Source organism: Pseudomonas sp. B21-015, assembly GCF_024749285.1.
GTDB lineage: Bacteria > Pseudomonadota > Gammaproteobacteria > Pseudomonadales > Pseudomonadaceae > Aquipseudomonas.
Map to the genome: position 1 here is coordinate 1,086,680 of NZ_CP087196.1, position 229,698 is coordinate 1,316,377.

Here is a 229,698-nt window from a genome sequence, read left to right on the forward strand (position 1 = left end):
CTGCGCGCCGGTCGTTGCCTGTTACTGGTGGAGTTACCCACAGGCGAAACCTTCCAGACCCGCGATCCGGCCTATCTGTTGCTCAAGGACATGCTGCGCGCCGCCGGTCTGCCGGACAGCCCGCAGATCGTCGGCGAGCCGGTGCGCTGGCCGCTGCTGACGCGCGGGACCATGGATCAAGGGCCGGAAGCGGCTCGGGATTTCGTACAGGGCTTTTTGTCGGCCCGACTGGAAGACGCTCCGTGCGTCTGCCTGTGGCTGATCGGCCTGCCGGCGGTGCGTTTTGCCGGTGAGGCGAACGCCGAATCCTTCAACCGTGAACTCCAGGTCGAAGGCCTGGGCTCGGTCTGGGCCTTGCCGGGTCTGGAATTATTAATGGAAGAGCCACAGCGTAAGGCTGATGTCTGGCAAGCCATGCGTCGGCTGATGGCGCGTTGGAAAGAATCGAATGAGTGACGCTGTATCGTTTCGCCCGATGACCGAGGCGGACCTGGACGCTGTACTGAAAATCGAATATGCGGCCTACAGCCATCCCTGGACCCGCGGGATTTTTCTCGATGGCCTGGGCAAGTACCAGATCTGGCTGATGTTCGAAGGGCAGCAGCAGGTCGGCCACGGTGTGGTGCAGATCATTCTTGACGAGGCGCATCTGCTGAACATCACCGTCAAACCGGAAAACCAGGGCCGTGGCCTGGGTTTGACGCTGCTGGAGCATTTGATGTCGATTGCCTACAAGGCGCAGGCGCGTGAATGCTTTTTGGAAGTGCGCGACAGCAACCGGGCGGCGTTTCGGTTGTATGAGCGGTATGGGTTCAATGAGGTCGGGCGTCGACGGGATTACTACCCGGCGGTGGGTGGACGGGAAGATGCGGTGGTCATGGCCTGCACTTTGGTTGATTGATCCCCAGTAGGAGCTGCCGAAGGCTGCGATCTTTTGATCTTCCATAGGCGCGCCATCGCAAAGATCAAAAGATCGCAGCCTTCGGCAGCTCCTTGGCATCCGGTCAGACCTGTAGATCAGCGCTTGCTGTCTAACGGATCGCGCCGCGCCAACTCTGCTTCATCCAGCCCATTGCCCCCGCCGATGTCGTCCTCATCGACAATGCTCAAATCCCAATCCGCCTGGCCGCCTTCACCTTCTTCGTGGGCATCCCGTGCGCCGTCTTCACGAATGAGGGTTTCCGGGCTCATGTCATCGTCGGTGGATTCATTGTCCCCGGTCATGCCAGCTTCACGGATGCGCTTGTCGGGCATCTTCTGTGCACGCTCGGGTTCGGGGATCAGGTCGCCGATTCTGGCGCCAGGTTCTTCTTCGTCGAAATCCAGCTCACGCACCGAGCGGTCCTCGTCGTCGTCGATGGCCTTGGGTTGCACCGGATCGACCGGACGTCGTGAATCAGTCATGGTAATTCCTCATACTGTAGGCCTTACTACAGTTGACCCACTGGGCTGCTGAGAATTCCACCGGTATGGAGCGCCGGGCAAATGCATCAGGGGGTATCTACATCGCGCGCGTGACCCCGACAGACGGTTGTCTGTCAAAGAAGCGCATCATTCTCGAGGCTTCATTGCATGAACGAATTACAAGATCTGATTGATAACAACGAACGCTGGGCTGACGCGATCACCAAAGAAGATCCTGACTTTTTCGCCAAACTGGCCCGTCAGCAAACACCGGAATTCCTGTGGATCGGCTGCTCCGACGCTCGCGTGCCGGCCAACGAGATTGTTGGCATGCTGCCGGGCGACCTGTTTGTCCACCGCAACGTGGCCAACGTGGTGTTGCACACTGACCTCAACTGCCTGTCGGTCATTCAGTACGCAGTCGATGTACTCAAGGTCAAACACATCCTCGTCACCGGCCACTACGGTTGCGGTGGTGTACGTGCATCGATGCAGGATCGTCAGTTGGGCTTGATCGACGGTTGGCTGCGCTCGATTCGCGATCTCTATTATGAAAAACGCGACGAACTGGCCAAGTTGGCCACTGAAGAAGAACGGGTCGACCGCCTCTGCGAACTCAACGTGATTCAGCAGGTCGCCAACGTCGGTCACACCAGCATTGTGCAAAACGCCTGGCACCGTGGGCAGAGCCTGTCGATCCACGGTTGCATCTACGGCATCAAGGACGGTCGCTGGAAAAGCCTGAACGCCACCATCAGCGGTTTCGAACAGTTGCCGCCGCAGTACCGTTTGCGTCCGGTCGAGGCGTTGTAAAGCCGCTCGGGCTTCTGTTCAGCAGAGGCGCCGCCGATGCGTCCGGCAAATACGGCTGATACGTGGTAAGTCGCACAGGGCAGCAATCCCGCATGAGCCGTGGCTCATGCGGGAAAGGCTTTCATCGTTTTACAGGTGCGGGGCATCGGTGGAGGTTACAAGGGACGGGGCCTGCAGTTGTTTCAGCTCAGATTTGACCGGCGCTGTTGCGCACTTGGCCACCGCTTGTTCAGGCGTCAGGTTGCGGATCGAGATGTAGAACAGCTCGCAGGTTTTTTCTTTCTGGGTCACTTGCCAGGTTTGAGTACAGCGCTTCAGCTGATCGGCTGGGTTGCTGCCGGGTTTGCTGCCCATCCCGGCCTGCCAGCACGCGGCGCTCAAATCCTGCCCCATGACTTTCAGCCCCGCGGCGTCGGCCTTGGCCTGCGCATCGTCGCCGCTATAGGCTTCGGGGTCGGCGGCGTACCAGATGTAGCTCGGGTGGTTGGAACCCAGTACGGGTACCGCCACGCCCTTGCTCGGGATGATGGTTGCCAGGCCCAGCACGTCCACGGTCTGCCCGTATTGTTGCTTGATCCAGTTACGCACCGGTGAACCAAAGGCGACCATTGGCAATGCAGCGCCTTTGGCATTCTGGCTGACTTCCTTGACCATGGTGGTCTGGTAGTCCGTGAAATAGTTGTAGACGCCTTCCAGATCCTTGCCGGCGGTGGACGGCGCGGCAATCGGCGCGATGTCGATGATGGTCTGATAGGCCGGCGTCTGGTCGGCGGGAATGTTGTTGGCGGTCAGCAGCGCGGCCCAGCGATCGGTGGTCTTGGACTCCAGATAGTCCTGGGCCTGGGTCAGTGAGTAATCTGGCGGGAAGTGCAGCAGTTCGACGCTTTTGCGGTTTTCCAGCGCCATACCCAGCGGCAGGAACAGGTACCAGTTATAAGTCCATTTACCATCGGCACTCAGTTTGCTGGCGCCGTTGTAAGCCAGATCCCCTGCATTGAGCAATGCGGTCAGTGGCTTGTCGTAGCCTTTGGGCACACCGCTGATAGTGGCGTAGAGCTGCTTGTTGTCGGTTTTGACCACCACTTTTGCGGTTTTGTAGCCATCGCGTTGTACGCTTTGGGTCAAGTAATGCTCGACGGTCTGCTCCAGTGTCCAGTTACGAAAGCAGATGACGTTGCAGTTGTTGGGGTAGGCGAACAGCCGGGTGACGCGTTCGGTACTGCCCAGATTCAGATCGACATCGGCGTGGGCGGCGGCACTCAGGGTGAGTGCGGCGAGAGTGAGTCCTGCGAGTTTGAACATGCTCAGATCCTTTTCAGCGTGAGCCCTCGGAGGCGGGGCGAGTACATACTGAAACTACTTGTGTCGAGCGGTCTAGTACCCACGTGAAAAGATCGTCAGTAATGTGCGGGCTTGCTCGCGAAAGCGGAGTATCAGGCGACATCTCTATCGACTGGAAGACCGCTTTCGCGAGCAAGCCCGCTCCCACACTGGATTTGTGGTGATTTGAAGGTCTGTTTAAGGCATTACCGGCGTCATATACGCAAGCGTCGTCCCCAGCGCCCACAGCAGAAACAGCACCAGTGGCGCATGCACCAGCAATTGCACGAACGAAAACCCGATCAGGTCCCGGGCCTTCAACCCGAGCACGCCCAGTAGCGGCAGCATGTAGAACGGGTTGATCAGGTTCGGCAGGGCTTCGGCGGCGTTGTAAATCTGCACGGCCCAGCCCAGATGGTAGTTCAGGTCATTGGCCACTTGCATGACGTACGGCGCTTCAATAATCCATTTGCCGCCGCCGGACGGGATGAAGAAACCGAGGATGGCCGAGTACCCCCCCATCAGCAGGGCGTAGGTGTCGTGGGACGCGATTTGCGTTTGGGACTATGGTCTAACGGGTTGTCCACACGCGCATTTGCGTAGACCATGGGCGCCTTGGTTTTTTGCCTGCCAGAGTTCTTTTCCATGACTGCCAACACTGATGCGCGCCCGGCGCCCTTCACCCGCTCGGACTACAAGACCCTGGCGCTTGCAGCCCTGGGCGGTGCGCTGGAAATCTACGACTTCATCATTTTCGTATTTTTCGCGCTGACCCTCAGCCAACTGTTCTTCCCGCCGGAAATGCCCGAGTGGCTGCGCCTGCTGCAAAGCTTCGGGATCTTCGTCACCGGCTACCTGGCGCGCCCGTTGGGCGGGATTCTGATGGCACATTTCGCCGACCGGTTGGGGCGCAAGAAGGTGTTCAGCCTGAGCATCCTGATGATGGCGTTGCCGTGTCTGCTGATCGGGATCATGCCGACCTACGCCCAGATCGGCTATTTCGCGCCGCTGTTGCTGTTGGCCCTGAGGGTCCTGCAAGGCGCGGCGGTGGGCGGTGAGGTGCCAAGCGCCTGGGTGTTCGTCGCCGAACACGCGCCGGTCGGGCATCGCGGTTATGCCCTCGGTTTTCTGCAGGCCGGGCTGACCTTCGGCTACCTGATCGGCGCCTTGACGGCGACTTTCCTGGCACAGGCGTTCACCCCCACGGAAGTCCTCGATTACGCCTGGCGTTACCCGTTTCTGCTGGGCGGCGTGTTTGGCGTCATCGGTGTCTGGCTGCGCCGCTGGCTCAGCGAAACCCCGGTGTTCATGGCGATGCAGGCTCAGCGCGAGGCTGCTGTCGAACTGCCGCTGCGTACGGTCCTGCGTGAGCACCGCCTGGCGATGGTGCCGGCGATGATCCTCACCTGCGTGTTGACCTCGGCGGTGGTGGTGTTCGTGGTCATCACCCCGACCATGATGCAGAAAACCTTCGGCATGACCGCCAGCCACACCTTCGCCCTGAGTGCCTTGGGCATCGTCTTTCTGAACATCGGCTGCGTGCTCGCCGGGCTGTTGGTCGACCGCGTCGGCGGCTGGCGCACGGTGATGCTGTATAGCCTGCTGCTGCCTCTGGGCATCGGCGTGCTCTACACCAGCCTGATCATTGAAAGTCAGTGGGTCGGTCTGGCCTATGCGGTGGCCGGCCTCGGTTGCGGGGTCGTGGGCGCCGTGCCGTCGGTGATGGTCAGCCTGTTTCCGGCGCGGATTCGCGTTTCGGGGATTTCCTTCACCTACAATATTGCCTACGCCGCCTGGGCCAGTATCACGCCGCTGTTGCTGATCGGTCTGATGCCGTGGAGTCCGTGGATTTGCGTGATCTTCTGCGCGGCGATGGGGGCGGTGGGCATCGGCAGCGCGGCATATTTCGGCGCGCGGATGCCGCGAATTGGACGCTGTTCAGTGGCTCGCGCGGTATGAGGGTGTTCGTACTGCCACTATTTTTGTAGGACAGCCCTGAAACACTCTTCAGAAAATATCCCTAAGGCCGATGGCTAGGCTGTATACCGCTTTCTATCTCTGCCATCGGTGCTTTCCCATGTTCAACAAACGCTTGAAGCAGGAGCTGTCGGCTCTTCGCGAAGAACTCTCCAGCCTTTTGCAAGTCAAGGAGAGTCTGGAAAGTGAGATGCTGGTCCTGACCCTCGATCCCGATGGGCGAATTCAATCGGCCAACCAAAACTTCATCGGCGAGATGCTCTACAAAAGCAACGACCTGATCGGCCGGAATATTGAAGACATCGTCCCGGTCCATGTGAGGTCGGACGAGTTCCACCACCGTTTCAAGGCCGCGCTGAACCGTGGCGAGCACTTTGCCGGTGCGGTACGTTTGCTGCGCGGTAACGGTGCTGAAGCCTGGCTGCGTTCGATCATGCAGCCGGTGCGCTCGTCGGACGGCCAGATCAAACAATTTTCGATTTTTGCCAGCGACCTGACCCGTACCATCGAGGCGTCCCGTGAGCATGAGAACCTGATTGGCGCACTGGTGCGCTCGACGGCGGTGATCGAGTTCGACCTCAATGGCAACGTGCTGATGGCCAACGAGCGGTTCCTCAACGGCATGGGGTACAGCCTGGCGCAGATCCAGGGCAAACATCACCGCATCTTCTGCGCACCAGAGGAATACAACAGCGCCGAGTATCAGGACTTCTGGCGCCGCCTGAACGCCGGCGAGTTTGTGGCTGACCGCTTCAAGCGCGTCGACAGCCACGGTCGTGTGGTCTGGCTGGAGGCTTCCTACAACCCGGTGGTCGACGCCAACAACAAGCTTTACAAAGTGGTGAAATTTGCCACGGTGATTACCGATCAGGTGAATCAGGAACGCGCTGTCTCCGAAGCGGCCAACATTGCCTACGGCACTTCTCAGCAAACCGACCAGAGTGCACAGCGCGGCACGGCCGTGGTGACCCAGGCCGTGGACGTGATGCGTGATTTGGCCAAACACATGCAAACCGCCGGCGAAGGCATCGAAGCGCTGAACGAGCAATCGCTGGTGATCGGCACCATCGTCAAAACCATCAGCGGCATCGCCGAACAGACCAACCTGCTGGCGCTCAACGCGGCCATCGAAGCGGCTCGCGCTGGTGAACAGGGGCGGGGTTTTGCCGTGGTGGCTGACGAAGTCCGGCAACTGGCCTCGCGCACCAGCCAGGCGACCGATGAAATTGTCGGCGTCGTACGCCAGAACCAGGACATGGCGCGCAACGCCGTGGCACTGATGACCGACGGTAAACTCCAGGCGGAACAGGGTTTGGCGCTGGCGGCAGAAGCGGGGACGGTGATCGTCGAAATCCAGGACGGGGCGCAAAAAGTGGTGAACGCGGTCGGGCAGTTTGCCAACCAATTATCGACTTGATGTCCTCCATTCAGGCGTGGGTAGCCCTCAAAAAGGGGCTACCTGCTTCAAACCAGGCCTCATGTTTTCCGGGGATGGCCTGAATTTCCCGGTAAGCCTTTCCTCATTCCTGCGTACGATTCAATCCCCCAACGCTTCCCCCTCTCGCCGTGGATCGGCCCCGCCGGCCAACGCCGCTTTCCCCTGCGCATCCTTGACCCGAACAACCGCCTGAGTCCCGCTGGTCATGTCGATCTCGTTCACACTGTGCCCTTTGTCTTTCAGTGCCTGAATCAGCGCCGGGCTGAACTGCCCCAGTTCCAGTTCTGTCGGGCCGTTGCGGCTGCCGAAGTTGGGCAGGTTGATGGCGGCTTGTGGGTCCAGGTTCCAGTCGAGCAGGCCAATGGTGGATTTGGCCACGTACTCGATGATCTGCGAGCCGCCGGGCGAGCCGACAGTGGCCACGAACTCGCCGCTCTGGCGGTCGAGGATCAGCGTTGGCGCCATGGACGAGCGCGGGCGTTTACCCGGTTCGACGCGGTTGGCGACCTTTTGCCCGTGCTCTTCGGGGATGAACGAGAAGTCGGTCATCTGGTTGTTGAGCAGAAAACCCTGGACCATCAAGTGTGAGCCAAATGCCGCTTCCACGGTGGTGGTCATGGACACGGCGGCGCCCTCGTCATCGACCGCCACCACCTGCGAGGTGGAGATGCGCAACGGCGAGCGGTCCGGCGCGTAGGCGACCTGAATGCCCGGCGGGGTGCCGGGTTTGGCCTGGCCCATGCTGCGCTCGCCAATCAAGGTTGCGCGGGTCGCCAGATAAGTCGGGTCGACCAACCCTCTGACTGGCACGGGTACGAAGTCGGTGTCAGCGACGTACTGCGCGCGATCGGCGTAAGCCAGGCGCTCGGCTTCGGCGATCAGGTGCACGGCTTCAGGGGCTGGCTCTATGCCCGCCGGTTTGCTGGTCTTGACCGGTTTGAGTGGCGCCAGGGCAAAGCGTGGGTCGCGAGTTTCCAGGGCCTGCAAGGTGCCAAGGATCTGCGCCACGGCGATCCCCCCCGATGACGGCGGCGGCATGCCGCAAACTTGCCAGCGTTTGTAGTCGGTGCACAGCGGCGCGCGTTCCTTGGCCTTGTAGTCTTGGAGATCGTTCAGCGACAGGCTGCCGGGGTTGGTATGGCCTTGAACCTTGGCGACGATTTCTTTTGCGATCGGCCCTGTGTACAGCGCGTCGGGGCCTTCCTTGGCGATGCGTTTGAACACCGCGGCGAGTGCCGGGTTTTTCAGCTGCGTACCGACGGCTTTCGGGTGGCCATCGGCAGTCAGAAAGTAGGCGGCCATGTCCGGTGAGTGCTGGATAAACGCGTCGGTCGCGATCAACTGATGCAGTCGTGGCGAGATGGCGAAGCCTTGTTCCGCGAGTTTGATGGCCGGTTCGAACAGCTTCACCCACGGCAGGCGACCGTGCTTGCGATGGGCCAGCTCCAGTGCCCGCAACACGCCCGGCGTGCCCACTGAGCGCCCGCCGATCTGCGCCTGGGTGAACGGCATCGGTGTGCCGTCGGCTTGCAGGAACAGTTTCTCGTTGGCGCCGGCCGGAGCGGTTTCGCGACCGTCGTAAGTGCGCACAGCCTTGCCATCCCATAGCACGATCAACGCGCCGCCACCGATACCCGATGATTGCGGTTCGACCAGCGTCAACACCGCTTGCATGGCAATGGCTGCGTCAATCGCCGAGCCTCCCGCACGCAACATCTCCCGCCCGGCTTCAGCTGCCAGCGGATTGGCGGCTGCGGCCATGTGTTTGGAGGCGTACCGGGTTTGCAGGTCGGTGCGATAACCGGCGGCGATTTCCGGCGCGACCGGCAGAGTCGAGACCGAAGGTGACGCGGGCGGGGCATTACACGCGGCGAGGGTTAAAGCGGTGGCGATCAGCGAAAGGGCTGACAGGCAATGGCGGCTCAAGCGCAAGGTTGAGAACACGCGGGGCACTCCGTCCGTGGGATAAAAGGTCCGGGGACTTTATCGGCCTGAGGGGGAGGGACGCAAATCACGTCTGCCGTCCTGAAACGAATGCCACTTTTCTCGAGGCATAAAAAAACGGCCTACCTTTCGGTAAGCCGTTTTTAGTACTTGGTGGCTACACAGGGACTTGAACCCCGGACCCCAGCATTATGAATGCTATGCTCTAACCAACTGAGCTATGTAGCCAAGTGGCGCGCATTATTCACCTGTAACGAAGATGCGTCAAGCGTAAATCTAAAATATTTCTCCACACTTTCAACCGCTTATCCCGCTGGCCCGAAAAATCGGGCCAGGGGAGGGCGTCAACTGAGCTGAAATCTTCCGGTATTCGCACTCAAGGCCTTACTGCCCAGGCTCAAGGTGTCTGCCGCCAGGTTCACTGCCCGTGCGCCTTCAAGCAGGCGTAAAGCAGCCTGATCGACTTGCTGGATGTTGCCGCTGACTTCATCGGCGGTACTCGCTTGCTCTTCGACAGCGGTGGCAATTTGCGCCAGGGTGTCGGTGACGCTCTGCACCGCGCTGGCGATTTCCCCCAGGCGTTCACCGAGACCAGTGACGGCTTGCGCATCCGATTGTGCCTGGCCGCAGGCGGCTTCCATCAGGCTTACCGCTTCGTTCACGGTGCTGCGCAGGCTGTCGACGGTGCCGGCGATCTGCGCGGTGGAGGACTGGGTGCGTTGCGACAGGCTGCGTACTTCATCGGCCACCACCGCAAAGCCGCGACCTTGCTCGCCGGCCCGTGCGGCCTCGATGGCGGCGTTGAGGGCCAGCAGATTGGTCTGCTCGGCGACGCCGCGAATCGTATCGACCACCAATTGAATCTGCTGGCCTTGTTCGCTGACCCGACCCAATGCTGCTGCAGTGTCGTTCAAACGCTGATTGAGCTGCTGAATACTCGCCGTCGTGCGTTGGCTGTCGCGGCTGCTGTCGGCGGCGATGCGCTGGGTGTGCTGAGCGCTGCCAGACGCCTGTTCGCAACTCTGGGCGACCCCTTGGGAGGTCGCGGCCAATTGCGTGGCCGCTGCGGCGATCTGGCTGATCTGCAACTGCTGGGCCTCGACTTCGCCGAGGGCGCCGCTGGAGTGATCGTTGAGGGTGCGTACTGCGTTACTCAGCTGCAGGGTTTCGTGATCGACCCCCAGCAAACTGTTGCGCAGTTGCACCACGGCGACGTTTAGCGCGGTGCTGATCGCTGCCAGTTCGTCGCGGCCCTGCACTGGTACTTGCAGGCTCAGGTTGCCGTCGCGCAATGCTTCGGCCAACAGCGTGATGCCGCTGGCGCTGCGACGGATCGAGGCCTGTAAACAGATGAACAGGTACAACGCGGCCAGCAGCAGGCAGCCAAAAATTATCGCCACCACGATGAACTGGCGGATGGCCGAGCCGTGGTAATAATCCAGCCGTTGATCCAGCGAAACCAACGATTGCTGACGCATCGAGGCGAGGTTGCCGAGCAGGGCATCGAGGCTGCGTTCGAAGTCCTCCGGTTTAAGGTTGATGCTGCCGCCGAAGACGCCGTCGTCCAGCACCTTCAAACCGGCATCCAGATGTTTGAGGCTGTCGTGGTATTGCCCGGCCCAGGTTTGCAAGGCGCTGGGCAGGCGTGCTTCCAGCAGGCTGGCGGTTTTCACCAGCTGCTCCCGGGCATCGCCGATGCGGCTGCGCAAGTCCCGCAGTTGCAGACGGCTTTGCAGGGTGAACTGCCCGGACACCACCGATGCCTGGCCGACTGCGGCGAGGCGGCCGACCCGTTCGATCAGGTCCGGTGCATGCTGGGTTGAAATCTGCGTCAGCAGCCAGGTTTCCAGCCATGGTGCCAGGGTCAGGCGATTATCCATCGCGATTTGTTCGCGCAAGGCTTGCAGAGCGCTCAAGGCATTGGTGAAGCGATCGTAACCGTCCGGCCACCAACCGACGCTGCTCAGGCTTTTCGAGTCCAGGCCGGTGAGGGCGGTTTGCAGGGTTTGATAGCGGGCAAGGGTTTCGCCCTCGGCGCCTTCGGTTTTCAGGGCATTGCCCAAGTCCGTGGTGGCTTGGGCCACAGCCGGCTGAACCGTGTCGAAGGCTGCCATCGCCGCGATGGTTGCGGGTGTCGGCTGGCGATTGGTTTCGGTGGCGCGCCAGCGCGCGGCGCGGTCACGCTGGGCGGCGAGCAGGTTGTCGAGCGCATCCAGGGCGAGCAATTGACGAACCCCGGCACGTTCGCCGGAGATCAGGCTCAACTTGTCACGATAGTCTTGCCCGATCATCCACAGGCTGCCAGCGAGTGGCAGGATAAACAGTAGAAACAGCAACTGAAATTTTCGCGCGAAGCCGAAACGCCCCAGCAGCCCGATCCCCGGTGATAAAAAAGCCTGCATGCCCCATGACTCCTCTGGACACCACGCACCATTGGCGTGCATCGAGGTCATTGAGACCGCGACTTGTGTCCTTCTAAAAGGCCTCGAAAGTTCACCTTGGTCCGCTCTGTAGGCCGACTCTGTAGCGAAACTTCCCATTCTCGGTCCCCTTTATAAGGGGCCGCGTTGAAGCAGATAAGCAAGGCAAGATTCAGACCATGGCGTTGGGCTATCACCTTTTTTGAGGTCGTTAGCAGGCTAAGGGGATGGCGCTGTTGCACCGAAAAATGGCACATTGACCGACCTGCCAGTGTGCACCCATCTGCAGTACGGAAACTCTCATGGCTATCAGTAACGCTCAGTCCGCCTCGACATCGGCGCCCACTACTTCACAAAACAGTCCGCTGGTCATGCGCATCATCGGCGCGGTGGCACTGGCGCATCTGATCAACGACCTGATTCAGGCGGTGCTGCCGTCGATCTATCCGATGCTCAAGGCCAACTATGGCCTGAGCTTCACTCAGGTCGGCCTGATCACCCTGACCTTTCAACTGACGGCCTCGCTGTTGCAACCGTGGGTCGGTTACCACACTGATCGCCATCCCAAACCCTGGCTATTGCCGGCCGGTACCGTCTGCACATTGGTCGGCATTCTGATGATGTCTGTGGTCGGTAGCTTTGCGATGATTTTGCTGGCGGCGGGGTTGATCGGTATCGGCTCGTCGACCTTTCACCCGGAAGCTTCTCGCGTGGCGCGACTGGCCTCGGGTGGGCGCTTTGGCTTGGCGCAGTCGACATTTCAGGTCGGCGGTAATGCGGGCTCGGCCTTCGGGCCGTTGCTGGCGGCGGCGATCATCATTCCCTACGGGCAGGGCCATGTGGCCTGGTTCGGATTGTTCGCGCTGTTTGCGTTGTTCGTGCTGTACCGGATCAGCCGCTGGTATGCCAACCACTTGAATCTGTTCAAGCTCAAACAAGGTCATGCAGCGACTCACGGCTTGTCGAAAGGCCGGGTGATCAGCGCACTGGTGGTGCTCGGGTTGCTGGTGTTCTCCAAGTATTTCTACATGGCCAGTTTCACCAGTTACTTCACGTTCTACCTGATCGAGAAATTCGACCTGTCGGTGGCCAGCTCGCAGCTGCATCTGTTCCTGTTTCTCGGTGCGGTAGCGGCGGGGACCTTCTTCGGCGGGCCGATCGGCGACAAGATCGGGCGCAAGGCGGTGATCTGGTTCTCAATCCTCGGCGTCGCACCGTTCACCCTGATCCTGCCTCATGTCGACCTGTTCTGGACCAGTATCCTGAGCGTGGTGATTGGTTTCATCCTTGCCTCGGCGTTCTCGGCCATTGTGGTGTATGCGCAAGAACTGGTGCCGGGGAATGTCGGAATGATTGCCGGGGTGTTCTTCGGTCTGATGTTCGGTTTCGGCGGGATTGGCGCGGCGTTGCTTGGGTATTTGGCGGATATTCACGGTATTGAGTACGTGTACTTCCTGTGTTCGTTCTTGCCGCTGCTTGGGGTCTTGGCGATCTTCCTGCCACGGACCAAAAAAGTCTGACCGGGACCTGCGGCAGGCTATTTTGGCCGAGAGTTGGTGAAGAACAAGCTGCCGACCTGTCACGCTGGCGATATCATCGTCAGTCTGGACGCTCAAGTCAGCGGCGGGCATCGGACCGCAGCGCTCGGTGTCTTCCATGATCATCAAGTCTCAAGGAACATAGGCCCATGAATCTCTACAGTCAGTATGCGTTGGCCTGCGTGGGGATGATGCTGCTGTACATTTGCGTAAGGCGCTACGTACTCAGGAAATGGCTGGGTATTGCTCTGGTCGGTTTGGGCTTTGGTGTGATATTTGTGCTGCCGCCCTACATTGGCAGCATCGATGTCGGGATCTTTGCAATCGCGGTAGTGGGGGCGGGGTCTTCGATGTTCTTCAATCGGAGTAAGTACCGAGTATGACCATAACGGTAGTGGCACACCGGTTTCACTGGGGTGGATGACGAAGGGAGGCCGGTACGACCAGCGTTTGCAGCAACCGCTTTTGATATGCCGGATGTCCTTTTCGCTCGTGAGCGCTCTCGTAAATAGGAAAAGCCCGCCTGTATCAATACACGCGGGCTTTTCCATGCTTGGTTAATTCATCGCATCAAATGCACTTCAAATCGTCAATGACGACTTTGCTGATCAACTCGTCTCTATCTTTTGCGATTTGTTTGAATGACGCTTTGAATTTTGAGCGGTCTCCTGCCTGATAAGCTTTCGACATGGCCGTGCTATTTCCAAGGGACGAACCGTCCGCACTATAGAACCGCACACCCATGGTTAAAAACATTTTGCATGATTTTGAGTACGTCACATAACCATTCAGATCGAACCTGTCGTCCAGACTCGCTTCCAGTTTCACCTGATCCAGGGTGGCCACACTAGATACTGCCGGGCTTACTTCGACTTTCATTTCCTGAAACCCGTTTCTCACCGAAGTGCGAAGATTGTTGATGCCATCCCTAATTGGATTACTGCATCCTGACAAAAATAAAATACAAATCGGGAGTGCCACGGCTAATTTCTTCATGTATTTCTCCTTTAGATAAAACTGTGCGCGATGGCACGTGATGGGTGGGGCAATACAGTTCAGGTGCACATTAATCGCCTCGATTCAAGCTTGCCCCAGTTTCCTCATCGTTGACTTAGGCAACGTCGGGGCATCAAGAAGAATCGAATCAAGGCGCTTGCGGATGTCAGAAACAATTTGCCCCAGGACAGCCTCGTCCTTGCAGCTGGCAATTTCGTCCTGAGTTTCACGGGATATCGCACCGGGCTTCTTGGCGGTGTCTTTGTGCCCAGCGGCGGGGGTGTCGAAGTTGAGGGAGGTCTGTACCGAACTCAAGACCAAGGTCAGGATTGATATGAATCCGGCGACATATTGGAGCCAGACGAGCGAGGACTCATTGATTGAGCTAAAGACGCTGGCGCTGACTACCGCTGACAGCACCACGCAGGGAATGCCCAGTTGCCAACTGAACTTCCCGAAATCCCGGGCATTGATTTCGTGTTCAATCTGCAACCGCACGATCATGCGATTCCATTTGCTTAGTAGCTCGAGCCGACCCATGGTTGCAATCCTTTGCCGGGGGTTCAGGGGAATACTAATTACCATTTGGCCACCTATCAGGGCTCAGGGTCAAGAACATGTAGCGCTTGCTGAGAGGCGATTTTGGGATGGATGTGCAGTTCGCCATGGCCCCACAGTTCGACCCTTCCAACGCCTGTTTCCGGCTCGACTGGACGCCACCGATGGACACCCGCGTGTCAGCCAACAGTTCCGGCTGTCGCAGATCTGCGGTGAAACACAATACTTGTGGGAGGGGCCGGTGTACCCGATGTTGAGTTTCAACGGGGCAATTTTCAGGCACAAAAAAGCCGCGTCGAGACGCGGCTTTTTCTTGGGTGTTTCTTTACAGGCTCAGGTACTGCTTTTGCGGAAACTGCCGGGTGTGATGCCCACTACTTTTTTGAAGGCCCGGGTCATGTGGCTTTGATCGAAGAAGCCGCAAGCGAATGATGCTTCGGTGAGACTGGACCCGGTGCGCAGCAGTTTTTGGACCTGAGAGATCCTTTTCTGGATTTGATAGCTGTGGGGGGAGACGCCAACGCTTTTTTTGAACACCCGAATCAGGTAGAGCGGGTCCAGGTTGACCAGTTGCGCCAATTCTTCCAGAGACAGATGTTGGTCGAACTCGTCTTCGAGCTTCCTCTTGATCCTTTGCACGGCGTGCTGCTCAGTCGCACTGACCGGTTCGATGGGCGCGCCGCTGCGCTCGAAGAGCTGCGTCACCAGATCCAGCAGAATAGTTTCCCGTTCAAGGCTGGAGGGGGATTTTTCAATGATTTGATGTTGATGCAAAAAGGTCCGGGCGAAGTCGGGGGACTGGCTCAGAGCTGTTTGAAAAAGATGAATATGATCGTCTGAAAAACGCCCTTGAAACACCATCCGATTGACCCATTCGGGGTCGATATAGAGCATTCGATACATCCAGCCCTCATCATGACCTGGCAAGCCGTCGTGGATCTCCCCGGGGGTAATGGTGACCACACTTCCAGCGATCCCCATGTAGTAGCTGCCGCGATAAAAAAGTTTTTCAACACCGCTACTTATAACGCCGATAGCGTACCGGTCATGTGAATGTCGGCCGAAAGATTGAGTACTGTAACGCGCAGATAACAACTCACAGTCGCCTTCGGGTATACGCCGGAATTGAACAAAGTCCTTGTCTTTTTGAGGGGCTTTGTCACGGCGATTCTCGTCCATGAGTTGTCCAGTTTTGTGCAATACGTATGAAAAAAAGGTCGCTAAATTTAGCACCTATTTCATGACACAAGCTAGGGGATGCGATGTCTACAAAATTGGTTGTTGGGGATTTTAATAAGTCTTCGTGGTCATTTCGTGCGTGGCTGGTTCTTGTGACAGCGGATGTTGCGTTTGAAACCCTTCAGATCAAACTGGAACAAAGCGACACCCGCCAGCGCATTCTGGAGCACTCGCCTTCCGGCAAGGTACCGGCGCTGCTGCTTGATGATGTCGTCATCAACGACAGCCTGGCCATCAGCGAATACATTGCCGACACATATCCGGCCGCCAACCTTTGGCCCCTGGATTCACGGGTCAAGGCCCTGGCACGAGCTGCTGCGGCAGAGATGCACTCCGGCTTCACCCACTTGCGCACGCAGATGTCGTTTGGCCTGAACACCGGTGACATCCCAGAAAGCCTGACCGCCGAGACCCGAGAGGAAATCATGCGGGTATTCGCTATCTGGAACCAGCTCCGTGAGGTGAGCGGTTCAACACAGTTTCTCTGTGGTGACTTCGGCATTGTTGATGCGATGTTTGTTCCGGTGGTGTTCCGCTTCCGTCGTTATGGTATTGCCATCCCTACGCAACTGCAGGGTTATGTCGAAAACATTCTGGCTTATGCGCCGGTACAACAATGGTTGAAATTGGCCGCGCAAGAAATTTAAAGAACTGCATTGCTGCTAACTATTAAAGCCAATTAAAAATTAGTTATTTTTTGACTCGTGGCAGAAAAGACCCTTGAGGCTTTCTGCTTTGTCGAGCCAGATATTTTTTGCCGGGGGGATAAGTTACGAGTGTTCATAAAGTTAATGCCGGTCTTTATCAATGAGGCTTCTCATGTCGACTAATAACAATCGGGCAATCATTGAATTGACCATCGGTGGACTGATGCTCAGTCTGTCTGCTCTAGCCGTCGCTTTCGCCCATATCGGTGCAGGTGGCGCAGGGTTCTATCGGATGGTGTTCGCCTCGATCCTGTTCTTCCTGCTGCTCAAGGTGCGCAAAACACCGGTGCTGCTCAAAAGCGCCAAGGCGCAGCTGTACACCGCGTTGGCTGGGGTGTTTTTGGCCATTGACCTAGTGCTTTGGCACCAGAGCATCTATATCGTTGGCCCGGGTATCGGGTCGATCCTGACCAACTGTCAGGTGTTCTTCATGACCCTACTGGGGTTGTACCTGTTGAAGGAAAAACCTTCGATCTACTTCCTGGTATCCATTACCTTGGCATTTGTTGGGCTCTATCTGTTGTTGCTACCCGAGATGACCAGTGCGGTAGGGATCAGGGGCGTGGTGTATGGCGTGCTGTCGGGGCTGGCGTATGCCATCTGCGTGTACTTCCTGAAGATCAACACCCAGTTGCCTGACAGCGGGGGTGACAAGATCGCACAGATGCTCAATTTGAGTCTTTGGGCGGCACTGGTTCTGCTGGCATACGCGCTGGCAACTGGGGAAAGCTTGGCCATCGTGGATGGGCAAACCTTGCTGATGCTGATCATATACGGGGTACTGGTGCAGTTTGTCGGCTGGCTGCTGGTCAACCGTTCGATCGGAGCCATCAGCCTGGGGTTGGCCGGTCTGATCCTGTTACTGGAGCCGGTGATCACGTATTTCATTGATGTCGCCTTTCTCGGCAAGGTCAGCTCCACGCTGCAGATTTGCGGCGCGCTGGTGACTATCTTTGCGGTTTACATCGGCTCAATCAAACCGCCTGAGAAAGCGCACCCTTTACCCGAGGCGACCTGACAGAAGGTATACACGGCGGTCTCGTGGATGACGGGCTGCCGTGATCCTGGCCAATGCGATACGCGCAGGCCCGCAAGGTTTGAGCATGATCTCGATCTTTGGCTCGAATCCAAAGCTACCTGAACCTCAACCAAGGAGGGCATTAAAAATCGCTGACTACTTCAGGCCTTCCCAAGGTCACGGATTCCGGCACCAAGGGTCATTCTGGCGTCGGCGCCAACACCCCCGATTCCCAAATCATTAAAATTCCATTGCTTCGGTGGAAGTATTCCGCTCGCCCGTGTTACCCAATATAGGCCGTTTTTGAACCACGCCTGACTCCCCGTTCCCGCAGGCGACGCATGCCATCGGCCGTCGCGCAAGAAAAATGCAAGAGTGACTGGAATCGTGCATTTTCAATCATTTTCAATCATTTTCATTTTTTAACTATGTATATAGTAGTTGCTTCCATAGCGAATTCTTTGCGTTATATCGAATCGACACCAAAAAAGGACTTTACGTAATGACCTCTAACGAAAGATGGTTTTCGACGCAGCACTGCGCGTCATGTGAGAGGAAAAGATTCTATTGATGCAGTCCAGGTCAAACAATGGATCAAGAACTTAGTGGTTCCGCTGGTCGGCTTGGCCATGTTAGATACGGGAACGGAACGGTAAATGAAAGCCTGAACATTCTTTTCGTATTCTGCGCATTTTGTTTGGCCGCCTCGTCAATCTACGGTTCCTGCAATCGACGACGTTTTTTGTAGTCAAACCCAACTGGAGAAGTAATATGTCCGTCAATCTCGTCATCAGCTTTAATGTAAAAGAAGAAAAACTGCAATCGTTCAAGGACATCATGAACGATGTGAAGATCAATCTGCCGAAGGTGGACGGTTGCCAAACGGTCAAGATCCTCAACTACTTGGAAGATCCACTCGCGTTCACGCTGGTGGAAGTTTGGGATTCGCGTGAAATTCACGGCACCCATGTCGACCAAATGGTCTCGAGCGGTCAGTGGAAGGTCATCGTCGAGCATCTGAGCAGCGCGCCGGTCAGCGGCTACTTCAGCGAAGTTTGATGCCGTAACGTCAGCGGCCGGGCGCGTGCGGCGGACCGCGCCGTCTCGGCCATGCATGCGCTACTTGCCGTGACGTATTTCTGCTACTTTCCTGGATATCCTCTTCCGTCCCGAACGTCCTACACGCTTGGGCAGCAGCGTGTCGCGCTGCTGGATACCGTCCTGTCCAAATGGGGCGGCCAATTTGTTGAGAAGCCATAGCAATGACACTCGAAGTAGTACCGGCGGCGCTTTATTCGATGCGCAACGTAAAGCCTATCCTCGCTGACGGTAGCTCGTCCATCCTCCATAAAACGCTTGAAACGAACCTGGAAAACAAGGCGATTTATATCGCCACGCCGTTGATCGTCTACATCAAGCGGGGCAAGCAGATTATTCGCGACTATGACGCCATGGCCAATGTCGTCGACGAGAATCATTTGATTTTCCTCTCCAAAGGCGTTTATACGGTATCGGACTACGTCACTGGCAGCGATATCTTCGAGGCGGTGCTGCTGTTTTTCGACGACAAGCTGATCGCCAAATACCTGTCGCGCGCGGCCGGCACAGGCAATTCGCACACGGACGGCCTGCAGAAAAACGTGCACGGCACTTATACCCTGCACGCCAACGAACAGATTCAGCGCTATATCGATTCGCTGAATTATGTCTACAAGGGCGCGGAGGGCTCCGACGCGCTGCTGGAATTGAAACTGCTCGAACTACTGCACCTGATCGCCATCCAGGACAAGTCCTTCCGTTTCCTGCGCGAGCTGTCCTGCGGCGGCAGCCGCAAACGCCGCCTCATCACCGACTTCATGGAGCAGTACTATTCGCACAAGCTGAAGATTGAAGACTATGCCCTGTTGACGGGACGCAGCGTGTCGACCTTTATCCGCGACTTCAGGCGCAGCTACAACACCACCCCGAACCGCTGGATCATCGAAAAAAAAGTCGACATCGCGCATCAGCTGTTGACGACTGAAAATTATTCCGTCACCGACGCGGCAGCGGAGGTGGGATATGAAAATACCTCCCACTTCATCAAGGTCTACAAGCAACGGTACGGTGTCACGCCGAAGAAAGCCAAGACCTTCGCGGCAGAACTGTAGCGCGACAAGGCCCAAGCCCCCCGCTGGCGCGACAGGGTGTTGTTGGGCGTGGTTGTAGTCGCCGACTAGATTTTGACCTGGGCGGCCGATTCTGCCTGACCCCGGCCGAACCATCGAAAGCCGCGCTGACCCTCGTTTTGTGCGTAGTAGGCTGGGTCAACGGATTCTGGCACCAAAGGTCAATCTGGCGTCGGCGCCAACACTCACGGCTAATGGTAGAGGCTGCTCGCCCTAGCAGCGTTGCTATGGAACGGATCGAGTTGTCTGCCACCACTGCACGCGAAATCTCTTCGCGCTCAGCCAACGTCAGCGCCAATCTGGACCTGCGGCGTACAGCTGGTCTGATACCGCCTGTTTCCGCCAAGATGCGCTGTATCGATGAGTGGTTTCGTTCAAATAGTTGGGCGATCTGCTGGAGAGAGTCGCCTTTCCGCCAGTGATCCCACATCAGTTTTTTCTGGCTTTCGGTGTAATAGATCCGAGGTCTCCGTTTCATCTGCAACACTCCTTCTGCTTACACAGAATGTAGTTTCTGGCGGTATTGCCGGAACCGATCTCGATCGGGCTGCCGAAAGCGCAGAGCGCATCCGCAAGGCGATCCAGGGATTGGTGACTGACAGTGACGGCCATAAAGTCGGCGTGACGCTGTCCATCGACATTACGCAATATCGTGCTCAAGAGGCGCTCAGTAACGCCATTGCCCGGGCCGATAAGGCACTCCACAAGGGCAAGTCGGCTGGGCGCAACAGGGTGGAAGTGGCGCTGGCTTGATGGCGTCGGCTGCGCCGTCGAGTGAAGGGCAGATCGCGTTATAGGCGGTAGCCCAAGCAACTGGTCGATCTCACTGGCTCGCAAGCTAGCCCCTATAAAGGACGGCCGGCATTGATCCAGCTCTCGATCTGCTCCTGGTTGGCCGAGAGCGTCGATACTTTCTTCGGTCAGAACGTCGCAATTCTCGAACATGCATTATCTGCTGCGTCGTACCAGGCACTTCCCGGTGGTTTCTTGTTATCCTGACGGCCCTCTTTCATGGACGAATACCGAGACAAGCCATGGCTAACCTCACCCCGTCACGCCTCGGGAAGATGCTTCAGGGGCTGCTCTTTGCCCTGATTGGTATCGGCTTGTTGGGCATTGCCGTCAATCTCACGCTTGAACGACGCGAATTCCTCGCCCACGCACAGACCGCCGATGGCATCGTCAGCCACTTGAATGCTGGTAGTTCGCATCCCGAGATCGCCTTCACCACCAGCAGTGGTGAAAAGATTTCCTACCCCCAGGGCGGCTTCATTTTTGGCTATCAGCAGGATCAGCCGGTGCGGGTGTATTACCTGCCCGAGCAGCCGGCCAGTAGCGCCGTGGTCGATACCCCTGCCGCACTGTGGGCCACTCCCGGGGTGCTGGGTTGTATTGGTCTGCTGTTTACCCTTGCCGGCCTGTTAAGGGGCATCCGTCAGCGCGGTCGCGGCGCAGTTCATTCATAAAAGACTTTGAACGATGAGCTACAACATCCCGATCCCGCTCAATGACAGTCGCTGGCAGTATCAGACCGCCAGCGGCGGCGGTCTGAGCTATCTGTTCTAGTTGCGCATAGCGGCTCGATATAACGCCCACAAAAAAGCCGCGAATCAACGCGGCTTCTTCGATTCCAACAACGCTACACGTTGAAACGGAAGTGCATCACATCGCCGTCTTTAACGATGTAATCCTTGCCTTCCAAGCGCCATTTACCGGCTTCCTTGGCGCCGGCCTCGCCCTTGTACTGGATGAAATCGTCGTAAGCGATGACTTCGGCGCGGATGAAGCCTTTTTCGAAGTCGGTGTGGATCACACCGGCGGCTTGTGGCGCGGTAGCACCCACACGGACAGTCCACGCGCGGACTTCTTCGACACCGGCGGTGAAGTAGGTCTGCAGGTGCAGCATTTCGTAGCCGGCGCGGATCACGCGGTTCAGGCCAGGTTCTTCAAGGCCCAAGGCTTCGAGGAACATGTCTTTCTCTTCGCCGTCTTCCAGTTCGGCGATTTCGGCTTCGATCTTATTGCAGACCGGAACCACCATGGCGCCTTCTTCTTCGGCGATGGCTTTGACGATGTCCAGCAGCGGGTTGTTCTCGAACCCGTCTTCAGCGACGTTGGCGATGTACATGACCGGTTTGGTGGTCAGCAGGTGGAAGCCACGAATCACCGCTTTGTCGTCGGCGCCCATGTTCTTCATCAGCGTGCGCGCTGGCTTGCCGAGGGTGAAGTGAGCGATCAGTTGCTCCAGCAGACCTTTCTGGACCACGGCGTCCTTGTCACCACCCTTGGCGTTGCGAGTGACTTTCTGCAGTTGCTTCTCGCAGCTGTCGAGGTCGGCGAAGATCAGTTCGAGGTCGATGATCTCGATGTCGCGTTTCGGGTCGACGCTGTTGGAGACGTGGATCACGTTCTCGTCTTCGAAGCAGCGGACCACGTGGGCGATGGCATCGGTCTCGCGGATGTTGGCGAGGAATTTGTTGCCCAGGCCTTCACCTTTCGAGGCGCCGGCAACCAGGCCAGCGATGTCGACGAATTCCATGGTAGTCGGCAGGATGCGCTTGGGATTGACGATGACCGCCAGGGCTTCCAGGCGCGGATCCGGCATCGCTACGATACCGGTGTTCGGCTCGATAGTGCAGAAGGGAAAGTTCTCGGCCGCGATCCCGGATTTGGTCAGGGCGTTGAACAGGGTGGACTTGCCGACGTTAGGCAGGCCGACGATGCCGCAATTGAATCCCATGGTGTTTCCCCGAGGAGTTAGAGTCAGGCCTTCTGGCTGTGCAGGTTTTTCATCGCGCGGTTCCATTCACCGGCGAGGATATCCGGCAGCACGCCGAGGGCAAAGTCGATGCTGGCATCGAGTTTTTCCTGTTCGGCGCGTGGCGCACGACCCAGGACGAAATTTGAAACCATACTGGCAACGCCCGGGTGGCCGATGCCAAGCCGCAGGCGGTGAAAGGTATTCTGATTACCCAGTTGCGCAATGATGTCGCGCAACCCGTTATGACCGCCATGGCCGCCGCCCTGTTTGAGCTTGGCAACGCCCGGAGGCAGGTCGAGTTCGTCATGCGCCACCAGAATCTCTTCAGGCTTTATGCGAAAGAAGCCGGCAAGTGCCGCCACGGCCTGGCCGCTGCGGTTCATGTAGGTGGTGGGAATCAGTAGACGAACATCCTGACCTTGATGCGAATAGCGCCCGGTCAGGCCGAAATATTTGCGATCGGCCACAAGGCTGACACCTTGCGCGTGTGCGATGCGCTCAACAAAAAGGGCCCCTGCGTTATGCCGGGTCTGTTCGTATTCAGCGCCTGGATTTCCCAGGCCAACGATCAGTTTGATGGCAGTCACGATAGGGGCCCTTCCTTGAAGTGGTGGATAACATCGCCGCAATCAGTGGGTGCGGCGAAAGTGGACGACAAGTGCTCATTTACCATTATGTAAACTCCGCGTTCTCGCCCGCTTTCTCGCTACGCTCTAGTCCGCGATGTTTCCGGTCACTCCGGCGTACAGAGTGAAATTACTCTGCAGCGCCTTCTGCAGCTTCTGGAGCAACACGTGGAGCGTGAACGTTGGCAACAGCCAGGTCGTTACCGTGAGCCAGAGCAACAAACTCAACGCCTTTAGGGGCTTTGAGGTTGGACAGGTGAATGATCGCGCCGACGTCGGCATCAGCCAGGTCAACTTCGATGAATTCAGGCAGGTCTTTTGGCAGGCACGAAACTTCGATTTCAGAAACAACGTGCGAAATTTCGCCGCCTTTCTTGATCGGAGCAGCTTCGTTGATGAAGTGTACAGGCACGATAGCGGTCAGTTTCTGGCCAGCTACGACGCGTACGAAGTCAGCGTGCATCACGTGGCCTTTGGCCGGGTGACGCTGCAGAGCCTTGATGATTACGTTTTGCTTGGTGCCGCCAACGTTCAGCTCGATGATGTGGCTGTAAGCCGCTTCGTTTTCGAGCAGTTTGGCAACTTCTTTAGCCAGCATGCTGATGGATTCAGGGGCTTTTTCGCCACCGTAAACTACAGCTGGAACCAGGCTTGCGAGACGACGCAGGCGGCGGCTCGCACCTTTCCCCAGGTCGGAACGCACTTCAGCATTCAGAGTAAAATCGTTCATGTTGTATCTCCAAAATAACCACATTCGCCCCAGCGTTTGCGACCAGCGCTAAAGGCGATATGGGCAAAAAAGCCCCGCCCCGACAGGAATGCCGGGGCGGGGCGCTTTTCGTCAACGAGATGTTTTGAAAAGGGCAGGGCCCTTAACGGAACATCGCGCTGATCGATTCTTCATTGCTGATGCGGCGGACCGCCTCGGCAACTACCGGTGCGATATCCAGTTGGCGGATACGCGCACAGGCTTGTGCTGCAGCGGACAGCGGGATGGTGTTCGTCACCACCAGCTCGTCCAGCACGGAATTTTCAATGTTTTCGATCGCCCGACCCGACAGCACAGGGTGCGTGCAGTAGGCGAAAACCTTGGCAGCGCCATGCTCTTTCAAGGCCTTGGCCGCGTGGCACAGAGTGCCGGCGGTATCGACCATGTCATCGACCAGAATACAGGTACGCCCTTCGACATCACCGATGATATGCATCACTTCAGAGTGATTGGCTTTCTCACGGCGTTTGTCGATGATCCCGAGATCCACGCCCAGGGATTTGGCAACAGCCCGTGCACGCACGACGCCACCAATGTCCGGGGACACGATCATCAGGTTTTCGAAGCGCTGATCTTCAATGTCATCCACCAGAACCGGGGAGCCGTAGATGTTATCTACCGGAATATCGAAGAAACCCTGGATTTGGTCAGCATGCAGATCAACCGTGAGAACACGGTCGATGCCGACTACGGTAAGCATGTCAGCAACGACTTTCGCGCTGATAGCCACACGTGCGGAACGCGGACGGCGATCCTGACGGGCATAACCAAAGTAAGGAATAACAGCAGTGATACGAGTAGCCGAGGAGCGGCGGAAGGCATCAGCCATCACTACCAGTTCCATCAGGTTATCGTTGGTCGGAGCGCAAGTCGGCTGAATAATGAAGACATCTTTACCGCGGACGTTTTCATTGATCTCGGCTGTAATTTCACCGTCGGAAAATTTACCGACAGAGATGTCACCGAGAGGGATATGCAGCTGACGTACGACACGCCGAGCCAGATCGGGGTTAGCGTTCCCCGTAAAGACCATCATCTTGGACACGCGCAGTACCTGAAGGCTGAGGGTAACCTGGATGAGTATAGGAAAATGGCAGGGGCGGCTGGATTCGAACCAACGCATGGCAGGATCAAAACCTGCTGCCTTACCGCTTGGCGACGCCCCTGTATCTGTTGCAACGATTACCCAGTAATCGGTTCCTTTAGAGCAGACTTTGCAGCTTGCGATGCAACATCGAAACGTTGCTTCCTTTTGCTACAAACCCTGTAAGGGTCTCTGTAAGAAGGGCCGAGACTTTATCAGCTTCAGCTTTGCTTGGGAAGCCCCCAAACACACAACTTCCAGTTCCGGTGAGCTTTGCTTCGGTAAAATTACCTAACAAATTCAATGCGTTACGTACCTCTGGATAACGCCTTGCTACCACCGGCAAGCAGTCATTTCGACTGTTTCCCTTGGGAACGGGGCGCACTTTAATGGGAGGAGAGTTACGTGTCAACAGCGGATCTGAAAAAATTTCTGCTGTACTTACAGATACTTGCGGCACCAGCACCAGATACCACGGTTCCTCGGGTTCTACAGGTGTGAGTTTTTCCCCCACACCCTCGGCGAAAGCCGCGTGGCCACGCACGAAAACCGGGACGTCGGCGCCCAGCGTCAGGCCCAGAGAAGCCAGCCGATCCTCATCCCAACCCAGTTGCCAGAGATGATTGAGGCCTAGCAACGTGGTGGCCGCATTCGAACTGCCGCCACCGATTCCGCCGCCCATGGGCAGGATTTTTTCGATCCAGATGTCGATGCCCAGCGAGCAACTGGATTGTTCCTGAAGTTTTTTTGCGGCTCGAACAATTAGATTGCTGTCGTGAGGAACACCGTCGAATTCGGTGTGCAACCGAATCACGCCATCATCGCGAACGGCGAAGGTGATTTCATCGCCGTAGTCGAGAAACTGAAAAATCGTTTGCAGCTCGTGGTAACCGTCTTCACGGCGACCGAGGATGTGCAGCATCAGGTTGAGCTTGGCGGGTGAGGGCAATGTCAGGCGTGGCGCAGTCATGTTCACTGCCCCAGTTTGCGTGGTTGCCATTCCTTGATCACCAGCGTGACATCAAGGTCGGTGCCGTGCAGCTTGATCCGCTCGGGCAGCCAGTAGCCGTTTTGCTCGGCATAGCTCAGGTACTCGACCTGCCAGCCATCCTGTTCGAGATTGGCCAGGCGGCTGTCGACGTCAAGGGTCAGGCGGCTTTTGCTGTCCGGGGCCGGGAGCCCGCGAACCCACCATGCCAGATGGGAAACCGGCAATTTCCAGCCCAGTTGTTCTTCAACCAAGGCTTCCGGGGTCTGCGCGTCATAGCGGCCCTGATTGGCCACTTCCAGCGAGACTTTGCCCGGACGACCGGTCAAGCGAGCCGCGCCACGACCCAGCGGGCCGGAGAGTCGGATGTCGTAGTAATCCTGGCGTTGCAACCAGAACAGCGTGCCGCTGCCCGAATCCTTGGGCGCACGGATGCCGATCTTGCCGTTGATCTGCCAGCCGTCGAGACCGGTCAGTTGCTGTTTGTGCTCGCGCCATTGGGCCTTGTTGCCTTGACCCTGGACCGATTCGCGGGCACCGAAGCCCGCGCAACCGGCGAGCAGGGCGATGAAGCTGAAAACGATGAAGTGGCGCAAAAACATAATCTTAAAGAGTCTCTGATCCGGTCAGGCGCTTGATGGTGCTGCGCAGGGTAGGGCTGTCGGGCTGTTCCTTGAGGAACTTGCTCCAGATTTGCTTGGCTTCGCGCTGTTTGCCGTTGGCCCACAGGACTTCGCCCAGGTGAGCGGCGACTTCCTGGTCGGGGAAGCGTTCCAGCGCCTGGCGCAAATAGCGCTCGGCTTCATCGAGATTGCCCAGGCGGAAATTCACCCAGCCGAGGCTATCGAGAACGGCCGGGTCTTCCGGGTTGAGCTGGTGCGCCTGTTCGATCAGGGCCTTGGCTTCGGCGTAGCGCGTGGTGCGGTCGGACAGGGTGTAGCCGAGGGCGTTCAACGCCATCGCGTTGTCCGGGTCGCGCTTGATGATCAGTCGCAGGTCTTTTTCCATCTGCGCCAGGTCATTGCGTTTTTCCGCCTGCATGGCCCGGGTATACAGCAGATTCAGATCGTCCGGGTATTTCTGCAGGGCTTGCTGCAAGACTTTCCAGGCCTTGTCGCCCTGTTTATTGGCAGACAAGGTTTCGACTTCGATCAGGTACAACTGGATCGCATAATCGGGTTGCTCGTCCCGCTGGGCCGCCAGACGGCTTTGGGCTTCGGCGGTCCTGCCGTTGTTCATCAGAATATCGGCCTGACGCAATTGAGCCGGCAGGTAATCGTTGCCCGGCCCGACCTGGGCGTACTCGATCAGCGCGCCTTGAGGGTCGTTACGCTCTTCAGCGATACGCCCCAGATTCAGGTGTGCCGAATCAACGTGGCTTTCCCGAGCGATCAAGTCTTGCAGGTAACCTTTGGCCTCGTCCCAGGCCTTGGCTTCCAGGCAAACCAGGGCCAGGGAGTAACGCAGCTCGTCGTCTTCCGGGTATTGCTGAACCAGGCTTGAGAACTCGACTTTGGCGTCGTCCATGCGATCCTGTTCAACCAGCATGCGCGCGTAGGTCAGGCGCAGGCGTTTGTCGTCCGGGTACTTCTTGATGCTTTTTTGCAGTAGCGGCAAGGCTTCATCGCCACGGCTGAGCCCTTGCAACAGGCGCGCGCGCAGCAGGATCGGCGCGATTTCGCCCTCGTCCGGCGGGTTGTCTTCGAGCAGGGTCAGTGCGCCCTTGGCATCGCCGTCCTGTTGCAACAGCAAGGCTTTGCCGAAAATCAGCTGATTGTTATGCGGGTGACGTTGCAACAAGCGATCAAAACCTTTCATCAGGCCGTTGCGCGTTTCCTGGTCGGTATCGGCCGCGGACAGGGCGAGGAAGTCGAAATGCGTGTCGCCTTTGCCTTGCAGGACTTTCTCCATATAGACCATGGAGTCGTCGTAACGCCCGGCGCGGGCAAGTTGCACGGCAGCCGCCCGTTGCGCTTCAAGATCGTCCGGAGCGTTTTTTGCCCAGATCAGCGCCGTGTCGAGGGCGGCCTGATCGGCGCCCAGGTACTCGGCAATGCGAAATGCCCGCTCGGAGACGCCGGGATCCTGAGTATTGATGGCCTGGGTTACGTAGTTGTCCAGGGCAATGTCGTAACGATTGCGCTGGCCAGCCAGTTCGGCGCTCAACAGGCTAAAGACGGTTTCCTCACTGAACGAGCTGTAAACCTTGGGCTTTTCAGGGGCCGGAGTGCTGTCTTCGACCGGCGGCGTACCGTCCGACGAAACGGGTGCCAAGGCCTGGCAGCCGCTGAGGAAGACAAAAGCGAGGAGCAACGCGGAAGATCTATTCATATAGGAAGAGGACGACTAACCTGCGGTCGGATCATCATGACACAAGCCTTGGGCCAAACATAACCGCCCGGCCAATTTACCCGCGAGCCCAACGCTCGATCTTTCGGCCTTGTACCTGATAATCGCGGGGCGATGCCATTGTAGGCGCTGCCCAAGGCTGCGATCTTCTGATCTTGCTCTTTTAACGGCAAAAGATCGCGGCCTTCGGCAGCGCCTACAGAAGCCTGTCGCCAGTGTGAATAAGAACAGATCGCAGCCAGTGGGGATGTCTACCAAGACGATAGATATCGAGTGGTTGTTCTGGCTCTGTCGAAGTAGGACAATTGTCGGCTTCACGTCACCATCAGCGACCTTGAATGGCCTTCCTTGCACTCGGTATTAACCACAAGACTGCTTCAGTAGACGTCCGCGAGCGCGTGGCCTTTACCCCTGAGCAGCTGGTTGAGGCCTTGCAGCAGCTCTGCCGACTCACCGACAGCCGCGAAGCTGCGATCCTCTCCACCTGCAATCGCAGTGAACTGTATATAGAACAGGATCACCTTTCGGCTGACATCGTGTTGCGCTGGCTGGCCGATTATCATCATTTGAGCCTCGATGAGCTGCGCGCGAGTGCTTATGTGCATGAAGACGATGCGGCAGTTCGTCACATGATGAGGGTCGCCTCCGGCCTCGATTCGCTGGTGTTGGGCGAACCGCAGATTCTCGGTCAGATGAAGTCGGCTTACGCCGTGGCCCGCGAAGCCGGCACCATTGGTCCGCTGCTCGGGCGTTTGTTCCAGGCCACGTTCAATGCGGCCAAACAGGTGCGAACCGACACTGCCATCGGTGAAAACCCAGTGTCCGTGGCGTTTGCCGCGGTCAGCCTGGCGAAACAGATTTTCAGTGATTTGCAACGCAGCCAGGCTTTGCTGATCGGCGCTGGTGAGACCATCACCCTGGTTGCCCGCCATTTGCATGAACTGGGTGTGAAGCGAATCGTGGTCGCCAACCGCACACTGGAGCGCGCGAGCACGCTGGCCGAGCAGTTCGGTGCCCACGCGGTGCTGCTCTCGGATATCCCGGCAGAACTGGTGCGCAGCGACATCGTCATCAGTTCCACCGCCAGCCAGTTGCCGATTCTCGGTAAAGGCGCGGTGGAAAGTGCCTTGAAATTGCGCAAGCACAAGCCGATCTTCATGGTGGATATCGCCGTCCCTCGGGATATCGAGCCGGAAGTCGGCGAGTTGGACGACGTTTACCTGTATAGCGTCGACGATCTCCACGAAGTGGTCGCAGAGAACCTCAAGAGCCGTCAGGGCGCTGCCCAGGCCGCCGAAGAGATGGTGTCGGTCGGTGCCGAAGATTTCATGGTTCGCCTGCGCGAACTGGCGGCGGTGGATGTGCTCAAGGCCTATCGTCAACAAAGCGAGCGCATGCGCGACGAAGAGTTGCTCAAAGCCCAACGCATGCTCGCCAATGGCAGCAGCGCCGAGGACGTGCTGGTGCAACTGGCCCGTGGCCTGACCAACAAACTCTTGCACGCACCGAGCGTGCAATTGAAAAAGCTTTCTGCCGAAGGCCGCCTCGATGCGCTGGCCATGGCCCAGGAACTCTTTGCCCTCGGTGAGGGCTCATCGGATAGCTTTTCGGATAAAAAAACGCAATGAAAGCGTCACTGCTCAATAAGCTGGACATCCTCCAGGACCGTTTCGAGGAATTGACCGCCCTGCTTGGCGATGGCGAAGTCATTTCCGATCAGAACAAGTTCCGTACCTATTCCAAGGAATATGCGGAAGTCGAGCCGATCGTCGACACCTATAAACAGCTTCTCAAAGTGCAGGGCGACCTCGAAGGCGCCCAGGCACTGCTCAAGGACAGCGACCCGGACATGCGTGAAATGGCCGTGGAAGAAGTCCGCGAAGCCAAGGAACGCTTGATCGAACTCGAAGCCAGCCTGCAACGCATGCTGCTGCCCAAGGATCCGAACGACGGTCGTAACGTGTTCCTGGAAATCCGCGCGGGTACCGGCGGCGACGAAGCGGCAATTTTCTCCGGCGACCTGTTCCGCATGTATTCGCGTTACGCCGAGCGACGTGGCTGGCGAGTGGAAATTCTTTCGGAGAACGAAGGCGAACATGGTGGCTATAAAGAAGTCATTGCCCGGGTCGAAGGCGAGAATGTCTACGGCAAGCTGAAGTTCGAATCCGGTGCGCACCGCGTACAACGGGTTCCGGCCACTGAATCTCAAGGCCGCATCCACACCTCAGCCTGCACCGTAGCCGTGTTGCCCGAGCCGGACGAGCAGGAAGCCATCGAGATCAACCCGGCGGATCTGCGGGTCGATACCTATCGCTCCTCCGGTGCCGGTGGTCAGCACGTCAACAAGACCGACTCGGCAATCCGTATCACCCACTTGCCATCCGGTATTGTCGTCGAATGCCAGGAAGAACGTTCTCAGCACAAGAACCGCGCCCGGGCAATGTCCTGGCTGTCGGCCAAGCTCAATGACCAACAAACCAGCGCGGCGGCCAATGCCATCGCCAGCGAGCGTAAATTGCTGGTCGGTTCCGGTGACCGCTCCGAGCGGATCCGTACCTACAACTTCGCCCAAGGCCGGGTCACCGACCATCGGGTCAACCTGACGCTGTATTCGCTCGACGAAATTCTCGCGGGCGGCGTGGATGCGGTGATCGAACCGTTGCTGGCCGAGTACCAGGCCGATCAATTGGCAGCGATAGGTGAGTAAATGACGATCATTGCCAGTTTGCTGCGCGCCGCCGATTTACCTGATTCGCCCACCGCGCGTCTGGATGCCGAATTGCTGCTGGCGGCTGCCTTGGGCAAGTCCCGCAGCTTTCTGCACACCTGGCCTGAGCGTATCGTCCCGAGCGAAGCGGCACTGAAGTTTGCCGAGTATTTGCAGCGCCGCCGTAGCGGTGAGCCAGTGGCCTATATTCTGGGTCAGCAAGGCTTCTGGAAGCTCGACCTGGAAGTCGCGCCCCACACGCTGATTCCGCGTCCCGACACTGAATTGCTGGTGGAAGCTGCGTTGGAACTGTTGCCGGCCACCCCGGCCAAGGTGCTCGATCTGGGCACCGGCAGTGGTGCCATCGCCCTGGCGCTGGCCAGCGAGCGTCCGGCCTGGAAGGTCACCGCCGTGGATCGCGTGCTGGAAGCCGTGGCCCTGGCCGAGCGCAATCGTCAGCGCTTGAACCTGAACAATGCCACGGTATCGAGCAGCCATTGGTTCAGCGCTTTGGGAGGCCAGCGTTTTCAACTGATCATCAGCAATCCGCCTTACATCGCGTCGACCGATCCGCATCTGGTGGAGGGCGATGTGCGCTTTGAACCGGCCAGTGCCCTGGTGGCGGGCGTCGATGGGCTGGACGATCTGCGTCTGATCGTCGCCCAGGCACCGGATTATCTTGAAGCGGGTGGCTGGTTGATGCTCGAGCACGGTTACGATCAAGCTTGCGCGGTGCGCGATTTGCTGCTGACCCGCGGCTTTGAAGAAGTCCACAGCCGTACCGATCTGGGCGGTCACCAACGCATCAGTCTGGGGCGCTTGCCGTGCTGAATGATCAGGAGTTGCTGCGTTACAGCCGGCAGATTCTGCTGCAACACGTCGACATCGACGGCCAATTACGGCTCAAAGAAAGCCGTGTACTGATTGTCGGCCTCGGCGGCCTCGGTTCGCCGGTTGCGCTGTATCTGGCCGCAGCCGGCGTCGGCGAGTTGCATCTGGCGGACTTCGACACGGTCGACCTGACCAATCTGCAACGCCAGATCGTTCATGACACCGACAGCGTCGGCCTGAGCAAGGTCGATTCGGCGATCCGTCGCCTGACCGCGATCAATCCCGAGATTCAGCTGATCGCCCATCGCACTGCATTGGACGAGGATTCGCTGGCCGCCGCCGTTGCTGCGGTGGATCTGGTGCTGGACTGTTCCGACAATTTCTCCACCCGCGAGGCGGTCAACGCCGCATGTGTGGCCGCGCGCAAGCCGCTGGTCAGCGGTGCGGCGATTCGCCTCGAAGGGCAATTGTCAGTATTCGACCCTCGTCGTCCAGAAAGCCCGTGCTACCACTGTTTATACGGGCACGGCAGCGAAGCCGAGTTGACCTGCAGCGAGGCGGGCGTCGTCGGTCCTTTGGTCGGGTTGGTCGGCAGCCTCCAGGCACTGGAAGCGCTGAAACTGCTGGTGGGGTTCGGCGAGCCGCTGGTGGGGCGCCTGTTATTGGTCGATGCCTTGGGCTCACGCTTCCGTGAATTGCGGGTCAAGCGTGATCCGGGCTGCAGCGTCTGCGGGTCGCGCCATGCGTGAAGCGCCGATCGGCGTGTTCGACTCCGGTGTCGGTGGGCTGTCGGTGCTGGCCGAGATCCAGCGTCTGCTACCCAACGAGTCTCTGTTGTATTTCGGCGATTGCGGGAATATTCCCTACGGCGAGAAAACCCCGTCATTCATCCGCCAGCGTTGCAGTGTCATGGCGCAATTCTTTCAGCAGCAGGGCGCCAAGGCACTGGTGCTGGCTTGCAACACCGCGACAGTGGCTGGTGTTGCGGACTTGCGGCGCGATTTCCCCGAGTGGCCCATCGTTGGCATGGAGCCCGCGGTCAAACCGGCCGCTGCGGCGACGCGCAGCGGTGTGGTCGGCGTGCTCGCCACCACCGGTACTTTGCAGAGTGCCAAGTTTGCTGCCTTGCTCGATCGTTTCGCCACTGATGTACGGGTGATTACTCAGCCGTGCCCCGGGCTGGTGGAGCTAATTGAAAATGGCGATTTGCACAGCGAGACGTTGCGTCAGTTGCTGCAAGGGTATGTCGAGCCGTTGCTGGCTGCAGGTGCAGACACAATCATTCTGGGCTGCACGCATTATCCCTTTCTAAAGCCACTGCTTAAGCAAATGCTCCCGCAGGGCATCAGCCTGATCGATACCGGTGCCGCTGTGGCGCGGCAACTTCAGCGTCTGTTGGCCGAGCGTGAGTTGCTGGCCGAGGGGCCTGCCCGCGCCGCACAGTTCTGGTCGAGTGCCGATCCTGCGCATTTCAGAAATATCTTGCCGATACTGTGGAATATGTCTGGTGTTGTGCGAAGCTTCGAAGGGTAGAGATGCGTAGCAAACGAATAATTGGGGGGCTTCTGATTAAACGGCGACTGCATGTCTTTGTTTGTTGAACAGCATAAAAACCATACTAAATTGTTCGGAAAAGGATGTTTCTAATGAAGCGACTATTCTGCTTGGCCGCGATTGCGACCGCGTTGATGGGGCACAGTTTTACCGTGCAGGCGGCGGGGGTGGAGTTCGGGGTCGGCCAGACCAGCGATTCGACCATGACCTACCGACTGGGCATGCAATTCGACTGGGACAAGAGCTGGTTGCAGAGTGACATCGGGCGCTTGACCGGCTACTGGAGCGGCGCTTACACCTACTGGGATGGCGACAAAACAGCGAGCAATCACAGTTTGTCGTTCTCGCCGGTGTTGGTGTACGAGTTTGCCGGTCAGACCATCAGACCCTATGTTGAAGCGGGTATCGGCATCGCGGTGTTCGCCAACACCGAGCTCGAAGATAACAGGCTCGGCAGTGCCTTTCAGTTCGAAGACCGTTTCGGGTTTGGTTTGCGCTTTGCCGACGGACATGAAGTCGGGATTCGCGCCACCCACTACTCCAATGCCGGGCTCAGCAATCCGAACGACGGTGTAGAAAGTTACGCATTGCATTACACAATGCCCTTGTAGGCAGCACTGCACCTTCAGTGTGGGAGCGGGCTTGCTCGCGAATGCGATTTAACATTCAACACTAATGTTGACTGATAGTCCGTCTTCGCGAGCAAGCCCGCTCCCACATTGAATCTTCGGTGGTCTGAGGTTCACCGATACGCCGTCGCAATTCCCTGGCGTTCGCTGATGCATTCCGGTGCGCCCATTTCGAATTCCCGGCAGATCAGCGGACGTTTTTCGTAGATGGTGCACATCATGCTGTTGCGATCCAGCGCGGCGCACCAGCCGTCATCCAGTCGCAGCATGACTTCCCCACCCCAATCGTCTGTATCGATAAAACGCTCGGGCACTCCGGTGTCGGTGATCAGCATGACTTCAAGCTGGCAGCAGCAGGCTGCGCAAGTCGAGCAGGTGACCGCAGGCTCGGCGATTTGTGTGTGAGGAATGGTTTTCATGGCGCGCAGTGTAAGGCAGCGCGCCCACGCTGTGTGAAAGGCCTGACGGACGCTCAGGCTTCACGGCAGATCCTCGATCGGCGGCTTGCTTCGCGCCATGCGCGTGCCGATTGCCAGTGCGGGCTGGTGGGGCTTTTGCGGCAGAGGCCAAAGGACGGGCATGATCAGCTCCGGTAAGCTGATCTCCAGTGGACGATACCTGAGCCTGTCGAAGAGGTATCGCGCAACTTTGCCCGCCGACCAGTTGAGGTGTATCGGAGCCTCGTCCAGGGGGGTATCGATAAAACCTGGGCTGACCACCGTCATTTCGATGTTGTCCGCAGCCATGTCGATGCGCGTGGACTCCAATAGATGACGCAACCCGGCCCTTGAATCACCATAGGATTCGACCCGGGGCAGGGGCAGCCAGGTTACCGAGCTGGCCATGCCCACCAGATGCGGCGCCGTACCCGCCCGCAGCAGGGGCCGGGCGGCTGCGATGCAATAACTGCTGGCAAGCAGGTTGGTACGCACGATGTGCTCGATGATGGATGAGTCGAACTGATTGGCGTTGACGTATTCGCAGGTGCCTGCGTTAAGGATCATGGTGTCCAGAGAACCCCATTCCTTGGCAATTTGCTCGCCGATTTCGCGCACTCTTTGGCCGTTGGTCAAATCCCCCGCAACCATCAGCACTTGTCCGGGATAACGCTGAGACAGGGCTTTCAATGGTGCCATCGAGCGGGAGCTGACGGCCAGATGAGCACCTGATTTGAGTATTTCTTCGGCCAGCGCGGCACCAATACCATTGCTGGCTCCGGTCAACCAATATCGCCTTGGCGGTGTAAGACTCATCCAAAATTCCTTTTTATTAGGCAGTTTTTTTTGGCTCAATACCAATGAGTGTTCATAAGGCAACGCTCCGGTATCAAAATAATTACGTTGCGATCAACCTTGTCGCGACGGCAGGCTCTTATACGCGGCCAGTGCTCGTTCGCGGGAAGTGCTCAGGTTGACGATCGGCGGTGGATAATCCCTTACGCCGAGCAATCCGTCGAGACTCGCCGGGTTGTGCAGGTCTTTTTTATTCAGTTCGTTGAGCTCCGGTAACCAATGCTTGATGAACACTCCTTCAGCATCGAACTTTTCCGACTGGCTCAGCGGGTTGAAAATCCGGAAGTAGGGTGCCGAATCGGTGCCGGTGGATGAACTCCACTGCCAACCGCCGTTGTTCGCCGCCAGGTCGCCGTCAATCAGATGCTGCATGAAAAAGCGTTCGCCTTCACGCCAGTCGATCAGCAGGTTTTTGGTCAGGAACATTGCCACCACCATGCGCAAGCGGTTGTGCATCCAGCCGGTTTCCAGCAATTGGCGCATGGCGGCGTCAATGATCGGAAAGCCGGTACGGGCTTGCTGCCAGGCCTTGAGTTCTTCCGGGGCGTCACGCCAGGCCAGGGCTTCGGTTTCCGGGCGGAAGGCGCGGTGCCGGGAAACCCGTGGGTAGCCCACCAGAATGTGTTTGTAGAACTCGCGCCACAGCAGTTCGTTGATCCAGGTGACGGCACCGACCTTGCCGCTTTGAAACTCCCCCTGATTGCTTCGTAGCGCGGCGTGCAGACACTGACGAGGGGAAAGGACCCCGGCGGCGAGATAGGCCGAGAGCTGGCTGGTGCCGGGTTTTGCCGGGAAGTCGCGTTCGCTGTGGTAATGGTCGATCTGTGCGTCGGCAAAGGTGTCGAGGCGGCGTCGGGCTTCGGTTTCGCCGGCCGGCCAGAGAGCACGCAAGCGGTCGCAGGGTGTATCGAAACCCTCGACACGGGAGGGTGGTTCGTCGTGGTCTATATCGAGCGGAGCCTGGGCAGTGGGTGCAGCGACCAGTCTGGGTAATGACGCGTGCAGCCGTTCGTAGCAGACCTTGCGAAACTGGCTGAAGACCTGGAAGTAAGTGCCGGTTCTGGTCAGTACGGTGCCCGGCTTGAACAGCAGTTGATCGAGATAGCTGTAAAAGTCGATGCCCCAGGCTTTCAGCGTTTGGGCCACCGCCGCATCGCGACGGGTTTCATGAGTGCCGTACTCCTCGTTTGCGTGCACTGCGTCGATCTTCAATTGCTGGCAGAGTTCGAGCAGGACCTTCGGTGCCTCATCCCAGCGGGACGCGTTACGAATCAGCAGCGGGATGTTCAGTGCGTCCAGCGCCTGGCGTAATTCGCTCAGGTTACGCAGCCAGAAATCCACTTTGCACGGCGCGTCGTCATGCGCAAGCCATTGCTGCGGACTCAGCAAATACACCGCCACACTCGGGCCGCGGGCGGCAGCGGCCGAGAGGGCGGTGTTGTCGTGCACACGCAAGTCGCTGCGCAGCCAGATCAATTGCAGGGGGGTGTCCGCACGATTCATTACAAATTCGCCATTAAATAAGCCCACGCTGAATCAGGCCCTGATGGGCCGACAAGGGATCTTCGGCCAGGGACAAATCAGCAATGGCGGTGGTTCTTGCGGACAACTCGGCGTGGTGAATGCATACCGTTGGTCCGGCGATCATTTTTGGGCAACTGATGCCGTTCAGAAGTTTCGGCAACTGCGAAAGATTCATGGCTTTGCTGGAATACAGCAGTACGCCGCGGGCTTGCAGGTGATCAACCGCCAGTGTCAATTCGCCGGCCGGGAGTGGCCAGTCGAAAACTTCCACTGGGCAATCGGTACTGCTGATCAGCCAGGCCGTGAGCCACAGATGAGGCTCCAGCGGCAGGTCCGAATGATTGATCAGCAGCAGCGGCGCGGTGCGTAACTGCCGGTTGTTATGGTAGACCCTCGCGCCGAATTTGCTGCGCAACCAGGAATAAACGAACACCCGCTCCATCTGTGCGCCGAACTGGCCTTGCCAGCGTTGTTCCAGTTCCGCCAGCAACGGCATCAACAGTCGTTCACACAAGGTGCGTGGCGGATACAGCGCCATCGCCTGATTCACCGTGTCATCGAGGGTGCGTTCGGCTAGCTGAGTGACCGCTTGCAGCAGTATCTGGCGCAGCACCAGCCAATCGTTCCCGACGGGTTCGGTAAGCCCCTGAGGCGTGTCGAGCAGTTGTTTGACCTGGCTGACAGCCACGCCGCGATTGAGCCAGGTGAGGATCGTCAGGATCCGTTGAACGTGTTCGGCACGGAACAGCCGATGCCCCTTGGGCGTACGCTGCGGCACGATCAGCCCATAGCGCCGTTCCCAGGCGCGCAAGGTGACGGCATTGACCCCGGTTTGCCGGGCCACTTCACGAATGGGCAGCCAACCAGCATCAAGGGCCTTCTTGAAGTCGGTGCCAAGGTCTTCGCTGGCGCTGGTATCCGGTGGGCTTTTCATTAAATCGCGTTTCGCAGGCTGAGGTTTTCCGGATGCGGTTGCAGGTAAACCTGTTGTGCAATGTATGGATCCGGGTGTTGGCGAAAGTAGTGTTTGAGCAGCGTCAATGGCACCACCAGCGGCACGATGCCCTGGCGATACTGGCCGATGACGTGCTGCACTTCCTGTTTGTCTTCAGGGCTGATGGCTTGTTTGAGATAGCCGCAGAGGTGCTGCAGCACATTGGTGTGGGTGCGGCGTGTGGCGCATTTTTTCAGGGCCGCCATCAGCTCACTGAAATAGCGCGGGCCGAGCACGTCGAGATCGGTCTGGCCCATGTTGCCCAGCAAGTTGCCCAGGGTTTTGTATTGCACCGGGTTGTGGGCCATCAACAGGTATTTGTAGCGCGAGTGAAAGTCAGTGAGTCTGCGTCGGGTCAGGCCTGTGTGCAGCAACTGCTGCCAGGCGCTGTAAGCGAACACGCGGGTGAGGAAGTTTTCCCGCAGCACCGGGTCATTGAGGCGGCCGTCTTCTTCCACTGGTAAATCAGGATGCAACGCGCAGAAGGCTTGGGCGTAGATGCCACGGCTACCGCCGTCCACTGGCGCGCCGTTGGCGTGGTAGACCTTGACCCGTTCCAGCCCGCACGAAGGGGATTTCTGCATGAAGATATAGCCGCAGATGTCGCCCAGTTCCACTGCCATTTTTTGCGCAAACTCGGCCAGCGGCCGGGTGACGTTGATCTCCGGGTGGACGGTGCCGACAGCCTCCGGATGTTCGGGGTTGCCGACCAGGCGGATCGGTTCGCGAGGGATACCCAGGCCAATGGCGACTTCCGGGCACACCGGGACGAAATCGAAATAATCAGAGAGGATGCGGCTGCACAGTGGTGATGCCTTGTGCCCGCCGTTGTAGCGCACCTCGGCCCCCATCAAGCAGGCGCTGATGGCGATTTTCGGTTGGGTCGTCGACTGTGCAGGCATAGGAGCGTCTCGAATCCAGATCTGTACAACATGACTTCATCATAGATTCGAAGGTGTACAAGTCAATTTTTTTGTATAAGTTTTTTGCGGGGCTGCAGCCCATCTCGACAGCAGCAATGGACTGGACTTGATTCAATTCACTGCAGGTGCTCATGCAGACGACGGGCTGCTTCCTGACCACTGAGCCAGGCGCCTTCGACACGGCCGGACAGGCACCAGTCGCCGCACACATACAGTCCCAGATCAGCATCGGCCAGGGCTCCCCATTCATGGCTGCTGGCCGGTCGGGCGTAAAGCCAGCGATGAGCGAGGCTGAACGTCGGAGCAGGCATGGCGTCGTGCAGCAGTTCGGCAAAGGCACCGTGCAATTGCTCGATCACCGCTTCCTTGGGCAGGTCGATATGTTGCCGGCTCCAGGCGCTGGTGGCGTGCAGCACCCAGGTATCGAGGGTGGTGTCGCGTCCCGGTTTGCTGCGGTTGCGCGCCAGCCAGTCAAGAGGACTGTCCTGTACGAAGCAACCTTCGATGGCGGTTTCCAGTGGCGTGTCGAAAGCCAGGGCGACGGCCCAGGTAGGCTCCATTTTTACCCCGGCGGCGGCTCCGGCGAGCTTCGGCGCGGCCGCCAGCAGTGCGGTCGCCTGAGGGGCGGGCGTGGCGATGACGACATGGCTGAACGGGCCGTGAGTGAAACCCTCGGCGTCTTGCAGGTGCCAGTGTTCTTCACCGCGATAGACCTCGGTGATGCGGCAGGCGAAATGCACTTCCAGATCACCGAGCAGGCCGCGCGTGATCGCGCTCATGCGTGGTGTGCCGACCCAGCGTGTCTGTTCGTCCGGCGAAGGTCTGAGCTGGCCGCCGTGAAAGGTATAGAGCTGCGGCGTCCATACGGCGACCCAGCCGTTGGCTTGCCAGCGCTGGACTTCAGTGACGAAGCGACGGTCGCGGGCGGTGAAATATTGCGCGCCCATGTCCAGAGCACCCGCATCGCTGCGCTTGCTCGACATGCGTCCGCCACTGCCGCGGCTTTTATCGAAAAGTTGAACGACATGCCCGGCCTCCGTAAGGGCCTGGGCGGCTGAGAGCCCGGCGATGCCGGTGCCGATGATTGCGATAGGTACAGTCATAGGGGCCTCGTTTACCTTTCTGTACAGACTACGCCGTGGTTCAAACCTGTACAATATTGTTTTTTGGTATAACTTTTAGCGTTCTCGTTCTGACAGCTTGACCTATTGTTAGACACAGAGCCTGCCCGATACCAAAGATCCCTGCTTATAAAAATAGACTAGTGATCAGGGTAAAACGCCACGCGAGGAAGATGTCATGCACATATTGCTGACCGGCGGTACTGGTTTGATAGGACGTCAACTCTGCCAACACTGGTTGAGTCAGGGGCATCGCCTGACGGTCTGGAGCCGCACGCCTGCGAAAGTCGCCAAAGTCTGTGGCACTCAGGTACGTGGAGTCGCACGGCTCGAGGACCTGGGTCAAGAACCGGTGGATGCCATTATCAACCTCGCGGGCGCCCCGATCGCCGATCGGCTCTGGACCCATAAACGCAAAGCGTTGTTGTGGAGCAGCCGGATCACCCTGACCGAAACGCTGCTGGCCTGGCTCGAAAGCCGCGAGCAGAAACCGCAGGTGCTGATTTCCGGCTCGGCGATCGGTTGGTACGGCGATGGTGGCGAGCGGGAGTTGACTGAAAAATCTCCGCCGGTCATCGATGATTTCGCCAGCCAGTTGTGCATCGCCTGGGAAGAAACCGCGCAACGCGCCGAAGCCTTGGGCATTCGCGTGATCCTCATTCGTACCGGGTTGGTGCTGTCCGCCGAGGGCGGCTTTTTGTCGCGGCTATTGTTGCCGTTCAAACTGGGGCTGGGCGGGCCGCTCGGCAATGGTCGGCAGTGGATGCCGTGGATTCATATCAAGGATCAAATCGCCCTGATTGATTTTCTTCTGCATCGCAATGAGGCCAGCGGTCCATATAATGCCTGCGCACCCAAGCCGGTGCGCAATCGCGAATTTGCCCAAACGTTGGGTAGCGTGTTGCATCGTCCGGCGTTCATGCCGATGCCCACCTTCGTGTTGAAGGTGGGCCTGGGCGAGTTGTCATTGTTGCTGCTGGGTGGCCAGAAGGCCATGCCGGCTCGCTTGCTGGAAGCGGGCTTCACTTTCCAGTTCACTGATTTGCGCGCGGCGTTGGACGATCTGTCCAGCCGCCTTAAGAAATAGGACGTTGCATGACCGATCACGCGTTGCTTCTGGTCAACCTGGGTTCACCCGCTTCCACCTCGGTGGCGGATGTGCGCAGCTACCTCAATCAATTTCTGATGGACCCGTATGTGATCGACCTGCCGTGGCCGGTGCGGCGTTTGCTGGTGTCGTTGATTCTGATCAGGCGCCCGGAGCAATCGGCCCATGCTTACGCATCGATCTGGTGGGAGGAGGGCTCGCCACTGGTGGTGCTCAGCCGTCGCTTGCAACAGGCCATGACCGCCCAATGGACTCAGGGGCCGGTGGAACTGGCGATGCGTTACGGCGAGCCGTCGATTGAATCGACACTGGTGCGGCTGGCTGCCCAGGGGCACAAAAAAATAACCTTGGCGCCGCTCTATCCGCAGTTCGCCGACAGCACCGTGACCACGGTGATCGAAGAAGCCAGGCGCGTGGTGCGAAATAATAACCTCGATGTGCAATTCTCGATTCTTCAGCCGTTCTACGATCAGCCGGAATACCTCGAGGCCTTGGTCGCCAGTGCCAAGCCTTATCTGCTGCAGGATTACGATCACCTGCTGCTGAGTTTCCATGGCTTGCCGGAACGGCACCTGACCAAGATCGACCCCACCGGTCATCATTGCTTTAAAAGCGATAATTGCTGTCAGAACGCTTCACCGGAAGTATTAACCACCTGCTACCGCGCCCAATGCCTGCGCACCGCTTCCGAGTTTGCCCGGCGCCTGGGCTTGCCGGACGGCAAGTGGTCGGTGTCGTTCCAGTCGCGTCTGGGGCGAGCCAAGTGGATCGAACCCTACACCGAAGCGCGCCTCGATGAGTTGGCCAAGAGCGGTGTGAAGAAAGTTCTGGTGATGTGCCCGGCGTTCGTCGCCGATTGCATCGAGACACTGGAAGAGATTGGTGATCGTGGGCGGGAGCAGTTCCGCGAAGCGGGAGGGGAGGAGTTGGTATTGGTGCCGTGCCTCAACGATCATCCGCAGTGGACCAAGGCGTTGAGCACCTTGTGTGAACGGGCACCGTTGGCGCTTTAAAAGCATCGCGGGCAAGCCCGCTCCCACAGGTATTGCGCTGACCTTGTGGGAGCGGCGGTGCGGCGGTCCGACTTGCCCGCGATGGCGTTCTTGAGACCTGCTTAGATCAGCGGCTCATCCGCCCGCTTGTGCTTCCAGCTGTCATTGCCCGGCAGTAACAGGTTCAGCGCAATCGCCACCACCGCACACAGCGCGATGCCTTTGAGGCCGAAATCGTCCGGGCCGGTACCGGTGCCGACCAACATGCCGCCAATCCCGAACACCAGCGTCACCGAGACAATCACCAGATTGCGTGCTTCGCCCAAGTCGATCTTGTGGCGAATCATGGTGTTCATCCCCACCGCCGCGATCGAACCGAACAACAGGCAGAGAATCCCGCCCATTACCGGTACCGGGATGCTTTGCAGCAGTGCGCCGAACTTGCCGATGAACGCCAGGCTGATCGCAAAGATTGCCGCCCAGGTCATGATTTTCGGGTTGTAGTTTTTGGTCAGCATCACCGCGCCAGTCACTTCGGCGTAGGTGGTGTTGGGCGGGCCGCCGAACAGGCCGGCTGCGGTGGTGGCAATGCCATCGCCGAGCAGGGTGCGGTGCAGGCCGGGCTTTTTCAGGTAATCGCGACCAGTCACGCTACCGACTGCAATCACGCCGCCAATGTGTTCGATCGCTGGCGCGAGGGCCACCGGAACGATGAACAGAATGGCCTGCCAGTTGAATTCCGGCGCCGTGAAGTGTGGAATCGCGAACCACGGTGCGGCAGCAATTTTCGTGGTATCGACCACCCCGAAATAGAACGCCATGGCGAAACCCACCAGCACACCGGAGATGATCGGCACCAGGCGGAAAATACCTTTGCCGAACACCGCGACGATCAGGGTGGTCAGCAGCGCCGGCATCGAGATCAACATCGCCGTCTGGTAAGGAATCAGCTCCGTGCCGTCGCCGGCCTTGCCCATCGCCATGTTGGCGGCGATCGGCGCCATGGCCAGGCCGATGGAGATGATCACCGGGCCAATCACCACCGGTGGTAGCAAGCGGTCGATGAACCCGGTGCCTTTGATCTTCACGGCAAGGCCGAGGAAGGTGTAGACGAAACCGGCCGCCATCACACCGCCCATGGTCGCCGCCAGGCCAAACTGGCCCTTGGCGAGAATGATCGGCGTGATGAAGGCAAAGCTCGAGGCCAGGAACACCGGTACCTGACGCCCGGTGACGATCTGGAACAGAATCGTCCCAAGGCCTGCGGTGAACAGCGCCACGTTCGGGTCGAGGCCGGTAATCAATGGCATCAACACCAGCGCGCCAAAGGCCACGAACAGCATCTGCGCACCCGACAGCACTGTGCGCCAGAGCGGATCGTTGAACTCTTGCTGCATGCTCAAGCGTCCTTCTGCTTGGTGCCGAAGATCTTGTCACCGGCATCGCCCAAGCCTGGGATGATGTAACCGTGTTCGTTCAGTTTCTGATCAATGGAAGCGGTGTAGATGGTCACGTCCGGGTGAGCCTTCTCTACAGCGGCGATGCCTTCGGGGGCGGCCACCAGGACCATCGCGCGGATGTCCTTGCAGCCGGCCTTTTTCAGCAGGTCGATGGTGGCGACCATCGAGCCGCCGGTGGCGAGCATCGGGTCGATGATCATCGCCAGGCGCTCGTCGATTTCCGGCACCAGTTTTTCCAGGTAGGTGTGGGCTTCGAGGGTTTCCTCGTTGCGGGCCACGCCCACGGCGCTGACCTTGGCGCCCGGGATCAGGCTCAGCACGCCTTCGAGCATGCCGATACCGGCACGCAGGATCGGCACCACGGTAATCTTCTTGCCGGCGATTTTCTCGACCGACACCGTGCCGCACCAGCCTTCGATGTCGTAGCTTTCCAGCGGCAGGTCTTTGGTGGCCTCATAGGTCAGCAGGGCACCGACTTCCTGAGCGAGCTCACGGAAATTCTTCGTGCTGATGTCGGCGCGGCGCATAAGGCCAAGTTTATGACGGATCAGCGGATGGCGGATCTCACGGATGGGCATGGGAAAAGGCTCCGGCGGCGGGCAAAAAAACCGGCCTAGATTAATCTAACCGAGGGTGTTGTCCTATAGACATATAGAACGTTAGTCCACAAACGCTTGATCTGGCCTCGCTTGATGCGTACCTTTGCCCGCTTTTCGTGACTACGTCCCCCCCTAATTTCCCCCTTGGAGAACGCCATGTCCGCTGATCTCGAGCATATCCGTCAAATCATGCGAGAGGCTGACTGCCTGTACACCGAAGCTGAAGTCGAGGCGGCCATCGCCCGCGTCGGTGCGCAAATCAACGATCAGCTGGCTGAGAGCAATCCGGTAGTGTTCTGCGTGATGAATGGCGGGCTGATTTTCTCCGGCAAGCTGCTGACGCATCTGAACTTCCCGCTTGAAGCGTCCTACCTGCACGCCACCCGTTATCGCAACGAAACCAGCGGTGGCGAGCTGTTCTGGAAAGCCAAGCCGGAAGTTTCGTTCATCGACCGTGACGTGCTGATCATCGACGACATCCTTGACGAAGGTCACACCCTGGGCGCGATCATCGACTTCTGCAAACACGCCGGCGCGCGCAAAGTGCACACCGCCGTGCTGATCGACAAGGACCACGACCGCAAGGCCCGCCCGGACCTGAAAGCCGATTTCGTCGGCCTGCCATGCATCGACCGTTACATCTTCGGTTACGGCATGGACTACAAAGGCTACTGGCGTAACGCCAACGGGATTTTTGCCGTTAAAGGCATGTAAACAGGATGACTGTCTGGGGGCGATTGGCCGCCAGGCCTCACATCGGGATGCGTGCGCAGTTTGCTTGAACTGCGCGCTCAGTCCTGTCCGGCAACCCAGTGTTCGCTTTTGCGTCGAGCTTGTTCCAGGTTGTTCACATAGGCCAACTGGCGCTGTTCCCGATGGATGCCCGCGCGCCTGAGTTTCAGGCGTACCCGTGGAGCGGTTCCGACCAGAATCAGGCCGATGCCGTCGGTGCGGTAATCCCTGAGGATATTGTCGAAGGCCGCCAGCGCCGTCATGTCCAGCATGGGCACGGCACTCATCTCGACGATCACCACTTTGACCTCCGGGCTGAATTTGCGCAGTACGCCCAGGGCTTTTTCCGCAGCACCGAAAAACAGCGGCCCGCGTATCGCATAGCAACGAACATGCTCCGGCATATCCTGTAAGGCTTGATGGAACTCGCGAGGCAGTTCGGCGGTGTCCGTGAGGTCGCTCATGCGCTTGATGAACAACCCGGCGGCCAGCAGCAGGCCGACAGCGACGGCCAGTACCATGTCGAACAGCACTGTCAGGCTCAGGCAGGTCAGCAAGACCAGCACATCGCTGCGCGGTGCAATACGCAAGGTGTGCATGACGTGTCGGGCTTCGCTCATGTTCCACGCCACCATCACCAGCAATGCCGCCAGCGCCGCCATCGGCAAGTAGCTGAACAGGGGCGCGAGGGCGAGTATCGCCAGCAACACCACCGCACTGTGGATAATCGCCGCCAATGGTGAAAACGCTCCGCTGCGCACGTTGGTGGCGCTGCGGGCGATTGCCGCGGTGGCGGTAATGCCGCCGAACAGCGGTGCGACCAGATTGCCCAGGCCTTGACCCAGGAGTTCGGCGTTGGGGTCGTGTTTGCTGCCCGTCATGCCATCGGCCACCACCGCGCACAACAATGATTCGATGGCACCGAGCATGGCGATGGCAAAGGCTGGCGCCATTAATTGGCGGATCAGGTCGTAAGACAGGTGCAGCGGCTGGCCGTAGGGCCCCGGCAGATTCCACGGCCAGTCGAAGCTCGGCAGAAACGGCGGTATGCCGGGATGGCTGATGCCATCGACGATATAGCTGAAGCGCTCCCCCAGCGTCGCAACCGGTAACCCGCCGCTTTCCAGTGCCGCCCCCAGCAATGCGCCGACGGCCAGCGCCACCAGATGCCCCGGAATCCTCGGCACAAAACGCGGCCAGACGATCAGAACCGCCAGGCACATGACACCGATGATCCCGTCCCCCAGACGAGCGCTGGGTAACGCCTGGAGCACCCCGCCTAATTGCTCGATGTAATGTTCGGCATGCCCGGTGGTACTCAGGCCCAGCAAATCCTTTAGTTGGAGTGTGGCGATGACAATGCCGATCCCGGCGGTAAAGCCCAGGGTCACCGGATAAGGAATGTACTGAATCAGCCGTCCGGCCCGAATCAGCCCCAAGGCAATCAGGATTGCCCCGGCAAGCATGGTGCACAGCAGCAGGCCACCCAGACCATATTGTTGGGTGATCGGCAGCAGTATCACCACGAACGCGGCTGTCGGCCCGCTGACATTGAAGCGCGAGCCTCCCGTCAGGGCGATCAGGGGCGCGGCAATCAGCACCGTATACAGACCTTGCTGGGGTGCTACCCCCACCGCAATCGCCAGGGCCATGGCCAGAGGGATGGCGATAATCCCTACCGTCACCCCGGCACTGATATCGCCGCGCAAGCGTCTGAGGCTATAACCTGCGCGCCAGGTCTGACGCCAAGCGGCGAACAACGGGGGAATGGAGAAAGACATGGGGACTCCACAATAGACGGCGCACTGTCGAAATAGGGCTGAAAGCTCTTTCAGTATGCCCAGCCTTGTCTTCAAGAGTATTGACCTGGATCGGTTATTCGCCCGGTTGATCCTCATGCTAGAGTGCTCGGCCCCGCCCCCGGAGCCTGTCATGAGACTTTTGATCCGCAGCTGCGCCGCCCTGTTGCTGACCCTCAGCCTGCCCCTGGCCGCCGCGCCGGCGCCAATGCACGCGCAGTTTTTGCCCCCGGACGACCTGACCCTGCGTGACGCCGAACCCGAGCAGCAACAACTGTTGCAGGTCACCGACTATTCCGTGGTATTCGGCAGTCAGCGCCAGTCCAACCAACAGCCGATCCCGGTCACATCGCCATTGCTGATCCGCCTCAAGGGTAAATCCTTGAACAAGGGCGCGACCATCAGCCAGGTGTTGGTCAATTTCGATGGCGAAAGCAAAAGCCTGAAAAAGCCGATCTACGACGAAAGAAGCAAAACCCTGACGCTCTATTACCCGCTGGCTCAGTACCGGGTGGTGATCGACTTGTTGCGCAACGACACGGTGTATTGCCAGTTCCTCAGCTACGCCAACGGCCATATCTGGGCCGATTTGCACACAGGCAGCGTTCGTCCGCGTTGAGCCCGGCGCTAAGGCGGGGGTAAACTGCCCGCCCCGTGAAATGTCTGCGAGCTGGAGTCGGCAATGCGTAAAGATAAGAAGCAAGTGATTGGTGACGAGATCGGCGATGCGCAGATCAAACTGTTCCTCGATTTTGAACCGGTCGACGCCACTTCACCGTCGCTGCACAAACTGATCAAGGCCTACCGCGGCCTGCGTATCGATGACTTCGAGCGTTTTCTGACGTTCTTTGTCGAAGCCGGCTATGAGCTGGACGGCAAGGATGAGCACGGCAATGATTTCGTCGCCCTGATCAAGGATCAACGCAACGCCGCCGAGTACATCGAGCTGATCGACAAGGCTCGCGGCTGACCTGAGGGTGCACTGTTGTTGCCCTGACTTGGTGGGTGTTTGTGCTGGCCCTTCGCGAGCAGGCTCGCTCCCACATTGGATCTGTGTCGATCACAAAATTGTGATTCAACTCGATCAACTGTGGGAGCGAGCCTGCTCGCGAAGGCGGCGTAACCAACACCGAAGATCTTAGGGTCAACCGTTTCACCGATATAAAAAAACGCCCCGCCCTCAATGAGGACGGGGCGTTTTTTGTGCTGCTGAATCAAGCGTAGCTTTCGGTCTCGTTGCTGGCTTCAACCAGTTCCAGCGCGACGTTGTTGTGCGCATTGATCTTGCGATACAGCGCTGCGTCGGTTTCCAGAACCTTTTCCCGAGCCGGGAAGATTTCCGCCAGTTTGGCAGCCCACTCACCGGACGCTTTGTTCGGGAAGCATTTTTCGATCAGCTCAAGCATGATCGAAACCGTCACCGAAGCGCCTGGGGACGCGCCGAGCAGGGCCGCAAGGGAACCGTCCCTGGCCGCGACCAGTTCGGTACCGAACTGCAGAACGCCGCCTTTCTTCGGGTCTTTCTTGATGATTTGCACCCGTTGGCCGGCCACTTCCAGGCGCCAGTCTTCGGCTTTCGCTTCAGGGTAGAAGCGACGCAGGGATTCCAGGCGCTGCTCCATCGACTGCATCACTTCGCTGACCAGGTACTTGGTCAGGTCCATGTTGTTTTTTGCCACGGCCAACATCGGGCCGATGTTGCCGGCGCGAACCGACATCGGCAGGTCCATGAAGGAGCCGTGCTTGAGGAACTTGGTGGTGAAGCCGGCGTAAGGTCCGAACAGCAGGGACTTCTTGCCATCGACCACACGGGTGTCCAGGTGCGGCACAGACATCGGTGGCGAACCGACCGCAGCCTGGCTGTAGACTTTGGCCTGGTGGTGCTTGACCACTTCCGGGTTGTCGCAACGCAGCCACTGACCGCTGATCGGGAAGCCGCCGAAGCCTTTGCTTTCTTCGATGCCCGAAGCTTGCAGCAGCGGCAGTGCCGCGCCACCAGCGCCGAGGAAGACGAACTTGGCGTCGACTTCACGAGTGTTGCCGCTATTGACGTCCTTGATGCTGACGGTCCAGCCGCCGTTGTTACGCTTCAGGCCGGTGACGCGCTTGCAGTACTTGACCTGGGCATCGGGTGCGCTGGTCAGGTGCTGGAGCAATTGGTTGGTCAGGGCACCGAAGTTGACGTCGGTGCCGTTCATCACGCGGGTGGCGGCGAGGACTTCGTCGGCCGGGCGGCCCGGCATCATCAACGGCATCCACTCGGCCATTTTGGCCTTGTCTTCGGTGTACTCCATGTCGGCGAAGGCGTGGTGCTTGCTCAGCACCTTGAAGCGTTCCTTGAGGAAGGAAACGCCTTTGTCGCCCTGCACGAAGCTCAGGTGCGGCACCGGGCTGATGAACGATTTGCACGAACCGAAGGTGCCTTTCTTGGTCAGGTAGGACCAGAACTGCTTCGACACCTCGAACTGGGTGTTGATGTGCACGGCTTTCTTGATGTCGACGGTGCCGTCGGCGGCCTGTGGCGTGTAGTTCAGCTCACACAGCCCGGCGTGACCGGTACCGGCGTTGTTCCACGGATTGGAACTCTCCGCGGCACCGGAATCCATCAGCTCGACGACTTCCAGCTTGATCGCGGGGTCGAGCTCTTTGAGCAGTACAGCCAGGGTAGCACTCATGATGCCGGCCCCAACCAGTACTACGTCGACTGCTTCGTTATGCGCCATTTAACGCGTCTCCAAAATCTGCAGCACCAAATTGTCGGCATAGCTGCCAGGCGTTCCGGGGCGTGTCAGTGATGCCCCAGATACCCATGGCCAGGATCGCCATGTCCGAATCTTCGCAATTTTTCGCAACTTCGACGGATGCATGCGGCCTGGCCTCAAGAGTCACATGAACTCATTTCAGCGCGCGGCTCGCAATTCGACTTATGGTCGAGACATCCGTTTGTGCAACCAAATCCGTAGCGGACAGGCTTCAGGCTCCGGTGTTCGAGGAGTACTCGGTCCTGTGTCGTTGGGCTGTTGTAGACGCTAATGGTGCATGTTCAGACGCAAAACTATTCATTTGCTCGCCACACTCTTGTGAAGTTGTGAAAACCCGTTTTTTTCACGCTCTTTTGAAGACGTGAACCTCAAAAAAGGGCTGTCCCAGCCTGGCACCGCGCCCGGATGGATTGCCGCCATGGGTACATGGGCAGGCAAAAACGGGCAAACAGCTCAGTGACCGAGCGTAATGACAGCTCTGCAGATTCGCGAAAAGTGGTGATTTGCTTAAGAAACAGCAAGCGCGCCAGCTTCACTCGATCTGTGTGGGCGGCTCTCTGTGGGCGGTGCGGGGTGTCAATACCGAGGCATTGAACGATGCTGCGAGGCCCGATCAGGAGACGTCCTTATAATCGGGGGGAGATTGTAACGAAGAAACGCAGGGAATTGGTCGTGTTTAATGACTTTTATTAGGCGTCCGGTCAAGTGGTCAGCAGTTGCTGCGCCCGCGCGCGCGGCTGGTGCTGGCTGACACGGGCGCTGGCGGGCAGGGGATGGTGCAGCCAGTTGAGGCGGATCTCTTCGATTTCGACCCAGCCATCGCCCATGGGCTGGAGGCTGCACTGCTTGAATGCCTGGCAGTGGCCATTGCGGTCGAGCAGAACAAAGCTGCGATGCAACGGGCGTGGCGCGAACAGCGAGATGAGAAAACGCATGGCAAAGTACCTTGTGGGTGACTGCTGTGAAGGTTGCCAGTGAGTGATGACGTGCATGTGTAAGGTGGGTGACAGATGTGTGACAGGAACCGCGCTCTGCCGTGTTTGTCAGAGATTTCAGTAATCGTTGTTCGAAGCTAGTTCGCCGCAGTGGCGCACCGCTATACTGCGGGCATTGTTAGTTGCCTGATTCTGGAGAGAAGAGCATGTTGCAACGCCTGTTGTTCGGTTTGATCACTGTGACCAGTTTGACCCTCGTCGGCTGCGCCCACAGCCCGCAACAACTGAACCCGGAACCCAAGCTGACGGCTCAGCTGGCGCCGGTCGGCCGTGGTCAGCCGGTGGTGGTGCGTGTGGTGGACGGTCGTCCGTCGCCAACGCTGGGGACTCGTGGTGGTCTGTATCCAGAGACCAGTGCGATCACCGTGCAGGGCGCGCAGATTCTGCCGAAGCTGCAGGCTCAGGCTGAAGCGGCCGTGCGGCTGCTGGGCTTTACGCCGACGGCCAATGCGTTGAACGCGCCGCAATTGACGGTGACCCTGGCCGAGCTGAAGTATCAGTCGCCCAAAGAAGGCCTGTACGTAACCGAGGCAACGATTGGCGCGACGTTCCGTTCGGATGTGCAGAATGCCAACCGCCGTTATAGCGGTCGTTATGGTGCGTCGCTGGATCAGCGTTTTGGCATGGCACCGAATCAGGAAACCAATACCAAGCTGGTCAGTGATGTGCTGAGTGATGCGTTGACCCGCTTGTTCAAGGACCCGACGATTGGTCAGGTGCTTGCCGAGTAACGGTTTGCGGATTGTTTAAAGAACCCGGTGTCAGTGATGGCGCCGGGTTTTTTTTTGAGTTCGCCGACCTGTTGCAGATTTACACCGATCAAATGTGTGCGGGCTTGCTCGCGAAAGCGGTGTGTCAGACGACTGAAATGTAGTCACTGCGTTTGTAGGACGCTCAAGCCGCCTCCGAATAAAAATCCAGAACACTCACCCCCGTCAGCAAATCCGCTTCCGGTAAATCCGCATGTTGATGCCCGCCCAGCGCGCAATACACCAGCCAGTGGCGGTCCTGTACGTTGAAGGCGAGGCTGCCGACTAAGGTTTGTTGTTCGTCGCTTTGGGCAATGAGGTAGAGGCGGTCCTGGTTTTCGGCGTGGAGCATGACGCGGTCCGTGTCGGTTTCGAGGGGCGACAGACTGGCGGATTCAGATGACGGCGCCGTGACACAGGACAGTAATCGGCCAAATGGTTTCGTTATTTGTCGGAAAACCGGGGCAGGCCGGAGCGCTTTCGGTAGAATTCGCGCCGCGGTCGTCGGTTGGGTGTCCGCCACACTGGTTTTACCTGAGGTTTGTGATGTCGCTGCAATTGATTTCGCTCTTTACCGCTCATCCCGCCAAATTGATCAACTTGCTGGCCTTGCTGTTCGCCTGCCCGGGCGGCTGGTTGCTGCATGCCACCCGTCGTCGTGAGCAACGTGCGTTGGCCAGTATCGAAGCCCAGCGCCAGCGTCGTCCCAGCGAAGAGCCAACGCTGGATTGGGCGACCCTGCGCATGAACCGGTTTTTCTACCGCTTCGGTTTTGCCTGCCTCGGGATGGCGTTGCTGGTGTCGTGGGTCAGCACGCGCGTCTGAAAATCAAAAGATCGCAGCCTGCGGCAGCTCCTACGGGGGATTGCGCATACATGTTGGATATCGGGTGTACTCGGTCAATGTAGGAGCTGCCGAAGGCTGCGATCTTTTGATCTTGCATAAAGAAACGGCGCCCGAAGGCGCCGTTGTCATTTCCAGCCATTGCCTTACAGCGGCAACCCGGCCTTGACCCGATACTGATTGCGCACCGGTGTCGCGTATTGCAGCACCAGAAACGGACGATGCTCCTCAGGGCAGGCATCCAGCCGACGCTGCCATTCTTCCTGAGCCTTGGCCAGTTCGTCTGCCGCAAACACCTCGGCCGCTTTCGGCACCTGCAATTGCGGATCGGCGTCTTTCCACAGCGCATAAGCCAGGTAGTGCACCGGGAACAACCGGTAACCGCCGAGGATCTGCTTGTCCATTTCGATCGCCAATTGCTTGGTGTCTTCGAACAGTTCGGTGATCGGTGTGGCGAAGTTCACGTGGACCCGGCCTTTGTAACCGGTGATGCCCTTGGCGATGCTCACATCATCTTCGCCCGGCGCCTTGGTGTAGCTGCCGGTGGTGGCGCGGATGTACAGCTCGCGGGCCTTGGCCTGGTCGCACGGGTCGTATTCGTAGCTGATCGACACCGGGGTAAGGTTCAGCGAACGGATGACCTCGCCGAACGGCTCGTCCTTGCGGCTCATGTGGAACATCTTGAGGATCGCCGACTCGGTACGGTCGTCGCCGTCCTTGGCCCGACCTTCGGCCTGGGCGATCCAGATCGAGGCGCAATCGTTGCGGATCGAGTGGTTGATGTAGGCCGACAGCAGTTGATAGGCCGCCATTTTTTCCCGGCGACCGGTGATCGAACGGTGCACGATGAAGCTCTTGTTCAGGCGCATCAAATCGCTGACAAAAGGCTTTTGCAGCAAGTTGTCGCCAATGGCGATGCGCGGGGTCGGCAGGCCGGCGTGGTACACGGCATAGTTGACGAAAGCCGGGTCCATCACGATGTCGCGGTGGTTGGCGATGAACAGGTAGGCGCTGCCGGACTTGAATTGCTCCACGCCGGCATAGGTCACCCCGTCCGTGGCTCGCTCGATGGTGTGGTCGACGTAAAACTCGACTTTGTCCTGCAAGGTGGCCACCGACGTGACGCCGGCGAACTCACGGCGCAGCCGATGCGCTATAAGAGGTTTGAGCATCCAGCCTAAGGCACCGGCATAACGCGGGAAGCGGAAGTGGGTGAGGATATCTAGAAACGCCTTGTCGCCGAGCAGCCGTGCCAGCACTGCTGGGACTTCGCTGTCGTCGTAAGGTCGGATGGCATCGAATTCGCCCATCATGCTCTCTTGTTGGAAACGGCTAGGGTAAGTAAAGGTTTTGATCGAAAACCAACGGGGCACGGTCTGAAAAGGTAGCCAGACGAAAATAGCCCTGCAAATAGACCGGCGATTATACGCACAAGTCACTTGGGAGACCGCGATGCAAGAAACCGAGCGCTATACATGTCCGTATTGTGGGGAAGAGTCCGAGGCGCTTCTGGATCTGTCCGGCGGGGATCAGGTCTATATCGAAGACTGTCCGGTCTGTTGTCGGCCGATCAGGTTTCATCTCGAAACCGATGGTTTGGAATGGATGCTCGAAGTTTACAGCGAAGACGAGTGAGGGGCGCGAATGCAGCGAATCTACGAGCCGGAAAACCTGATGGAAGGCGAGTTACTGCAAGGCATGCTGGCCAGTGAGGGCATCGAGGCGCATCTGCTGGGCCGGGATTTGATCGGCGGCACCGGGGAGTTGCCGATGTTCGGCCTGCTGGGTTTATCGGTCGATAACGATCAGGCCGAATACGCCCGGGAGCTGATCGCCGCGTATAATGCCGCGCTGCCGCTGTCCGGCGACGAACCGGACAGTTTTCCCGGCACGCTGGTCTGTTAGGCTGGCGTTCGTTTGATCAAGAGTCGTATTGCCCCATGTGTGGACGTTATGCCCTGTTTCGCTGGAACCCCGCCTTCGCGGCCCTGCCCGGATTTCCCGTCGACCAGCAAGCTCAGTGGAATATTTCCCCCAACGATTCGGTGTTGATGCTGCGTGCCGGCGCAGACGGCCAGCGTGAGTTGGCCCGTGCCCGTTGGGGGCTGACGCCGCTGTGGCTGACCGACCTGTCCCGCACCCCGGCCCATGCCCGCGCCGAAACCGTTGCCGAGCAGCCGATGTTTCGCGAAGCCTTGCGCCTGCGTCGTTGCCTGCTGCCGGCCAATGGTTTCTACGAATGGCGCGGCACCACACGTAAACGTCCGTACTGGCTGACCCCGGGGGAGGGCTCGGCGCTGTTCTTCGCGGCGATCTGGGAGGCGTATCCGGTGCAGGAGCAGGTGTGGCTGAGCACGGCGGTGATCACCCAGCCTGCCTCGAGTCAGCGTCGGCCGTTGATTCTCGATGCGGCGGGGCAGGAAGCCTGGCTCAACCCCGAAACCCCGTTGCATGCCTTGCAGGCGCTGCTGGCCAGCGAACCCGCGGCGTTGCGTGAGCGGGTGTTGGCCAATATGGTGAATGATCCGAAGCTCAATGGGCCGGAGTGTTTGACGCCGGGTTGATGAGGCGCCTGAGCCGGCTTCATCGCGAGCAGGCTCGCTCCCACATTTGATCTCAGGTGTTCACAAATAATGTGTTCCCAAATATCACCTGTGGGAGCGAGCCTGCTCGCGATAAGGTCCGCAGGACCTTCCCGCAATTGTTAAACCTTGAACTGATTGATCAACCGCCGCTGCTGTTCCGCCAACTTGGTCAAATCCGCACTGGCCGCGCTTGATTCATCCGCGCCACCGGCCACTTCATTGGCCACTTGCCCGATGTTGATCACGTTGCGGTTGATGTCATCGGCCACCGCGCTCTGTTCCTCGGCCGCGCTGGCGATCTGGGTGTTCATGTCGTTAATCACTGACACCGCTTGCGTAATGGTCTCCAGCGCCTCGGCCGCTTTCGCCGCGTGCTGCACGCTTTCGTCAGTGCGGTTCTGGCTGTCTTCCATGACCCGCACCACGTCGCGGGTGCCTTGTTGCAGTTGCTGGATCATGGTCTGGATTTCTTCAGTGGCCTTCTGGGTCTTCTGCGCCAGGTTGCGCACTTCATCGGCCACCACCGCAAATCCCCGGCCCTGTTCACCGGCCCGCGCCGCTTCGATGGCGGCGTTCAAGGCCAGCAGGTTGGTCTGCTCGGCGATCCCGCGAATGGCCGTCAGGATCGCGTTGATGTTTTCGCTGTCCTTGGCCAGGGTCTGCACCACGCTGACGGCCTTGCCGATCTCCACCGCCAGCACGCCGATCGAGTTCGAGGTGTCACGGACGATTTGCATGCCCTGCGCCGCTGCCTGATCGGCATGGCTGGCAGCTTGCGCGGCCTGAGTGGCGTTGCGCGCCACGTCCTGGGCGGTGGCGGTCATTTCGTGCACGGCGGTGGCGACCTGATCGATCTCGGCCATTTGTTTGTGCACACCGATGTTGGTGCGAATGGCGATGTCGGCGGTGTGTTCCGACGAATCGCTGACGCTCTGCACCGATGTCACCACTTGAGTAATCATTGCCTGCAACTTCGCCAGGAACGTATTGAAGCCCTTGGCGATCGAGCCCAATTCGTCGCTGCGGTCGCTGGTCAGGCGGCGGGTCAGGTCACCTTCGCCCTGGGCGATGTCATCGAGCATGGTGACCATCTGCTTCAGCGGCCGGGCGATGCCATGACCCACCAGCCAGATCACCAACAAACCGATACCGGCGATCAGCAGGCCGACCATGGCCATGCCAAAGGTGTCGGATTTGCGCTGCGCATCCAGATCGCCCTGAAGTTTTTGCAGGTCGGCCATCACCGCGTTCAGCGGCAGTTGCAGCATCAAGGTCCAGCGGGCGTCGGTCTGGCCGATGCCGAATGGCAGGTACAACTCGATCCGGCCCTGGGCCTTGTCGACGGTGTAAGTCACTTCGCCGCGTTTGAGATTGGCCATGTTGGCAATCTGCTTGCTGTCGAGGATATCGCTGACCTTTTCGCCGAATTTGCTCGGATCTTTGGTGTAGGCGACGATCCGGCCGTTACCGCCGATCAAGGCCATTTCTCCGGCGCCGCTGTACAGTTTCTGATTCTCCCCCAGGAGCATTTCCTGGATGAAGTTCACTGACAGGTCGGCGCCGACGATGCCCTGGAACGCGCCGTTGAGCATGATCGGTTCAATGAAGGACGCGAGCATGACGATCTTGTCGCCGACCTTGTAGGGCGCCGGATCGATCACGCAGGATTTTTTGGTTTCCTTGGAGCACAGGTAGTACTCGCTGGCGCGCACGCCGGTGGACAGGGTTTTCTGGTCGTCGACGTCCACCAGTTTGTCCAGGCCCAGGCTGCCGTCTTCGTTGCGGAACCACCACGGCAGAAAGCGTCCGTTGCTGGCATCAATACCAACCACTGGGGTGTCAACGTAGGCTGCATCGTTATGGTCGAGTGCGTTTTTTTCCCAGCCGATGTAGGTGCCGAGAATTTTCGGATTCCGGGCGACGTTTTCCTTGATCAGGCTGATCAATTGCTCACGGCTCAGGCTCAGTTGCGGTTGACCGTCGGCGCCCGGGGTGCCGATCAGCGCATTGACCCGCACAAGGCCGCCGGCAATCAGCAGCGGTGCTTCGAGTTCGCGCTGGATCTGGCTGACCTGGGTTTGCGCCAGCGACGTCAGGCGTTGTTCGATGACTTGCTCGAACTGCGCCTGAGTCCGTTGCTGGACCATGTCTTGGGTCCGGGCACCGGAAAACAGCGCGTACAGCACCAGGGCTGCGACGACACTAAGAACGATGGCGCCGGCCAGGGCGGCAACGGAAAACTGGATCGACTTGAATTTCATGGGTGCTCCGCACGCAAGAGAACGTCTGCAGAGCGGTATCGGCAAGGGTCAGGAGGATCATGAGCGCGGTGTGACGAATTGGCAGTTTTGGAGTGCTGGATGTCGTAAATGAATCATTGCTGACCGTGATCGGCCATGGCGGGCGCTGTTGTGTGAATTTTTTCCTACGGTGATCGAGGTTTTGTCTGAAAAGTATGTGCTACACGTTCGTTGTATCTGGCGCCGATACAAATCACCACCTAGGATACGCGACATGTTTCCAGGGAGCTTCTTGATGAATAAGACATTGGTATTGTGTGCACTGAGCGCAGGTCTGCTGCTCGCCGGTTGTCAGTCGGTCAACACCACCAGCGGTGGCGCCGTGGGTGTTGAACGCAAGCAATACATGTTCAGTATGTTGTCGACCTCCGAGGTCAACCAGATGTACGCCCAGTCTTATCAACAGACCGTCGGGGAGGCGAGCACCAAGGGCGTGCTGGACAAAACCAGTAACGATGCGAAGCGCGTGCAGGCAATCTCCAATCGTCTGATTGCTCAGGCGCCGGTGTTCCGTCCAGATTCGGCCCAGTGGCAATGGGAAGTGAACCTGATCAAGAGCGACGAACTCAACGCCAACTGCGGGCCTGGCGGCAAGATCATTTTCTATACCGGGCTGATCGACACCCTACAACTCACCGACGACGAAATCGCCGCCATCATCGGCCATGAAATCGCTCACGCCTTGCGTGAGCACGGTCGTGAAGCGATGTCCAAGGCTTACGGTATCGAAATGGCCAAGCAGGGCGCGGGTGCGTTGCTCGGTCTGGGCCAGGACAGCCTGGCCCTGGCGGACACCGTGGCCAAATACGGCATGACTTTGCCCAACAGTCGCGAGAATGAAAACGAAGCGGACTTGATCGGCCTTGAGCTGGCGGCCCGCGCCGGGTACAACCCGAACGCCGCGATCACCTTGTGGAACAAGATGAGCAAAGCCTCGAATGGCGCACCGCCAGAGTTCTTGAGCACTCACCCAGCGTCGACCAGTCGGATTGCGTCGTTGCAGGCGGCGATTCCGAAAGTGATGCCGTTGTACGAGAAAGCACCGAAATCCTGAGCCATGTATTTAGGCTGCTGACGCCATCGCGAGCAGGCTCGCTCCCACATTGAAATGCGATCAACTGTGGGAGCGAGCCTGCTCGCGATGAACGATAACGCGGTCTACCGAGCTACCGCGTCAAACCCACCCACTGCTCTGCATCGCCTTGTACACCGCGACAATCGCCAGGATGAAGAACGCCGACGCTGCCAGGCGACGGATCAACGTCAGAGGCAGTTTTTCCGCCGCAAAGTTACCCGCCAGTACCACCGGCACGTTGGCAATCAACATCCCGGCAGTGGTGCCGATGATCACCAGCCATAGATCCGGGTATTGCGCGGCGAGCATCACGGTAGCGACTTGGGTCTTGTCGCCCATCTCCGCCAGGAAGAACGCAATCAGCGTGGTCAGGAACGGCCCGAACTTGCGGGCGGTGCTGGCTTCGTCCTCATCCATCTTGTCCGGCACCAGGGTCCACAGCGCGGTGGCGGCGAAGCTGGCGGCGAGGATCCAGTGCAACGTCGCATTCGAGAAGAAACTGCCAAACCAGGCGCCTACCGCACCGGCTGCCGCGTGGTTGGCCAGGGTCGCGGCGACGATGCCGGCGATGATCGGCCAGGGTTTGCGAAAGCGTGCGGCGAGAATGAGCGCGAGCAGTTGCGTCTTGTCGCCGATTTCGGCCAAGGCAACGATTGCGGTGGGAACGAGAAGTGAATCCAGCATCAGGGTTTTCCTAAGGGGCGGGTCGACACGGCTATGACACGTACAGCCTTCCCGCCCCGGGTAAGGTGTTCGTGTCATAGGTCTTGTCAAACCCTGCGATCCGTCTGGTGCGGACGCTTGGGTCGCATACGCCATGGTCTGAGGACCAAGTATGTTGACGTATGCCGGACGAGCATGGCGCTCGTGGGAGACTACTCCCCTAGGACGGAGCGGATTCTGCCTAGGCAAATCCGATTGGGCAAGTCCTCTTTTTCAAAAGCGTTTTCAGCCGCGCTTGGCCCGGTAGATTCGGAAACCCTGTCCTTCAGCCTTGATCGCACACGCGCCCAAGTGCTCTTCGATCAGCGGTTGATACTTCAGGAAACTGTTCGCTACCAACCGAAGTTCGCCGCCGTTTTTCAGATGTTTTGCCGCTTTTCGCAGCAAGTTCTCTGTAGCGAAGTAATCGGTGTGTACGCCGACATGGAACGGAGGGTTACTCAGAATTGCGCTTAACCCCATGGGCGCGGCATCGATGCCATCACCGGTCATCACCTCCGCTTCCAGGCCGTTGGCGGCCAGGGTAAGGCGACTGCTGGCGGCGGCAAACGCGTCCACATCGAGCAGAGTGACCTGGTTGTGCGGATAACGCCGCTTGACCGCCGCCCCCAACACGCCAGCGCCGCAACCGAAGTCCAGCAGGTGGCCGCTGGGCAGTTTGTCCAGATGTTCCAGCAGCAGGGCGCTGCCGTGATCCAGTCGACCGTGGCTGAACACACCCGGCAGGCTGATGACTTTCAACGGCCCTTCGGCCAACGGCAGTTCGTAGGTCTGGGCCAGGCTTTCCAGTGATTTGGCTTCTGGCGCATTGGCCACGGTGACCTGCCAGAGCTGGCAATGCCGTGCGCTGTCGAGTTTGCGTGGTTTACCGAAGGGGTTCAGCTGCTTGGCCGCGCCTTCGATACCGCTGCGTTTTTCGCCTACCAGATACAACTCGCGACCGGCCAGACGAGAGGCAAGGGCGTTGAGGATGTAGTCGGTCAGGTCCTTGGACTTGGGCAGAAACACCACGGCGCTGTCGAATTCACGCGCCGGTGCGTTCACGCCAAAATGGCTGCGCTCGGCGAAACGGGCGTCCAGTGCTGCTTGATCACCGGCGTGCCAGCACCAGCCGTGGGCATCGGGCAAGCGGCCCAGCAAATCATCGGCGGGCAAACCGGCCAGCAGCACCGAACCCTGGAATAACTCGGCCTGACGAAGCAGTACTTCACTGCGCGGATCCATACTCTGCTCCTTGAAAAAAAGTGCCGCAGTTTATCAACTGACGACCCGCAGCGCTTTACCGCTGAAATAAGCCTGAGCGTTTTCGGTCAACTGGCCAACGATTCGTTGCCGCGCCTCGCGACTGCCCCAGGCGTTGTGCGGGGTGACGATCAGCCGTGGAATGTCCTGGGCCAACAGCGGATTGCCCGCGATGGGTGGTTCGACACTCAACACGTCGGTGGCCGCGCCGCCCAGATGACCGTTGCGCAGGGCGTCGGCCAAGGCCTGCTCGTCAATCAAGCCGCCGCGCGCGGTGTTGACCACGAAAGCACCGGGTTTCATCGAGGCCAGTTCACGGGCACCGATGAAGTGCCGAGTGTATTCGTTGAGTGGGCAGTGCAGGGTCAGCGCGTCGATTTGCGGCAGCAGTTCATTCAGCGGCAAGCGATCCGGCCGGGCAGGGCGTCCTGGAATCTGCCCCGGCAATACGCGCATGCCGAACGCCTCGGCCAACCGCGCCACGGCGCTGCCCAGTTCACCGTGGCCAAGCAGACCGAGGGTTTTGCCTTGCAGTTCGACAATCGGGTAATCCAGCAGGCAGAACTGTTTCGCCTGTTGCCAGCGACCTTCGGCGACAGCTTTCTGATAATCGGCCAGGCGCGTCGCCAAATTCAGCAACAACATGATCGTGTGCTGAGCCACCGACGGCGTGCCGTAACCCTGGCAGTTGCAAACGGTAATCCCGTGAGCGCGGGCGGCGGCGAGGTCGACGTTGTTGGTGCCGGTAGCGGTGATCAGGATCAGCTTCAATTCGGGGCTGGCCGCCATGGCCGCCGCATCGATCAGGATTTTGTTGCTGATGGCGACGGTGGCGCCCTTGAGGCGTTCGATCACCTGTTCTGGCGTGGTTTGTGCGTACAGCTGCAAGTCGCTGAAGCACTCGTGTAGCGGGCTGAGATCGAGATCGCCGAGGTCCAGGGATGGATGGTCAAGGAAAACGGCGCGGCGAGGGTTCGTCATCAACTGTACCTTTTGTGCATTGAACTGAAGGCGTAATCTGCCGAGCCTACCAGATGAAACAAACAGTTACGCTGGCCCAAAAGGAGCCCCCATGTACTGGACAGAGTTCTTGACCGTTGCCCTGATTCACCTGCTGGCCGTCGCCAGCCCCGGACCGGATTTCGCCGTGGTGGTGCGTGAGAGCGTGACCCACGGTCGCCGTGCCGGGACCTGGACGGCACTGGGCGTCGGTTCGGCGATTTTCCTGCACGTCGGTTATTCGCTGCTGGGCATCGGGCTGATCGTGTCTCAATCGATCGTGCTGTTCAACGCCCTGAAATGGGCGGCCGCCGCGTACCTGCTGTACATAGGCTTCAAGGCCTTGCGCGCGCAACCGGCCAAACCGGTGGCTGACGATCTGCGCCAGGAAGCCGGCGAACGCACCGCACGGGGCGCTTTCACTTCGGGTTTCGTGACCAATGGCTTGAACCCGAAAGCCACGCTGTTTTTTCTGTCGCTGTTCACCGTGGTGATCAACCCGCACACGCCACTGGCGGTACAGGCCGGCTATGGGATTTATCTGGCGGCGGCGACAGCGGTCTGGTTCTGCCTGGTGGCGATGCTGTTCAGCCAACAGCGCGTACGCGCCGGTTTCGCCCGCATGGGCCACTGGTTCGACCGGACCATGGGCGCGGTACTGATCGCCATCGGCGTGAAACTCGCGTTCACCGAGATGCATTGATCGCGCTGAGCACCTACGGGGGATTGAGCTCGCTCAATTTGTTCAACGCGTTCAGGTATTCCCGAGGGTTTTCTCCGAGTAAACGGCGAAACATCGCGCTGAACGCCCGAGCACTGCCGTAACCCAGATCACACGCCACGCTCTGCACGCTTTCCCCGGCGAGCAGGCGCGGCAGGGCTTCCATCAGGCGCAGTTGTTGACGCCAGGCATTGAAATTCATCTTCAGTTGTTGTTGGAACAGCCGCGCCAAGGTTCGAGAACTGGCGCCGACCTGCTGTGCCCAGTCTTCCAGGGTATTGGAATGGTCTGGTGTGCGCAGTAGCGCCAGGCAGATGCCCAGCAGGCGTCGGTCCTCGGGCATCGGAATGTGTAGCGGAAGGTTTTCCAGGCTGGCGATCTCTTCGAGCATCAGCCTCTGAATCAATGAGTTTTCCGCGTGTTGCGGACCTTTCACCGCGCGCAGGATCAGCTCGCGCAGCAATGGCGTGACGGCCAGCACGCAGCACTGTTGCAGAGTTGGCGGCGACAGTTCGGCGGCAATGAACAGCGAACGCATGCGCACCTCGCCCGACATGAAAATCTCATGCGCCACCAAGGGCGGAATCCACACGGCTCGGGTCGGTGGAATGACCCAGGCCCCTTGCGCCGTGACCACTCGCATAGTGCCGCAAACGGCGTACAGCAACTGCGCTTCTCGGTGTTGATGCAATTCCTGATGAGCACCGTCCATATAATCTCGCGGATAGGCGCTGACCGGTCCGTGCAGGAAATGGCTGATTAACATGTCAGATCCAATGACTTTATTGTCAGAAATACGCTTTTTCGCCAACTTAGCATAAGCCGCTCTCTATAACGTAAAGCGTGCCGCGATGAACCAGTCCAGAAACGTCCTCCGCTACATCAACGCAGCCCATGTGATCGATCATATGTTCATGTTGATTTTTCCCGCCGCCATTCTCGGCATGACCCAGGCCTTCGCGCTGGACTACGCCGCGCTGATTGGCCTGTCCCTCGGCGGTTTCATTGCCTTTGGCGCCTGTTCATTGCCGGCCGGTTGGCTGGGGGATCACTGGAGCCGACGGAAAATGATGCTGGTGTTTTTTTTTTGGTATTGGCGCCTCGGCGATCTTTACCGGCGTGAGCAATAGCGCCCCGATGCTGGTACTCGGCCTGACGCTGATCGGGGTTTTCGCCGCGATCTATCACCCGGTGGGCACCGCGATGCTGGTGGCTTACGCGCAGCATCGCGGCCGGGAAATCGGTATCAACGGTATGTGGGGCAACCTCGGCGTGGCGTTTTCGGCGCTGATCACCGGGCTGCTGGTGGCGCAGTTCGGCTGGCGTTCGGCATTCATTTTGCCCGGCGTGGTGGCGATTGTGCTGGGCATCGGTTTCGCGTTTCAGGTGCGCGAAGAACCGATCCCGAAGCGTCCGCACATGCCGCTCAAAGGTGCGGCTGGCCAGCGGATTTCCATGTTCATGGTGTTCGGCGTACTGGCCTTGGCCACCGCGACCGGCGGTGTGGTGTTCAACGCCACGACCATGACCTATCCGAAACTGTTTCAGGAGCGCCTGCACGATTTGTTTGCTTCACCGCAAACTCTTGGCGTCGTGGTCAGCCTGGCGTATGCCTTCGGCGCCGTGGCGCAGTTGAGCATCGGCCGGGTCTTGCATCGTTTCAGTCTGAAATGGCCATTCATCGTGTTGACGTTGTGCCAGGCGCCGCTGTTGTTCGGGTTGGCCTATGTCGACGGATGGGCTGTGATAGCGCTGGGCGCAGCGTTCATGTTCGTGGTGTTTGGCCAGGTCACGGTGAATGATGCGATGGTCGCCAACTTTGTCGCGGCGCAATGGCAATCCCGAGTCTTTGCGCTGCGTTACTGTTTATCGTTCGGTGCCAGTGCTACCGCGATTCCGCTGATTTCGTTCGTCGAACCGCGCCAAGGTTTTGTAGGCCTTTACCTGATATTGGCAAGTTTTGCGGCGTTGACCTTCGTGGCTGCAGTGGTTTTCCCCCGGACACCATCCGAGGCTGCCGTAGAAAAAACGGCGTAACGGCTAACGAATTCCTGCAAATGCTGGCGCAAGGCTAGCATTTGTACGGCTGTGCAAATCATTCCTTTGGCTGATTTTGCTGGCGTTCAAGGGCTCTAGAGTGCTTAGCTTTAGCAGCCAAGACTGTGCAGTCAAAAAGGGACTCTTATGTTGCAGACTCGCGTTATTCCTCCCGCCGAGGGCGCTTACCAGTATCCGCTGTTGATTAAACGGCTGCTGATGTCCGGCGCCCGTTACGAAAAAACTCGCGAGATCATCTACCGCGATCAGTTGCGCTACAGCTATCCGACCCTGATCGAGCGGGTCGCGCGGCTGGCCAATGTGCTGACAGAGGCCGGCGTGAAGGCCGGGGATACCGTGGCGGTAATGGACTGGGACAGCCATCGCTACCTGGAGTGCATGTTTGCCATCCCGATGATCGGCGCGGTGATCCACACCATTAACGTGCGCCTGTCGCCGGAACAGATTCTCTACACCATGAACCACGCCGAGGACCGCTTCGTGCTGGTCAACAGCGAGTTCGTCGGGTTGTACAAGGCGATTGCCGGGCACCTGACCACGGTGGAGAAAACCCTGCTGCTGACCGACTTACCGGAAAAGACCGCCGATTTGCCGAACCTTGTCGGCGAGTACGAGCAACTGCTGGCCGCCGCGAGCCCGCAGTACGACTTCCAGGACTTCGACGAAAACTCGGTCGCCACCACGTTCTACACCACCGGCACTACCGGCAACCCCAAAGGCGTGTATTTCACCCATCGGCAACTGGTGCTGCACACCATGGGCGTGTCGACCATCATGGGCTCCATCGACAGCGTGCGCTTGCTGGGCACCAACGACGTGTACATGCCGATCACGCCGATGTTCCATGTGCATGCCTGGGGCTTGCCGTATGTGGCAACCATGCTCGGGCTCAAGCAGGTCTATCCCGGTCGTTATGACCCCGAATACCTGGTGGAACTGTGGCGCAAGGAGAAGGTGAGCTTTTCCCACTGCGTGCCGACCATTCTGCAAATGGTCCTCAATGCCAAGGCGGCGCAAAACATCGATTTCGGTGGCTGGAAAATCGTCATCGGCGGCAGTGCGCTCAACCGTGCGCTGTATGAAGCGGCCAAAGCCAAGGGCATTCAGTTGACCGCCGCTTACGGCATGTCGGAAACCGGGCCATTGGTATCGTGCGCGCACCTCAACGATGAGTTGATGGCCGGTACCGAAGACGAACGCACCACTTACCGGATCAAGGCCGGTGTACCGGGGCCGTTGGTCGAAGCGGCGATCATCGACACCGACGGCAACTTCTTGCCTGCCGATGGTGAGACCCAGGGCGAACTGGTGCTGCGCGCGCCGTGGCTCACCGAGGGCTATTTCAACGAGCCGCAGAAAGGCGCCGAGCTCTGGGCCGGGGGCTGGCTGCACACCGGCGACGTGGCGACGCTGGACAGCATGGGCGTGATCGACATTCGCGACCGGATCAAGGACGTGATCAAGACTGGCGGCGAGTGGATCTCCTCCCTGGACCTGGAAGACCTGATCAGCCGCCACCCTGCGGTACGCGAAGTAGCAGTGGTGGGCATCGCCGATCCGCAGTGGGGCGAGCGGCCGTTTGCGCTGTTGGTCGTCAGGGAAGGGCATGAGATCGGGGCCAAGGAACTCAAGGAGCACCTCAAGCCGTTCGTTGAACAGGGGCACCTGAGCAAGTGGGCGATCCCGAGCCAGATCGCCATTGTTACTGAAATTCCCAAGACCAGCGTCGGCAAACTCGACAAGAAGCGCATCCGCGTCGACATCACCGAATGGCAGGCTAACAACAGTACCTTCCTCTCGACGCTTTAAGCGTCCGCTGGCGCGCCGAAAACGGCGCGCCAGACCCACCAAGCAAGCGCTTGACTTGTGAAATCCGAATTTTCAGCCATCCTTGCCGGGCCGACATGTGTCGGACTGGCGAAAGGACTGTTCCAGAGTGGCCGGCAGCTGCAAATCACACTTTAGAGGGATCAAGCACTACTACCTGCTGGCTATAGTCCGCTCAAGGATTTTTAAGAACGGAGCTCACGCACAAAACGGGGCGATGCAACTTTGGAGTGACTTCGGAACCGCTTGGCTTCCGGTCACCCACAACGTTTTTAAAAGTACTCAGCCATAACAATAATGCACATGGAGTAGCGTCGATGACATCAGTAAACCAGTTCTGGCGCCGGGCGAAACTGCCCCTGGCGGTCAGTCTTGCCTCTTCGCTCGCCGGGCCTGCATTCGGCGTCAGTTTCAACGTCGGTGAGATCGAAGGTCAATTTGACTCATCCCTGTCGATCGGCGCCAGTTGGTCTACTCAGAGCCCCAACAAGAATCTTATCGGCGTCAATAACGGGGGCCACGGCCTGTCCCAGACGTCCGATGACGGTCACAACAACTTCAAGAGCGGCGAAACTTTTTCGAAGATCTTCAAGGGTATCCATGACCTTGAATTGAAATACGGTGATACCGGTGTCTTCGTCCGGGGCAAATACTGGTACGACTTTGAACTCAAGGATGAAAGCCGCGAGTTCAAGGACATCAGCGACGAAAATCGCAAGGAAGGCGCCAAGTCCGCCGGCGGTCAGATCCTCGACGCCTTCGTCTACCACAACTACGCCATTGCCGATCAGCCGGGTTCCGTGCGTCTGGGCAAGCAGGTGGTGAGCTGGGGTGAAAGTACTTTCATCGGTGGTGGCATCAACTCGATCAACCCGATCGACGTGTCTGCGTTCCGTCGTCCCGGTGCCGAAGTCAAGGAAGGCTTGATTCCGGTCAACATGTTCTACGTGTCCCAGAGCCTCACCGACAACCTGTCGGCCGAAGCCTTCTATCAGCTTGAATGGGACCAGACGGTTGTTGATAACTGCGGCACCTTCTTCTCCCAGCCGGACATCATTGCCGACGGTTGCACCGACAATCTGCGCGTACTGAACAAGCGCTCGACCATTCCGGCCGCCGCCCTGCCTACATTGACCAGGCTGGGCGTCGACGTAAACGATGAAGGTGTACTGGTGCGCCGTGGTGCGGATCGCGATGCGCGGGACAGCGGCCAGTGGGGCGCGTCCCTCAAATACATGTTCGAGCCGCTGGACACCGAGTTCGGTGCCTATTTCATGAATTATCACAGTCGTGCGCCTATCTTCAGCGCCACCGGTGCTCCAGCGGCGGCCTACGCCCGGGCAGCGGCATTGCCAGGGGCGCTTCGGGCTTTGGCACCCCTGGTGGTCGCGGGTAACTCGGAATACTTCGTCGAGTACCCGGAAGACATCCGCCTCTACGGCTTGAGCTTTTCCACCACCCTGCCTACCGGTACGGCGTGGAGTGGTGAACTCAGCTACCGTCCGAATGCGCCGGTGCAGCTCAACTCCACTGACATCCTGTTCGCTGGCGTGCGCCCATTGGGCGGTGCCCTGACCAACGCTTCGTTGCTCCCCGGTGTACCGGGTCAGGATCTGCACGGCTATCGCCGCAAGGAAATCACCCAGTTCCAGACCACCCTGACGCACTTCTTCGATCAGGTCATGGGCGCCAGCCGTCTGACCCTGGTGGGCGAAGTGGGCGTGACCCATGTTGGCGGTCTGGAAAGCAGCTCTGATGTCCGTTACGGCCGTGACCCGGTCTACGGGCCTGGTGAACTGCCGTCTACTGGCGGCCTCAATACCTGCTCGGCGATCCTTAACACCAGTACCATCAACGGTGCCGGCGCGGGTGCTGCTACCAACAACCGCAGCCGCAACTGCGAGGACGATGGCTTTACAACGTCGATGTCATGGGGTTATCGCGGTCGCGCCATCTGGGATTACAACGACGTGTTCGCCGGTGTGAACCTCAAGCCGAACGTGGCCTGGTCCCACGACGTAAGCGGTTACTCGCCTGGCCCTGGCGGCAACTTCGAGGAAGGCCGTAAAGCGGTGAGCCTGGGTGTCGATGCCGAATACCAGAACACCTACACCGCGAGCCTGGCGTACACCAACTTCTTCGACGGCAAGTACACCACCGTGGATGATCGCGACTTCGTTGCGCTCAGCTTCGGCGTGAACTTCTAAGCACTGTATTTTCAGGACGAACACATTTATGAAAATAACAAAGAGTCTGTTCCACGTTGGCGTTCTGGGGCTGTCGCTGCTGGCAACCGGTGTGATGGCGGCGGTCCCTGCGGCCGAAGCGGACAAGCTGGGCAAGAGCCTGACCCCGATGGGCGCCGAGATGGCGGGTAACGCCGACGGTTCGATCCCGGCCTGGAAACCCATGCCGAAAAACGCCGGTAGCGTGGACAGCAAGGGTTTTCTGTCTGATCCGTTCTCTAGTGAAAAACCGCAGTTCACCATCACCGCGCAGAACGTCGACCAGTACAAGGACAAGCTCGCGCCGGGCCAGTACGCGATGTTCAAGCGCTACCCGGAAACCTTCAAGATGCCGGTCTACCCGTCCCACCGCGGTGCCACCGTGCCGGATGAGGTGTTTGCCTCGATCAAGAAGAACGCCACCAACACTAATCTGGTGTCCGGCGGCAACGGTCTGGAAAACTTCGAAACCGCGATCCCGTTCCCGATTCCGAAAAGCGGTGTTGAAGTCATCTGGAACCATATCACCCGTTATCGCGGCGGCAGTGTGACCCGTCTGATAACCCAGGCCACGCCGCAGCCGAACGGCTCGTTCAGCCTGGTGTACTTCGAGGACCAGTTCGTGTTCCGCGACAAGATGAAGGATTACGACCCGAAAAACCCGGGCAACATCCTGTTCTACTTCAAGCAGAAAGTGACCGCGCCGGCGCGTCTGGCCGGTGGTGTGCTGCTGGTGCACGAAACCCTCGATCAGGTTAAAGAGCCGCGTTCGGCGTGGGTCTACAACGCCGGGCAGCGCCGCGTGCGTCGTGCGCCGCAAGTGTCCTATGACGGACCGGGTACCGCAGCCGATGGCCTGCGTACCTCCGACAACCTGGACATGTACAACGGTGCGCCGGATCGCTATGACTGGAAGCTCGAAGGCAAGAAAGAGATGTACATCGCCTCCGACAGCTACAAGCTCGATTCGCCACAACTGAAGTACGCCGACATCATCAAGGCCGGTCACATCAACCAGGACCTGGCTCGCTATGAACTGCGTCGGGTCTGGCATGTGGTCGCGACCCTGAAGGAAGGTCAGCGTCACATCTACGCCAAACGTGACTTCTACATCGACGAAGACACCTGGCAGGCGGCAGTGGTCGACCACTACGACGGTCGCGGGCAACTGTGGCGCGTCGCCGAGGCTCACGCCGAGAACTACTACGACAAGCAAGTGCCGTGGTACGCCCTCGAAACCTTGTACGACCTGCAATCGGGCCGCTACCTGGCACTGGGCATGAAGAACGAAGAGAAGTCGGCGTATAACTTCGGCTTCACCGCCAGCACCGCCGACTTCACTCCGGCCGCGTTGCGTCAGGAAGGCGTTCGCTAATACGTTGTAAACCGAGGCCGCATCCTCGAAAAAACGCCCCGACTGGTTCGGGGCGTTTTTTTTTCCTTCAAAAGATCGCAGCCTGCGGCAGCTCCTACAGGTTATGCGTACGCCGCGATGTTGCGGGTGTACTCGGTCGGTGCAGGAGCGGCTGCGAACATTTTGCCGACATTCAGGCGTTATGAGCCGGACATCTCTGGTTGTAGTCTTTTTGTAGCCATTTGTAGCAATAACCTTCAATAGCTCTTCGTTTACCGCTAGGCTGCGGACATCTGTAACGCCGCCATCAGTATTTCAAACAAGAGCCGGCCATGACTGATCTGTCCCCACTTCCGGGCCCTGAAAGCGTTGCCGTCGCGGCACTGGGCGGGCGCTTTTTCCGACCCCCGCTGCCCGACGGCCATGTGCTGCGGCGGCGTCTGTGCGAGCGCCTGAGTGCAGGTCTGGGTGGCAGGTTGTTGCTGATCAGCGCTCCGGCGGGGTTCGGCAAGAGTTCATTGGCGGTGGAGTTTTGTCAGGGTTTACCGGAGCATTGGCAAAGCCTGTGGCTGGGGTTAAGTCCACGGGACAGCGATCCGGGCCGTTTTCTTGAGCGCCTGCTCGAAGGTCTTCAGGAGTATTTCCCGCAGTTGGGCAGCCAGGCGCTGGGGCTGCTGAAAATGCGCCAACGTCATCAGCCATTCGCTTTCGAAGAATGGCTGGACGGTTTGCTCGATGAGCTGGCGGTGCACCTTTCACCCGGCAAGCCGTTGCTGCTGGTGCTCGATGACTACCATCTGGCCCAAGGCCCGGTGCTTGATCGTTGCCTGCAATTTTTTCTCAATCATTTACCCGATGGCCTGCTGGTCATGGTTACTAGCCGGCAGCGTCCGGACTGGCACCTGGCGCGTCTGCGGTTGTCGCGGCAACTGCTCGAACTGCACGAGCAAGATCTGCGCCTGACCCACGATGAGGCTCTGAGCCTGCTTGATCGACACAGCATTTCATTGCGTGGCGAGGCGCTGGAGAGTTTGATCCAGCGCAGCGAAGGCTGGGTGGCCGGGCTGCGTTTCTGGCTGCTGGCGGCCTCCGAAGCGGGCAGCGAGGGCGCATTGCCCCAGTCGTTGTACGGCGGGGAAGGGCTGATTCGTGATTACCTGCTCGAAGAGGTGATCGATTGCCTGCCCGCCGAGGTGCAGTCATTCCTGTACGACACCGCGCCACAAGAGCGCTTTTGCAGCGAACTGTGCGACGCCGTGCGCGAAGCTCATGACAGCGCCGAGATCCTGCGTTTCCTGCTGGCGCATCAGGTGTTTCTGGTGCCACTGGACGAACACGGTCACTGGTATCGCTATCACCACCTGTTTTCCGACCTGCTGCGCAGCCGGCCCAGCGCCCAGGCGATGGTGCCGACAGCCAGCCTGCATCTGCGTGCCTGCCGCTGGTTCAACACCCAGGGATTACTCGATGAAGCGGTAGAGCAAGCGTTGCGCGCCGGGCACCTGGATGTTGCAGCGAATCTGGTACAAAACCTCTCTGAAGAACAGCTGCTGGCCGAGCAGAACGTCGGCATGCTGCTGCGCTGGAAAATGGACTTGCCCGACAGCCTGCTGATCAGCACGCCACGGTTGATCGTGCTCTACAGCTGGGCGTTGGGGCTGGCCTGTCAACTGGACGCCGCCGAGGAGCTGGCCAGTCACCTGAGCCGCTTCCTGCCGGCGCCATCGGCCACGGCGCAAAAGTCCATGCTGGCGCAATGGCTGGCCCTGAGCGGCATCATTGCCCGGGGGCGAGGCAATCGGGAGCTGACGCTGCTCTATTGCACCGAAGCGCTGGAAAGCCTGCCGGCCAAACGCTATGGACAGCGCCTGATGTGCCTCTCGACATTGTCCAACCTGGCCATTGCCGACAGCGATCTCTGGCGTGCACGAGGGTTGAATCGTGAGTCCCTTGAGCTGGCACAACGGGTCGGTAACCCGTTGTTCGAGGCGCTGGCCCATTACGACCGCGCCCGCGTGTTGCAAGCGCGCGGGGAGATTCTTCGTTCACTGGATGAAGTCCGTCAGGGGCTGCAACGCCTGCAAGGCTTATCCCCGCTACGGCTTTATGCGGTGCGCGCACGTTTGACCTTGTACGAGGGTTTTTTGCTGGCGCTGCGCTTGCAACCCCAGGCCGCGCGGGCGCGTTTGCTGGCGGGGTTGGGGGAAGCCAGGGCCTGTCGCGACATCAGCGTGCTGATCGGCCACTGCGTAATTGCCCGGCTGGACGGCAACAGCGGCGAATTCGCGAAAGCCTTCGCCGAACTTGCCGAGGCCGAGCGGCTGATGCACATCTGGGACGTCCCGCCGATTTACTATCTGGCGATGATTACCCTGGTCAAATGCGAACTCTGGCTGGTCCAGGGCCGCACCGATCTGGCCGAACCCTGGCTTGCGCGACTGGGCCAGACCTACAACGGCGAGCACCCGGCGGCACCGCCGGAATTCCATCCGCAACTGCCGCTGCACATTGAACTGCAACAGGCGTTGCTGGACGTGATGAAGGGCCAGCCCATGCTCGCCGAAGGGCGCTTGAACGCGCTGCATGAACACGGTCAGCGCACCGACCGGCAGATGCTCAGCGTGATGGCGCTGAATCAGACAATCACGCTGTTGTTGGCGGGCGATCGCGAGCCCGAGGCCCGCAAGGCTCTGATCCAGGCGTTGGAAGCGGCCGCCGGTGGCGTCCTGCAACCGTTCGACCAATTGCTGGCCGAGCACCCGGACTGGCTGCGCGGGCAACTTCAACTCTGTGCGCCAACGGCCGTTTCGCTGAGCCTCTCGGAAAAGCTTCTGGCTCTGGTCTCCCGCCCGATGCTGGAGGCGTCGCCTGCTGCGGAACAACTCAGTACGCGTGAACTGGCCGTTTTGCAACTGATCGCCCAAGGGTGTTCGAACCAGGAAATCAGCGATCAGTTGTTCATTTCGCTGCATACGGTGAAGACCCATGCCAGCCATATCAACAGTAAGTTGGGGGTTGAGCGGCGCACGCAGGCGGTGGCGCGGGCGAAGGAGTTGGGGGTGTTGTCTTAGCTGAGGGACAACGGCATCTCTTAAAGAAAAACGCCCCGAACAAGTCGGGGCGTTTTTCATTGTATTGCCCTTGTCATACCACCAGATCGTTGGCACTAAAGGTGTCCACGCCTACCAGCTGGATTTCGAAATCCGCACCCAGCGTGCCATTGACGTTGCCATACAGTACATGATCTTCGAAACGCAGTTGTCCTGATCCTGTGAACGCATTCGAGTCAATGAAGGTGAAGGTGTTGAACGCAGAGGTGAGCATATTGGCATCGAGTTTCGACAGGTCGATCTTGTCGCCCTGCAGGCTGCTGAAGTCGGTGATGACGTCGCTGGTTGCCCCTTTACCCAGCTCGCTGAGCAAATTGAAAACAAACCGGTCGGCACCAGAGCCGCCCGTGAGGGTGTCTACACCCATGCCTCCCACCAGTAGGTCATTGCCCACACCACCGTCGAGCAGGTCGTCGCCCGCCCCGCCATTGAGCAGGTTATTGCCGTCGTTGCCGTTGATAACGTTGTTCAGGGTGTTGCCGACACCGTTGAGGTTGTTGCTGCCGGTGAGGGTGAGGTTTTCCAGATTGGCACCCAGGGTCCAGCTCACCGAAGAGCGCACGGTGTCGATTTCGCTCGCCAGGGTACTGGTCTCGGTGACCGCGTCCTGGAGGTTGTCGACGATATAGGTGTCGTTGCCGGTGCCGCCGATCATCAGGTCGGCACCGGTTCCGCCCTCCAGAACGTTGCTGCCGCTGTTGCCGATCAGACGGTTGCCCAGGGCGTTACCGGTGGCGTCGAGGTTGTCGCTGCCGGTGAGGGTCAGGTTCTCGAGGTTGCTGCCCAGGGTGTAGCTGATCGACGACATGACCGTGTCGATTTCGGTCAGCGAGGTGCCGCGTTCGATCACCGTGTCGCCGAGGTTGTCGACGAGGTAGGTATCGTTGCCGGCACCACCGTCCAGGGTGTCGGCCCCGGCCTTGCCGTCGAGGATGTTGGCGGCGGCGTTGCCGAGCAGGGTGTTGTTCAGGTCGTTGCCGATCACGGTGAAGGCACCGATACCGGTGACGGTGACGTTTTCGACGTTTTGCAGGTTGCTTTGGTTGAGGTCGACGGTGCTGGTGGTCGGGGTCGAGGTGTAGCTGATGTTCAGCAGGTCGCGGCCCTGATCGGCGGTTTCCTGCAGCAGCGCCAGTTCGCCGGCCTGGTCGAGGACGTAGGTGTCGTCGCCGGCGCCGCCGATCAGCGTGTCCAGGCCGGCCGCGCCGTTGAGGATGTTGTTGCCGCCGTTGCCGGTCAGCACGTTGTTCAGGGCATTGCCGAGGCCGTTGAGGTTGTCGCTGCCGGTGAGGGTGAGGTTTTCCAGGTTGGCGCCCAGGGTCCAGCTGACCGAGGAGCGCACGGTGTCGACTTCAGATATCAGGGTACTGGTCTCGGCGACCACGTCCTTGAGGTTATCGACGCTGTAGGTGTCGTTGCCGAAACCGCCGATCATCACATCGACGCCGCTTCCGCCCTCCAGCACGTTGTTGCCGTTGTTGCCGATCAGCACGTTGTTCAGGGCGTTGCCGATACCGGTGAGGTTGTCGTTGCCGGTCAGGGTCAGGTTCTCGACGTTGCTGCCCAGGGTGTAGCTGATCGATGACAGCACCGTGTCGATTTCGGTTAGCGAGGTGCTGGTTTCCACCACCACGTCATTAACATTATCCACAACGTAAACGTCGTTGCCTGCACCGCCAGTCATGAGGTCTTGACCGGCCCCGCCATTGAGGGTGTTGGCGGCGGCGTTGCCGGTGAGGCTGTTGTCGAGTTCGTTGCCGATCATATTGAGTGCCGCAGTACCCAACAGCACGCCATCTTCGACGTTGGCCGACAGGATGTAGCTCACCGTCGTGCGGATCTGGTCGCGGCCTTCGCCGGTCAGTTCGGTGATTTTGTCGGCGTCGTTGTCGATGATGTAGGTGTCATCGCCACTGCCGCCGACGAGGGTGTCGCCCCCGGCGCCGCCATCCAGCCAGTCGTCGCCGGCACCGCCCTGCAGGGTGTTGACGTAGGCGTTGCCTTGCAGGGTGTTGTTCAGGTCGTTGCCGATCACGGTGAAGGCACCGAGGCCGGTGACGGTGACGTTTTCGACGTTCTGCAGGTTGCTTTGGCTGAGGTCGACGGTGCTGGTGGTCGGGGTCGAGGTGTAGCTGATGTTCAGCAGGTCGCGGCCCTGATCGGCGGTTTCCTGCAGCAGCGCCAGTTCGCCGGCCTGGTCGAGGACGTAGGTGTCGTCGCCGGCGCCGCCGATCATGGTGTCCAGGCCGGCCGCGCCGTTGAGGATGTTGCTGCCGCTGTTGCCGGTCAGCACGTTGTTCAGGGCATTGCCGAGGCCGTTGAGGTTGTCGCTGCCGGTGAGGGTGAGGTTTTCCAGGTTGGCACCGAGGGTCCAGCTGACCGAGGAGCGCACGGTGTCGATTTCGCTCGCCAGGGTACTGGTCTCGGCGACCACGTCCTTGAGGTTGTCGACGCTGTAGGTGTCGTTGCCGAAACCGCCGATCATCACATCGACGCCGCTTCCGCCGTCCAGCACGTTGTTGCCGTTGTTGCCGATCAGGCGGTTGCTCAGCGCATTACCGGTACCGTCCAGATTATCGCCGCCGGTGAGGGTCAGGTATTCCAGATTGCTAGTGCTGCCCAGGGTGTAGCTGATCGATGACAGCACCGTGTCGATTTCGGTTAGCGAGGTGCTGGTTTCCACCACCACGTCACCCACGTTATCCACAACGTAAACGTCGTTGCCTGCACCGCCAGTCATGAGGTCTTGGCCGGCCCCGCCATTGAGGGTGTTGGCGGCGGCGTTGCCGGTGAGGCTGTTGTCGAGTTCGTTGCCGATCATATTGAGTGCCGCAGTACCCAGCAGCACGCCGTCTTCGACGTTGGCCGACAGGATGTAGCTCACCGTCGTGCGGATCTGGTCGCGGCCTTCGCCGGCCAGTTCGGTGATTTTGTCGGCGTCGTTGTCGATGATGTAGGTGTCATCGCCACTGCCGCCGACGAGGGTGTCGCCCCCGGCGCCGCCATCCATCCAGTCGTCGCCGGCACCGCCCTGCAGGGTGTTGACGTAGGCGTTGCCGAGCAGGGTGTTGTTCAGGTCGTTGCCGATCACGGTGAAGGCACCGATACCGGTGACGGTGACGTTTTCGACGTTCTGCAGGTTGCTTTGGCTGAGGTCGACGGTGCTGGTGGTCGGGGTCGAGGTGTAGCTGATGTTCAGCAGGTCGCGGCCCTGATCGGCGGTTTCCTGCAGCAGCGCCAGTTCGCCGGCCTGGTCGAGGACGTAGGTGTCGTCGCCGGCGCCGCCGATCAGCGTGTCCAGGCCGGCCGCGCCGTTGAGGATGTTGTTGCCGCTGTTGCCGGTCAGCACGTTGTTCAGGGCATTGCCGAGGCCGTTGAGGTTGTCGCTGCCGGTGAGGGTGAGGTTTTCCAGGTTGGCCCCCAGGGTCCAGCTGACCGAGGAGCGCACGGTGTCGATTTCGCTCGCCAGGGTACTGGTCTCGGCGACCACGTCCTTGAGGTTGTCGACGCTGTAGGTGTCATTGCCGCTGCCGCCGATCATCACGTCGGCACCGCTTCCGCCGTCCAGCACGTTATTGCCGCTGTTGCCGATCAGGCGGTTGCTCAGCGCATTACCGGTACCGTCCAGATTATCGCCGCCGGTGAGGGTCAGGTATTCCAGATTGCTGGTGCTGCCCAGGGTGTAGCTGATCGATGACAGCACCGTGTCGATTTCGGTTAGCGAGGTGCTGGTTTCCACCACCACGTCATTAACATTATCCACAACGTAAACGTCGTTGCCTGCACCGCCAGTCATGAGGTCTTGACCGGCCCCGCCATTGAGGGTGTTGGCGGCGGCGTTGCCGGTGAGGCTGTTGTCGAGTTCGTTGCCGATCATATTGAGTGCCGCAGTACCCAACAGCACGCCATCTTCGACGTTGGCCGACAGGATGTAGCTCACCGTCGTGCGGATCTGGTCGCGGCCTTCGCCGGTCAGTTCGGTGATTTTGTCGGCGTCGTTGTCGATGATGTAGGTGTCATCGCCACTGCCGCCGACGAGGGTGTCGCCCCCGGCGCCGCCATCCAGCCAGTCGTCGCCGGCACCGCCCTGCAGGGTGTTGACGTAGGCGTTGCCGAGCAGGGTGTTGTTCAGGTCGTTGCCGATCACGGTGAAGGCACCGAGGCCGGTGACGGTGACGTTTTCGACGTTCTGCAGGTTGCTTTGGCTGAGGTCGACGGTGCTGGTGGTCGGGGTCGAGGTGTAGCTGATGTTCAGCAGGTCGCGGCCCTGATCGGCGGTTTCCTGCAGCAGCGCCAGTTCGCCGGCCTGGTCGAGGACGTAGGTGTCGTCGCCGGCGCCGCCGATCATGGTGTCCAGGCCGGCCGCGCCGTTGAGGATGTTGCTGCCGCTGTTGCCGGTCAGCACGTTGTTCAGGGCATTGCCGAGGCCGTTGAGGTTGTCGCTGCCGGTGAGGGTGAGGTTTTCCAGGTTGGCACCGAGGGTCCAGCTGACCGAGGAGCGCACGGTGTCGATTTCGCTCGCCAGGGTACTGGTCTCGGCGACCACGTCCTTGAGGTTGTCGACGCTGTAGGTGTCGTTGCCGAAACCGCCGATCATCACATCGACGCCGCTTCCGCCGTCCAGCACGTTGTTGCCGTTGTTGCCGATCAGGCGGTTGCTCAGCGCATTACCGGTACCGTCCAGATTATCGCCGCCGGTGAGGGTCAGGTATTCCAGATTGCTAGTGCTGCCCAGGGTGTAGCTGATCGATGACAGCACCGTGTCGATTTCGGTTAGCGAGGTGCTGGTTTCCACCACCACGTCACCCACGTTATCCACAACGTAAACGTCGTTGCCTGCACCGCCAGTCATGAGGTCTTGGCCGGCCCCGCCATTGAGGGTGTTGGCGGCGGCGTTGCCGGTGAGGCTGTTGTCGAGTTCGTTGCCGATCATATTGAGTGCCGCAGTACCCAGCAGCACGCCGTCTTCGACGTTGGCCGACAGGATGTAGCTCACCGTCGTGCGGATCTGGTCGCGGCCTTCGCCGGCCAGTTCGGTGATTTTGTCGGCGTCGTTGTCGATGATGTAGGTGTCATCGCCACTGCCGCCGACGAGGGTGTCGCCCCCGGCGCCGCCATCCATCCAGTCGTCGCCGGCACCGCCCTGCAGGGTGTTGACGTAGGCGTTGCCGAGCAGGGTGTTGTTCAGGTCGTTGCCGATCACGGTGAAGGCACCGATACCGGTGACGGTGACGTTTTCGACGTTCTGCAGGTTGCTTTGGCTGAGGTCGACGGTGCTGGTGGTCGGGGTCGAGGTGTAGCTGATGTTCAGCAGGTCGCGGCCCTGATCGGCGGTTTCCTGCAGCAGCGCCAGTTCGCCGGCCTGGTCGAGGACGTAGGTGTCGTCGCCGGCGCCGCCGATCAGCGTGTCCAGGCCGGCCGCGCCGTTGAGGATGTTGTTGCCGCTGTTGCCGGTCAGCACGTTGTTCAGGGCATTGCCGAGGCCGTTGAGGTTGTCGCTGCCGGTGAGGGTGAGGTTTTCCAGGTTGGCCCCCAGGGTCCAGCTGACCGAGGAGCGCACGGTGTCGATTTCGCTCGCCAGGGTACTGGTCTCGGCGACCACGTCCTTGAGGTTGTCGACGCTGTAGGTGTCATTGCCGCTGCCGCCGATCATCACGTCGGCACCGCTTCCGCCGTCCAGCACGTTATTGCCGCTGTTGCCGATCAGGCGGTTGCTCAGCGCATTACCGGTACCGTCCAGATTATCGCCGCCGGTGAGGGTCAGGTATTCCAGATTGCTGGTGCTGCCCAGGGTGTAGCTGATCGATGACAGCACCGTGTCGATTTCGGTTAGCGAGGTGCTGGTTTCCACCACCACGTCATTAACATTATCCACAACGTAAACGTCGTTGCCTGCACCGCCAGTCATGAGGTCTTGACCGGCCCCGCCATTGAGGGTGTTGGCGGCGGCGTTGCCGGTGAGGCTGTTGTCGAGTTCGTTGCCGATCATATTGAGTGCCGCAGTACCCAACAGCACGCCATCTTCGACGTTGGCCGACAGGATGTAGCTCACCGTCGTGCGGATCTGGTCGCGGCCTTCGCCGGTCAGTTCGGTGATTTTGTCGGCGTCGTTGTCGATGATGTAGGTGTCATCGCCACTGCCGCCGACGAGGGTGTCGCCCCCGGCGCCGCCATCCAGCCAGTCGTCGCCGGCACCGCCCTGCAGGGTGTTGACGTAGGCGTTGCCGAGCAGGGTGTTGTTCAGGTCGTTGCCGATCACGGTGAAGGCACCGAGGCCGGTGACGGTGACGTTTTCGACGTTCTGCAGGTTGCTTTGGCTGAGGTCGACGGTGCTGGTGGTCGGGGTCGAGGTGTAGCTGATGTTCAGCAGGTCGCGGCCCTGATCGGCGGTTTCCTGCAGCAGCGCCAGTTCGCCGGCCTGGTCGAGGACGTAGGTGTCGTCGCCGGCGCCGCCGATCAGCGTGTCCAGGCCGGCCGCGCCGTTGAGGATGTTGTTGCCGCTGTTGCCGGTCAGCACGTTGTTCAGGGCATTGCCGAGGCCGTTGAGGTTGTCGCTGCCGGTGAGGGTGAGGTTTTCCAGGTTGGCCCCCAGGGTCCAGCTGACCGAGGAGCGCACGGTGTCGATTTCGCTCGCCAGGGTACTGGTCTCGGCGACCACGTCCTTGAGGTTGTCGACGCTGTAGGTGTCGTTGCCGAAACCGCCGATCATCACGTCGGCACCGCTTCCGCCGTCCAGCACGTTATTGCCGCTGTTGCCGATCAGGCGGTTGCTCAGCGCATTACCGGTACCGTCCAGATTATCGCCGCCGGTGAGGGTCAGGTTCTCGAGGTTGCTGCCCAGGGTGTAGCTGATCGACGACGCGACCGTGTCGATCTCGGTCAGCGAGGTACCGCGTTCGATCACCGTGTCGCCGAGGTTGTCGACGAGGTAGGTGTCGTTGCCCGCGCCACCGTCCAGGGTGTCGGCGCCGGAACCGCCATTGAGGGTGTTGGCGGCGGCGTTGCCGGTGAGGCTGTTGTCGAGTTCGTTGCCGATCATATTGAGTGCCGCAGTACCCAACAGCACGCCGTCTTCGACGTTGGCCGACAGGATGTAGCTCACCGTCGTGCGGATCTGGTCGCGGCCTTCGCCGGCCAGTTCGGTGATTTTGTCGGCGTCGTTGTCGATGATGTAGGTGTCATCGCCACTGCCGCCGACGAGGGTGTCGCCCCCGGCGCCGCCATCCATCCAGTCGTCGCCGGCACCGCCCTGCAGGGTGTTGACGTAGGCGTTGCCGAGCAGGGTGTTGTTCAGGTCGTTGCCGATCACGGTGAAGGCACCGAGGCCGGTGACGGTGACGTTTTCGACGTTCTGCAGGTTGCTTTGGCTGAGGTCGACGGTGCTGGTGGTCGGGGTCGAGGTGTAGCTGATGTTCAGCAGGTCGCGGCCCTGATCGGCGGTTTCCTGCAGCAGCGCCAGTTCGCCGGCCTGGTCGAGGACGTAGGTGTCGTCGCCGGCGCCGCCGATCAGCGTGTCCAGGCCGGCCGCGCCGTTGAGGATGTTGTTGCCGCTGTTGCCGGTCAGCACGTTGTTCAGGGCATTGCCGAGGCCGTTGAGGTTGTCGCTGCCGGTCAGGGTGAGGTTTTCCAGGTTGGCACCGAGGGTCCAGCTGACCGAGGAGCGCACGGTGTCGATATCCCACAGCGAGAATCCGGTCTCAATGACCACGTCCTTGAGGTTGTCGACGATGTAGGTGTCGCTGCCGCGGTCGTCGATCATGACGTCGGCGCCAAGGCCTCCGTCCAGGGTGTTGTCGCCGTAGTTACCGACGAGGCGGTTATTCAGGGCATTACCGGTAGCATTCAGGTCGTCGAAGTTGATAAGGGTCAGGTTCTCGACGTTACTGCCCAGGGTGTAGCTGATCGACGACGCGACCGTGTCGATTTCGCTCAACGAGGTGCCGCGTTCGATCACCGTGTCGCCGATGTTGTCGACGTAGTAGGTGTCATTGCCCGCACCGCCGTCCAGGGTGTCGGCCCCACCCCGGCCGTCGAGGATGTTGGCGGCGGCGTTGCCGGTGAGGCTGTTGTCGAGTTCATTACCTGTGAGGCTCAGCGCTGCAGATCCGAGCAGCTCGCCATCCTCGACGTTGGCTTCCAAAGAGTGGCTCACTGCTGTCTTGATCAGGTCGTGGCCTTCGCCGGCCAGTTCGGTGACTTGTACACCATTGTTGAACATGACATAGGTGTCATCGCCACTGCCGCCACTGAGTTTGTCAGCCCCGGCCCAGCCATCCAGCCAGTCGTTGCCGGCCCCACCCAGCAGGGTGTTGTCGTAGTTGTTGCCGATCAGGATGTTATTCAGGTCGTTGCCGATCACGGTGAAGTTGCCGAGGCCGGTGACGGTGACATCTTCGACGTTTTGCAGGTTGCTTTGGCTGAGATCGACGGTGCTGCCGGCCAGGGTCGAGGTGTAGTTGATGTACAGCAGGTCGCTGCCTTGATCAACGTCGTCCTGCAGTAGCGCCAGTTCGCCGGCCTGGTCGAGGACGTAAGTGTCGTCGCCGGCGCCGCCGATCAGCGTGTCCAGGCCGGCCGCGCCGTTGAGGATGTTGTTGCCGGCGTTGCCGGTCAGCACGTTGTTCAGGGCGTTGCCGATACCGGTAAGGTTATCGCTGCCGGTGAGGGTGAGGTTTTCCAGGTTGGCGCCGAGGGTCCAACTGATCGAGGAGCGCACGGTGTCGATTTCGCTCGCCAGGGTGCTGGTTTCGGTGACTGCGTCCTTGATGTTGTCGACGATGTAGGTGTCATTGCCGGAGCCACCAATCATCACGTCGGCACCGAGGCTGCCGTCCAACGTGTTATTGCCAGCGTTGCCGGCGAGGCGGTTGCTCAGCGCATTACCGGTACCGTCCAGATTATCGCTGCCGGTGAGGGTCAGGTTCTCCAGATTGCTGGTGCTGCCCAGGGTGTAGCTGATCGATGACATGACCGTGTCGATTTCGGTTAGCGAGGTGCTGGTTTCCACCACCACGTCATTAACGTTATCCACAACGTAAACGTCGTTGCCTGCACCGCCAATCATGACGTCTTGGCCGGCACCGCCATCGAGAACGTTGCCCAGCGCATTACCGATCAGCTCATCGTCAAAGGCCGAACCGGTGGCATTTTCGATTTTGGTGCCAAAGGCGATCGTCAGCCCGTCATTGATCAGTTCCAGGTTCGCAATGTCGATGAATGCCTTGCCGATGTTGCTGAACTCGCCCTCATTCAGGTTCAGTCTGACGGCCGCCTGCTGGTTGCTGGCATCGATCGTATCGTTGCCGCCGGCATCCCAGATGGTTTCGAACACTGATTGATCCGGTGCCCAGCTATAGACGTTGTTGCCGGTTTGCCAAAGCATGTTGGCGCCGTAAACCTTCTGGATAGCGAGAATATCCAGCAGCATCGGTGTCGTCGGCTGATAGGAATACGCATTGTTGTAGCTCATGATCGTGTAATGCGAATCATCGAGCAGGGGCGAGATCAGCGTGCTGTTGGATTGGCTCGACTCGAATGGATGCTTGAGGCCCAGGGAATGACCGATTTCATGCACGAACGTCATGAAGTCGTAGGTGCCTTTGACGGGCGCAGCGTTGTTCGTCTCCGGCCCGATCCAGACATCCCCGCCCGCCGGTGTCCGGTCGGGGAAGTAGGCCCAGGCAGCGGCGTCGTCGTCCATGTCCCAATAGCCGCCGAATCGCAAGTCGCCCACGGTGTTGATGTTGTCATTGACCAGAGTGAACTTGACGTTGGCCACGGCGCTCCAGGCGCCAAGCGCACCGGTCACGGCGTTTTGTTGGGCCGATGTCAGGGCAAAACTATTCAGGAACTCGTTGTGGGGGCTGTAATCAGCAGTGAAATACGACTGGCCGGGTTGGATGAAACTGTAAGTCAGTCGTGTCGCGAATATATCTCCACCGAAGTCAGGGCTCAGCCAGGAGGTGCCGTAGATCAGGCTGTCGACTTGTTGGTTGCCGGTCAGAAAAGATGGCTTTGTTAAAACATAACCGCGAGGAGACGACATTTTTTAATATCCTGAAAGAGCCGCGACCGTCCTGTATGTGGTCGCTACAAGAAAGCGATTTTGCATCAGGATCAGCGTCAATTGATATCACATGGCCATTATTTTTTATTTATGACGTCAAAAAAATGGCCGGCGAATCTGTGTCGGCGCGCTCCAGTGAGTCTTGAGGAATGCGCGCTGGTATCCTGTTCGAAATTGACTAATCAGGACCTCCCATGAACGCTCCGACCCCAGCGCTCATCCGCGAAACCTTCCCTGTCGGCCCCCTCCAGTGCAACTGCACAATCATCGGCGACCCCATTACCAAAAAGGCCATCGTCGTCGACCCTGGCGGCAATCACGAACTGATCCTCGCTCGCCTCGACGCGTTGGGCTTGAAGGTGGTCAGCATCATCCACACCCACGCGCACCTCGATCATTTCCTGGCCTCCGGTCAGTTGAAGGAGAAAACTGGCGCAACGCTGCACCTGCATAAGGAAGATCAATTCCTCTGGGACAATCTGGAGATGCAGTGCCAGATGTTCGGCGTGCCCTACACCCCGGTGCCATCGCCGGATCGCTGGTTGGCCGACGATGAAGAGCTGGCTTGCGGTTGTGGCGTGGCGTTGCACACACCGGGTCATACGCCCGGTTCCATGAGCTTCTGGTTTTCAGAGGCTAAGCTGCTGATTGCCGGTGACACGTTGTTTCGTCGCGGGGTAGGGCGTACGGATTTGTGGGGTGGCGATCAGGCGACCCTCGTGCGTTCGATCAAGCAACGGTTGTATACCCTCGACGAAGAGGCAACCGTGGTGGCCGGGCATGGCCCGGACACCTGTCTGGGCGATGAAATGCGCGGCAACCCCTTTGTGCGAGCCTGATGCTGCAGTTGTGAAAGGCACGACGGAATTTTTGGCGTTGCCCATGATCCAACGCCCGCATAGGTTCATTGCTTAAGTCCGTTGCACCACAGAATGCAAAAAAGTAGGAGCTCCTCCATGTTCACCTCGCGTCGTTTGATTGTTGTCGCTACTGCGGTGGCTCTGTTGTCTGGTTGTGCATCGCCGAACCCTTATGACAACCAGGGTCAGGCTGATGGTGGCTCCACGGGCATGAGCAAAACCGCCAAATACGGTGGCCTCGGCGCCCTGGCCGGTGCGCTGGCCGGTGCAGCCATCAGTCACGATAACCGTGGCAAGGGTGCGCTGATTGGTGCCGCCGTGGTGGGGGCTTCCGCCGCCGGTTACGGTTACTACGCCGACCAGCAGGAGAAAAAACTGCGGGCCAGCATGGCCAACACTGGGGTTGAAGTGCAGCGTCAGGGCGATCAGATCAAGCTGATCATGCCGGGCAACATCACGTTCGCCACCGATTCGGCGAACATCGCGTCGAGCTTCTACCAGCCGCTGAATAATCTGGCGGGCTCGCTCAAGGAGTTCAACCAGAACCAGATCGAGATCGTCGGCTACACCGACAGCACCGGCAGCCGTCAGCACAACATGGACTTGTCCCAGCGTCGCGCCCAGAGCGTGGCGACGTACCTGACCTCCCAGGGTGTCAGCGGCACCAACCTGTCGGCGCGTGGTGCCGGGCCGGATAATCCGATTGCCAGTAACGGCGATGTCAATGGCCGGGCACAGAACCGCCGCGTCGAGGTCAACCTGAAGGCGATTCCAGGTCAGGAATATCAGCAGCAGGGCCAGCCTGTTCAGCAGTATCAGTAACAGCCTGACTGAATCCCAGGCGTACAAAAAACCGCCCGATCCTCAACAGATCGAGCGGTTTTTTTTGTCTGCTCAGGCCCTATCGCGAGCAGGCTCGCTCCCACATTAGACCGAGTTGCTGGATCGGTACGCGGTCATATGTGGGAGCGAGCCTGCTCGCGATGAGGCCCGCGCTGGCAAAAGCCATCAGAAACAAAAAAGCCCTCGGACAATCGCTTGTCCGAGGGCTTTTTGTGTCGCGCGAAACCTGATTACTTCTTCAGGCCGTAATGCTCATCGAGCATGCCCGGCGCGTTCGGGGCTTTGGGGGCGTAGTCGCGAGGCGGCTCCTGATCGCGCGGTGGCGTCAGGCGCTCCCGTGGAGCCTGCGCCGCGTCGGCGTGCAGGGCAGCCAGCAAGCGTTGGCGAGTCTGCTCGTCCAGGGCCAGACGGTTGGCACCCTCGGTGAGATGATCCTGCACTTCCTGATAGCTTTGAGTCAGTTTCTTGACCAGTGTTGCAGTGCTGTTGAAGTGGGTGACCACTTCGTTCTGGTAACTGTCAAAACGTTCCTGAATATCATCCAGCTGACGTTGCGTGCGGTTAGGCGCGGCATTCGGCACCAGGCGAGCGATCAGGAATCCAATGGCGACACCCACAACCAGGGCAAGAGTCGGCAACAACCAAACTAAGAGCGAGTGTTCCACGAGTCCTTCCTCTATAAACGGCTTTGCTTTACGTTAACGGCTCGAACCTGCGCTGTATACCGCGATTCACTCGCAATAGATTGGCACAGACAATTGGCTAGACGAGTCGACCCGATTCGAGGTCACGGAGTTCCTTCCTTGCTTATGCGCGAAACCCCTGTAGTGATTGATGGCCCGGTCGGCCAACTCGAAGCACTTTACCTGGACAACGACCAGCCCCGCGGCCTGGCGCTGATCTGCCACCCGAACCCGGTGCAGGGCGGCACCATGCTCAACAAGGTCGTCTCGACCTTGCAGCGCACCGCGCGCGACGCCGGTTTGATTACCTTGCGTTTCAACTACCGTGGCGTCGGCGCCAGTGAAGGCAAGCACGACATGGGCACCGGCGAAGTCGACGATGCCCAGGCGGTGGCCGAGTGGCTGCGGGCCAAACATCCAGAAATACCTTTGACCCTGTTCGGTTTCTCCTTCGGCGGTTTTGTGGCAGCAAGTCTCGGCGGGCGTCTGGAAGCCGGGGGCGAGCAGCTCAAGCATCTGTTCATGGTCGCGCCTGCCGTCATGCGCCTGGGCGATCAGGATCAACTGCCGCACCAAGGTGCATTGACCCTGATCCAGCCGGAAACCGACGAAGTCATCGATCCGCAGCTCGTTTACGACTGGTCCGACGCACTCGATCGCCCCCATGAGCTGCTGAAAGTGGCAGAATGCGGACACTTTTTTCATGGCAAGCTGACCGATCTCAAGGATCTGATCCTGCCGCGTCTTTCGAATTGATTGCAGTCTGACAAGCGATTACCCATGACGACTCGTACCCGTATCCTCACCGGCATCACCACCACCGGCACGCCGCATCTGGGCAACTACGCCGGCGCCATCCGTCCGGCGATCGTTGCCAGCCGTGACAGCAATGCCGATTCGTTCTACTTCCTGGCCGACTACCACGCCCTGATCAAATGCGATGACCCGCTGCGCATCCAGCGCTCGCGTCTGGAAATCGCCGCGACCTGGCTGGCCGGTGGCCTGGACGTGGACCGCGTGACCTTCTATCGCCAGTCCGACATCCCGGAAATCCCTGAACTGACCTGGCTGCTGACCTGCGTGGCCGCCAAGGGCCTGCTCAACCGCGCCCACGCCTACAAGGCGTCGGTGGACAAGAACGTCGAGACCGGCGAAGACCCGGATGCGGGCATCACCATGGGCTTGTACAGCTACCCGGTGTTGATGGCGGCGGACATCCTGATGTTCAACGCTCACAAGGTGCCGGTCGGCCGTGACCAGATCCAGCACGTGGAAATGGCCCGGGACATCGGCCAGCGCTTCAACCACTTGTTCGGTCAGGGCAAAGAGTTCTTCACCATGCCTGAAGCGTTGATCGAGGAGAGCGTGGCCACCTTGCCGGGCCTCGACGGTCGCAAGATGTCGAAGAGCTACGACAACACCATTCCGTTGTTCAGCAGCGCCAAAGAAATGAAGGACGCGATTTCGCGGATCGTGACCGACTCCCGGGCTCCGGGCGAAGCGAAGGATCCGGATAACTCGCACCTGTTCACCCTGTTCCAGGCGTTCGCCACCCCGGCGCAGGCCGACGAATTCCGCAGCGAACTGTTGCAGGGCCTGGGTTGGGGCGAGGCGAAAAATCGTCTGTTCCAGTTGCTGGATAGCGAATTGGGCGAATCCCGTGAGCGTTATCACCAGTTGATCGAGCGCCCGGCGGATCTGGAAGACATTCTGCAGATCGGCGCCAAAAAGGCCCGCTCGGTGGCGACACCGTTCCTCCACGAACTGCGCGAGGCGGTCGGCCTGCGTTCTTTCGTCGCCCAGACCCAAGTCGCGGCCACTACCAAGAAGAAAGCTGCGAAAGCCGCGCGCTTTGTCAGCTTCCGCGAAGATGACGGCAGTTTCCGCTTCCGTCTGCTGGCCGCCGATGGCGAACAACTGCTGCTGTCGCGCAACTTCGCCGACGGCAAAACCGCAGGGCAAGTGACCAAGCAGCTGCAATCCGGTCAGCCGCTGGACGTGCGCAGCGAAGACCTGAGCTTCAGTGTCTGGCTGGAAGGCGAGTGTGTTGCCGACAGCCCGGCCTTCGCCGACAGCGCTGTTCGCGATGCTGCCATCGACGCGTTGCGGGTTGCGCTGACCCCGGTTCAGGAATAATCAACGGCCCGGTCCGACCAAGGGCCGATTGCCATTCCCACGGGCCGTCGCTACAGTGACGGCCCGTTTTTGTTGCCTTGCTAACGAATTATGACGCCCCTAGAACGATATCAAGCTGATCTGAAACGCCCGGAATTCTTCCATGACGCCGCGCAGGAAACCGCCGTGCGCCATTTGCAGCGTCTGTACGACGATCTGGTCGCGGCCTCGCAGAACAAACCGGGCCTGCTCGGCAAACTGTTTGGCAAGAAAGACCAGATGCCGGTCAAGGGCCTGTACTTCTGGGGCGGCGTTGGTCGCGGCAAGACTTACCTGGTCGACACCTTTTTCGAAGCCTTGCCGTTCAAGGAAAAGACTCGCACTCACTTCCACCGCTTCATGAAGCGCGTGCACGAAGAGATGAAGACCCTGGGCGGCGAGAAAAACCCGCTGACTATCATCGCCAAGCGCTTCTCCGACGAGTCGCGAGTGATTTGTTTCGATGAGTTCTTCGTCTCCGACATCACCGACGCCATGATCCTTGGCACGTTGATGGAAGAACTGTTCAAGAACGGCGTGACCCTGGTCGCGACCTCGAACATCGTGCCGGACGGTCTGTACAAGGACGGCTTGCAACGTGCGCGCTTCCTGCCGGCCATTGCGCTGATCAAGCAGAACACCGAGATCGTCAACGTCGACAGTGGCGTCGATTACCGTCTGCGTCACCTCGAGCAAGCGGAGCTGTTCCACTTCCCGCTGGATGCAGCCGCCCAGGAAAGCCTGCGCAAGAGCTTCCGCGCCTTGACGCCGGAATGTACGGCAGCCATCGAGAACGATGTGCTGGTGATCGAGAACCGTGAAATCCGTGCCGTGCGCACCTGCGATGACGTGGCCTGGTTCGACTTCCGCGAACTCTGTGACGGCCCGCGCAGCCAGAACGATTACATCGAGCTGGGCAAGATTTTCCACGCCGTGTTGCTCAGTGATGTCGAGCAGATGAGCGTCACCACCGACGACATCGCCCGACGCTTTATCAACATGGTCGACGAGTTCTACGACCGCAACGTGAAGCTGATCATTTCTGCCGAAGTCGAGCTCAAAGACCTCTATACCGGCGGTCGTTTGAACTTCGAGTTCCAGCGCACCCTCAGCCGCCTGCTGGAAATGCAGTCGCATGAGTTTCTGTCCAGGGCGCACAAGCCATAGGGCTATTCGGCAAATAAGAAAGAGCCTGCATATGCAGGCTCTTTTTTGTGCGCTGTAGAAACTGTCTGGCTCACCAAGCCCCCTGTGGGAGCGAGCCTGCTCGCGATTGCGGTCTGTCAGTCACTTCTTTTTTGGATGTGAGGCCGTCATCGCGAGCAGGCTCGCTCCCACAGTTGATTGTTGTTCTCTAGGGCTATGCCGCCTGCTGAAACTGCTGCCGATACTGGTTCGGCGACAACTCCGTGTGCTGGCGGAACAGTCGCGCAAAGAAGCTCGCGTCGTCGTAACCGACTTCATAACTGATGGTCTTGATGCTCTTGCGGCTGGCGGACAACAAGCCCTTGGCGGTTTCGATGCGCAGGCGTTGCAGGTAATGCAATGGTTTGTCGCCGGTGGCGGTCTGGAAGCGGCGCATGAAGTTGCGGATGCTCATGCCGTGTTCGCGGGCCACGTCTTCGAAGCGGAATTTGTCGGCGAAGTGTTCTTCGAGCCAATGCTGGATCTGCAGGATGATCACGTCCTGGTGCAGTTTCTGCCCGCCGAAACCGATCCGTCCCGGCGCGTAGCTGCGCTGCACTTCATAAAGAATGTCACGGGCCACGGCCTGGGCCACGTTGGCACCGCAAAAGCGCTCGATCAGGTAAATGTAGAGGTCGCAGGCCGAAGTGGTGCCGCCGGCGCAATACAGGTTGTCGGCGTCGGTCAGGTGCTTGTCCTGATTGAGTTGAACCTGTGGGAAGCGTTCGGCGAAGGCATTGAAGAATCGCCAGTACGTGGTCGCTTCCTTGCCATTGAGCAGCCCGGCTTCGGCGAGCCAGAACACCCCCGTGGCTTCGCCGCACAGCACTGCCCCGCGGGCGTGTTGTTCGCGCAGCCACGGCAGCACCTGTGGATAACGTTTGCAGAGCGTGTCGAAATCGTCCCAGAAGGCGGGAAGGATAATGACGTCGGCATTTTCCAGGCCGCCGTCCACCGGCATGATCACATCGCTGAAGCTGTTCACCGATTTGCCGTCGGGGCTGACCAACCGGGTTTCAAACGCCGGTGTCAGGCCATGGCCCAGTTGTTTGCCATAGCGCAGGCTGGCCAGATGGAAGAAATCCTTGGCTTGCATGAGGGTGGAGGCGAAAACCCGATCGATAGCCAGGATACTGACGCGCCGCAAGGGCTTGGAGACTTGGTTAGACATAATTCAACTTTATTCTTATAGGGGAAAGTGGTCACCAGACGGCTGGATCGTCTTATTTTTTGTCGGGTGTGTCCAGTGTCCTGTATCGGAAGCGAGGCATAGTCTCTGAAGGTCAATTCCGTCTAACAAAACGACAGGTGCCCCATGATCCCCAGAACCTTGTTCAGCTCCGAGCACGAACTTTTTCGCGACAGCGTGCGAACGTTTCTCGAAAAAGAGGCCGTGCCGTTCCATGGGCAATGGGAGAAACAAGGCTACATCGACCGCAAACTCTGGAATAAGGCGGGGGAGGCGGGGATGCTTTGCTCCCATCTGCCGGAAGAATACGGCGGGCTGGGGGTGGACTTTCTCTACAGCGCGGTGGTGATCGAGGAGGTCGGCCGTCTGGGGTTGACCGGGATCGGCTTTTCTCTTCATTCGGACATTGTTGCGCCTTACATCCTGCATTACGGCAGTGAAGCGCTGAAACACAAATACCTGCCCAAACTGGTGTCTGGCGAGATGGTGACGGCCATTGCCATGACCGAGCCCGGTGCGGGTTCCGACCTGCAAGGGGTGAAAACCACTGCGATGCTGGACGGCGACGAATATGTGATCAACGGTTCGAAGACCTTCATCACCAACGGCTTTCTGGCTGACCTGGTAATCGTCGTGGCCAAGACCGATCCGAAGGCTGGGGCGAAGGGCACCAGTTTGTTTCTGGTGGAGGCGAACACTGCGGGCTTCGCCAAAGGCAAGCGTCTGGAAAAAGTCGGCATGAAGGCTCAGGACACCTCGGAGCTGTTTTTTCAGGATGTGCGTGTGCCGAAGGAAAACCTGCTGGGCCAGGCCGGGATGGGCTTCGCTTACCTGATGCAGGAATTGCCCCAGGAGCGTCTGACAGTCGCGGTGGGTGGCTTGGCGTCAGCCGAAGCGGCGTTGCAATGGACGCTGGATTACACCCGTGAGCGCAAGGCCTTCGGCAAGGCCATCGCCGATTTCCAGAACACCCGCTTCAAACTCGCTGAAATGGCAACCGAAATTCAGATCGGCCGGGTCTTCGTCGATCGCTGTCTGGAACTGCATCTGCAAGGCAAGCTCGACGTGCCGACAGCGGCGATGGCCAAGTACTGGGGCACCGACCTGCAATGCAAGGTGCTCGACGAGTGCGTGCAATTGCATGGCGGTTACGGGTTCATGTGGGAATACCCGATCGCCCGGGCGTGGGCGGATGCGCGGGTGCAGCGGATTTATGCCGGGACCAACGAAATCATGAAGGAGATTATTGCGCGGTCGCTGTAATTTGCAGTGACTGGGCGGACGCCATCGCGGGCAAGCCACGCTCCCACAGGTTTGTGATTTCCTGTGGGAGCGTGGCTTGCCCGCGATTGGATCTAAAGATCAATCAAGGTGCGGGATTCGGCTGATCCTTGTGAATCGCCTCAATCCCCTCAAGCACTTCATCGGACAGTTTCAGATCGAAGCTGGCAATGTTGCTGTTCAGTTGCTCAAGCGTGGTGGCGCCAATGATGTTGCTGGTCACGAACGGCTGCTGCGTGACGAACGCCAGCGCCATCTGCGCCGGATCCAGGCCGTGTTCACGGGCCAGCGCCACATAACGGCTGCACGCTGCCTCCGATTGCGGGTTGAAGTAGCGACTGAAGCGGCTGTAGAGGCTCAGGCGACCTTTGGGTGGGCGCGCGCCACCTTCGTACTTGCCCGACAGGAAGCCGAACGCCAGCGGCGAGTAGGCGAGCAAGCCGCACTGTTCGCGGATGGCGATTTCCGCCAGGCCGACTTCGAAGCTGCGATTGAGCAGGTTGTAGGGGTTCTGGATCGATACGGCGCGCGGCCAGCCACGGGCTTCGGCGAGGGCGAGGAAACGCATGGTTCCCCACGGGGTTTCGTTGGACAGGCCGATGTGGCGGATCTTGCCGGCCTTGACCTGCTCGTCCAGCGCTTCAAGCGTGTCTTCGAGCGGGGTGAGGTTGACCTCGCTCTTGTGCTTGTAGCCCAGTTGCCCGAAGAAATTGGTGCTGCGTTCCGGCCAGTGCAACTGATAGAGGTCGATGTAATCGGTCTGCAAGCGCTTGAGGCTGGCGTCCACGGCTTCGACGATATGCTCGCGATTGTGCTTGAGGTTTTTGTCGCGGATGTAGTCGATGGTGTTGCCGGGGCCGGCGATCTTGCTCGCCAGGATCCAGTCGGCCCGATCGCCGCGACTTTTGAAGTAGTTGCCGATGTAGCGCTCGGTGGTGGCGTAGGTTTCGGCTTTGGGCGGCACCGGGTACATCTCGGCGGTGTCGATGAAATTGATCCCGGCGCCCTTGGCGCGTTCGATCTGGGCGAAGGCTTCAGCCTCGCTGTTTTGCTCGCCCCAGGTCATGGTGCCGAGGCAGATTGCACTCACGTTCAGATCGGTACGTCCTAGCTGGCGATAGTCCATCGGGTGCTCCTTGGGCAAAACAATCATAAAAGCAGGTTGAAATATTTTTCGCAATCTGCATAATTGCGCACCTCTTTCTGCAGTGGAAGTGATGCGCCGCCGCCGAAGAATCTTGCCGTTGAACGGACGCGCCGACCCGAGCCCCCGAAAGCGTCTGTATCCGGCTGCCTTTGACTTGTCAAAGTACGCACTATTCAGTAAGATCCGCCGTCTAATTTACAGGGCGGCCCCTGAGGCTATAAAGAATGAAAACTTTTACTGCTAAACCGGAAACAGTACAGCGCGACTGGTTTGTCGTCGACGCTGCAGGTCAGACCCTGGGTCGTCTGGCCACCGAAATCGCGAGCCGTCTGCGTGGCAAGCATAAAGCTGAGTACACTCCTCACGTTGACACCGGCGATTACATCGTCGTTATCAATGCCGAGCAGATTCGTGTAACCGGTGCTAAAACCACCGACAAAATCTACTACTCCCACTCCGGTTTCCCGGGCGGCATCAAGTCGATCAACTTCGAAAAGCTGATCGCTAAAGCCCCTGAGCGCGTGATCGAGACCGCGGTCAAAGGCATGCTGCCTAAGAACCCGCTGGGTCGCGACATGTATCGTAAGCTGAAAGTCTATGCGGGCGCTGTACACCCTCATACTGCTCAGCAGCCCCAAGAACTGAAGTTTTAACGGAATAGTTCATTATGTCGGCGACTCAAAATTACGGCACTGGCCGTCGCAAGACCGCAACCGCACGCGTTTTCCTGCGTCCGGGCACTGGTAACATCTCCATCAACAACCGTTCGCTGGATAATTTCTTCGGCCGCGAAACTGCCCGCATGGTAGTTCGTCAGCCGCTGGAATTGACTGAGACTGTCGAGAAGTTCGACATCTACGTCACCGTGATCGGCGGTGGTGTAAGTGGTCAAGCTGGCGCGATCCGCCACGGTATCACCCGCGCTCTGATGGACTACGACGAAACTCTGCGCGGTGCTCTGCGCAAAGCCGGCTTCGTAACCCGCGATGCACGTGAAGTTGAACGTAAGAAAGTCGGTCTGCGTAAAGCGCGTAAGCGTCCGCAGTACTCGAAGCGTTAATTCGCTTTCACGTTCAAAAAGAACGCCCAGTTTCCTTGCGAAGCTGGGCGTTTTTTTATGGGTGCGATTTATCAGAGAATTGCGCTGTGACAACTTGCCACATCCGCAGAGGCCCTATACTGCAAGGCTTGGCAGTGGAGCCTCTGGGTAATTACCTTGTCAGAATTGGGGCTTTTCATTACCATTCGGCAAAATTTTTATAAGTTCAGATTTTTACTTAGTAGACGCCTGATTTAACAGGCCACAAAGCTGATGGGAGAGGACTGAATGAGCAATGACGGCGTGAATGCAGGCCGGCGTCGCTTCTTGGTAGCAGCCACATCCGTGGTGGGTGCTGCAGGAGCGGTGGGGGCTGCGGTCCCGTTCGTGGGGTCATGGTTTCCCAGTGCCAAGGCGAAAGCCGCAGGTGCACCGGTGAAAGTGAATGTCAGCAAAATCGAGCCAGGTCAGCAAATGATTGCTGAGTGGCGCGGTCAGCCGGTGTTCATCGTCCGCCGTACCGAGGAAATCCTGGGGAATCTGAAAAAGATCGAGGGCCAGTTGTCTGACCCCGCCTCCAAGAACTCTACGCAACCGACCTATGTTGACCCGCAGACGCGTTCGATCAAGCCAGAAGTCCTGCTGCTGATCGGTATTTGCACACACCTGGGTTGCTCACCGACCTTCCGTCCGGAAGTGGCTCCTGCGGACCTGGGCAAGGATTGGGTCGGGGGGTATTTCTGCCCTTGCCACGGTTCTCACTACGATCTGGCTGGCCGCGTCTACAAGTCGCAACCCGCGCCTTTGAATCTGCCAGTTCCCCCGCATTCCTATGAGACCGATGACATCATTGTCATTGGCGTCGATACGGAGAAAGCGTGATGAGCAAGTTCATGGATTGGGTTGATGCGCGCTTCCCCGCGACCAAAATGTGGGAAGACCATCTCAGCAAGTACTACGCCCCGAAGAACTTCAACTTCTTCTACTTCTTTGGCTCCCTGGCACTGCTCGTTCTGGTCAACCAGATCGTTACCGGTGTCTGGCTGACCATGAGCTACACCCCGTCGGCGGAAGAAGCGTTTGCCTCCGTCGAATACATCATGCGCGACGTCGAGTACGGCTCGATCCTGCGCCTGCTGCACTCCACCGGCGCTTCGGCGTTCTTCATCGTGGTTTACCTGCACATGTTCCGTGGCCTGCTCTACGGTTCGTACCAGAAACCACGTGAGCTGGTGTGGGTGTTCGGCATGCTGATTTACCTGGCGCTGATGGCTGAAGCCTTCATGGGTTACCTGCTGCCATGGGGTCAGATGTCCTACTGGGGCGCCCAGGTGATCATCTCGCTGTTCGGTGCGATTCCAGTCATCGGTAACGACCTGACCCAGTGGATCCGTGGTGACTACCTGATTTCCGGTATTACCCTGAACCGCTTCTTCGCCCTGCATGTGGTTGCCCTGCCGATCGTGATCCTCGGTCTGGTGGTGCTGCACGTTCTGGCACTGCACGAAGTCGGTTCGAACAACCCTGACGGCGTGGACATCAAGAAACACAAAGACGAAAACGGCGTACCGCTGGACGGCATTGCCTTCCACCCGTATTACACCGTGAAAGATATCGTCGGCGTGGTGGTGTTCCTGTTCATCTTCTGCGCCATCGTGTTTTTCTTCCCGGAAATGGGCGGGTACTTCCTCGAGAAGCCGAACTTTGAAGTGGCGAACGCCTTCAAGACCCCTGAGCACATCGCTCCGGTCTGGTACTTCACGCCGTTCTACGCGATTCTGCGGGCGGTTCCGGACAAGCTCCTGGGTGTTGTTGCCATGGGTGCTTCGATTGCCTTGCTGTTCGTCCTGCCCTGGCTTGACCGTAGCCCGGTCAAGTCCATGCGCTACAAGGGTTGGCTGAGCAAGATCTGGCTCTGGGTGTTCTGCATCTCCTTCGTGATTCTTGGCTGGCTGGGCGTCATGGCGCCTACCCCGGAACGTACGTTGCTGTCGCAGGTTTGTACCTTCCTGTACTTCGCCTACTTCATTCTGATGCCGTTCTACACCAGGCTCGAGAAGACCAAACCGGTTCCGGAAAGGGTGACTGGCTGATGAAAAAGCTATTTGCTGTACTGATTCTTGCGGCGATGCCTGCACTGTCTTTTGCGGCCGAGCACGGTGGTCCAGAGCTGGAAAAGGTCGACATCGACGTTTCCGACAAGGCTGCCATGCAGGACGGCGCGCGTACGTTCGCCAACTACTGCATGGGTTGCCACAGCGCCAAGTTCCAGCGTTACGAGCGTGTCGCCGATGACCTGGGCATTCCTCATGAGCTGATGCTCGAGAAGCTGGTGTTCACCGGCGCCAAGATCGGCGACCACATGAACATCGGCATGCAGCCAGCTGACGCCAAGACCTGGTTCGGTGCAGCGCCGCCGGACCTGACGCTGGTGGCTCGCGTTCGTGGCACGGACTGGCTCTATGGCTACCTGCGTTCGTTCTATGAAGACCCGTCGCGTCCATGGGGCGTGAACAACAAAGTGTTCCCGAACGTCGGCATGCCTAACGTTCTGGTCGGCCTGCAGGGTCGTCAGGTGGTAGGCTGTAAACAAGTTCAAATCGTCGAAGACGGCAAGAAGCAATACGATCCGCTGACCGGCACCGCTTTGACTCATGAAGCTTGCGATCAACTGACGGTATTGCCGAAAACCGGCGCGCTGAACGAAGAGCAGTTCGATGAGAAGGTCAAGAATCTGGTGACTTTCCTGGCCTACTCGGCCAACCCGGTGAAGCTGCAGCATCAGCGCATCGGTACCTATGTGTTGCTGTACCTGGCGTTCTTCTTCGTATTCGCTTACTTGCTCAAGCGTGAATACTGGAAAGACGTCCATTGATAAAGCTGTAAGCCATTGCTGTTAATCGCGCGCGCCCAAGGGCGTCTCCAAGGTGTAACGAGTCTGGTGAGCCAGGCGTTACGGGAGGCGCCCTCTGGGCGCGTGTGTTTTTCCGTTTTCGATAATTTCAACAAGCGAGGAGGACCGCCATGGGCGTGACCAATCGGTTGGCCTGTTACTCCGACCCCGCCGACCACTATTCCCACCGAGTGCGCATCGTACTTGCAGAGAAGGGTGTCAGCGCCGAGATCATTTACGTGGAAGCTGGTCGCCAGCCGCCTAAACTGATCGAAGTGAACCCTTACGGAAGCCTGCCCACCCTGGTCGATCGTGACCTGGCGTTGTGGGAGTCGACCGTGGTGATGGAGTATCTGGATGAGCGTTACCCGCACCCGCCGTTACTGCCGGTTTATCCCGTGGCGCGTGCCAACAGCCGTCTGCTGATTCATCGTATTCAGCGTGACTGGTGTGGCCTGGTGGATCTGATTCTGGATTCGCGGACCAAGGAGGCAGCCCGTGTCGTGGCTCGTAAAGAGCTGCGCGAAAGCCTGACAGGCGTGTCGCCGTTGTTCGCCGACAAGCCGTTTTTCCTCAGTGAGGAACAAAGTCTGGTGGATTGCTGCCTATTGCCAATACTCTGGCGATTGCCGATTTTGGGTATAGAACTGCCGCGGCCTGCCAAGCCGCTGCTTGATTACATGGAGCGCTCGTTTGCGCGTGAGGCATTCCAGGCGAGTCTGTCTGGTGTCGAGCGCGATATGCGCTAAGGCTTAAGGAGCCGCTATGAACTCCAGTCGACCTTATCTGGTCCGCGCGCTCTACGAGTGGATTGTGGACAACGATTGCACCCCGCACATGCTGGTCAATTCCGAGTATCCGTCGGTGCAGGTGCCTCAAGGGTTTGCCAGTGAGGGGCAGATTGTCCTGAACGTATCCCCGGCGGCCGTGCGTCATTTGCACATGGACAACGAGGCGGTCAGCTTCGAAGGGCGCTTCGGTGGCGTGCCACACACCCTGTACGTGCCTATCGCGTCGATCCTGGGCATTTATGCTCGGGAGAACGGTCAGGGCATGGTGTTCGATCTGGAATCGCCTCTGGAAGACGAGGAAGAGATCGAGCCGGATGATGTTCCGCCACCCGACAGTGAGCCGCCGCGTCCCAGCGGTCGACCGAGTTTGAAGGTGGTGAAGTAATAAAAAAGGCGATCCGAATGGATCGCCTTTTTTATTACGTAGGAGCTGCCGAAGGTTGCTCCTACAGGGGGCGATGGCGATCTCGAGGATGCCATCGCCGGGCAAGTATCAGTCGATGTACTCAAACAACTTCACAATCTTCTGCACGCCGGAAACGCCTTGTACCAGATTGGTCGCCTGCGCCGCTTCCTGCTTGGTCAGCAGGCCCAGCAGGTAGACGATACCGTTTTCAGTCACGACCTTGATGCGCGAGCCGGGGATAGAGGCATCGGTGAGCATCTGGGTCTTGATCTTGGTGGTCAGCCAGGTGTCGTTCTGACGTGCCAGCAGTGAGGACGGTTGCAGCACTTGCAGTTCGTTGTGCACTTTCTTTACACGCTGAACGGAGGCGGCAACCTGTTCGGCCTTGGCCTTGAGGTCGGCGCGAGGGGTTTGCCCGGCCAGCAGCACCACACCGTTGAAGCTGGTGACGACGATGTGCGAGTCGTTGTCCAGGGCTGGATCAGCCTTGGCGATGTTCACACCGACCTTGGTGTCGATCAGGGAGTCGTCGATTTTGCTGCCGAAGGTGCGGGTGCCGCGGTCATCGTCGATTGGCGCTTCACGGCTGGCGTTAACCACCGAGGTGCAGCCACTGATGCCGAGGCACAGGGTCAAGGCCAGAAGGCCTAGGCGATTAGGGGTCATTCTTCACTCCCGAACAGTTGGCTGTCGATCAAGTCGCAAAGGCAATGGATCGCCAGCAGGTGGACTTCCTGAATACGTGCAGTGACGTTGGCCGGTACGCGAATCTCGACGTCCTCGGGCAATAGCAATGACGCCATGCCGCCGCCATCACGACCCGTCAATGCTACGACAATCATTTCACGATCATGTGCGGCCTGGATCGCTTGAATTATGTTTGCCGAGTTGCCGCTGGTGGAAATCGCCAGCAATACGTCACCCGGCTGGCCGAGGGCGCGAATCTGTTTGGAGAAGATTTCGTTGTAGCTGTAGTCGTTGGCGATCGAGGTGATCGTCGAGCTGTCGGTGGTCAGCGCGATGGCCGGCAGGCTCGGGCGCTCGCGTTCGAAGCGGTTGAGCAATTCGGACGAGAAGTGCTGTGCGTCACCGGCAGAACCGCCGTTGCCGCAGGAGAGCATTTTGCCCTCGTTGAGCAGGGCGTTGACCATGACCTGGCTGGCTTGCTCGATGTGCGGTGCAAGTACGTCCATCGCCTGTTGCTTGGTGTCGATACTGGCCTGAAAAAGCTGGCGAATTCGCGATTGCATGTCCATCTGTGTGACCTTAATTAGCGCGGCTACTCGGCACATGAATGTGCAGCCCGCAAAGCAAAGAGCAAAAGTGTTGGGTAAAGGTGTCCGGTTCGGGGCGCAAGCGATCAGCTGTCGAAGGCATTCTGCAACCAGTTCAATTGATCAAGGCTGCTGTCGATGGCAACCACGTCGAAACGGCAGGGGGAATTGGCCCAACGCGACTCGCGCTGAAGAAAATACTGCGCGGCGAAAATCAGTTTCTGCCGTTTGCGCCCATCGATGCTATCGAGTGCGCCACCCCATTGGGTGTTTTTTCTGTAGCGGACTTCGACGAATACTACTGTATCGCCATCAAGCATGACCAGATCAAGCTCGCCGCGTTTACACAACCAGTTCTGCGCCAGCAGGCGCAGACCCTGTTGCTGAAGATGCTCGAGCGCATGACGCTCGGCATCTTTACCGCTTTGCTGGCGTGACCTGTCGGGCATTAGCGCGAGGTGTCCGGCAGGCGTTGAACCTGACCGTTGACGAACTCTGCCCATGGCAACTGACGCTCGACCCGTTGATTCTGAGTCATGCCCAGGCTACCCGATTGGCCTTCGATGCGACTGTCTGGCAAGGCCTTGAGTTGCCCCAGGCGTGGTGCCAGGCGATAAGCGTCGACGCCCATCGCGTACAGACGACCCAGGCTGCCGCTGGCTTGTGGCCATTGTGCGGTGACCTGTTTACGCAGCGGGTCGTTGGCATCCAGCAGCCATGGGGTTTCGCAGAAGCGAATACCGTTCATGTCGTTGTACTGGTTCTGGTCGCCGCTGGCGCTGAACACGTGGGAGGTGGCGTAAACCGGCACATCGCCCGCGTACTGGAAGTTCAGGGTCGGTTTGATCTGTTGAGCCTGTTGCGGTGTCGCGGCCAGGAAGATGAACTCGATGTCCTGACGACGCGAAGGCTGGGCGGCTACCTGCGAGCCAACGGTGCTTTGCAGGCTCTTGGCGCGGCCTTCGCTCTGGCGCAGCTGGAACATGTCGGCAATCTGCTGTGCCAGTTGCACCGGTTGGTCGACACGCTCGGTAGCGACGATGCTGCCACCGTTGGCTTGCCAATCCTGGCTGAATGCCCTGAGTACGCGATTGCCCCATTCGCCTTTCGGCACCATGATGGCGGCGCGATGCAGGCCATCGGCGCGCGCACGGCGAGATACTTCGCGGGCTTCGTCTTCAGCGGCAAGACCGAACTGGAACAGTTGGGCCGGACCTTGTTCGCCCTCGCTGTAGTTCAGCGCCAGGGTGGTGATCGGCAATTGCGGGCGAGTGCTGAGCTGTTTGACCAGCGGCTTCTCCAGTGGGCCGATGACCAGTTGCACGCCATCGGCCTGGGCTTTGCGATAGAAATCGTCCAGCGACATCCGCGGCGGCACAGTGGTCATTATCGAACTGTCATAAAATACGATGGCTGGCGGATTCTGCCCGGCTTGTTGCGCCTGGTAGTGAGCAGCCACGATACCTTCACGCAGTGCCTTGCTGGCAGCCGCCAGCGGGCCATCTGCTTGAGGCAGCAGCACGGCAATTTTGCTCAAAGGCTGGCTAGCCAGTTCCTTGAGCTTGGTCAGTGGCAGCGGCAGCTGGATGGCAGCCGGGTGCTTTGGATTCTGTTCGCGCCAGTGGTCGATCGCGGTTTGCTGCTGTTCCAGGGTGCCGGCCGTTTTCACTGCCAGCGCCAGACGGATCCAGCCGCCGAGGTCGTCATCGGTGGTCGGCTGCAATTGATCGGTCGGCAGCGAAGCGATCAGGGTCCAGATCGCTTCGTGGTTCTTGCTGGCGGCTTCACCTTCAAGCATTGGGGCAATGAAGATGCGCTCCCGTGCGGCGGGGAGGGTCTGGCCGTCGGCTTCAAGGGCGCGGGCATGCACGGTGCCGGTGCGAACCTGTTGTTCGACCGGCAGTTCGCCCAGGCGTTGCAGGCTCGGATGGCTCAGGAAGGTCAGCGCCGCTTTGGGCTGATTGCGGACCATGGCCAGTTCAGCCGCCAGGGTACTGGCGAAGACCTGTTGGCCAGGCTTGAGTTGTTCCATCGGTACTTGTTGCAGGATTTGCGCGGATCGGCCGGCATTGCCCTGACGATAAGCCAGGTCTGCCGCACTCAAGCGCAGCAAGGCTGCCTTGTCCGGCGTTTTGCTTTGAGCAGCCTGTTCGAGCAGTTGCTCGATACTGGCATCCGGGGTCCGTGGAAGTTCGCCAAGGCTGGAGGAGGGCGAGCTGGCGCAAGCCGCCAGCAAGGCAGCGAGGCAGAGGGCAGAGAACAGCCGCAGGCAAGCGATCATGTAAGTGTTCCTGATACTCGATCAAATTAGCGTGGAATTGTACCCAAGCGCTGGCCGGGACGCGATGTTACTGGCGTGAATCGATCAATTTAGCTCGTGCAAATGTTGCTGCACTGCACAAAAGGCTGGAAAACCGAGGGTTGCTCGCAGGTATCACGAATGTCGCTACGCGCTACAATGGCGGCTTTTACCGATCATGAGGTGTGCGCTTTGACTGCTCCAGGTGCTTTGAATTCCGCTGCTGGCTCGCTTTATGTGGTGGCGACGCCCATCGGCAACCTGGATGACATCAGTGCGCGTGCGCTGAAGATCCTGCGCGAGGTCGCCTTGATTGCTGCCGAAGACACTCGCCACTCCCAGCGATTGATGCAGCATTTCGGCATACCCACGCCGCTGGCGGCCTGTCATGAACACAACGAGCGGGATGAAGGTAGCCGTTTTATCACCCGTCTGCTGGCGGGCGATGATGTGGCGTTGATCTCCGACGCCGGGACGCCGCTGATTTCCGATCCGGGTTATCACCTGGTGCGTCAGGCCCGTGCCGCGGGGATCAATGTGGTGCCGGTTCCGGGCGCCTGTGCGCTGATCGCGGCACTCTCGGCGGCGGGGCTGCCGTCCGACCGTTTCATCTTCGAAGGGTTTCTGCCGGCCAAGGCTGTCGGTCGGCGCGCTCGTCTGGAACTCATAAAAGAAGAGCCGCGCACGCTGATTTTCTATGAAGCCCCGCACCGGATCCTTGAATGCCTGCAAGACATGGAGCTGGTATTTGGCGCCGAGCGTCCGGCGTTGCTGGCGCGCGAACTGACCAAGACCTTCGAAACCCTTAAAGGTTTGCCGCTGGCCGAGTTGCGTGAGTTCGTCGAGTCGGACAGCAACCAGCAGCGCGGAGAGTGCGTAGTGCTGGTCGCCGGCTGGTCTGCACCCGAAACCGAGGACGCTGTCAGCAGTGAAGCCATGCGTATTCTCAACTTGCTGCTCGAAGAGATGCCGCTCAAGCGTGCCGCGGCATTGGCGGCGCAAATTACCGGCGAACGCAAGAATGTGCTCTATCAGGTCGCGCTGGATAAGCAAAAGGGCGAGTAAAACCGATGCGCAGCGCCGGGCAGAGGCTTTTAGCGCTTGTTCTTCGGCCGCTCTGCCGTTAACCTTCGCGGTGGAGAGTCGATCGGACAGTCGCTGCCCTCTATGAAAATTAGGGGGGGGAGGAAAGTCCGGGCTCCATAGGGCGAAGTGCCAGGTAATGCCTGGGAGGCGTGAGCCTACGGAAAGTGCCACAGAAAATAACCGCCTAAGCGCTTCGGCGCCGGTAAGGGTGAAAAGGTGCGGTAAGAGCGCACCGCACGTCTGGCAACAGTTCGTGGCTAGGTAAACCCCACTTGGAGCAAGACCAAATAGGGTCCCAAGGCGTGGCCCGCGCTGGGACCGGGTAGGTTGCTAAAGATGTCCAGTGATGGCCATCGTAGACGAATGACTGTTCAAGACAGAACCCGGCTTACAGATCGACTCTCCACCTTTTTTCTTCTCTGCTTCAATCATTGGCAACGATGTGCGTAATGGCAATTTCCCTCCCTGCTGAATCAATGGCAGAAGCGCTTTTGTAATACCGAAAAAATCTTACTCTTAACAAACCACTTTAACTTCTGAACGCAGCCTTCTGTGCTGATTCAAGTTATTGAGCGAATTCATCCGTCAGATTCTCGTTATCTCTCCTTTTGCGCACCTAAATCTCCGTTCTGTAAGGCTTTTCCTTCTATCCGCGCCTTGACGGTGTGGTGGGCGCATTCCTATAGTGTGCGCAAGTGGCGGAAAGTGGCATGAAGTGGGTTTTTTGAGCGCAAAACGCTAATATTTGGAGAAACGCTGACGTGTTTCGCGGAGCTAACGCTATCAGTCTCGATGCAAAGGGCCGTCTCGCCATGCCGAGCCGGTACCGTGACGAGCTCGTTTCGCGTAGTTCCGGTCAATTAATCGTCACCATTGATGCCGTTGATCCGTGTTTGTGTGTTTATCCCCTCGATGAGTGGGAAATTATTGAAACCAAACTGCGCGCACTGCCTTCGCTTCGCGAAGAAAACCGCCGCCTGCAACGTTTACTGATTGGTAACGCCGTCGACCTCGAGCTCGATGGCAGTGGTCGTTTTCTGGTTCCGCCGCGTCTTCGCGAATATGCCAAGTTGGATAAGCGCGCGATGTTGGTAGGCCAACTGAACAAGTTCCAATTGTGGGACGAGGATGCCTGGAACGCGGTTTCTGCCGCTGACCTGGCTGCTATTCAACAACCGGGCGCCATGCCTGATGAACTGCGTGATTTGATCCTGTGACTATTGATAGCGGCTTTAACCACATCACCGTACTGCTTGACGAAGCTGTCGAGGCTCTCGCCGTACGTCCTGATGGCTGCTATCTGGACGGTACGTTCGGTCGCGGTGGGCACAGCCGGTTGATCCTCAGCAAGCTCGGTCCCGATGGTCGGTTGCTCGGATTCGACAAAGATCCTCAAGCGATTGCCACCGGGCAAACGCTAGCGGCCGAAGACGGCCGCTTTGTCGTTGTGCAGCGCAGCTTTGCCGAGCTCGGTTCGGAAGTCGCCGAACGCGGTCTGGCCGGCAAGGTCAGCGGCATTCTGCTTGACCTCGGCGTGTCTTCGCCGCAGCTCGACGACCCGGAGCGCGGCTTCAGTTTCCTCAACGACGGTCCGTTGGACATGCGCATGGACCCGTCACGCGGGATCAGCGCCGCCGAGTTCGTCAATACCGCGCCGGTGGAAGAAATCGCCCGGGTATTCAAGGAATACGGCGAAGAGCGTTTCTCCGGCCGCATGGCGCGTGCCGTGGCCGAGCGTCGCGACATCAAGCCGTTCGAGCGCACCGCCGACCTGGCTGAAGTTTTGAAAGTCGCCAACCCTGCCTGGGAAAAGGGCAAGAACCCGGCCACCCGTGCGTTCCAGGGGCTGCGTATTCACGTCAACAACGAACTGGGCGATCTGGAAACCGGCCTCGAAGCCGCGCTGGAGTGCCTGGAGGTGGGCGGCCGTCTGGTTGTCATCAGCTTCCACTCGCTGGAAGACCGCATCGTCAAACTGTTCATGCGCAAACTGGTGAAAGGCGAAGCCGACAACCTGCCGCGCAACCTGCCGGTCCGTCACGTCGCTTTCGAACCGATCATCAAAATTCATGGCAAAGCGCAGTCCGCCTCCGAGGCCGAACTCAAAGCCAACCCACGTTCCCGTAGCGCCGTCATGCGCGTCGCGGAGAAACTGCGGTGAGCAAGCTTTTCGCCAAACCACTTCCCGGCGGAAGCTTTTTCATGCTGCTGCTATTTATCGGCGTGCTCGTGTCGGCCATCGGCGTGTCCTATAGCGCGCACTGGAACCGTCAGCTGTTGAATTCGCTGTACAACGAATTGAGCGTGCGCGACAAGGCGCAGGCCGAGTGGGGCCGGCTGATTCTTGAGCAGAGCACCTGGACCGCCCATAGCCGTATCGAAGTCCTGGCCACCGAGCAACTGAAGATGCGCATTCCCGGCGCCGCTGAAGTGCAGATGGTGGCGCCATGATGAAACTCGAAGGCGCGCTCTTCCCATGGCGGTTCCGTCTGGTGGTGGGGTTGCTCGGCATCATGGTGGCGGCGATTGCCTGGCGCATCATCGATTTACAAGTGGTCGACCGTGCCTTCCTTAAAGGTCAGGGCGATGCGCGCAGTGTTCGTCATATTCCGATTCCGGCTCACCGTGGTCTGATCACCGACCGTAACGGCGAGCCGTTGGCCGTGAGTACCCCGGTCACCACCCTGTGGGCCAACGCCAAGGAAATGCAAACGGCCAAAGAGAAGTGGCCGGCACTGGCGGCTGCCTTGGGGCAGGACCCGAAAGCCCTGGCCGAACGTCTCGAAGCCCAGGCCAACAAAGAATTCATTTATCTGGTGCGCGGGCTGACCCCCGAGCAAGGCCAGGCTGTGCTCGATCTGAAAGTGCCGGGCGTTTATGGCATCGAAGAGTTTCGGCGTTTCTACCCGGCCGGCGAAGTCACTGCCCACATGGTCGGCTTTACCGACATCGATGACCACGGACGCGAAGGCGTCGAGCTGGCCTACGACGAATGGCTGGCCGGCGTGCCCGGCAAGCGACAGGTGATCAAGGACCGGCGCGGCCGGCTGATCAAAGATGTCCAGGTCACCAAAAACGCCAAGGCCGGCAAGCCCTTGGCGTTGTCCATTGACCTGCGTCTGCAATACCTGGCCAACCGTGAACTGCGCAACGCGATCATCGAGAATGGCGCCAAGGCCGGCAGCCTGGTGATCATGGACGTGAAGACCGGCGAGATCCTGGCCATGGTCAACCAGCCGACCTACAACCCGAACAACCGTCGCAACCTGCAGCCGGCGATGATGCGTAACCGCGCGATGATCGACGTGTTCGAGCCGGGTTCGACCATGAAAGCGATTTCCATGAGCGCCGCGATTGAAACCGGGCGCTGGAAGCCGACCGATACTGTCGAGGTGTATCCAGGCACCTTGCAGATTGGTAAGTACACCATCAAGGACGTATCCAAGAGTGAAGGCCCGGTACTCGACCTGACCGGTATCCTGATCAATTCCAGTAACGTCGGCATGAGTAAGGTCGCGTTCGATATCGGCGGCGAAACGATTTTCCGCCTGGCGCAGAAAGTCGGCCTCGGTCAGGACACCGGCCTGGGCTTCCCGGGTGAGCGCGTCGGCAACCTGCCGAACTACCGCGAATGGCGCAAGGCTGAAACCGCGACGCTGTCCTATGGCTACGGTATTTCCGTGACCGCGATTCAGTTGGTCCACGCCTTCTCGGCCCTGGCCAACAACGGTCGTCTCGCGCCGCTGACCCTGATCAAAACCGACAAGGCGCCGCAAACCACTCAAGTGTTGCCGGAAGCGGTCGCGAAAACCATGCAAACCATGCTGCAACAAGTGATCGAAGCCCCGCGCGGTGTATTCCGTGCGCAGGTGCCGGCGTATCACGTGGGTGGCAAGTCGGGTACTGCGCGTAAAACGTCGGTCGGAACCAAAGGCTACGCCGAGAACTCCTACCGCTCGCTGTTCGCCGGTTTTGGCCCGATGAGCGATCCGCGTTACGCGATCGTGGTGGTGATCGATGAGCCGACCAAGGCCGGTTACTTCGGTGGTCTGGTATCGGCGCCGGTGTTCAGCAAAGTGATGTCCGGGACTCTGCGCCTGATGAACGTCACCCCGGACAACCTGCCAGCCACTCAACAAGCGAACGCCGCACCGGTTGTTCCGCTGAAAGCTAATGGAGGGCGCGGCTGATGTCGCTGAGCCTGAACAAGATTTTTGCCCATGCCGGCCATGATCTATTGATCCGCGAATTGGCGCTGGACAGCCGCAACGTGCGGGCAGGCGATTTGTTCCTTGCGGTCCCTGGCGGCAAGTTTGACGGGCGTACGCACATTGCCGACGCCTTGCAGCGTGGCGCTGCCGCCGTGGCTTATGAAGTCGAAGGCGCGACCGTGCTGCCGATTACCGACGTGCCGTTGATTCCGGTCAAAGGCCTGGCGGCGCAACTGTCGGACATCGCCGGGCGCTTTTATGGCGACCCGAGCCGTCATTTGAACCTGATCGGCGTGACCGGCACCAACGGTAAAACCAGCGTGACCCAATTGGTCGCGCAAGCGCTCGACCTGCTCGGTCAACACTGCGGCATTGTCGGTACCCTGGGCTCCGGTTTCTACGGCGCACTGGAAAGCGGCCTGCACACCACGCCGAACCCGATTGCGATGCAAGCGACCCTCGCCGACCTGAAAAAGGCCGGCGCCAAAGCCGTGGCCATGGAAGTGTCTTCTCATGGGCTGGATCAGGGCCGCGTGACGGCGTTGGCCTTCGATGTGGCGGTAATGACCAACCTGTCGCGCGATCATCTGGATTACCACGGCACCATGCAGGCCTATGGCGAAGCCAAGGCCAAGTTGTTTGCCTGGAATGATCTGAAGTGCCGGGTGGTCAACCTCGACGACGATTTCGGTCGGCAACTGGCTGCCGATAAAGGCGAGTCGCGGCTGATCACCTACAGCCTGGAAGATTCCAGCGCCTACCTGTATTGCCGCGAAGCGCAGTTCGACGATGAAGGCGTGCGCGCCACGTTGGTCACGCCGCAAGGCGAGCACCATTTGCGCAGCACCTTGCTCGGTCGTTTCAACCTGAGCAACGTGTTGGCCGCAGTCGGCGCCTTGCTCGGTCTGGATTATGCGCTGGACGAAATCCTCAAAGTGCTGCCGAAGCTCGAAGGTCCGGCCGGGCGCATGCAGCGTCTGGGTGGCGGTACTCAGCCATTGGTGGTGGTCGATTACGCCCACACGCCGGATGCGCTGGAAAAAGTCTTGACGGCCCTGCGTCCTCACGCCAAAGGCCGGTTGCTGTGCCTGTTCGGTTGCGGCGGCGATCGCGATCGCGGCAAGCGTCCGTTGATGGCGGAAGTGGTCGAGCGTCTGGCCGATGGCGTACTGGTCACCGATGACAATCCGCGCGCCGAAGACCCCTCCGTGATTTTCGACGACATCCGCGCCGGTTTCACCGCTGTGGATAAAGTCACCTTCGTCGCCGGCCGTGGCCAGGCGATTGCCCAGTTGATCGCCAGCGCTTCGGCGGATGACGTGATTGTCCTGGCCGGTAAAGGTCATGAGGATTATCAGGAAATCAACGGCGAGCGCCACGCTTTCTCCGATCTGGTCGAGGCCGATCATGCCCTGACCGCGTGGGAGGTGGCCCATGCTTAAAGCCTTGAAACTGAGCGAACTGACTGGCGCGCTGAATGCCCGCCTGATCTCCAGCGACGCCAGCTTCGACGGCGTCAGCATCGACAGCCGCGCGATCAAGCCGGGACAACTGTTTGTTGCTCTGGCCGGGCCGCGTTTCGATGGTCATGACTACTTGAATGACGTCGCCGCCAAAGGCGCCGTGGGTGCCTTGGTCGAGCGCGAAGTTGCCGACAGCGCGCTGCCGCAACTGCTGGTCAAGGACACCCGCCAGGCCCTCGGCCAATTGGGCGCGATCAACCGTGCTGCGTTCACTCAACCGGTCGCGGCCATTACCGGTTCCAGCGGCAAGACCACGGTCAAGGAAATGCTGGCGAGCATCCTGCGCACGCGCGGTCCGGTGCTGGCGACCCGTGGCAACCTGAACAATGACCTCGGCGCTCCGCTGACCTTGCTCGAACTGGCGCCGGAGCACACCGCGGCAGTGATCGAACTCGGCGCTTCGCGCATCGGTGAAATCGCTTACACCGTCGCCATGACCAAGCCCCACGTGGCCATCATCAACAACGCCGGGACCGCCCATGTTGGCGAGTTCGGCGGGCCGGAAAAAATCGTTGAAGCCAAGGGCGAGATTCTCGAAGGGCTGGATGCCGATGGCGTCGCCGTGCTGAATCTCGACGACAAGGCCTTCGATATCTGGAAGACCCGTGCCGCCGGTCGCAAAGTGCTGACCTTTGCCTTGAGCAACGTCAACGCCGACTTCCATGCCAGCGATCTGGACCGCGACGCCCGCGGTTGCCCGGCGTTCAACCTGCACAGCCCTGAAGGTGTGGAACGGGTTCAACTGAACCTGCTCGGCACCCACAACGTCGCCAATGCCATGGCCGCCGCTGCCGCCGCCCATGCCTTGGGCGTATCGCTGTTCGGCATCGCCACCGGCCTTGGCGCGGTGCAACCGGTCAAGGGGCGCACTGTCGCGCAACTGGCGACCAACGGCATGCGTGTTATCGACGATACGTACAACGCAAACCCCACCTCAATGTGTGCCGCCGTTGATATACTCGCCGGCTTTTCCGGTCGCACCGTTTTGGTGCTTGGAGATATCGGCGAGTTGGGCGCGTGGGCGGAGCAGGGTCACCACGATGTGGGCGAGTACGCCCGCGGCAAGGTTTGCGCGCTTTACGCCGTCGGGCCAATGATGGCTCACGCCGTGAACGCTTTCGGCGAGCAGGCCTTTCACTTCAGCACACAGGCTGAACTGATCAAGGCCCTGGAAGCCGAGCAGGACACAAACACCACCTTTTTGATCAAGGGCTCGCGCAGCGCGGCGATGGAAAACATCGTTGCCGCTTTGTGCGGGACCAGTCTGGAGAAACATTAATGCTGCTGCTGCTAGCGGAGTATCTGCAACAGTTCTACAAAGGCTTCGCGGTCTTTCAGTACCTGACCCTGCGCGGGATCCTCGGTGTGCTGACCGCGCTGGTCTTGTCGCTGTGCTATGGCCCGTGGATGATCCGCACTCTGCAGAACCGTCAGATCGGTCAATCCGTTCGCAACGATGGCCCGCAATCGCACCTGTCGAAGTCGGGCACCCCGACCATGGGCGGCGCGTTGATTCTTTCCTCCATTGGCGTCAGCACCTTGCTCTGGGCCGACCTGGCCAATCGTTACGTTTGGGTCGTGTTGTTGGTGACTCTGCTGTTCGGCGCCATCGGCTGGGTTGACGATTACCGCAAAGTCATCGAGAAAAACTCCCGTGGCCTGCCGAGCCGCTGGAAGTATTTCTGGCAGTCGGTGTTCGGCCTGGGCGCGGCGATCTTCCTTTACATGACTGCCGCGACGCCGGTGGAAACCACCCTGATCCTGCCGATGCTCAAGGACTACAGCATTCCGCTGGGCGCAGGCTTCATCGTCCTGACCTATTTCGTGATTGTCGGTTCGAGCAACGCGGTCAACCTGACCGACGGCCTCGACGGTCTGGCGATCATGCCCACCGTGATGGTTGGCGGTGGCCTGGGGATCTTCTGCTACCTGTCGGGTAACGTGAAGTTCGCCGAATACTTGCTGATTCCTTACGTACCGGGCGCGGGTGAGCTGATTGTGTTCTGCGGTGCGTTGATCGGTGCGGGCCTGGGGTTCCTCTGGTTCAACACCTATCCGGCACAAGTCTTCATGGGCGACGTCGGCGCGCTGGCGCTGGGCGCGGCCCTTGGCACCATCGCGGTGATCGTCCGTCAGGAAATCGTCCTGTTCATCATGGGCGGTGTGTTCGTGATGGAAACCCTGTCAGTCGTCATTCAGGTTGCCTCCTTTAAGCTGACCGGTCGCCGTGTGTTCCGCATGGCGCCGATTCACCACCACTTTGAACTCAAGGGCTGGCCCGAGCCGCGTGTGATCGTCCGTTTCTGGATCATCACCGTGATTCTCGTGTTGATCGGCCTTGCCACCCTGAAGCTGAGGTAGAACGAGTGTCTCTGATCGCTTCTGACCACTTCCGCATCGTTGTCGGCCTCGGCAAGAGCGGCATGTCCCTGGTTCGCTTCCTGGCGAACCGGGGCGTGTCGTTTGCTGTCGCCGATACGCGGGAAAATCCACCGGAACTGGCCACGCTCAAGCGTGACTATCCGCACGTGGAAGTGCGTTGTGGCGAGCTGGACGTCGAATTCCTGTGCCGTGCCGACGAGCTCTACGTGAGCCCCGGCCTGGCGTTGGCGACCCCGGCCCTGCAGGCTGCCGCCGCCCGTGGCGTGAAATTGTCCGGCGACATCGAGCTGTTCGCGCGCAACGCGAAAGCGCCGATTGTCGCCATCAGCGGCTCCAATGCGAAAAGCACTGTTACCACCCTGGTCGGCGAGATGGCCGCTGCGGCCGGCAAGCGTGTCGCTGTCGGCGGTAATCTCGGTACGCCAGCGCTGGATTTGCTCAGCGATGACGTCGAGTTGTACGTGATGGAACTGTCGAGCTTCCAGCTCGAAACCACCGATCAACTCAACGCCGAAGTGGCGACCGTGCTCAACATCAGCGAAGACCACATGGACCGCTACAGCGGTCTGCCGGCCTATCACCTGGCCAAGCACCGGATCTTCCGGGGCGCCAGGCAGTTTGTGGTCAACCGTCAAGACGCCCTGAGCCGTCCGCTGATGGGTGAAGGCCAACCGTGCTGGACCTTCGGTCTGAACAAGCCCGATTTCAAAGCCTTTGGTATCCGGGAAGAGGGCGGCGAGAAATACCTGGCCTTCGAATTCCAGAACCTGATGCCGGTGCGCGAGTTGAAAGTTCGTGGCGCGCATAACCAGTCCAACGCGCTGGCGGCATTGGCGCTCGGCCACGCCGTCGGCCTGCCGTTCGACGCCATGCTTTCGGCCCTGCGCAATTTCGCCGGGCTCGAGCATCGCTGCCAATGGGTGCGTGACCTGGACGGCGTAGGCTATTACAACGATTCCAAAGCCACCAACGTCGGCGCCGCTCTAGCCGCTATCGAAGGCCTGGGCGCGGACATTGGCGGCAAGCTCGTACTGATCGCCGGTGGCGATGGCAAGGGTGCAGAGTTCAAGGATATGCGTGACCCGGTGGCGGCCAACTGCCGCGCCGTCATTTTGATGGGGCGTGATTCCGACAAGATCGGTGAGGCCATTGGCGATGCCGTACCACTGATTCGCGTGGGTTCGCTGGTTGAAGCCGTCGAGCAATGCCGCGCCGTCGCAGAAAAGGGCGACGCGGTGCTGCTGTCGCCGGCCTGCGCCAGTTTCGACATGTTCAAGAACTACGAAGACCGTGGTCACCAGTTCGTCCGCGCCGTGGAGGATCTGGCATGAGCTTGAGAAACATCATCAAGCCGTACCCGTCGCCGATCATCACCGGGCGCGGTATCGACCTCGACTTCCCGATGCTCGCCGGCTGCCTGGCATTGATCGGCCTCGGGCTGGTCATGATTGCATCGGCCTCGACCGAAGTGGCGGCGGTGCAGTCGGGCAGTGCCCTGTATTACATGATTCGCCACCTTATCTACATTGTGCTGGGCCTGGGTGCCTGCATCGTCACGATGATGATTCCGATCGCCACCTGGCAGCGCCTGGGCTGGCTGATGCTGATTGGTGCGTTCGGTTTGCTGGTGATGGTGATCATCCCGGGGATCGGCCGTGAAGTGAACGGTTCGATGCGCTGGATCGGCTTCAGTTTCTTCAACGTTCAGCCTTCCGAGATCGCCAAGGTGTTCGTGGTGATCTACCTCGCCGGTTATTTGGTGCGTCGCCAGAAAGAAGTGCGTGAAAGCTGGATGGGCTTCTTCAAGCCGTTCATCGTTCTGCTGCCGATGGCGGGGCTGTTGCTGATGGAGCCGGACTTCGGTGCCACCGTCGTGATGATGGGGGCCGCAGCGGCGATGCTGTTCCTCGGCGGGGTCGGGCTGTTCCGTTTTTCCTTGATGGTTGTCCTGGCGGTCGCGGCGGTGGTGCTGTTGATTCAAGTGCAGCCGTATCGAATGGCGCGCCTGACCAACTTTGCGGATCCGTGGGCCGACCAGTTCGGTGCTGGCTATCAGTTGTCTCAGGCGTTGATCGCGTTTGGTCGCGGCGAATGGCTGGGCGTTGGCCTGGGCAACAGCGTGCAGAAACAGTTCTACCTGCCGGAAGCCCACACCGACTTCGTGTTCTCGGTCCTGGCCGAAGAGCTGGGTGCCGTGGGTTCTTTGTGCACGGTAGCGTTGTTCGTCTTTGTTTGTATTCGTGGCATGTACATCGGTTATTGGGCAGAGAAGGCCAAGCAATTCTTCGCCGCCTACATCGCGTACGGCCTGTCGTTCCTGTGGATCGGCCAGTTCCTGATCAACATCGGGGTGAACGTCGGCCTGTTGCCAACCAAAGGTCTGACCCTGCCGTTCCTCAGTTATGGCGGCAGTTCGTTGGTGATCTGCGGTGCGTGTCTCGGCTTGTTATTGCGCATCGAGTGGGAGAGTCGAACCCACCTGGGCAGCGAAGAGATGGAATTCCATGAGAGCGACTTCGCCGAGGAGCCGAGCCATGGGCGCTAATGTATTGATCATGGCCGGCGGTACCGGAGGGCACGTGTTCCCGGCACTGGCCTGTGCTCGCGAATTCCAGGCCCGTGGTTATACCGTGCACTGGCTCGGCACGCCCCGCGGGATCGAAAACGATCTGGTGCCGGCGGCCGGTCTTGAGCTGCATCGGATCAACGCCAGCGGTTTGCGCGGCAAGGGCAAATTGTCCCTGCTCAAGGCGCCGTTCATGTTGTTCAAGTCGATCTGGCAGGCCCGGGCGATCATTCGCCAGCTACGGCCGGTCTGTGTGGTCGGCTTTGGTGGTTATGTGACCGGCCCCGGTGGCGTTGCAGCCAGACTGGCCGGCGTGCCGGTCATCGTTCACGAGCAGAACGCCGTGGCCGGTACCGCCAATCGGTTGCTGGTGCCGTTGGCCGCCCGAGTCTGTGAAGCGTTCCCCGACACCTTTACCCTGTCGGACAGCCGTCGGACCACCGGTAACCCGGTGCGCACCGAGCTGTTCCTCGAAACACCGCGACCTGCCCTGGCCGGTCGCAAGGCGCGTTTGCTGATCCTGGGTGGAAGCCTGGGCGCAGAGCCGTTGAACAAGTTGCTGCCTGAAGCCTTGTCGCAAGTCGCCCCCGACCTGCGCCCGGACGTGTTTCATCAGGCCGGCAAAAACCACGATGAAGTGACTGCAGAGCGCTATCGCGCGGCTGGCGTCGAGGCGCAAGTGCAGCCTTTCATCAAAGACATGGCCCACGCCTATGGCTGGGCCGACCTGGTGGTGTGCCGCGCAGGCGCGCTGACCATCAGTGAACTGGCGGCCGCCGGTCTGCCCTCGATGCTGGTGCCTTTGCCCCACGCGATCGACGATCACCAGACCCGCAACGCCGATTATTTGGCCCGTGAAGGCGCTGCCTTCCTGATGCCGCAAAGAACGACTGGCGCAGCGGACCTTGCCGCTCGCCTGACAGAGGTCTTGATGCAACCGCAACGACTCAACGACATGGCCACCGCGGCACGCCGCCTGGCCAAACCCGATGCCACCCGTAACGTGGTCGATACCTGCCTGGAGGTGGCCCATGGTTGAGAACAAGAAAGCCATGCCCCAACCGGAAATGCGCCGCATCCGTCGCATCCACTTCGTCGGTATCGGCGGCGTGGGCATGTGCGGGATCGCCGAAGTGTTGTTGAACCTGGGCTATGAAGTGTCCGGTTCCGACCTGAAAGCTTCGCCGGTGACCGAGCGTCTCGAATCCTTCGGTGCCCACATCTATATCGGCCACCGTGCCGAGAACGCCGCGAACGCCGATGTGCTGGTCACCTCCAGCGCCGTGAACACCTCCAACCCGGAAGTCGCCACGGCCCTGGAGCGCCGGATTCCGGTGGTGCCGCGTGCCGAGATGCTGGCCGAGCTGATGCGCTACCGCCACGGCATTGCCGTCGCCGGTACCCACGGCAAAACCACCACCACCAGCCTGATCGCTTCGGTGTTCGCCGCCGGTGGCCTGGACCCGACGTTCGTGATCGGTGGCCGTCTGAATGCGGCGGGCACCAATGCCCAGCTCGGCACCAGCCGTTATCTGATCGCCGAAGCCGACGAAAGCGATGCCAGTTTCCTGCACTTGCAGCCGCTGGTGGCCGTGGTCACCAACATCGACGCCGACCACATGGCGACCTACGACGGTGACTTCAACAAACTGAAGAAAACCTTCGTCGAGTTCCTGCACAACCTGCCGTTCTACGGTCTGGCGGTGGTGTGCCTCGATGATCCGGTGGTGCGTGAAATTCTGCCATTGGTGAAGCGCCCGACGGTCACTTACGGTTTCGGCGAAGACGCCGACGTGCGTGCCATCAATGTGCGTCAGCAGGGCATGCAGACCTTCTTCACCGTGCTGCGCCCAGACCGCGAGCCGCTGGATGTGTCGGTGAACATGCCGGGTAACCACAACGTGCTGAACGCGTTGGCGACCATTTGCATCGCCACCGACGAAGGCGTCAGCGATGAAGCCATCGTCCAGGGCCTGTCCGGGTTCCAGGGTGTTGGCCGGCGCTTCCAGGTGTACGGCGAACTGCCGGTCGAAGGTGGCAACGTGATGCTGGTGGACGACTACGGTCACCACCCGACCGAAGTCGCGGCCGTGATCAAGGCCGTGCGCGGTGGCTGGCCGGAGCGCCGTCTGGTGATGGTCTACCAGCCGCACCGTTACAGCCGCACCCGCGACCTGTACGACGATTTCGTCAATGTGCTGGCCGACGCCAACGTGCTGCTGCTGATGGAAGTCTATCCGGCCGGTGAAGAGCCGATTCCGGGCGCCGACAGCCGCAAGCTGTGCAACAGCATTCGCCAGCGCGGTCAGCTCGACCCGATCTACATCGAGCGCGGCATCGACCTCGCGCCGATCGTCAAGCCGCTGCTGCGTGCCGGCGACATTCTGCTGTGCCAGGGCGCCGGTGATATCGGCGGCCTTGCACCCAAACTGTTGAACAGTCCGTTGTTCGCCGGGGCCGTTGCTGCGCCGGTAGAGGGGAAGTTGAAATGACTGCTGCTTACGCCAACCTCGTCTCCACTGTCGCGCCGAAAGATTTCGGTCGCGTTGCCGTGCTGTTTGGCGGCAAGAGTGCCGAGCGTGAAGTGTCCCTGAAATCGGGTAACGCGGTGCTCGAAGCACTGCAAAGCGCCGGCGTGGACGCGTTCGGTATTGACGTGGGCGATGACCTGCTGCAGCGCCTGCTGAACGAAAAAATCGACCGTGCCTTCATCATCCTCCACGGTCGTGGCGGTGAAGACGGCAGCATGCAGGGCCTGCTCGAATGCGCAGGGATTCCGTACACCGGCAGCGGTATTCTGGCCTCGGCCCTGGCCATGGACAAACTGCGCACCAAGCAAGTCTGGCACAGCCTCGGCATTCCGACGCCACGCCACGCGGTGCTGAGCTGCGAGGCCGATTGTATTTCGGCGGCCAAGGAACTGGGCTTCCCGTTGATCGTCAAACCGGCCCATGAAGGTTCCAGTATCGGGATGGCCAAAGTGACGTCCGCGCCCGAGTTGATCGAGGCGTGGAAAGCGGCCAGTACCTACGATTCGCAAGTGTTGGTCGAGCAATGGATTCACGGTCCGGAGTTCACCATCGCCACCCTGCGTGACCAGGTGCTGCCACCGATTGCCCTGGGCACGACGCACAGTTTCTACGACTACGACGCCAAGTACGTGGCCTCCGATACCCAGTACCGGATTCCGTGTGGCCTGGACAGCGACAAAGAAAAAGAACTCATGGACCTCACGGCCAAAGCCTGTGAGGCGCTGGGTATCGCCGGTTGGGGCAGGGCAGACGTGATGCAGGACGCCGACGGGCAGTTCTGGTTCCTGGAAGTCAACACCGCACCGGGCATGACCGATCACAGTCTGGTGCCGATGGCGGCCCGGGCTGCCGGCCTGGATTTCCAGCAACTGGTTCTGGCGATTCTGGCCGCAAGCATTGAGCCGCGAGGGTAAGACCATGCAAGGCGCACAGCTGAGACATCAGCCCTCCGCACCGCCCGGCCGCAAGCCGGTGCCGCGGGGTGCCAGCCGAATGGTGGCCAAAGAGCCGATGTCCGCGCGCCTGCCGAAAGCCAACTTTGGTTTTCTGAAAAGTCTGTTCTGGCCCGTGCTGCTGGTGGCGTTGGGGTTCGGTACTTACGAAGGCGCGCAGCGTTTGCTGCCGTACGCCGACCGGCCGATCACCAAGATCGCGGTGCAGGGCGACCTGAGTTACATCAGCCAGCAAGCGGTGCAGCAGCGGATCGCCCCCTACGTGGCGTCGAGTTTCTTCACCATTGACCTGGAGAGCATGCGTACCGAGCTTGAACAGATGCCATGGATTGCCCACGCCGAAGTGCGCAGGGTATGGCCGGATCAAGTAGTGATTCGCCTGGAAGAACAACTGCCGGTGGCCCGCTGGGGCGATGAGTCGCTGTTGAACAACCAGGGGCAGGCGTTCACCCCGCGCGAGCTGGCGAACTACGAACACTTGCCACAGTTGTTCGGCCCGCAGCGGGCCCAGCAGCAAGTGATGCAGCAATACCAGGTGCTGAGCCAGATGCTCAGGCCATTGGGTTTCTCGATTGCACGCCTGGAGTTGCGTGAACGAGGCAGCTGGTTCCTGACCACCGGTGCCGGAAGCGCGGGTCCGGGAATCGAACTGCTGCTGGGACGCGGCAACCTGGTGGAAAAGATGCGCCGCTTCATTGCCATCTATGACAAGACGCTCAAAGAGCAGATTACGAACATTGCGCGCATCGATCTGCGCTACGCCAACGGCCTCGCCGTTGGCTGGCGGGAACCTGTAGCGCCCACGACAGCCCAACCCGCTGTCGCGAAGAATTAAGAAGAGGCAGGACCCATGGCAAACGTGCAAAGCGGCAAAATGATCGTCGGTCTCGATATCGGTACCTCCAAGGTGGTGGCGCTGGTAGGCGAGGTCGCGGACGATGGCACGCTCGAAATCGTCGGGATCGGTACCCATCCGTCCCGCGGCCTGAAAAAAGGCGTAGTGGTGAACATCGAGTCCACCGTCCAGTCGATCCAGCGCGCTATCGAAGAAGCGCAGCTGATGGCCGGTTGCCGGATCCACTCGGCGTTCGTCGGCGTGGCCGGCAATCACATCCGCAGCCTGAACTCCCACGGTATCGTGGCGATCCGCGATCGCGAAGTCAGCTCCGCCGACCTTGAACGCGTCCTCGACGCCGCCCAGGCCGTGGCAATCCCGGCTGACCAGCGCGTGCTGCACACCCTGCCGCAGGATTATGTGATCGATAACCAGGAAGGCGTTCGCGAGCCGCTGGGCATGTCCGGCGTGCGTCTGGAAGCCAAGGTTCACGTGGTCACCTGTGCCGTCAACGCCGCGCAGAACATTGAAAAATGCGTGCGTCGCTGCGGCCTGGAAATCGACGACATCATTCTCGAACAGCTGGCGTCCGCGTATTCGGTCCTGACCGACGACGAGAAAGAGCTGGGCGTGTGCCTGGTGGACATCGGCGGCGGCACCACCGACATCGCGATCTTCACCGAAGGCGCGATCCGTCACACCGCGGTGATCCCGATTGCCGGCGATCAGGTGACCAACGACATCGCCATGGCGTTGCGCACCCCGACCCAATACGCCGAAGAAATCAAAATTCGCTACGCCTGCGCCCTGGCCAAACTGGCCGGCGCCGGTGAAACCATCAAGGTGCCGAGTGTTGGCGACCGTCCACCGCGCGAGCTGTCCCGTCAGGCCCTGGCCGAAGTGGTCGAGCCGCGTTACGACGAGCTGTTCACCCTGATCCAGGCTGAATTGCGTCGCAGCGGCTACGAAGACCTGATCCCGGCCGGCATCGTGCTGACCGGCGGTACGTCGAAGATGGAAGGCGCGGTTGAACTGGCCGAGGAGATCTTCCACATGCCGGTTCGCCTGGGCGTGCCCCATGGCGTCAAGGGCCTGGACGACGTGGTCCGCAACCCGATCTATTCCACCGGCGTTGGCCTGTTGATGTACGGCCTGCAGAAGCAGTCCGACGGGATTTCGTTCTCGGGCATCGGCAGCCGCGACAGCTACAGCAATGAAGAACCGAAAGCCGCTCTGCTCGATCGCATCAAGAGCTGGGTGCAAGGCAATTTCTAAAGCTTTACCGCAACACCGCTTCAAACAGCAGTAGGCGAAAAAACTAGAGAATGTAAGGAGAGGGAAAATGTTCGAACTCGTAGACAACATCCCCGCAAGCCCGGTAATTAAAGTTATCGGTGTTGGCGGTGGCGGCGGCAATGCTGTCAATCACATGGTCAAGAGCAACATTGAAGGCGTTGAGTTCATCTGCGCCAACACTGATGCCCAGGCGCTGAAAAGTATCGGCGCGCGGACCATCCTGCAACTGGGTACCGGCGTGACCAAAGGTCTGGGCGCTGGCGCCAACCCTGAAGTGGGTCGTCAGGCCGCTCTGGAAGACCGTGAGCGCATTGCCGAAGTCCTGCAGGGCACCAACATGGTGTTCATCACCACTGGCATGGGCGGTGGTACCGGTACCGGTGCTGCGCCAATCATTGCTGAAGTGGCCAAGGAAATGGGGATTCTCACCGTTGCGGTGGTGACCCGTCCGTTCCCGTTCGAAGGTCGCAAGCGCATGCAGATCGCCGACGAAGGTATTCGTCTGCTGTCCGAAAGCGTTGACTCGTTGATCACCATTCCCAACGAGAAGTTGCTGACCATCCTGGGTAAAGACGCAAGCCTCTTGTCGGCTTTCGCCAAGGCCGACGATGTATTGGCCGGTGCCGTTCGCGGTATCTCCGACATCATCAAGCGTCCGGGCATGATCAACGTCGACTTTGCCGACGTGCGTACCGTGATGAGCGAAATGGGCATGGCGATGATGGGCACTGGCTGCGCCAGCGGTCCGAACCGTGCACGCGAAGCCACCGAAGCGGCCATTCGCAACCCGTTGCTCGAAGACGTGAACCTGCAAGGTGCACGCGGCATCCTGGTGAACATCACCGCCGGTCCTGACCTGTCCCTGGGTGAGTACTCCGACGTGGGTAGCATCATCGAAGCCTTCGCTTCCGAGCACGCGATGGTCAAGGTCGGTACCGTTATCGATCCGGACATGCGCGACGAGCTGCATGTGACTGTTGTTGCCACGGGTCTTGGCGCTAAAATCGAGAAGCCTGTGAAGGTCATCGACAATACCGTTCACACCTCGATGGCTTCCCAGCCACAACAACAAGCCCCTGTTCGTCAGGAACAGCCTGCGGTGAACTACCGTGACCTGGACCGTCCGACCGTCATGCGCAACCAGGCTCAGGCCGGTGCTGCGACTGCCGCGAAGATGAACCCGCAAGATGACCTGGACTACCTGGACATCCCGGCTTTCCTGCGTCGTCAGGCCGATTGATGAAATGTATCAGGGGTATTCGGGTGATTGGTGTTCAGCAAAGGTCTGGTCTGCTATCATCGCCAGCCTTTGTTGATACCAGTTCGCAATTTGCGCTGAAGCGGCCCATGCCATGATTAAACAACGCACCCTGAAGAATATTATCCGTGCCACAGGTGTCGGCCTGCACTCCGGGGAGAAGGTCTACCTGACCCTCAAGCCAGCGCCTGTCGACACCGGCATTGTGTTTTGTCGTGCTGACCTCGACCCTGTGGTGCAGATTCCTGCCCGCGCGGAAAACGTTGGCGAAACCACTATGTCGACCACGCTTGTTAACGGTGACGTCAAAGTGGACACGGTGGAGCACCTGCTCTCGGCCATGGCTGGCCTGGGCATCGATAACGCCTACGTCGAGCTCTCCGCGTCCGAAGTCCCGATCATGGATGGTAGCGCTGGACCCTTCGTATTCCTGATTCAATCGGCCGGCCTGGAAGAACAGGACGCTGCCAAGAAGTTCATCCGGATCCTGCGGGAAGTGACAGTGGAAGACGGCGACAAACGCGCCACTTTCGTCCCTTTCGAAGGTTTCAAAGTGAGCTTCGAGATCGATTTCGATCACCCGGTTTTCCGTGACCGCACACAAAGTGCAAGCGTGGATTTTTCCAGCACTTCGTTCGTAAAAGAAGTCAGCCGCGCCCGTACCTTTGGTTTCATGAGTGACATCGAGTACCTGCGCAAGCACAACCTCGCACTCGGCGGCAGCGTTGAAAACGCTATTGTGGTCGACGCGGATGGTGTACTGAACGAAGACGGTCTTCGCTATGAAGACGAATTCGTGAAGCACAAGATCCTCGATGCAATTGGTGACCTCTACCTGCTGGGCAATAGCCTGATTGGTGAGTTCAAGGGCTTCAAGTCCGGACATGCATTGAACAACCAGCTGCTGCGCAAGTTGATTGAGCAGACAGATGCTTGGGAAGTCGTGACTTTCGAAGACGCCAGCACTGCACCGATCTCTTACATGCGTCCCGTTGCGGCCGTGTAAGCAAAAAACCTCTCTAGTTTTTAAAGGCTACCTTCGGGTGGCCTTTTTTTATTCCCCGGTTTTTTGTGGTGTCTGGGCTTGCTCGCGAAGAGGCCAGTCGATCCACTACAAATGGTCGCCGGCAACCACCCGATTCCGCCCGCCTTCCTTGGCCTGATACAGCGCCTTGTCCGCCGCAAACAGCAACTGCTCCAGGCTGATATCGGTCGCCGTGGTCCAGGTGCTGATACCGATACTGATAGTAATCGGCGACTCATCACCCCCCACCAATGGCAACTGCTCCACCGCCGCACGGATGTTTTCGGCAATCTGTTGCGCTCCGGTGCTGTCGGTTTCAGCCAGGATCACCGAAAACTCCTCGCCACCGTAGCGGGCCACCAGGTCCGCGGGCCGTCGAGCATGGGGGCTGATCACCTTGGCCACCGAGCGCAAGGCATCGTCGCCGCCCTGATGGCCATGGCGATCGTTGAACGCCTTGAAGTGATCGACATCGATCATCAGCACCGATAACGGCCGGCCGGAGCGTTGGGCACGAAACCATTCATGGCGCAGGGCCTGATCCAGGGCTCGGCGGTTGGCCAGACCGGTCAAGGGGTCGGTGGCGGCCAGTTGTGCCAGTTCCAGCTCGGCACTGTGGCGCCGGCGCAGTTCGCGGCAGAGCAACCCGGTCAGCCACAGCAGGCTGATGCACAGAGCAATGGTCGCAGCGCTGACCACCACTGCGGTGCGATTCCAGGCCGCAAAGACTTCATCACTGGACAGCGCAACAATGACGATCAACGGCAAGTTCCCAACCTTGGAGAAGGTATACAAGCGCTTGTCCTTGTGTCGATCGGACATGCTGGTGAAGCTGCCGTTGCCTTCCTTGACGATGCGCTGGAAATTGGGACGATTACTGAAGTCCTTGCCGATCAGCTCTTCGGCCAGGCGTGGTTGCTGGGCCAGAAGAATCCCGTCCTTGCTGATCAGGTTGACCGTACTGTCGTGACCGACGCTCAAACTGTTGAACAACTGATCGAAGTAACTCAAACGCATGGCGGCTTCGGCTACGCCCAGGAACTCACCCTGGGAGCCATTCACCCGGCGGCTGAAACTGATACGCCAATCCTGTTCTGGTGACCTGCCCCTGAACGGGCGGCTGATGAACATGCCTGGGTCCGGGTTGTTCACGTGGGACTGGAAGTATTCGCGCTCGGCATAGTTTCCCTGTCTGGGCTCCACCGCGGCCGAGTCGGCGATCACATCGCCCTTGTTGTCGAGCAACAAAATGTTGCCCTTGTACGGCGCGGCAGTGGCGCGGTCGAAATAGGCCAGATGGCGAATGACAGGGGAAACGCTCTTGAGGTCTTCACGCCGGGAGGCAGCGATCAAGCCCAGCAGGGTAATGTCATAGAGTTCGACATTGCGCAGCACATCGGCGTCGATCAATTGCACGATATTGTTGGCGGCGCGAGCGGCGGACAATTCGGCGTTTGCGCGTTCACGGATTAGCAGGAACGCGACGATGCTCAGTATTGCAATCACCAACAACACACTACTGAGAACCAGAAGCCGCTCCGACCGTGTCGAACGGATCGGATCACGGGATTTCGCACTGATCACACTCATGGTTCTGACTTCTGCAAATAAGGCGTTATGAAAGTGCTTTTACAAGAATCGGGCAGAGTCCCAGAAACCGGTCGCGTCCAGCGCGTCTGTATAAATCCCGGATAAAAAAAAGGCCAGCAAAACATGCTGGCCTTTTGCTAATTGAAGCTTAGAAGACATTCAGCGGGTAGTCGACAATTACCCGGTATTCATCCGTGTCGACATCCCGTGGCGAGGGGGCAAGCCCCTCGCCACAGGGTTCTGTGTGATTAGACCGGTAAATGAATGCCGAACGTATTCATCCCATGATCACTGCGCACAAACACATCCCCGCCATGCATCAGTGCAATCGCCTTGACGATTGCCAGCCCCAGGCCATGATTGTTGCCGCTGTTGCTGCGCGACGCATCGACCCGGTAAAAACGCTCGAACAGCCGCGGTAAATGCTCGCTGGCAATCGGCGACCCCGGGTTGGCGACGCCGATGCTGACTTGATGCTCTTCGACTTCGATCCGTACCTGAATCACTTGCCCAGGCCCTGTGTGCTGCACCGCATTGCTCAGCAAGTTGATCAACGCCCGGCGCAGATGAGCGATCTCGATTCGCACTTGCGCATCGCCACTGACCTCAACCTGAACCTGCGCATCCTCAAGGATGAAATCCAGGTACTCCAACGTTGTCGCCACTTCATCGGCCAGTGAAGTGGACGTCAGTTTGGTGGCCTTGCTGCCCTGGTCGGCGCTGGCGAGAAACAGCATGTCGTTGATGATCGAGCGCAGCCGTTCGAGCTCTTCGAGGTTCGATTGCAGCACTTCGAAATAATGCTCGGCTGAACGCCCGCGTGTCAGCGCAACCTGGGTCTGGCCGATCAAGTTGGTCAGCGGCGAGCGCAGTTCATGGGCCACGTCGGCGTTGAACGATTCCAGGCGCGAGTAAGCCTGTTCGACCCGCTCCAGGGTGGCGTTGAACGAATTGACGAACTGGTTCAATTCCGGTGGCAATGGCGACAATTGCAGGCGCCCGGACAGCCGTGGTGGCGTCAGGCGCTGGGCTTCCTGCGACAACTTGATCAGCGGCTTGAGGCCGATCCGCGCCACCCAGTAACCGAGTAGCGAGGCCAGCAACACCCCAATGATCGCCAGGCTGATCAGGGCGATCAGCAAATGGTGCTGCGTCTCGTAAAAGGTTTCGGTGTCGATGCCGATCATGAAGCGCAGCGGCGGACGCTGGTCCTTGGCCGGCAACTCGGTGACCAGCACTTTCAGCGGGTATGGATGGTCGGGCAACACCATGTCGCGCATGCCCAACGGGCCTTGGGCGAAAGCGCGGATCGGCGCGTCGGGTTGGCCGTATTCATAACCGGGATTGCCACTGACCACCCAAAAGCGAATGCGCTTGTCTTCTTCGCTCAGCAGCTTGAGCTTGGCGTTGATCTTCACCCAATGCTCGGGCGTGCCGTAACGGTTGAGGGCCGATTCGAGCACGCTATAACGGGCATCGAGCTCGGCTTCGGGCAACAGGCCCAAGCCCTTGTCGACCTGTTGATACAGCGCACCGCCGATCAACAGGAATACCAACAGCGCCACCAGCGTGAACATGCCGCTCAGGCGCAGCGCGATCGAGTTACTGGACACCACGGCTCTCCAGCACATAACCCATGCCACGAATGGTGTGCAGCAGTTTCTCGTCGAACGGCCCGTCGAGCTTGGCCCGCAGGCGTTTGATCGCGACTTCGACCACGTTGGCGTCGCTGTCGAAATTGATGTCCCAGACCATCTCGGCGATGGCGGTTTTCGAGAGGATTTCCCCTTGCCGCCGCGCCAGCACGCTGAGCAGCGAAAACTCCTTGGCGGTCAGGTCCAGGCGCGTGCCGGCGCGGGTGGCCTTGCGGCTGATCAAATCTATCCACAGGTCGGCGATGCTCACTTGCACCGGTTCATGGCCACCGCTGCGACGGGTCAGCGCTTGCAGGCGCGCCACCAGTTCGAGAAAGGAAAACGGTTTGCCGAGGTAATCGTCGGCGCCATCGCGCAGGCCTTTGATGCGGTCTTCAACCCGCTCGCGGGCGGTGAGCATGATCACCGGGGTTTGCTTGCGTGCCCGTAAGGCCCGCAACACGCCGAAACCGTCGAGGCCCGGCAGCATGACGTCGAGGACAATCACGGCGTAGTCGCTTTCCAGCGCCAGGTGCAGGCCTTCGACGCCATCGTGGGCCACGTCCACGGTGTAGCCCTGTTCCGTCAGGCCACGGTGCAGATAGTCCGCGGTTTTTTCTTCGTCTTCGATAATCAGAACGCGCATGACCCCGCCTCAGTCTGTTGTCGCCTGCACCGACATCGGTGCTGGGGCTGGTTTAGGCCGATGGAATAGCCGCTCAAGCCACAAGTAAATGACCGGCGTAGTGAACAGCGTCAGAGCCTGGCTCACCAGCAAGCCGCCGACCACCGCGATGCCCAATGGCTGGCGCAGTTCGGCGCCGGTGCCATAGCCGAGCATCAGCGGCAGGGCGCCGAGCAGGGCCGCGAGGGTGGTCATGATGATTGGCCGGAACCGCGTCATGCACGCCTCATAAATCGCCTCTTGGGGAGGCAGGCCACGGTTGCGCTGGGCGTCCAGCGCAAAGTCGATCATCAGAATGCCGTTCTTCTTGACGATGCCGATCAGCAGCACCAGCCCGATCAACGCCATGATCGAAAAGTCCTGGCCGCAGATCCACAGCATGATCACCGCCCCGAGCCCCGCCGAAGGCAGGGTCGAGATGATGGTCAGCGGATGCACGAAGCTCTCGTACAGCACGCCAAGAATGATGTACACCGCCACCAGCGCCGCCAGAATCAGCCACGGCTGGCTGGTCAGGGAACTCTGGAACGCCTGGGCCGCGCCCTGGAAGTTGCCGCTCATGGCCGTCGGCATGCCGATGTCGGTCTTGGCCTGATTGAGCATGATCACCGCATCGCCCAACGCGACGCCGGGCGCCAGGTTGAACGACAGGTTGGCCGCCGGGAACATCCCGTCATGGGCGATGGACAGCGGGCCGATGGTTGGCGCATCGAATTTCGCCAGGGCCGACAGCGGCACCATTTCCCCGCTCAGCGGCGAGCGCAGGTAGAAATAGTTGAGGCTTTCGGCCTTGCCGCGTTGCTTTGTGTCGAGTTCCAGAATCACGTTGTACTGATTGGTCTGGGTCTGGAATTCGTTGATCTGCCGCTGGCCGAAGGCGTCATACAGCGCTTCGTCGACATCGCTGGCGGTCAGGCCGAAACGCGCCGCGGCGCTGCGGTCGATGCTGATGTGGGTGATGCTGCCGCCCAGTTGCAGGTCGTTGGAAATGTCGCGGAATGCCGGGTTGCTGCGCAGTTTTTCCGTCAGGCGCTGGGTCCAGGTGCTCAGGATGGCGCCGTCGTTGCTCTTGAGCACGTATTGGTATTGGGCGCGGCTCGGGCCGGAGCTGAGGTTGATGTCTTGCCCGGCGCGCAGATACAGCACGATGCCGGGGACTTTCATCAATTGCGGGCGAATCCGGTCGATGAACTGGCTGGCGGATACGTCACGGTCGCCGCGTTTTTTCAGCGAAATCCAGAAGCGTCCGTTGGCGATGGTCTGGTTACTGCCCGAAACGCCGACCGAGTGGGAGAACGTCTCGACGGCGGGATCGGCGGCGACGATCTCGGCCATCGCCAAGTGTTTTTTCACCATGTCGCCGTAGGAAATATCAGCCGCCGCTTCGGTGGTGCCGAGGACGAAACCGGTGTCCTGCACCGGGAAGAAACCCTTCGGAATGAAAATATATCCCGCGACCGCCAGGCTGAGGGACAAGCCAAACACACCGAGCATCAATTTCTGATGGGCGAGGGCGTGGCGCAGGCCTTTCTCGTACCACGCCAGCAAACGCTCGCCGAAACCAGGTTTGCCATGGGCGTGATGCGCCGGTGCTCGCATAAATAGCGCGGCCAGGGTCGGCGCCAGCGTCAGGGACACCACCACCGAAATCATGATGGTCGAGGTGGCAGTCAGGGCGAATTCCTTGAACAGTCGCCCGACCACGCCGCCCATGAACAGCAACGGAATGAACGCCGCCACCAGCGAGAAGCTTATAGAAACCACGGTAAAGCCGATCTCGCCGGCGCCCTTGATCGCCGCCTCGCGCATGCCTTCGCCGGCCTCCAGATGACGGTGAATGTTCTCCACCACCACAATCGCATCGTCCACCACAAACCCGACGGACACCACAATCGCCACCAGCGTCAGGTTATTCAGGCTGAAGCCCATGATGTACATCAGGGCAAAACTGGCGGTCAGCGACACACCGAGCACCGCTGACACGATCAGCGTCGCTGACAACTGGCGCAGGAACAGCGCCATCACCGCCACCACCAGCAGGATCGCGATCAGCAGGGTGACTTCCACTTCATGCAACGAGGCGCGGATGGTCTGGGTGCGGTCGATCAACACTTTGACCTGCATCGAGGCCGGCAGCATGGCCTCCAGCGTTGGCAAAGCCGCTTGAATACGGTCGACGGTCTCGACGATGTTGGCGCCCGGTTGGCGGAAAATCACCAGATTCACCCCCGGCTTACCATCGGCCCAGGCCTGAACGTAGGCGTCTTCTGAACCGTTGATGACTTTGGCCACATCCTTGAGATGAACCGGTGCACCGTTCTTGTAGGAAACGATGAGTTGGCTGTATTCCTCGGGATGGAACAACTGATCGTTGGTGGACAAGGTCGAAATGCTCGACTCGCCGTACAACGCCCCCTTGGCCAGGTTGAGGCTGGATTGCTGGATCGCCAGACGAATGTCCGCCAGGGTCAGGCCGATGGCGGCGAGTTTGTCCGCCGACGCTTGCACGCGGATCGCCGGACGTTGCTGACCGCTAACGTTGATTTGGCCTACGCCGTCGATCTGGCTGATCTGACGGGCGAGCAGGGTTTCCACCAGGTCACTGACTTCGGTACCGGGCATTTGCGGCGAGTTGATGCTGAGGATCAGCACCGGGCTGTCGGCCGGGTTGACCTTCCTCCACGTCGGCAGGTTCGGCATGTCTTTGGGCAGTTTTCCGGCGGCGGTGTTGATCGCGGCCTGGACTTCCTGGGCGGCGGTGTCGATGCTTTTGTCGAGGGTGAATTGCAGGGTCAGGATGGTCGAGCCCAGGGCGCTGCTCGAGGTCATCTGGGTCACGCCGGGGATGGCGCTGAATTGCACTTCAAGCGGCGTGGCCACCGACGAAGCCATGGTCTCCGGGTTGGCGCCGGGCAGTTGTGCAGCCACCTGGATGGTCGGGAATTCCGCTTCCGGCAGCGGTGCAATCGACAGCCGTGGAAAGGCGATCACCCCCAGCAGCACCAGGGCAAAGGTCAACAGAACCGTCGCCACCGGATGATCGATGCACCATGCGGAAATCGAACCATGGCCCTTCATGGTTTCGGCTCCGACCGGACCACTTGCGGTGGCTCAGTCAGTACCTGAACCGTCGAGCCGGGTTTGAGCCTCGATTGGCCGTCGCTGACCAGCACATCGCCCGGTTTCACCCCTTTGATAATGTCCTGGCCACTGCCCTGATAAACCATCTGTACCTGAACGACTTCGACCTTGTCGCCGTTGACCCGGTACACGAAGTGTTGATCGAGGCCACGTTGCACGACGGTGGGCGGCACCACCAGTGCATTTTTATCCAGCGCTGTCTGAATCTTTACCGTCACCAGCAGGCCCGGCCAGAGTTTCTGTGCGGGGTTGGCGAATTCGGCCTTGGCGCGGATGGTGCCGGTGTTGGCGTTGATCTGGTTGTCGATCAGGGTCAGGTGGCCTTCGCCCAGCAGGTTGCCGGTTTCGCCGTCGGTGTCGGCACCGATGTAAGCCTTGACCGGCGTGTGCTGTGGATCGTTGATCAGGCCCTGCAGGATTGGCAGCATTTGCTGCGGCAGGGAAAACTCCACGGCGATCGGGTCGATCTGGGTCACCGTGAACAAGCCTTGGGTGTCGGTCATGCGCAGGAAGTTGCCTTCATCCACCGTGCGAATACCGACGCGACCGGTGACGGGCGAGCGAATCTGTGTGTAGGAAAGCTGCACCAGAGCGGCATCGATCGAGGCCTGATTGCCTTGGGCAGTGGCTTTGAGTTGATTGACCAGGGCTTGTTGCTGGTCGTAGGTCTGTTTGGACACGCCGTCGTCGACGCTCAGCAGTTTGTAACGTTTGAGGTTGACCTGCGCCACTTGCAGTTGCGCCTGACTTTCGCCCAGTTGCGCTCGGGCCTGGTCGAGGCTGGCGCGGATCGAACGGTCGTCGATGGTGGCCAGCAGGTCACCTTTGTTCACCCGTTGGCCTTCCTTGACCAGCAGTTGGGTGAGGATGCCGTCGATTTGTGGACGCACCACCACGCTGTGCAAGGACAGCACCGAACCGATGCCGCTGACGTAGCGGGGTACATCTTTTTCGACGACGCTGACCACCCGCACGGGAATGGCGGTGGAGGTGGTCAGTTTGGTCGTGGCGGGTTTGGCGGCGTACCACACGCCCAGCGCTGCCAGGACGATCAGAAGGGCGGCGAACAGGGCGATTTTTTTCTGAATTCGCATGCGAGTGGGGCGCCGGGCAGAGTGGTCGGAGTTATGTCAGGTTCATACCCTCCTTTATAAACCTGTTAGCCCGTCAGGAGAGTGACGGGTAACTGACGGCGCTGTCAGTTTGGACCTCTTTGGATTGATGCTGATTCCCCGTGATCTCGCTCCACTGTAGGCGCGAGGCTTGCCCGCGAAGGCGGCAGGTCGGTCAGCACAAAACCCGACGGACTCGCTTGCGGCGTGAAGCTTGCGGCTCCCGACACAGGTATACTGCCGTCTTTCGCGGCTCGCCTACCGGGCCCGACTCTTTGAGCATCACCCGGAGCTTTCATGACTTCCCCGACACAACCGCCGGCTGCCGACGCTTTGAGCGACGACCAGGCAGATCTGCCAGACAGCGTCGACTCCAGCGCAGACAGCGAAACCAAAGCGGCGATTCCTGCGTTCAAGTTTCCGTTCAAGCCGGGCGAACTGGCCGCAGCGAAGAATGCCAGCCAGCCCTGGTACAAGAATGGCGCCAAGAACGGTCACACCAAGACACCGGGTGCAGCGCCTCCTGGTACCCGTCGTTCGATGGGTAAGCGCTGAGTTCTTACCTCTGCGGTGCCTGATCTATCGTCATCGCGAGCAGGCTCGCTCCCACAGTTGATCTTCATGAGACACAGCTATTGTGTACGACGAAATCCACTGTGGGAGCGAGCCTGCTCGCGATGAGGCCATTAAATACAACATCCCCTCTGGCTCACGCCGCCCGCAGCGAAATAAACGCATAGTTCAGCGGCGCTTCAGTCGCCACCAGCGCCCCGGCCGCCTGCACTTGCCCGGCAATATCATCGCCCGATACGTGAAATACCCATTCACCGCCAGCTCCCGCCAGTGATTGCTGCGCCACCTGATCAATGACCATGGCAAACGCCGTCATGTCCGGCAGATAAGCGGTAAAGCCATCGCCCTTCAGCGCTGTCTTCCGAATCCCCAATAGCGCACAAATCGCATCCTTGGTCTGAATCTCATCGCGATCCGCCTGCCGGGAGCGCTGGATCAATCCCGCCAGTTCCTGATCCACCAGCTCACCACCGATGATCAAATCCGGCCCTGTTTCCCACGACTCGGGCGGGCATTCCTTAACCGTCGGGTTGAACGGGATGTGCGGATTGATTTCCATCGGGTAGATGCGGCACACCAACGGTCGACGTTCGTAGATGCGACAGAGGTTGTCTTCGTCAAGATTCCGGCAAGGGCCGACGTTATAGGCGGCAAAGGTGATCGCCACATGCGCCTCGCAGGCGCCGCTTCGAACCACCACCGAACGGCGCTCGGCGTGTTCGCGTTGTTGCGCTGGCAGGCCCAGGCCATTGGTGAGGAAGGCTTCCACCAGCACGATCACCTGACCGCCATCGGCCGCCCACATACGGGCTTCGGCCAGTGTCAGGGGCACATGGTGGTCGGTGCAGCATTTGCCACAACCTACGCAGGAAAACGGTGTATTCATTGAGCGGCCAGTGACCTGTGAGGATATGAAATGGCGACAAAAAGCCACCGCAAAGGCCTGTGTCGAAGCAAGTTATGCGCCAGTCACTGCGCTTTTGCCGTTGGGCGGATCGAGTCCCATTCGGTCACGTAGGCGGTTTTGCTCTTCTTGTTGTAGAGGCACAGCTCGGTGCCTTGCTGGCCTTTCATGTGTTTTTGCGGGTACTGGCCTTGCAGCAGGAGCGCGGTGTAACCGACCCGGTCATCGAACTGCGCGGCGTTGCCGACGGGTTTGGTGTTCTTCAGGCCGCTGGCCTGTGTGCAACTGGCGAGTACGGCTTTGTCGTAGGCGGCCCAGGCGTCGGGGCTGGAGGCGTGGGCCTGGGTGGCGAGGGTGGTGAGGCAGAGGACGGTCAGGGTGGTGGCTTTCATGATCAGGCATCCTTGGCGTGTAGTGGTCGGGGTCGGAGTATGCCTGATGGTTTGATGTTGGTTGTGCGGGCCTCTTCGCGAGCAAGCCCGCTCCCACAGTGGATTTTCGTTGTACACAAAATGTGTGTTTCATGAAGATCAACTGTGGAAGCGGGCTTGCTCGCGAAGGCGGTGTGTCAGACAGGCACGGGCTCCCGGCGGACTACATACATCCCGGCACTTTCATACAAACGCTGCGCCCGAAGGTTGTTTTCAAGCACCTTCAGATCCACAAAACCTTCGCGGCGCTGCTGAAACACCTTGAAAGCATGCAGCAGCAGTGCACGGCCAAGTCCGAGGCCTTGAGCGCGCGGATGCACCACCAGGTTTTTGATATAGGCACTGGTCCAGCACTGGGCGACGCCGACGATACCTTCGGCATCCAGGGCGATGAAGCACAGTGTCGGGTCGTATTCGGGATCGGTTTCGAAACGCTGTTGCCAGACTTCCAGCGCCGGCACTTGACCGCCGCCGTCGAGATGACCCAGCGCCATCAAACGGTGGATGGACTCGGCGAGTTCCGGGCGGTACTCGGTCAGTTCAACCCCATCTGGCCAGTTGATGGCTGGCACAACCTCTGTCAGGTTGCGCCGCATCAGCCAGCAAAACGCCTCGGCCAACACTCAGTGACCTTGTTCGGCGACGGCCCTGGCCGCCTCGATCAGGCACCTGGTCAGTTCCGGCGAGGAGAACTTGGTCAGCACCCCGTTGGCCCCGGCCAGTCGAGCCTTCTCGCTGTTCATCGCGCTGTCCAGCGACGTGTGCAGCAGTACATAGAGGTGTGAGAAGTCCGGAGTTTCCCGCAATGTGCGAGTGAAGGCGTAACCGTCCATCTCCGACATTTCGATGTCCGAGACGATCAGGTTGATCTGCTGGGCGGTGCCTTGCAGGTCCAGCAGGCAATCGATGGCTTCCTTGGCACTGCGGGCAGTGTGGCATTGCAGGCCGAGGTTGCGCAGGGTGTGCACCGATTGTTGCAGGGCGACCTGGCTGTCATCGACCACCAGAATCCGCGCATTGCCCAGGACTTCAGCCTCTTCCATGCTCAGTTCGGTCGGGGTCATTTCGATCTGCGCCGGCGCGATGCCGTGGATGACCTTTTCGATGTCCAGCACTTGCACCAGAGTGCCATCCACCGAAGTCACGCCGGTGATGTACGAGCGCACACCGCCGGAGCCGAAGGGTGGCGGGCGGATGTCGGTGGTCAGACAGTGGACGATTTTGCTCACCGCCTGAACGTGCAGGCCCTGCTTGGAGCGGCTGACGTCGGTGACGATCAGGCAGCCACCGTTGGGGTCTTCCAGGGGGCGCTCGCCGATGGCGCGGCTCAGGTCGATCACCGACAGCGACGCGCCGCGCAGGGTGGCGATGCCTTTGACGTGGGGGTGCGACTCCGGCAGCTTGGTCAGCGGCGGGCAGGGGATGATTTCGCTGACTTTCAGCAGGTTGATCGCCATCAGCTTGCCGCTGCGCAAGGTAAACAGCAGAAGCGAAAGTGAGTCTGCGCGGGCTTTATTGGAAGACATAAAAACCTTCTGTGGAGAAAGGTGATGGGCGATTACGAGCATCGCCAACAGCTATCGATGCCGGGTTATCGACTTGTCGGGGGCAGGCTTTAGTGCCAATAAATGTTGAGTAGATCAAAAGATCGCAGCCTTCGGCAGCTCCTACAGGGGATTGCGGTCAATGTAGGCGCTGCCGAAGGCTGCGATCTTGGCTTATTTCATGCCCAACCGCTTGGCCATCCGCCCCAGATTCGCCCGATCCAGACCCAGCTCCCGCGCCGTGCTGGCCCAGTTGTGCTGGTGCCGTTCCAGGCAAGCGCTGATCAGTTGGCGCTGATAATGCTCGGTGGCCGCACGCAAATCCCCTGAAACCAGCTCAGCCGCCGGCGCGGCAACCACCGGCTCCGGCGCGTGCTCAACGCTGCCATTGGGCAAGTCCAGATCCGCCGCGCTCAAACTGAGAATCTTCGGCCGTTCCTTGCAGTTACCCAAGGCTTTCAATGCACTGCGGCCAATCAAATGCTCCAGCTCCCGCACGTTCCCTGGCCAACCATACGCCAGCAGGGCCGCTTGGGCATCGCTGGTCAGGCGCAGGCTATTGAGGCCCATGCGTGAGCGGTTTTGCTCCAGGAAGTAGCCGCTGAGCAACAGCACATCCCGACCGCGATCCCGCAGGGCGGGCACCAGCAGCGGGTAAACGCTGAGGCGATGATAGAAGTCGGCACGGTAGCGACCGCTGCGAACTTCCTCGGCCAGATCGCGGTTGGTCGCTGCGATCAGTCGCACGTCGACCTGATGTTCCTTGTCCGATCCCAGTCGCTGCAATTGCCCGCTCTGCAACACCCTCAGCAATTTAGCCTGCACCGTCAGTGACAGTTCGCCCACTTCATCGAGAAACAACGTGCCGCCATTGGCCAGTTCGAACTTGCCGCGACGATCACTCGTCGCCCCGGTGAAGGCTCCGCGCACATGGCCGAACAGTTCGCTCTCCACCAGGGTGTCCGGCAGGGCGGCGCAGTTGAGGCTGATGATCGGTTTGGCGGCCCGTGGCGACGCCGCGTGGATGGCTTGGGCCACCAGCTCTTTGCCGACCCCGGTTTCCCCGGTGATCAGCACCGTCAGGTCGCTGCCGCCCACCAGGTTGATCTCTTCCACCAAGCGTTTGTGAGCCTTGCTCTGGCCGATCATTTCGCGGTTTTGCTGGCCGCTGGCCTGACGGTAAACCTCGGCGCGCTGGTGTTCGTCTTCGGCGCGATTGGCCAGCCGTTCGATGCGCTCGGCGGCGTTGACCGTGGCGGCGGCGAGGCTGGCGAAGGCTTGCAGGGCATCTAGCTCGATCGGTTCGAAGCGTTCAGGGGCGAGGGCGTCGAGGGTCAGCAGACCCCACGGGCGCTCGTCGATAAACAACGGGCAGCCCATGCAGTCGTGGACTTCCAGGTGATCGTGCAGGCCGTCGACCAGGCCGTCATAAGGATCGGGCAAATCGCTGTCGGCGGCGAAGCGAGTCGGGCCGGAACTGCTGAGCAGCGTTTCGAACCGCGGGTGTTCGCTGACCTTGAAACGTCGGCCGAGGGTGTCGGTGCTCAACCCGTCCACGGCCAGCGGCACCAGCCATTCGCCGTCGAGTCGCAGCAGGGCGGCGGCGTCGCAAGGGAGTAGGGCGCGCATGGCTTCGAGCAGGCGTCGGTAGCGCTCGCCTTCGGGCAGTTCGCGGGACAGGTCGGAAACCAGGGGCAGCAGAGTGGTGAGCAGTAATTTTGCAGTCATAATGACTCCGTGTAGTCGGTATGACTATAAAGCGTCGTGTGTCCATATGACTACTTTGTTTTTAACTAGTTGATTTATAGCGTTTTAATTGTTGGCATGGAAACTGATACGTAAGGGTTATTCATATAAAGCCCAGGAGTCGCTCTTATGCTTAGCGTTCAAGACCGTGCCATCGTCAAGTCCACCGTGCCGCTGCTGGAAAGCGGCGGCGAAGCGTTGATCACTCACTTCTACCGCATGATGCTCTCCGAATACCCGGAGGTCCGCCCGCTGTTCAACCAGGCCCACCAGGCCAGCGGCGATCAGCCTCGCGCCCTGGCCAATGGTGTCTTGATGTACGCGCGGCACATCGACCAGCTCGATCAGTTGGGCGACCTGGTGGCCAAGATCATCAACAAGCACGTGGCTTTGCAAATCCTCCCGGAACATTACCCGATTGTGGGTAGCTGCCTGTTGCGGGCGATCTCCGAAGTGCTGGGCGAAGAGATTGCCACGCCTGAAGTGATGAGCGCGTGGGGTGCGGCTTACGGTCAATTGGCCGAGATCCTGATCGGCGCCGAAGCCAGCATCTACGACCAGAAAGAGCAGGCTCCGGGCGGCTGGCGTGGCGCGCGGGAATTCATCGTGGCGGCCAAGGTCGAGGAAAGCGCGGAAATCACCTCGTTCTACTTCGAACCGGCCGACAAAGGCCCGATTCTCGCGGCAGAGCCCGGCCAGTACATCGGCATGAAACTGATCCTCGATGGCGAAGAAATTCGGCGTAACTATTCGCTGTCGGCGCTGGCCAACAAGGGCCAGTACCGCATCAGCGTCAAGCGCGAAACCGGCGGCCGCGCTTCCAACCATTTGCACGATCAACTGCACGTCGGCGCGAGCATCATGCTGTTCCCGCCAGCGGGCGACTTCACCCTGACCGCCAGCGACAAACCGCTGGTGCTGATCAGTGGCGGCGTGGGCATCACCCCGACGCTGGCGATGCTCGAAGCGGCGCTGGCGACCGAGCGGCCAGTGCATTTTATCCACTGCGCACGCAACGGTAGCGTTCATGCCTTCCGCGACTGGATCGATGGCCTGGCCGAGCGTCATCCGCAGCTCAAGCGTTTCTATTGCTATGCCGAAGACGATGGCGTCAGCCCGGCGGCGGACAAGGTTGGCCTGTTGAGCCAGGAGCAACTGGGCGAATGGCTGCCGCAGCAGCGCGATGTGGATGCTTACTTCCTGGGGCCTAAAGGCTTCATGGCGGCGATCAAGCGTCACCTCAAGGCCTTGGGGGTGCCGGAGAAGCAAAGCCGTTATGAGTTCTTCGGGCCGGCCGCGACGTTGGAATAAACCTGTAGGCGACCGGGAAACCGAGTTGCCTTCATCGCGAGCAGGCTCGCTCCCACATTTGATCAGCGTACGACGCGGTCACCTGTGGGAGCGAGCCTGCTCGCGAATGGCCACGCCACGGTCCTGATTCGTAAAAATCACTTAAAAGTTAATCCCTTCTTAACCGGCTTATCGTTCATTCCTCCAATCTCCGCCAGCCAGTTCAAGGCTCTCAAAGGTCAGGGACAGCGTGTAGACTTGCGGGCAATTGATATTTAGAAGGGAAACGCGATGAGCGAGGAAACAATGCGGTTGGGACGTGAACGGCGCTATCTGGTGTTGCTGGGCATCATCTGCCTGGCGCTGATCGGCGGTGCGCTGTACATGCAAGTGGTGCTGGGCGAAGCGCCATGCCCGCTGTGCATCTTGCAGCGCTACGCGTTGTTGCTGATCGCACTGTTCGCGTTTATCGGTGCGGCGATGCGCACCCGTCGCAGCATTACGCTGTTCGAAGTGTTGGTGGTGATCTGCGCCATCGCGGGTGCCGGAGTGGCCGGGCATCACGTTTATACCCAGTTTTACCCGACGGTCAGCTGCGGCATCGATGTGCTGCAACCGATCGTCGACGGCCTGCCGCTGGCGAAGATCTTCCCGCTGGGCTTCCAGGTCGACGGTTTCTGCTCCACGCCGTACCCGCCGATCCTCGGCTTGTCCCTGGCGCAGTGGGCGCTGCTGGCGTTCGTGCTGGTCGTGGTGCTGGTGCCGCTGCTCACGTCGCGTAACCGTAAAGCGCTACGCTGAGGCTGCCCGCCGCACCGTTACATGAAACAAAAAAACGCCCCGATTCTCGTTGAGAGGCCGGGGTTTTTTGCATGTTCGCAGGTCAGGTAAAAGGACCGTGATGTGCGGCAACGAAGGGTGCGACATGTGTGCGACATGTTGTCACAGCTTGATTGTCGCAGGGCATTTCAAGACGCTGAATCGGGGCACCTCCATGCACCCAAAACGGGGTTTTCAAGCCACTGCCGGTTTCAGCGCTCATCAGCCGAAGCAGGCAGTTTTAACAGGGGCTGGCAAATGGCCAAAGCCCTTGTCACGTAGGGGGTAGAGCAGGGTCGAAGGCGAGCGCAGAACCCTGGAAGCTGTCTGAACTTCGCGGGGTAGACCTACATTTTTTGGTGTTTTTGTTGAGAATGTATTTCGATACCATGGCGCACTTTTGCAAAAGCCGTGAATGATTGTTGCTGAAACGGATAAAAATTATTTCGGGATAAGACGTGGTTTATGAATCGTCATATATCTACAATCGCCCGCACTGAATTCCCGGCACTGCTCACCCCTTACTCAGGGGCATGAGCGGAACAGGGTGTCGAGAGGCCTGATGGCTTCATGCGACCCCAGATGTCGGTGCCTTCCGACGATCCGCACCAAATGGAATTGGTCTGTAACAAGGCCCTTGACCACGAATTCGAATAAGAACACACCGCAGGCCCAGCAATTGTCGAACAGCGTCTGACGCGCGACGGGGCAGGCCCTTATTCAATCCAAGAAAAATGCCAACCCTTGGCAGGGTGAAGTGTTGGCGATCAAAACCCAACTGCATTGCGCAAGCTGCTTTAGAGGTCGTGAGATGAGTAAAAACAGGTACCCCAGACTACTAGGCTTATTGCCGCTGCTCGGCACGTTGTTGCTGGGAGGCTGCAACATGACCTTGCTCGATCCCAAGGGCCAGGTCGGCCTGGATGAGCGAAACCTGATCATCACCGCAACGCTGCTGATGCTGTTGGTCGTCGTGCCGGTCATCGTCATGACGTTCCTGTTCGCCTGGAAATACCGCGCTTCCAACAAGGACGCCGTCTATACGCCAAAATGGTCCCACTCCACCAAGATCGAAATCGCGGTGTGGACTATTCCGGTACTGATCATCATTGCCCTGGGTTACGTCACCTACAAGTCGACCCACGCCCTGGATCCTTACAAGCCGCTGGAGTCCGACGTCAAGCCGATCACCATTGAAGTGGTCGCGCTGGACTGGAAGTGGCTGTTCATCTACCCGGAACAAGGCATCGCCACGGTCAACAAGATCGTGTTCCCGGCCCACACGCCGATCAACTTCAAGGTGACGTCCGACTCCGTGATGAACTCGTTCTTCATCCCGGCTCTGGGCGGCCAGATCTACGCGATGGCGGGCATGCAGACCAAACTGCACCTGATCGCCAACCAGAACGCTGAAATGGACGGTATCTCCGCCAACTACAGCGGCGCGGGTTTCACCGGCATGAAGTTCAAAGCAATCGCCACTTCCCAGGAAGATTTCGACGCCTGGGTAAGCGAAGTCAAAAAGGCACCTAAACAGCTTGAACAAGCTGAATACGCAGCCCTGTCCAAGCAGAGCCAGAACAACCCAGTCGAGCTCTACTCCTCGGTCACGCCGAACCTGTTCCAGATCATCGTCGACAAGTACGAAGGTATGAAACCGGGCAAGCCGATGCACCACGAGAAGAAAGAGCACGAAGTGGCCGCGATGGAAGGGATGGACATGAGTTCGCATTCAGCTGCCGGGGCAGAGGAGTAAACGATGTTTGGTAAATTAAGTTGGGAAGCGGTCCCGTTCCACGAACCGATCGTGATGGTGACCATCGCCATGATCGCGCTCGGCGGTCTGGCACTGTTCGCTGCAATCACCTACTTCAAGAAGTGGACCTATTTGTGGACCGAGTGGTTGACCTCGGTCGACCACAAGAAAATCGGCGTGATGTACATCATCGTCGCCATGGTCATGCTGCTGCGTGGTTTTGCCGACGCCATCATGATGCGTACCCAGTTGGCCATGGCCACCGAGGGTTCGCCTGGCTACCTGCCACCTGAACACTATGACCAGATCTTCACCGCTCACGGTGTGATCATGATCATCTTCATGGCGATGCCATTCTTCACCGGCCTGATGAACCTTGCAGTGCCGCTGCAGATCGGCGCCCGTGACGTTGCCTACCCGTTCCTGAACTCCCTGAGTTTCTGGCTGCTGGTTTCCGGCGTGGTGCTGATCAACCTGTCCCTGGGCGTTGGCGAATTCGCCAAGACCGGTTGGGTTGCCTATCCGCCGTTGTCGGGCCTGCAATACAGCCCGGGCGTGGGGATGGATTACTACATCTGGGCGCTGCAGCTATCCGGGCTGGGTACGACGCTGACGGGGGTCAACTTCCTGGCCACCGTGCTGAAAATGCGTACCCCTGGCATGAAACTGATGGACATGCCGATCTTCACCTGGACCTGCACCTGGGCCAACGTCCTGATCGTGGCTTCGTTCCCGATCCTGACCGCTACCCTGGCTTTGCTGACGCTTGACCGTTACATGGATTTCCACATTTTCACCAATGAACTTGGTGGCAATCCGATGATGTACGTCAACCTGTTCTGGGCCTGGGGTCACCCCGAGGTTTACATCCTGATTCTGCCGGCGTTCGGGATCTTCTCCGAAGTCATCTCGACCTTCACCGGCAAGCGTCTGTTCGGCCACCATTCGATGATCTACGCCAGCGGCGCGATCTCGATCCTGGGCTTCATGGTTTGGCTGCACCACTTCTTCACCATGGGTTCGGGTGCCAGCGTCAACGCCTTCTTCGGTCTGGCGACGATGCTGATTTCCATCCCGACGGGTGTGAAGCTGTTCAACTGGCTGTTCACCATCTATCAAGGCCGTCTGCGTTTCACCAGCCAGGTTCTGTGGACCCTGGGCTTCATGGTGACTTTCGCCATCGGCGGCATGACCGGCGTACTGCTGGCCATTCCGGGTGCTGACTTCGTGCTGCACAACAGCTTGTTCGTGATCGCGCACTTCCATAACGTGATCATCGGCGGCGCGGTATTCGGTTACATCGCAGGTTTCGCCTTCTACTTCCCGAAAGCGTTCGGCTTCAAGCTGCACGAAGGTTGGGGCAAGGCAGCATTCTGGTTCTGGATCACCGGCTTCTTCGTCGCGTTCATGCCGCTCTATGTACTGGGCTTCATGGGCATGACCCGTCGTCTGAACGCTACCACCAACCCTGAGTGGGTACCGTACCTGTACGTGGCCATGTTCGGTGCGGTGATGATCGCTGCGGGTATCGCCTGCCAGCTGATCCAGCTGTACGTCAGCGTGCGTGACCGCAACAAGCCAGAAAACATGTGCGAACACGGCGATCCGTGGAATGCCCACACCCTGGAATGGTCGACCTCCTCGCCACCACCGTTCTACAACTTTGCCGTGCTGCCAAAAGCAGACAGCATCGACCCGTTCACCGAAGCCAAGGAAAACGGCACCGCGTACAAGGCTCCAGCCAAGTACGAGCCGATCCACATGCCAAACAACACCGCGACCGGTCTGGTCATGGGTGCTCTGTTGACCGTGTTCGGTTTCGCGATGATCTGGCACATCTGGTGGTTGGCCATCGTTGGTCTGGTGGGCACCGTGGGCTACTTCGTGATCCACGCTGCACGCGATGATCAAGGCTATATGGTGCCGGTCGACGTGATCGAGCGCATCGAAGCCGAGCAGCACAAGCGTCTGGTAGCGGCCGGGAAAGTTCCAGCCACCGCCACCCGTGTTGAAACCTCGTTGGAACAGGCTTAAACCATGTCGAACTTAGTGACCAATGCTGGACACACCCATGTCGATGGACATGGGCATGATGACCATCACCACGACTCGGGCGAGATGACCGTATTCGGTTTCTGGCTCTACCTGATGACCGACTGCATTCTGTTTGCGTCGATCTTCGCGGCGTACGCGGTACTGGTTAACAACGTAGCGGGTGGCCCGTCGGGCCACGACATCTTCGAACTGCCATACGTACTGGGCGAAACCGCTCTGCTGCTGTTCAGCTCGATCACCTACGGCTTCGCCATGCTGGCGTTGTTCAAGGGCAAGAAGAACCAGGTCCTGGGCTGGCTGGCCATGACCTTCCTGTTCGGTGCCGGCTTCATCGGCATGGAGATCAACGAGTTCCACGTGTTGATCTCCGAGGGCTTCGGTCCTAGCCGCAGCGGCTTCCTGTCCGGGTTCTTCACCCTGGTCGGCACCCACGGTCTGCACGTGACCAGCGGTCTGATCTGGATGGCGATCATGATGTACCAGGTGCAGAAAAACGGCCTGACGGCGACCAACAAGACTCGTCTGAGCTGCCTGAGCCTGTTCTGGCACTTCCTGGACGTGGTGTGGATCTGCGTATTCACCGTTGTTTATCTGATGGGGACTATGTAAATGGCTAACGCTCATTCCCACGATAGCCACGACGCCGGCCACGGCAGCGTCAAGTCCTATGCTATCGGTTTCATCCTGTCGGTGATCCTGACCGTCATTCCTTTCGGCCTGGTGATGTACCCGTCGCTGCCGAAAGCCCTGACCCTGTGGATCGTACTGGCCTTCGCAGTCATCCAGGTGCTGGTGCACCTGGTGTACTTCCTCCACCTGGACCGTTCCGCCGCGCAGCGTAACAACGTGATTGCGTTTGTGTTTGCCGCGATCGTAATCGTCCTGTTGGTAGGCCTGTCGCTGTGGATCATGTTCAGCATCCACACCAACATGATGGCGCACTGAGGTAAGTCCGGATGTCCTTTAAGCACTTTATCCAAATCACCAAACCGGGGATCATTTTCGGTAACGTGCTTTCTGTGGCAGGCGGATTTTTCCTGGCCTCCAAAGGGCATGTCGATCTGGCCATCTTCCTGGCCGCCATGATCGGGACGTCCCTGGTAGTAGCCTCCGGTTGCGTGTTCAACAACTGCATCGACCGCGATATCGACCTGAAGATGGAACGCACCAAGAACCGGGTGCTGGTCCAGGGCTTGATCTCCCTGAAACTGGCCCTGGCTTATGCGACCGTCCTGGGTGTCGCCGGCGTTGCGTTGCTGTACAAGGTGGCCAACCCGTTGGCCGCGCTGTTCGCGGTGATCGGTTTTGTCATCTACGTCGGCTTCTACAGCCTGTACCTCAAGCGCAAGTCGGTTCACGGCACGCTGGTGGGCAGTCTGTCGGGGGCGATGCCGCCGGTGATCGGTTACGTCGCGGTCAGCAATAACTTCGACATGGCCGCACTGACGTTGCTGGTGATGTTCAGCCTGTGGCAGATGCCGCATTCCTACGCCATCGCGATCTTCCGCTTCAACGATTACCTGGCCGCATCGATTCCGGTGCTGCCAGTGAAGCGCGGCATTGAAGTGGCCAAGAAACACATCCTGCTCTACATCCTGGCCTTCCTCGTGGCGACCTTGATGCTGACCTTCAGCGGCTACGCCGGCATGAGCTACCTCGCCGTCGCCGCGGCCATGGGCATGTACTGGTTGTACATGGCCTGGACCGGCTACAAGGCAGTGGATGACACGGTCTGGGCACGCAAGCTGTTCGTGTTCTCGATCTTCACCATTACTGCTTTGAGCGTGATGATGTCGCTGGATTTTAAAGTGCCGAGTGAGCTGTTGCTGACTTACGCGCCTTAAGCTTCGGATGCTGTAAAGAAAAGCCCCGCCTTCGAGAGAAGCGCGGGGCTTTTCGTTCATGTGCGGTTGTTACACGGTGCGTCGAGCACCTTCACCACGTCATCGACGATCGCCTTACTCATATCCTGCAAATAATGCGAGGCCCAGGCATGTCGGTCTGTGTCGCGAACCATCGCCGCATCTGATGCGAGCAGTTTGGCGACATGGAGCAAGTCGGTGGCGTGGGAGAGTGCTTCGATCAACGGGGCTCCGGCGTTGATGCGGAACAAGGGTTCGTTGGTGTGGAGGGAGAAGTGGGTGAGGCCGATGGTTTTCAGGTCTTGGGGGTTGGTCATTGGGCACCTTCGGTAGCTGGGAGCTGGTGAGTTATGACCGGAGGGGCAGAAGCATAAATTTTGAACGGATTGCTGGCGTGCATCTGGAGAACTCCGATTGGTTCCTGCATCTGTTCGAGTTCTCAGGCCCGGTCGCTGAATTGGCAGCGACTGTTTGAGGTTGGCGGGCAAGGGTAGGGTGCACAATCGTAGCGACGTACTGGCCTGTGTAAGATTTTGTGTGCGGCTTGAGAGTCCGGGCAACACACCTTCCGATTCAGCCTCCGATGGTGCGGACGGCATGTTTCTCGTCCAATCTGACGGTTGAGGTAGGTATTATTGGGGATCTAAGTTCGTGATTGGCGCAGGCGCATGAGATCGAAGAGCTCCTACCTCATAAATGGAGCGAATCACAGTCGAACTGGACTGGTGAGCGCTACGTCCCGAATAGGGCCATTCCAAGCGATGGGTGAGAGTAGGAATACTACGATAAGGAAAGCTACCTGGGACAGGTAGAACGGCTCCAGCCACTGCTGCTTCAATGCGACGTAAAAAGTGTTATGGGTTACGTCGACCAAAATAATCGCTACCGTAAGCACGATTCCGGCTCTTGGCTTGATGAAAAGTAGCAGTGCGGCAAGCGGGTCAAAAAACGTAAGTGCCCCCCAGAAAATACGGCTAGCCAAGTAAGCGCTAGGTCCATATCCATAGTCCCAGAGCAATCCATGCGAAACGTCTGCACGGATGTGATTAGCGGTTGCGATGAAAAGGCAGCATGCGAACAAAATCCTGACGGCGAATGACAATCTTGGCATGGCGTTATCTACACTCGTGATCTACGCCCTGCATGATAGCGGGATCGACCAACGACGCTAGCCGTTGCAAACTGGGCAGGTGTGATGCTTACGTTAGAGATGGCGCGCAGCACCTGAATCGAGTGCCAATCCCGGGCGTACAGGCAATAAAAATCCCCGCTCTGATGGCGGGGATTTTTATGTGCAACGTTTAGCGTTACTGCGCGGCGATGCTGTAGCCGTCGAACGCGGTTTGTTGCTGAAGCGCGGTGATGATGTTCTTGCGGTTGACCGCTTGTTCGGCCCCGGCATTGTCCAGGAACGTTTCGCTTTCCAGTTCCGCTTCCTCGCCTTCGCCGACGAAAGTGAAGCCCAGGAACTCCAGCGCTTCACGGTCAACGTTCAGGCGCGAGCGCGGGGTGCGCAGGGGCAGGGTGACGCTGATGCCGTCCTTGCTGATGGTGAACACTTCGACTTCTTTCTTGGCGCGAGCCGCTTTGCTCTTGCCGCTGCTCGGGTTGCTGATGGCTTGGTGAGTCTGGTTCAGTACCTTCAGCGCCAAGCCATAGACGATTTCCTGGAACGCCGGGTCATCCTTGAAGCTCGACAGAATGCGGCTGATCGGGAATTTGCTGCTCAGGTCTTCCAGGGCGGCAATGTCGGCCGCTTCGGCGTCTTTCAATTGCTTGAGTTCGCCCATCAGTTCGTAGGCTTTATCGTCATCGAAGCTGTCGTGAGCCTGGCGAATCGCGGTGCGCAGCTCGCGGATCTGGTCGCTTTCCCGGGTGGATTGAAAAGCGTCCAGAACCATCTCGCTGATGGTCTTGGCCTGTGGCACGTGTTGTGAAAGATTGATGGAGTTTTCGTATTCCGCTTTGGACGACAAGGTGACTACGGATTCAGCGGTATTGGAATCGGACATTGAAATTTCACTACTTCTTTAACTTGGATTGAGGCGAGAAAGCACGAGGCCTTTTCAGGCCGCCTAATCTATTGGACCGAGGCTGCGTTGTCACGGATGAACAGGCGGCTGGTCAGCATTTTTGGCGAGGGCCTTTTAACCGGCAGCCATTTTGGGACGTTGCGCCTGAAGCTCCAGCAACAGCCGATAAAATTTCAGCGACCGTCCGCAGATCAATCCATAGACAAATCCCGACGCCGAAGCCTCGAACAGCAGCACCTCAAACGTAGCAGCCTGTTCCGGATGCACGTCGTCCTGATAGCCGAAGTAAAAGTTCACAGCAAAAAACAGCTGGCAGAGCACCAGCGTCTTCCAACTGCCAGGCACGATCAGCCCGGTTTCCGGATCATCCAGCTCCACGCCCTTGCGCGAAAAAAACACCAGCGCCGCGAGGCTGCCCAGCAGAAACGTGACCAACCAGCAACCCACCGAGAGCTGAGGGTTCAGCGTGAGGTTCAGTGAAAACAGGGACCATGCCAGCAGGGTCGGCGGAGTGACAAGTAATGCGGCTTTGCTTTCATGGGTCGGATAAAGCGCTTTGATCCCGAAGTAACACAACACCAAAAAAAACACGTAAACCCACAGCGGGATGTTTTGCAGGGTGATGAGCATTGCGCAGCGTTCCTTGCCGAAAAATGAAGGCCGGGATAATAGCCGTTGCTATGGCCAAAGTGGTCGACTATTTCCTCATTGCGTTCGGATTCGTCGACCGAACAGCCCATTGCTCGGCGGTCTGCTCATCCACCGGTAACGAGAAGCGAAAGGTCGCGCCGCGTCCGGGCACATCGATCAGTTCGATCTCGCGACCGTGCAATTGCAGGATCCGATGCACGATCCGCAGCCCCAGTCCGCCATCGCGCCTGGCGCCGCCAATGTTGAACGGACGCAGGAACAGACTTTCGCGCAACTCGGGGGTGATGCCGGGACCGGTGTCGCTCACGGTCACTTCGATAAAAGCCCCCTGAGGGCGGAGGCTCAGCTCGATCTCTCCACCTTGAGGCGTATGACGCAGCGCGTTGTCGAACAGGTTGGTCAGCACCCGCTCGATCAATCCCAGATCTGCGCAGGCCGCCGAGACGTTGGGGGCGAAGGTGGCCTTGAGCTCGACCTGGCGCGCTTCGGCGCTGAGTTCGAATTTCTGAAAGATGTCCTGCACCAGATCGGTCAGGGAGAAGCGCTCCAGCACCGGTTGCACGAAACCGTGTTCCAGCCGCACCAGTTCCAGCAGTGATTGGGCCAGGCCGCCGACCTTGCGGCTTTGATCCAGGGCGATTCCCAGATAGCGGCGGCGGTCGGCGGGGGACAACGTGGCGTCCTTGAGCGACAGGGTTTCCAGGTAACCATGCAGCGAGGCCAGCGGTGTGCGCAGGTCGTGGGAGATGTTCGCCACCAGTTCACGACGCTCCTGATCCTGACGGGTCAGCGAGCGCCATTGTTCGCCGAGGCGCGCTTGCATCTGCCGGAAGGCGGCGTCGAGTATGGCAATTTCATCGTGGCTGGCGGCTTTTTCTACCGGCTCTGGCTCTGGCTCGGGCGAGGCGGGCGGCGCCGACGGAACGCCATTGATATCGAACCGGCTGACTTTCTCGGTCAAACGGCGCAATGGCCGGGTGATCAGAGCAAATGCCGTAAGGCCTGCAATCAGGCACAGCAACGCCACCAGTCCAATGGACAACAAAGCGGTATTGAGCGCTGCGCTGGTGGCGCCGCGTTCGGCGAAACGGTCGTGTTCTTCACTGAGCAACACCACATAGAGATAACCTGCCGGTTGACCGTTGACCCGCAATGGCGCGGCGCTGAACACCTTGCTGCCATCGGCGCTGCGCGGATCGTCGCCGAGAATCGGCAGGGCCTCGCCTTTGAGCAAACGCTGGATCGGCGCCAGATCGACCTGCTCTCGGCGTATCCGGCCCTCGGGCGCGGCGCTGCCGACAATTCGGCCTGCGGTGTCCAACAGATAGACCTCGACACTGGGGTTGACCAGCATCAGCTGGCTGAACAATTCACGCACGGCATTGGGCATCGGGCCATTGCGGTCCATCAGTACGGTGTCGTGGGCGATGTGTTGCGCCAGATCCCGCGACAACCCCTGCACCACTTCCAGTTCATGCATCTGGTTGGAACGCACCTGCATCCATACCGAGGTGCCGCAGCACACCAGCAACAGTACGGCGAACACCAGGGACAGGCGTTGAGTCAGGGTCAGCCTCATGGCTGCTCTCCGCTTGCTGCGAATTTGTAGCCACGACCCCACACCGTGAGGATGCGCGCCGGTTGCGCCGGATCGCCCTCAATCTTCGCCCGCAAGCGGTTGATGTGGGTGTTGACCGTATGTTCGTAGCCTTCGTGACTGTAGCCCCATACCGCGTTGAGCAGGTCCATGCGCGAGAAGACCTTGCCGGGCTGGCGGACGAAGAAGTACAGCAGGTCGAACTCCCGTGGCGTGAGGTCAAGACGCCGGCCGTCGAGGGAGACTTCACGGGTGATCGGGTCGATGGACAGGCCATCGCTGATCAGGCTGCCGGCATCCATTTTCAGGTTGCGGGCCATGGCGTCGACCCGTCGCAGCAGTGCCTTGACCCGTGCCACCAGCTCGAGCATGGAAAAGGGTTTGGCCAGGTAATCGTCGGCGCCCAGCTCCAGCCCCAGAATCCGATGGACTTCGCTGGAGCGCGCACTGGTGATGATGATCGGGGTGTAGCGGGCCATGGCCCGGGCACGGCGGCAGATTTCCAGGCCGTCGACGCCAGGCAGCATCAGGTCGAGGATCAGTGCGTCCCAGCTTCCTTGCTGCAGCAGTCGCATGCCCTCATCGCCGTCGGCGCAGTGCACCACCTCGAACTGCTCATCGCGAAGATGAAGGCAGATAAGGTCGGCGATATGCAGGTCGTCCTCGACCACCAGGACGCGTTTGGTCTGTTCCATGGAGCTCGATCCTTTGTGACGCAATGAACACATTGTGCGGGTTTTCCTGAGGCTGAGTTATCACGAATTGTTTAACTCCTCGTGAGGATTTGGCGATCAACTCAAGCCTAGGCTGTGTTCCATGCAAGGCACCTGGCATTTTGGAGAAGGCCCATGTTTTCACGGCGACAGTTTCTCGTAGCAAGCGGCGGGCTAGGGGCTGCAGCCCTGGTGATCGGTGTATTGCCAAAATTTTCCGCAAGCGTCGCGTTGGTCGATGAAGCCCGCGCACAGGAGGTTTTCGAGGTGACTCACAGCGACAGCGAATGGCGCGCCCTGCTCAGCGCCGAGCAGTACGAAATACTGCGCGAAGAGGGCACCGAACGGGCCTATAGCAGCCCGCTGAACAACGAGCACCGCAAGGGCGTTTTTGCCTGCGCCGGTTGTGATCTGTCGTTGTTTTCTTCCGACACCAAGTTCGACAGTCGTACCGGCTGGCCGAGTTTCTGGGTTCCCCTGGACAACGCGGTGGCCACCCGACAGGACCGCTCCTTCGGTGTATTGCGCGAAGAGGTGCACTGTCGTCGTTGCGGCGGTCATCTGGGGCATGTTTTCGAGGACGGGCCAAAGCCCACCGGTCTGCGTTACTGCATGAACGGCCTGGCGCTGACCTTCAAGCCACAGGCGTGATTCATGGGCACTTCCTTTCACTCACTTCATGCAGGTCGACGTTATGTGGCTTCTGGTCCTCGCTTATCTCGGTGGTGTGCTGACGATTGTCAGCCCGTGCATTTTGCCGGTATTGCCCTTTGTCTTCGCTCGCACCGGGCAGCCGTTTATGAAGAGTGGCTTGCCGTTGCTGGCGGGGATGGCGCTGACCTTCGCGCTCGTCGCCTCGTTGGCGGCGGTGGGCGGCGGTTGGGTGGTGCAAGTCAATCAGTACGGTCGCTGGCTCGCGTTGCTGTTCGTTGCACTGTTCGGGTTGACGCTGTTGCTGCCGCGGGTGGCCGAACGCCTGACGCGTCCATTGGTGGCGGCCGGCGGTCGGCTGTCGGAAGCCGCTGGCGCCGATGCCCGGCCGCGTCCCGGCGCTTCATTCCTGATCGGCGTCGCCACGGGCCTGCTCTGGGCACCCTGCGCCGGGCCGATTCTGGGTTTACTGCTGACCGGCGCTGCGCTGCAAGGGGCAAGCATCGCGACCACCCTGTTGTTACTGGCTTACGCGGGCGGTGCCGCAACTTCTCTCGCCGCGGCACTGCTGCTGGGCGGTAAAGTCTTCGCCGCGATGAAGCGCTCGATAGGCGCAGGCGAGTGGCTACGTCGTGGCCTGGGCGCAGCGATGCTGGTCGGTGTGGTGGCGATTGCCCTGGGGCTGGACACCGGGATTCTGGCGCGGGTTTCGACGGCGTCCACCGGCGGCATCGAGCAGGTGCTGGTTGACCGATTGGCCAGTAAGACACCGGCCAACAGCGGGACGATGATGGCGCAGATTCCACGGGCCGGCGATCAACCCGCCGGCAGCATGATGGCCGCTGGCGACGCGATGAAAGTGACCGCGAAGGCGCCGAACGCACTGCCGATTGAGGGCAACCTTCCATCGCTGGACGGCGCTGTGCAATGGCTCAACTCGCCCCCACTCACCGCCCAGGCGTTGAAGGGCAAGGTTGTGCTGGTGGATTTCTGGACTTACTCCTGCATCAACTGCCTGCGCACCCTGCCGTATGTGAAGGCCTGGGCCGAGAAGTATCGTGATCAGGGTTTGGTGGTGATCGGTGTCCATGCGCCCGAGTTTGCTTTCGAACGGGATGTCGGCAATGTCACCAGCGCCATGAAGGGCCTGGGCATCACCTACCCGGTGGCAATCGATAACGACTACAGGATCTGGCGTGCTTTCAACAATCAATACTGGCCGGCTCACTACTTTGCCGATGCTCAGGGGCGCATTCGTTATCACCACTTCGGTGAAGGCGAGTACGCCGAATCGGAGCGAGTGATTCAGCAACTGCTGCGTGAGGCAGGCGCCGTGAAAGTCGCGGACGGACTGATCAATGCCAATGCCCAGGGTGTTCAACTCGCCCCGGACATGAATGAAGTGCAATCGCCCGAAACCTATGTCGGCTACCGGCGGGCGGAGCATTTCGCCCCTGAAGCCGGCTTGGTGCCGGACAAGGTGGCGGTCTATAGCCCACCTTCACAACTGACCCTCAATGACTGGAGCCTGGACGGCCAATGGACTGTCGGTCCGGAGCGGGCCGTCTCAAGCGCGCCGGCCAGTCGCATCGTTTATCGCTTTCACGCTCGCGATTTGCACTTGGTGTTGGGCCCCGGTGCTGACGGTAAACCGGTACGCTTCAAAGTGTTGATCGATGGAAAGCCCCCCGGAGATGCCCACGGTATCGACGTCGCGCCCGATGGCAGCGGCAGCGTCACCGAGCAGCGGTTGTATCAACTGGTACGCCAGACCGCAGGCGTAACGGAGCGGACATTCAGCATCGAGTTTCTCGATCCCGGTGTGTCGGCGTATGCATTCACGTTTGGTTGATAGCCCCCATTCATTCAGGAGACAGCCCATGAAAACTCCATTCAACTGGCGTCGCACCTTGCTGGGTCTGGCCGCCGCTGGCGTTATCGGTCAGTGCTCTGCGTTCTCTTTCGCAGGCGTCGAAGAGGCGGTCATCATTCCTGCGCCGACGCTCGACGAAACCACCCAGGCGCACAGCGAAACGGCGGTTTTTGCCGGCGGTTGCTTCTGGGGCGTCCAAGGCGTGTTCCAGCATGTCAAAGGGGTGAAAAATGCGGTTTCCGGTTATGCCGGTGGCGCAGCCAACACCGCTCAATACGAGCGGGTCAGTAAGGGGGACACTGGCCATGCGGAGGCCGTCGAAGTGACCTTCGATCCCGCTCAGGTCAGTTACGGAACCTTGTTGCAGATCTATTTTTCGGTGGCCCACAACCCCACCGAACTCAACCGTCAGGGCCCGGACAGCGGCACTCAGTATCGGTCGGCGCTATTCCCGAAAAGCACCGGGCAGCAACGCGTCGCCCAGGCCTACATCACCCAGCTCGACGCTGCCCACGCGTTCAATAAACCGATTGTCACCAAGCTGGAAAGCTACAACGGTTTCTACCCGGCGGAGGAGGAGCACCAGGACTTCCTGACCGAGCATCCGACGTACCCCTACATCGTGATCAATGACCTGCCGAAAGTGTCGCAGTTGAAGCAACTGTATCCGGATCGGTATCAGGAAAAACCAGTGTTGGTGAAAGCGGGAATGTAGGCAGGTGGCTGACAGGACGGAGTCGCCTCACCCCGAAATCAGATTCTTGCCCGCGATTTTCGACCGATACAACGCCTGATCAGCCCTGGCCAGCAACCCGGTCTGTTGTTCTTCTTCAAAGCGTTGCACCACGCCAAAACTCATGGTCACTTGATAGTCCCCGACCGGCAGCAGGCTCGCCAGGCCATGACGGATTCTTTCAGCGAGTGACCTGGCGTCGGCCAACGAGGTATTGGGCAGGATCAGGATGAATTCGTCACCACCCCAACGCGCCAACAGATCGCCTTCGCGCACGCAGTGTTTCACGCTCTCGATCACCTGCACCAACGCCGCATCACCCAGGGCGTGGCCGTAGTGATCGTTGATGTTTTTGAAGTCATCGATGTCCATGGCGATCAGTGACAGAGGCTGACGAAAGCGTTGGGCGCGATCGCATTCCTGGGGCAGGGCTTTTTCCAGACGATAGCGATTGGCGATGGCGGTCAGTACATCGGTTTCCGCCAGTTTGCGATTTTCTTCGAGTTGAATCTGTAACTGCTGATTGACCCGGGACAACTCTCGGGTGCGTTCTTCGACGATGGCTTCGAGGGATTGATTGCGCCGCTCCATTTCTTCGAACAGGCGTTTCTTGTCTTCGATGCTGCGATGCGCGCCGACCATTCGCGCCACCGAACCGTCGGCATTACGTGCCAGCACGTAGCCGCGATCTTCGATCCAGGTGTAAGTGCCATCGCGCATGCGGCAGCGATACTCGGCCTGATAACCGGGAGCGCGCTGATCCAGGTAGTCATCAAACAACGCCATGACCCGCGAATAATCGTCGGGGTGGATCACGTTTTCCCAGGTCAACACGTTGTTATCCAGGGAGTGAGGCGTATAGCCAAGCATCTCGTACCACCCGGGGTTGCGGTAGACGAACCCGGTGTTGGCGTTCCAGTCCCAGATACCATCGCTGACCAGTTCCAGAATGGTGTGCAGCATGTCTTCGTTAAAATTTGACAGATCGAACTTCAACGGCTCGATATTCGATGCCTCACCCATCATCGGTCTCCCTGCCGTCCTGATATCAACGTGACTCGTCAGTCGGGGAGATTAATTCATGGTGTATTGCCCCGGCTAGTGCTTGCCCCACCACTGCAGTGCAAAGTCGACGAAGCTGCGCAATTTCGGCAAACGGTAGCGGTCCTGGGCGTACACCAGGTTCATCGGCCGACTTGGTAGTTGGTAGTCCTGCATCAAGGCCACCAGTTTTCCGTCCCGAAGGTCCTGCTCCACCAACGCATCGGGCACCATCACGATGCCCATGCCGGTTCGCGCCGCTTGATGCAGCCCCGCCGAGCTGTTGATCAGCATCGGCCCACTGACCGCCACCATGACTTCACCTTCGGGGCCCTTCAGACGCCATTGTTTGGCTACCGAGTGCCAGTCATCTCCGGCCGGGTAGGCGAAAGCCAGGCAGTCATGGTGTTGCAGGTCGGCGGGTTTTTCCGGTGTGCCTCGACGCTCCAGATAATCCTTCGATGCGCACAGGGTCATCGTGTAGTCGATGAGCGGGCGAGAAATCATGTTGGACAGCTCGGTAGTGCCCAGACGAATCGCCACGTCGAAACCGTTGTCGAGCAAGTCCAGGCGCTGGTTGGTCAAAACGACGTCGAGTTTGACTTGCGGACAGCGCAGGGTGAACTCGCTTAAGGCTGGCGCCAGCCGTTCGGTGCCGAAGGTCAGCGGCGCGGTGATGCGCAGAGTGCCGCTCGGTTCGTCGAGGGTCTGTTCGGCCAGGCGTTCGGAATCGGCCACCAGCCCCAGCACTTCGAGACACCGCTGATAGTACGCCGTGCCGAATTCCGTCAAACGTTGACGCCGTGTCGTACGGTTGAGCAGGCGCACACCCAGTCGTTGCTCCAGAGCCCGCAGGTGATTGCCGACCATGGTCGTGGACATTTCGCACTGCAAAGCGGCGGCGGTCATACTGCCGGCTTCCACCACCTTTACGTAAACGGTCATTGCCTGGAATAAATCCATTATCAAGCCCAGCTTTAAAATGATTGAAGTGTTGCAATGTTTATCCAGCTCAGGTGGCTAACCATACTGCAAAAACACCGACTATTGATGGAGCTTGATGTCATGACCGCCACCTGCCTGATGAGCACTTACCAACCCTTGGCCCTGAGTTTCAGTAAAGGCCTGGGCACGCGCCTGTGGGACCAGGCCGGTCGTGAATACCTGGATGCGGTGGCGGGGGTGGCGGTGACCAACGTTGGCCATTCCCACCCGCGAATCGTGTCGGCCATCAGCGAACAGGCCGGCCTGCTGCTGCACACCTCCAATATGTACAGCATCGACTGGCAACAGCGGCTGGCGCAGAAACTGGTTCAACTGTCGGGCATGGAGCGGGCGTTCTTCAACAACTCCGGCGCCGAAGCCAATGAAACCGCGCTGAAACTTGCGCGGCTTTACGGCTGGCACAAAGGCATCGAGCAGCCGCTGGTAGTGGTCATGGAGAATGCTTTCCACGGCCGGACCCTCGGCACCTTGTCGGCCAGCGATGGCCCGGCGGTGCGCCTGGGGTTTAACGAATTGCCGGGGGATTTCATCAAAGTGCCGTTCGGCGACCTCGCCGCCCTGAAGAAGGCGCAGAAAGCCCACGGCTCGCGCATCGTAGCGATACTGATGGAACCGATTCAGGGCGAAAGCGGTGTGCAAGTGGCGCCGCCCGGTTATCTCAAAGCGGTGCGCGAACTCTGCGACCGGCGCGCCTGGTTAATGATGCTTGACGAAATCCAGACCGGCATCGGCCGTACCGGCCAGTGGTTTGCCTTCCAGCACGAAGGCATCGTTCCGGATGTCATGACTCTGGCCAAAGGCCTGGGCAATGGAGTGCCCATTGGTGCCTGTCTGGCTCGGGGCAGAGCCGCGGATTTGTTCACGCCCGGCAGTCATGGCAGCACGTTCGGCGGCAATCCGCTGGCGTGCCGGGTGGGTTGCACCGTGTTGGAGATCATCGAGGAACAAGGCCTGTTGGAAAACGCCAGACTTCAGGGTGAGCGTCTGCTTGCCAGATTGCGCATCGAATTGGCCGACGACCCGAATGTCCTGGCGATCCGTGGCCAGGGCTTGATGATCGGTATCGAACTCGTCCAACCGATCCGCGACCTGACCCTGATTGCCGCACGGGATCACGGCTTGCTGATCAACGTGACACGGGGCAAGACCATTCGCCTGTTGCCACCGCTGACAATTGATGAGCGGGAAGTGGAGATGATTGTCAGAGGGGTTTGCCGGGCGGTGAGCGCGGTCTGACTTCTCCTGGATGTACGCCGTTCCCCCGTAGGAGCTGCCGCGGGCTGCTCCTACAGAATCGGTGTCTCGTATAGGATGGTGGGGACGATCAGTCGGTTTGTTGCATCGCACTGATGAAAGCCGAGACTTCAGCCCGGTTCATCAGTTGAAGTTTCCAACCGATGAACGCTTCAAACAAACGCTGATGCGCGGCAAATCCACTGGCTCCTTCGCGAGTACGGTAGCTGCCGGCCCATTCCAGTAACGCTATCAGCAACTCGTCACTGTCGTCCCGCATCGCTTCTCGCTGGCGAATGTTGTTCACGCAGTCTTCGTCCTCCACGCACAGCCAGATCATCGCTGTTGCTTGCTCCACAAGTTCGCTGAGCATCCAGTCGTAAACACCCTCGATAACCCAGCGCTCTTCGCTCGCCGCCACCCGCGCCATTCCCAATGCTTCGGCACGGGGACGGGCGATGCTGTGTTCGTCGGATACCCAGTGAATCAGGTCGAGATCAGTCCAGGGCACTTGCAAGTGCTCGGCCAGTCGTTTGGCCAGCCAACTCTTGCCCGAGCCAGAGTTGCCGATGATCAGGGTGCGGGAGAGGTTCATGGAGTGCGGGTAATGATTGCTCATGGCAACTCAGGCAAAGTCAGTCAGCCGCTTCGCAAATGTCAGGCGCAACCATCCGCGTCTTTGGCGATCCATCCGCATTGAATTGATAAATATCCTGCGGCTGGCCCTTTTCATTGAAGAACACTTGGCCGACTCCTGCCGAATTCCACAGCCGTTCGCCTGCTTCAGCGTGTTCGGGAATGTGCGGAACAATGCGCATGCGCCGGCGCTTAGTCAGCCAGTTGAGTGGCGAACGGGGCGAGTAGAGCCAACGGTTGAGGCGGTCGAACCATTCGAGCAGGGCAGGCGGGAATTCGTTTTTTATGCCGCTGCTGGTGATCTGCCAAATGCGCGGGCCGGCCTTGCGGTGTCGGATCAATACTTCGTAGACGAAGGAATAATGCACATCACCGGACAGCACCACGTAGTTACCGGGTGTGCGGGAGTGTCGGAAAATGTTCAGGATCACCTGGGCCGCGCCGCGATGGGCCATCCAGTTTTCGGCGTCGACCAGCAGTGGATAACCGCACCAGCTGAACACCCGCTGCACGGTTTCGATCAGTTTGACGCCGAAGATCGGCGCCGGCGAAACGATGATTGCCGAGGGGTGGTCGAGCAAATCCTGTTGCAACTCACTGAGGGCCTCCCAGTCCAGCAGGCCCGACGGCTGCTTGAGATTCATCTCACTGCGCCAGCGCCGGGTGCGAGTGTCGAGCACCACCAGTGCGGGGCGAGTGGGCAGTACGTAATGCCACTTTTGAAAGCTCAGCAGCTCATCGATCAAACTGTCCTGGACGTCGCTGTCGAAGTAATGATCCTTCCCTGTGGTGCTCAATAAACGAGTTTTTTCCAGCAGGTCACCAAACGCGTCCGGGTTGTTGCCCCAACCCTGGCACAGCATATAAGCAAGCAGCGCGTTGCCGATGATGCGCTTGGAGAACGGATGGCCGTAAGCCGTTTCCTCCCATTGCGCGGAAAGATTCCAGTCATCGGTAATATCGTGGTCGTCAAAAATCATCAGGCACGGCAGATGCGCCATCGCCCGCCCGACACCCTCCAGCCCTGCCTTGAACCCAACGATGCGGGTCTGTTCCAGGGCATAACGTTTGCGTTGTTCGGGCGTCAGTGTCGGTGGTTGTGGCGCGATCAGCGTCCAGGACGTTGGCGACCACACCAGCAGGTACATGGCCATGACTTCGGCGAAGGTCACTAGATGGTTGTCGGCGCTGCTGCTGGTGAAAATCGGCTTACGCGCCCCGCCGAAAAATCGTTCACGCAGGGTTTCGTTGCTCTCAAGCGCCGGTAACAAATCCGCACGATGGTAGTAACTGGCTGGGTGTTCGTAGAGTTTGGCGCTGTCGCTGACCACCGCACCGTCGAGATATTCGTCGAACAGCCCCAGGCGCTCGATCAGGGCGTGAATCGCCCGCAACATCGGCCCCGCGACATCATCCGCATACACTTGATCACCGCTCATCATTAATAGCGCGGGGCGCTTGCAAGCATCCGGCTCGGACGCGAGCAACCGGTCGACGCACAGCAAGCCATCGGCCGCCGGATGGTGAGGTTTACGGCAGGAGCCATGCAGCAGCTGATCGATCCCCGAGCGCAACACGAAATTCGGGCAACGCGCTTCGCCATATAGTAGATGAGGTGCCCACTCGGCGATGCCGGACTGAGCGCCATCCGCCTCGGTGATCAGCAGGTCGTACTCGATCAACGTGTCACAGGGCAGGGCGGTGTTCAGTGGCACATCTATTAAATGAACAAAGGCATGAGTGCCGACGGGAATGATCGTGCATTGATCCGCACTGAGGCGGATATCGATGCCTTGCAGGCGCAGCGTCAGCGTCAGCGCACGTGATCCCACCAGCCAGAGCACCAGTCGCGTAGGTTCCAGGCGCCGCAATAGCGGGCCAACGAGGGCGGGGGGCAGCGATTGACGAGCGTTAGTTAGTGGCAAAGACATGGACATCCAGTTCAAGACTCTTGGCGCAGAGGGGCGCGATCATAGCGCAGCTGGTGAAGAGGGCGGGTTTGTCGACGGGTAATGCAAGCAAAGCCAGGACTGCTCATGAGGTAGAAGTCGGTACTCGGCCTAGGCTACCTGGGCTAGGGGAAAATAATTACAGTAGGTGGTTGACCACCAAATAAAATACTGTATTATTCGCCTCCCGCTAACGAGGAGTTTGAAACTGAGTTAGCGGCAAGTAGCTGAATTTCATGAAGAAAATTTGAAATTTACTGCTTGACAGCAACAGAGGCTGCTGTAGAATGCGCGCCTCGGTTGAGACGAAAGATCTTAACCAACCGCTCTTTAACAACTGAATCAAGCAATTCGTGTGGGTGCTTGTGGAGTCAGACTGATAGTCAACAAGATTATCAGCATCACAAGTTACTCCGCGAGAAATCAAAGATGTAACCAACGATTGCTGAGCCAAGTTTAGGGTTTCTTAAAAACCCAAAGATGTTTGAACTGAAGAGTTTGATCATGGCTCAGATTGAACGCTGGCGGCAGGCCTAACACATGCAAGTCGAGCGGCAGCACGGGTACTTGTACCTGGTGGCGAGCGGCGGACGGGTGAGTAATGCCTAGGAATCTGCCTGGTAGTGGGGGATAACGCTCGGAAACGGACGCTAATACCGCATACGTCCTACGGGAGAAAGCAGGGGACCTTCGGGCCTTGCGCTATCAGATGAGCCTAGGTCGGATTAGCTAGTTGGTGAGGTAATGGCTCACCAAGGCGACGATCCGTAACTGGTCTGAGAGGATGATCAGTCACACTGGAACTGAGACACGGTCCAGACTCCTACGGGAGGCAGCAGTGGGGAATATTGGACAATGGGCGAAAGCCTGATCCAGCCATGCCGCGTGTGTGAAGAAGGTCTTCGGATTGTAAAGCACTTTAAGTTGGGAGGAAGGGCAGTTACCTAATACGTAATTGTTTTGACGTTACCGACAGAATAAGCACCGGCTAACTCTGTGCCAGCAGCCGCGGTAATACAGAGGGTGCAAGCGTTAATCGGAATTACTGGGCGTAAAGCGCGCGTAGGTGGTTCGTTAAGTTGGATGTGAAATCCCCGGGCTCAACCTGGGAACTGCATTCAAAACTGTCGAGCTAGAGTATGGTAGAGGGTGGTGGAATTTCCTGTGTAGCGGTGAAATGCGTAGATATAGGAAGGAACACCAGTGGCGAAGGCGACCACCTGGACTGATACTGACACTGAGGTGCGAAAGCGTGGGGAGCAAACAGGATTAGATACCCTGGTAGTCCACGCCGTAAACGATGTCAACTAGCCGTTGGGAGCCTTGAGCTCTTAGTGGCGCAGCTAACGCATTAAGTTGACCGCCTGGGGAGTACGGCCGCAAGGTTAAAACTCAAATGAATTGACGGGGGCCCGCACAAGCGGTGGAGCATGTGGTTTAATTCGAAGCAACGCGAAGAACCTTACCAGGCCTTGACATCCAATGAACTTTCCAGAGATGGATTGGTGCCTTCGGGAACATTGAGACAGGTGCTGCATGGCTGTCGTCAGCTCGTGTCGTGAGATGTTGGGTTAAGTCCCGTAACGAGCGCAACCCTTGTCCTTAGTTACCAGCACGTAATGGTGGGCACTCTAAGGAGACTGCCGGTGACAAACCGGAGGAAGGTGGGGATGACGTCAAGTCATCATGGCCCTTACGGCCTGGGCTACACACGTGCTACAATGGTCGGTACAGAGGGTTGCCAAGCCGCGAGGTGGAGCTAATCCCATAAAACCGATCGTAGTCCGGATCGCAGTCTGCAACTCGACTGCGTGAAGTCGGAATCGCTAGTAATCGCGAATCAGAATGTCGCGGTGAATACGTTCCCGGGCCTTGTACACACCGCCCGTCACACCATGGGAGTGGGTTGCACCAGAAGTAGCTAGTCTAACCTTCGGGAGGACGGTTACCACGGTGTGATTCATGACTGGGGTGAAGTCGTAACAAGGTAGCCGTAGGGGAACCTGCGGCTGGATCACCTCCTTAATCGACGACATCAGCTGCTCCATAAGTTCCCACACGAATTGCTTGATTCATTGAAGAAGACGATAAGAAGCAGCCTGTATCAGGTTGTAGCTGTGTTGGTTAGAGCGCACCCCATGCTGTGTGGTAAAGAGCAGGGTGAGGTCGGCCTTAGTAGCTCGAAATTGGGTCTGTAGCTCAGTTGGTTAGAGCGCACCCCTGATAAGGGTGAGGTCGGCAGTTCGAATCTGCCCAGACCCACCAATTTTGTGTGGGAAACGCCTGTAGAAATATGGGGCCATAGCTCAGCTGGGAGAGCGCCTGCCTTGCACGCAGGAGGTCAACGGTTCGATCCCGTTTGGCTCCACCACTACTGCTTCTGTTTGTTGAAAGCTTAGAAATGAGCATTCCATCGTGATGATGGTGAATGTTGATTTCTAGTCTTTGGCTAGATCGTTCTTTAAAAATTTGGGTATGTGATAGAAAGATAGACTGAACGTTACTTTCACTGGTAACGGATCAGGCTAAGGTAAAATTTGTGAGTTTAATCGCGAATTTTCGGCGAATGTCGTCTTCACAGTATAACCAGATTGCTTGGGGTTATATGGTCAAGTGAAGAAGCGCATACGGTGGATGCCTTGGCAGTCAGAGGCGATGAAAGACGTGGTAGCCTGCGAAAAGCTTCGGGGAGTCGGCAAACAGACTTTGATCCGGAGATGTCTGAATGGGGGAACCCACCTAACATAAGTTAGGTATCTTAAGCTGAATACATAGGCTTAAGAAGCGAACCAGGGGAACTGAAACATCTAAGTACCCTGAGGAAAAGAAATCAACCGAGATTCCCTTAGTAGTGGCGAGCGAACGGGGACTAGCCCTTAAGTGGCTTTGAGATTAGCGGAACGCTCTGGAAAGTGCGGCCATAGTGGGTGATAGCCCTGTACGCGAAAATCTCTTGGTCATGAAATCGAGTAGGACGGAGCACGAGAAACTTTGTCTGAATATGGGGGGACCATCCTCCAAGGCTAAATACTACTGACTGACCGATAGTGAACTAGTACCGTGAGGGAAAGGCGAAAAGAACCCCGGAGAGGGGAGTGAAATAGATCCTGAAACCGTATGCGTACAAGCAGTGGGAGCCCACTTTGTTGGGTGACTGCGTACCTTTTGTATAATGGGTCAGCGACTTATTTTCAGTGGCGAGCTTAACCGAATAGGGGAGGCGTAGCGAAAGCGAGTCTTAATAGGGCGTCTAGTCGCTGGGAATAGACCCGAAACCGGGCGATCTATCCATGGGCAGGTTGAAGGTTAGGTAACACTGACTGGAGGACCGAACCGACTACCGTTGAAAAGTTAGCGGATGACCTGTGGATCGGAGTGAAAGGCTAATCAAGCTCGGAGATAGCTGGTTCTCCTCGAAAGCTATTTAGGTAGCGCCTCATGTATCACTGTAGGGGGTAGAGCACTGTTTCGGCTAGGGGGTCATCCCGACTTACCAAACCGATGCAAACTCCGAATACCTACAAGTGCCGAGCATGGGAGACACACGGCGGGTGCTAACGTCCGTCGTGAAAAGGGAAACAACCCAGACCGTCAGCTAAGGTCCCAAAGTTATGGTTAAGTGGGAAACGATGTGGGAAGGCTTAGACAGCTAGGAGGTTGGCTTAGAAGCAGCCACCCTTTAAAGAAAGCGTAATAGCTCACTAGTCGAGTCGGCCTGCGCGGAAGATGTAACGGGGCTCAAACCATACACCGAAGCTACGGGTATCACTTAGGTGATGCGGTAGAGGAGCGTTCTGTAAGCCTGTGAAGGTGAGTTGAGAAGCTTGCTGGAGGTATCAGAAGTGCGAATGCTGACATGAGTAACGACAATGGGTGTGAAAAACACCCACGCCGAAAGACCAAGGTTTCCTGCGCAACGTTAATCGACGCAGGGTTAGTCGGTCCCTAAGGCGAGGCTGAAAAGCGTAGTCGATGGAAAACAGGTTAATATTCCTGTACTTCTGGTTATTGCGATGGAGGGACGGAGAAGGCTAGGCCAGCTTGGCGTTGGTTGTCCAAGTTTAAGGTGGTAGGCTGGAATCTTAGGTAAATCCGGGATTCCAAGGCCGAGAGCTGATGACGAGTGTTCTTTTAGAACACGAAGTGGTTGATGCCATGCTTCCAAGAAAAGCTTCTAAGCTTCAGGTAACCAGGAACCGTACCCCAAACCGACACAGGTGGTTGGGTAGAGAATACCAAGGCGCTTGAGAGAACTCGGGTGAAGGAACTAGGCAAAATGGCACCGTAACTTCGGGAGAAGGTGCGCCGGTGAGGGTGAAGGACTTGCTCCGTAAGCCCACGCCGGTCGAAGATACCAGGCCGCTGCGACTGTTTATTAAAAACACAGCACTCTGCAAACACGAAAGTGGACGTATAGGGTGTGACGCCTGCCCGGTGCCGGAAGGTTAATTGATGGGGTTAGCTAACGCGAAGCTCTTGATCGAAGCCCCGGTAAACGGCGGCCGTAACTATAACGGTCCTAAGGTAGCGAAATTCCTTGTCGGGTAAGTTCCGACCTGCACGAATGGCGTAACGATGGCGGCGCTGTCTCCACCCGAGACTCAGTGAAATTGAAATCGCTGTGAAGATGCAGTGTATCCGCGGCTAGACGGAAAGACCCCGTGAACCTTTACTATAGCTTTGCACTGGACTTTGAATTTGCTTGTGTAGGATAGGTGGGAGGCTTTGAAGCGTGGACGCCAGTTCGCGTGGAGCCATCCTTGAAATACCACCCTGGCAACTTTGAGGTTCTAACTCAGGTCCGTTATCCGGATCGAGGACAGTGTATGGTGGGTAGTTTGACTGGGGCGGTCTCCTCCTAAAGAGTAACGGAGGAGTACGAAGGTGCGCTCAGACCGGTCGGAAATCGGTCGTAGAGTATAAAGGCAAAAGCGCGCTTGACTGCGAGACAGACACGTCGAGCAGGTACGAAAGTAGGTCTTAGTGATCCGGTGGTTCTGTATGGAAGGGCCATCGCTCAACGGATAAAAGGTACTCCGGGGATAACAGGCTGATACCGCCCAAGAGTTCATATCGACGGCGGTGTTTGGCACCTCGATGTCGGCTCATCACATCCTGGGGCTGAAGCCGGTCCCAAGGGTATGGCTGTTCGCCATTTAAAGTGGTACGCGAGCTGGGTTTAGAACGTCGTGAGACAGTTCGGTCCCTATCTGCCGTGGACGTTTGAGATTTGAGAGGGGCTGCTCCTAGTACGAGAGGACCGGAGTGGACGAACCTCTGGTGTTCCGGTTGTCACGCCAGTGGCATTGCCGGGTAGCTATGTTCGGAATAGATAACCGCTGAAAGCATCTAAGCGGGAAACTAGCCTCAAGATGAGATCTCACTGGGACCTTGAGTCCCCTGAAGGGCCGTCGAAGACTACGACGTTGATAGGTTGGGTGTGTAAGCGCTGTGAGGCGTTGAGCTAACCAATACTAATTGCCCGTGAGGCTTGACCATATAACACCCAAGCAATTTGCTGATCCGAAAGGACACCAGATTGCGGTGTGTGAAGACGCAATGAACCGAAAGTTCGAGAAACACACAAACTATCGCATACCCAATTTGCTGAAGCGTCGAAAGACGGTTCGGTACCCGAATTTCTTGACGACCATAGAGCATTGGAACCACCTGATCCCATCCCGAACTCAGCAGTGAAACGATGCATCGCCGATGGTAGTGTGGGGTTTCCCCATGTGAGAGTAGGTCATCGTCAAGATTAAATTCCGAAACCCCTATCTGCGTATGCAGGTAGGGGTTTTGTTTTGCCCGCAGGAAAGTTCACAGGACTCGTTCAGGCGTCATGGCGGTGGATTGAAGCTTGAATCATGGCTATATCTTTTTTATCGAATATCGCAATATATAAAACTATATAGCGAAAAAGCTGTGCTTTCGTACAAAAGGAATGAACGATGACAACGGCCCTGAGCGGTAAAGAAGCGGTAGGCGAGCGTTACACGCTGGAAACGATGCGCCATGCACAGCAGATGACCTGGAAGGCCATCGAACAGATTGCCCGGGTTATTTCGCCCGGCATTCGCGAGTCCGAGGCCCAGGCGCGGGGTAAACAGATTCTGTCGGAACTTGGCATGGATCGCATTTGGCACCCACTGCTGATTCGCTTTGGAGCCAATACACTCAAGACGTTCAAACAGCGCTCCGATGGCGATCCTGAACTGGGTGCCGAAGACATTTTCTTCATCGACATGGGCGCGGTCTGGCAAGGGCATGAAGGTGATGCAGGGGCGACTTTCACCACCGGTTCCGACCCGGAAATGATCGCCTGAGCCGCAGCCGCCCAGGAGCTTTTCAATCGAGTCGAAGGCTTTTGGCGTAGCGAGCGGGTTTCCGGCATGGAGCTTTACAGCTATGCGGCCGACCAGGCGCAAGCCATGGGGTGGAAGCTCAACCTGGGCATCAAAGGCCACAGAGTCAGCGATTTCCCTCATGCCATTCACCGTGGTGGTGACCTCGGGGATTTAGACAAATACCCGACGACCGGCCTGTGGATTCTGGAAATCCAGATCGCCCACCCTGAGCGTCCTTTCGGCGCGTTCTACGAAGACTTGCTCATCTGATCGAGGAAACTTTATGCCAAACCAAACAGAGCAACCGGTTCTGCTGTTTTCCTACGGTACCTTGCAGGATCAGGCGGTTCAGTTGTCCACCTTCGGGCGCAGGTTGAATGGTCGTTCCGACAACCTGCCGGGCTACAAGCAGAACCTGGTCGAGATAACCGATCCGGCAGTGTTGGCCGCGAGTGGGAAAACCCATCATCCCATCGTGCAGGAGAGTGCTGACCTGTCGGACGAGATCACCGGCACAGTTTTCCAGATCACGGCTCAGGAGCTGGTTGCGGCCGACGAATATGAGGTGGCGGACTACAAACGCGTCAGGGTGACCCTAAAATCCGGCACCAGCGCCTGGGTCTACGTGCGGGCCTGATTGCTGGAGCCCCCCCCGGTTTCGCTGTAGGCCTTGGGTGTGTTGCCGACCGGAAGACGTCCACCCTCCATATGATCACCCTGAAATCAAGGCAGCGACGGGCTATGCGCTCGTATGACCCCCGCCTCACCATTGGCCACGAGCCAACGAAACAGTTCGGTCACCGACACCGTGTGGCTACGCTCTATCCAGCGTACCAGCGCCGGGCCGTAGTGTTCGGAGTAGCGGGTGAGCACCAGTTGGCGACAGTCCGGTGACAGGCGCAGGGTGATTTCCCGACAGTGCAGATGCAGATTGGCCGGGTCGTCCCGGATCATCCGTTGCTGCAGAAGCAGGCTATTGCTTTCAGAACCCATCGGCCGCTGCTCCTGTGCACTGTGGGGTGGTGTGCTCTGGCGAGCCTTGTTTGCCATCGGCTACGTAAGCGGCACGATGCTCGGCAACCACGTTACGCAGAGCGCTGTAGTAGTCCGGCAGTTTTTGCAGGCTGTCGGTCAGCGGTAAGGCTTCTGCCCGACCGTCGACGATGCCACCGACCGTGTTAATGGTGGACAGCGTGACCACGGTATCGCTGTTGCTGCCGAACGGATCGACCACAAAACCGAGCACGCGCCCGACGGCGTCGCGGCTGTTGGAAGTGCCGAGCAAAGGCAACTCGACGATCGGGCCGTTGCCAATGCCCCACACGCCGAAGGTCTGGCCAAAGTCCGCGTCGTGACGCGGGATACCGAGCATCCCGGAGACGTCGATCAGGCCCACTACCCCGACTGTAGTGTTGAGCGCGAAACGCCCCAGGGTATTAGCCGAGCGCATCGGGTTGCCTTGCAGCAGGTCATTGATAAAGACCTTCGGCTCGCCAAAGTTCGCGACAAAGTTATGCACTCCGGTCTGGAAAAAGTCCGGCGTGTAGCGGTAGCCGCGCGCGACCGGCGCCAGGGCGTAATCATCAACCACCCGGTTAAACGCGAAGACGCCACGATTGAACGGTTCCGCCGGGTCGTACACCGAATAGGCGATGTCGGCGCAGCTCACGTTAGTGGTGGACGGCGGCTGGCTGCTGCAACCCGCCAACCCTGCGGTCAGCACAGCAATCGAAGTATTACGGGCCAGCCAGGGAGCACACTTGAAAGGCAACATGGATGCAGGTCTCGGGAGGAATTCGCCGAGATACTGAGCCCCGTGCCTTGCGCGAAGATGTCTGGTTTATTGCGGCGATGACGTTTTGTTGCAAGATTGAAATATATGACGCGCTGCCGTGAATGGTTTTAGATGGCGGCTCCATTCGCCCCCTTAAGTGACTTTCGGTGAACAGCCTTTTAATTGTGGACGACGACCTCGAAGTCCTCGATCTACTGAAAAAATTCTTCGTGCAGCACGGCTATAGCGTCGAGGTCGCCACAGATGGCGCGTCACTATGGGCGGCCATAGAGCGCCAGGCACCGGACCTGATCATTCTGGACGTGATGTTGCCCGGCGACAGCGGGCTGATCCTGTGTCAGCAACTGCGGATTCGACACGCAATACCGGTGATCATGCTGACCGCCATGGGCGAACTCAGCGACCGGGTGGTCGGCCTGGAGCTGGGCGCCGATGATTATCTGACCAAACCCTTCGACGCCCGTGAACTGCTGGCCCGAGTGCGTGCTGTGCTGCGTCGCGTGGACGAGCGTCGTTCGGTTCCGCAAGAGCGGCCACGGCCTCTGATTGATTTTGCCGACTGGCATCTGGACGTCACCTGCCGTGAACTTCGCTCGCCAGATAACGTGATGATCCCGCTGTCGGCCGGTGAATTCGACTTGCTGCTGGTCTTCGTCGAACACCCCCAGCGCATTCTCACTCGCGAGCAATTGCTGGACCTGGCTCGCGGGCATTGCCATGAGGCGTTCGATCGCAGCGTCGACGTTCAGGTCAGCCGCTTGCGGCGCAAACTCGAGTCCGACACCAAACGCCCGGCGATGATTCGCACCGTGCGCAATGGCGGGTATCTGTTTACACCCAGCGTGACGCGGCGATGAGCTGGCTGAAGCGAATTCGTGCCCGAGACTGGCCGCAAGATACGGTCGCGCGCTGGATCGCGTTGACGATCATCCTGGCCATGCTTATTTCACTGGCGCTCAACGGGCTGTTTATCCAACTGGCCGGCGTGTGGGCGCGTCCGCCGCTGACCGAAATCGGCCTGCTGGAAAAAGCCGCCGCCATCACCCGCGTCATCGAGGCTGCTCCGGCGCCCCTGCGCCCCTCATTGGCGCAAGCCGCCAACGAGAGTGGCTTCACTATCACTTGGCACCCTGATCGGCACGATCTCAATCTGCCGACAGTGGACGATCCGAAGTCCGACATCGGTTCGAGCATCCTGCAGCCGATGCTCAGAGCCCATGACCGGCGCATCGAAGCCTATGAACCGGCCGACTGGAAGGAGCACACCGCGGACGCACATTACGCGCTGCTGATCGAGCTATCGGATTCATCATGGTTGATGTTCTCCGCGCCCTCGCGCAGTTGGGGCCTCGACGAAGCGCCACGCTACCTGATCGTCATCCTGCTGGTGCTGATCTCCACCGTCCTGGTCGCGCTGATCGCCACCCGGCGCCTCGCCACACCTTTGCAGCGCTTCGCCGAAGGCGCCCGCCGCTTCGGCGTGGACTTCCGCGCACCGCCGATCGAACCGCTCGGCCCCCACGAAATCCGCCAGGCCACTCTCGCGTTCAATGCCATGCAGGCGCAACTGCAACACTTCATCCGCGACCGCACGCAAATGCTCGCCGCCATCTCCCACGACCTGCGCGCTCCCCTGACGCGAATGCGCTTGCGTGGCGAATTCATCGAAGACAGCGAGCAACAGCAACGGTTGTTTCGTGATGTGGATGAAATGCAGGCAATGATCAACTCGGCGCTGGAGTTCTTTCGTGATGATGCGCGGCTTGAGCCGGCGACCCAGTTTGATCTGGCGGAACTGCTGCAAACCCTGCTTGATGATTACCGGGATCAGGGAGTCGATATTACGTTCAGCGGGCCGCTGCGGCTGGTGTATTTCGGACGTCCGTTGGGGCTTAAACGGGTGATGACCAACTTGCTCGACAACGCTATCAAGTACGGTAGTGAGCCGGGGATCGAACTGAACCCGAGCGCCGGCCAGGTGCGGATCAAAGTACTGGATCATGGGCCGGGTATTCCTGAGTTCAGTCTTGAACAGGTGTTTACACCGTTTTTTCGTCTGGAAGGCTCGCGGAACAAGAGCACCGGTGGGGTTGGTTTAGGGTTGTCGGCGGCGCGGGCAATTGTGCTGGAGCATGGCGGAGAATTACGGCTGCGTAATCGGGCGAAGGGTGGGTTGGAAGCATTGGTGCTGTTGCCGGTGCAGGTGGAGTAGGGCACAGGTCATCCCAATCGTCTTCGGTCACTTTGTGAGTGAAGGCTCTATGCCATTACTTTTTCGTCTGCTAAGGTTCTGCCGCATAAATGGATCCACATCTCATGGAGTAGCAGATGTTCAAGTCTCTTACGGATAAAGCGCGAGCTCTGTCAGGCGGGATCACCGACAAGGCCATGGCAGCCAAAGACAGTGTGTCTGGCAATTTTTCGGCAGGTACATCGAAAGCCTCGGAGTTTTTGGAAAATAACTGGGGCAAGGTCGAAAACGTTTTGGTCAATGGCCTGCTGACTGTCACGGAAGAAAAGCTCAAGGATGATGAGGTCTTCATCCTGTTGGTCGAAAAAGCTTATGAAATGCTGCCAACGGCTGTCCGTTTGATCCTCTCTCGTACGACGTTCATCAATCACACCCTGACCCATCGAGAAAGCCTGGTCGCCAAGTTGCAGGAGAAGAAAGCCCTGCGATTGCTAAACGACAGTGCGTTGACTAATCAAGCGCTGCTCATTGATGACGGCAGTGTGATCGAGACTGTTGAGGCCCCGCGGTAGTTGTTGCCAAGGTCTGATCAGGACCAGGGATCGACGTTCAAACAGAGAACTAATATGGACTTTAAATGGCACCGCTTCATACAGATTGAAGCGATCCTTCTGCTGCTCATCACACCGCTTTTTGCTCAAGCGGATATTACCGCGGAAGAAGCGACTGCCCATTGCCTCAAGATCAGCGAGTATTCCACCAAGGGCGGTGAGTTTTACAATCTCAAGCAATACGCCAAGGCTCGGGAGCAATATGAGCAGCAAGCAGGTTGGTCTGAAAGCTGTCAGCTGGACGAAGATAAAGTCGCGATGGCCTACAACAACGTTGCGCTCACCTACATACATGAGGGCAATTACCTGAAGGCCCGAGCGTGGTTGAGTATTCTGCCCAACGACAAAAAATCGATCTTCAACCTTGGCAATATCCGTGGCGATATAAAAAACGCCCTTGAGAAACAGTCGAATAGACCGCAGGGGCAGTATTGGCAATATGCCGGGGCTTCGTTATGGAATTCCATGACGATCAAGCCAAAAGGCAATCAATACCAAGTTGATTTCGAGGGCTATTACGCTGGCTTGATGGCGATGTATTACGGTCCCAATCTCGGTGAGTTTTCAACGGTATTAACGTTTGATAACGGCAAGGCGCATTACGCCATGAGCGGAGATGATGGCGACTGTGAATACAACTTCGACATTAAAAAGGATTTGCTCACGGTGAAGCGCACGGCAGGTGAGTCATGTGGTTTTGGCCACAATGTGGGTGCTGAAGGCACTTATCACAGGGTCGAGCTGTAGTTTGAAAAGATGGAAAGCCCCGAAAAACTCGGGGCTAATCCCAAGGATCGTGTAAATCTAAGCCTCCCAGCCCGCTCCACTAACCGCCGCCTGTGCCAGTGGGTGCAAGTCTGCCCCTTGGTGCTCCGTCTGCCAGGCCAGCAACTCCATGCGCATGCCGGGCGTCCAGTACATCTGCAGATGATTGCGCACGCCGAGCACGGCCTGTTGCTGATCCGGTTCGCTGGCGAAGTATTGGGCGATCTGGTTGGCCATCTTGATCAGGTTGGCGGTACTCATCGACGTACCTCGGCTTTTGTCCCGGCGCTGCGTTCATGGCGACGTTCGTCGAGCAGGCGTTGTTGTTCGTCGCTGAATGCCTGGTAGCGTTTTTGCCATTCGGAAGGGTGGTAGACGCGGCTGACCTCCACGGCGGTGACCTTGTACTCCGGACAGTTGGTGGCCCAGTCGGAGTTATCCGTGGTGATGACGTTGGCCCCCGATTCCGGGAAGTGGAAGGTGGTGTACACCACGCCCGGGGCAACCCGTTCGGTGACCCGCGCACGCAGTACGGTCTGGCCGGCGCGGCTGCCGATGCCGACCCAGTCACCTTCGTTGATGCCACGGCTCTCGGCGTCGGTCGGGTGGATTTCCAGGCGGTCTTCGTGGTGCCAGGCGACGTTGTCTGTCCGCCGGGTCTGGGCGCCGACGTTGTACTGGCTGAGGATGCGTCCGGTGGTCAGCAGCAGGGGATAACGACTGTTGACCTTTTCCTCGGTGGGCACGTAGCCGGTGAGCATGAAGCGCCCCTTGCCGCGCACGAACTCCTCAATGTGCATGGTCGGCGTGCCGTCCGGTGCCGCGGCGTTGCACGGCCATTGCAGGCTGCCATGGCGCTCCAGTTCGGCGTAGCTGACGTTGGTGAAGGTCGGCGTCAGGCTAGCGATTTCATCCATGATTTGCGACGGGTGCTGGTAGTTCATCGGGTAGCCCAGGGCGTTGGCCAGAGCCACCGTGCCTTCCCAGTCGGCCTTGCCGCCCAGCGGCTCCATTACCTTGCGCACCCGGGAGATGCGTCGCTCGGCGTTGGTGAAGGTGCCGTCCTTTTCCAGGAACGAGGCGCCCGGCAGGAACACATGGGCGAACTTGGCGGTTTCGTTGAGGAAAATGTCCTGCACCACCACGCATTCCATGGCCGACAGCGCCGCGGTGACGTGCTGGGTATTCGGATCGCTCTGGGCGATGTCTTCGCCTTGGCAATACAGGCCCTTGAAGCTGCCGGCCAGGGCAGACTCGAACATGTTGGGAATGCGCAGGCCCGGATCGGGTTGCAGGGTAACGTTCCAGGCCTGTTCGAACTGCGCCCGTACCACCTCGTTGGAGATGTGCCGGTAGCCAGGCAGCTCGTGGGGGAAGGAGCCCATGTCGCAGGAGCCCTGAACGTTATTCTGCCCACGCAGCGGATTGACGCCCACGCCTTCGCGGCCGATGTTGCCGGTGGCCATGGCCAGGTTGGCGATGCCCATGACGGCGGTACTGCCCTGGCTGTGCTCGGTGACGCCCAGGCCGTAATAGATCGCCGCGTTGCCGCCGGTGGCATACAGTCGAGCGGCGGCGCGGATATCGGCGGCGGCTACACCGCAGATGTCGGCCAAGACTTCCGGCGAGTTTTCCGCACGGCTGACGAACTCGCTCCAGCGGGCGAAATCGCTGCCTTCGCAACGGGCGTCGATAAAGGCCTGGTTGAGCAAGCCTTCGGTGACGATGACGTGGGCCAGGGCGTTGAGCATGGCGACGTTGGTGCCCGGGCGCAGGGCCAGGTGCAGTTCGGCGCGGGCATGCACCGAGTCCACCAGATCAATGCGTCGTGGGTCGATGACGATCAGCCGCGCGCCTTCACGCAGGCGGCGTTTGAGCTGGGAGGCGAACACCGGGTGGGCGTCGCTGGGGTTGGCGCCCATCACCAGAATCACGTCGGCCTGCATCACTGAGTCGAAACTCTGGGTGCCGGCGGACTCACCCAAGGTTTGTTTCAGGCCATAGCCGGTCGGCGAGTGGCAGACCCGCGCACAGGTGTCGACGTTGTTGTTGCCGAAGGCGGCGCGTACCAGTTTTTGTACCAGGTAGGTTTCTTCGTTGGTGCAGCGGCTGGAGGTGATGCCACCAATGGAGTCGCGGCCGTATTTTTGCTGCAGCCGGCGGAATTCGCTGGCGGCGTAGGTCACCGCTTCATCCCAGCTGACTTCCTGCCAAGGGTCGTTGATGTGCTTGCGGATCATCGGCTTGGTGATGCGATCCGGGTGGGTGGCGTAGCCCCAGGCAAAGCGCCCTTTGACGCAGGAGTGGCCGTGGTTGGCCTGGCCATTCTTGTCTGGAACCATGCGCACCAGCTGCTCGCCTTTCATCTCGGCGCGGAACGAACAGCCCACGCCGCAATAGGCACAGGTGGTGATCACGCTGCGTTCGGGCTGCCCCAGTTCCACCACGCTTTTTTCCATCAGCGTCGCGGTAGGGCAGGCTTGCACACAGGCGCCGCAGGACACGCATTCGGAGTCGAGGAAGTTCTCGCCACCGGCGGCCGCGACCCGGGATTCGAAACCGCGCCCGGTAATGGTCAGGGCAAACGTGCCCTGGGTTTCTTCGCAGGCGCGCACGCAGCGGTTGCAGACGATGCACTTGCTCGGGTCGTAGTCGAAGTAGGGGTTGGAGGTGTCCTTCACGTCGGCCAGATGGTTCTCGCCTTCATAGCCGTAACGCACTTCCCGCAGGCCGACCTGGCCGGCCACGGTTTGCAGCTCGCAGTTGCCGTTGGCCGAGCAGGTCAGGCAGTCCAGCGGGTGATCGGAGATGTACAGCTCCATGACATTGCGGCGCAGGGTGGCGAGCTTCGGCGTCTGGGTGTGCACGCTCATGCCTTCGCTGACCGGTGTGGTGCAGGACGCTGGGTAGCCGCGCATGCCGTCGATCTCCACCAGGCACATGCGGCAGGAGCCGAAGGCTTCCAGGCTGTCGGTGGCACACAGTTTGGGAATGGTGGTGCCCAGCAGCGCGGCGGCGCGCATCACCGAGGTGCCTTCGGGCACGCTGATGCTGCGGCCGTCGATGTTCAGGGTGACTTGCACCTGGCTGTCGCGGGCCGGAGTACCAAGGTCAATGTCTGTTTTCGGGTCGAAGAGAGTGATCATTGGTCGGCCTCCGAGGCTTGCAGACCGAAGTCGGCGGGGAAGTGCTTGAGGGCGCTGACGACCGGATAGGAGGTCATGCCGCCCAACGCGCACAGCGAACCGTATTGCATCGTGTCGCACAGGTCCTTGAGGATGATCACCTGCTCATCGCGACCGCTCTGGTCCGGCGCGGCCAGCAGGCGATCGATCACCTCCACGCCCCGGGTCGAGCCGATGCGGCATGGGGTGCATTTGCCACAGGATTCCTCGGCGCAGAACTGCATCGCGAAGCGCGCCATGCGGGCCATGTCCAGGCTGTCGTCAGCCACCACCACACCACCGTGACCGAGCATCGCGCCCATGGCGGCGAAGGCTTCGTAATCCAGCGGCGTGTCGAATTGCGAGGGCGGCACCCAGGCGCCGAGAGGGCCGCCAACCTGCGCGGCCTTCAGCGGCCGGCCACTGGCGGTACCACCGCCGTAGTCTTCCACCAGTTCCCGCAGGGTCAGGCCAAAGGCCCGTTCCACCAGGCCGCCACGACGAATATTGCCCGCCAACTGGAAGGGCATGGTGCCCAGGGAACGGCCCATGCCGTAGTCGCGGTAGAACTGCGCGCCCTTGGCCAGAATCAGCGGCACCGAGGCCAGGGTCAGCACGTTGTGCACCAGGGTCGGCAGGCCGAACAGACCCTGCAACGCGGGGATCGGCGGCTTGGCGCGGACAATCCCGCGCTTGCCTTCAAGAGAATCCAGCAGCGCGGTTTCCTCACCACAGATATAAGCGCCGGCACCGACCCGCACTTCCATATCGAAGGCCAGGCCGCTGCCGCCGACATTGGCGCCGAGGTAACCGGCGGACCGGGCGATGTCCAGCGCCGCGCGCAGGGTGGCCACGGCTTGTGGATATTCCGAGCGCACATAGATGTAGCCGTAGCTGGCGCCGACGGTGATGCCGGCAATGGCCATGCCTTCGATCAGCAGGAAGGGGTCGCCTTCCATCAGCATACGGTCGGCAAAGGTGCCGGAGTCGCCTTCGTCGGCGTTGCACACAATGTATTTCTGCGCCGCTTGAGTGGCTCGCACCGTGCGCCATTTGATCCCGGCGGGGAAGGCTGCGCCGCCACGGCCACGCAGACCCGAATCGAACACCTCAGTCGCGGTCTGTTCGCCACCGATGGTGACGGCTCTTTTCAAACCTTCGAAACCGCCGTGCGCCCGGTAATCGTCGAGGTACAGCGGCCGGGTGATGCCAGCGCGGGCAAACAGCAGGCGTTGTTGAGTCTTGAGATAAGGCAACTCTTCCACCAGGCCCAAGGCCAGCGGATGAGCGGATGGCTCGCCTTGCAGCGCATCGAGCACGGACGGCACATCGGCAGCTGTCAGCGGGCCGAAGCCGATACGGCCTTGCGGGCTGTCCACTTCCAGCAGCGGTTCCAGCCAGTACAGGCCGCGAGAACTGGTGCGTTGCAGGTCCAGATTGCGTTCCGCAGCTTGAGCGGCGAGGGCCACAGCCACTTCATCGGCACCCACGGCACGGGCAAGAGAATCACAGGGCAGATAAAGACTCAGCATCATGCGTCCTCCTGGCAAGCATCGAGCAGGGCATCCAGACGCTCAGCACTGAGCCGCGCATGCACCTGACCATCCAGCTCCAGGGCCGGCGAGCAGGCGCAGGCGCCGAGGCAATACACCGGCCGCAAACTGATGCTGCCGTCGGCGCTGCTACCGTGATCATCCAGTTGCAGACGATCGCGCAACTGCGCCGCGAGCTGCTCGGCGCCACGGCTCTGGCAGGACTCGGCCCGGCACAGACGCAGGATATGCCGGGCCGGAGGCGCGGTGCGGAAGTCATGGTAGAAACTGATCACCCCGCGAACCTCGGCCTGACTCAGGTTGAGGGCGTGAGCAATCTCGGGAATGACGGCATCGGGGATGTAACCGATGCCCTCCTGAATCTCATGAAGGATCGGCAACAGTGCGCCGGGCGAACCCTTGTGGCGCGCCAGCAGGCTGTTGACCATAGGCAGGTGCAACATCTCATCAGGCATACAGCATTCCTCACGGTCACGGACAAACCAGGCGGTTGTCGGTCGTCCGAAAGTGTCGGCTGCGGCATTCACACCACGTCACGGTATCGTGGCATTGTCAGGCCGTTGGCCAGGGCACCCTGAGCGGGCATCTTGTTGTGCCCGGCGCGGTCTTCGCCGCACCTCTTAAAGGGCATTAAGGCAGCTTGCCACGCTGCCTTTGATTCATCTGCACCAAAGCGACGTGTTCGATTCTGTCTACGACTACCTATTAAGTCTAGAAGAGCGCAGGCCGAGGCGTTCGATCACTGAGTAGTTTTCAGGTAATCCTCGAGCTCGATGAGCGAGCTGTCAAAACACTCACTTGGCGGGAAGGATCATCACCCACAACACCACCGTGATCATTGCCGCCAACACACTGCACGCTCCGGCGATCAAATGACGGACGACGGGGTATTCAGATTGCTTGAGCCTGGCGATCACCAGAAGCCAAGTTCCGACAAAGGCACCTAAAACCGCCATCATCGTATAGAACATGAATACAACACCCCGTGCGGAGTTTCCTCCGGGGGCAAGCCATTTGTTGAACAGAATCAGCACCGCAATCCCGACAATAAAACTACCCACGGCACCCGCCAGGTTAGCGAGCCACAGATTCACCGTGCCACGGCTCCTCACCACCCAAATCCACATCCCCGCTGTCGCAGCGAAGAACACCAACATGGCGATTAGCTTCATTCAATCCCTTTCCTTGTTAACAATGCCCCTGAAACCGCCATGGGTCATCTTTGATGAGATGAGGCGATGGAGGCACGATATCAAACCGATGGCTCTGTGCTGAAGGGCGTTGTTGTCTGATGTGGGTTGGATTCCGAGTTGGAGATATGTTTTTCATCGTCGGGGAAGGTGAAGTTTGAATTCACCGGCAGGACTTCGATGATGGAGCTTTCGAAGCTGATTTCTCCGCATTTGCTGTGAGCTGAGTGATCGAAAGCCCCGACAATCTCGGGGCTACAAATACCTGTCAGTCAAGCGCAATCCCCGTGGGAGCGGGCTTGCCCGCGAAAGCGCCAGGTCAGCCAACATCAATGCTGAGTGCACTGCGGTCATCGCAAGCATTTCGCTTCCACAGCCCTTATGCCTTATCGACTGGCATCAGAACCATCCCGCCTAAGCACCTTTACCGCATCATCAACCACCGCCTTACTCATCGCCGTCAAATAATGCGCGGCCCAAGCGTGGCGGTCGGTGTCCCTGGCGTAGGCAGCATCTTCGGTCAGCTTTTTGGCGAGAAACAGAAAATCAGAAGCCATTGATAACGCATCGCCGAGGGGGACGCCGCTAGTGACGTGGAAGAGTGGTTGATTGGAGCAGTAGATGGCGGGGGTTAAGCCGATGGTTTTGAGTTCGGGTTGATCGGTCATTGTCCACCTCCGATGATGGAGAGGCGGTGGGAGAGGGTGGACGGTGGGGCGTTACGCGATTGGGATTTGCGTAGAGGGAAAAGCCACGTTTTGTACGGATTTATGCTGCGCATTATCAGACTCCTTGATATGGGGCGCTGCCACGTTCGTTTCCACACGAATGGGTGACAGCTGTGCGCAGGGTGGAAAACCGGGAATCAAGGAAACCGGCACGCCCGAAGACGTCCCACGCACAGCCGCCATAACTCACGCCGCAGACACAAAAAAAGCGCCGGCAGACGTGATGGGGGCGCTGTTGCGCCTTGAATTACACGGGTTTCCACACCCGGTCGCTGAATTGGCAGCGACGACGGAAGGGTAGCGTGCAGGCCCTGTTCCTGCAACCTTCGAGAGCGCTGGGACAATGTGGCTAATCATCGCGGATGCTCGGGTGATGAGGAGACGGCGGGCTGAAAAGAGAGGTACTTGCGTCATGAAACGCATTGAAACAAGTCAATACCATCTGTCTGCGGGTTACACATTTGCGCTTCGGGTCGTTGTGAATTTACCTCATAATCGCGCGCTCCTACCGTCGGGAGCTCTGCTTCTCGACTAATCTGTAGTCGCTACAACCCGATCTTAAACAGCCAAGGAGAAAGGCAATGCCAGATAACCGGAACCAGCGTCAGTCGGCTGCATCTGCCAAGGATGCTCTCGAACGTTTTCTGGACCAATCTGATTTGCCTGTGACCCTATGAGCCAAGCCGCCTTAGTCAATCCAAGCCTGCTCACATGGTCTCGTGAGCGCGCAGGTCTCTCCACTGAGCAGGTTGCTAAAAAACTGCCAGTGAAACCTGATCGAGTAGAGGAATGGGAGGCTGGCGAGACCAAGCCAACATTCCTTCAGGCTCAAAAGTGGGCGAGTCTCGCTCACATCCCTTTTGGCTTCTTGTTTCTTCCGCGCCCGCCAGTCGAACAACTGCCTTTACCTGATCTTCGGACCGTCGGTGGTATTGCGCCTCAACGTCCCAGCCTCGAATTGTTGGACACCGTCAGGGATTCCATGCGTAAGCAGGACTGGTACCTGGAGTATCTGCAACACCAGGAGCATCAGCCGCTGGCATTTGTAGGTCGCTTCAATAGCCGATCTCAAGTCGCAGAGGTAGTGGACGACATCCACCGGACCCTCGGCGTGAACCCTGACATTGCTCGATTGGATTACGACAAATACAGTCGTGCCTTGATCGAAGCCGCAGAAGCGGCTGGCATTTTGGTTATGCGCAGTGGCATTGCTCTAGGAAATACCCACCGCAAACTTGAAGTTAGCGAGTTTCGGGGTTTTGCCATCAGTAATGCCTACGCCCCCGTTGTATTCGTCAACAGTTCCGACGCCCCCACCGCACGGCTGTTCACTTTGCTCCACGAACTGGCCCATATCTGGATTGGTAGCAGCGGAGTGTCTGACGGGAACACCGCGAATGGTCGAGACGAGGAACGATTCTGCAACGCAGTTGCAGGCGAGTTTCTGGCTCCCGAAGCCCAATTCCACGCACTGTGGAACGCCGACGTGAACTGGGAAGACAATCTAGCTCCGCTGGCCACTCGGTTTCATATCAGTAAACTGGCGATCGGTCGCCGCGCATTGGATCTTGGATATATAAACCAGGTCCAATACAGCGCTTACTATCGAATGATCCTCAAGGCTTTCCAGGATGAAAAAGGTGGAGCGGGTGACTACTACCGCAACGCCACCGCGAAAAACAGCCCACGTCTAAGCAAGGCAGTTCTGACTGAAGCAATGAGTGGCCGGATGCTACTCCGCGATGCGGGACATTTGCTCGGCGTGCAACCTGCCAAATTAAGGACTCTCGTCAGCAGGATCACGGAATGAATCATCTACTCGACGCTAACACGCTGATCGAAGCAAAGAACCGTTATTACGGCATGGCTATCTGTCCCGGCTTTTGGCAATGGTTGTTGCTGAAAAATAAAGCATTGGCTTTAGCCAGCATTTCACCTGTAATGGATGAGCTAACAAAAGGGAATGATGATTTGGCGGGTTGGGCGAAGGGCAATTCCGATTTCTTCCACTCCACCACCGATCAGGATACGCAACTGGCATTCGCGCAGGTTGCGGGGCTTGTGGCTGATCAAGCGCCCAAGATGAAAGTAGGAGCTATGGAAGAATTTTTAGCTGGTGCTGACCCTTGGTTAATTGCGAAAGCGATGACTACAGGGGCTACAGTCATTACTCATGAAGTTCTGAATCTCGAAGCTAAACGAAAATTCATAATTCCCAATATTTGTAAGGAGCTTAATGTTCCTTTTTTGAATACGTTTGAGTTGTTGCATAGGCTTGAAGCGAGGTTTGTTTTACCTGCTTGAAAAAGTGATTTGCTCAAATCGTGTGGGCTTTGATGTTTAGCAGAGTGAATGGAACTGTCCCCTTTTTCTCGTTTTTTTCTCGGTTATATGTGGTCGTTACTTCGTGCGCTCGACTTGGTATTGGTTGAATTGAATTTAGCTTGGTGTCAGCCCGAGGTGAGTTTCGGGCTTGGATCAAAGTGCTGGAGTTTGACTCGTGGTAGATGTTGACGCTCTATAGGTATGTGGTATATGCTTTTTATGTTTATCTTTTCATTGTTTCTGCGATGCACTTGATGACTTCTTTTCCGTCCTGGTATGCCTGAGTTATTTCGGCGTACGTGGATGTTGCATTTATTTTTCCCTCATGCGCAAAATCGTTTCTCCAAGTTATCAGATTTGAGTATGAGTTTTTTATGTCTCTTCTGTTTGTTTGTAGGTATGCGATTGCCGCATGGTTTAGTTTCTTGTCAAAGCGCGATAGATATTTGGGGCCGAATCTCTTTATATATTCGGATTTTATTGTGCTGAGGGCTATTTTTCCGTTAATTCGATTGAAATAGCTTTCGGTGAATGTGCCTAGAACTTTGTGTTTGTCTTGCGCGAACTTAATGAATATGTCCTTGACTGCGAGTTCGTATACAGTTACTGCGGCAATTGCAACAAATCCAACGTATTTTGCTTTTAGAAGTGGGTCGTTAACGGTAGGCATAATTGTATTTAAGTGCGCAACTATATCGTCTGCGTGTTGGAAGTGATTTGAGTAATTCATCGGCGCACCTGTTAAAAGTATTCGCGTACGACATCGAATCGGTCTTGTAATGTTTTTGCGTCGGTAGTGTTATAGCTTGTTAGGTTTTGGAAACGTTTGTCTTTTAATAATGATGAAAATGATTTGCTTATACTTCCCGGTTTTATTGTCTTGATCTTCTCGATAATTACGCACATGACGGAGTCGAGGGCTGACATGTTGAGGGGGCCTCTTAAATGAAAAGGCTTTTCTCCTAGGGTCTCAATTATTAGGCTGGTGACTTTGGGGAATGCCTCAAAAAAGTTTTTCACCTTGGCGGTGTTCGCGTTTTCATTTTTTTTCATGGCTGTATTTAGGAACTCACGCATAGGTTTTTCGTACTTGTCGCTTGTTCCAGTAAGTGCGAAAACCCTCAATAATAGCTCGGTGTCTTTTTGATGTTTGTCAAGGAATGGGCGGCCTATAATTTTTCGCCAATTCGGGTCGTTGTTAGCTTTCTTTAGTTGCTCTGAGAATTCACCCATGAAAACACAGTTGCGTATCTCTTGCGGTTTTAGAGGGGTGCCACCCGTGTTGAGACGTTCGAAAATGTGGTACGCGCTTGTGCTTTCGCCTATTGGCGCCATCTGTCTAATATTTATGGCGCGGAGTACGGATTGCTTTAGTTTTCGCTGATCTGACTCTTCTAGGTCGCTGAATTTAAGGTTGTAATACGGGCTATTTTTGTTTAGCCCTGAAAGTCTAAATACTTGACGTTTTCCGTGAGTGCTCTCTTTGCCAAAATAACCGTCCATAAAGAATACGATACTGAGTATTCGTTGCTGGCCATCAATAACTAAATTTCTATTTTTTTCATCGATATAAAAAAATACTGGAGGTACAGGGAGTCCGCAAAGAAAAGAGTCTATAAGCAAAGATGATTGCTTGATTGACCAAACAAACTCTCGCTGGTAGCTTGGGATTTTAATGTCCCCATCGGCCCACATTTGGGCTAGGCCTGATAATGTGTAATCCGAGGGGTAGGATGTTATGTCATATGACATTGAGACAGGTTCCTCAGACTCCTCTTCAAGCTCTTCTTCTATATCGAGTTCTGTGTCGAGTTCTGTATTAGGGAGGCTGACGGTCATGTCGATATCCATGTCGGGGTTGAGTTTTTGCTTTGTTATAAGATAGCTAATGTCTATTTTTTTTCAGAATTTTTTAATTCTAGTCTTAGCTTTCTTATATTTCATCGTAAACTACTATTTTGCCAGCATGCTGTCCACTGATAAGTAGGGATGAGGATGGGCGAGCTTGCCCGGCAAATGTACGAGGGCCGCGAACGGAATAAGGAGCTGATTTATTATTCTTTTGACACTGGAAAGACCTGCACGCGGCAAAAAGTACGGCGGGAAAGTCATGCGGTTTTGGCTGGAACGGTGAGGCTAGAGGCGTTTATCGAAGAGACGTGTTCTAGCTGCTTACAGAAAACTCGCGAAGCTCGGCAAGAACGCGAAACCCGACATAGTCGGATGGGTGTTTGTACAGGCGTCGGTAGTAGCAATCTCTGTAACTGATCATGCGTGCTTGCGTCGTTTGAAAGTACGCCTGATTGGCTCGAATGACGCGGCCGTAAAGCGCCGGATCGAGCGTGGGCAGGTGTGCTTCAATGGTTTCAAGAATCTGGATGACGTACTCGCCCGTCAGCTGGAACACGAATGGGACAACCCACGGTTCATGCACTGAGAGGATCCGTTCAGTTGACGTTGGCGCACATGACCATCGCGGTGCCGGGTCAGAAGACACGAGTACAAAATGCTCTGGGTTTCAGTCAAGTGGCCAAAGGCACCCTCATAACCCTGGTGATAAATCCGGTAGGGAAAGACTAATTTCTCTTCACCGACTCTGACCTCTATGAGTCGATGCGTTGCCGCGTGCGTCTGGCGGAGCTGGCTCATAACCTGGTCGAGAGCCTTTGCCTCTTGTTCAAGACAAGACGGAAACGCCTGGCGTACACACTGCATCATCATTCACTGAATATCTTTCAAGTAGTCCTTAAGCGAAATGAGCGGCGCTTCAAGCTGCTCCATTGTCGGCGCATTGCTGAAGTCAGCTGCCAACCTATGCAGCTCGCGCCCTAGCGGCGTATCAACACCGCCTAAAGCTTCCATCGCCAAACCCACGCAGTGCGCCACTCTAAACTGGATCAAGTCGACATCGCCTCTGCGCACCAACAACCCAAAAACCTCTCGCTCATAATCACTCATGATCGGATCATCCCGCAGAATCGGACTTCCACCTTCCGTCTCATAAGCCAGCTTGAAGGCGAAAAGGGCAACGGTTTCCAGTGGCAATTCCATTGTGTGAATCCTTGATTCGTTAGCGAGCGGTTTCGGGTTGTAGTGTTGAAAAAGCAAGATCAAAAGATCGCAGCCTTCGGCAGCTCCTACGGCAGCAGCGGGGCAAGCTCACTTTTCTACAGGCGAAAAAAAGGCCTTGCAAAGCAAGACCTTTCTTAATTTTGGTGCCGAGGGAGACTCGAGCCCTCCATATAAACCGGGCTCTGTAGCCTTCTTTTCGGTCGAGGGATACAGATAGGGATACATGGTAAGGGTTGCTGGTTCCTACCATGCCACATTTCGCCTTTCTTGAGAACGTTGCTCCTTTGCCTCTCGGTTGGGGAGGCATTTTCAAAGGGCGGATCTCAGACTTATGGCCAGCGCTTCTTTCGTAACACATAGGGACGATTTACCCAGATAAAGTCAAAGAATTCGCTGAGAGTTGGTACACGATCCCCATAAGGATCTCGTGAAGCAGCAATGCTATCCACTGCATAGCCGGTCTTCACAACAACATCTCGAAGCGGGCCGAGAAGAGTTATTACCTCCCAAACCAAATGCTTTGATGCTGCATCAAGCATGGACGGCTCTGAAAAAACTGAGCTCAGTGTAAGTGGCTCACCCGCAAGATCGCTCGCCATCACTACTGCAGTTCCCTCTAGACGTTCAGCGATGGAGTTGGACATTACAGCTATGCGACGGTGTGTCGATTTCCGAATTTTGGTAGCTACGACTTCTTGCAGAATATCGTTCCATTCGCCCAGCGGATCTCGCTGAGGCTTGCCAGTAGCGAGCGCATCGAGATTCGCATACCGCATTCCCGTTGCGAATTCTGAAAAAAATGCGATCACCTTTTTGCATAAGGGATCTACTGGGAACGGGGTTGATCCGATTAATGACGCGTTTACCGAGACCTTTGCCACGAGTACCTGCAAATCATGCCCGTAGCCCTTAACGGTCGAGTGACCTGGTGCCTGAAGATTATTTCGTGCCATGTGATCAAGGATCAAAGCCATTTTTGCGAGGCGCTCAATCCCTATGGCCAGCTGAAAAAACGCAGAGTAATAGCGCCCTTTTTCATTTAGGTTTGCATTGCGGAGCTCAGTCAGCCCAGTGGCTAAGCATGACCGAATTACAAATGATTCTTGCTCGAGTGTTTTGTATAGATCACCGTACATATGGCACTCCTTCTTAGAGACAGCTCGAACCCTTATCCGAAATTGCTGGGGCCCCTGGCACATCCTTAACGATACGGGGTCGGAAACCCACGGTTTCATGTTAGAGGCAGGTCGGTCAGTTTACTGGAATCTCAGTGTTGAAATTAAAATTTTGCACAGTAAGGACTATTTCGGAGCATCGCTATAAAGTACTAGCTTCAAAGTTGGAAGCTAGTACTTTAATGCTGTGATTTAACGCTTTTTCAAGGATCTAATGATTAATTCGCAGGTTACATTGGCCGCTAAGACGCAGGCGACCTCATGATATTCATCGCCTTTGTGCGCATCGCCATTATCAACTACAGCTTTTGCGCTAAAGAAAATTGGGCTTATCGGCGAGAGCCTTGCCGCTTCATAAACTGCATAAGACTCCATTTCAAAAGTTTTTGTTTTTCTATGCTGCTCTCTAATAAGGGCAACAATTCTCTCGTCTGCAATAACAGCACTCCCGCTTGAAGAATGAGCAGTTAAGATCCTAAAGCAAAAATGATCATCGCATTCAGGAATCTGGCTTCGTTTAGGTTTAATGGTGTCGATGATTTTTTGGTTGAACTGTTGGTCGCTAGCTAGTTGTTTAACTATAAGCTTTGTTTCGTGAGAGATTTGTACAGTATATGATTCTGATTCAAATTCATTAACACCCCACTTGCCAAAGTCATGCTGTTGACAGCTGTCTGGAATAACAACGTCATAAATGTTTACTTCTCCTTTGACACCCGCACATATTCCGCTCATTGCGACTAATTTCGGTTTAAAAATGTCTATAGCTCTGCTGGTCGTAATCGCACAATTAACCAGCCCCATACGGGGTAGGGTAATTATTAATCCGTTGAGGGCGTTCAGTTTTAATTCTCTGCATTCCATGCCATGGAGGTTGGTGAACTCTCCTACAGAGTAGCCAGCTTGAGAGAATCCATTGGTTTCTTTTGGGAGGGCACAAATGATAATAAAGTCATACGACTGACATTCAATGCATGCTTTTACTTTTCCCTGAAGTGTTTCCTTCCATCTGTCATCTTTTTCGTTGTAAGTGACGATGTGTATGTCTTTGTGATTTAGATTTTCGAAATTGTCTTCCGCTGCAGCAAGAAATTGTGTAATTGCTATGACAGGAGTTCTGAAGTTTACACACTCAACGTCTCTTATCGTCTCAATGATATCATTCGTAACGTTTTGAGTTTCATCGTCGTCGGCGAATCGAGGGACCAGTAAGTCTACGACAATTAGATCGTATTTTTCTTTTAGTGTGGATTTAAAAAAGTCTGAGAAACAATCAACCTTATGTGTTTCGATAGCCGGCTGTACTGCTTGTATCGCTTGCTCTATCGCAGTAGATTTTGCGACGTTATCTTCCAGGATGAGTACTTTCATATCTTATTTAATTCCTCTGTAATTGCGACTTTCCATTCCGTAGAACCTTCAGAGTACGCTATGCAGGTAACAACGTCGCAGTCCAAAAGTTTCTTTATTTCGTCTTTAGCTTTGCTGAGTGGGTAGAAATCTCCACAGATCTCGATGTCGGGGTACTGTGTGACAATGATGCAAGGATCGTCCCTTTCCAGTTCTCTCAGCTCAAGAAGAATGTCTAGGCCCCCTGTTAATAGCGACATAGGGGAGCCGCCCCCATAAACGGTCGGATGGCTCGGTATGGCCATATCTACTATGATAAGCGTATATGTGTTTTTATTTACCATCTCAATCGCGTCAGCTAAGTTTGTCGCGATAGTAATGTTCGCACCCGTCACAACATGCTCTATGTGCTCGGTTAAGCTGTTGGCTTTGAAGCTATCGTCTTCTATTATGAGTACAGGTTTCATAAATGCTCCAAATCGTAAGATATTCGGATTACTACTTTTCTATCCTTGCAGCTTATATCTTCGATGTGAAAGTTCGTGTCTGTTCGCTCCAGTTGATAAAGCTTTCTGATGCCACTTCTCACTTCATCTAGATGCGCATTATCTATATCATCGCCAGGCTTCACCCTGAGTCGTTCAGCGACGGTGCTCTCATCCTCTTCATCTTTGATTATGGAAGAGATAATAACTTCAGCTTTACCAGGTCGCGTTGAGCTCCATTTCGTAATTCCGAAATTACGCTCAACTTTCCCGCCGGGCTTGCCATGTTTCGCGGCATTGTAAACCACAACATAAAAAGCGTCGTACAAGATATGGTATGGGCCGCCCATAAGCTCTATGTCATTTTTTTCTTCAAAGTGTGTATCAGCGTGAAACTCAGTAAAGGTTTCTCTTACTTCTTCTATCACTGCTTTATATAGTAGTGACAAAGATGCTTTGGGTGAGACGCTTACCGGTCTTTTGAACCAGCCATACATAGCTATCAGCTTCTCATCAATTTGCCTCATCAAATCCCGGTTGAAGTCCCTAAAGGTTTCTTGTAGTCGGCCAGGAGTGTTTAGTTTTATAGAATTAAGAAGGTCGTTTTGTATGAGTATTTGTTTTTGGCTTTTAAGAAATGAGTTTACGCTTTTTAAGTCGACTTCAACTATTCTCCAGCAATACTCAACTATTATTTGGCTGGAGTTGTTTGTGACTTTGTGTTCGCTGAAGTCTTTTGCTATTGCTTTTGCACAAAGCACTGCAATCTCGAATTTTGTTAGGTCATTAAGGTGGGGTTTGAGTAAGGCATCTCGTTTGTTTTGTGATTCGACGTGTAATTTATTAACAATAATGTTGTCGATGGTGGACTCGTAAGTGGAGACCCATTGGCACCATAATGTTTGAATTGTGGGGTCGTTAATGAGGTGTTTATATTTGGCGTTGGTCTTGATTGCGACAACACTTGAGAAAAGATGCCCTTTGAATGTTCCGTGTCGAATACGGCGGCCTAAATATGAAGAGATTCCAAATATAGGGTTTGAGCAAAAGGCTTTATAGCATTGGTCGATTATGCTTAATAGTTGCGGGGTGTTAGCATCCTGTAGTGTGTTGTTGTGATCCATGCTTGTTAGAGTTGTGGTTAGTTCGCGTATTACTTCGTCGCTCATCCATTCCGTAAACCTTGCTGTATGAACGTATATGCGGTTGTCATCTAACTCGTTTCGTACTCTGTTGATTTGATGGTCAATCAGTAAAGTTCTGGCTCTGTCTAGATAGGATTTCTCTCCGGTAAACTCTCCCCACCATTTATGCAACGACGCTCGAGTCTCTGTGATTTGATTAGAGGCCTTTATGAGGTGTGATAAACGAGCGATGAAGTCTTCTGTGCATATTTCGTAAAGGAATCTTGCAACGGAGTCAGACTCTTGGGAAAGCTCTTTAAGGAAATCCACAATATTTCCTTTGTATTCGGAGATTATCCTTTTTTGTAGTAGGGACCGAAGTTTGTAGTTGTCTGCTTCGTTTTTGCTTCGTTTTGCAATTAGTGCGTAGAGTATGATTTTTGACGTGTCTGAAGGGGAGAGTTTAGCCAGGTTTTTGATTGAGGATACATTGATTGTTCGGTCAAGATCGGTAGTGTTGCTCATTATTTTTATTAGTGCGTCGTCAGTCATAGGGACTACGCCGTCAGCTTTGTGAATGAGCAAATTAAATATGGCGGACCTAGTTATGTAACTTTCTTTTTCAAATCTTCGAAGGTTGGAGTGTTCGTGCTGTGTGAGTATTTCGGTCGTGGCTAAATCTATTAATGAGATATCTTGAACCCAGTGCGAGGCTCGTCTGGTTAGTGAGTCATTCAGCTCGAAGTAGTTGGATTCTGGATTGTCATGGAAGTGGTCTATTAGCACCCGGTATTGGATTATATCGTCGTTTTCAAGCCATGCTGACGAGTGTTTGTAAAAAAGGTATTCTTCTGATGCAGGATACAGGGCTGCAATTTTATCGATGCCTGGGTTGTTTTGCTCTAAGGCTGAAAAAAGTCTTTCTAAAGCGCTGTTAGGTTTTATTTGTAAGAAGTGTTTGTTAGTTTTTGTTGCGATGATCGCATCTAGTAGAGATGATTGGAGTGAACTTGTTATAAGTTCGCTTAGATCGTCTTCGTTTTTGGCAAGTGGATGAAATGTCAATCTAGTGATGTCGCGGGTGAATTTGTTGAGTATGCCTCGATCCGGAAGGTTCATTATGGATCGCTTTAGACTAAGTATCTCTTGTTCTTCTTGGTAGCAGTTTAGAATGGAACTGAGTATTAAGTTTCGTGTTCCGGCTCCGGCTTTGTTAAGGATTGAGTCAGCATGGGCGATGTTTGTCTCATCGCTCAGTGAGCGAATTAAACAAATTTTTCTGAGGAGAGTATGACTAAATCCATGTTGTTCTGTAAGGTCTGCTAGTATCTCCGCTGCTTCGCTTAGACGCATGCTGATTATAAGTTCGCCTGCCTCGCCTAGCTTTTCTATGAGGCTTAATATTTCCTGAAAATTTTCCGCTGCTAAGCGCTGTACTAGATCATATTGGTTTTTTAGAGGTAGTGCATCAAGTCGAAAGAAGTATTCTTTGGTTTGAGCAACTTTTGGAAATAATTCGGGAAGTATCCTTCCGTGGGCTCGTAGTGTTTTGTCTATTTGATAGATTTCTATTGATTGGGATTTTTGTCGAAGGATGTTTAAAAGTTTTACTGCTTTCATATCTTGAGTAGATATGATGGCTCTGACCTGGTTTCTTAATCTCGGTTTTAATTTTTTTAGCTCGTCGTAAGCAATGTTTTTGGTTTTTATATTTTCTTCGAATAGAGTGTAAAGATCGCACTTTTCTTTATAAGGTTGATCTGTTTTTTTGACTTCCGTTGTGTCGATATTTTCTGCTTTCATCCCTAAGGCCTATGTCTGTTCTCTGCAGATCGATTTTTTGTGTTCCCTTCTCGGCGAACGCTATGTGTCGGCTACGCCAGCCTACGAAGGCACAAAGAGTTTTTCAATCACAACCATGTGGTGCTGACTTGATCACGTTGGCAATTCATTAGCGACTGTACAGTGTGCCTAAAAAGCTCGGTTTTCACGTGAAAAAGTCATGCCGCTATGCCCACATCGATTAATCCGGCATCAATGGGAGCGTTTCCTCAAGTGATTGGTGGATACGGGCGAGGCCTGTTAGATCTATCGGGGCAGGAAAATAGTAGGGGAAGGTGGGAGTACAAATATGAAAGAACCAGACCATTCCGATGAGAGCAGCCAATTTAAGACGGACATCCCTGCATAAATTTCAGCTAGAGGAAACCTGCGAGTCTGATAACCCGTGTAGGGGGCCCCCCTCAGGGAGGACCCGAAAAATCTGCCGCAACGGGCGCCCCGCCTGGGATGAGTCAGACCAAACCTTGGGGGGATCCAGAGCTATCTGCCGCGTCCGTTCTCGCTGAAGGTTCACGCCGTGAGAAGGGGCGAGGGGAGTGCGAAAGCATAGATAGGCAATTAGCGGTGTTCCACGTGTTCCATGTGTTCCAAATTCGCTAGAGGCCTTGTGTTACGGGGCTTTCAGAGGCGGAACACCAAATGCGAATAACCGGAACACCAGTTGCGCGGAACACGTTTGGTGTTCCGCGATTGATGCTCCGGTTCGGGGGGAAGGGCATCACCACTGGCAGTGGTGATGTGGTGAATCAGGCGGCTATCAGTTGCTCAATAGAGATCGCACCGGCTTGTTCAGTAATCGTGTTTTGGTTGATGGATCGCGGGCCTAGTGGAGTCTGCAACGGCACGTATACGTCGATGAGGGAGCTGGTACGGCCCAACGCTTTTTCAGTCGCGTGCAGGTACGCAGCGATGGCGGCAAACTCCTGAGCCGCCTTGTCCAGACGGTCGGCCCACATGGTACGTGCCGTCCGTAGCTGTTGTTGGCGAAGATCCTTCAAGGTTTGTTTGATCTCTGCGATTGCTATGTCGAGCTTCTCCACTTCAGCTTTCAGAGCCTGCGCTGCGGTTGCAACTCCCCGCTTGTCACGAGTCACCACTGCAAGCGCTTCTGATGCTTGTCTGAGCGCCTTTTCCGCCCGTTGTTCTTCCGCGTCGTCTCCATCGCTCAAGGCTACGGAATAACTCGCCGCAGCTTGTTTTTCCACATATTGAGCTTTCTCGATTTCGGTGCGCTTTTCATCCTCCAGCCTTTGGAGTTTGGTCGAAAGCTTAGCGCGTTTGTCCTGCTGCTTTTGAAGATCGCTATGCACCTGGCTGATTTCTTTCTGTGCCTTTTTGATATTGGTGCTCGCAAACCGGATACCGTCTTCCCAATCAATCCGGGTCTGGAGCTTCCTGATCTCGGAGGCATGCCTCTCTATTTCAGATTTGGCGTTACTAAGAGCATTGATAACCGCATGTGGGTATGGAGCTCGATTGGTACGCGTCTGGGCGTAAGCGCTCTTAGCTTCCTTGGCCGCTGCTGTGAGTCCCGGCAGTTGTTTTTTGAGTTGCTCCATTTCGATTTGGTGTTGCTTGATTTGCTTTTGATAGTCGCTCATTAGATGTCTTCCATTTCAGATTTTGATGTTCGTTCGATGTGATTTCGGGCTGGCCAGACCCAATGCGGCCGGCAGCTCTCCTCCGATCCGCCTGCGCTTCACGCGGCTTCGGTTTCATTGGAGAGGAGAGCGTTGGCATGCACCACGTAGGCTCTCGTTTTGGCCAACCCGGGAAGCCGTACTGACTGCGCAGCACGGCCTTCTGCACTGGCTTCCAAAATCCCGCGTTCGATCAGTTCACGATTGACCAAGGTGAGGCTCATGCCCTTGAAAACTTCCGCCCTCCACGCAGTGGGCAGGAAGTAGTAGGTAACAAGCGTATAAACGCCGTCGCCCATGCCGTGTTCAACCGTACGCCGGAAGCCGAGTCGGTCGGCGGTTCGTGGAGCGTGATCGTCGGTTTTGGCCGCGAGCCCGTCCCAGCGGGTGAAGCGGCTTTCACCGAATCGCTCAATGACCTGTTGCAGTCGGCTCACGATGGCGTCGCCTTCCATGTTCCCGGCACCCCCTCGTTCGTCGAGCCAAGCGTTCAGGCAAACCTGAGCTGCTGTGGTGGCGGTGCCTTCCGGCCAGCCGGTGACGCCCAGCGCTGTGGCCAGCTCACCAGCGGCAGCGGCAAGGCCGAAACGAGCAGCAGCTCGGTGCGCTTGACCACTGGCCGACGCAGGGAGCGCCTTGGCGATAAAACGCTCGACCGTGCGGCGCAAGATGGCTGTCCAGCCGAGCATTTCACCGGGTTTACACAGCGCCGACAGGAAGGCAGTCAGTGGCGTGCCGTAGTACTTGGCTACACGAGCCTTGAGGGCATCTGACAGGGCAGCGGCGTCTTCGAAACCGCTCAATACGTCGAACATTCCGAGCCCTTTACTCGCGTCCGCAGGCACCGCCAGCATGCGAATCTCCATTCCCGCCTTGAGCTCTTTGTTGGCGTCGGCCATGTGCTGCGCGAGCGTTTTCTCGCCGGTCGAGAGGAACAACAACCGCCACTCCTGGACCTGTCGGCCTGCTTGCCCACGATCATTGGCACGGGCCTTACCCGTACCGTTGCCGAGCATGTACACCGTTTCACCGATGATGCGCGGATCGCACATACCGATCTCATCGAGCACCAGCACGCCGTCTGAGTGCGCAGCGGCAATCGATTCCAAAGCGTTATCCGTCGAGCGCCAGGATCGGACCAGTCGCGGCCCGCCATAGACCGATGCGGCGACTTGTAGGTGTGTCGTCTTGCCGCCGGAGCTATCGCCATAGAGGTGAAAACCGCCTGATTCGTGCCCTAGCAAGTGCAGTAGCGGCCCGGCAAAGGCCACGCTGACAACGAAAGCCAAGCGATGATTGCCGACGCAGAGCGCTCCGATTTGCTGTTGCCATTGCTCCAGCGTCCCGGCCTCGCTGATCGGAGGGAGCTGTGCGCCGGAATCGCAGAAGAAGAGGTGCTCATGGCTGTTGCCAATCTGCTGATCGGGCAGCAGATACGCAGGTCCATGCCATCCAAGGCGAGTGACCAAACGCGCCCGTTCGTTGCTGTCGAACCCTTGCAGATAGCTCTGAAGATCGTTGCGCGCATTACGGCCAGAGCGGGTTCCTGGCAGACGCAAACCCATATCCACCAGCGGCCCCAAGACGTCCTTGCCGAAATCGCCAGTCATGTTGCGGGCGGGAATGTTCCAGCGCTTTTTCGCTCCGTCCGGGTCGTCGAACTCAACCAGCAGGCCCCAGTTGTGGCCTTTGTCGTCGCGGGTACGAGCGAGGATCTCCAAGGAAGAGCAAACAGGTCGCGACTCCCCATCATCGCCGGTATAGAACACACCCTCGGGGGCCAAACGAAAGCCACCGGGCAGCAAATCAGTTTTCGATTTTGCCGGTTGTTTTGCTGCGACTTTCGGTTCTGCGGGCTCGCTGGATGGTTCATCAGCAGAGACGAAAAGACCGCCGTCGCGCTCCAGCTCGGCGACGTGCGCCGCCGTCCAGCCCTTAACGAGCGCGTCGGCAGCGTCGTCCCCTTCGTCCCATTGACCACCTTTGGCGAAGGCGACGCGATCGTTCTCTAGTGTGGGCTTGCGTTTGAAGGCGTCCAACGCAACGAACCGCACCGATTCGGCACCGATTTCGTGCAGCTTTTTGGCGACGTCCTCCATACACGTTTTGCCGCTGCTGTCGTTGTCCGGCCAAAGAACCACCGCGCGACCTTTGAGCGGTGTCAGGTCAGCCTTGTGCCAAGAGTTCGAGCCGTTCGGCCAGCACGTGGCCACGTAGTCCGGCATCAGTTCGCCTGCCGCGTCGGCAGCTTTCTCGCCTTCGCACAACACGACTGTTGCGGTGTTGCGCTGAGTCAGCTCTTCCAGGCGCAGCAGTGGGCGCGGATCAGGCAGTCCCTGCCAGCGCCATTGCGTGGTTTGGCCGTCGGAGCGCTGGCACCAAGTCAGTGGAGCAAAGACTTTCTTCGGCGCGCCGTCTTCGTCCGGACCGAGATCAAAGCGGTACAGGGCCATAAGTGGCTGGGCGTCTTGATCGCGGTAGATCCAGACCTTTGATGGCGTGCCGTGCTGACGATGTCGGACCGGGCATCGTTTCATCGCTTCGGTCGGGATCGGCTGTATGGCCGTCCACGTCGACGCTTTACCTTTGCCGGAAGCGGGAGCCAATTGCGCAGCACCGGCGCTCACGTTCAGCAGCTCGATCAGCTTCGTGCAAGCCTCGACATCGGTGACGCCGTCCAAGTAACGCACCAAATCGATGAGGTCGCCGCCCTTGTCGCCCGTGGCGAAGTCGGCCCAGGTGCCTTTGTTCAGGTTGACCTTGAGCGAACCAGCGCGCTTGTCGCTGCGGGTCGGATTCGGAGCGGTGTATTCCTTGCCGCCGTCGACACGCTTTCCGTTGGGCAACCAGTGTGTGAGGACGCGCTCGATGTCCTTGAGCGAGGCCGCTTTCACATCGGCGAAGCTCGGACGTTTCGCTTTACTGTTCCGGTGCTGGCTCATATGTCGGCCCCCGGCAAAAACAGCGTGTCGTTTACGTCATCGAGCAGCGCTTTTGCCATTTCACCTAAGAACAATGCAGACCAACTAAACCGTTCGCCTTTATCGCTCATGGCAGCATCTCGAGTGAGCTGGTTCACGTGATGTTGCAGCTGCGAAGCGATCTCTAACGCGTCTTCGACAGGAATACCTGCGTTCACCCGGAACAGCTTCAAACCGTGGGCATTAGCAGGCGAAAAATCCGTGCGGCCAAGCGTGGTCAAAGTGGTCATAACACACCGCCTTTCTGATCCGCTGGAACAGAAGTGGTGTCACCGTGCATAGCAAGGGTTTTGATCAGACCGAGGGTGCCGCGCACATCCCAAATGACGGCCGCGATAACATGGTTGGCTAGGCGAGATTCGCCTTCAAAGTGGTCTTCAAGCAGCGTCAGCACCGAGTCGGCGCGATCAATCGCGCAGGTGATGGCGTCAATGGGTACACCAGCTCCGGCGCGTTGGCTGACGCAGAGCAGATCTTCGGGCAAGGTAAAACTCAGCGCATTGTTCATTGCGCACCGCCTGCGGCTTCGAGTGCGCGGGCTTTGGCCATGTGGTCGTTGTAGCGGGCGAGACGTGTAGCAAGACTGGAGTTGGCATGTAGAGCGGCGAGAGCCATTGCACGGTGGGCAGCGGCGCGAATTTTGGACGGATTGAGGGCGTGCATTGGTGAAGCTCCTGTATGTGAGGAGCTGCCACTGATCGTCGCCAAACGATGTAAGGGTGGCAGCTGTGCGCGGGTTGGCGAACCGGGCATACAGGACCCCGGCAGACCCGAAGGTCTCCCACGCACAGCCACCATTAAGCAGGAATGCGGGCACAAAAAAAGCGCCTGCAATCGGTATGGGGGCGCCTGTGCGCCTGTATGTGCTCGGGTCGCCAAACCCGGTCGCTGAATTTGCAGCGACGGCGGCAGGATAACCCCGAGTTTTTATAAGCGCAACCGGCACGAAGCCTTGCGCATTTATTTGATGCGACATAAATTGACCAGGCATACAGATTGACCTCAAACGCCTCCGGTTGCCGCCGGGGGCGTTTTCGTTTCAGGCGTGGGCTTCCCAGCGCAGATTAAGCAAGGGCAGGAAGCCGTCATCGAGCATGGAGCGGGCGTCTTCGTAGGCTTCTGTTTGCTGGCCTTCGTCGACGATCACCGCGCCGACCTTTTCGCAATGAAGAGCGAGGGCGCACCAGGTGCCATCGGCCCAACTAAGTACGCTGACTACACGGCCCTGTTTGTCCTGCTGGTTGCGATAGCGCTCGAGGCGCTGCATGGTGGCGGGCGAAAAGCCGATTCTGCGCAGCACTGAAAAGGGATGCATCAAGGCTTGATTGGCAATCGAATGGCTCACGCTGCCTCCTGCACGTTGGCGAACAACGGAGGCGGGGTTTCACCTTTGAGCCACGCGAGGATCTTGCTGTCCTCGGCGCAGCGGCGACGGTGCTGCTCGGCGAGCGCATTCCGTCGCTCGACTAGGCACTCTTCCATGTATTGGCTGAGGTCGGACGTGATTCGCAGGTCTGTGTAGAGACGCTCGGTGATGAGCTTTTCTTGTTCGATGTCCTTTTCAACGTATTGGCCCCAGACTTGGGGATCGTTCGAGTAGCCATCCTTTTGATCGATCAGCCAGTAGGTGACCCAGTTGTTCAGCGTGAATTGACTCAGCCCATCACGACGGCCCTCTTTCATCGCGAAATGACCGTGGCCGTGGATGCTGGAAAACTCGCGGCGAATGGCGTGCTTGTGGATGATCTCCGGCAGTTCCCAAGGGTTGGGCGTGATTGGCAAAACGAGTCCGTCAGGATTGAAAAAGAACGCCTCCTTCTCCTCACCGTTCCAGCTCACACCCGCGATGGTGCGATGACGCCAGTTAATGCCGCCTTGAGCGTAGAGCTGAAAACCGATGCTGTAGGAGTCATGGAAGGGACCTTTGAACGGGCAGTAGTGACGCTTCATGCGGCCACCTCATCGCGTGCTTCAATGCGACCGCGTGCCCAAGCCTGAACTTCCGACAAGACCCAGGCGACCGGGGCGCCACGAGCGTTGCTATTGGTGAGTTTTACGGTCTTCGGGAAACCACTTTCAGGCTCGTTCATTAGCTTGTAGATGGTGGGGCGTGCGAGGCCAACGATGGCCATTACCTCGGCAATGCGGATGAGTGTCACCGATGGATCGATTGGCGTGGAGCCGTTTGCAGAGGAGTAGAGGCGAGAGGCTTTCATTTCTCGTTCCTCGCACTTGCGGCAGAGCAGCTGTGCGTGCGGCTTTCGAGCCACGTGGACACATCTTTAGGTCTATAACGCACGCGGCTTCCGACTTTCACATACGGCAGCGGATTGCGGCGCGAACTGCGCCAGGCGGCGAGCGTGCGGTGCGACAGACCGAGAGTGACCGCGACTTGATCAGGGGTGAGCAAATCAGTGGAGCAGGGTGAAAGCGGGGTGATGGATTGAAGCGTTGTCGCAGTCATTTAGCGTTTCCTGTAGTCATGGAGAGTTACAGGGCTAACGCTAAATTAGGGAAAGGAAATGAACGGTGGTTCACTTCCCTTTTCAATAACATTACGGTGTTAGGGTTGGTTAAAAAATGCTGCTGCTGTGAGGTTCGACCAACTCGCGCTCAAGCCGGGGCGGCCAGGGCGTCCTGCGCGCCCGCCCTTTCCTGGACGACCACCTCGACCTGCTTTTCCTGGCCGACCAGCGCGCCCGGGTTTACCAGGACCACCATTGGCATATTCAGTGAATAGCAGGGCACGTCCATTGGGGTCATAAATCCAGCCATTAACGAACCAACCTAAATGCCTTCCGGGGAAGGAGTAAATAGACTCTTCATGGATATATGCAATAGGCTGGCCGCCAAATGTGTAAAGATGTTCACCGTCTTGACAGTAGCAGTATGGTTGGCCGTTGCTGTCGTAGAAAGTAAGTTCCATACAATCCCTCGTACTATGGTTGATGAGGCGCTTTATACATCGATAGTAAACGATGCAGATGGTTCGGTCCATTTGACGGCTGGACGAGTATCATCCTAGATACTGTGCTAAAAATTGCTCTACTTCTTTAATCATAGAGCGTACATCGTCCGCAGAAAATTCAGAGGGCTTCCCGTGTGCCGCATTATTTCTAATGTCGGCGAGCGCGGTAATCCTTTTCTGCTGAAGTTTATTATAGGTACCAGCCTTGGCCAGATCAGCGTTCATCTTGTCGAGCTTGCCATGCTCAACAGCACTTCTATCGCATAATTCTCTAAGTCCGGTTTCAAGGACGACCCCCGCGATAACGGCTGCTGCAACATGATAGCCGCTTGTCAAGAGCTCTTCCGCTTGCTCCAATTCATTGTCGAAAACCTCAGCCTGGACTAAGGCCTTAATAGACGTCAAATAGCCGCCCTCAAAGTCATCTTTTGCGGCCCCTAAAACAGCTCGGGTACGTTTCAATGAGTTGTAATGACCATCGCCTAAACCGTTTAACTTTTCTGAATGAGTAAATTCGATGAAATGCTGTGAAGTTTCGCCGCAAACTTGAATTATTATATTTTTTGCTTTTACACGCCAAGATAGAAGGGCGTCTTGGTCGATTCGCCATCCATCACCGAAATCGCTGGCAACTTTTACTTTGGCTGTTTCTATTGCATTTACTTCGTTCATCAAGCTTTCAAATCTTTCAGAGATTTTTTTGTTCAAAGTGGATTCCTTTCTTTAGATGCCAAGGTAAACGTACAGCATTTGTGGATAATCTAGCAGTAGTTTATGTCAGGAGGGCAGTCCCCTGTGCGTGTGTGATTCTTAAGCCCATACATTACGGCCTAAAAAATGACGGATTTTAAGAAGAAACGACGAGACCCTAGACAAGCGCAACGTGGGGCTATGGTTGGCGAGCCTGTCCGAAAAGGACTCGCCTCTTGTGATTGGTAGCTATGCCTTCGGGGCGCTCGCTGTTTAGCTAGTCAAATCGCCTGTAACCAGCACCAAGTTGAATGCATATGACAGGTAATGTCGATTTGAATCTGGAAGCGCTGCGCTGCATTTAAGAAAGCACACGATTTGCGACTAAAATATTGCGGATTTGTTTTATGGAAAGCTTGGCGGTACCGCTCGGTAACTTAAGTGCAGAATCGGTGCCTGCAATAATGCCAACGATCTCTCTTTCTGATCGACCATCACTGAGCAGGCGCTTGGCGTGGGAGCAAATGCTCTCATTGCGATCTATTGTGGCTTCACGGCGTATGGCTGCCGAGCTGTTGCCCGCTTTGCGCGCATTTGCACTAATCCGGATCTTATCTGCGCTGCTCAAAAGCGGAGAGGCGTAGACGTTCGCCAAGGTCATGTAATACCGGGCTGTCCCCAGCAAGTCAGCGACCGCCTCACGTGCTTCGATTTCCAGATGAGGTTGCTCGTGACGTACCTCTTCCACAAGCTCCATAAAGTCGTCTGACGCATCTGCAATCAGAGCCGCTAGATTCTCAAAGTTTCCCGCAGATAGATCCTTGTCGAAGCCACTCAACCATCTCTCTAGTGTCTCAATGACACGGCAAGCTCGATCAATCGCCAGCGCGGCAATGTATTGGCTATCAGTAATAGCTGAGTTGGACGATTCCCCTATTGTCCAGCGGATGCATCGAGGTAAGTCGTCTCTGGATCGCTCAAATTGTTGGCGTATGTTGTAGGAGAGCCGTCTGACATTTGCCAGCACTCGAATGGACTCAGCGGACCACTCCCCATCTGTCAGATGGCTCGCCCAGTGCTCTTGGCCCTCTAGGATGAGTTCGAGAGCATCATCGATGCGTTCTGCAAATTCGTCGTATAGCGTGAATCGCTCAAACGTTTCGACAATCTCCCATCCCTCAATGTTTAGGGGAGCGCTTAAGTAATATTTTCTATTCAACATCCACCCCTCGCCCCGTTTCTGTGCCCGAAAAAACGCGAGGGCCTGCGCCCGGCAGACCTGTGAGGCCGCCAGTGAGGAGAGGGGATTTCTGCTTGCCGGTGTTGCCGATTCTGGAACACCTTTTGTGTGCCATCGACCATGTGTTCCAGTTGAGCGCTATTTGTGTTCCACCATTGAAAGCCACGCAATTAAAGGCTTTCACCAGTTTCGGAACACATGGAACACGTGGAACACCGGTTTTTTGAGGAATCAGGATTGGCATGGTCAAATGGCTTGTCCAAACTGGCCCAGCACGACATTCCCATTCTGCAACTTGTCCAGATGATCGGCATACCACTGCATCATGGTTGTTCGTTGCTCGAGGTACTGAGCTTTGTTGTAGACCCCCGAGATGCCCTCTTCTTTGTGGGCTAATTGCGCCTCCACATGTTCCTTTGGCCATCCGTGTTCACGGAGCAGGGTGCTCGCTGTGTGCCGCGTGCCGTGGCCAACAAGACGTCCTTTGTAGCCAATGGTCGCGAATACTTTATTGATTGTGTTCTCACTGATAGTCGGATTCTTCGCGCCAACTCCAGGAAATAGCCAGCGGCTGCGCCCGGTTAAAGCGTGCAGCTCTCTAAGTGCGACCAGTGCTTGGTAAGGAAGAGGGCACACGAAGTCTCGGCGCATCTTCATCTTCGATGCAGGTGTAGTCCACAGAGCTTTATCGAGATCGAACTCTTTCCACTCAGCTAGACGAACCATTCCCGGCCTTGAGGCTGTCCATATACAAAGCCATGCCGCCGTTCGAGCGGTGAGTCTGCTGGGGGTGTTCTTTAAGGCGGTGAGAAACTCGCCGAGTTCGGGCTCTAGCAAATGAGGGTGTTGTTGAGTTTTCGGTGCTTGAGCTGCGATGTCGCGTAGACGGCTACCAGGATCGTTTTCTGTCAGTCCCAAGCCGATTGCTCTGCCGAAGATCTGATTGACCCACGTCCGACATTTTTCAGCAACGTTATGCGCCTCCCGAGCTTCGAGGGAGGCCTGGAGATTTGCACAATCGGTTCGGGTTATTTCGTCCAGAGGTTTATCACCAAGCGCTGGAAGAATGTCTTTGTCGAGGTAGGTGCGGATTTTATTGAGAGTGGAGGAGGCGAGACCTTTTTCCTCCTTTGCCTTGAGCCAAGCTTCCGCAGCCGCTTTGAAGGTTCGAGTTCGAGCGGCATCGATTGCCGCTTTTGCCGAGCGCTTTTGTTCAAGAGGGTCGGCACCGCTACTGACAACCTTCCGCAGATCGGCTGCTTTTTCGCGGGCAAGTGCGCCGCTGACTTCTGGATAGCCGCCGAGGCCCATCCATGCCCAATTACCTGCAGGACGCTTGTACCGGAGTTGCCATGATTTGCCCCCGTCCGGTTTGACCCGGAAATATAAGCCGTTTCCATCCAGCTCTCGATATTCCTTTGTTTCAGGCTCAAGCCCTGAAAGCGTGGTATCGGCGAGAGGGCGACGCTTGATGTCTGCGCGTTTCATCCTTGTATCCCAAAGTTCGGTATTTTTCTCAGGATACAAGCAGGGATACAGGGATACAACGGATAAGGGGATACAGGGATAAACAGCCAGGCACAAAAAAACCGGCCAAGAGGCCGGTTTCTCTGGGTCTGAGAGGCTGGTAAAGACTCTCAGATACTGCTATGTGGTGCCCCGAGGGAGACTCGAACTCCCACTCCTTTCGAAAACGGATTTTGAATCCGCCGCGTCTACCAATTCCGCCATCAGGGCTCAATGGCGGCGAAGTATAGAGATGAGATTACCGTCGGTCAATCAGGTACATAGAGAATTTTCACTATTTCGGCTAGACTTCCGGGCCCTGCTAGACGAACCCCATCATGCGCGTTGCTGACTTTACTTTCGAACTCCCAGATTCGCTGATCGCCCGCCACCCTTTGGCCGAGCGTCGCAACAGTCGCCTGTTGACCCTTGACGGGGTCAGCGGCGCCCTGGCACACCGTCAATTCACCGATTTGCTCGAGCATTTGCGCCCGGGCGATTTGATGGTGTTCAACAATACCCGGGTGATTCCGGCGCGGCTGTTTGGCCAGAAGGCTTCCGGCGGCAAGCTGGAAATCCTGGTGGAGCGGGTGCTCGACAGTCATCGCGTGCTGGCGCATGTGCGTTCCAGCAAGTCGCCCAAGCCTGGGTCGAAGATCCTGATCGACGGCGGTGGCGAGGCCGAGATGCTGGCGCGTCACGATGCGTTGTTCGAGCTGGGGTTTGCCGAAGAGGTGTTGCCGCTGCTCGATCGCGTCGGGCACATGCCGTTGCCTCCTTATATAGATCGCCCTGATGAAGGCTCGGACCGCGAGCGTTATCAGACGGTGTACGCCGAGCGCCTGGGCGCGGTGGCGGCGCCGACGGCGGGGCTGCATTTCGATCAGCCGCTGATGGAGGCAATTGCCGCCAAAGGCATCGAGACTGCATTCGTGACCTTGCACGTGGGGGCGGGCACGTTCCAGCCGGTGCGCGTCGAGAAGATCGAAGACCACCACATGCACAGCGAATGGCTGGAAGTCGGTCAGGACGTGGTGGATGCCGTTGCGGCCTGCCGCGCTCGCGGCGGTCGGGTGGTGGCGGTGGGGACCACCAGCGTGCGTTCCCTGGAAAGCGCCGCGCGCGATGGTGTGCTCAAGCCGTTCAGTGGCGATACTGACATATTTATCTACCCGGGCCGGCCGTTTCATGTGGTCGATGCCCTGGTCACCAACTTCCATTTGCCTGAATCCACGCTGTTGATGCTGGTTTCGGCGTTCGCCGGTTATCCCGAGGCCATGGCCGCGTATAAAGCCGCCGTCGACAACGAATACCGCTTTTTCAGCTACGGTGATGCGATGTTTATCACCCGTAATCCCGCACCACGTGGCCCTGAGGAAACAGAATGAGTCGCACCAGTCGCATGTCTTTTGAGCTCCTTGCCACCGATGGCAAGGCTCGTCGCGGTCGTTTGACCTTCCCGCGCGGTACCGTCGAGACTCCGGCCTTCATGCCAGTGGGCACGTACGGCACGGTCAAGGGCATGCTGCCGCGGGATATCGTCGCCACCGGCGCGGAAATCATTCTGGGGAACACCTTCCACTTGTGGCTGCGTCCTGGCACTCAGGTGATCAAGGAGCACGGCGACCTGCACGATTTCATGCAGTGGAAAGGCCCGATTCTGACCGACTCCGGCGGTTTTCAGGTGTTCAGCCTGGGCGCCATGCGCAAGATCAAGGAGGAGGGCGTGACCTTCGCCTCTCCGGTCGACGGCGCCAAAGTGTTCATGGGCCCGGAAGAGTCGATGCAGGTCCAGCGTGATCTGGGCTCGGACATCGTGATGATTTTTGACGAATGCACCCCATACCCGGCTGATGAAGACGTCGCGCGGGTGTCCATGGAGCTGTCGTTGCGCTGGGCCAAGCGTTCGAAAGAAGCTCATGGCGACAACACAGCAGCGCTGTTCGGCATCGTTCAGGGCGGCATGCACCAGGATTTGCGCATGCGCTCCCTGGAAGGCCTCGACAAGATCGGCTTCGACGGCCTGGCCATCGGCGGTCTGTCGGTGGGCGAGCCCAAGCACGAGATGATCAAAGTGCTGGATTACCTGCCGGGCCAGATGCCGGCTGACAAACCTCGTTACCTTATGGGCGTTGGCAAACCGGAAGATCTGGTTGAGGGTGTGCGCCGCGGTGTGGACATGTTCGATTGCGTGATGCCAACCCGTAATGCCCGCAACGGGCATCTGTTCATTGATACAGGCGTGCTGAAGATCCGTAACGCGTTCCATCGCCATGATGATTCGCCGCTGGATCCGACCTGCGATTGCTATACCTGCCAGAACTTCTCCCGTGCTTATCTGCACCATCTGGACAAGTGCGGCGAAATGCTGGGTAGCATGTTGAATACCATCCACAATTTGCGCCATTACCAGGTGCTTATGGCTGGTTTGCGCGAGGCTATTCAACAGGGTACATTGGCCGCCTTTGTCGATGCCTTCTACGCCAAACGCGGGTTGCCTGTTCCGCCTTTGGACTGAGTTTTCTGACCCCAAGATTCAACATTTGCAACTGGAGTGCTAAATGAGCTTTTTTATCTCTAATGCCATGGCTGACGCTGCTGCACCTGCGGCAGGCCCGATGGGCGGCGGTTTTGAGTGGATTTTCCTGGTCGGCTTCCTGGTCATCTTCTACCTGATGATCTGGCGTCCACAGGCCAAGCGCGCCAAAGAACAGAAGAACCTGCTGGGCAGCCTGCAAAAAGGTGACGAAGTTGTGACCACCGGTGGTATCGCCGGCAAGATCACCAAAGTGTCCGACGACTTCGTGGTTCTGGAAGTTTCCGACACCGTTGAAATGAAGTTCCAGAAAGGCGCCATCGCCGCCACGCTGCCAAAAGGCACGCTCAAAGCGATCTAAGTTTCAACTTCTACTCAATCGACGGGGCGCGCAAGGCGCCCCGCGTCATAAGCGGGCGGCGTGATGCTGAACAAATACCCTCTGTGGAAATACATTCTGATCCTGGCGGTGCTGGCGGTCGGTCTGATTTATTCCGCTCCCAATCTATATCCTGATGACCCGGCCATTCAGGTCAGCGGTGCAAGCACTGCGCTGCAAGTCAATCAGGCTGATCTGGACCGTGTGAGCACCGCGCTCAAGGAATCCGGGATCAACGTCAAGGCGGCCACGCTGGCGGCAAACGGCAAGGGCGGTCTGATCCGTCTGACCAAGGCTGAAGACCAGCTGCCGGCCAAAGACGTCGTGCGCAAGGCATTGGGTGATGACTACGTCGTTGCACTGAACCTGGCGCAAACCACCCCGCAATGGCTGCGCAGCCTGGGCGCGCACCCGATGAAGCTGGGTCTGGACTTGTCCGGTGGTGTGCACTTCCTGCTGGAAGTGGACATGGACAAAGCCCTCGACGCACGCCTGAAAGTCTACGAAGGCGACGTCAAGAGCCTGTTGCGTAAAGAGAAACTGCGCTATCGCAGCCTGCCGCAACTGGGCGGTGCCATTCAGCTGGGCTTCACTGATGAAGCGGCCCGCGAACAGGCCCGCGTGCTGATCCGCAAGAACTTCAACGATTTCGACATTGTTCCGGCCGACCTCAATGGCCCGGTACTGCGTCTGGCGATGACCCCGGCCAAGCTGGCGGAAATCCGCGAATACTCCATCAAGCAGAACTTGACCACGGTACGTAACCGCGTCAACGAGCTGGGTGTTGCCGAACCTATCGTTCAGCGTCAAGGCGCCAACCGCATCGTGGTTGAGCTGCCGGGCGTGCAAGACACTGCAGAAGCCAAGCGTATCCTCGGCAAGACGGCCAACCTGGAGTTCCGTCTGGCGGCTGAGCCTGGCGCTTCGAAAGCCACTTCCGAGTCGTTCGAGTTCCGTGAAGGCAATCGTCCTGCGGCGCTGATCGAGCGTGGCTTGATCATCACCGGTGACCAGGTGACGGACGCCAAGGCTGGCTTCGGCGAGCAAGGCACACCAGAAGTGAACATCCGTCTGGATGGCCATGGCGGCGAGCTGATGAGTCGTGCGACTCGCAACAACGTCGGTCGCAGCATGGCGGTGATCTTCATCGAACAACGTCCGGTGACCACTTACACCAAGCAAGTGGTCAACGGCGTCGAGAAAGAAGTGCCGGTTCAGACGTTTAAAGAAGAGAAGAAGATCATCAGCCTGGCGACCATTCAGTCGCCGCTGGGTGCCCAGTTCCGCATCACTGGCCTGAACGGCCAGGGCGAATCGTCCGAACTGGCGCTGCTGCTGCGTGCCGGTGGTCTGGCGGCACCGATGTACTTCGCTGAAGAACGTACCATCGGCCCAAGCCTGGGTGCTGACAACATCACCAAAGGTATCGATGCATCGCTGTGGGGCATGCTGTTTGTCTCGCTGTTCATCATGGCCATCTACCGCTTCTTCGGCCTCATCGCCACCGTCGCGCTGACGGTGAACATGGTGATGCTGCTGGCCCTGATGTCGCTGCTGGGTGCAACGCTGACCCTGCCGGGTATCGCCGGTATCGTGTTGACCATGGGTATGGCGGTCGACGCCAACGTACTGATTTTCTCGCGGATACGTGAAGAGATTGCGGCTGGCATGACTGTGCAGCGGGCAATCAACGAAGGCTTCGGACGGGCATTCACCGCGATTCTCGACGCCAACCTGACAACCTTGTTGGTGGGCGGGATTCTCTTTGCCATGGGCACCGGCCCGGTCAAGGGTTTCGCCGTGACCATGTCCCTCGGGATCTTTACCTCGATGTTCACGGCCATCATGGTGACCCGCGCGATGGTCAACCTGATCTTCGGCGGTCGTGACTTCAAGAAGTTGTGGATTTAAGGGGCTGCCATGTTACGTACAATCAACTTCATGGGCGTTCGCAACTTTGCGTTCGGCGTCACATTGTTCCTTACCGCGCTGGCAATGTTCAGTGTCTTTCATAAGGGCATGAACTGGGGCCTGGACTTCACCGGCGGTACGCTCATCGAGCTGACCTACGAGCGTCCGGCCGATGTCACCAAGGTGCGCGAACAACTGGTTACGGCCGGTTATCACGAAGCCATCGTGCAGAACTTCGGTGCAACCACCGATCTGCTGGTGCGCATGCCTGGCGAAGACCCGCAACTGGGTCACCAGGTGGCTGAAGCGCTGCAAAAAGTCGGCGGCGACAACCCGGCTCAGGTCAAGCGTGTCGAGTTCGTCGGCCCGCAGGTCGGTGAAGAGCTGCGCGACCAGGGCGGCCTCGGCATGCTGATGGCGCTGGGCGGCATCCTGATCTACCTGGCGTTCCGCTTTCAGTGGAAGTTTGCGGTCGGCGCGATCGTTTCGTTGATCCACGACGTGATCGTGACCATTGGTATCCTGTCGTTCTTTCAGATCACCTTCGACCTGACGGTGCTGGCGGCGGTGCTGGCGATCATTGGTTACTCGCTCAACGACACCATCGTGGTATTCGACCGGGTTCGTGAAAACTTCCGGGTGCTGCGCAAGGCCAGCCTGATCGAGAACATCAACATCTCGACCACGCAAACCCTGCTGCGGACCATGGCGACGTCGATCTCCACTTTGCTGGCGATCGCGGCCCTGTTGTTCTTCGGTGGCGACAACCTGTTCGGCTTCTCCATTGCCCTGTTCATCGGTGTTCTGGCGGGTACTTACTCGTCGATCTACATCGCGAACGTGGTGCTGATCTGGCTGAACCTGAACAGCGAGGACCTGATTCCTGTGGCGACGAGCGAGAAGGAAGTCGACGACCGTCCATAACGGTTATCGCTTTTCCAGCTATAGGCCGAGAAGGCGCGAGTGTTGAACTCGCGCCTTTTTTTATGCTCCAAGGCTGGGAGAAGCGCGGGTTTGTCCCGCCTGTGATAGCCAGGAGGTTCATGTGAACAAGTCGTTGCTGGTTGGTGCGGTATTGGGTGCTGTCGGTGTGACTGCCGGTGGTGCTGTTGCCACCTACAAACTGGTTAAAAGCGGCCCTGAGTATGCACAAGTGCTGGCCGTTGAACCGGTCAAGACACAAATCAAGACTCCACGTGAAGTGTGCAAGGACGTTGCAGTAACCCGGCAAGCGCCGGTGAAAGATCAACACCAGATCGCCGGTACGGTGGTCGGTGCGCTGGCTGGTGGCCTGTTGGGCAACCAGATCGGCGGCGGCACAGGCAAGAAAATCGCCACAGTGGCCGGTGCGGTCGGCGGCGGTTATGCGGGTAACAAGGTGCAGGAAGGCATGCAGGAGCGTGATACCTACACCACGACTCAGACTCGCTGCAACACGGTCAATGACATCAGCGACAAGGTTGTAGGCTACGACGTTCGTTATTCGCTGGATGGCAAGGAAGGCAAAGTGCGGATGGATCGCGATCCGGGCAACCAGATTCCGGTCGACAAGGACGGCAAGCTGATCCTGGGGCAGAACGAACCGGCCCGGTAATGAGCTGAGCGTCTCACGCAAAAAGAAGCATCCCGCAAGGGGATAATGCCAGTCAGTTAATGTGCAAGCCCGCTCCCACATGGATTGCGTTTAATTGACAGGCATTACCCGCAGGGGATGCTTTTTTTGTGCCTGAATTTTAGGTGTCACCACCCACGTGCTATGAAAGACTAGCGTCACTCTTCATTTTCGCGGCCTTTTGCCTGCCTGTCTTGAGCCCCCATGCCTGCCATCGATCATCCCTTGATAGACCAGTTCCTAGACGCCCTGTGGCTGGAGAAAGGCCTTTCCGATAACACCCGCGATGCCTATCGCAGCGACCTGGCCTTGTTCAACGGCTGGTTGCAGGAGAAGGGCCTGGAGCTGATCAACGCCGGCCGTGAATTGATCCTCGATCACCTGGCCTGGCGCCTGGAGCAAAACTACAAACCCCGTTCTACTGCGCGATTTCTCTCAGGTGTGCGTGGTTTCTATCGCTATTTGCTGCGGGAAAAGCTGATTGCCGTGGATCCGACCCTGCGCGTCGATATGCCGCAACTGGGTAGGCCGTTGCCTAAATCCTTGTCGGAAGCCGATGTGGAAGCGCTGCTGGCCGCGCCAGACCTGAGCGAAGCCATCGGTCAGCGTGATCGCGCCATGCTTGAAGTGCTTTACGCGTGTGGCTTGCGGGTGACGGAGCTGATCAGCCTGACGCTGGAACAGGTCAACTTGCGCCAAGGCGTGCTGCGGGTGATGGGCAAAGGCAGTAAGGAGCGGCTGGTGCCGATGGGGGAGGAGGCGATTGTCTGGGTCGAGCGCTACATGCGCGATGCCCGTGGCGAGCTGCTGGGCGGGCGTCCCAGCGATGTGCTGTTCCCCAGCCAGCGCGGCGAACAGATGACCCGCCAGACCTTCTGGCATCGCATCAAGCACCAGGCCAAAGTCGCCGGGATCGGCAAGTCGCTGTCGCCGCATACTTTGCGCCATGCCTTCGCCACGCACCTGCTCAACCACGGCGCCGACCTTCGGGTGGTGCAAATGTTGCTCGGCCACAGCGATCTCTCCACCACCCAGATCTATACTCACGTCGCCCGCGCGCGGTTGCAGGACCTGCACGCCAAGCATCACCCCAGAGGCTAGCGCAAATCCTGTGGCGAGGGAGCTTGCTCCCGCTGGGTTGCGCAGCAACCCCAAAACCAGGCGCTGCATTTATTCAGGAAAGCCCGACTGGCCTATTTGCGACTGCTACGCAGCCGAGCGGGAGCAAGCTCCCTCGCCACAATAATGGATGTCAGTCAGGCATGCGTGTCTCACGTCACCCGCATTCGGCCACACGGGCCTTATGTGGTAGGCTTTGCGGGTTTGTACGATGGGCGGTTATGACCCGGTGTTTCGGCACGGGCGTTCTGATCGTTCCATTTGTCCGCCTTCAGGAGTTCTCATGCGTCTGCCCCAGATTTTCGCCGCCGCCGCCATTGCGTTGGTCAGCACCTTTGCCGTCGCCGATGATGCGGCTGATAAAGCCATTCGTAAAAGCCTGGAAAACCTCCAGCTCGACGTGCCGGTCGAAACCATCACCGCCAGCCCGCTGCCAGGCCTGTACGAAGTCAAACTCAAGGGCAGCCGCGTGCTCTACGCCAGCGCGGACGGCCAATACGTGGTTCAGGGCTATCTGTTCCAGCTCAAGGACGGCAAGCCGGTCAACCTGACCGAGAAGACCGAACGCCTGGGCATTGCCAAGCTGATCAATGACATTCCAGTGGCTGAAACCGTGGTCTACCCGGCCATCGGCGAAACCAAGTCGCACATCACTGTCTTCACCGACACCACCTGCCCGTATTGCCACAAGCTGCACGCCGAAGTGCCTGAGCTGAACAAGCGCGGCATCGAAGTACGTTATGTGGCGTTCCCGCGCCAGGGCCTGGGCTCGCCGGGTGACGAACAACTGCAAGCCGTCTGGTGCTCCAAGGACAAGAAAGCGGCCATGGACAAAATGGTCGACGGCAAGGAAATCAAGGCCGCCAAGTGCGATAACCCGGTTTCCAAGCAGTTCGCCCTCGGTCAGTCGATTGGCGTGAACGGTACGCCGGCCATCGTTTTGGCTGACGGTCAGGTCATTCCGGGCTACCAGCCTGCGCCACAAGTCGCCAAACTGGCACTGGGCGCGAAGTAAATTCGCATCGTCACGGTCAGCCATTGACGATCGTGGTCCGGCGGCAGCATTTGCCGGGCCATCAATAGAGAGCCGCGAACCTGCGGCTGTTTTCACGGCCGGCCTTGAGTCGGCCGTTTTATGGGGAGTTCACAGTGAAACCGGTCAAAGTAGGCATCTGTGGGTTAGGGACCGTCGGTGGCGGTACCTTCAACGTACTTCAGCGCAACGCCGAGGAAATTGCTCGTCGTGCCGGGCGTGGAATCGAAGTGGCACAAATTGCCATGCGCACGCCAAAGCCTCAGTTCCAAACGACCGGTATTGCGATTACCAACGATGTCTTCGAAGTGGCCACGAACCCTGAGATCGACATCGTTATAGAGCTGATGGGCGGCTACACCGTTGCCCGCGAGCTGGTACTCAAGGCCATCGAGAATGGCAAGCATGTGGTCACCGCGAACAAGGCACTGATTGCCGTTCACGGTAATGAAATTTTCGCCAAGGCTCGCGAGAAGGGCGTGATCGTTGCGTTCGAAGCGGCCGTGGCCGGCGGTATTCCGGTGATCAAGGCGATCCGTGAAGGCCTGTCCGCCAACCGCATCAACTGGGTGGCCGGCATCATTAACGGCACCGGTAACTTCATCCTTACCGAAATGCGTGAAAAAGGCCGGACCTTCGAAGACGTGCTGGCCGAGGCGCAAGCCCTGGGTTACGCCGAAGCCGACCCGACGTTCGACGTGGAAGGTATCGATGCGGCCCACAAGCTGACGATCCTGGCGTCCATCGCGTTCGGTATCCCGCTGCAATTCGACAAGGCCTACACCGAAGGCATCACCAAGCTGACCACCGCGGACGTGAATTACGCCGAAGCGCTGGGCTATCGCATCAAGCACCTGGGCGTGGCGCGCAGCACCGCGGCCGGTATCGAACTGCGCGTGCACCCGACGCTGATCCCGGCCGACCGCCTGATCGCCAACGTCAATGGTGTGATGAACGCCGTGATGGTCAACGGTGACGCCGCCGGTTCGACCCTGTTCTACGGCGCTGGCGCCGGCATGGAGCCGACCGCTTCGTCGGTGATCGCCGACCTGGTGGACGTGGTGCGTGCCATGACCTCCGACCCGGAAAACCGCGTACCGCACCTGGCCTTCCAGCCAGATTCGCTGTCGGCCCACCCGATCCTGCCAATCGAAGCCTGCGAAAGCGCTTACTACCTGCGCATTCAGGCCAAGGACCATCCTGGCGTGCTGGCCCAGGTGGCGAGCATCCTGTCGGAGCGCGGCATCAACATCGAATCGATCATGCAGAAGGAAGTCGAGGAGCACGACGGCCTGGTGCCGATGATCCTGCTGACCCACCGCGTGCTGGAACAGCACATCAACGATGCGATCGCTGCCCTGGAAGCCCTGACGGGCGTGGTCGGCCCGGTCGTACGGATCCGCGTCGAGCACCTGAACTAAGCCGTTATCGTTCACCGGGCCCGCGTGCGGGCCCGGGTTTGCGAACACTGTCTATTGGAGCCAGTCATGCGTTATATCAGTACCCGCGGCCAGGCACCGGCCCTGAATTTCGAAGACGTCCTGCTGGCCGGTCTAGCCACCGACGGCGGTCTGTACGTCCCGGAAAACCTGCCACGTTTCACCCAGGAAGAGATCGCTTCCTGGGCCGGCCTGCCGTATCACGAGCTCGCCTTCCGGGTGATGCGCCCGTTCGTCACCGGCAGCATCCCGGATGCCGATTTCAAAAAGATTCTTGAAGAAACGTACGGCGTGTTTTCCCACAACGCCGTGGCACCGCTGCGTCAGCTGAACGGCAACGAATGGGTGCTGGAGCTGTTCCACGGCCCGACCCTGGCGTTCAAGGACTTCGCCCTGCAACTGCTGGGTCGTCTGCTCGACTACGTGCTGGAAAAGCGCGGCGAGCGCGTGGTGATCGTCGGCGCTACTTCCGGCGACACCGGTTCGGCGGCCATCGAAGGCTGCAAGCACTGCGAAAACGTCGACATCTTCATCCTGCACCCGCACAACCGTGTGTCCGAAGTGCAGCGTCGCCAGATGACCACCATCTTCGGCGAGAACATCCACAACATCGCCATCGAAGGCAACTTCGATGACTGCCAGGAAATGGTCAAGGCGAGCTTCGCCGACCAGAGCTTCCTCAAGGGCACACGCCTGGTAGCGGTGAACTCGATCAACTGGGCGCGGATCATGGCCCAGATCGTTTATTACTTCCACGCAGCCCTGCAACTGGGCGGCCCGGCGCGTTCGGTGTCGTTCTCGGTGCCGACCGGCAACTTCGGCGATATCTTCGCCGGGTACCTGGCGCGCAACATGGGCTTGCCGATCAACCAGTTGATCGTCGCCACCAACCGCAACGACATCCTGCACCGCTTCATGAGCGGCAATCAGTACGTCAAGGAAACCCTGCACGCCACGCTGTCGCCGTCGATGGACATCATGGTGTCGTCGAACTTCGAACGCCTGCTGTTCGACCTGCACGGTCGCAACGGCGCGGCGATTGCCGGTTTGATGGACACCTTCAAGCAGGGCGGTGGTTTCAGCGTCGAACAGGAACGCTGGACCGAGGCGCGCAAGCTGTTCGACTCCCTGGCCGTGGATGACGCCCAAACCTGCGAAACCATTGCCGAAGTATTCGAGCAAACCGGCGAGTTGCTGGACCCGCACACCGCCATCGGTGTGAAGGCCGCGCGCGAATGCCGTCGCAGCCTGGATATCCCGATGGTGATCCTGGGCACGGCTCATCCGGTCAAATTCCCGGATGCAGTGGAGAAAGCCGGTGTAGGAAAAGCGCTCGAACTACCTGCACATCTTTCTGATTTGTTTGAGCGAGATGAACGTTGCACGGTATTGCCGAACGACCTGAAAGCCGTGCAGGCCTTTGTCAGTCAGCATGGCAACCGCGGCAAGCCGCTGTAACCGGCAAAAGCTGTCACATTTTGAAGCCCGTCTCCTGACGGGCTTTCTTGTTTCTGCATGCCACACTTGCCGGGTTTCGTAAATGAAGAGCCGCCCATGAAGGACGGGCGAGGCGATCACCAAGGAAGTGGCAATGCTGTTTTTTAGAGGGTTTAAACCAGCTGTGTGCTGGATGTTTTTGGTCGGTGCCATGAGCGCGGCTCAATGGGGGCTGGCGGCGCAATTGGCGGCTTATGAACCCCGGGAGTCAGTCGTCGGCACCGCGATCGGGCTGGATGCTCAGGAGCGACAATGGATTGTCGAGCATCCGACGGTCATCGTCGCGTCGACGCAGTACCCGCTGTATCTGTTCAAGGATGAGCACGGTCACTGGAGCGGCTTGAACAACGATGTGCTCGACCGAATCAGCGCCATGACGGGGCTGCGGTTTGTCCATGAAGAGACGTTTTCCACCGAACAGTTGCTGGAGCGGCTGGAAAGTGGCGCGGCGGACATGAGCACCACGCTGGCAATGAGTGAAGAGCGCAAGGCCTTTCTGGAATTCAGTCATGCGTTCGGTGGTGCGGGCTGGGTGTTCGTTGGGCGAGCGGGAGCGCCCTCGGTGCAATCCATGACGCAGCTGTCGAAACGGGTACTGGTGCTGCCAGCCCGGCACGCACTGGAAGCCACTATTCGTCGCGACTATCCGGCCATCGATCTGCGCTCGGTCAAGACCTACGCCGAAGCCAGGGCGCTGGTCGAAAGTGGCGAAGCCTACGCCACCATCGAGAACGAAACCGGGGCTCAGCTCTATCCGTCCGGGCTGCTCAAGGTGGGCCACACGGTGGACGGTAAATGGGAGGCCGATCATCTGGCGGTACGCAAAGGACAGCCGCAATTGTTGAGCATCCTCAACAAGGCGCTCGAAGCGTTTCCGCCTGCGCAGTTACGCGCCATCCGCCTGAAGTGGCTCGATGGCATTGTTCCTGTACAGACGCCCTCGACCTGGCAGCGAATAACCGAGTGGTGCTGCTGGGGCGTCTTTGCCGCCAGTGTTTTTGTGCTGTTATCCCTGCTGTGGAACCGGCGACTCACGGTGTTGATCCAGCAACGTCGGGACGCCGAAAAAGACCTCAATGACCAGCTCGCCTTCCAGCACGCCTTGATAGACGCCATGCCCGATCCAATGTTCGTGCGTGACCTGGAAGGGCGTTTGATCATGTGCAACAACAGTTACGAGGAGGGTTTGTCGACCCGTTTCGATCAGGTTCAGGGTCGACAACTGATCGAGCTCGATGTCTTGCCCAAAGAGACCGCCGAGCTGCTCCATGCCGAGTTCATGGCTCAGCTCGGTACTCGCAAGACCCGCTTCAGTGAACGTCAGTTGATGTTCAACGACGGCGTCAGGGACATCTACCAATGGACGGTGCCGTTTTACGGTGCGGACGGTCAATTGCGCGGACTGCTGGGCGGATGGATCGATCTGGCCAAGCGTATAAGGCAGACATGAGGGTAATGCCAGTCAGTTAAGGCGCAGAACCTGTGGGAGCGGCGCCTAAGCGTGAAGCGGCTGTTTTTTTGTTGTCATCTTTACCGTGCATGCTTTATCCACCAGAGGCGTCGGTGCGCCTGCCGTTGGAATTCAGAACTTTCTTCTCGGGCCGGTGGTCATTGACTGTGGACACGCCCCGGCACTTTGTTTTCGGACTATTGAGTGGTGATCGAGATGGAAAGTATCAGTCTATTGCTCGGTGAGGCTCTGAGCCCGTATCAGGTCACGTTGACCTCAGCGGGCGCCCAGGGCGAATGCTTGGTGACACTGAAGGGCGCGAGCGGCGCTATTGTGGTCGAACGGCTGTTCAATGAGGCCCAGTTAACCGATAAACGTCTGCTGACGGATGTCGTCGACGGGCTGCACCGCGACGTACTGATCGCTGAAGGACGTCTGGAGCCCTGTGTCATCGCGGCATTGCGCAATGCTGCTCAGGACAAGATCCTGGCCAGCCGAAATTGAATTGTTTTTTGTGGGAACCTTCCTGCGCCAAGGTCAGTCAGACCATGTAACAGCAGGATCAAGCATTGTGCTCCGGTGCTTGTAGCTTGCTGCTACTGGTCTTTAATAGAGGCCACGTTTAACCCCGAGTCGTCTCCCCACTTCTCGGGGTTTCTTTTTGCCTGCGATTTGTCACTGCGTGGCCCGCTTCAGCTTAGATGGCCCCGACTTCTCGCAGCCGTGCGATCTGTGCCGGGTCGTAGCCAAGATCGTGAAGGACCTGCGTATTGTGTTCACCCAACTGCGGCCCGACCCATTCGGAGCTGCCGGGTGTTTCAGAGAGTTTTGGCACTATGCCGGGCATCTTGAAGTCCTTGCCGTCGGGCAGCTTGGCTTGCAGGAACATTTCCCGGGCCAGGTACTGCGGATCGCTGAACATGTCTTCGGCGCTGAAGATCCGGCTGGCGGGCACGTCAGCCTGGTTCAGTTGCGCGATCACCGCGTCCAGTGGCAGTGAGTTGACCCAGCGATCGATCACCCCGTAAATCTCGTCGCGACGGCTATCGCGCCCGTCGTTGCTGGCCAGCACAGGGTCGTTGGCCAGGTCTTCGCGCCCGATGATCAGCATGAACCGCTTGAAGATCGCATCGCCATTGGCGCCGATCTGTACGTGTTTGCCATCGGCGCTGGTGTGAATGGAGGAGGGCGTGATGCCCGGCATGATGTTGCCGGTGCGTTCGCGGATGAAGCCGAACACGTCGAACTCCGGGACCATGCTTTCCATCATGGCGAAGATCGCTTCGTACAACGCCACATCCACCACTTGGCCCAAGCCGCCGTTGACCTCGCGATGACGCAAGGCCATCAGCGCGCCGATCACGCCCCAGAGCGCGGCAATCGAATCGCCGATGGAAATCCCGGTGCGCACCGGCGGTCGGTCCTCGAACCCTGTGATGTAGCGCAGGCCGCCCATGGACTCACCGACCGCCCCGAAGCCTGGCTGATCTTTCATGGGGCCGGTCTGGCCGAAGCCCGAGAGTCGCACCATTACCAGTTTCGGATTCAATGCGTGCAAAACTTCCCAGCCCAGGCCGAGCTTTTCCAGCACCCCGGGGCGAAAATTCTCGATCAGGATGTCCGCTTCGCTGAGCAGCTGTTTCAGAATCGCCAGGCCGTCCGGGTGTTTCAGGTTCAGGGTCAGGGACTTCTTGTTGCGCGCCTGAACGAACCACCACAGCGAGGTGCCTTCGTACAACTTGCGCCATTTTCGCAACGGATCACCGCCGTCCGGAGACTCGATCTTGATCACTTCGGCGCCGAACTCGCCGCAAATACGCGAGGCAAACGGCCCGGCAATCAACGTACCCAGTTCGATGACTTTCAGACCCGAGAGCGGTTTGTTGGAGAACGGCATACTGAATCCTGTAGGACAAAGGCTGAGCGAGAGCAGAGTTTTAACATAGGCCGACGTCCATCGCCCAAAGTTGATCGCCTTCAATTCGTTGATTGCCCGTTGCATCGGTTAGACTTGCCGCCTTTCCTCGTATCAAGAAGCCCGTTCATGGCCCAGCCGTCCACGACCTACAAGTTTGAACTGAACCTCACCGACCTCGACCGCAGCGTCTATGAGAGCGTGAAGCAGACCATCGCCCGTCACCCTTCGGAAACCGAAGAGCGTATGACCGTGCGGCTGCTGGCCTACGCCTTCTGGTACAACGAGCAGTTGTCCTTCGGTCGCGGTCTGTCAGACGTCGATGAACCGGCGCTGTGGGAAAAAAGCCTGGATGATCGTGTCCTGCACTGGATCGAAGTCGGCCAGCCAGACGCCGATCGCCTGACCTGGTGCTCGCGCCGCACCGAGCGCACCAGCCTGCTGGCCTACGGCAGCCTGCGTGTCTGGGAAGGCAAAGTGATCCCGGCGATCAAGACCCTGAAAAACGTCAACATCGCCGCCGTGCCCCAGGAAGTGCTGGAAACCCTGGCCAAGGACATGCCGCGCGTTATCAAGTGGGACGTGATGATCAGCGAAGGAACGATTTTCGTCACCGACGACCGTGGTCAGCACGAAGTCCAGTTGCAATGGCTGGCCGGCGAACGCGGCTGATTATTCGCCGCTTAGCCGCGTCACCCGGTTTTATCCTACGTATTCAAGAGAAGCACCTGTCACCCCATGCGCATCGAACCTCGCCTGTTGCCCGACACCCTGCCATTCCTCGGTGATATTCCACCGCTGTTGACCCGCCTTTACGCGGCGCGGGGCGTGCAGTCCGAGGCTGAACTGGACAAGAGCCTGGCGCGGCTGATTCCGTATCAGCAGCTCAAAGGTATCGATGCAGCGGTGGATTTGCTGGTGACGGCCCTGGAACAGCGTCAGCGGATTCTCATCGTCGGCGACTTCGACGCCGATGGTGCGACGGCCAGTACCGTGGGCATGCTGGGGTTGCGCCTGTTGGGCGCGGCGCATGTCGACTATCTGGTGCCGAACCGGTTTGAGTACGGCTACGGCCTGACCCCGGAAATTGTCGAAGTGGCGTTGACCCGCGAGCCGCAACTGCTGATCACCGTGGACAACGGCATCTCCAGCGTCGAAGGCGTGGCGGCGGCGAAAAAGGCCGGGCTCAAGGTGCTGGTCACCGATCACCACTTGCCCGGCGACGAGCTGCCGTTGGCCGATGCCATCGTCAATCCGAACCAGCCGGGTTGCATGTTCCCGAGCAAAGCCCTGGCCGGTGTCGGGGTGATCTTCTATGTGTTGATGGCCCTGCGCGCGCGCTTGCGCAGCCTGGGTTGGTACGAAAACAAGCAGCAACCGAACATTGGCGAGTTGCTGGACCTGGTGGCGCTGGGCAGTGTCGCCGACGTGGTGCCGCTGGATGCCAACAACCGGATTCTGGTGCATCAGGGCCTGGAGCGGATTCGCGCCGGGCGCGCTCGACCGGGGCTCAAGGCGATCCTTGAAGTGGCCAAGCGTGACCATTCACGTATCACCTCCACTGACCTGGGCTTCATCCTCGGCCCGCGTCTGAATGCGGCAGGAAGGCTGGATGATATGAGCCTGGGCATCGAATGCCTGCTCACCGAAGACGCGGGCGCCGCCCGTGAAATGGCCGCTCAGCTGGACGGCATGAACCAGGACCGTAAGTCCATCGAACAGGGCATGCAGCGCGAGGCGCTGGCCCAGCTCAAGGATTTACCGTTGGAATCGATGCCGTTCGGTTTGTGCCTGTTCGATCCCGAGTGGCACCAGGGCGTCATCGGTATCCTCGCGTCGCGTATGAAAGAGCGCTATTTCCGTCCGACCATTGCCTTTGCCGATGCCGGCGATGGCCTGCTCAAGGGCTCGGGGCGTTCGGTTCAGGGGTTTCACATTCGCGATGCCTTGAGCGTGGTGGCGGCGCAGCATCCAAACCTGATCAGCAAATATGGTGGTCACGCCATGGCGGCCGGCCTGACGTTGCCGGAAGCGAATTTTCCGTTGTTTGCCGAGGCTTTTGACGCAGAAGTGCGTAGGCAATTGCGTGAAGAAGACCTGACCGGGCGCCTGCTGTCGGACGGCACTTTGGCGGTCGAAGAGTTTCACCTGGAACTGGCCCGCGCCCTGCGCCACGCCGGGCCTTGGGGGCAACACTTCCCGGAGCCGCTGTTTCACGGGGTGTTCCAGTTGGTCGAGCAACGGGTGGTTGGCGAGCGGCATCTGAAAGTGGTGCTGAAGAGTGAATGCGGCTCGGTGAAGCTGGATGGAATCGCCTTTGGGATCGACCGGGATATCTGGCCGAATCCGACCATCAAGTGGGTCGAATTGGCCTACAAACTCGACCTCAACGAGTTTCGTGGCAACGAGACGGTGCAGTTGATGATTGCCCACATCGAACCGCGATAACGGCACGATGCTTTTGTGGCGAGGGAGCTTGCTCCCGCTGGGCTGCGAAGCGGCCCTAAAACCCTTAAACGCTTTTTTCCTGTTGTAACACTCCGGATGGTTGACGACTGCTGCGCAGTCGAGCGGGAGCAAGCTCCCTCGCCACAGGTATCGCCCGGACCTCAAATTTGGGTGTTTCATTTCTTGAACCCTCCCTCATCCCCCGATGTCGACTAGGCTCTAAGCACTGCTTGATTATCCTTGTGACGTCTTGTCGAATTTTTTGCCCGCGGGGGCGGGTGCTGCACCTTTTTCCTGTCACTCGTCGACTATTCAAACAGAACCCTGGAGCCTGCCCACTGATTCGAGAGGTGCCCCATGAGTCTGCTGCTTGAACCCTATACCCTTCGTCAATTGACCCTGCTTAACCGCATCGCGGTGTCACCGATGTGCCAGTACTCCAGCGTCGATGGGCTGGCCAATGACTGGCATCTGGTCCACCTCGGCAGCCGCGCTATCGGCGGCGCCGGTCTGGTATTCACCGAAGCCACGGCAGTCACCGCCGACGGGCGCATCACCGCCCAGGACCTCGGCCTCTGGAATGATCAACAGATCGAACCCTTGCAACGTATTACGCGCTTCATCGCCGCCCAAGGTGCTGTCGCCGGCATTCAGTTGGCCCACGCCGGGCGCAAGGCCAGCACGCATCGGCCGTGGCTGGGCAAGCATGGCAGCGTCAAGCCGGAAGACGGCGGCTGGACCCCGGTCGGCCCTTCGCCCATCGCTTTCGACCCCCAGCACACACCACCGAAGCCGCTCGATGAGGGCGAAATAGCCGACATCATTCAGGCCTTCGTCGATTCGGCCAAACGAGCGCTGACCGCCGGTTTCAAAGTGGTCGAAGTGCACGCCGCCCACGGTTACCTGCTGCATCAATTTCTTTCGCCCCTGAGCAATCAGCGGCGCGATCAGTACGGCGGTTCGTTCGAGAATCGCATTCGGCTGGTGCTGCAAGTCACCGAAGCGGTGCGGGCCGTATGGCCTGAAGAGTTACCGGTGTTTGTACGAGTATCGGCCACCGACTGGGTGGAAGACGGCTGGAACCCCGATGAAACCGTGGAGCTGGCGCGACGCCTCAAGGATCTGGGCGTGGACCTGATCGACGTCTCGTCGGGCGGTACGGCGGTAAACGCCGAAATTCCTACAGGCCCCGGTTATCAGACCCGTTTTGCCGAGCGGGTACGCAAGGAGTCAGGCATTGCCACCGGCACCGTAGGAATGATCACCGAGCCGGCCCAGGCCGAGCATATTCTGCGCACCTGTCAGGCCGACATTATCTTCCTTGCCCGGGAGTTGTTGCGCGATCCGTATTGGCCGCTGCATGCCGATGACGATCTGGGTGGGCACAAGGCGATCTGGCCGGCGCAATACCAGCGGGCCACTCATCGTGACCAGCCGATTCATGAATCGGATTTGCGTGATTGAATGCCGCTGTAAAACCAAAAAGCCCCGGTCGAGTTGACCGGGGCTTTTGCATTTTTGTGTCGAGAGGTTTGTCGGCTGTCCTGCCGCCTTCGCGGGCAAGCCCGCTCCCACAAGGATCGGCGGCGTACACAAATTTTGTGAACAACCCCATCACTGTGGGAGCGGGCTTGCCCGCGAAGGGGCCGGTTCAGGCGCCCACTTACTGTCAGGTGTACTTACGTTTCTCCGGTGCCGGCGGGAAGTACTGGTACAACCAGGTTTCACTCAACGTCCGGTCATTGGTGCGAATGAACAACCGCAGCTCCACCGGTGCCACGCTGTCATTGGTCGGGTACCAGTCGAAGGTAATGCGGTAGCCCTTGATGTCATCCAGCACCAACACATTGAAGTCCTTCACTTCGCCGTTCGAGCAGGTCACCACCGGCTCGATCCCCGCACCTTCGGGCAGGCGGTCGAGCCCGCCGCCGGTGAAGTCCACGGCGAAGCGGCGTGCCCAGACTTGCGGGTAATGCTCACCCGGTGCCCAGCCTTCGACGAAGCCGCCCATGCCCGAACGGGTCGCATTGACCCGTGCCAGCGGCGTGCCCACTGGCGGCAGGGCGCTCCAGTAGAGCTTGTAGCCGTAGTTCAGCGAATCACCGGCCGCGACCGGTTTCTTCGGCGTCCAGAACGCGACGATGTTGTCCAGGGTTTCACCGGTTGTAGGAATTTCCAGCAAATCGATAGAGCCTTCGCCCCATGCGGTCGTAGGTTCTACCCACAGGCTCGGGCGCTTGCTGTACCAGTCGACGGTGTCCTGATAACTGGCGAATTCATGGTCGGTCTGCACCAGACCAAAGCCTTTCGGGTCGGTGTCGGCGAAGGCGTTGAATTGCAGGGTGGCCGGGTTGTTCAACGGGCGGCAGATCCACTCGCCGTTGCCGCGCCACATGGCCAGGCGATCGGAGTCGTGGATTTGCGGGTGAATGGTGTCGCACATGCGGCGCTCGTGGGTGCCGCAGCTGAACATGCTGGTCATCGGTGCGATACCCAGTTGCTCGATGGCGGTGCGGGCATTGACGTGGGCGTCGACTTCCATCACCACGCGCTCGGCCTGGCAATCGATGTCAAAACGGTAGGCGCCGGTGGCGCTCGGCGAATCGAGCAGGGCGTACACCACGAAACGGGTGCTGTCCTTGTCCGGTGTTTCGAACCAGAACTTGGTGAAGTCCGGAAACTCTTCACGCTTCTTGGCGTAGGTGTCGATCGCCAGGCCGCGGGCCGACAAACCGTACTGGCCGGTGGCGTCTACCGCACGGAAATAGCTGGCGCCGAGGAACGACAACACGTCGTGCTGATCCAGCTCCGGGGCCTTGAACAGCTTGAACCCGGAGAACCCCAGGTCGCCTTTGAGCTGTTGGGTGTCGACGGTGGTTTTTTCATAGTTGAACAGCGACGGGCGGAAATGCACCTCGCGCGCCAGTCGAGTCTTGGGATCGACGCTGTACATGCGCACCGGCTGCTTGAAACCCATGCCAACGTGGAAAAACTGCACGTCCAGCTGACCTTTCAGATCCTTCCACAGCGAGTGATTGCCGTCATAGCGGATCGCATTGAAGTTCTGTGGCGTCATGGTCGCCAGCGTCGGCGGCAGCACCTGTTTGGTGTCCTGGTACGACTTGCCGGCGAGCTGTTTGGCTTGGCTCTTCAGTGCTTCGAAGTCGAACGCCTGAGCATCGCCATCGGCAGCGCCGCTACCAGCCCAGGCGTTCGCAGCCAACAGACCGGTGGCCGAAAGACCGGTGTAAGCCGCGATGGCCATGGAGGCTTTGAGCAAATTCCTGCGGTGCATAAGTACAACCTGTCGTGAACAATCCCGCGCCGTTCCTGGCGCGTGCTGGATCAGAAATAACGGTTCGGACATGCCTTGGCCAAACGCAACGGACTTTAGAAAGATGCCAAATAGCTTAAACCGTTCAGTTGCAGAGCAAAAATGATTGATAGCACCGCGACAGCGCAGCAATGAAACAAGACATGTCAGGTAACGTTTCTCGCAGTGCTTTCTGATTTATAGGGCATATCTGCTTTTTTCGACTAATTACTCTAAAAACTGCTTTTCAGCACCGATTTAATTTCTATTCTATGGGCATGACCGGTTTCGGCCCTTCAGGCCGGTGGATTCAGCGGGCACAAGGCGGCCGCTGAAAGTGATAGGGCGATGCGGTTTTGAAGTTTTCTCTGACGTATAGAAGGACATCGTCCATGTCAAAAGTACAAGGCATCACTGAAATGTTAGGACTCTTTCCCTGCCTGGCCACCGGGCGGCGAAGGCGTCGGCTCAGTTCGGAGGAGTTGAAGTTGGTGGAGCGGTATCGCGAGCTGTCGGAGAGCGACCGGATTGCGATGCGCTATCTGGTGGATGCGATGAGGAGTGTTTCGCGGTTTTGAGGATGTTGGAAAACCAAAGGGACGGACTGCAAAGTCCGTCCCTTTGTGCATCAGCTCATCGGCTACCAATCGTGAAGGGGCGCTGTGCTTGCATCAGATCAGGCATGTCGCGCCATTTGATCCAGGCCTGATGCTGCCAATGCAGCAGCGGCACAGAAATCCCAGCCCACTGCAACGAACTCAGGCTCGGGATGTTTTCCACCGATGCCGCGTTCGAATCACGCAACATTGGCATGACCTCGTTGCTCAGCCACTGGCGCAGGTTTCGGTTTTCCGGGACGAAATGATGAACGAGCAGGGCATACATCCCTGATTCGCTGACCATCAGTGATTCGACCGTTTTGCCGTTCTTCAGCAGCCAGACATATTGGCGCTGATCAGGGTCGAGCTTCAGGGTGAGTCGTTGGTCCAGCGGTCGTCCCATTAAGCGACCAAGGTCCTGGACGCAGAACCAGGCCTGGTTGTCCCGCATAAAAGCGTGGAGGAAACGGTTGTGGCGGGTGAAGACAGTAGGGGTGAAATGAGGATGGATTTCAGACGGATTTTGCGTGTGCTTAAGCATTTGTCGACTCCATGTTGAAAAGGAGCCGCCACTAATCCTTCGACAGATTTGGGTGGCGGACCGAGTGGCGTTCGAAGTCGGAACATTCTCGATCAACATGTAAGCCGAGAGGCCCGCGCCACACGGCCCACCATAAAGCGAAGCTGAAAGGCAAAAAATGCCCCAGTTCATATGGGGGCGCGGATGCGCCATGTTGATAGTGTTCCGGCTTCGACCCCGGGTCACTGATTTGGCAGCGACGAGGTGAAGCCTATCGTTCAGGCGCTCGCAGTGCCAAGTCTACTCTGGCGCTGCGTGCTGTAGGAGTTGGCTTCTTTAACGGAAGGTTCGATCCGTAGGAAATGCCTGTTTTTGCAAGAGGGTCAATGTCATGCGACGGTCGACTGGCACCGAGGTAGGAGAGGCAACCTACCAGCTCAAATACCTGAAGGATTGGAGTCAGGTGGGGCCTCTTGCTCAAGCTGTAGCGACGAATGTTTTTCCTAAGCTAACTCAAGTAGGATTCGTAGTTCCTATGCCAGCCTCGAATGTACGTGCGCGACAACCAGTTACTGAGGTTGCCGTGGAGTTAGGAAGAATAATAGGAAAGCCTGTATTCTCGGATTTGCTCCGAAAGGCCGCTACAGGAAAATCGCTTAAAGATTTACATTCTAAAGCCGAAAAGATTGCTGCTATTGGGGGTAGCTTCAGTGTTAATGATGAAGTTACCAATGTAGGCTGTTGGAATGTGCTGGTCGTCGATGATTTGTTTGACAGTGGTGCATCAATGGATGCAGCCTGTGCTGTTTTACGTAAATATCCAAAAGTTGGAAAGATTTACGTCGCGGCATTAACTTGGAAGTGAGCTAAATGACAACTGTATTTATTGCTGGCTCTATTAATATCAAACACCTTGATCCTAAGGTTAAAGAGCGTATCGATAATATTGTTGCTTCGGAGTTTGATGTCGTGGTTGGTGATGCTGGCGGCGCCGATACCTCTATCCAAGAGTATCTGTTGAGCCTATCTCGATCTAGAACTACTATTTATTGTAGTGGCGTGACCCCGCGAAACAATCTTGGAGAATGGCCGGCTAGAACAGTAGAAACCAAACACTCCAAAGGGTCGCGAGCATTTTTCACGGCGAAAGATATTGTAATGGCTGAAGCCGCTGATTACGGCTTGATGATTTGGGATGCAAAAAGCACCGGAACTTTAAGTAACGTAATTGAACTGCTGTCTCGAAGGAAGAAGTCGCTCGTTTTTGTTAACAAAGAAAAGGCCTTTAAGGTGGTTGGGAATGTGAGTCAACTTGAGGAGCTTGTTGCGTTTATGACGGATCACGCTAAACAAAAAGCAAATGAAAAAATTAAGCTTTTCGATCGCATATCTTTGCTGAAGCATGATCAGGCAGAACTTTTTATTTGATGTTTTTCTCTTCAGTCAATAGTCGATACTGTCGTTAATTCTCTTTCTCTAGGAGTGTGAGAGCGAGGAATGTTTCAGTCTTGGCACCGCTGCCAGGCACAGGCCGAACAGGGTATAACCCACTAAGACCGGCATCGCGAACAAGCTCGCTCCCACAGGTTGAGCTCAGTGCCTGTAGGAGCAAGCCTTGCCCGTGAAGCTTTTAATGCTTGAACATCACATGCCTTACAACCGTGTAGTCCTCCAATCCATACATCGACATGTCTTTCCCATAACCAGACAGTTTCTGACCCCCGTGCGGCATTTCGCTGACCAGCATGAAGTGGGTGTTCACCCAGGTGCAGCCATACTGCAAACGTGCAGACAGGCGATGGGCGCGGCCGACGTCCGCGGTCCAGACTGACGATGCCAGGCCGTAGTCTGAATCGTTGGCCCAGGCCAGTGCTTGCGCTTCATCGGTAAACTTGGTGACCGACACCACCGGCCCGAATACTTCGCGGCGCACGATCTCGTCGTCCTGTTGCGCATCGGCCAGCACCGTCGGCTCGAAGAAGAAACCATTGCCTTCCACCGCTTTGCCGCCAGTGATCAAACGAATGTGCGGTTGCGCCATGGCACGTTCGACCAAGGCGGTCACGCGGTCACGATGTTGCGCGCTGATCAATGGGCCCAGTTCCGTCGATGGGTCATCCTGCAAGCCGTACTTGAGGCTGCTGACGGCGGCGCCAAGCTTCTCGACGAACTGGTCGTAGATGCCTGCCTGAGCGTAGATGCGGCAGGCGGCGGTGCAGTCCTGGCCGGCGTTGTAGAAACCGAAGGTGCGAATGCCTTCCACGGCGGCGTCGATGTCGGCATCGTCGAAGATGATCACCGGCGCCTTGCCGCCCAATTCCATGTGCATGCGTTTAACGCTGCCGGCGGTGCTGGAAATGATGTTCGAGCCGGTGGCGATGGAGCCGGTCAGCGACACCATACGCACTTTCGGGTGCGTGACCAGTGGCGTGCCGACTGTAGGGCCACGACCGAACACCAGGTTAAGCACGCCAGCCGGGAGGATTTCCGACGCCAGTTCTGCCAGGCGCAGTGCGGTCAGCGGGGTTTGTTCCGATGGCTTGAGCACCACGGTATTACCCGCGGCCAGGGCCGGGGCGATTTTCCAGGCGACCATCATCAACGGGTAGTTCCACGGCGCAATGGAGGCAATCACGCCCACCGGGTCGCGGCGGATCATCGAGGTGTGGCCGGGCAAGTATTCGCCCCCCAGCGCGCCGCTCATGCAACGGCTGGCCCCGGCGAAGAATCGGAACACGTCGGCAATCGCGGGAATCTCGTCATTCAGCGCGGCGCTGTAGGGTTTGCCGCAGTTGTTCGACTCCAGTTTGGCCAGCTCTTCGCCATGGGCTTCGATGATGTCGGCGAGTTTGAGCAGCAACAACGAGCGTTCTTTCGGCGTGGTTTGCGACCAGGCTTCGAAGGCAGTGTCGGCGGCCCGCACGGCGGCGTCGACCTGGGCTTCGCTGGCTTCGTTGATTTCCACCAGTACACGACCGAGTGCCGGGTTGAACACGGCTTGGGCGGGGCCGTCGCCGGCAACGAGTTGGCCATTGATCAAGAGTTTGGTTTGCATGGCTTTGTCCTCATCGAAGCTGTTTTTGTTTTCCTGCTGAAACCGGCCCCCTGTGGGAGCGGGCTTGCCCGCGATGACTGACTGACATTCAACAGAAATGTCGACTGTAAGACCGCTATCGCGAGCAAGCCCGCTCCCACAGGATCCGGTTTCCACATTGGGAATGAGCTGTCAGTTATTTCCCGCCACTGCCCGCAACGCTTTCCCCGCCGCGGGTCAGGTAATAGGCGCCGAGAATCGGCAGCATGGTCACCATCATCACCAGCATCGCGACGACGTTGGTCACCGGCACGTCCCGTGGGCGGCTGAGCTGATTGAGCAGCCACAACGGCAAAGTGCGTTCATGGCCGGCGGTGAAGGTGGTGACGATGATTTCGTCGAACGACAGGGCGAACGCCAGCATGCCGCCGGCCAGCAACGCCGAGCCGAGGTTCGGCAGCACGATGTAGCGGAAGGTCTGCCAGCCGTCGGCGCCGAGGTCCATCGACGCCTCGATCAAACTGTAGGAAGTGCGGCGCAACCGGGCGATGACGTTGTTGTAGACGATCACCACACAGAAGGTCGCGTGACCGATCACGATGGTGAATACCCCAGGTTCGATCCCCAGGGTCTTGAAGGTTGCCAGCAGTGCGATCCCGGTGATGATTCCGGGCAGGGCAATCGGCAGGATCAGCATCAGCGAGATGCCTTGTTTGCCGAAGAAGTCCCGTCGGTACAACGCCGCCGAGGCGAGGGTGCCGAGGATCAGCGCAATCAGCGTCGCAATGGACGCGATCTGCAATGACAGCTTGATGGCTTCCAGCACATCAGGCCGGGAGAACGCCACGCCGATCCACTTCAGGGTGAAGCCCTTGGGCGGAAAGCTGAACGCCGCGTCTTCGGTGTTGAAGGCGTAGAGGAGGATGATCAGGATCGGGAAGTGCAAGAACACCAACCCGCCCCAGGCGGCGATGCGCAGGCCCAGGGATGCCCGGTCTTGAGAGGAAGAGTCAGAGCGCATCGAAGGCCCCCAGACGTTTGACGATGGACAGGTAAATGGCGATCAGCACGATCGGCACCAGGGTGAAGGCCGCTGCCATCGGCATGTTGCCGATCGCCCCTTGTTGGGCATAGACCATGCTGCCGACGAAATAGCCCGGCGGACCCACCAGTTGCGGCACGATGAAGTCGCCCAGGGTCAGTGAAAAGGTGAAGATCGAACCGGCGGCGATGCCTGGAATCGACAGCGGCAGAATCACTTGCATGAAGGTCTGACGGGGCTTGGCGCCGAGGTCCGCCGAGGCTTGCAACAACGACGGCGGCAGGCGTTCCAGTGAGGCCTGGATCGGCAGGATCATGAACGGCAGCCAGATGTAGACGAACACCATGAACCGCCCCAGGTGCGAGGTCGACAAGGTGCTGCCACCCAGCCCCGGGATCCCGAGCACCCATTGCAACACCGGCTCCAGCCCCAGGTGCTGAACGAACCACTGTGCCACGCCGCCCTTGGCCAGCAGCAAGGTCCAGGCGTAGGCCTTGACGATATAACTGGCCCACATCGGCATCATCACCGCAATGTAGAAAAACGCCTTGATGTTGCCGCTGGTGTAACGCGCCATGTAGTAGGCGATCGGGAACGCCACCACGGCACTGGCGAGTGACACGACGATGGCCATGCTCAGGGTACGCAGGATGATGTCGAAGTTCGACGGCTGGAACAGCGCAGCGAAGTTCGCCAGGGTCAGGTCGGGGGTGACCGCCATGGTGAAGTCATCGAAGGTGTAGAAGCCTTGCCACAACAACGTCAGCAGCGAGCCGAGGTAGATCGCACCAAACCACAGCAACGGCGGCACCAGCAGCAGCGACAGATACAGGTTCGGCCGCCGGTACAGCAGGTTGGAAAACCTGCGCAACGGCGAGCCGCTTGCCGGTGTTCGAGGGATCACGCTGTCCATCTCACACCCCGCCCACAACATTGTCGTGCAGCGGAGTCATCGCCTCGCGCGCCCAGCGAGCGCTGATGCGTTGCCCGGTCTGATGTTGCGCGCTGACGTCCAGCCACTGGACGTTGGCCTGGCAGATGTTCAGGGTCTGGCCGTTTTCCAGCTTCAATTCATAGCGGGTGGCGCTGCCTTGGTACTGGATGTCGTGCAGCAGGCCGCTGACTTCGATTTCGTGGCTGGCCAGCGGGCCTTCGGCGAAACGCACGTGTTCCGGGCGAATCGAAAACGGCTGTGGATTGCCACTCAACTGCCGCGCCAGATCGCCGCGAATCACATTGGACGTGCCGACGAACTCGGCGACGAAGGTGGTCGCCGGCTTCATATAGAGGTTGCGCGGCGTGTCGACCTGTTCGATGCGGCCCTTGTTGAACACGGCCACGCGGTCGGACATCGACAGCGCTTCGGTCTGGTCGTGGGTGACGAAGATAAAGGTGATGCCGAGTTGGCGTTGCAGTTTCTTCAGCTCGCCTTGCATTTGCTCGCGCAACTTCAGGTCGAGGGCGCCCAAGGGCTCGTCGAGCAACAACACGCGAGGGCGATTGACCAATGCGCGGGCCAGGGCCACACGCTGGCGCTGACCGCCGGAAAGTTGAACCGGTTTGCGCTCGCCGTAGCCACTGAGGGCGACCATCTCGAGGGCTTCTTCGGCACGTTTATGGCGTTCGGTCTTGCCGACGCCTTTGACTTTCAAACCGTAGGCGACGTTGTCTAGAACGTTCATGTGCGGGAACAGGGCGTAATCCTGGAACACGGTGTTCACGTCCCGCAGATACGGCGGCACCCCGGCAGCTTCGGTGCCATGAATACGGATGGAGCCGGCGCTCGGTTGTTCGAAACCGGCAATCAGGCGCAGGCAGGTGGTTTTGCCCGAGCCGGAAGGGCCCAACATGGAAAAGAACTCGCCGTCCTGGATATCGATGGAAACCCGGTCAACGGCCTTCACCTCGCCGAACTGACGGGAAACGTTGGTGAACTGGACTGCAAGCGTCATGGGTGCGGTGCTCCAGAAAACTGAAATCTTTAAAAGCTTCGCGAGCAAGCCCGCTCCCACAGGGGAATGCGATCAAATGTGGGAGCGGGCTTGCTCGCGAAGAGGGCTTAACGGCCGCCCATGATCGCGATGTAATCCTGGGTCCAGCGGCTATAAGGCACAAACTTGCCACCTTCAGCCTGTGGGGTTTTCCAGAAAGCGATCTTGTCGAACTGGTCGAAACCATTGGTCTTGCAACCTTCGGCACCCAGCAGTTCGCTTGCCTTACACGCCGCCGGGACCGCCGGCAGCGAACCGAACCAGGCGGACACATCGCCCTGGACCTTCGGCGTGAGCGACCAGTCCATCCACTTGTAAGCGCAGTTCGGGTGTTTGGCTTCGGCATGCAACATGGTGGTGTCGGCCCACCCGGTTGCGCCTTCTTTGGGGATGGTCGAGGCGATCGGCTGTTTCTCGTTCATCAGGCCGTTGACCTGATACGGCCAGGAGCTGGAAGCCACCACGCCTTCGTTCTTGAAATCGCTCATCTGCACGGTGGTGTCGTGCCAGTAGCGGTGGATCAGCTTTTGTTGACTGCGCAGCAGATCGAGCACGGCCTTGTACTGTTTTTCGTCGAGCAGGTAAGGGTCCTTGATGCCCAGTTCCGGCTTGACGGTTTTCAGGTACAGCGCCGCGTCCGCGATGTAGATCGGGCCGTCATACGCCTGCACGCGGCCCTTGTTGGATTTGCCGTCGGGCAGCTTCTGCTCTTCGAGTATCACGCCCCAGCTGGTCGGCGGCTGTTTGAACACGTTGGTGTTGTACATGAGCACATTCGGGCCCCATTGGTACGGGGTGCCGTAGGTCTGCTTGTCGACCACGTACCACGGTGCATCCTTCAGGCGCGGATCGAGATTCTTCCAGTTGGGGATCAGTGCGGTGTTGATCGGCTGGACACGCTTGCCGGCGATCAGGCGCAAGGAGGCATCGCCAGACGCGGTCACCAGGTCGTAACCGCCCTTGGCCATCAGGCTGACCATTTCATCGGATGTGCCGGCGGTCTTGACGTTGACCTTGCAACCGGTTTCCTTCTCGAAAGCGCTGACCCAGTCGTAGGCCTTGTCGGTTTCGCCCCGTTCGATATAGCCGGGCCAGGCGACGATATCCAGCTGACCTTCGCCGGCACCGACGGCTTTCAGCGGTTCGGCGGCCTGCAGGCTGGCGCTGGCCAGCAATGCTGTGGTGATTGCACTGAGCAGTGCGGTCTTGTGCACGAACATGGGGTTTCCCTCTTCTTTAATTAGGATCGGGACAGCGTTGAACGGGGTGATGCGCCGTGAGTGGCTTGTTATTAGCTTAGTGCGCTTTGTGAGAGGCTGACTGAGGCCGGGCTGTCTTGTGGATTTATCCAGCCTAGTGCGCGGTCTCACGGTCGACAAATCTCTAAGGCTGGATTTGATGAAATAGATTGAGAGGGTGCGTTCCCGCCCGTTTGCCTAAAAGTGAGCAACATCTGGAAGCGCTCTCATCGAGAGGCGCCCAGAACAAAGCATCCGGCGACCTCGGCAGCCCGCTCCCACAGTAGATCTGCAGTGAACACACAGTCTGTGCATCACAGCTCCCACAGGCCCTCGGCTATACTCCCCCGAAATTTGATCCGCACCGAGGACTGACTGTGAAGAACTGGACGTTGCGCCAACGCATTTTGGTGAGCTTTGCGGTGATTATCGCGATCATGCTGTTGATGGTCGTGGTGTCTTTTTCTCGGCTGATCAAGATCGACGCCAACACAGAAAAGGTCCAAACCGACGCGGTTCCGGGCGTTTATTACAGCTCCATGATCCGCGGTGGCTGGGTCGACAGTTACGTCGTGACCCAGCAGCTCGTCGGCCTCTCCCAGCATCGGGAAATGACCGCCGAGGACCAGGCGAAGTACGCAGGTTTCGAACAGCATCTGCGTGAGGAAATTCAGAATTATCAGAAGCTCATCACCGATCCTGCCGACCAGGCTTCTTTCGACGAGTTCGAGGCTAATCATCAAACCTTCAACCAGGTATTGGCGAAAGTCCTGGGCCTCTATCAACGCAAAGACTACGAAGGGGCGCGGGTGTTGCTCGATCAAGAGCTGACGCCGGCGTGGCTCGACGGCCGCAAGCATTTGAACAACATCATCGAACAAAATCGTGAGCAGGCTGAGCAAGCGGCTCAGACCATCAGCGATGCGGTGACCGCCGCCAAGATCAGCATGGGCCTGTCGTTGCTGGTCGCGATGTTTGTCGCCGGGTTGTGCGGCTGGCTGTTGATGCGCGCGATCATGGCGCCAATGAGCCGGATCGTGAGCGTTCTGGAAGTCATGCGCAGCGGCGACTTGAGCGGGCGATTGGATCTGGCGCGCAAAGACGAGTTCGGCGCGGTGCAAACCGGTTTCAACGACATGATGACCGAACTCACCTCGCTGGTGTCCCAGGCCCAACGCTCCTCGGTGCAGGTCACCACGTCGGTCACGGAAATCGCCGCGACCTCCAAGCAGCAACAGGCCACCGCGACCGAAACCGCGGCCACCACCACCGAAATCGGTGCGACCTCCCGTGAAATTGCCGCCACCTCGCGGGACCTGGTGCGGACCATGACCGAAGTCTCCACCGCCGCCGATCAGGCGTCGGTGCTGGCCGGCTCCGGCCAACAGGGCCTGGCGCGCATGGAAGACACCATGCACTCGGTGATGGGCGCAGCGGATCTGGTCAACGCCAAACTGGCGATCCTCAACGAGAAGGCCGGCAACATCAATCAGGTAGTGGTGACCATCGTCAAAGTCGCCGACCAGACCAACCTGTTGTCCCTGAACGCGGCGATCGAAGCCGAGAAGGCCGGCGAATATGGTCGCGGGTTTGCCGTGGTCGCCACCGAAGTGCGGCGTCTGGCGGACCAGACCGCGGTGGCCACCTATGACATCGAGCAGATGGTGCGTGAGATCCAGTCGGCGGTGTCGGCCGGGGTCATGGGCATGGACAAGTTCTCCGAGGAAGTGCGCCGTGGCATGTCCGAGGTGCAGCAGGTCGGTGAGCAGCTGTCGCAGATCATTCATCAGGTGCAGGCGCTCGCACCAAGGGTGTTGATGGTCAACGAAGGCATGCAGGCCCAGGCCACCGGTGCCGAGCAGATCAACCACGCGCTGGTGCAGTTGGGCGATGCCAGCAGCCAGACCGTCGAGTCTCTGCGTCAGGCCAGTTTCGCCATCGATGAACTGAGCCAGGTGGCCGTGGGGCTGCGTGGCGGCGTCTCGCGATTCAAAGTCTGATGAGCGAGCTCGCGGTCAAACGCGGCGCGGCGATGCCGGCGAAGCAGTCGTTGTTTTTGGTGTTCCACATCGGCGACGAGCGTTACGCCTTGCAGGCCATCGAGGTGGCCGAAGTGTTGCCACAGCTGCCGTTGAAACCCATTCCCCGGGCGCCGGACTGGGTGGCGGGGGTGTTCGCCTATCGCGGCGCGGTGGTGCCGGTGATCGACCTCAGCGCCCTGACGTTCGGCCAAGCGGCCCAGGTCCGCACCAGCACGCGGCTGGTGCTGGTGCACTATCGGCCGGATGAGGCGACGCCTGCGCAGTTGCTCGGGCTGATTCTGGAACAGGCCACCGACACGTTGCGTTGCAACCCGGCGGACTTTCAGCCTTATGGCCTGGACAATCGCCAGGCGCCGTACCTGGGCCCGGTGCGTGAAGATGCCCAGGGTTTGCTGCAATGGGTACGGGTTGCCGATTTGCTGGACGAACAGGTTCGAGCCTTATTGTTTCCCTCGCCGCCGCTGGATCTGGCGCAGTTTGAGGAGCAGGGATGAGCAGCGATCAAAGGTTTTTTGATTTCCTCAAAGAGCGTATTGGCCTCGATGTGGGCTCGGTCGGCCCGGCGATCATCGAACGCGCGGTGCGCCAGCGCTGCACGGCGGCTCGGGCGCTGACGGCCGATGAGTACTGGCACACCTTGCTGGGCTCGTGGGACGAACAACAGGCGCTGATCGAAGCGGTGATCGTTCCCGAGACCTGGTTTTTCCGTTACCCGGAATCCTTCGCCACGCTGGCGAAGCTGGCGGCCAAGCGGCTGACGGCGATCAATAACATGCGCGCCTTGCGGATACTCAGCCTGCCGTGCTCCACCGGCGAAGAGCCGTACTCGATCGCCATGGCATTGCTCGATGCCGGCCTGGCACCGCACCAGTTCAAGGTTGACGGCATGGATGTCAGCCCGCTGTCGGTGGAAAAGGCCAGGCTCGCGCTGTACGGCAAGAATTCGTTTCGGGGCCAGGACATCGAGTTTCGCGAGCGCCATTTCACGGCTGAAAACGACAACTATCGCCTCAGCGGGCGCGTGCTTGAACAGGTGCGTTTGCAGGTCGGCAATCTGCTCGATCCGACGTTGCTGGCCAATGAGCCGCCCTATGACTTCGTGTTCTGTCGCAATTTGCTGATCTATTTCGATCAGCCGACCCAGCAGCAGGTATTCGAAGTGCTCAAACGCCTGACCCACGTCGATGGCGTGCTGTTTATCGGCCCGGCGGAGGGCAGTCTGCTGGGCCGTTTCGGCATGCGCTCGATCGGTATCCCGCAGTCGTTTGCCTTCAGTCGTCAAAGTACGCCCGAACCACTTGCGACCTTCGAGCCGATGCCGCTGCCGGTGCAACAACCGGTGCGCAGCGTGACACCGCCGCCGGTGCGCAGTCGGCCTTTCGCGACGGTCGTACCGATGCCTCAAGCTCCCAATGCCAGCCCTTCGAAAGCTATCCCTTCGGACTCTGCCACGCTGCTGGCGAACATCGCCGCGCTGGCCAACGAAGGCAAAAGCGCCGAGGCCCGTGCCGCGTGCGAAAGCTATTTACGCAGTCACGAGCCGGTGGCCCAGGTGTTCTATTGGCTGGGGCTGCTCAGCGATGTTGCGGGCAGCGCCCTGGAGGCCCAGGGGTTTTATCGCAAGGCGTTGTACCTCGAGCCGCAACACCCCGATGCGTTGATGCACCTGGCCACCTTGCTGCAGTCCCAGGGCGACACGGCCGGTGCCAGACGATTGCAGGCCCGCGCTGCCCGCAGCGAGCGCGCCGCTGACAGTGAGCGTAAACGATGAACGTCTCCGACATTTTGAGCGTCACCCATGAAGATGCCCAAGCCATCGACGACTGCTGGAACCGCATCGGTATCCATGGCGACAGGACCTGCCCGCTGCTGAGCGAGCACATTCATTGCCGTAACTGCGCAGTGTATTCAGCTGCCGCCACACGCTTGCTCGACCGCTACGCCTTGCAGCAGGACGACCGTGGGCAAGTCTCGACGGTGGTCGAGAACGATGTGAAAACCCGCTCGCTGCTGATGTTTCGTCTCGGCGAAGAATGGTTGGGCCTGGCCACCCGCAGCCTGGTCGAAGTGGCGCCGCTGCAGGCGATTCACTCCTTGCCGCATCAGCGCTCCCGGGCGTTGCTCGGCGTGGCGAATGTGCGCGGTTCCTTGGTGGCGTGCCTGTCGCTGGTGGAGCTGCTGGGGCTCGACGGCACCAGTGGTGTGGTGTCCGGCGCGCGGGTGATGCCACGGATGCTGATCATCGCCGCCCATGGCGGGCCGGTGGTGGTGCCGGTGGACGAAGTGGACGGGATTCATGCCATCGACGAGCGCATTCTCGATGCCGCGTCTCAGTCCGGTACTCAGTCCAGCGCCAAATACACCCGTGGCGTCTTGCAATTCAAAGGTCGCAGCCTGCGTTGGCTGGATGAAGAACAGCTGCTGTCCGCCGTGACCCGGAGCCTCACATGACCCCCGAGCAAATGCGTGACGCCTCTTTGCTGGAACTGTTCAGCCTGGAAGCCGAGGCCCAGACCCTGGTGCTGAGCGCAGGTCTTTTGGCGCTTGAACGCGATCCGACCCAGGCCGATTATCTTGAATCGTGCATGCGCGCGGCCCATTCGCTCAAGGGCGCGGCGCGGATTGTCGGCGTCGATGCCGGGGTCAGCGTTGCCCATGTGATGGAAGATTACCTGGTCAGCGCCCAGGAAGGACGCCTGTACCTGCGGCCCGAACACATTGATGCGCTGTTACAAGGCACCGATCTGCTGACGCGGATTGCGACGCCGGGCAACGCTCCAGCGCCTGCGGATATCGAAGCTTACGTCGTCTTGATGGGACGGCTGCTTGAACACATGGCGGCTGTCCCCATCGCGC

At 58.3% G+C, this 229,698-nt stretch carries 202 protein-coding genes, 5 tRNA genes, 3 rRNA genes, 1 other RNA gene, 8 pseudogenes and 1 riboswitch (2 of these 220 only partly in view); of the genes and pseudogenes, 118 read left to right on the forward strand and 101 right to left on the reverse strand.

What is annotated here, in order from left to right; translation table 11 throughout:
• Together LOY38_RS05020 and rimI are read left to right on the forward strand one after the other, a co-directional pair.
• On the forward strand, positions 1–456 hold the 3' portion of the coding sequence (locus LOY38_RS05020) for an energy transducer TonB (protein ID WP_258700657.1). The gene continues 291 nt to the left of window position 1, outside the view; only the last 456 of its 747 coding nucleotides appear in the window; its start codon lies off the left edge, out of view; the stop codon is at positions 454–456.
• On the forward strand, positions 449–901 hold the full coding sequence (gene rimI, locus LOY38_RS05025; RefSeq protein ID WP_258699075.1) for a ribosomal protein S18-alanine N-acetyltransferase: 453 nt from the start codon (positions 449–451) through the stop codon (positions 899–901). The genes LOY38_RS05020 and rimI overlap by 8 nt, the downstream gene beginning before the upstream one ends.
• A 116-nt stretch (positions 902–1,017) precedes the next feature.
• On the opposite strand, the gene LOY38_RS05030 is transcribed toward rimI, so the two are convergent.
• Positions 1,018–1,404: a serine kinase/phosphatase gene (locus LOY38_RS05030; protein WP_258699076.1), complete on the reverse strand. Its 387-nt coding sequence runs from the start codon at positions 1,402–1,404 to the stop codon at positions 1,018–1,020.
• Positions 1,405–1,572: 168 nt separating this feature from the next.
• Here LOY38_RS05030 and can point away from each other — a divergent pair, with 168 nt between their 5' ends.
• The gene (gene can / locus LOY38_RS05035; RefSeq protein WP_258699077.1) at positions 1,573–2,217 is read left to right on the forward strand and encodes a carbonate dehydratase; all 645 of its coding nucleotides are present in this window, start codon (positions 1,573–1,575) and stop codon (positions 2,215–2,217) included.
• A gap of 129 nt (positions 2,218–2,346) precedes the next feature.
• Here can and LOY38_RS05040 read toward each other — a convergent pair whose 3' ends face one another.
• Together LOY38_RS05040 and LOY38_RS05045 are read right to left on the reverse strand one after the other, a co-directional pair.
• Positions 2,347–3,519 carry a hypothetical protein gene (locus LOY38_RS05040; RefSeq protein WP_258699078.1) on the reverse strand — a complete coding sequence of 391 codons (1,173 nt, stop codon included), beginning with the start codon at positions 3,517–3,519 and terminating at the stop codon, positions 2,347–2,349.
• Positions 3,520–3,735: 216 nt separating this feature from the next.
• Positions 3,736–4,092: pseudogene (locus LOY38_RS05045) on the reverse strand (TIGR00366 family protein); the annotation flags it as partial.
• A gap of 90 nt (positions 4,093–4,182) precedes the next feature.
• Between LOY38_RS05045 and LOY38_RS05050 the strand changes: the two are divergent.
• From LOY38_RS05050 to LOY38_RS30255, 3 genes and pseudogenes are all read left to right on the forward strand, one after another.
• The gene (locus LOY38_RS05050) at positions 4,183–5,496 is read left to right on the forward strand and encodes an MFS transporter (protein ID WP_258699079.1); all 1,314 of its coding nucleotides are present in this window, start codon (positions 4,183–4,185) and stop codon (positions 5,494–5,496) included.
• A 208-nt stretch (positions 5,497–5,704) separates the two neighbouring features.
• Positions 5,705–6,391 (forward strand): annotated as a pseudogene (locus LOY38_RS30250) (PAS domain-containing protein); the annotation flags it as partial.
• A 105-nt stretch (positions 6,392–6,496) separates the two neighbouring features.
• Positions 6,497–6,931, forward strand: a pseudogene (locus LOY38_RS30255) (methyl-accepting chemotaxis protein); the annotation flags it as partial.
• A 120-nt stretch (positions 6,932–7,051) separates the two neighbouring features.
• On the opposite strand, the gene ggt reads toward LOY38_RS30255, so the two are convergent.
• From ggt to LOY38_RS05070, 3 genes are all read right to left on the reverse strand, one after another.
• On the reverse strand, positions 7,052–8,896 hold the full coding sequence (ggt, locus tag LOY38_RS05060) for a gamma-glutamyltransferase (RefSeq protein ID WP_258699081.1): 1,845 nt from the start codon (positions 8,894–8,896) through the stop codon (positions 7,052–7,054).
• 151 nt (positions 8,897–9,047) lie between these two features.
• Positions 9,048–9,124 (reverse strand) — tRNA-Met (locus LOY38_RS05065).
• 116 nt (positions 9,125–9,240) lie between these two features.
• Positions 9,241–11,298, reverse strand: coding sequence for a methyl-accepting chemotaxis protein (locus tag LOY38_RS05070; protein ID WP_258699082.1), 2,058 nt, complete (start codon positions 11,296–11,298; stop codon positions 9,241–9,243).
• 320 nt (positions 11,299–11,618) lie between these two features.
• Between LOY38_RS05070 and LOY38_RS05075 the strand changes: the two genes are divergently transcribed.
• Entirely contained in the window at positions 11,619–12,836 is a 1,218-nt protein-coding gene (locus LOY38_RS05075; protein WP_258699083.1) for an MFS transporter, read from the forward strand.
• A gap of 167 nt (positions 12,837–13,003) precedes the next feature.
• Entirely contained in the window at positions 13,004–13,237 is a 234-nt protein-coding gene (locus LOY38_RS05080) for a hypothetical protein (protein ID WP_258699084.1), read from the forward strand.
• Positions 13,238–13,424: 187 nt separating this feature from the next.
• On the opposite strand, the gene LOY38_RS05085 is transcribed toward LOY38_RS05080, so the two are convergent.
• From LOY38_RS05085 to LOY38_RS05095, 3 genes are all read right to left on the reverse strand, one after another.
• Positions 13,425–13,850 (reverse strand): hypothetical protein, encoded by a 426-nt coding sequence (locus LOY38_RS05085; protein WP_258699085.1) that lies wholly within the window; start codon positions 13,848–13,850, stop codon positions 13,425–13,427.
• A gap of 84 nt (positions 13,851–13,934) precedes the next feature.
• Positions 13,935–14,390 carry an SLATT domain-containing protein gene (locus LOY38_RS05090; protein ID WP_258699086.1) on the reverse strand — a complete coding sequence of 152 codons (456 nt, stop codon included), beginning with the start codon at positions 14,388–14,390 and terminating at the stop codon, positions 13,935–13,937.
• Positions 14,391–14,741: 351 nt separating this feature from the next.
• On the reverse strand, positions 14,742–15,587 hold the full coding sequence (locus LOY38_RS05095; protein WP_258699087.1) for an AraC family transcriptional regulator: 846 nt from the start codon (positions 15,585–15,587) through the stop codon (positions 14,742–14,744).
• An 83-nt stretch (positions 15,588–15,670) separates the two neighbouring features.
• On the opposite strand from LOY38_RS05095, the gene LOY38_RS05100 reads away from it, so the two are divergent.
• The 4 genes from LOY38_RS05100 to LOY38_RS05115 all read left to right on the forward strand — a co-directional run bounded on the left by LOY38_RS05100 (position 15,671) and on the right by LOY38_RS05115 (position 19,522).
• On the forward strand, positions 15,671–16,294 hold the full coding sequence (locus LOY38_RS05100) for a glutathione S-transferase family protein (protein WP_258699088.1): 624 nt from the start codon (positions 15,671–15,673) through the stop codon (positions 16,292–16,294).
• A 172-nt stretch (positions 16,295–16,466) separates the two neighbouring features.
• Positions 16,467–17,372 carry a DMT family transporter gene (locus LOY38_RS05105; protein ID WP_258699089.1) on the forward strand — a complete coding sequence of 302 codons (906 nt, stop codon included), beginning with the start codon at positions 16,467–16,469 and terminating at the stop codon, positions 17,370–17,372.
• Between the two features lie 771 nt (positions 17,373–18,143).
• On the forward strand, positions 18,144–18,431 hold the full coding sequence (locus tag LOY38_RS05110) for a putative quinol monooxygenase (protein WP_258699090.1): 288 nt from the start codon (positions 18,144–18,146) through the stop codon (positions 18,429–18,431).
• 203 nt (positions 18,432–18,634) lie between these two features.
• Positions 18,635–19,522, forward strand: a complete 888-nt coding sequence (locus LOY38_RS05115; RefSeq protein WP_258699091.1) for a helix-turn-helix transcriptional regulator — start codon at positions 18,635–18,637, stop codon at positions 19,520–19,522.
• 178 nt (positions 19,523–19,700) lie between these two features.
• Here the strand turns inward: LOY38_RS05115 and LOY38_RS05120 are convergent.
• A pseudogene (locus tag LOY38_RS05120) lies at positions 19,701–20,018 on the reverse strand (helix-turn-helix domain-containing protein); the annotation flags it as partial.
• On the opposite strand from LOY38_RS05120, the gene LOY38_RS05125 reads away from it, so the two are divergent.
• Both LOY38_RS05125 and LOY38_RS05130 read left to right on the forward strand, forming a co-directional pair.
• Positions 19,901–20,293, forward strand: coding sequence for a diguanylate cyclase domain-containing protein (locus LOY38_RS05125; protein ID WP_258699092.1), 393 nt, complete (start codon positions 19,901–19,903; stop codon positions 20,291–20,293). The pseudogene LOY38_RS05120 and the gene LOY38_RS05125 overlap by 118 nt on opposite strands.
• A 281-nt stretch (positions 20,294–20,574) precedes the next feature.
• Positions 20,575–21,006 (forward strand): DUF3592 domain-containing protein, encoded by a 432-nt coding sequence (locus LOY38_RS05130; protein ID WP_258699093.1) that lies wholly within the window; start codon positions 20,575–20,577, stop codon positions 21,004–21,006.
• 173 nt (positions 21,007–21,179) lie between these two features.
• Here the strand turns inward: LOY38_RS05130 and ychF are convergent, their stop codons facing one another.
• From ychF to LOY38_RS05170, 8 genes are all read right to left on the reverse strand, one after another.
• Positions 21,180–22,280: a redox-regulated ATPase YchF gene (ychF, locus tag LOY38_RS05135; RefSeq protein WP_258699094.1), complete on the reverse strand. Its 1,101-nt coding sequence runs from the start codon at positions 22,278–22,280 to the stop codon at positions 21,180–21,182.
• A 23-nt stretch (positions 22,281–22,303) separates the two neighbouring features.
• On the reverse strand, positions 22,304–22,888 hold the full coding sequence (pth, locus tag LOY38_RS05140) for an aminoacyl-tRNA hydrolase (RefSeq protein WP_258699095.1): 585 nt from the start codon (positions 22,886–22,888) through the stop codon (positions 22,304–22,306).
• A 169-nt stretch (positions 22,889–23,057) separates the two neighbouring features.
• Complete coding sequence (locus tag LOY38_RS05145; RefSeq protein WP_258700658.1) at positions 23,058–23,657, reverse strand: 50S ribosomal protein L25/general stress protein Ctc; 600 nt, start codon at positions 23,655–23,657, stop codon at positions 23,058–23,060.
• Positions 23,658–23,799: 142 nt separating this feature from the next.
• A complete protein-coding gene (locus LOY38_RS05150) occupies positions 23,800–24,741 on the reverse strand; it encodes a ribose-phosphate pyrophosphokinase (protein WP_003171603.1) in 942 nt (313 codons plus the stop codon).
• 46 nt (positions 24,742–24,787) lie between these two features.
• Positions 24,788–24,862 (reverse strand) — tRNA-Gln (locus LOY38_RS05155).
• Positions 24,863–24,898: 36 nt separating this feature from the next.
• On the reverse strand, positions 24,899–25,750 hold the full coding sequence (ispE, locus tag LOY38_RS05160) for a 4-(cytidine 5'-diphospho)-2-C-methyl-D-erythritol kinase (protein WP_258700659.1): 852 nt from the start codon (positions 25,748–25,750) through the stop codon (positions 24,899–24,901).
• Positions 25,751–25,752: 2 nt separating this feature from the next.
• Complete coding sequence (gene lolB, locus LOY38_RS05165) at positions 25,753–26,370, reverse strand: lipoprotein insertase outer membrane protein LolB (protein ID WP_258699096.1); 618 nt, start codon at positions 26,368–26,370, stop codon at positions 25,753–25,755.
• Positions 26,371–26,374: 4 nt separating this feature from the next.
• Positions 26,375–28,099: a tetratricopeptide repeat protein gene (locus tag LOY38_RS05170; protein WP_258699097.1), complete on the reverse strand. Its 1,725-nt coding sequence runs from the start codon at positions 28,097–28,099 to the stop codon at positions 26,375–26,377.
• A gap of 356 nt (positions 28,100–28,455) precedes the next feature.
• On the opposite strand from LOY38_RS05170, the gene hemA reads away from it, so the two are divergent.
• From hemA to LOY38_RS05200, 6 genes are all read left to right on the forward strand, one after another.
• Positions 28,456–29,745: a glutamyl-tRNA reductase gene (gene hemA, locus LOY38_RS05175; protein WP_258699098.1), complete on the forward strand. Its 1,290-nt coding sequence runs from the start codon at positions 28,456–28,458 to the stop codon at positions 29,743–29,745.
• Positions 29,742–30,824 carry a peptide chain release factor 1 gene (prfA, locus tag LOY38_RS05180; RefSeq protein WP_007939759.1) on the forward strand — a complete coding sequence of 361 codons (1,083 nt, stop codon included), beginning with the start codon at positions 29,742–29,744 and terminating at the stop codon, positions 30,822–30,824. The genes hemA and prfA overlap by 4 nt, the downstream gene beginning before the upstream one ends.
• Positions 30,825–31,655, forward strand: coding sequence for a peptide chain release factor N(5)-glutamine methyltransferase (prmC, locus tag LOY38_RS05185; protein ID WP_258699099.1), 831 nt, complete (start codon positions 30,825–30,827; stop codon positions 31,653–31,655).
• Complete coding sequence (locus tag LOY38_RS05190) at positions 31,649–32,404, forward strand: molybdopterin-synthase adenylyltransferase MoeB (protein WP_258699100.1); 756 nt, start codon at positions 31,649–31,651, stop codon at positions 32,402–32,404. Before prmC ends, LOY38_RS05190 begins: the two co-directional genes overlap by 7 nt.
• Positions 32,397–33,188 (forward strand): glutamate racemase, encoded by a 792-nt coding sequence (gene murI, locus LOY38_RS05195; protein WP_258699101.1) that lies wholly within the window; start codon positions 32,397–32,399, stop codon positions 33,186–33,188. The genes LOY38_RS05190 and murI overlap by 8 nt, the downstream gene beginning before the upstream one ends.
• Positions 33,189–33,301: 113 nt before the next feature.
• A complete protein-coding gene (locus LOY38_RS05200; RefSeq protein WP_258699102.1) occupies positions 33,302–33,820 on the forward strand; it encodes an acyloxyacyl hydrolase in 519 nt (172 codons plus the stop codon).
• Between the two features lie 131 nt (positions 33,821–33,951).
• On the opposite strand, the gene LOY38_RS05205 is transcribed toward LOY38_RS05200, so the two are convergent.
• From LOY38_RS05205 to LOY38_RS05230, 6 genes are all read right to left on the reverse strand, one after another.
• Entirely contained in the window at positions 33,952–34,257 is a 306-nt protein-coding gene (locus tag LOY38_RS05205) for a YkgJ family cysteine cluster protein (RefSeq protein WP_258699103.1), read from the reverse strand.
• A gap of 60 nt (positions 34,258–34,317) precedes the next feature.
• On the reverse strand, positions 34,318–35,091 hold the full coding sequence (locus LOY38_RS05210; protein WP_258700660.1) for an SDR family oxidoreductase: 774 nt from the start codon (positions 35,089–35,091) through the stop codon (positions 34,318–34,320).
• A 93-nt stretch (positions 35,092–35,184) separates the two neighbouring features.
• On the reverse strand, positions 35,185–36,612 hold the full coding sequence (phrB, locus tag LOY38_RS05215; RefSeq protein WP_258700661.1) for a deoxyribodipyrimidine photo-lyase: 1,428 nt from the start codon (positions 36,610–36,612) through the stop codon (positions 35,185–35,187).
• Positions 36,613–36,646: 34 nt separating this feature from the next.
• A complete protein-coding gene (locus tag LOY38_RS05220) occupies positions 36,647–37,588 on the reverse strand; it encodes a MerR family transcriptional regulator (protein ID WP_258699104.1) in 942 nt (313 codons plus the stop codon).
• Positions 37,588–38,550 (reverse strand): DUF523 and DUF1722 domain-containing protein, encoded by a 963-nt coding sequence (locus LOY38_RS05225; protein ID WP_258699105.1) that lies wholly within the window; start codon positions 38,548–38,550, stop codon positions 37,588–37,590. The genes LOY38_RS05220 and LOY38_RS05225 overlap by 1 nt, the downstream gene beginning before the upstream one ends.
• A gap of 137 nt (positions 38,551–38,687) precedes the next feature.
• Positions 38,688–39,674 carry an NAD(P)/FAD-dependent oxidoreductase gene (locus LOY38_RS05230; RefSeq protein WP_007905831.1) on the reverse strand — a complete coding sequence of 329 codons (987 nt, stop codon included), beginning with the start codon at positions 39,672–39,674 and terminating at the stop codon, positions 38,688–38,690.
• Between the two features lie 196 nt (positions 39,675–39,870).
• Between LOY38_RS05230 and LOY38_RS05235 the strand changes: the two genes are divergently transcribed.
• Positions 39,871–40,779: a TIGR01777 family oxidoreductase gene (locus LOY38_RS05235; protein WP_258699106.1), complete on the forward strand. Its 909-nt coding sequence runs from the start codon at positions 39,871–39,873 to the stop codon at positions 40,777–40,779.
• An 8-nt stretch (positions 40,780–40,787) separates the two neighbouring features.
• Positions 40,788–41,813: a ferrochelatase gene (hemH, locus tag LOY38_RS05240; RefSeq protein ID WP_258699107.1), complete on the forward strand. Its 1,026-nt coding sequence runs from the start codon at positions 40,788–40,790 to the stop codon at positions 41,811–41,813.
• 101 nt (positions 41,814–41,914) lie between these two features.
• On the opposite strand, the gene LOY38_RS05245 is transcribed toward hemH, so the two are convergent.
• The gene (locus LOY38_RS05245) at positions 41,915–43,189 is read right to left on the reverse strand and encodes a uracil-xanthine permease family protein (protein ID WP_258699108.1); all 1,275 of its coding nucleotides are present in this window, start codon (positions 43,187–43,189) and stop codon (positions 41,915–41,917) included.
• A gap of 2 nt (positions 43,190–43,191) precedes the next feature.
• Complete coding sequence (gene upp / locus LOY38_RS05250) at positions 43,192–43,830, reverse strand: uracil phosphoribosyltransferase (RefSeq protein ID WP_007939777.1); 639 nt, start codon at positions 43,828–43,830, stop codon at positions 43,192–43,194.
• Between the two features lie 177 nt (positions 43,831–44,007).
• On the opposite strand from upp, the gene LOY38_RS05255 reads away from it, so the two are divergent.
• A complete protein-coding gene (locus tag LOY38_RS05255; RefSeq protein WP_258699109.1) occupies positions 44,008–44,565 on the forward strand; it encodes a hypoxanthine-guanine phosphoribosyltransferase in 558 nt (185 codons plus the stop codon).
• Positions 44,566–44,642: 77 nt separating this feature from the next.
• On the opposite strand, the gene dauA is transcribed toward LOY38_RS05255, so the two are convergent.
• Positions 44,643–46,364: a C4-dicarboxylic acid transporter DauA gene (gene dauA, locus LOY38_RS05260; RefSeq protein WP_258699110.1), complete on the reverse strand. Its 1,722-nt coding sequence runs from the start codon at positions 46,362–46,364 to the stop codon at positions 44,643–44,645.
• Between the two features lie 151 nt (positions 46,365–46,515).
• Here dauA and LOY38_RS05265 point away from each other — a divergent pair, with 151 nt between their 5' ends.
• A complete protein-coding gene (locus tag LOY38_RS05265) occupies positions 46,516–47,001 on the forward strand; it encodes a hypothetical protein (RefSeq protein WP_258699111.1) in 486 nt (161 codons plus the stop codon).
• A 63-nt stretch (positions 47,002–47,064) separates the two neighbouring features.
• Positions 47,065–47,352: a PA4642 family protein gene (locus tag LOY38_RS05270; RefSeq protein WP_258699112.1), complete on the forward strand. Its 288-nt coding sequence runs from the start codon at positions 47,065–47,067 to the stop codon at positions 47,350–47,352.
• Between the two features lie 244 nt (positions 47,353–47,596).
• Here the strand turns inward: LOY38_RS05270 and mqo are convergent, their stop codons facing one another.
• Both mqo and LOY38_RS05280 read right to left on the reverse strand, forming a co-directional pair.
• Entirely contained in the window at positions 47,597–49,105 is a 1,509-nt protein-coding gene (mqo, locus tag LOY38_RS05275) for a malate dehydrogenase (quinone) (RefSeq protein ID WP_258699113.1), read from the reverse strand.
• Between the two features lie 740 nt (positions 49,106–49,845).
• The gene (locus LOY38_RS05280; protein ID WP_258699114.1) at positions 49,846–50,079 is read right to left on the reverse strand and encodes a hypothetical protein; all 234 of its coding nucleotides are present in this window, start codon (positions 50,077–50,079) and stop codon (positions 49,846–49,848) included.
• A gap of 206 nt (positions 50,080–50,285) precedes the next feature.
• Here LOY38_RS05280 and LOY38_RS05285 point away from each other — a divergent pair, with 206 nt between their 5' ends.
• Complete coding sequence (locus LOY38_RS05285; protein ID WP_007905851.1) at positions 50,286–50,870, forward strand: YajG family lipoprotein; 585 nt, start codon at positions 50,286–50,288, stop codon at positions 50,868–50,870.
• 163 nt (positions 50,871–51,033) lie between these two features.
• Here the strand turns inward: LOY38_RS05285 and LOY38_RS05290 are convergent, their stop codons facing one another.
• Positions 51,034–51,240, reverse strand: a complete 207-nt coding sequence (locus tag LOY38_RS05290; RefSeq protein WP_030129737.1) for a hypothetical protein — start codon at positions 51,238–51,240, stop codon at positions 51,034–51,036.
• Positions 51,241–51,434: 194 nt separating this feature from the next.
• Here LOY38_RS05290 and LOY38_RS05295 point away from each other — a divergent pair, with 194 nt between their 5' ends.
• Complete coding sequence (locus LOY38_RS05295; RefSeq protein WP_258699115.1) at positions 51,435–51,713, forward strand: hypothetical protein; 279 nt, start codon at positions 51,435–51,437, stop codon at positions 51,711–51,713.
• 164 nt (positions 51,714–51,877) lie between these two features.
• Here the strand turns inward: LOY38_RS05295 and LOY38_RS05300 are convergent, their stop codons facing one another.
• A complete protein-coding gene (locus tag LOY38_RS05300; protein WP_258699116.1) occupies positions 51,878–53,044 on the reverse strand; it encodes a 1-acyl-sn-glycerol-3-phosphate acyltransferase in 1,167 nt (388 codons plus the stop codon).
• 139 nt (positions 53,045–53,183) lie between these two features.
• On the opposite strand from LOY38_RS05300, the gene LOY38_RS05305 reads away from it, so the two are divergent.
• The 3 genes from LOY38_RS05305 to LOY38_RS05315 are packed head-to-tail and all read left to right on the forward strand — an operon-like array spanning position 53,184 to position 54,295.
• Positions 53,184–53,366, forward strand: coding sequence for a CPXCG motif-containing cysteine-rich protein (locus LOY38_RS05305; protein WP_258699117.1), 183 nt, complete (start codon positions 53,184–53,186; stop codon positions 53,364–53,366).
• Between the two features lie 9 nt (positions 53,367–53,375).
• Positions 53,376–53,636, forward strand: a complete 261-nt coding sequence (locus LOY38_RS05310; RefSeq protein ID WP_258699118.1) for a DUF2007 domain-containing protein — start codon at positions 53,376–53,378, stop codon at positions 53,634–53,636.
• 35 nt (positions 53,637–53,671) lie between these two features.
• The gene (locus LOY38_RS05315) at positions 53,672–54,295 is read left to right on the forward strand and encodes an SOS response-associated peptidase (protein ID WP_258699119.1); all 624 of its coding nucleotides are present in this window, start codon (positions 53,672–53,674) and stop codon (positions 54,293–54,295) included.
• A 140-nt stretch (positions 54,296–54,435) separates the two neighbouring features.
• On the opposite strand, the gene LOY38_RS30260 is transcribed toward LOY38_RS05315, so the two are convergent.
• Both LOY38_RS30260 and LOY38_RS30265 read right to left on the reverse strand, forming a co-directional pair.
• Positions 54,436–55,278, reverse strand: a complete 843-nt coding sequence (locus LOY38_RS30260; RefSeq protein ID WP_408980615.1) for a methyl-accepting chemotaxis protein — start codon at positions 55,276–55,278, stop codon at positions 54,436–54,438.
• Between the two features lie 12 nt (positions 55,279–55,290).
• Positions 55,291–56,577 (reverse strand): annotated as a pseudogene (locus LOY38_RS30265) (HAMP domain-containing protein); the annotation flags it as partial.
• A gap of 274 nt (positions 56,578–56,851) precedes the next feature.
• On the opposite strand from LOY38_RS30265, the gene LOY38_RS05325 reads away from it, so the two are divergent.
• The gene (locus LOY38_RS05325) at positions 56,852–57,670 is read left to right on the forward strand and encodes a M48 family metallopeptidase (protein WP_258699121.1); all 819 of its coding nucleotides are present in this window, start codon (positions 56,852–56,854) and stop codon (positions 57,668–57,670) included.
• A gap of 120 nt (positions 57,671–57,790) precedes the next feature.
• Here the strand turns inward: LOY38_RS05325 and LOY38_RS05330 are convergent, their stop codons facing one another.
• The 3 genes from LOY38_RS05330 to LOY38_RS05340 all read right to left on the reverse strand — a co-directional run bounded on the left by LOY38_RS05330 (position 57,791) and on the right by LOY38_RS05340 (position 60,637).
• Entirely contained in the window at positions 57,791–58,375 is a 585-nt protein-coding gene (locus tag LOY38_RS05330) for a TMEM165/GDT1 family protein (RefSeq protein WP_205889759.1), read from the reverse strand.
• A gap of 89 nt (positions 58,376–58,464) precedes the next feature.
• A riboswitch (yybP-ykoY riboswitch) is annotated at positions 58,465–58,587 on the reverse strand.
• 52 nt (positions 58,588–58,639) lie between these two features.
• Positions 58,640–59,638 (reverse strand): class I SAM-dependent methyltransferase, encoded by a 999-nt coding sequence (locus tag LOY38_RS05335; RefSeq protein ID WP_258699122.1) that lies wholly within the window; start codon positions 59,636–59,638, stop codon positions 58,640–58,642.
• A gap of 33 nt (positions 59,639–59,671) precedes the next feature.
• The gene (locus LOY38_RS05340; RefSeq protein WP_258699123.1) at positions 59,672–60,637 is read right to left on the reverse strand and encodes a 2-hydroxyacid dehydrogenase; all 966 of its coding nucleotides are present in this window, start codon (positions 60,635–60,637) and stop codon (positions 59,672–59,674) included.
• Between the two features lie 91 nt (positions 60,638–60,728).
• On the opposite strand from LOY38_RS05340, the gene LOY38_RS05345 reads away from it, so the two are divergent.
• The gene (locus tag LOY38_RS05345) at positions 60,729–61,358 is read left to right on the forward strand and encodes a LysE family translocator (RefSeq protein ID WP_258699124.1); all 630 of its coding nucleotides are present in this window, start codon (positions 60,729–60,731) and stop codon (positions 61,356–61,358) included.
• 13 nt (positions 61,359–61,371) lie between these two features.
• Here the strand turns inward: LOY38_RS05345 and LOY38_RS05350 are convergent, their stop codons facing one another.
• Complete coding sequence (locus LOY38_RS05350; RefSeq protein WP_223488073.1) at positions 61,372–62,142, reverse strand: helix-turn-helix domain-containing protein; 771 nt, start codon at positions 62,140–62,142, stop codon at positions 61,372–61,374.
• An 85-nt stretch (positions 62,143–62,227) separates the two neighbouring features.
• Between LOY38_RS05350 and LOY38_RS05355 the strand changes: the two are divergent.
• From LOY38_RS05355 to LOY38_RS05375, 5 genes and pseudogenes are all read left to right on the forward strand, one after another.
• A pseudogene (locus LOY38_RS05355) lies at positions 62,228–63,413 on the forward strand (MFS transporter).
• A 147-nt stretch (positions 63,414–63,560) separates the two neighbouring features.
• Entirely contained in the window at positions 63,561–65,243 is a 1,683-nt protein-coding gene (locus LOY38_RS05360; protein ID WP_258699125.1) for a fatty acid--CoA ligase, read from the forward strand.
• Between the two features lie 335 nt (positions 65,244–65,578).
• Entirely contained in the window at positions 65,579–67,468 is a 1,890-nt protein-coding gene (locus LOY38_RS05365; RefSeq protein WP_258699126.1) for a DUF1302 domain-containing protein, read from the forward strand.
• Positions 67,469–67,496: 28 nt separating this feature from the next.
• Entirely contained in the window at positions 67,497–68,861 is a 1,365-nt protein-coding gene (locus LOY38_RS05370) for a DUF1329 domain-containing protein (protein ID WP_258699127.1), read from the forward strand.
• A 311-nt stretch (positions 68,862–69,172) separates the two neighbouring features.
• A complete protein-coding gene (locus tag LOY38_RS05375; protein ID WP_258699128.1) occupies positions 69,173–71,911 on the forward strand; it encodes a LuxR C-terminal-related transcriptional regulator in 2,739 nt (912 codons plus the stop codon).
• 73 nt (positions 71,912–71,984) lie between these two features.
• Here LOY38_RS05375 and LOY38_RS05380 read toward each other — a convergent pair whose 3' ends face one another.
• Complete coding sequence (locus tag LOY38_RS05380) at positions 71,985–81,995, reverse strand: M10 family metallopeptidase C-terminal domain-containing protein (protein ID WP_258699129.1); 10,011 nt, start codon at positions 81,993–81,995, stop codon at positions 71,985–71,987.
• Positions 81,996–82,210: 215 nt separating this feature from the next.
• On the opposite strand from LOY38_RS05380, the gene LOY38_RS05385 reads away from it, so the two are divergent.
• Positions 82,211–82,855, forward strand: a complete 645-nt coding sequence (locus LOY38_RS05385; RefSeq protein ID WP_258699130.1) for an MBL fold metallo-hydrolase — start codon at positions 82,211–82,213, stop codon at positions 82,853–82,855.
• Between the two features lie 117 nt (positions 82,856–82,972).
• The gene (locus LOY38_RS05390) at positions 82,973–83,698 is read left to right on the forward strand and encodes an OmpA family protein (RefSeq protein WP_258699131.1); all 726 of its coding nucleotides are present in this window, start codon (positions 82,973–82,975) and stop codon (positions 83,696–83,698) included.
• A 251-nt stretch (positions 83,699–83,949) separates the two neighbouring features.
• Here the strand turns inward: LOY38_RS05390 and LOY38_RS05395 are convergent, their stop codons facing one another.
• Entirely contained in the window at positions 83,950–84,384 is a 435-nt protein-coding gene (locus LOY38_RS05395; protein ID WP_258699132.1) for a YhcB family protein, read from the reverse strand.
• 144 nt (positions 84,385–84,528) lie between these two features.
• Between LOY38_RS05395 and LOY38_RS05400 the strand changes: the two genes are divergently transcribed.
• From LOY38_RS05400 to zapE, 3 genes are all read left to right on the forward strand, one after another.
• A complete protein-coding gene (locus LOY38_RS05400; protein WP_258699133.1) occupies positions 84,529–85,158 on the forward strand; it encodes an alpha/beta hydrolase in 630 nt (209 codons plus the stop codon).
• Positions 85,159–85,182: 24 nt separating this feature from the next.
• Positions 85,183–86,538: a tryptophan--tRNA ligase gene (locus tag LOY38_RS05405; RefSeq protein ID WP_258699134.1), complete on the forward strand. Its 1,356-nt coding sequence runs from the start codon at positions 85,183–85,185 to the stop codon at positions 86,536–86,538.
• A gap of 90 nt (positions 86,539–86,628) precedes the next feature.
• Positions 86,629–87,723 (forward strand): cell division protein ZapE, encoded by a 1,095-nt coding sequence (gene zapE, locus LOY38_RS05410; RefSeq protein WP_258699135.1) that lies wholly within the window; start codon positions 86,629–86,631, stop codon positions 87,721–87,723.
• A gap of 193 nt (positions 87,724–87,916) precedes the next feature.
• On the opposite strand, the gene LOY38_RS05415 is transcribed toward zapE, so the two are convergent.
• Positions 87,917–88,813 (reverse strand): GlxA family transcriptional regulator, encoded by an 897-nt coding sequence (locus LOY38_RS05415; protein WP_258700662.1) that lies wholly within the window; start codon positions 88,811–88,813, stop codon positions 87,917–87,919.
• Between the two features lie 243 nt (positions 88,814–89,056).
• Here LOY38_RS05415 and LOY38_RS05420 point away from each other — a divergent pair, with 243 nt between their 5' ends.
• Positions 89,057–90,193 carry an acyl-CoA dehydrogenase family protein gene (locus LOY38_RS05420; RefSeq protein WP_258699136.1) on the forward strand — a complete coding sequence of 379 codons (1,137 nt, stop codon included), beginning with the start codon at positions 89,057–89,059 and terminating at the stop codon, positions 90,191–90,193.
• Between the two features lie 103 nt (positions 90,194–90,296).
• Here LOY38_RS05420 and LOY38_RS05425 read toward each other — a convergent pair whose 3' ends face one another.
• A complete protein-coding gene (locus LOY38_RS05425) occupies positions 90,297–91,337 on the reverse strand; it encodes an NADP(H)-dependent aldo-keto reductase (protein WP_258699137.1) in 1,041 nt (346 codons plus the stop codon).
• Positions 91,338–91,582: 245 nt separating this feature from the next.
• Here LOY38_RS05425 and rplM point away from each other — a divergent pair, with 245 nt between their 5' ends.
• The 7 genes from rplM (at position 91,583) to LOY38_RS05460 (ending at position 96,466) form a co-directional block, all read left to right on the forward strand.
• Entirely contained in the window at positions 91,583–92,011 is a 429-nt protein-coding gene (gene rplM / locus LOY38_RS05430) for a 50S ribosomal protein L13 (protein WP_007905295.1), read from the forward strand.
• A 14-nt stretch (positions 92,012–92,025) separates the two neighbouring features.
• On the forward strand, positions 92,026–92,418 hold the full coding sequence (gene rpsI, locus LOY38_RS05435; RefSeq protein ID WP_003205364.1) for a 30S ribosomal protein S9: 393 nt from the start codon (positions 92,026–92,028) through the stop codon (positions 92,416–92,418).
• A gap of 267 nt (positions 92,419–92,685) precedes the next feature.
• A complete protein-coding gene (gene petA, locus LOY38_RS05440) occupies positions 92,686–93,279 on the forward strand; it encodes a ubiquinol-cytochrome c reductase iron-sulfur subunit (protein WP_258699138.1) in 594 nt (197 codons plus the stop codon).
• A complete protein-coding gene (locus LOY38_RS05445; RefSeq protein WP_258699139.1) occupies positions 93,279–94,490 on the forward strand; it encodes a cytochrome bc complex cytochrome b subunit in 1,212 nt (403 codons plus the stop codon). Before petA ends, LOY38_RS05445 begins: the two co-directional genes overlap by 1 nt.
• A complete protein-coding gene (locus tag LOY38_RS05450; RefSeq protein WP_258699140.1) occupies positions 94,490–95,272 on the forward strand; it encodes a cytochrome c1 in 783 nt (260 codons plus the stop codon). Before LOY38_RS05445 ends, LOY38_RS05450 begins: the two co-directional genes overlap by 1 nt.
• Before the next feature lie 149 nt (positions 95,273–95,421).
• The gene (locus LOY38_RS05455) at positions 95,422–96,039 is read left to right on the forward strand and encodes a glutathione S-transferase N-terminal domain-containing protein (protein ID WP_007905304.1); all 618 of its coding nucleotides are present in this window, start codon (positions 95,422–95,424) and stop codon (positions 96,037–96,039) included.
• Positions 96,040–96,055: 16 nt separating this feature from the next.
• Positions 96,056–96,466 carry a ClpXP protease specificity-enhancing factor gene (locus LOY38_RS05460; RefSeq protein WP_258699141.1) on the forward strand — a complete coding sequence of 137 codons (411 nt, stop codon included), beginning with the start codon at positions 96,056–96,058 and terminating at the stop codon, positions 96,464–96,466.
• Positions 96,467–96,574: 108 nt separating this feature from the next.
• On the opposite strand, the gene LOY38_RS05465 is transcribed toward LOY38_RS05460, so the two are convergent.
• The 4 genes from LOY38_RS05465 to LOY38_RS05480 all read right to left on the reverse strand — a co-directional run bounded on the left by LOY38_RS05465 (position 96,575) and on the right by LOY38_RS05480 (position 100,042).
• Positions 96,575–97,153, reverse strand: a complete 579-nt coding sequence (locus tag LOY38_RS05465) for a BON domain-containing protein (protein WP_007904376.1) — start codon at positions 97,151–97,153, stop codon at positions 96,575–96,577.
• Entirely contained in the window at positions 97,150–97,743 is a 594-nt protein-coding gene (locus LOY38_RS05470; RefSeq protein ID WP_007904374.1) for a phosphoheptose isomerase, read from the reverse strand. The genes LOY38_RS05465 and LOY38_RS05470 overlap by 4 nt, the downstream gene beginning before the upstream one ends.
• 104 nt (positions 97,744–97,847) lie before the next feature.
• Positions 97,848–98,210, reverse strand: coding sequence for a YraN family protein (locus LOY38_RS05475; protein ID WP_258699142.1), 363 nt, complete (start codon positions 98,208–98,210; stop codon positions 97,848–97,850).
• On the reverse strand, positions 98,210–100,042 hold the full coding sequence (locus tag LOY38_RS05480) for a penicillin-binding protein activator (protein WP_258699143.1): 1,833 nt from the start codon (positions 100,040–100,042) through the stop codon (positions 98,210–98,212). Before LOY38_RS05480 ends, LOY38_RS05475 begins: the two co-directional genes overlap by 1 nt.
• A gap of 177 nt (positions 100,043–100,219) precedes the next feature.
• Between LOY38_RS05480 and rsmI the strand changes: the two genes are divergently transcribed.
• From rsmI to lpxC, 18 genes are all read left to right on the forward strand, one after another.
• On the forward strand, positions 100,220–101,125 hold the full coding sequence (rsmI, locus tag LOY38_RS05485; protein ID WP_258700663.1) for a 16S rRNA (cytidine(1402)-2'-O)-methyltransferase: 906 nt from the start codon (positions 100,220–100,222) through the stop codon (positions 101,123–101,125).
• 74 nt (positions 101,126–101,199) lie between these two features.
• Positions 101,200–101,553, forward strand: an RNA gene (rnpB, locus tag LOY38_RS05490) — RNase P RNA component class A.
• 354 nt (positions 101,554–101,907) lie between these two features.
• Entirely contained in the window at positions 101,908–102,363 is a 456-nt protein-coding gene (gene mraZ, locus LOY38_RS05495; RefSeq protein ID WP_003205355.1) for a division/cell wall cluster transcriptional repressor MraZ, read from the forward strand.
• A complete protein-coding gene (gene rsmH, locus LOY38_RS05500; protein WP_408980562.1) occupies positions 102,360–103,307 on the forward strand; it encodes a 16S rRNA (cytosine(1402)-N(4))-methyltransferase RsmH in 948 nt (315 codons plus the stop codon). The genes mraZ and rsmH overlap by 4 nt, the downstream gene beginning before the upstream one ends.
• Positions 103,304–103,597 carry a cell division protein FtsL gene (gene ftsL, locus LOY38_RS05505; protein WP_003205353.1) on the forward strand — a complete coding sequence of 98 codons (294 nt, stop codon included), beginning with the start codon at positions 103,304–103,306 and terminating at the stop codon, positions 103,595–103,597. The genes rsmH and ftsL overlap by 4 nt, the downstream gene beginning before the upstream one ends.
• Positions 103,597–105,336 (forward strand): penicillin-binding protein 2, encoded by a 1,740-nt coding sequence (locus tag LOY38_RS05510; RefSeq protein WP_187326384.1) that lies wholly within the window; start codon positions 103,597–103,599, stop codon positions 105,334–105,336. The genes ftsL and LOY38_RS05510 overlap by 1 nt, the downstream gene beginning before the upstream one ends.
• Complete coding sequence (locus LOY38_RS05515) at positions 105,336–106,799, forward strand: UDP-N-acetylmuramoyl-L-alanyl-D-glutamate--2,6-diaminopimelate ligase (RefSeq protein ID WP_258699144.1); 1,464 nt, start codon at positions 105,336–105,338, stop codon at positions 106,797–106,799. Before LOY38_RS05510 ends, LOY38_RS05515 begins: the two co-directional genes overlap by 1 nt.
• Complete coding sequence (gene murF, locus LOY38_RS05520; RefSeq protein ID WP_258699145.1) at positions 106,792–108,159, forward strand: UDP-N-acetylmuramoyl-tripeptide--D-alanyl-D-alanine ligase; 1,368 nt, start codon at positions 106,792–106,794, stop codon at positions 108,157–108,159. The genes LOY38_RS05515 and murF overlap by 8 nt, the downstream gene beginning before the upstream one ends.
• Positions 108,159–109,241, forward strand: coding sequence for a phospho-N-acetylmuramoyl-pentapeptide-transferase (mraY, locus tag LOY38_RS05525; RefSeq protein ID WP_007939841.1), 1,083 nt, complete (start codon positions 108,159–108,161; stop codon positions 109,239–109,241). Before murF ends, mraY begins: the two co-directional genes overlap by 1 nt.
• A 5-nt stretch (positions 109,242–109,246) precedes the next feature.
• On the forward strand, positions 109,247–110,593 hold the full coding sequence (gene murD / locus LOY38_RS05530; RefSeq protein ID WP_258699146.1) for a UDP-N-acetylmuramoyl-L-alanine--D-glutamate ligase: 1,347 nt from the start codon (positions 109,247–109,249) through the stop codon (positions 110,591–110,593).
• Positions 110,590–111,807, forward strand: coding sequence for a putative lipid II flippase FtsW (ftsW, locus tag LOY38_RS05535; RefSeq protein ID WP_408980563.1), 1,218 nt, complete (start codon positions 110,590–110,592; stop codon positions 111,805–111,807). Before murD ends, ftsW begins: the two co-directional genes overlap by 4 nt.
• Positions 111,797–112,867 carry an undecaprenyldiphospho-muramoylpentapeptide beta-N-acetylglucosaminyltransferase gene (gene murG / locus LOY38_RS05540; RefSeq protein ID WP_258699147.1) on the forward strand — a complete coding sequence of 357 codons (1,071 nt, stop codon included), beginning with the start codon at positions 111,797–111,799 and terminating at the stop codon, positions 112,865–112,867. The genes ftsW and murG overlap by 11 nt, the downstream gene beginning before the upstream one ends.
• A complete protein-coding gene (gene murC / locus LOY38_RS05545; RefSeq protein ID WP_258699148.1) occupies positions 112,860–114,320 on the forward strand; it encodes a UDP-N-acetylmuramate--L-alanine ligase in 1,461 nt (486 codons plus the stop codon). The genes murG and murC overlap by 8 nt, the downstream gene beginning before the upstream one ends.
• The gene (locus LOY38_RS05550) at positions 114,317–115,273 is read left to right on the forward strand and encodes a D-alanine--D-alanine ligase (RefSeq protein WP_258699149.1); all 957 of its coding nucleotides are present in this window, start codon (positions 114,317–114,319) and stop codon (positions 115,271–115,273) included. The genes murC and LOY38_RS05550 overlap by 4 nt, the downstream gene beginning before the upstream one ends.
• 4 nt (positions 115,274–115,277) lie before the next feature.
• Positions 115,278–116,147: a cell division protein FtsQ/DivIB gene (locus LOY38_RS05555; RefSeq protein WP_258699150.1), complete on the forward strand. Its 870-nt coding sequence runs from the start codon at positions 115,278–115,280 to the stop codon at positions 116,145–116,147.
• A 15-nt stretch (positions 116,148–116,162) separates the two neighbouring features.
• A complete protein-coding gene (ftsA, locus tag LOY38_RS05560) occupies positions 116,163–117,422 on the forward strand; it encodes a cell division protein FtsA (protein ID WP_258699151.1) in 1,260 nt (419 codons plus the stop codon).
• A 67-nt stretch (positions 117,423–117,489) separates the two neighbouring features.
• Entirely contained in the window at positions 117,490–118,683 is a 1,194-nt protein-coding gene (gene ftsZ / locus LOY38_RS05565; RefSeq protein WP_007904318.1) for a cell division protein FtsZ, read from the forward strand.
• 112 nt (positions 118,684–118,795) lie between these two features.
• Positions 118,796–119,707 (forward strand): UDP-3-O-acyl-N-acetylglucosamine deacetylase, encoded by a 912-nt coding sequence (lpxC, locus tag LOY38_RS05570; RefSeq protein WP_007939852.1) that lies wholly within the window; start codon positions 118,796–118,798, stop codon positions 119,705–119,707.
• Between the two features lie 105 nt (positions 119,708–119,812).
• Here the strand turns inward: lpxC and LOY38_RS05575 are convergent, their stop codons facing one another.
• The 5 genes from LOY38_RS05575 to LOY38_RS05595 all read right to left on the reverse strand — a co-directional run bounded on the left by LOY38_RS05575 (position 119,813) and on the right by LOY38_RS05595 (position 127,869).
• Entirely contained in the window at positions 119,813–121,315 is a 1,503-nt protein-coding gene (locus tag LOY38_RS05575) for a sensor domain-containing diguanylate cyclase (RefSeq protein ID WP_258699152.1), read from the reverse strand.
• Positions 121,316–121,563: 248 nt separating this feature from the next.
• Entirely contained in the window at positions 121,564–122,928 is a 1,365-nt protein-coding gene (locus tag LOY38_RS05580) for a heavy metal sensor histidine kinase (RefSeq protein ID WP_258699153.1), read from the reverse strand.
• Positions 122,918–123,595, reverse strand: coding sequence for a heavy metal response regulator transcription factor (locus LOY38_RS05585; protein WP_258699154.1), 678 nt, complete (start codon positions 123,593–123,595; stop codon positions 122,918–122,920). The genes LOY38_RS05580 and LOY38_RS05585 overlap by 11 nt, the downstream gene beginning before the upstream one ends.
• A 9-nt stretch (positions 123,596–123,604) precedes the next feature.
• A complete protein-coding gene (locus LOY38_RS05590; protein ID WP_258699155.1) occupies positions 123,605–126,712 on the reverse strand; it encodes a multidrug efflux RND transporter permease subunit in 3,108 nt (1,035 codons plus the stop codon).
• Positions 126,709–127,869 (reverse strand): efflux RND transporter periplasmic adaptor subunit, encoded by a 1,161-nt coding sequence (locus LOY38_RS05595; RefSeq protein WP_258699156.1) that lies wholly within the window; start codon positions 127,867–127,869, stop codon positions 126,709–126,711. Before LOY38_RS05595 ends, LOY38_RS05590 begins: the two co-directional genes overlap by 4 nt.
• Positions 127,870–128,184: 315 nt before the next feature.
• Between LOY38_RS05595 and LOY38_RS05600 the strand changes: the two genes are divergently transcribed.
• A complete protein-coding gene (locus tag LOY38_RS05600; RefSeq protein ID WP_258699157.1) occupies positions 128,185–128,442 on the forward strand; it encodes a hypothetical protein in 258 nt (85 codons plus the stop codon).
• Between the two features lie 154 nt (positions 128,443–128,596).
• On the opposite strand, the gene LOY38_RS05605 is transcribed toward LOY38_RS05600, so the two are convergent.
• The 5 genes from LOY38_RS05605 to norR all read right to left on the reverse strand — a co-directional run bounded on the left by LOY38_RS05605 (position 128,597) and on the right by norR (position 133,067).
• Positions 128,597–129,346 (reverse strand): YkgJ family cysteine cluster protein, encoded by a 750-nt coding sequence (locus LOY38_RS05605; protein WP_258699158.1) that lies wholly within the window; start codon positions 129,344–129,346, stop codon positions 128,597–128,599.
• A gap of 83 nt (positions 129,347–129,429) precedes the next feature.
• Positions 129,430–129,756 carry a hypothetical protein gene (locus tag LOY38_RS05610; protein ID WP_258699159.1) on the reverse strand — a complete coding sequence of 109 codons (327 nt, stop codon included), beginning with the start codon at positions 129,754–129,756 and terminating at the stop codon, positions 129,430–129,432.
• A 176-nt stretch (positions 129,757–129,932) separates the two neighbouring features.
• Positions 129,933–130,391, reverse strand: coding sequence for a GNAT family N-acetyltransferase (locus tag LOY38_RS05615; RefSeq protein WP_258700666.1), 459 nt, complete (start codon positions 130,389–130,391; stop codon positions 129,933–129,935).
• A gap of 27 nt (positions 130,392–130,418) precedes the next feature.
• Positions 130,419–131,321, reverse strand: coding sequence for a chemotaxis protein CheV (locus LOY38_RS05620; protein ID WP_258699160.1), 903 nt, complete (start codon positions 131,319–131,321; stop codon positions 130,419–130,421).
• Between the two features lie 192 nt (positions 131,322–131,513).
• Positions 131,514–133,067 (reverse strand): nitric oxide reductase transcriptional regulator NorR, encoded by a 1,554-nt coding sequence (gene norR / locus LOY38_RS05625; RefSeq protein ID WP_258699161.1) that lies wholly within the window; start codon positions 133,065–133,067, stop codon positions 131,514–131,516.
• A gap of 147 nt (positions 133,068–133,214) precedes the next feature.
• Here norR and hmpA point away from each other — a divergent pair, with 147 nt between their 5' ends.
• The 7 genes from hmpA (at position 133,215) to cyoE (ending at position 140,849) form a co-directional block, all read left to right on the forward strand.
• Positions 133,215–134,396 carry an NO-inducible flavohemoprotein gene (gene hmpA, locus LOY38_RS05630; RefSeq protein ID WP_258699162.1) on the forward strand — a complete coding sequence of 394 codons (1,182 nt, stop codon included), beginning with the start codon at positions 133,215–133,217 and terminating at the stop codon, positions 134,394–134,396.
• Between the two features lie 270 nt (positions 134,397–134,666).
• Complete coding sequence (locus LOY38_RS05635; protein WP_258699163.1) at positions 134,667–135,176, forward strand: disulfide bond formation protein B; 510 nt, start codon at positions 134,667–134,669, stop codon at positions 135,174–135,176.
• An 829-nt stretch (positions 135,177–136,005) separates the two neighbouring features.
• A complete protein-coding gene (gene cyoA / locus LOY38_RS05640; RefSeq protein ID WP_258699164.1) occupies positions 136,006–136,950 on the forward strand; it encodes a ubiquinol oxidase subunit II in 945 nt (314 codons plus the stop codon).
• A 3-nt stretch (positions 136,951–136,953) separates the two neighbouring features.
• Entirely contained in the window at positions 136,954–138,984 is a 2,031-nt protein-coding gene (gene cyoB, locus LOY38_RS05645; protein ID WP_258699165.1) for a cytochrome o ubiquinol oxidase subunit I, read from the forward strand.
• 3 nt (positions 138,985–138,987) lie between these two features.
• Positions 138,988–139,614, forward strand: a complete 627-nt coding sequence (locus tag LOY38_RS05650; protein ID WP_008044529.1) for a cytochrome o ubiquinol oxidase subunit III — start codon at positions 138,988–138,990, stop codon at positions 139,612–139,614.
• Positions 139,615–139,950, forward strand: coding sequence for a cytochrome o ubiquinol oxidase subunit IV (gene cyoD / locus LOY38_RS05655; protein WP_008025399.1), 336 nt, complete (start codon positions 139,615–139,617; stop codon positions 139,948–139,950).
• An 11-nt stretch (positions 139,951–139,961) separates the two neighbouring features.
• A complete protein-coding gene (gene cyoE, locus LOY38_RS05660) occupies positions 139,962–140,849 on the forward strand; it encodes a heme o synthase (RefSeq protein WP_007941628.1) in 888 nt (295 codons plus the stop codon).
• A gap of 56 nt (positions 140,850–140,905) precedes the next feature.
• Here cyoE and LOY38_RS05665 read toward each other — a convergent pair whose 3' ends face one another.
• From LOY38_RS05665 to LOY38_RS05685, 5 genes are all read right to left on the reverse strand, one after another.
• A complete protein-coding gene (locus tag LOY38_RS05665; RefSeq protein WP_258699166.1) occupies positions 140,906–141,184 on the reverse strand; it encodes a DUF3077 domain-containing protein in 279 nt (92 codons plus the stop codon).
• 990 nt (positions 141,185–142,174) lie between these two features.
• Positions 142,175–142,879: a hypothetical protein gene (locus tag LOY38_RS05670; protein WP_258699167.1), complete on the reverse strand. Its 705-nt coding sequence runs from the start codon at positions 142,877–142,879 to the stop codon at positions 142,175–142,177.
• Between the two features lie 135 nt (positions 142,880–143,014).
• The gene (locus LOY38_RS05675) at positions 143,015–143,530 is read right to left on the reverse strand and encodes a hypothetical protein (RefSeq protein ID WP_258699168.1); all 516 of its coding nucleotides are present in this window, start codon (positions 143,528–143,530) and stop codon (positions 143,015–143,017) included.
• Between the two features lie 67 nt (positions 143,531–143,597).
• Positions 143,598–145,130: a HAMP domain-containing sensor histidine kinase gene (locus LOY38_RS05680; protein WP_258699169.1), complete on the reverse strand. Its 1,533-nt coding sequence runs from the start codon at positions 145,128–145,130 to the stop codon at positions 143,598–143,600.
• Positions 145,127–145,843 carry a response regulator transcription factor gene (locus LOY38_RS05685; RefSeq protein WP_258699170.1) on the reverse strand — a complete coding sequence of 239 codons (717 nt, stop codon included), beginning with the start codon at positions 145,841–145,843 and terminating at the stop codon, positions 145,127–145,129. The genes LOY38_RS05680 and LOY38_RS05685 overlap by 4 nt, the downstream gene beginning before the upstream one ends.
• Before the next feature lie 153 nt (positions 145,844–145,996).
• Here LOY38_RS05685 and msrB point away from each other — a divergent pair, with 153 nt between their 5' ends.
• Genes msrB through msrA form a run of 3 tightly spaced genes read left to right on the forward strand, consistent with a single transcriptional unit; the run spans position 145,997 to position 149,100 of the window.
• Positions 145,997–146,512: a peptide-methionine (R)-S-oxide reductase MsrB gene (gene msrB / locus LOY38_RS05690; RefSeq protein WP_258699171.1), complete on the forward strand. Its 516-nt coding sequence runs from the start codon at positions 145,997–145,999 to the stop codon at positions 146,510–146,512.
• Between the two features lie 43 nt (positions 146,513–146,555).
• Positions 146,556–148,364, forward strand: a complete 1,809-nt coding sequence (locus LOY38_RS05695) for a cytochrome c biogenesis protein DipZ (RefSeq protein ID WP_258699172.1) — start codon at positions 146,556–146,558, stop codon at positions 148,362–148,364.
• A 28-nt stretch (positions 148,365–148,392) separates the two neighbouring features.
• Positions 148,393–149,100 carry a peptide-methionine (S)-S-oxide reductase MsrA gene (gene msrA, locus LOY38_RS05700; RefSeq protein WP_258699173.1) on the forward strand — a complete coding sequence of 236 codons (708 nt, stop codon included), beginning with the start codon at positions 148,393–148,395 and terminating at the stop codon, positions 149,098–149,100.
• Positions 149,101–149,127: 27 nt separating this feature from the next.
• On the opposite strand, the gene LOY38_RS05705 is transcribed toward msrA, so the two are convergent.
• Positions 149,128–150,141 (reverse strand): sensor domain-containing diguanylate cyclase, encoded by a 1,014-nt coding sequence (locus LOY38_RS05705; protein WP_258699174.1) that lies wholly within the window; start codon positions 150,139–150,141, stop codon positions 149,128–149,130.
• A 75-nt stretch (positions 150,142–150,216) separates the two neighbouring features.
• Complete coding sequence (locus LOY38_RS05710) at positions 150,217–151,122, reverse strand: LysR family transcriptional regulator (RefSeq protein WP_258699175.1); 906 nt, start codon at positions 151,120–151,122, stop codon at positions 150,217–150,219.
• A 102-nt stretch (positions 151,123–151,224) separates the two neighbouring features.
• Between LOY38_RS05710 and LOY38_RS05715 the strand changes: the two genes are divergently transcribed.
• On the forward strand, positions 151,225–152,400 hold the full coding sequence (locus LOY38_RS05715) for an aspartate aminotransferase family protein (protein ID WP_258699176.1): 1,176 nt from the start codon (positions 151,225–151,227) through the stop codon (positions 152,398–152,400).
• A gap of 88 nt (positions 152,401–152,488) precedes the next feature.
• Here the strand turns inward: LOY38_RS05715 and LOY38_RS05720 are convergent, their stop codons facing one another.
• Together LOY38_RS05720 and LOY38_RS05725 are read right to left on the reverse strand one after the other, a co-directional pair.
• Complete coding sequence (locus tag LOY38_RS05720; protein WP_258699177.1) at positions 152,489–153,016, reverse strand: adenylate kinase; 528 nt, start codon at positions 153,014–153,016, stop codon at positions 152,489–152,491.
• Positions 153,017–153,032: 16 nt separating this feature from the next.
• A complete protein-coding gene (locus LOY38_RS05725; protein WP_258699178.1) occupies positions 153,033–154,970 on the reverse strand; it encodes an alkaline phosphatase D family protein in 1,938 nt (645 codons plus the stop codon).
• Between the two features lie 498 nt (positions 154,971–155,468).
• Here LOY38_RS05725 and LOY38_RS05730 point away from each other — a divergent pair.
• The 7 genes and pseudogenes from LOY38_RS05730 (at position 155,469) to LOY38_RS05760 (ending at position 161,966) form a co-directional block, all read left to right on the forward strand.
• Positions 155,469–157,007 (forward strand): 16S ribosomal RNA (locus LOY38_RS05730).
• A gap of 163 nt (positions 157,008–157,170) precedes the next feature.
• A tRNA-Ile gene (locus LOY38_RS05735) sits at positions 157,171–157,247 on the forward strand.
• A 30-nt stretch (positions 157,248–157,277) separates the two neighbouring features.
• Positions 157,278–157,353: transfer RNA gene (locus LOY38_RS05740), tRNA-Ala, on the forward strand.
• Between the two features lie 236 nt (positions 157,354–157,589).
• Positions 157,590–160,481: ribosomal RNA gene (locus tag LOY38_RS05745) — 23S ribosomal RNA — on the forward strand.
• Positions 160,482–160,624: 143 nt separating this feature from the next.
• A 5S ribosomal RNA gene (gene rrf / locus LOY38_RS05750) occupies positions 160,625–160,740 on the forward strand.
• The 16S, 23S and 5S rRNA genes sit together here with 2 tRNA genes alongside, the layout of an rRNA operon.
• A gap of 193 nt (positions 160,741–160,933) precedes the next feature.
• Positions 160,934–161,599: pseudogene (locus LOY38_RS05755) on the forward strand (M24 family metallopeptidase).
• A 13-nt stretch (positions 161,600–161,612) separates the two neighbouring features.
• A complete protein-coding gene (locus LOY38_RS05760; RefSeq protein WP_258699179.1) occupies positions 161,613–161,966 on the forward strand; it encodes a gamma-glutamylcyclotransferase family protein in 354 nt (117 codons plus the stop codon).
• An 86-nt stretch (positions 161,967–162,052) separates the two neighbouring features.
• Here LOY38_RS05760 and LOY38_RS05765 read toward each other — a convergent pair whose 3' ends face one another.
• Entirely contained in the window at positions 162,053–162,322 is a 270-nt protein-coding gene (locus tag LOY38_RS05765; RefSeq protein ID WP_258699180.1) for a hypothetical protein, read from the reverse strand.
• Positions 162,312–163,103, reverse strand: coding sequence for a VacJ family lipoprotein (locus LOY38_RS05770; protein ID WP_258699181.1), 792 nt, complete (start codon positions 163,101–163,103; stop codon positions 162,312–162,314). The genes LOY38_RS05765 and LOY38_RS05770 overlap by 11 nt, the downstream gene beginning before the upstream one ends.
• A 167-nt stretch (positions 163,104–163,270) precedes the next feature.
• Between LOY38_RS05770 and LOY38_RS05775 the strand changes: the two genes are divergently transcribed.
• The 4 genes from LOY38_RS05775 (at position 163,271) to LOY38_RS05790 (ending at position 166,673) form a co-directional block, all read left to right on the forward strand.
• Positions 163,271–163,981: a response regulator gene (locus LOY38_RS05775; protein WP_258699182.1), complete on the forward strand. Its 711-nt coding sequence runs from the start codon at positions 163,271–163,273 to the stop codon at positions 163,979–163,981.
• The gene (locus LOY38_RS05780) at positions 163,978–165,336 is read left to right on the forward strand and encodes an ATP-binding protein (RefSeq protein WP_258699183.1); all 1,359 of its coding nucleotides are present in this window, start codon (positions 163,978–163,980) and stop codon (positions 165,334–165,336) included. Before LOY38_RS05775 ends, LOY38_RS05780 begins: the two co-directional genes overlap by 4 nt.
• A gap of 116 nt (positions 165,337–165,452) precedes the next feature.
• Positions 165,453–165,887 carry a hypothetical protein gene (locus LOY38_RS05785; protein ID WP_258699184.1) on the forward strand — a complete coding sequence of 145 codons (435 nt, stop codon included), beginning with the start codon at positions 165,453–165,455 and terminating at the stop codon, positions 165,885–165,887.
• Between the two features lie 54 nt (positions 165,888–165,941).
• Positions 165,942–166,673 (forward strand): tetratricopeptide repeat protein, encoded by a 732-nt coding sequence (locus LOY38_RS05790; protein ID WP_258699185.1) that lies wholly within the window; start codon positions 165,942–165,944, stop codon positions 166,671–166,673.
• A gap of 57 nt (positions 166,674–166,730) precedes the next feature.
• Here LOY38_RS05790 and LOY38_RS05795 read toward each other — a convergent pair whose 3' ends face one another.
• The 5 genes from LOY38_RS05795 to LOY38_RS05815 all read right to left on the reverse strand — a co-directional run bounded on the left by LOY38_RS05795 (position 166,731) and on the right by LOY38_RS05815 (position 172,580).
• Entirely contained in the window at positions 166,731–166,952 is a 222-nt protein-coding gene (locus tag LOY38_RS05795) for a formate dehydrogenase subunit delta (protein ID WP_258699186.1), read from the reverse strand.
• Positions 166,949–169,837, reverse strand: a complete 2,889-nt coding sequence (fdhF, locus tag LOY38_RS05800) for a formate dehydrogenase subunit alpha (protein ID WP_258699187.1) — start codon at positions 169,835–169,837, stop codon at positions 166,949–166,951. Before fdhF ends, LOY38_RS05795 begins: the two co-directional genes overlap by 4 nt.
• Positions 169,834–171,387, reverse strand: coding sequence for a formate dehydrogenase beta subunit (locus LOY38_RS05805; protein WP_408980616.1), 1,554 nt, complete (start codon positions 171,385–171,387; stop codon positions 169,834–169,836). Before LOY38_RS05805 ends, fdhF begins: the two co-directional genes overlap by 4 nt.
• Positions 171,387–171,863, reverse strand: a complete 477-nt coding sequence (locus LOY38_RS05810) for a formate dehydrogenase subunit gamma (RefSeq protein WP_258699189.1) — start codon at positions 171,861–171,863, stop codon at positions 171,387–171,389. Before LOY38_RS05810 ends, LOY38_RS05805 begins: the two co-directional genes overlap by 1 nt.
• Positions 171,864–172,202: 339 nt before the next feature.
• A complete protein-coding gene (locus LOY38_RS05815) occupies positions 172,203–172,580 on the reverse strand; it encodes a hypothetical protein (RefSeq protein ID WP_258699190.1) in 378 nt (125 codons plus the stop codon).
• 126 nt (positions 172,581–172,706) lie between these two features.
• Here LOY38_RS05815 and LOY38_RS05820 point away from each other — a divergent pair.
• Positions 172,707–172,820, forward strand: a pseudogene (locus tag LOY38_RS05820) (PH domain-containing protein); the annotation flags it as partial.
• Between the two features lie 164 nt (positions 172,821–172,984).
• Here LOY38_RS05820 and LOY38_RS05825 read toward each other — a convergent pair.
• Positions 172,985–173,266 (reverse strand): DUF3077 domain-containing protein, encoded by a 282-nt coding sequence (locus LOY38_RS05825; protein ID WP_258699191.1) that lies wholly within the window; start codon positions 173,264–173,266, stop codon positions 172,985–172,987.
• Positions 173,267–173,999: 733 nt separating this feature from the next.
• Here LOY38_RS05825 and LOY38_RS05830 point away from each other — a divergent pair.
• Positions 174,000–175,136: an XRE family transcriptional regulator gene (locus LOY38_RS05830; RefSeq protein WP_258699192.1), complete on the forward strand. Its 1,137-nt coding sequence runs from the start codon at positions 174,000–174,002 to the stop codon at positions 175,134–175,136.
• A complete protein-coding gene (locus LOY38_RS05835) occupies positions 175,133–175,630 on the forward strand; it encodes a DUF4411 family protein (RefSeq protein ID WP_258699193.1) in 498 nt (165 codons plus the stop codon). Before LOY38_RS05830 ends, LOY38_RS05835 begins: the two co-directional genes overlap by 4 nt.
• A gap of 244 nt (positions 175,631–175,874) precedes the next feature.
• Here LOY38_RS05835 and LOY38_RS05840 read toward each other — a convergent pair whose 3' ends face one another.
• Together LOY38_RS05840 and LOY38_RS05845 are read right to left on the reverse strand one after the other, a co-directional pair.
• The gene (locus tag LOY38_RS05840) at positions 175,875–176,381 is read right to left on the reverse strand and encodes a HEPN domain-containing protein (RefSeq protein WP_258699194.1); all 507 of its coding nucleotides are present in this window, start codon (positions 176,379–176,381) and stop codon (positions 175,875–175,877) included.
• 11 nt (positions 176,382–176,392) lie between these two features.
• Positions 176,393–177,490: a DUF262 domain-containing protein gene (locus LOY38_RS05845; protein ID WP_258699195.1), complete on the reverse strand. Its 1,098-nt coding sequence runs from the start codon at positions 177,488–177,490 to the stop codon at positions 176,393–176,395.
• A gap of 439 nt (positions 177,491–177,929) precedes the next feature.
• Here LOY38_RS05845 and LOY38_RS05850 point away from each other — a divergent pair, with 439 nt between their 5' ends.
• Positions 177,930–178,088 (forward strand): hypothetical protein, encoded by a 159-nt coding sequence (locus LOY38_RS05850; protein WP_258699196.1) that lies wholly within the window; start codon positions 177,930–177,932, stop codon positions 178,086–178,088.
• A gap of 284 nt (positions 178,089–178,372) precedes the next feature.
• On the opposite strand, the gene LOY38_RS05855 is transcribed toward LOY38_RS05850, so the two are convergent.
• The 19 genes from LOY38_RS05855 to LOY38_RS05945 all read right to left on the reverse strand — a co-directional run bounded on the left by LOY38_RS05855 (position 178,373) and on the right by LOY38_RS05945 (position 195,955).
• Positions 178,373–178,702, reverse strand: coding sequence for a hypothetical protein (locus LOY38_RS05855; protein ID WP_258699197.1), 330 nt, complete (start codon positions 178,700–178,702; stop codon positions 178,373–178,375).
• A 350-nt stretch (positions 178,703–179,052) separates the two neighbouring features.
• Complete coding sequence (locus tag LOY38_RS05860; protein WP_258699198.1) at positions 179,053–179,859, reverse strand: hypothetical protein; 807 nt, start codon at positions 179,857–179,859, stop codon at positions 179,053–179,055.
• 231 nt (positions 179,860–180,090) lie between these two features.
• Positions 180,091–181,269 carry a hypothetical protein gene (locus LOY38_RS05865; RefSeq protein WP_258699199.1) on the reverse strand — a complete coding sequence of 393 codons (1,179 nt, stop codon included), beginning with the start codon at positions 181,267–181,269 and terminating at the stop codon, positions 180,091–180,093.
• Complete coding sequence (locus LOY38_RS05870) at positions 181,266–181,715, reverse strand: response regulator (protein ID WP_258699200.1); 450 nt, start codon at positions 181,713–181,715, stop codon at positions 181,266–181,268. Before LOY38_RS05870 ends, LOY38_RS05865 begins: the two co-directional genes overlap by 4 nt.
• A complete protein-coding gene (locus LOY38_RS05875; protein WP_258699201.1) occupies positions 181,712–184,660 on the reverse strand; it encodes a hypothetical protein in 2,949 nt (982 codons plus the stop codon). The genes LOY38_RS05870 and LOY38_RS05875 overlap by 4 nt, the downstream gene beginning before the upstream one ends.
• A 785-nt stretch (positions 184,661–185,445) precedes the next feature.
• Complete coding sequence (locus LOY38_RS05880; RefSeq protein ID WP_258699202.1) at positions 185,446–186,300, reverse strand: hypothetical protein; 855 nt, start codon at positions 186,298–186,300, stop codon at positions 185,446–185,448.
• 98 nt (positions 186,301–186,398) lie between these two features.
• Positions 186,399–189,281: a DUF927 domain-containing protein gene (locus tag LOY38_RS05885; RefSeq protein ID WP_258699203.1), complete on the reverse strand. Its 2,883-nt coding sequence runs from the start codon at positions 189,279–189,281 to the stop codon at positions 186,399–186,401.
• Positions 189,278–189,550 (reverse strand): DUF3077 domain-containing protein, encoded by a 273-nt coding sequence (locus LOY38_RS05890; RefSeq protein ID WP_258699204.1) that lies wholly within the window; start codon positions 189,548–189,550, stop codon positions 189,278–189,280. Before LOY38_RS05890 ends, LOY38_RS05885 begins: the two co-directional genes overlap by 4 nt.
• The gene (locus tag LOY38_RS05895; RefSeq protein WP_258699205.1) at positions 189,547–189,828 is read right to left on the reverse strand and encodes a hypothetical protein; all 282 of its coding nucleotides are present in this window, start codon (positions 189,826–189,828) and stop codon (positions 189,547–189,549) included. The genes LOY38_RS05890 and LOY38_RS05895 overlap by 4 nt, the downstream gene beginning before the upstream one ends.
• Complete coding sequence (locus tag LOY38_RS05900; RefSeq protein WP_258699206.1) at positions 189,825–189,983, reverse strand: hypothetical protein; 159 nt, start codon at positions 189,981–189,983, stop codon at positions 189,825–189,827. Before LOY38_RS05900 ends, LOY38_RS05895 begins: the two co-directional genes overlap by 4 nt.
• 376 nt (positions 189,984–190,359) lie before the next feature.
• Positions 190,360–190,665: a hypothetical protein gene (locus LOY38_RS05905; RefSeq protein WP_258699207.1), complete on the reverse strand. Its 306-nt coding sequence runs from the start codon at positions 190,663–190,665 to the stop codon at positions 190,360–190,362.
• Entirely contained in the window at positions 190,662–191,270 is a 609-nt protein-coding gene (locus LOY38_RS05910) for a hypothetical protein (RefSeq protein WP_258699208.1), read from the reverse strand. Before LOY38_RS05910 ends, LOY38_RS05905 begins: the two co-directional genes overlap by 4 nt.
• A complete protein-coding gene (locus LOY38_RS05915; protein WP_258699209.1) occupies positions 191,267–191,536 on the reverse strand; it encodes an AlpA family transcriptional regulator in 270 nt (89 codons plus the stop codon). Before LOY38_RS05915 ends, LOY38_RS05910 begins: the two co-directional genes overlap by 4 nt.
• The gene (locus LOY38_RS05920) at positions 191,533–191,784 is read right to left on the reverse strand and encodes a helix-turn-helix domain-containing protein (protein ID WP_258699210.1); all 252 of its coding nucleotides are present in this window, start codon (positions 191,782–191,784) and stop codon (positions 191,533–191,535) included. Before LOY38_RS05920 ends, LOY38_RS05915 begins: the two co-directional genes overlap by 4 nt.
• 99 nt (positions 191,785–191,883) lie before the next feature.
• The gene (locus LOY38_RS30270; RefSeq protein WP_408980566.1) at positions 191,884–192,318 is read right to left on the reverse strand and encodes a 4-fold beta flower protein; all 435 of its coding nucleotides are present in this window, start codon (positions 192,316–192,318) and stop codon (positions 191,884–191,886) included.
• 18 nt (positions 192,319–192,336) lie between these two features.
• Positions 192,337–192,996: a hypothetical protein gene (locus LOY38_RS05930; protein ID WP_258699212.1), complete on the reverse strand. Its 660-nt coding sequence runs from the start codon at positions 192,994–192,996 to the stop codon at positions 192,337–192,339.
• Positions 192,997–193,339: 343 nt separating this feature from the next.
• Positions 193,340–194,200, reverse strand: a complete 861-nt coding sequence (locus LOY38_RS05935) for a hypothetical protein (protein WP_258699213.1) — start codon at positions 194,198–194,200, stop codon at positions 193,340–193,342.
• A gap of 264 nt (positions 194,201–194,464) precedes the next feature.
• Entirely contained in the window at positions 194,465–195,706 is a 1,242-nt protein-coding gene (locus LOY38_RS05940) for an integrase arm-type DNA-binding domain-containing protein (protein WP_258699214.1), read from the reverse strand.
• Positions 195,707–195,870: 164 nt separating this feature from the next.
• Positions 195,871–195,955: transfer RNA gene (locus LOY38_RS05945), tRNA-Leu, on the reverse strand.
• A gap of 107 nt (positions 195,956–196,062) precedes the next feature.
• Here LOY38_RS05945 and queA point away from each other — a divergent pair.
• The 12 genes from queA (at position 196,063) to LOY38_RS06005 (ending at position 209,204) form a co-directional block, all read left to right on the forward strand.
• Positions 196,063–197,112, forward strand: a complete 1,050-nt coding sequence (gene queA, locus LOY38_RS05950; RefSeq protein WP_258699215.1) for a tRNA preQ1(34) S-adenosylmethionine ribosyltransferase-isomerase QueA — start codon at positions 196,063–196,065, stop codon at positions 197,110–197,112.
• 14 nt (positions 197,113–197,126) lie between these two features.
• Positions 197,127–198,242 (forward strand): tRNA guanosine(34) transglycosylase Tgt, encoded by a 1,116-nt coding sequence (tgt, locus tag LOY38_RS05955; RefSeq protein ID WP_258700667.1) that lies wholly within the window; start codon positions 197,127–197,129, stop codon positions 198,240–198,242.
• A 43-nt stretch (positions 198,243–198,285) separates the two neighbouring features.
• Positions 198,286–198,621 (forward strand): preprotein translocase subunit YajC, encoded by a 336-nt coding sequence (gene yajC, locus LOY38_RS05960; protein WP_008014002.1) that lies wholly within the window; start codon positions 198,286–198,288, stop codon positions 198,619–198,621.
• Between the two features lie 63 nt (positions 198,622–198,684).
• Positions 198,685–200,550, forward strand: a complete 1,866-nt coding sequence (gene secD / locus LOY38_RS05965; protein WP_258699216.1) for a protein translocase subunit SecD — start codon at positions 198,685–198,687, stop codon at positions 200,548–200,550.
• A 9-nt stretch (positions 200,551–200,559) separates the two neighbouring features.
• Positions 200,560–201,474, forward strand: a complete 915-nt coding sequence (gene secF, locus LOY38_RS05970; protein ID WP_019581633.1) for a protein translocase subunit SecF — start codon at positions 200,560–200,562, stop codon at positions 201,472–201,474.
• 121 nt (positions 201,475–201,595) lie between these two features.
• Positions 201,596–202,144 carry a glycine zipper 2TM domain-containing protein gene (locus LOY38_RS05975; RefSeq protein WP_258699217.1) on the forward strand — a complete coding sequence of 183 codons (549 nt, stop codon included), beginning with the start codon at positions 201,596–201,598 and terminating at the stop codon, positions 202,142–202,144.
• A gap of 222 nt (positions 202,145–202,366) precedes the next feature.
• Entirely contained in the window at positions 202,367–203,263 is an 897-nt protein-coding gene (gene xerD, locus LOY38_RS05980; RefSeq protein WP_007934017.1) for a site-specific tyrosine recombinase XerD, read from the forward strand.
• Between the two features lie 301 nt (positions 203,264–203,564).
• The gene (locus LOY38_RS05985; protein WP_258699218.1) at positions 203,565–204,296 is read left to right on the forward strand and encodes a DsbC family protein; all 732 of its coding nucleotides are present in this window, start codon (positions 203,565–203,567) and stop codon (positions 204,294–204,296) included.
• Positions 204,297–204,430: 134 nt separating this feature from the next.
• Positions 204,431–205,735, forward strand: coding sequence for a homoserine dehydrogenase (locus LOY38_RS05990; RefSeq protein WP_258699219.1), 1,305 nt, complete (start codon positions 204,431–204,433; stop codon positions 205,733–205,735).
• A 66-nt stretch (positions 205,736–205,801) separates the two neighbouring features.
• Complete coding sequence (gene thrC / locus LOY38_RS05995) at positions 205,802–207,211, forward strand: threonine synthase (RefSeq protein WP_007897604.1); 1,410 nt, start codon at positions 205,802–205,804, stop codon at positions 207,209–207,211.
• A gap of 133 nt (positions 207,212–207,344) precedes the next feature.
• Entirely contained in the window at positions 207,345–208,700 is a 1,356-nt protein-coding gene (locus LOY38_RS06000) for a transporter substrate-binding domain-containing protein (RefSeq protein WP_258699220.1), read from the forward strand.
• A 216-nt stretch (positions 208,701–208,916) separates the two neighbouring features.
• Positions 208,917–209,204, forward strand: coding sequence for a DUF3509 domain-containing protein (locus LOY38_RS06005; protein ID WP_258699221.1), 288 nt, complete (start codon positions 208,917–208,919; stop codon positions 209,202–209,204).
• Positions 209,205–209,397: 193 nt separating this feature from the next.
• On the opposite strand, the gene LOY38_RS06010 is transcribed toward LOY38_RS06005, so the two are convergent.
• Complete coding sequence (locus LOY38_RS06010) at positions 209,398–210,597, reverse strand: CaiB/BaiF CoA-transferase family protein (RefSeq protein WP_258699222.1); 1,200 nt, start codon at positions 210,595–210,597, stop codon at positions 209,398–209,400.
• A 147-nt stretch (positions 210,598–210,744) separates the two neighbouring features.
• Between LOY38_RS06010 and LOY38_RS06015 the strand changes: the two genes are divergently transcribed.
• From LOY38_RS06015 to LOY38_RS06025, 3 genes are all read left to right on the forward strand, one after another.
• Positions 210,745–211,287, forward strand: coding sequence for a YaeQ family protein (locus tag LOY38_RS06015; RefSeq protein WP_095054212.1), 543 nt, complete (start codon positions 210,745–210,747; stop codon positions 211,285–211,287).
• 66 nt (positions 211,288–211,353) lie between these two features.
• Entirely contained in the window at positions 211,354–213,063 is a 1,710-nt protein-coding gene (gene recJ, locus LOY38_RS06020) for a single-stranded-DNA-specific exonuclease RecJ (RefSeq protein WP_258699223.1), read from the forward strand.
• Between the two features lie 357 nt (positions 213,064–213,420).
• Positions 213,421–214,527: an NADH:flavin oxidoreductase/NADH oxidase gene (locus tag LOY38_RS06025; RefSeq protein WP_258699224.1), complete on the forward strand. Its 1,107-nt coding sequence runs from the start codon at positions 213,421–213,423 to the stop codon at positions 214,525–214,527.
• Between the two features lie 205 nt (positions 214,528–214,732).
• Here the strand turns inward: LOY38_RS06025 and LOY38_RS06030 are convergent, their stop codons facing one another.
• Positions 214,733–216,358 carry a glucan biosynthesis protein D gene (locus LOY38_RS06030; protein WP_258699225.1) on the reverse strand — a complete coding sequence of 542 codons (1,626 nt, stop codon included), beginning with the start codon at positions 216,356–216,358 and terminating at the stop codon, positions 214,733–214,735.
• A 410-nt stretch (positions 216,359–216,768) separates the two neighbouring features.
• Here LOY38_RS06030 and LOY38_RS06035 point away from each other — a divergent pair, with 410 nt between their 5' ends.
• Complete coding sequence (locus LOY38_RS06035; RefSeq protein WP_007940616.1) at positions 216,769–216,954, forward strand: hypothetical protein; 186 nt, start codon at positions 216,769–216,771, stop codon at positions 216,952–216,954.
• Between the two features lie 55 nt (positions 216,955–217,009).
• On the opposite strand, the gene LOY38_RS06040 is transcribed toward LOY38_RS06035, so the two are convergent.
• Positions 217,010–217,516: a Bro-N domain-containing protein gene (locus LOY38_RS06040; protein WP_258699226.1), complete on the reverse strand. Its 507-nt coding sequence runs from the start codon at positions 217,514–217,516 to the stop codon at positions 217,010–217,012.
• A gap of 370 nt (positions 217,517–217,886) precedes the next feature.
• On the opposite strand from LOY38_RS06040, the gene LOY38_RS06045 reads away from it, so the two are divergent.
• Together LOY38_RS06045 and LOY38_RS06050 are read left to right on the forward strand one after the other, a co-directional pair.
• Entirely contained in the window at positions 217,887–218,360 is a 474-nt protein-coding gene (locus tag LOY38_RS06045) for a ComF family protein (RefSeq protein ID WP_258699227.1), read from the forward strand.
• Between the two features lie 5 nt (positions 218,361–218,365).
• The gene (locus LOY38_RS06050; protein WP_258699228.1) at positions 218,366–218,923 is read left to right on the forward strand and encodes a hypothetical protein; all 558 of its coding nucleotides are present in this window, start codon (positions 218,366–218,368) and stop codon (positions 218,921–218,923) included.
• A gap of 202 nt (positions 218,924–219,125) precedes the next feature.
• Here LOY38_RS06050 and LOY38_RS06055 read toward each other — a convergent pair whose 3' ends face one another.
• The 5 genes from LOY38_RS06055 to ydcS form a co-directional block, all read right to left on the reverse strand.
• Positions 219,126–220,550, reverse strand: a complete 1,425-nt coding sequence (locus LOY38_RS06055; RefSeq protein ID WP_258699229.1) for a gamma-aminobutyraldehyde dehydrogenase — start codon at positions 220,548–220,550, stop codon at positions 219,126–219,128.
• 175 nt (positions 220,551–220,725) lie between these two features.
• Positions 220,726–221,550 (reverse strand): ABC transporter permease, encoded by an 825-nt coding sequence (locus LOY38_RS06060; RefSeq protein WP_258699230.1) that lies wholly within the window; start codon positions 221,548–221,550, stop codon positions 220,726–220,728.
• Positions 221,540–222,484, reverse strand: a complete 945-nt coding sequence (locus LOY38_RS06065) for an ABC transporter permease (protein ID WP_258699231.1) — start codon at positions 222,482–222,484, stop codon at positions 221,540–221,542. Before LOY38_RS06065 ends, LOY38_RS06060 begins: the two co-directional genes overlap by 11 nt.
• Before the next feature lies 1 nt (position 222,485).
• Complete coding sequence (locus LOY38_RS06070; protein WP_258699232.1) at positions 222,486–223,523, reverse strand: ABC transporter ATP-binding protein; 1,038 nt, start codon at positions 223,521–223,523, stop codon at positions 222,486–222,488.
• 107 nt (positions 223,524–223,630) lie between these two features.
• The gene (gene ydcS, locus LOY38_RS06075; protein WP_258699233.1) at positions 223,631–224,782 is read right to left on the reverse strand and encodes a putative ABC transporter substrate-binding protein YdcS; all 1,152 of its coding nucleotides are present in this window, start codon (positions 224,780–224,782) and stop codon (positions 223,631–223,633) included.
• Positions 224,783–225,237: 455 nt separating this feature from the next.
• Between ydcS and LOY38_RS06080 the strand changes: the two genes are divergently transcribed.
• The 5 genes in view from LOY38_RS06080 to LOY38_RS06100 are tightly spaced (each overlapping or abutting the next) and all read left to right on the forward strand, a layout consistent with a single transcriptional unit that may run on beyond the window.
• Positions 225,238–226,800, forward strand: a complete 1,563-nt coding sequence (locus tag LOY38_RS06080; RefSeq protein WP_408980617.1) for a methyl-accepting chemotaxis protein — start codon at positions 225,238–225,240, stop codon at positions 226,798–226,800.
• A complete protein-coding gene (locus LOY38_RS06085) occupies positions 226,800–227,336 on the forward strand; it encodes a chemotaxis protein CheW (protein WP_258699235.1) in 537 nt (178 codons plus the stop codon). The genes LOY38_RS06080 and LOY38_RS06085 overlap by 1 nt, the downstream gene beginning before the upstream one ends.
• Positions 227,333–228,613, forward strand: coding sequence for a protein-glutamate O-methyltransferase CheR (locus LOY38_RS06090; protein WP_258699236.1), 1,281 nt, complete (start codon positions 227,333–227,335; stop codon positions 228,611–228,613). Before LOY38_RS06085 ends, LOY38_RS06090 begins: the two co-directional genes overlap by 4 nt.
• Positions 228,610–229,293 (forward strand): chemotaxis protein CheW, encoded by a 684-nt coding sequence (locus LOY38_RS06095; RefSeq protein WP_258699237.1) that lies wholly within the window; start codon positions 228,610–228,612, stop codon positions 229,291–229,293. The genes LOY38_RS06090 and LOY38_RS06095 overlap by 4 nt, the downstream gene beginning before the upstream one ends.
• A protein-coding gene (locus tag LOY38_RS06100; protein WP_258699238.1) for a hybrid sensor histidine kinase/response regulator crosses the window boundary here: on the forward strand, positions 229,290–229,698 show its start. The gene runs 1,886 nt beyond the window's last position; 409 of the gene's 2,295 nt are visible here — the first part of the coding sequence; its start codon is at positions 229,290–229,292; its stop codon lies beyond the right edge, outside the window. The genes LOY38_RS06095 and LOY38_RS06100 overlap by 4 nt, the downstream gene beginning before the upstream one ends.

Bases quoted from the DNA above. Each gene is read 5' to 3' on its own strand.
- rimI (WP_258699075.1), top strand. From the start codon at position 449: ATGAGTGACGCTGTATCGTTTCGCCCGATGACCGAGGCGGACCTGGAC.
- LOY38_RS05030 (WP_258699076.1), bottom strand. From the start codon at position 1,404: ATGACTGATTCACGACGTCCGGTCGATCCGGTGCAACCCAAGGCCATC.
- can (WP_258699077.1), top strand. From the start codon at position 1,573: ATGAACGAATTACAAGATCTGATTGATAACAACGAACGCTGGGCTGAC.
- LOY38_RS05040 (WP_258699078.1), bottom strand. From the start codon at position 3,519: ATGTTCAAACTCGCAGGACTCACTCTCGCCGCACTCACCCTGAGTGCC.
- LOY38_RS05050 (WP_258699079.1), top strand. From the start codon at position 4,183: ATGACTGCCAACACTGATGCGCGCCCGGCGCCCTTCACCCGCTCGGAC.
- LOY38_RS05070 (WP_258699082.1), bottom strand. From the start codon at position 11,298: ATGCAGGCTTTTTTATCACCGGGGATCGGGCTGCTGGGGCGTTTCGGC.
- LOY38_RS05075 (WP_258699083.1), top strand. From the start codon at position 11,619: ATGGCTATCAGTAACGCTCAGTCCGCCTCGACATCGGCGCCCACTACT.
- LOY38_RS05080 (WP_258699084.1), top strand. From the start codon at position 13,004: ATGAATCTCTACAGTCAGTATGCGTTGGCCTGCGTGGGGATGATGCTG.
- LOY38_RS05085 (WP_258699085.1), bottom strand. From the start codon at position 13,850: ATGAAGAAATTAGCCGTGGCACTCCCGATTTGTATTTTATTTTTGTCA.
- LOY38_RS05090 (WP_258699086.1), bottom strand. From the start codon at position 14,390: ATGGGTCGGCTCGAGCTACTAAGCAAATGGAATCGCATGATCGTGCGG.
- LOY38_RS05095 (WP_258699087.1), bottom strand. From the start codon at position 15,587: ATGGACGAGAATCGCCGTGACAAAGCCCCTCAAAAAGACAAGGACTTT.
- LOY38_RS05100 (WP_258699088.1), top strand. From the start codon at position 15,671: ATGTCTACAAAATTGGTTGTTGGGGATTTTAATAAGTCTTCGTGGTCA.
- LOY38_RS05105 (WP_258699089.1), top strand. From the start codon at position 16,467: ATGTCGACTAATAACAATCGGGCAATCATTGAATTGACCATCGGTGGA.
- LOY38_RS05110 (WP_258699090.1), top strand. From the start codon at position 18,144: ATGTCCGTCAATCTCGTCATCAGCTTTAATGTAAAAGAAGAAAAACTG.
- LOY38_RS05115 (WP_258699091.1), top strand. From the start codon at position 18,635: ATGACACTCGAAGTAGTACCGGCGGCGCTTTATTCGATGCGCAACGTA.
- LOY38_RS05125 (WP_258699092.1), top strand. From the start codon at position 19,901: ATGAGTGGTTTCGTTCAAATAGTTGGGCGATCTGCTGGAGAGAGTCGC.
- LOY38_RS05130 (WP_258699093.1), top strand. From the start codon at position 20,575: ATGGCTAACCTCACCCCGTCACGCCTCGGGAAGATGCTTCAGGGGCTG.
- ychF (WP_258699094.1), bottom strand. From the start codon at position 22,280: ATGGGATTCAATTGCGGCATCGTCGGCCTGCCTAACGTCGGCAAGTCC.
- LOY38_RS05145 (WP_258700658.1), bottom strand. From the start codon at position 23,657: ATGAACGATTTTACTCTGAATGCTGAAGTGCGTTCCGACCTGGGGAAA.
- ispE (WP_258700659.1), bottom strand. From the start codon at position 25,750: ATGACTGCGCCACGCCTGACATTGCCCTCACCCGCCAAGCTCAACCTG.
- lolB (WP_258699096.1), bottom strand. From the start codon at position 26,370: ATGTTTTTGCGCCACTTCATCGTTTTCAGCTTCATCGCCCTGCTCGCC.
- LOY38_RS05170 (WP_258699097.1), bottom strand. From the start codon at position 28,099: ATGAATAGATCTTCCGCGTTGCTCCTCGCTTTTGTCTTCCTCAGCGGC.
- hemA (WP_258699098.1), top strand. From the start codon at position 28,456: ATGGCCTTCCTTGCACTCGGTATTAACCACAAGACTGCTTCAGTAGAC.
- prfA (WP_007939759.1), top strand. From the start codon at position 29,742: ATGAAAGCGTCACTGCTCAATAAGCTGGACATCCTCCAGGACCGTTTC.
- prmC (WP_258699099.1), top strand. From the start codon at position 30,825: ATGACGATCATTGCCAGTTTGCTGCGCGCCGCCGATTTACCTGATTCG.
- murI (WP_258699101.1), top strand. From the start codon at position 32,397: ATGCGTGAAGCGCCGATCGGCGTGTTCGACTCCGGTGTCGGTGGGCTG.
- LOY38_RS05200 (WP_258699102.1), top strand. From the start codon at position 33,302: ATGAAGCGACTATTCTGCTTGGCCGCGATTGCGACCGCGTTGATGGGG.
- LOY38_RS05205 (WP_258699103.1), bottom strand. From the start codon at position 34,257: ATGAAAACCATTCCTCACACACAAATCGCCGAGCCTGCGGTCACCTGC.
- LOY38_RS05210 (WP_258700660.1), bottom strand. From the start codon at position 35,091: ATGAGTCTTACACCGCCAAGGCGATATTGGTTGACCGGAGCCAGCAAT.
- LOY38_RS05220 (WP_258699104.1), bottom strand. From the start codon at position 37,588: ATGAAAAGCCCACCGGATACCAGCGCCAGCGAAGACCTTGGCACCGAC.
- LOY38_RS05225 (WP_258699105.1), bottom strand. From the start codon at position 38,550: ATGCCTGCACAGTCGACGACCCAACCGAAAATCGCCATCAGCGCCTGC.
- LOY38_RS05230 (WP_007905831.1), bottom strand. From the start codon at position 39,674: ATGACTGTACCTATCGCAATCATCGGCACCGGCATCGCCGGGCTCTCA.
- LOY38_RS05235 (WP_258699106.1), top strand. From the start codon at position 39,871: ATGCACATATTGCTGACCGGCGGTACTGGTTTGATAGGACGTCAACTC.
- hemH (WP_258699107.1), top strand. From the start codon at position 40,788: ATGACCGATCACGCGTTGCTTCTGGTCAACCTGGGTTCACCCGCTTCC.
- LOY38_RS05245 (WP_258699108.1), bottom strand. From the start codon at position 43,189: ATGCAGCAAGAGTTCAACGATCCGCTCTGGCGCACAGTGCTGTCGGGT.
- upp (WP_007939777.1), bottom strand. From the start codon at position 43,830: ATGCCCATCCGTGAGATCCGCCATCCGCTGATCCGTCATAAACTTGGC.
- LOY38_RS05255 (WP_258699109.1), top strand. From the start codon at position 44,008: ATGTCCGCTGATCTCGAGCATATCCGTCAAATCATGCGAGAGGCTGAC.
- dauA (WP_258699110.1), bottom strand. From the start codon at position 46,364: ATGTCTTTCTCCATTCCCCCGTTGTTCGCCGCTTGGCGTCAGACCTGG.
- LOY38_RS05265 (WP_258699111.1), top strand. From the start codon at position 46,516: ATGAGACTTTTGATCCGCAGCTGCGCCGCCCTGTTGCTGACCCTCAGC.
- LOY38_RS05270 (WP_258699112.1), top strand. From the start codon at position 47,065: ATGCGTAAAGATAAGAAGCAAGTGATTGGTGACGAGATCGGCGATGCG.
- mqo (WP_258699113.1), bottom strand. From the start codon at position 49,105: ATGGCGCATAACGAAGCAGTCGACGTAGTACTGGTTGGGGCCGGCATC.
- LOY38_RS05280 (WP_258699114.1), bottom strand. From the start codon at position 50,079: ATGCGTTTTCTCATCTCGCTGTTCGCGCCACGCCCGTTGCATCGCAGC.
- LOY38_RS05285 (WP_007905851.1), top strand. From the start codon at position 50,286: ATGTTGCAACGCCTGTTGTTCGGTTTGATCACTGTGACCAGTTTGACC.
- LOY38_RS05290 (WP_030129737.1), bottom strand. From the start codon at position 51,240: ATGCTCCACGCCGAAAACCAGGACCGCCTCTACCTCATTGCCCAAAGC.
- LOY38_RS05295 (WP_258699115.1), top strand. From the start codon at position 51,435: ATGTCGCTGCAATTGATTTCGCTCTTTACCGCTCATCCCGCCAAATTG.
- LOY38_RS05300 (WP_258699116.1), bottom strand. From the start codon at position 53,044: ATGATGGGCGAATTCGATGCCATCCGACCTTACGACGACAGCGAAGTC.
- LOY38_RS05305 (WP_258699117.1), top strand. From the start codon at position 53,184: ATGCAAGAAACCGAGCGCTATACATGTCCGTATTGTGGGGAAGAGTCC.
- LOY38_RS05310 (WP_258699118.1), top strand. From the start codon at position 53,376: ATGCAGCGAATCTACGAGCCGGAAAACCTGATGGAAGGCGAGTTACTG.
- LOY38_RS05315 (WP_258699119.1), top strand. From the start codon at position 53,672: ATGTGTGGACGTTATGCCCTGTTTCGCTGGAACCCCGCCTTCGCGGCC.
- LOY38_RS30260 (WP_408980615.1), bottom strand. From the start codon at position 55,278: ATGATTACTCAAGTGGTGACATCGGTGCAGAGCGTCAGCGATTCGTCG.
- LOY38_RS05325 (WP_258699121.1), top strand. From the start codon at position 56,852: ATGAATAAGACATTGGTATTGTGTGCACTGAGCGCAGGTCTGCTGCTC.
- LOY38_RS05330 (WP_205889759.1), bottom strand. From the start codon at position 58,375: ATGCTGGATTCACTTCTCGTTCCCACCGCAATCGTTGCCTTGGCCGAA.
- LOY38_RS05335 (WP_258699122.1), bottom strand. From the start codon at position 59,638: ATGGATCCGCGCAGTGAAGTACTGCTTCGTCAGGCCGAGTTATTCCAG.
- LOY38_RS05340 (WP_258699123.1), bottom strand. From the start codon at position 60,637: ATGACGAACCCTCGCCGCGCCGTTTTCCTTGACCATCCATCCCTGGAC.
- LOY38_RS05345 (WP_258699124.1), top strand. From the start codon at position 60,729: ATGTACTGGACAGAGTTCTTGACCGTTGCCCTGATTCACCTGCTGGCC.
- LOY38_RS05350 (WP_223488073.1), bottom strand. From the start codon at position 62,142: ATGTTAATCAGCCATTTCCTGCACGGACCGGTCAGCGCCTATCCGCGA.
- LOY38_RS05360 (WP_258699125.1), top strand. From the start codon at position 63,561: ATGTTGCAGACTCGCGTTATTCCTCCCGCCGAGGGCGCTTACCAGTAT.
- LOY38_RS05365 (WP_258699126.1), top strand. From the start codon at position 65,579: ATGACATCAGTAAACCAGTTCTGGCGCCGGGCGAAACTGCCCCTGGCG.
- LOY38_RS05370 (WP_258699127.1), top strand. From the start codon at position 67,497: ATGAAAATAACAAAGAGTCTGTTCCACGTTGGCGTTCTGGGGCTGTCG.
- LOY38_RS05375 (WP_258699128.1), top strand. From the start codon at position 69,173: ATGACTGATCTGTCCCCACTTCCGGGCCCTGAAAGCGTTGCCGTCGCG.
- LOY38_RS05380 (WP_258699129.1), bottom strand. From the start codon at position 81,995: ATGTCGTCTCCTCGCGGTTATGTTTTAACAAAGCCATCTTTTCTGACC.
- LOY38_RS05385 (WP_258699130.1), top strand. From the start codon at position 82,211: ATGAACGCTCCGACCCCAGCGCTCATCCGCGAAACCTTCCCTGTCGGC.
- LOY38_RS05390 (WP_258699131.1), top strand. From the start codon at position 82,973: ATGTTCACCTCGCGTCGTTTGATTGTTGTCGCTACTGCGGTGGCTCTG.
- LOY38_RS05400 (WP_258699133.1), top strand. From the start codon at position 84,529: ATGCGCGAAACCCCTGTAGTGATTGATGGCCCGGTCGGCCAACTCGAA.
- LOY38_RS05405 (WP_258699134.1), top strand. From the start codon at position 85,183: ATGACGACTCGTACCCGTATCCTCACCGGCATCACCACCACCGGCACG.
- zapE (WP_258699135.1), top strand. From the start codon at position 86,629: ATGACGCCCCTAGAACGATATCAAGCTGATCTGAAACGCCCGGAATTC.
- LOY38_RS05420 (WP_258699136.1), top strand. From the start codon at position 89,057: ATGATCCCCAGAACCTTGTTCAGCTCCGAGCACGAACTTTTTCGCGAC.
- LOY38_RS05425 (WP_258699137.1), bottom strand. From the start codon at position 91,337: ATGGACTATCGCCAGCTAGGACGTACCGATCTGAACGTGAGTGCAATC.
- rplM (WP_007905295.1), top strand. From the start codon at position 91,583: ATGAAAACTTTTACTGCTAAACCGGAAACAGTACAGCGCGACTGGTTT.
- rpsI (WP_003205364.1), top strand. From the start codon at position 92,026: ATGTCGGCGACTCAAAATTACGGCACTGGCCGTCGCAAGACCGCAACC.
- petA (WP_258699138.1), top strand. From the start codon at position 92,686: ATGAGCAATGACGGCGTGAATGCAGGCCGGCGTCGCTTCTTGGTAGCA.
- LOY38_RS05445 (WP_258699139.1), top strand. From the start codon at position 93,279: ATGAGCAAGTTCATGGATTGGGTTGATGCGCGCTTCCCCGCGACCAAA.
- LOY38_RS05450 (WP_258699140.1), top strand. From the start codon at position 94,490: ATGAAAAAGCTATTTGCTGTACTGATTCTTGCGGCGATGCCTGCACTG.
- LOY38_RS05455 (WP_007905304.1), top strand. From the start codon at position 95,422: ATGGGCGTGACCAATCGGTTGGCCTGTTACTCCGACCCCGCCGACCAC.
- LOY38_RS05460 (WP_258699141.1), top strand. From the start codon at position 96,056: ATGAACTCCAGTCGACCTTATCTGGTCCGCGCGCTCTACGAGTGGATT.
- LOY38_RS05465 (WP_007904376.1), bottom strand. From the start codon at position 97,153: ATGACCCCTAATCGCCTAGGCCTTCTGGCCTTGACCCTGTGCCTCGGC.
- LOY38_RS05470 (WP_007904374.1), bottom strand. From the start codon at position 97,743: ATGGACATGCAATCGCGAATTCGCCAGCTTTTTCAGGCCAGTATCGAC.
- LOY38_RS05475 (WP_258699142.1), bottom strand. From the start codon at position 98,210: ATGCCCGACAGGTCACGCCAGCAAAGCGGTAAAGATGCCGAGCGTCAT.
- LOY38_RS05480 (WP_258699143.1), bottom strand. From the start codon at position 100,042: ATGATCGCTTGCCTGCGGCTGTTCTCTGCCCTCTGCCTCGCTGCCTTG.
- rsmI (WP_258700663.1), top strand. From the start codon at position 100,220: ATGGCGGCTTTTACCGATCATGAGGTGTGCGCTTTGACTGCTCCAGGT.
- LOY38_RS05510 (WP_187326384.1), top strand. From the start codon at position 103,597: ATGAAACTCGAAGGCGCGCTCTTCCCATGGCGGTTCCGTCTGGTGGTG.
- LOY38_RS05515 (WP_258699144.1), top strand. From the start codon at position 105,336: ATGTCGCTGAGCCTGAACAAGATTTTTGCCCATGCCGGCCATGATCTA.
- murF (WP_258699145.1), top strand. From the start codon at position 106,792: ATGCTTAAAGCCTTGAAACTGAGCGAACTGACTGGCGCGCTGAATGCC.
- mraY (WP_007939841.1), top strand. From the start codon at position 108,159: ATGCTGCTGCTGCTAGCGGAGTATCTGCAACAGTTCTACAAAGGCTTC.
- ftsW (WP_408980563.1), top strand. From the start codon at position 110,590: ATGAGCTTGAGAAACATCATCAAGCCGTACCCGTCGCCGATCATCACC.
- murG (WP_258699147.1), top strand. From the start codon at position 111,797: ATGGGCGCTAATGTATTGATCATGGCCGGCGGTACCGGAGGGCACGTG.
- murC (WP_258699148.1), top strand. From the start codon at position 112,860: ATGGTTGAGAACAAGAAAGCCATGCCCCAACCGGAAATGCGCCGCATC.
- LOY38_RS05550 (WP_258699149.1), top strand. From the start codon at position 114,317: ATGACTGCTGCTTACGCCAACCTCGTCTCCACTGTCGCGCCGAAAGAT.
- LOY38_RS05555 (WP_258699150.1), top strand. From the start codon at position 115,278: ATGCAAGGCGCACAGCTGAGACATCAGCCCTCCGCACCGCCCGGCCGC.
- ftsA (WP_258699151.1), top strand. From the start codon at position 116,163: ATGGCAAACGTGCAAAGCGGCAAAATGATCGTCGGTCTCGATATCGGT.
- ftsZ (WP_007904318.1), top strand. From the start codon at position 117,490: ATGTTCGAACTCGTAGACAACATCCCCGCAAGCCCGGTAATTAAAGTT.
- lpxC (WP_007939852.1), top strand. From the start codon at position 118,796: ATGATTAAACAACGCACCCTGAAGAATATTATCCGTGCCACAGGTGTC.
- LOY38_RS05575 (WP_258699152.1), bottom strand. From the start codon at position 121,315: ATGAGTGTGATCAGTGCGAAATCCCGTGATCCGATCCGTTCGACACGG.
- LOY38_RS05585 (WP_258699154.1), bottom strand. From the start codon at position 123,595: ATGCGCGTTCTGATTATCGAAGACGAAGAAAAAACCGCGGACTATCTG.
- LOY38_RS05590 (WP_258699155.1), bottom strand. From the start codon at position 126,712: ATGAAGGGCCATGGTTCGATTTCCGCATGGTGCATCGATCATCCGGTG.
- LOY38_RS05595 (WP_258699156.1), bottom strand. From the start codon at position 127,869: ATGCGAATTCAGAAAAAAATCGCCCTGTTCGCCGCCCTTCTGATCGTC.
- LOY38_RS05600 (WP_258699157.1), top strand. From the start codon at position 128,185: ATGACTTCCCCGACACAACCGCCGGCTGCCGACGCTTTGAGCGACGAC.
- LOY38_RS05605 (WP_258699158.1), bottom strand. From the start codon at position 129,346: ATGAATACACCGTTTTCCTGCGTAGGTTGTGGCAAATGCTGCACCGAC.
- LOY38_RS05610 (WP_258699159.1), bottom strand. From the start codon at position 129,756: ATGAAAGCCACCACCCTGACCGTCCTCTGCCTCACCACCCTCGCCACC.
- LOY38_RS05615 (WP_258700666.1), bottom strand. From the start codon at position 130,391: ATGCGGCGCAACCTGACAGAGGTTGTGCCAGCCATCAACTGGCCAGAT.
- LOY38_RS05620 (WP_258699160.1), bottom strand. From the start codon at position 131,321: ATGTCTTCCAATAAAGCCCGCGCAGACTCACTTTCGCTTCTGCTGTTT.
- norR (WP_258699161.1), bottom strand. From the start codon at position 133,067: ATGACTGCAAAATTACTGCTCACCACTCTGCTGCCCCTGGTTTCCGAC.
- hmpA (WP_258699162.1), top strand. From the start codon at position 133,215: ATGCTTAGCGTTCAAGACCGTGCCATCGTCAAGTCCACCGTGCCGCTG.
- LOY38_RS05635 (WP_258699163.1), top strand. From the start codon at position 134,667: ATGAGCGAGGAAACAATGCGGTTGGGACGTGAACGGCGCTATCTGGTG.
- cyoA (WP_258699164.1), top strand. From the start codon at position 136,006: ATGAGTAAAAACAGGTACCCCAGACTACTAGGCTTATTGCCGCTGCTC.
- cyoB (WP_258699165.1), top strand. From the start codon at position 136,954: ATGTTTGGTAAATTAAGTTGGGAAGCGGTCCCGTTCCACGAACCGATC.
- LOY38_RS05650 (WP_008044529.1), top strand. From the start codon at position 138,988: ATGTCGAACTTAGTGACCAATGCTGGACACACCCATGTCGATGGACAT.
- cyoD (WP_008025399.1), top strand. From the start codon at position 139,615: ATGGCTAACGCTCATTCCCACGATAGCCACGACGCCGGCCACGGCAGC.
- cyoE (WP_007941628.1), top strand. From the start codon at position 139,962: ATGTCCTTTAAGCACTTTATCCAAATCACCAAACCGGGGATCATTTTC.
- LOY38_RS05665 (WP_258699166.1), bottom strand. From the start codon at position 141,184: ATGACCAACCCCCAAGACCTGAAAACCATCGGCCTCACCCACTTCTCC.
- LOY38_RS05670 (WP_258699167.1), bottom strand. From the start codon at position 142,879: ATGTCCGATTCCAATACCGCTGAATCCGTAGTCACCTTGTCGTCCAAA.
- LOY38_RS05675 (WP_258699168.1), bottom strand. From the start codon at position 143,530: ATGCTCATCACCCTGCAAAACATCCCGCTGTGGGTTTACGTGTTTTTT.
- LOY38_RS05680 (WP_258699169.1), bottom strand. From the start codon at position 145,130: ATGAGGCTGACCCTGACTCAACGCCTGTCCCTGGTGTTCGCCGTACTG.
- LOY38_RS05685 (WP_258699170.1), bottom strand. From the start codon at position 145,843: ATGGAACAGACCAAACGCGTCCTGGTGGTCGAGGACGACCTGCATATC.
- msrB (WP_258699171.1), top strand. From the start codon at position 145,997: ATGTTTTCACGGCGACAGTTTCTCGTAGCAAGCGGCGGGCTAGGGGCT.
- LOY38_RS05695 (WP_258699172.1), top strand. From the start codon at position 146,556: ATGTGGCTTCTGGTCCTCGCTTATCTCGGTGGTGTGCTGACGATTGTC.
- msrA (WP_258699173.1), top strand. From the start codon at position 148,393: ATGAAAACTCCATTCAACTGGCGTCGCACCTTGCTGGGTCTGGCCGCC.
- LOY38_RS05705 (WP_258699174.1), bottom strand. From the start codon at position 150,141: ATGGGTGAGGCATCGAATATCGAGCCGTTGAAGTTCGATCTGTCAAAT.
- LOY38_RS05710 (WP_258699175.1), bottom strand. From the start codon at position 151,122: ATGGATTTATTCCAGGCAATGACCGTTTACGTAAAGGTGGTGGAAGCC.
- LOY38_RS05715 (WP_258699176.1), top strand. From the start codon at position 151,225: ATGACCGCCACCTGCCTGATGAGCACTTACCAACCCTTGGCCCTGAGT.
- LOY38_RS05720 (WP_258699177.1), bottom strand. From the start codon at position 153,016: ATGAGCAATCATTACCCGCACTCCATGAACCTCTCCCGCACCCTGATC.
- LOY38_RS05725 (WP_258699178.1), bottom strand. From the start codon at position 154,970: ATGTCCATGTCTTTGCCACTAACTAACGCTCGTCAATCGCTGCCCCCC.
- LOY38_RS05760 (WP_258699179.1), top strand. From the start codon at position 161,613: ATGCCAAACCAAACAGAGCAACCGGTTCTGCTGTTTTCCTACGGTACC.
- LOY38_RS05765 (WP_258699180.1), bottom strand. From the start codon at position 162,322: ATGGGTTCTGAAAGCAATAGCCTGCTTCTGCAGCAACGGATGATCCGG.
- LOY38_RS05770 (WP_258699181.1), bottom strand. From the start codon at position 163,103: ATGTTGCCTTTCAAGTGTGCTCCCTGGCTGGCCCGTAATACTTCGATT.
- LOY38_RS05780 (WP_258699183.1), top strand. From the start codon at position 163,978: ATGAGCTGGCTGAAGCGAATTCGTGCCCGAGACTGGCCGCAAGATACG.
- LOY38_RS05785 (WP_258699184.1), top strand. From the start codon at position 165,453: ATGTTCAAGTCTCTTACGGATAAAGCGCGAGCTCTGTCAGGCGGGATC.
- LOY38_RS05790 (WP_258699185.1), top strand. From the start codon at position 165,942: ATGGACTTTAAATGGCACCGCTTCATACAGATTGAAGCGATCCTTCTG.
- LOY38_RS05795 (WP_258699186.1), bottom strand. From the start codon at position 166,952: ATGAGTACCGCCAACCTGATCAAGATGGCCAACCAGATCGCCCAATAC.
- fdhF (WP_258699187.1), bottom strand. From the start codon at position 169,837: ATGATCACTCTCTTCGACCCGAAAACAGACATTGACCTTGGTACTCCG.
- LOY38_RS05805 (WP_408980616.1), bottom strand. From the start codon at position 171,387: ATGCTGAGTCTTTATCTGCCCTGTGATTCTCTTGCCCGTGCCGTGGGT.
- LOY38_RS05810 (WP_258699189.1), bottom strand. From the start codon at position 171,863: ATGCCTGATGAGATGTTGCACCTGCCTATGGTCAACAGCCTGCTGGCG.
- LOY38_RS05815 (WP_258699190.1), bottom strand. From the start codon at position 172,580: ATGAAGCTAATCGCCATGTTGGTGTTCTTCGCTGCGACAGCGGGGATG.
- LOY38_RS05825 (WP_258699191.1), bottom strand. From the start codon at position 173,266: ATGACCGATCAACCCGAACTCAAAACCATCGGCTTAACCCCCGCCATC.
- LOY38_RS05830 (WP_258699192.1), top strand. From the start codon at position 174,000: ATGAGCCAAGCCGCCTTAGTCAATCCAAGCCTGCTCACATGGTCTCGT.
- LOY38_RS05835 (WP_258699193.1), top strand. From the start codon at position 175,133: ATGAATCATCTACTCGACGCTAACACGCTGATCGAAGCAAAGAACCGT.
- LOY38_RS05840 (WP_258699194.1), bottom strand. From the start codon at position 176,381: ATGAATTACTCAAATCACTTCCAACACGCAGACGATATAGTTGCGCAC.
- LOY38_RS05845 (WP_258699195.1), bottom strand. From the start codon at position 177,490: ATGACCGTCAGCCTCCCTAATACAGAACTCGACACAGAACTCGATATA.
- LOY38_RS05855 (WP_258699197.1), bottom strand. From the start codon at position 178,702: ATGGAATTGCCACTGGAAACCGTTGCCCTTTTCGCCTTCAAGCTGGCT.
- LOY38_RS05860 (WP_258699198.1), bottom strand. From the start codon at position 179,859: ATGTACGGTGATCTATACAAAACACTCGAGCAAGAATCATTTGTAATT.
- LOY38_RS05865 (WP_258699199.1), bottom strand. From the start codon at position 181,269: ATGAAAGTACTCATCCTGGAAGATAACGTCGCAAAATCTACTGCGATA.
- LOY38_RS05870 (WP_258699200.1), bottom strand. From the start codon at position 181,715: ATGAAACCTGTACTCATAATAGAAGACGATAGCTTCAAAGCCAACAGC.
- LOY38_RS05875 (WP_258699201.1), bottom strand. From the start codon at position 184,660: ATGAAAGCAGAAAATATCGACACAACGGAAGTCAAAAAAACAGATCAA.
- LOY38_RS05880 (WP_258699202.1), bottom strand. From the start codon at position 186,300: ATGAGCGACTATCAAAAGCAAATCAAGCAACACCAAATCGAAATGGAG.
- LOY38_RS05885 (WP_258699203.1), bottom strand. From the start codon at position 189,281: ATGAGCCAGCACCGGAACAGTAAAGCGAAACGTCCGAGCTTCGCCGAT.
- LOY38_RS05890 (WP_258699204.1), bottom strand. From the start codon at position 189,550: ATGACCACTTTGACCACGCTTGGCCGCACGGATTTTTCGCCTGCTAAT.
- LOY38_RS05895 (WP_258699205.1), bottom strand. From the start codon at position 189,828: ATGAACAATGCGCTGAGTTTTACCTTGCCCGAAGATCTGCTCTGCGTC.
- LOY38_RS05900 (WP_258699206.1), bottom strand. From the start codon at position 189,983: ATGCACGCCCTCAATCCGTCCAAAATTCGCGCCGCTGCCCACCGTGCA.
- LOY38_RS05910 (WP_258699208.1), bottom strand. From the start codon at position 191,270: ATGAAGCGTCACTACTGCCCGTTCAAAGGTCCCTTCCATGACTCCTAC.
- LOY38_RS05915 (WP_258699209.1), bottom strand. From the start codon at position 191,536: ATGAAAGCCTCTCGCCTCTACTCCTCTGCAAACGGCTCCACGCCAATC.
- LOY38_RS05920 (WP_258699210.1), bottom strand. From the start codon at position 191,784: ATGACTGCGACAACGCTTCAATCCATCACCCCGCTTTCACCCTGCTCC.
- LOY38_RS30270 (WP_408980566.1), bottom strand. From the start codon at position 192,318: ATGGACCGAACCATCTGCATCGTTTACTATCGATGTATAAAGCGCCTC.
- LOY38_RS05935 (WP_258699213.1), bottom strand. From the start codon at position 194,200: ATGTTGAATAGAAAATATTACTTAAGCGCTCCCCTAAACATTGAGGGA.
- LOY38_RS05940 (WP_258699214.1), bottom strand. From the start codon at position 195,706: ATGAAACGCGCAGACATCAAGCGTCGCCCTCTCGCCGATACCACGCTT.
- queA (WP_258699215.1), top strand. From the start codon at position 196,063: ATGCGCGTTGCTGACTTTACTTTCGAACTCCCAGATTCGCTGATCGCC.
- tgt (WP_258700667.1), top strand. From the start codon at position 197,127: ATGTCTTTTGAGCTCCTTGCCACCGATGGCAAGGCTCGTCGCGGTCGT.
- yajC (WP_008014002.1), top strand. From the start codon at position 198,286: ATGAGCTTTTTTATCTCTAATGCCATGGCTGACGCTGCTGCACCTGCG.
- secD (WP_258699216.1), top strand. From the start codon at position 198,685: ATGCTGAACAAATACCCTCTGTGGAAATACATTCTGATCCTGGCGGTG.
- secF (WP_019581633.1), top strand. From the start codon at position 200,560: ATGTTACGTACAATCAACTTCATGGGCGTTCGCAACTTTGCGTTCGGC.
- xerD (WP_007934017.1), top strand. From the start codon at position 202,367: ATGCCTGCCATCGATCATCCCTTGATAGACCAGTTCCTAGACGCCCTG.
- LOY38_RS05985 (WP_258699218.1), top strand. From the start codon at position 203,565: ATGCGTCTGCCCCAGATTTTCGCCGCCGCCGCCATTGCGTTGGTCAGC.
- thrC (WP_007897604.1), top strand. From the start codon at position 205,802: ATGCGTTATATCAGTACCCGCGGCCAGGCACCGGCCCTGAATTTCGAA.
- LOY38_RS06000 (WP_258699220.1), top strand. From the start codon at position 207,345: ATGCTGTTTTTTAGAGGGTTTAAACCAGCTGTGTGCTGGATGTTTTTG.
- LOY38_RS06005 (WP_258699221.1), top strand. From the start codon at position 208,917: ATGGAAAGTATCAGTCTATTGCTCGGTGAGGCTCTGAGCCCGTATCAG.
- LOY38_RS06010 (WP_258699222.1), bottom strand. From the start codon at position 210,597: ATGCCGTTCTCCAACAAACCGCTCTCGGGTCTGAAAGTCATCGAACTG.
- LOY38_RS06015 (WP_095054212.1), top strand. From the start codon at position 210,745: ATGGCCCAGCCGTCCACGACCTACAAGTTTGAACTGAACCTCACCGAC.
- recJ (WP_258699223.1), top strand. From the start codon at position 211,354: ATGCGCATCGAACCTCGCCTGTTGCCCGACACCCTGCCATTCCTCGGT.
- LOY38_RS06025 (WP_258699224.1), top strand. From the start codon at position 213,421: ATGAGTCTGCTGCTTGAACCCTATACCCTTCGTCAATTGACCCTGCTT.
- LOY38_RS06030 (WP_258699225.1), bottom strand. From the start codon at position 216,358: ATGCACCGCAGGAATTTGCTCAAAGCCTCCATGGCCATCGCGGCTTAC.
- LOY38_RS06035 (WP_007940616.1), top strand. From the start codon at position 216,769: ATGTCAAAAGTACAAGGCATCACTGAAATGTTAGGACTCTTTCCCTGC.
- LOY38_RS06040 (WP_258699226.1), bottom strand. From the start codon at position 217,516: ATGCTTAAGCACACGCAAAATCCGTCTGAAATCCATCCTCATTTCACC.
- LOY38_RS06045 (WP_258699227.1), top strand. From the start codon at position 217,887: ATGCGACGGTCGACTGGCACCGAGGTAGGAGAGGCAACCTACCAGCTC.
- LOY38_RS06050 (WP_258699228.1), top strand. From the start codon at position 218,366: ATGACAACTGTATTTATTGCTGGCTCTATTAATATCAAACACCTTGAT.
- LOY38_RS06055 (WP_258699229.1), bottom strand. From the start codon at position 220,550: ATGCAAACCAAACTCTTGATCAATGGCCAACTCGTTGCCGGCGACGGC.
- LOY38_RS06060 (WP_258699230.1), bottom strand. From the start codon at position 221,550: ATGCGCTCTGACTCTTCCTCTCAAGACCGGGCATCCCTGGGCCTGCGC.
- LOY38_RS06065 (WP_258699231.1), bottom strand. From the start codon at position 222,484: ATGGACAGCGTGATCCCTCGAACACCGGCAAGCGGCTCGCCGTTGCGC.
- LOY38_RS06070 (WP_258699232.1), bottom strand. From the start codon at position 223,523: ATGACGCTTGCAGTCCAGTTCACCAACGTTTCCCGTCAGTTCGGCGAG.
- ydcS (WP_258699233.1), bottom strand. From the start codon at position 224,782: ATGTTCGTGCACAAGACCGCACTGCTCAGTGCAATCACCACAGCATTG.
- LOY38_RS06080 (WP_408980617.1), top strand. From the start codon at position 225,238: ATGCTGTTGATGGTCGTGGTGTCTTTTTCTCGGCTGATCAAGATCGAC.
- LOY38_RS06085 (WP_258699235.1), top strand. From the start codon at position 226,800: ATGAGCGAGCTCGCGGTCAAACGCGGCGCGGCGATGCCGGCGAAGCAG.
- LOY38_RS06090 (WP_258699236.1), top strand. From the start codon at position 227,333: ATGAGCAGCGATCAAAGGTTTTTTGATTTCCTCAAAGAGCGTATTGGC.
- LOY38_RS06095 (WP_258699237.1), top strand. From the start codon at position 228,610: ATGAACGTCTCCGACATTTTGAGCGTCACCCATGAAGATGCCCAAGCC.